Raw genomic sequence first — 227891 nt, 5'->3', positions numbered from 1 at the left:
GCCGCCTCGATGAGAGGTGTATGACCATGCTTATCCTTCGTATTCACGTTCTCAACCATGACACGTCCTCCTTTGCTGTTTTGCGTGAGAGTTGACTTCTCCGTGACAATGACCAGTAGTGTGCGTGTTTCAAGACCGTGATGCGGTTATGCGTGGTGTAGACTTCCCATTCCCCCCTTTCTTGTGAAGATGTTCAAAACCGGGTTACAGAAGCATCAGTATCCATCCGGTGGCGAGAATGTTGACCAGGGCCAGCGGCGTCAGCACCTTCCACCCCAGGTGCATGAGCTGGTCATAGCGAAGCCGCGGCAGGGTCCCCCTCATCCATATGAAGAAGAAGGCGAAGGCGAGTGTCTTCACCGAGAACCAGACGAACGGCGGGAGCACCGGCCCCTGCCATCCCCCCAGGAAAAACGTCGTCGCCAGCCCCCCCAGGACGATGATGTTGATATACTCCCCCACGAAGAAGAGGCCGAAGCGCATCCCCGAGTACTCGGTGTGGAACCCGGCCACCAGCTCCCCCTCCGCTTCGGGGATGTCGAAGGGGATCCGCTTGCATTCCGCCGCGATGCTGATGAGAAAGATCACGAACGCCACGGGCTGATAGACGATGAACCAGATCCCTTCCTGGGCCGCCACGATGTCCGACAGCCGGAGCGACCCCGCCAGCATCACCGTGGGCACCAGCGCCAGCCCCATGGATAGCTCGTAGGAGATGAGCTGGGCCAGCCCCCGGATGGAGCCCAGGAGCGCGTACTTGGAGTTGGACGCCCACCCCCCCAGGGCCACCCCGTACACCGCGATGGACGAAAGCGCCATGAAGAAAAGGAGCCCCACGTTCAGGTCCGCCACCTGGAGCGGAATCTCCCGGCCGAATAGGGTCACCGGCGCCCCGAAAGGAATCACCGCAAAGGTGAGGATGGCGGGGATCGCCGCCATGGCCGGCGCCAGATAGAAGAGCCACTTGTCGGCCCCGGCCGGGCGGAAGTCCTCCTTGGTCAGGAGCTTGATGAGATCCGCCAACGGCTGCAGCAGCCCGAAGGGCCCCACCCGGTTCGGCCCCTTGCGGTCCTGGATCCAGGCCAGCACCTTCCGCTCGGCAAAGACCAGGTACGCCGCCAGCGTCAGCACCACGAAGAAGATCAGGGCGATCTTTGCCAGGTGGATGGCTATGTCGAGGGCGATGGGTGACATTCAGTGCTTTCTTCCTACGAAGCCTCTTTCATGTACGGAAGCTGAAAGTTGCCGGCCACGATGCCTGGCACCGTTATGTCCTCGTCCAGTTCTTCCCAACGCAGTGCATGCCCGTTAAGCCGTAGGGTGACATCCTGGAGCTGTTCGTCGGTGGCCCGCGAAAGGATTTTGAACCGGTCTGCCGGAAAACCAATGATACGTCCATCGGTAAGTTCCAGAAAGACGGTCCGCTTCTCGACCCATACCCGGATTGCGGCAGGTTCAGGCATTTCGATGCTATGGGTTGTGGTATTCATGGTATTTCTCCTTAAGGTAGACTTGGTGCTCAAAAACCAGCCGTTCTATTGCCCGCACAACTAAGGGCGGAACCCCTTTGTTGCGGGCAAGAACGATTGGGTCGAGCCAGAACTTGCATTCCCCTTCGGGCGTTTCAACATGAATGTGCGGTGGCTCGTTCCGTTCGTCGGAATAGAAATGGAAGCGGAAGGAGCCTATTCTCAAAACGGTTGGCATGGTGGTAAATCCTTTTGGACATCAATAAAGCAGCCTGTCCCCTTTTCAGGGTTTGTCCCCTTTTCAGGGTTTTGGACATCAATAAAGCAGCCTGTCCCCTTTTCAGGGTTTGTCCCCTTTTCAGGGTTGTCCCCTTTTCAGGGTTTGTCCCCTTTTCAGGGTTCCCTTTTCAGGGTTGCAGTCTCACTCCTTTCCCTTCCGGATCAAGGCCCCGCAGCACCTCCCACCGTCCCTCGAAGGGCTCGGCTACCGTATCCCCTCCACAGCGCTTAGTGAGTTCCGCTACGATCCGCCATGCTGGCCGGGGTTCACCGCCCGGCGGGGCGCTCCGGTGCACCCGCGGCGGATGGAAGGGGACCGGCTTGTCGGGGGAGGCGTGGTAGCGGGCCGGGAGTCCACGGATGGGGAACCCGGAGGCCATGGCTTTGCGGAAGCGCTGGGCTCGCCCTTCGTTATTGACGTAGGTGCCGTCCGCTTCCACCCAGGCGGCGGTGGGGAGTACGATCCCGGCCTGCCGGACCGTCTCCGTGGGGAGCCAGTCGGCGGCGACGAGAAAGGGGACCCGCGCCGGCAGATCTTCGGGGATGTCGGCCTCTATGGCGATGATCCCTTTGACGCCCCCGGAGGCCACTGCCTCTTCCAAGCTGACGGAGCCGTGCTCCTGCGCCAGGAGTCCCGCCCCGAAGGCGTTGGGACCGGGGAGGAGGCAGGCGATTTTGGCCTCGGCCCGGGCAAGGAGCTCGATGGCGGCGGGGGTGTTGTTCCTGGTGCCGCAGATGACCACGGGGCGCTCGAATATCGCCAGGGGAACCTCTTCCAGAAAGCTGAGCTCGATGGCTTCCATTGAAACGGTCCGGGCCTGGTCCAGGGGGGAATGGTTCCCCACCAGGAAGACCGGAGCGCCATGGCGCCAGGCCTGCCGGACCGCCAGGAGCATCATGGGCCCTTCGGCCCGGAGGTCCGCTTCGAGGATGACCACGCAGTCCGCATTCCGCACATCCGCCATGGAGGCGGCGTTGCTGCCGGAGAGCAGGGAGGCGGCTGCGGAAACCCGCGCCCCCTCCTCCCTGCCGGCAAAGTAGCAGAGGTGCCCCGCGCCGAGTGCTTCGGCCAGCCGCGCCAGGAGAATGTTTCCCTCCAGCGCCAGCCGCGGCGAGCCGACCACTGCCAGGCTTCCGGGGCCGTACGTATCCCCCAGCTCGGTAACCCGCAGCATGAGGGCGTCGAGGGCGGCATCCCACGAAACCTCCTCCCCGTCCACCAGGGGCACGCGGGGGCGGGCCGGGTCGTTCACGGCGGCGTTGCCGAACCTCCCCCGGTCGCAGATGAAGTGGCCGTTCACGGCTGGGTTCTCCCGTGCCATTGTCTTCAGGAGCTCCCGGTAGCGGGCCGCCGGCACGGTGTTGCAGCCAAGGGAGCACCAGGGGCAGACCGAGGGGGCCATTTCGTAGTCCCAGTAGCGGGCCCGGAACCGGGCGGTCTTGTCGGTGAAGACCCCGGTGGGGCAGATGTCCACGAGGTTTCCCGAGAAGGGGGATTCCAGCGTCCCCTCCTGGAACCGGCCGTAGTAGACCCGCCGGGCGCTCCCCATGACCCCGAAGTCGCTGCCGCCGGCGTACTCCTGGTAAAAGCGGACGCAGCGGTAGCACTGGATGCAGCGGTTCATCTCGTGCTGGATGTATGGCCCCAGCTCCTGGTTCACATGGGTCCGCTTCTTCCCCTCGAAGCGGCGGATGCCGTGGCCCCCGGCAACAGTGTAGTCCTGCAGGAGGCATTCGCCCCCCTCGTCGCAGACCGGGCAGTCGTGGGGGTGGTTGGTCATGAGCCACTCGATGACGAGGCTTCGCATCTTCAGGGCATCGGGGTCGGTGGTGGAAACCACCATGCCGTCCTGGGCCGGGAGCATGCACGACATCTGGATCCCCTTCACCGGCCCGTCCAGCAGCTTCACGGCGCAGAGCCGGCATGCCCCCACGCTCCCCAGTGCCGGGTGGTAGCAGAAGTGTGGGATCCAGATCCCCACGGTCTTGGCCGCCTCCAGGACGCTGGTGCCGGCGGGGACTTCAACCGTTATGTGGTCGATAATAAGTTTCGGCATATTGTAAAAACCCGCCCCGGAACATGCGGTTCCGGTGGCAAAAATCAACGCCCAATCGGGCAGCGCCCCAAGACTATATGTTCCCGGACCTCATCCTCGAAGAGGCGCAGAAGCCCTTCCACCGGTCCCATGGCGCCGGGGGCCAGGGGGCAGAAGGCGTAGTTGAGATACTGCACGTGCTCCCGGAGGATGCCGATATGCTCCTCCCGCCCCGCGCCCGCCTCGATTCGGGTCAGGACGTCCCGCACGAAGGGGAGCCCTTCCCGGCAGGGGGTGCACCAGCCGCACGATTCCCGGGCATAGAAGGAGACCAGGTTCAGGGTTGCCGCCACCATGCAGGTGTTCTGGTCGAGGACCACGATGCCGCCGGTGCCGAGCCGCGACCCGGCCTTGGCCACGGTGTCGAAATCCATGGGTACATTCCAGTGGGCCCTGGTGAAGAATGGCGTTGACGCCCCGCCGGGGATGCACGCCTTGAACTCCCGCCCCGGCAGCATGCCGCCGCAGGGGCCGTCGATGATCTCGCCGAGGGTCATCCCCAGGGGGAGCTCGAAGCAGGCAGCGTTTTGCACCGGGCCGCTCACGCAGAAGAGCTTCATCCCCGCGGCCTCGGGAATCCGTGCCAGCCCCTTGAACCAGGCGGCTCCCCCCGTGATGATGGCCGGGATGTTGGCCAGGGTCTCCACGTTGTTCACCACCGTGGGGCGCCCCCATAGCCCCTTCACCGCCGGGAAGGGGGGCTTGGAGCGAGGGTTGGCCCGTTTTCCCTCCAGGGCGTTCATGAGGGCCGTTTCCTCGCCGCAGATGTAGCGCCCGGCGGACTTGTGGACGTCCAGCTCCAGGGAGAAGCCGGAGCCGAGGATGTTATTGCCCAGGAAGCCCGCAGCTTTTGCCTCGGCTATGGCCCGGCGGCAGTTCTCCGCCGCCTCCTCGTAGCCTCGCCGGATGAAGATGAAGGCATGGGCCACGCCGATGGCGTAGGCGGCCAGGGTTATCCCCTCCACCAGCGAGTAGGGGTTCGCCTCCAGGAGAATCCGGTCCTTGTAGGTCCCCGGCTCCATCTCGTCGCAGTTGCAGATGAGATGGCGGGGGCCGGGGATGTCCCTGGGGACGAAGGACCATTTCTTCCCCGTGGGGAACCCGGCGCCGCCCCGCCCCCGCAGGTTCGAGTCGATCACCGCCTGCTGGACGTCATTGGGGGACATGCCGGAGAGGGCCTTCTCCAGGGCCGCGAAGCCACCCTCGGCCCGGTACTCGGCAAAGGTCACGCACCGGCCGGGGCGGTTATGTCGGAATAGGACCTGTTCCATGGGGTTAATCGAGCATCTCCCTCAGCGCCACCGCGTTGTTGTGCTCTTCATCCTTTGCGGCAAATAGAAGCGTCACCGTTCCCTCTGATGCCAGCTTCCGAAGCCCGCCCAGAAGCTCCGCCTTCGCCTCCAATTCCCGCCGGTACCGCTCCCGGAACTCCTCCCACTTTGCCGGGTCGTGGCCGAACCACTTTCTCAGTTCATCGCTCGGGGCGATCTCCTTCAGCCACTCGTCGATGCGGGCCTTCTCCTTCGCAATCCCCCGGGGCCAGAGCCGGTCAACGAGGATGCGCTTCCCGTCCTCGGCCGCCGGTTCGTCATAGACCCGCTTAATCCTGACCATTGCTCATCCCTCCTTGGAAGCAAGCGCCTGCCGCTCCGCCGCCAGGATCTCCGCTGCCCGCTCCGGCGTCACCCGGCCGTGGAGGGTGTCGCCCACCATGAGGGTCGGCGCTTCGCCGCAGTTGCCGAGGCAGCAGCAGGGGAGGAGCGTGAAGAGCCCGTCCGCCGTGGTCCCCCCCGGCTCGATGCCGAAGGCTGTCGCCAGGTGCGCCATGAGGCTCTCCCCACCCATGGCCCAGCAGGAGATGGAGTCGCAGACGTGGATCACCCGCTTCCCCACGGGGCGGCGATAAATCATCTCGTAGAAGGTGGCCAGCTCCTCCACCTGGAGCGGCGTCAGCCCCAGGAGCGCCGCCGCCTCGGCCACCGCCTCGTCGGTGAGCCAGCCGTAGTGGCGCTGCAACTCCTTAATGACGTCCACCGCCGCCTCGCGGTTGGTGACGGCGTGGGCGATGCGGGCCTTCAACTCTGATTTCAGCTTGTCAGGAAGCATAAAAACCTTTTTACCACAGAGACACGGAGACACAGAGAAAACCTTTAAGATTTTAAGGATTTAAGCCAGAAAAAGCTTTTCGATTTTGCAGTTCCCTGTGTCTCCGTGTCTCTGTGGTGGACATAACGATTTTCAACGGTCCAGATCCGCCAGCACGAAGTCGATGGACCCGATGATGGCCAGAAAATCCGCCACGAGCCACCCCCGGCTCATGAGCGGGAGGGCCTGGATATGGGGGAAGCTCGGGGTCTTGATCCGGACCCGGTACGGGACGTTGAGGCCGTCGCTCACCACGAAGTAGCCGTTCTCCCCCTTGGGGGCCTCGATGGCGCTGTAGTTCTCCCCCTTGGGGGGCGCCATCCCCCGCGTGGCGTTGATAAAGTGGTGGATGAGGGATTCGATGTCGTGGAGCGTGTCCCGCTTCTTGGGGAGGACGTAGCGGTAGTCGTCGGTAATCCACCGCCCGGCGGGCATCTCCTTCCAGCACTGCCGGACGATATGGAGCGACTGGCGGATCTCCTCGATCCTCATCCGGTAGCGGGCCCAGCAGTCCCCCCCTTCTTCCGTGGGGATCTCGAAGTGGAAATGCTGGTAGCCGTTGTATGGAATCTTCTTTCGCAGGTCCCAAGCCACGCCGCAGGCCCGCAGGTTGGGGCCGGTGACTCCCCACTCCATGGCCTCGTCTTTCGTGATGGCGCCGACTCCTTTCAGCCGCGCCTTGAAGATGGGGTTTCCCTTCAGGAGGTCCTCGTATTCCTTCAGCCGGCCCGGCATCCAGTCGAGAAACGCCTTCACCGCTCCGTCCCACCCCTCGGGGATGTCTTCGGCCACGCCGCCGATCCGGAACCAGGAGGGGTGCATACGGCCGCCGGTGACCATCTCCACGATGTCGAAGATCTTCTCCCGGTCGGTGAAGGTGTAGAAGACCGGGGTCATGGCCCCCACGTCGGCGGCAAAGGTGCCGAGCCAGACCAGATGGCTGGCGATCCGGAAGAGCTCGGCCAGCATGACCCGGATGGCGATGGCCCGGTCGGGAACGGTGATGCCGCAGAGCCGCTCCACGCTGTTCACGTAGGCCAGGTTGTTCTGGACCCCGGCCAGGTAGTCGATCCGGTCGGTGTAGGGGATGAACTGGTTCCAGTGCTGGCGTTCGCCGATCTTCTCGGCTCCACGGTGGTGGTAGCCGATGTCGGTGTCCATGTCCACGATCTCTTCGCCGTCCAGCTTCAGGATGAAGCGGATGATGCCGTGGGTCCCCGGATGCTGGGGGCCGAGGTTCAGGATCAGGGTCTCTTCATCAATTCTATCGAAGAAATCAGAGGCCGGCAGGGCCTGGTGGCGCCGGGCGTCGTCGGTGGTGTAGGGGGCCATCTCCGTGGCCCGGAACGGGTGCTCCTTCCGCAGGGGATGCCCCTCCCAGTCCGGCGGCATGAGGATGCGGCGCAGGTTCGGGTGGCCGGCGAAGCGGATGCCGTACATGTCGAAGGCTTCCCGCTCGTACCAGTCGGCGGCCGGGAAGACGCCGGTCGCGCTCGGAAGCTCCGGGGCATCTCCTGCCAGTTCCGTCTTGATCCGCAGATGGCCGGGTTGGTCGAAGTTCAGGAGGTGGTAGTTGACGGTGAAGTCCGGGAACCGCTCCCGCTCCCGGCGGCACGATTCGTCCACGCAGGCCACGTCCTCCAGCCGCCGGAAGGGGGCTGAAACACGGGTTTTGAGATGCCGCAGCACCTCGGGCACCAGCTCCGGCGGGCAGCGGTAGGTGAGCATGTCGGTGGCGGCGGGGTCCACCGTCACCCGGTGGTCGAAAACCGTCTCCAGTTCGCCGGTAAGGCCGAAGCCTGGGTAGTCGTGCTTCGGGGCGGGGGGGCGCCACATTTCGTCGGAGCGGGGCATCCGGAAATTCGGGTGCTGCACCGAAGTGCCGCGTATGGTGGCCCCCTCCATGCCGGGACCCCGGGTGTCGCGGGATTTGGTCTCGCCATCCACGAGGACAGGCCTGACCGTTCCCTCGGTCCCGCCGCTCATGTGCAGGACCTTCCGGGCGGGGTGCTCGTCCCGTCTGATCTTCTCCTGCAGGAGCATGAGCCCCTGGAGGAACGCCTCGGGGCGAGGCGGGCAGCCGGGGATGTGGACATCCACCGGGATGATCTGGTTCACCCCCTGGACCACGCTGTAGACGTCGTACATGCCGCCGGAGTTGGCGCAGCTCCCCATGGAGATGACCCACTTGGGTTCGGCCATCTGCTCGTAGAGGCGGAGGATGGAAGGGGCCATCTTCTTGAAGACCGTCCCGGCGATGACCATGAGGTCCGCCTCCCGGGGGGTCCCCCGGAGCACCTCGGCCCCGAAGCGGGAGACGTCGTAGCGGGAGGTGAAGGAGGTCATCATCTCCACGAAGCAGCAGGAGAGCCCAAAGAACATCGGCCAGAGGGAGTTGGCCCGCCCCCAGTTGATGAGGTCGTCCAGGCGGGCCAGTACTATGTTCTGTGAAATTTCAGTCTCTTCCATGGGCCCTCCGTTCACGGGACGGGCCCCAGTCGAGGCCCCCTTTCATCCAGAGCCAGACCAGCCCCAGGAGGAGGATGACGATGAAGAAGGTGATATGGACGAGCCCCGCCAGTCCCAGTTCCCGCCAGGCCGTGGCCCAGGCGAAGATGAAGGCCGCTTCCACGTCGAAGACGATGAAGAAGATGGCGATCAGGTAGAAGGGGACCGGGTAGGCGAGGCGGGCGCTCCCCGTGGGGATGACGCCGGATTCGTAGGGGAGTTCCTTGTTGCGGTTGGTGGCCTTGGAGCCGAGCCACCAGGCGGCAAGAAGAAGTACGGCGATCAGCAAAGTCGCCGCAAGGGTATAGAGCGCCAGGGGAAGGAACTCGGGCGGCAGGCTTGGAAAAAAAGAATGGGTTGTGGCGGCGGCTGGCTGCATTCTACTCTCCTTGACGTCGAGTGAAATGCCGAGCTCATACTTTAGCGCAATCGGGGTTTAAGTCAACGGTGTAATGTTCGGATTGGTTTTTCCCGCCCCTTTTCCCCCTCTCCCTAGCCCTATCCCACAAAGGGGAGAGGGAGTTTAAGGCCCCCCTCCCTTCGATGGGAGGGGCAGGGGGAGGGTGCAAGGGCGCGAAGAAAAGGCGGGAAACCCCCGCCGTTACCGTTTTTGCAGAAATTCAAGCACCTGGGCCGGGTGGGCGTCGGCCTTGGCCACCTTGGCCCAGTGTTTTACCACTGTGCCGTCGGGGCCCACCACCACGGTGGAACGGGTGACCCCCAGGGCGGTCTTGCCGTACAGGAGCTTCTCGCCGAAGGCGCCGTAGGCCTTCATCATGGTCATGTCGGGGTCCGAGAGGAGGGTGAAGGGGATATTCTGGTTCCCGATGAATTTTTCGTGGGCCTTGAGGCTGTCCTTGCTTACGCCAAGGAGGCAAACGCCCAGTTTGTCGAATTCCGGCTTCAGATCACGGAAGCCGGTGGCCTCTTTCGTTCAGCCGGGGGTGCTGTCCTTGGGGTAGAAGTAGATGACGGTGGTCTTGCCCGCATACTCTTTCAGGGAGTGCTTCTTTCCGTCGCTCCCTTCAAGGGTGAAGTCCGGAGCTTTTTTCCCTTCCAGCGACATGGCTGCCTCCTTTTGTTGTGGTCCGGAATAAAGTTTACCCCATTTCAGGGACATGTCATCAGTCCGGTGCCGTTCATGACGGCTGCCACCTCTTCGGCATAGACCATCTCCTCTTCAGTGGGGATGACGTAGACCGCCACGGGTGAGCCGTCTGCGCTGATCCGCTCCTCCCGGTCCACGGAACGGGCCGCCCGGTTCCGCTCCCGGTCGAGCCGGATGCCGAATATCTCCATGCCGGCAAGGGCCTTCTCCCGTACGATCCACTCCCCTTCGCCCGAAGCGGTGCTGAAGACCAGGGCGTCCACCCGGCCGAGGGCCGCTATGTAGCCGCCGATATGCTTTTTGATGCTGTAGGCCTGCATGTCGATGGCCATGAGGCACCGCTCATCCCCATTGATGGCCCGTTCCAGCACTGCCGGCCGTTCCAGCTTCATTCCGGTTATTCCCGTGGCTCCGCTCCGCTGGTTGAGGATCCGTTCCATGTCCCGGGCGGTGAGCTGCTCCTCCTGCATGATGAAGGGGGGAATGCCGGGATCGATGGAGCCGCAGCGGGTTCCCATCATGGTCCCTTCCAGGGGGGTGAGCCCCATGCTCGTGTCGATGGAGCGCCCACCTTCAACGGCGCAGAGTGAAAGGCCGTTGCCGATGTGGATAGTTACCAGGTTACATTGGGCGGGTTTGCGCTCCAAGAGCGCCGCTCCGCGTCGTGCCGCGTAGCAGTGGGAGGCGCCGTGGAAGCCGTAGCGCCTGACGCCGTGCTTCTCGTACCATTCCCAGGGGAGGGGGTAGAGGTAGGCATGGAGCGGCATCGTCTGGTGGAAAGCCGAGTCGAAGACCGCCACGTGGGGGATGTCGGGGAGGACTTCCAGGGCACCCTCGATCCCTGCCAGGTTGGCGGGGATATGGAGCGGCGCCAGCTCTTCGAAGCTCCGCACCGCGCTGATGACTTCTCCGTCGATGGGTATGGAGGCGGAGAACTGCTCGCCTCCATGGGCTACCCGGTGTCCAACGGCGGTGATCTGCTCCACCCGTTGGAGGGGTCCTTCCAGGGGGTGGGTCAGGGCTGAGATGATGAGGGCCACGCCGGCGCCGAAAGTGGGGCAGTCGGATTCAAGATGGTAGGGATCGTGTCCCGGTACTTCCATGGTGATGCACGAGTCGCCCAGTTCGATCCGGTCCACGTCCCCCCGGGCGAGGACGGTTCGCGTTGACCAGTCGAAAAGGCGGAAATAGATGGAATAGCCCCGGCAGTTCAGAATCAGGATACGCATGTGTTTCCCTGTAACATTGGATTATCCCCAGTGGATGCAGGCCACGGGGCAGGCGTCTATGGCCTCCTGGATTTTCTCCTCGGGTGCTCCCGCCGGTTCGTGGACCTCGGCTAGGTTGTCGTCGTCAAAGCGGAACACTTCGGGGACCATTTCTACGCAGAGACCGCAGCTGATGCAGACATCTTTCTCGACATAAACATTGCGGGCCATTGCTCTACCTCCTTGGTACCTTTTGCATTCTCCCTCCGGGAGAAGGGCCGGTCGAAAACTGATGTTTATGGGAGGAATTGTATCACTCCGTACTCTTTGGGGTAACAATATTTTTTTCCGGGACGATCTTCACGAAACTGCTCCGTGCTCCACCCATGATTCTCTCCACGGCGTCGGCTTCTTCCTCCTGGTGGGAGTGGAGAAGCTCCCGATGGTATGCCAGGAGCAGTTCCCCGATGTTTGCCACATCTTCTTCTTCAATGTCCCGGATCTCCACCCCCGCTCCCTTGGCGAGCCGGCGGCGAAGCGATTCCCGGTCGAGCCCCATGGCTTCGTCCCGGTGGCAGTAAACCACGCCGCCGGTCATGCCGGAGCAGATCCAGGGGCCGGGGTCTCCCAGTACCACCACCCGGCCGGCGGTCATGTACTCGAAGGCGAACCCCTTCAGGTTGGCCCGGCAGGCCATGTCTCCCCGGGAGTCGTCCAGGGGTTCCCGGACGCGGGAGCCGAAGACCACGTCGGCACCGGAGAGGCGGATGCAGGCACGGCTGTCGGCATCCCCCTGGATGAGGAAGGTACCCCCCTGGGCGCCGTAGGCGAGTCCCTTGCCCACGGTCCCCCCGACCCGGCGCCCCTCCCGGTTTTCCCCCTTGAGGATGACGATACTGCCGCCGGAGGCGCACTTGCCGACCCCGTCCTGGGCACCCCCTTCCACCCGGATGTCGATCCGGTCGATGGAAAAGGCGGCCAGGCCGTTGCCCGGGATGGCGTCCCGGTGGAACTGGAGAAGGGCATTCTGGCCTGGGCTGAAGCGCCCCTCCGCCACCCCCCGCACATAGGCCCCGGCCAGGTGGGTGCCGATGGCCCGGTCGGAGCTGGTGGCGTTATCGTCGTCGTAGCGGACCCGCTCCTCGCCGGCGGCAAAGGCGTCGGTCACGAGCCCGGAGATGAGCGAGGTGAGGTAGTTGAGGGGCTTGCGGATGATCCGCACCTCGGGCTCAAAGGTGGAGGTTTCGGCACGCTGGGCCGGCCGGACAAGCTCCGTCAGATCGAGGCGGTCGAGCCCCCGGGACTGAATCAGCAGATCGCTCCGCCCCACCAGATCCTGGGTCCGCCGGAAGCCGAGCTTGGCGGTGAGGATCCGGATTTCCCGACTCATTCCCCGGAAGAAGGTGCACATGTAGATGACTCCGTTTTCCAGCACCCGCGGCACGAAGCGTTTCAGCCCCTTCGCTTCCGCCTCCTCCGTGGTCTCGATCTGGGTGGCGATCCCCACGTGGCAGGTACCGAGATGGCAGCCCCGGCAGGCGGTGCAGCCGATGACCACCATGGCCATGGTGCCGAAGCCGACCCGGTTGGCCCCCAGGAGCATGAGCTTCACCACGTCGCGCCCCGTGCGTGCGCCGCCGTCGGCCCAAATTTCCACCTTTTGCCTCATCCCTGCCGCAACGAGCGCTTTGTGGGCCTCGGATACCCCGATCTCCGCAGGCAGCCCCACGAACTTGATGGCGTGCTTGCGGGCCGCGCCGGTGCCGCCGTCGTAGCCGCTGATGGTGATGATGTCGGCCCCCGCCTTGGCGACCCCCAGGGCGATGGTGCCGATCCCGGCCACCGCCGGCACCTTCACCGAGATGCGGGCCTGAGGATTGGCGGTGCGCAGTTCTTCCACGATCTGGGCCAGGTCCTCGATGGAGTAGATGTCGTGGTTGTTGGATGGCGAGATGAGGGAGACCCCCGGCGTCGCGTGGCGGGCCGCCGCGATCTTGGCCGTCACCTTGAAGCCGGGGAGGTGCCCCCCTTCGCCCGGCTTGGCCCCTTGCCCCACCTTGATCTCCAGGAAGTCGGCGGAGTTGAGGAATGCCATGTTCACCCCGAAGCGCCCCGAAGCGATCTGCTGCCCCCGGTTCTTCCGGTACCACCCCAGCATGTCGGCTATCTCGCCCCCCTCGCCGTTCATGCAGACGATGTTGAGGCGCTTGGCCGCCTCGGCGTAAATCCGGAACGGCGTCTCCCCCTGGGAGCCGAAGCTCATGGCCGAGAAGAGGATCGGGAGGCTGTGGTCCCCGATGCCCGTGTCCACTTCGTCCGGGTCCACGGTCAACTCCGGGGTGTAGCGGAGATCGAGCAGGTGCCGGATGGCCAGGGGGGTCTCCGCCTCGTACTGCTGGATGAGGCGGGAGAGGTCGGCATAGGTTTCCTCCATCTTGGCCACGGCCCCAACCATCTTCCAGATTTTCGGATAGAGGCGGAACTGGACCGGCACCGGCTGTTTCTGACGGCTGCGGGCCACGGCGGAGCGGGAGCGGTTCTCGGCCTCCAGCCGCTCCAGGGTGAGCCCCCCCTGTCCCGAGCCGCAGAAGTTGGGGGTCTCGAAGATCCCCGCCAGATGCCCGCAGAGGCCGATGGAGGCGAAGTACTTGCCGTACCCCCCGATCTCGTGGGTTCCCATGGTGGAGATGACCTTCTCCAGCCCCTTGGACAGGACGGAAAAGAGATTCTTCACCCCGGCCGCGTCGCCGGCCCCTTCCCACATGAGGTAGGGGCAGAGGGCGTCTGCCCCCATGCCGAGGGCGAAGATGAGATCGTGGAGACTCCGGAGCGCCCCGGAGCGAACCACCAGGGATGCCCGGCGTCGCAGGCTCTCGCCCGTGGGGTCGGTGGTCTCCTTGAGACCCTTGTGGAGGACCGCCGTCACCAGAAACGGATCGATGAAGCTCTTGCCCGGCGCGAAGCAGTCGCTGTCATCCAGCAGAAGCATTGCCGCGCCGCGGGTTACCGCCTCGGTTGCTTCACGGCTGAGGCGCGCCAGGGCTGCGCCAAGCCCCTCGTCTTTCCCCATGAAACAGGGAATCACCCGGCAGCGCCCCTTCCCCGTGCCGAAGGAGGCAATGAGCCTTTCCAGGGTGACGGTGCCGAACTCCCGGGCCAGGGCCGCGTCATCCGCGCTTGCCCCGGTACGGCGGCCGCCGGTCAGAAGGGGGACCTCAAGGGCCACCCCCGGCCGGGCCGGACCCCGGAACAGGGGGCGGGGTCCCAGGTAGACACGGGTAGAGAAGTGTTCCGCCTCCCGCTCCCGGTCGATGGCCGGGTTGGTCACTACCGCCACCTGCTCCTTGAAATAGTCGGAGAGGTTCTGGCGCTGGTTGGATAGGGAGGCCAGGGGGCCGTCGTAGCCGAGGGACGCGATGGGGTCGGAGCCGCTCTTTGCCATCTCCCGGAGATTGGAGAGGTCGCTGGATTTCCAGGCGAAGGCGGACATTAGGTTGTCCTGGTGGAGCCTGGCGCTGCGTTGCCATCGGGCCTGTAGGGGCAGTTCATGGATTGACACTGCACAACCCGCCGCCATCAGGGCCTTTTCCTGGGCCGGGAGGTTCGTCCGTTTCCGGAAGCTCTGGTAGACCTCCTGCCGCAGGGCCGGATGGTCCATGAGCTCCACCGTGCGCCCCGCCGCGATCCGCACCCCCACCTTCTCGCCGGGGGCCAGGGGTTTCGGGTCGGCCAGGATTTCTTCGTGGGGGACCACCCCCAACTCCGAGGAGGCGAAGATCTCCTTGGTCGTCTCACCCACCCAGAGGGGGCGAAGCCCCATGGCATCCACGCTGAAGATGCAGAGATCCCGGTGCCGGGCGATGATGGCCGCCGGCCCCTGGGCGCTCGCCTTCAGGAAGCGGCGGAACCAGGTGTACATGGAGCGCAACTCCGGCACCATGCCGTCCATGGCGCTGAAAATGGGGGGAAAGACCACCTCCATGGCCTCGAAGATGGTGAGGCCGTAGCGGAACATGAGCCCTTCCAGGGTCCGGTTCAGGTCCTGGGAGTCGGAGCCGTCGGCGAAAAGGGGTATCCCCATCATCCGCGCCTCCTCCCGGAGCCGGGCGATGGTGTTGATCTCCCCGTTGTGCCCCAGGAGCGAGAAGGGCTGGGCCCGGAGCACCGTGGGGAGGGTGTTGGTGGAGTAGCGGCTGTGGCCGATGGTGACCGAGGAGAGGAACTCCCGGCGCTTCAACTCCGGGTAGTAGCGGGAGAGGAGTTCCGGCGCGCCGTGGACCTTCCAGGCCGTGACGTCCGCCGAGAGCGACGCCACGTGTACCGGGAAATCCCGCTCGATGGAAGTCTGGAGCTCAAAGAGAAGGGCCGGTGCGGCCACCTTCTCCGGGCAGAGAAGCGCCACCTGCCAGAAAAGTGGCTCCCCCTCCCGGGCGCGGCTGGAGAGCACCTCGCTCCGGACTATGCCGGGGCGCTCCACCAGGAGCTGCACCCCCGCCGCGGCAAAGCGGGCGAGGATCTTTTCCTGGAGTTGCGGGTCCGCCGCCGTGGCCTCCTTCGGCAGGAGGAGATGCCCCACCGCGAAACCGGGCGCCTCGGCCAGGTTCGGGTCGTGGCCGGCGCCGGCCAGCACCTCCCGCCAGATCATCCGGGGGATGTCGGTCAGCACGCCGCAGCCGTCCCCCTCGCCGTTGATCTCCCCGGCCCGATGCCCCATCTTGATGAGCGCCTCGATGGTCCGCTGGACGTTACCGTGTGTGGGGCGGGCCTCCTTGTTGATGTAGCAGATGATGGCGCAGGCGTCCCGCTCGGGGGGGACGAGGCCGGAAGGGTCGATGTGTTGGTTGGTCATGGGAATCTCCCTGAGGGTGGAAGAGGGTGGAATGGGCATTATAAAGCTCATCCTTTAGTATACAGTGATCTTTGTCTCAGGCAGTGTGTGATTGTTCAACGGCTTGGGCGGTGACCCGCCCGCCCAGTTTCTTCGGGCGGTCGGTGTCCACCGGCCTTGTTGAACATTACGTCGCTGTTCTTATGCTTGACCTAACGCATCAAGGAATTTGATAAATGTCATGGGGTCAAATGACTGTAGAGGTATTTTCCCAACTTTCCCTGAGGCTTTTGCCATAGGAATAGGCTCAATGCATAGAAATTCTAAAGCCTTCGCAACAGCAGATTCCTTCTCTTTTATTGTCCAGACTTCAATGTGTGGGATACGTCCAGGGGATATTCCTATACATGCCGTGGTATACGGGTCATGTGGTTGAATGAAGGAGAGAGTTTTGGCCGCCGCAAGCGCTACTGAAATCCCTGATATTGTTCGACTACCTGCTTTTACAGCATTGTAAACGGCAAGATAATCTTCCATCTGCTTCCGCAGTCCAACTTCAGTGTACGCCTGTAGTATTTCATCATCGGAAAGCATAAGTCCTTTCTTGGAAGACTTGATCTCTTTCTTAACTTCTGCTCCATAAAGATGTGGGATTATTATTTCGAAGTCTTTGTGGCGGTAATATTCTAATTCAACGGCATAAATATCGAAATTGCTGTTGCTGTTCATATAAATAATCAGATCCCGCAGACGATCGTGCAATTTGTCCATAAGCACGACAAACTTGAAATTGCCAGAATTGAGATTTTTCTGAACATTTGTGAGTAGCTGCTCGGTTTGCACTAAATCAATAGTAAAAAATTCCTGAAGTTTCTCTTCAAACGGCATATTAAATGCGCGTTGCGCCTTGGAGTCCAGTATCGAGATGAATTCACTGAAATCTAAACTGTGTCGCCAGAGCGAAGCCCCATAGTCCAGAACTTGTGCAACGACCAAACGTTTATCGTTATTTCGGTAGAGTTTTGTTTCTATGAGGTATATTTGGCCAGATTGGTCGACTCCAAGAGCGTCTATTGGGCCGCTTCCAGTTGGGAATTCACGTGCCAATACGAGCAGCCGAATATCTTCGTTGATTTCATAAAGAGGGATCGTCTCAGGATTGCGGTGGATATACTCTTGAAGATGGTCTTCCAATTGGAAATCAGATGGATCAAGTTTGACCGCATCCTTCCCATTCTTCGAGACGATAATCGCCATTTATTCCTCCACTTTTACTTGTTCAACTTCTTATTGACCGGTTCACGCGCGTACGCGCGTGAACCGGATGATCTACCCAAATGGCTTTTGCTTCACCGTTCTTCCCACAACGTCCGGATCGGCACGGCAAACAGGCGGTCGCCAAAGGATACAGTCATTTCGCCGTCGTACAGCACCACCCCGGCGCAGAAACGCTCTCCAGTTGCGTCCCTCAGTTTTCGCAGCCCGCGAAAATCGGCTGCCGTGACGGTGGCAGCAGCTTTTACCTCTATGCCGGACAGTTGGTGCCCTTCCGTCTCCAACACAATGTCGACCTCGACACCATCCTTGTCGCGGAAATGGTAAAACCTGGTTGGAACCTCGCGCCAACCGGCTTGTCGCCGCAACTCCTGATAGACAAACGTCTCCAGCAGTTGTCCCATGAGTTGGCGGTCGGCCATGAGCGTATCCACGGTCACCCCGAGCAGTGAACAGGCAACACCGCTGTCCCCCAGGTGCAATTTGGGGGTCTTGATCAGGCGGCTCAGGCGGTTTGTGTGCCAGGGGGGAAGTTCATCCACCAGAAATACGTTGCCGAGCAGGGTCAGATAGTCGCGGATGGTCGGACGGCTAACCTGGAACGGCGACGCCAGGTCGCTGATGTTGAGGAGCCGTGCTGTCTGGCTGGCCGCCAGCGTGAGCAGGCGCGGCAATGCGTCCAGCGCACTGATGCGTGCCAAATGGCGCACATCGCGTTGCACAAGGGTCTCAATGTAATCGCGATACCAGGCTGAACGGCGGCGTGGGGTCAAACGCGCCAGGGCCGCCGGATACCCGCCGGCTACAATCCGTTCTGCCAGCTCTATACCTAAGCGTTGATGGGAACCAGGCGTGAAATTTGAGCTGAACAGGTTGTCCAGAAAATAACCCCTGACGCCTGCAAGTTCTGTCTGTGCCAGGGGATGCAGCCGGAGGATTTCCATGCGCCCGGCAAGTGAATCGGCCAGGGTTGGCAGGAGAAGCACATTGGCTGAACCGGTCAGGATAAAGCGCCCGGGTGTGCGATTACGATCAATCGTAACCTTGAGAGAGGTAAACAACTCAGGTACCCGCTGCACCTCATCCAAAATAACCTTGCCACTCAAATCGCCGACAAAGCCCATTGGGTCGGCGCTGGCGGCAGCACGAAGCACGTCGTCATCAAAGGTAAGGTAGGAGTATCCCTCAAGGTCGCCGATTTTGCGTGCAAGCGTACTCTTCCCGCATTGGCGCGGTCCATGTACCAGCACAACCGGCGAGTCGGCCAGCGCTTCGTGCATCCGCTCCTGAATGAAGCGGGGATAAAAGAAGGTCTCATTCATAGGGAAAAGGATAAGGCATTGTTCGGCTGATTGAAAGTAATTCTTTCGTCCAAATGAAAGTTTGGGCTCGTCTGACTGCAAATATCAGCGTGCTAAACCGTCAATATTAATGGGTAGCGCACAGTTTTCAGCCCCTCGTCACCAACGGTGTTCCAGTGGGGACACTGTCCAGTTCCCCCGGATTTGTCACAGAGGTTTTTCCATTACCGTCTTGAACGCCCTCTCAAGGGAAACGATGTGCCCCTGGTCGTTCTTCATCATTGCCTCGAAGAGTTTTCTGTAACTTTCATCCTGGAAGAGAGCCAGTGATGACATGTGGTATGCTGCAAGCTTCTCCTCGATTTTTATGGCAGAGCGGAGCGCATCGGCTATTGCGGGCCTGGTTTGTTTCACCGTTGCATAAATTGATTTGAGTTTGTTCAGTATGGTTTCCGCAGTGAACAAATCAGTGTTGACGGCCTGGACAACCCCCTGCCGGCGAAGGTTGATTGCCAAGGCAAACTGGTTTGCATGATTTTCTTCTTCCCGGGCGGTCTTTTCCCACAATTTCGACATGTCCGGGGTGTCGCTGAAGATTTCCGCGTAATAATGATACAACCCGGCCATGCATTCCTCTATCTCCCGGCATATCTCCAATATTCTCAGGACATCCTCTTTCGTTCCGCAATGCGTTTCAGCCATTAAATTTCTCCTCTTGTACGATATTCAACACATGGGGAATGAAGAGTGAACTCGGTATTCTATTCCTGTCGGTACCGTCACCGCAACCGGTCAAAGAGATATTCGAGCCCGTTTACCTTGATTTCATAGACGGCGCGCAGCATGGTGCCCAGCTTCCCTTCGGGAAAGCCCTGCCCGGCGAACCATACCACATATGGCTCCGGCAGGTCGATGAGGCGGCGCCCCTGATATTTGCCAAAGGGCATCCGCATGGTGGCCAGTTCCAGCAACTGTTCGTGATCGTGGGAAGGATATTGTTCCATTGGTTCCTTTGTGGTGCTCTTGAGTGGGGCCGGCCGGCGGGGGATTGCCGGACATGGCGAGTCAGTTCATCTCCGTAATCGCTTCACGATTCGAAGCTATTACGGCTTCTTGAAGTTTCCGGTGAAGAAAATCACCACCCCGTCAGCTTCTTCCACCCGCTCCCCGCCAGGTCCACCAGGCCGTCGATGGTGCGCTGGTAGAACTTCTTTACCGGCATCCGGTTGAGGAGGATCTGGCCGTCGCTCCGCTCCAGGCTGATCCGGTCGCCGGGGCGGAGTTCGATGAGGCTCTGGTAGTTCTCGCCGGCGATACCGAAGAGGAACCGGTAGCTCTTGCCGCTTGCCGCCCGGCAGGAGACGATGGTGATGATCCCCTCTGGATCGCCGGTCTTGAAGTTGAACCGGGTGGTGGCGGTGACGAAGGTCCCCTCCACGGTGCTGGTTTCGGCCAGGAGGGAGTCCACGGTCACCTCCTTCGGCTTGAGCCTGCCCAGTGAGGGGAGCCCCCACGGTTTGTACGCTTCGTGGGGGCGGCGCTCGTAGTGGCCGCTCCGCTCCAGGAGGATCACGATGTTGTTGTTGATGGGGCCGCCGATGGAGTGGGAGAGGCCCGCCTGGAACCGCCCATCGCAGATCATTTTGTGGTTCTCCACCACCTGGATCATGCCGGTGGCCCCCAGGGGGTGGCCCCGTCCCTTGAGGCCGCCGGTGAGGTTCGTGGGGAACATGCCGTTCTCGCCGGTGCAGGCGTCATCCAGAAGGGCGTCGAGGAGCCGCCCCCGGGGTACGAAGCCGAGATCCACCATGTTGATGGGGCCGAAACCGTTGAAGGGATCGTGCATGTTAACGTGGATCTTTCCGGCGAAGCTCCGGATATCCTTGATGCCGGCCATTCCGTAAGCTTCGGCGGCGGCCGCCACGGTGGCGGGGAAGGAATGGAAGTAGTTACGGTCGGCGATGGTGGGGATGTCGGTGGCGCTCCCCACGCCGGAGACCATCACCTCTTGCGGGTCGGCGGTGAGGATCACGGCGGCCACGCCGTCGGACATGGGGCAGAAGTCATGGTAGCGCAGGGGCCACCAGTAGCGGTAGTTTTTGCCGTTGACGATCTGGCGGTAGTACTCCTCCAGGGGGATTTCCTTGTTCAAATGGGCGTCGGGGTTTCGGGAGGCGTAGCGGTGGGCCCGCTGGGTAAGGAGTGCCGAGAAGGCGGTCCACTCGTCGTTGGAGAGGCCGTACCGCTCCATGAGCGCCCTGGCCACCAGTGCCCCGCAGGCGGGCATGCTGAGGCCGAACTCCGCCTCGTCCTTGTCGATGACTCCGGCCACGATGCGGGTCGCCTCGGCGGTGGGGGCGTCGCTCATCTTCTGGATGCCGATGGCCAATACGTGGTCGCAGCGGCCCGACGCTATCTGCAGGTAGGCGTTTTCGAAGGCCGAGGCTCCGGAGGAGGAGGCGGTGTCGATGAGGACCGACTTGGCCCCCGAGACCCCCACGACCCCGGCGATCTTGGCGGCGGTGTTGTCCACGCCGGAAAAGGCCACGGGGCTCTGGGAGCCCACCACCACGGCCTCGATGTCGCGGAGCTTCACGGGGGAGCCGTCGAAGACCGCTTTGGTCTTTTCGGCCAGGTCCAGGAAGGAGAGCTTCTCCCGGTGCCTGCCGTCATAGCGCCCCACCGGCGCCATGTAGGAGGCGGCGACGTAGACTTTTCTCGGAATGAATTCGCGATGGCTCATGGGGACTCCGTTCGGCGGGGAGATGGTGTCTCAACATGATCAAGTTTAAACGAGGATTTCCGCAGGGCAACCCGCAGCAAAAAGCCCGTACCTTGGGGGCCGGGCTTTTTGCTGCGGGTTGAATGTCTGCCGTTACTTTACAGGTGCCGTGTTGATGGGCACCTCGAGGATTGGCGCCGGCTCCGGCAAAACCACGGTTTCAGGCTGCGCTGCAGTTACCGGCTGTGCCGTGGGTGCCGGTGCCGCCACAGGAGCCGGTGCCGCCTTGGGCGCGGGTTGATAGGCCGGCTGGTACTGGTAGGACAGCGGAGCGGGCTCAGGCTGGGAGCCTCCCTTGTTTTCTTCGCCGAAGAGCTTGATGGGGGGCTTCAGGAGGCCGACCATCTCGTCGAAGAGGTGATAGTAGGGAGCCGTGGCCTTCCGTTCCCGGAAGAGGATGTCGTTTTCCCTTTTCCCCAGATAGCGGGTGAGGCCGGGGATGGTCTTGAATTTCACGTCCACCCGGTCGTCCATGTTGGCGGCCGCCTCGTCGAAATCGGGGAACTGGAGCCTTGCGAGGACCGGAGTAGTGGGGCCACCCGCACGGAAATTGGGGTACTCCCAGAGGGTGGCGCCGTTGGCGTCGAGGACCTGGGCGGACATGGTAAGGATGTTGTAATCGAAATCCAGGTACTTGACGATGTTGCTGGAGAAGATCCGGTCGCGCTTGGTGAGGCCGCTCACCACCACCAGGAGCACTGCGTCGACACTGTTCTGGGTGACCAGAGTTCTGATTTCCTCGGGCTTGTAGAACTGCTTGTTGTAGACGACCCCGGCGTCGTCGCGCCGTTCGGCCCGGTTAATGAGCGTGCGGTAGAGCTCGTCGGAGTCTCCTGCATCCAGGAACCGGACCGAGAAATAGGCCCCGGACTCCTTTAGCATTTCCGCCAGTTCTTTCTCGTTCTTCCGGTTATACTCCCGAACCAGGGTAACAAGAGTATCCTTCTCCGGGTGACGGATGTCGGAATCGGCGTCCATGAAAATGGGAGCGACGCCGAGAACCTTCACCCGCTGCTCATAGTCGGCCCGCGGAATGTTGAAGGGGTCATGGGCGCAGCCGAAAGCCATGAGTGCCATGGCTCCGAGGAGAATCCACTGTATGATCCGTTTCATCGTTTCCTCCTGAATCGATTTTCAGACTGGCTTTGTTTTGAGTTTCAGTCCCTTAAATGCCCCGTTTATACCAGAACGGCGCCTGCTTGACCACCCATTTCGGCGGCGGCCGGTGCCGGCGGTATCCTTCGGGCGCTCTGCCCCGCCCGGTTTTTCGAGCCATCCCTTTCTTTAGCGAAGCGGATGTGCTATGACCGGTATCCATGAAATGGCTGCTTCTCATATCCGTCGGGCTGTATCTTTTCGGTGCTTTCCGCCGCCCCTTTTTCGCGGCGGGGCTCGTGGCCGGAGCGGCCTATCTGGCCGCCAGGGGAATCGAGCTGGGGCGGCTCCCCCTCGTGGGGCCCCACGACACCCTTGCGTTCTTCTCGGTTTCCATCGGGCTCATGGCGCTGCCGTTCCTCTTTTCGCCGGTGTTGCTGAAATCGTCGTCCTTTACCTGGGTGACCGGGTGCACGGCGGCCCTGTTCGGGCTTATGGCATTTCTTTTCCCCGCGTTCGCCATGCCGCTCCCGCCGGTGCTCCGCACCCTCTGGTTCGAGCTTCACGTGGCACTTGCCTTTTTCGCCTACGCCCTCTTCGCCATAGGTGCGGTTCTCGGCGCCCTGTTTCTGGCCGGAGGCGAGCGGCGGCTCCTGGACCTCCAGTATCGGGCGGCCCTGGTGGGGTACACTTTTTTCTCCGGTTCCATGGTGTCGGGAGGGATTTGGGGCTACTTCGCCTGGGGGACCTACTGGCTCTGGACCCCCAAGGAGCTCTGGACCTCCATCCTCTGGGTCTACTACACGTTCTGGCTCCATCTGCGGCTCAAGGGAACAGGGGGTGACAGGGCCCTGGCCTGGGCCGGCATTGCCGGGTTTGCGGTCATGCTCTTCACCTACCTGGGAGTGAGCATACTGATGAAGAGCTCCCACAGTTTCTGATTTCCGCCGGGCAGATGGCCCGGTTTTTGCTTTTAAATTTTCTTTAAGTTGCAGCAGGTTTCTCAATGATAAAGAGAATATACGAATCCCTCGCTTCCCTTTCCCTGGGCCTCTGGCTCATGGGTGGGGTCATGGTTCTCCTGGCGGCGGGCTCTTTCGGGGGCGAGGCTGCGGCCTCCCTGAACGAGATGCCCCTCTTCGCCTGGCTCGGCGCGGCACCGGTTTCGGTTTCCTGGTGGCTCTGGGGCACCCTCGGCCTTTTGGCGCTGCTGGTGGTGAATACGCTTTTCTGCAGCGTGGAGGCGATACGGCTGCGCTACGGCAAGGCGGGGCTCGTGGCGCTCCTGGCTCCCCAGCTCATGCATGCGGGATTTCTCCTGATTGTCCTTGCCCACCTCCTGAGCGCCAAGGGGGGGGCGAAGCAGGCGATGCAGCTCTTCGAGGGGTCTGATCTCAGCTTTCCCGGAGGCGGTTCCGTGGTGGTGGAGGCCATTGAGGTGGAATCGGACCATCGCGGGATGCCGCTGGACTACCGGGCAAGGATGCGGGTTGTGGAGCAGGGGAGATCAACCCCTGTAACGGTGCGCCCCAACGAGCCCCTTTTTCATGGTGGACTCGGCATCTACCTCAAGTATGCGGAACCGGCCCCGGTCCCCGCCGCCTTTGTGGAGATACACCGGGAGCCGGGGGCCGGGTGGGCCCTTGCCGGCGCGCTGCTCTTCACCGTTGGCAACGGCATGCTCCTGGCGGTTCGGCGGGAGCGCCGGCCGGCGTAGCTGACGGTTGCATCGGAAAATTATCGTGTTAAGATAGGCCTTTACGCTGTATTTCAGGATTTGAAGCTTTTTGGAGGGGATGATGGCTCAGGGAATAAAGACGGCAGTGGTTACGGCGGCGGCACTTGCGGCCTGGAGTGCAGGAACCGCGGTATTTGCCGCGGATGTTGCCGATGGCTCGGTTACCGCAGCGAAGATCGCCGACGGCGCTGTCACCTATCGGGCCATTGCTTCCGGCGCCGTTACATACAGCAAGATTTCCTCGGGCGCCATCACCGACGAGAAGCTCGGTTTCGGGGCGGTGACCACGCCGAAGATTGCCGACGGTGCCGTTACCGACGCCAAGATCGCCGGCCCCATCTCGGGCCAGAAGCTTGGCCGCCACGGCCACGACGGCGGCGACATCGTTCAGGGGACCATTGACGCGGCCCGGCTTCCCGTTGGGACCGGCCCCGGCACCGTTGCCGCCGGCGATCATACCCATGAGTTCCTCCCGCACCGGCCGGCCGGCTACATCACCGTGGCAGCCGTCGGCGGCGACTTCACCAATCCCCTCGACGCCCTCGACGCCATTACCGACGCCTCCGCCGAAAAACCCTACCTGGTGAAGATCATGCCCGGCACCTACGACCTGGGGATTGCCACCCTCGTCATGAAACCCTATGTGGACATCGAGGGGTCCGGCGAGCTGACCACCCGCCTGCGGGGAAGTGCCGCCGATTCCGGGGTGGTGGCCGGGGCTTCCCATGCCGAGTTGCGGAACCTCTCCGTTGAGGCCAGCGGCGCCGAAGGAACCATTGTGGGGATCTTCAACGGAAGCTCCGCACCGCGCATCTCCCACGTTACCGTCAGCGCCGAGGGGGGCAAGGGGGCCTACGCCATATACAACCTCATGGCCGGTCCGGTTCTTTCGGATGTCACCATTACGGCGCTGGGAGGGGATACCGCCTTCGGCCTCTTCAATCTCCACTCGTCGCCCGTTGTGAAGAACTCGGCCATTACGGCGGGCAACGGCATCTACAGCTACTATTCCGGCACGGTCACCGTGGAAGGCTCGTCGGTAACGGCCACTCTCACAACCCTTTTCAACGACGCCGGCGCCACGACTAACGTGGTCAACTCGCGCCTCACGGGGGGGCGTCCCGCGTCCAACGGCATCATGAAGTGCGTCGGTGTCTACAACGGGAATTACGAGCCCCTCGACTGCCGCTGATCAATACCGCATCCGCACCCGGTAGGAGAGGGTTGTCTCCCCATCCTTGGGTACCGGCACCTGGAAAACGGCGCTGAAGGCGTCCCCCTTCGTGTGGGGGTGGGATGAGGAGAGCATCTGCCAGTCGCCGGGGACCGGTTCCACCACCTTCACGGTGATATCCTCTTTCTTGTGGTTGCGTAGCTTTATCTCGAATGCCGCCTCATAGGTGTCGCTGGCGATCTTCTTCCACTCGGTCTGTTTCCTCTCGGCCGCCACATCGAAGGCGTCCCCCATCTTTATCCGTACCGTTTCCTTCTCCGGGGTGTGGTCGATGGTGTCCTCACCCACGAACTGGAGGCTTCCTCCGGCATCCCGCTTGTAGACCCGCACGATCCCCTTGGGGAGCGGCATTCCCAGGTTGTGCTCCTTCCGGTTCTCCAGCTCCACGAAGACCCCAACCTTCTGCTTCACAGTGTCGCCGGCCTGGCTGTAGTAGTAGGAGTTCTCCCCCTTCAGGAGGAACTCTTTTTTCACCGGTACCGCATCGGCGGTCACCAGGCTGATCTGCTTGGTCTGGTTCTCCTTGATGGTGGAGGGGCGCTGGAGGGTGTAAAGGTGGTACTCGAAGAAGGATTCCTCCCGAAACTGCGGGGCGGGGGCCGACATGGCCTCGAACCGTGCCGCCTTGGCCATGCGGAGCGGCTGCTCCTGCGCCCGGTTGATATCCCCGGCCACCAGCTTGAGGGCGGCGTTGCGGTAGGTGGTGCCGCTGTGGTTGTCGATGGTGACCCACCCGGCAAGGTTCGCTGTGTCATCCTTCTCGCCCAGGGTCGCCACGTAGTCGGCCCGCCAGGAAATCCCGCCGGTGAGGTAGGAGGCCTCGATGCTCCGCTTGTCAGCCGCTGCGCTCTCCAGGAGCCAGACCAGCGTCGGCCGGGCAATGAGGTCGTCGGGGACACCGGGGAAGATGAGGCGTCCCGGATGACCGAAGGTAATCTCGTTGCCGATCCTGTAGACGGGGCCGTCGTTATTGGAGAGGAGCGTTGCGGTGACCACCTCTTCCCGCTCGGTCTGGGGGTTTTTCTGGTAGAGCTTCACCTCTTTCCCCACGTACTTGTCCATGAGCTTCTGGGGGGAGAGGAGGTCGTACTCGTAGTTCTGCTCCAGAACCCGTAGCTCCCCGCCGGAAAGGGGGGCAATGGCGACGCTTGTCGGGATGATCTGCGCCGCCACGTCCATGAAGCGGAGCTCTCCGCTCCCGGCACCCAGGCGGATATCCCGCCGGTCCTTCACGAGGCCGAGGTTCTGGTTGTAGATGGTGATGGCGATTCCCGTCTGGTCCGCCACGGTTGAAACTGTGGAGGCGGCGCCGGCCGGCAAGGGGAGGGCGAGGGCGAAGAGCGCGAGAAGTGGTAGGAGGCGACGTTTCATGGCATACCTCATGACTTGGTGTGGCGGCGGGGCCGCTTCTCAGGGTATACCACAAAAAAGGGCGCCCGTCAGGACGCCCTTTCCATAATCGGCGGTTTGAACAGCCCCTATTTGACGGCCTTGACCGACTTTATGACCACCGGCGTCGCCGGAATATCGGAGAAGAGCATGTTCAGGCGCTGTTTGGGGGTGGTGACGATCTTGTCCACCACGTCCATTCCGTCGATAACCCTGCCGAAGACGGCGTAGCCGTAGCCGTCGGGGCTTGGGCGGTTGAGGCCGTCGTTGTTCACCACGTTGATGAAGAACTGGGCCGTGGCGCTGTCGGGGCTGGCGGTGCGGGCCATGGCGATGGTGCCGCGATCGTTCTTCAGACCGTTGCCCGCCTCGTTTTTGATGGGAGCCCGGGTCTCCTTCTGCTTCCGGTCGGTGGTAAAGCCGCCCCCCTGGGCCATGAAGCCGGGGATTACCCGATGGAAGATTGTGCCTTCGTAAAAGCCGCTGTTGGCGTATTCGAGGAAATTCTTCACCGAGAGGGGAGCCTTGTCGGCATAGAGCTCTATTTTTACGGTGCCAAGGCTTGTCTCCATGAGCACCACGGGGTTGCCGGACTTGGGGGCCGGCGCGGCGGCATCGGCATTGCCGGCGATGAGGAGCACGCTGAAGAGGCCGCAGAGAATCAGGGCGAGGATGATTCGTTTGAACATGGTGTAACAGTCCTCCGGATAAATTAAAAGACTCGGAATTATAATGAGAAATGGAATTGCTAGTCAATCATTTCGTTGCTTTGCGTGTCAGGGCTTGCGGAGCACGAGGGTGACGTATTCTTCGAGGATTTGCCAGTCGTGCTGGATGCAGCCGAGGTTGCTGAAGCGCCGCTGGATGTCGAACTTGTCCTGGATGGGGATGCCGGAGAGGATGAGCCATCCGCCGGGGCGGACCAGCGCCACCATTTCGTCGGCAAGGGCCAGGTGGATTTCGGCGTAGATGTTGGCCAGCAGCAGGTCGTAGGGCTCCCGCCCCACCGATGCCAGCTCGCCGCAGACGGTGAGGATCCGCCCCTCCATGCCGTTCAGTCGGACGTTGGCGGCACACGATTCGGCCGCCCTGGGGTCGATGTCCACTGCCACCACGCTGGCGGCCCCCAGGCGAATGGCAGCCACGGCCAGGATGCCGGTGCCGCTGCCGAGGTCGAGACAGCGCATGCCGGCGATGCCTGGAATCCGCTCCATCTCCTCCAGGCAGGAGGCGGTGGTTTCGTGCTCTCCGGAGCCGAAGGCACCCTTCTTCCCCATTATGAGGGGAAGCCCGGCTGCCGGGTCCACGGGATGATCCTCCGGAACGATGGTGAACCTTCCGATGGCGAAGGGGGTGAAGATGCGTCCGTACATGGCAAGGGCCTCCCCGAAAGCGTGTTCAAAGCGGAACCATACTCCATTTCGCCGGGGAAAGGAACAAACAAAAGGTTGACTTGGCCGGTGATAGTGCGGAAAATTACGGCGTTTACGTTATGCTTATCCCACGATATGGAAACTCAGGAGGATATACGGTGCAGATAAAGTTCGGAACCGACGGCTGGCGCGGGGTCATTGCCCGGGATTTCACCTTCGACAACCTCTCCCGGGTGGCCCAGGCCACCATGGATTACCTCATCCGCGAAGGGTTGGCGCCCAAGGGGCTCGTAATCGGCTACGACCGCCGCTTCCTCTCCCGGGAGTTCGCCGAGCGGGTGGCGGAGATCGCCGCCGGCAACGGCATCCGGGTCTGGCTCACCGGCGGCTACGCCCCGACTCCGGCGGTCTCCTGGGCGGTTCATGAGCTGGGGGCCGGGGGGGGCGTCATGATTACCGCCAGCCACAACCCCCCCGCCTACAACGGTTTCAAGGTGAAGGAGTCCTTCGGCGGCTCGGCCCGACCATCCACAACTAAGATTCTGGAGGAGATGGTGGCCGCCAACGACGATGCGGGCCGGGAGATAAAGTCCCGTCCCCTGGCCGAAGCGCTGGCCGACGGAAGCGTCACCATCTTCGACCCCAAGGGGGGGTATTTCCGGCAACTCTCCCGCTACGTGGACCTGGAGGCGATCCGCACGGCCAACCTCCCGGTGGTGGTGGATCCCATGTACGGCGCCGGTGCCGGTTTCGTGCCGGAGCTTCTTCCCGGCTTTCATGAAATCCACGGGGATGAGAACCCCTCCTTCGGGGGGCAGCCCCCGGAGCCCACGGAAGAGCACCTGACGGAGCTGGCGGCTCTCGTGGGAAGCGGCCGGTACCGCATCGGGCTTGCCCTGGACGGCGATGCCGACCGGATCGGCGCCGTGGACGAGACCGGCGAGTTCTTCTCTTCCCACCGGATATTTACGGTGATCCTCCGGCACCTGGTGGAGCGCAAGGGGCTCGCCGGGGGGGTGGTAAAAACCGTTTCCACCACCCGCATGGTGGATCTTCTGGCGGAAAAATTCGGGCTTCCCCTCTTCGAGACCCCCATCGGCTTCAAGCACATCTGCGAGCTGATGCTCGACCATGACATCCTCATGGGGGGGGAGGAGTCGGGGGGGCTCGGCGTCAAGGGGCATATCCCCGAGCGGGACGGCATCCTCATGGGGCTGCTGCTCCTGGAGGCCATGGCCATGAGCGGCAAAGGGGTGCGGCAGCTCCTGGACGAGACCATGGACGAGATCGGCCGCTTCTACTACCGCCGCATCGACCTCCCCATTGCCGACGGCCCAAAGGAAGCCCTCATCGCCCGCTTGAAGCAGGGGGGGCTTGCCGCCATCGCCGGGCGGACCGTGGCCCGGGAGAACTTCCGCGACGGCTTCAAGTTCATCTTTGCCGACGGCTCATGGCTCCTGATCCGCCCGTCGGGAACCGAGCCGGTGCTCCGGCTATACAGCGAGGCGGGGGACCCGCAAACGGTGGACGAACTTCTTGCCGCCGCCAGGGAGATTGCCGGTATCTGATGACGATGGGGGAAAATGACTCCTTGACCGTCTCTCCCCTTGCATCTACAATCGCCAGGACGCAATAAGCATGCGATTTTGAACCAGGAAACGTGTCCCATGATCAAGGCATACCTTCGCTCGGAAGATTCATTCAGGCAGATTTCCGTCGAGCCCGACGAACTGGTGGAACTGGATGCAGGCTCCCTCATCTGGCTCGACCTTCTCTCCCCTTCCCCCGACGAGCTGACCACCGTGGAACGGAGCCTCAAGATCGAGCTGCCGACCCGCCAGGAGTCGGAGGAGATCGAGTTCAGCTCCCGGTTCTGGGAAGACGAGACCGGCATCGACATCAACACCTACTTCCTGGTGCGCCAGGAGGAGAAGTTCCACAACGAGACCGTCTCCTTCATCCTCAGGGGGAATTTCGTCGTCACCATCCGTTTCAGCGACCACCGGATTTTTACCGAGTTCTCGCGCAAGCTGCGTCTGAGTCCACGCTCGTTCCGGGATGGGGCCGACATTCTCTCGGGCATTCTCGCCATGCGGGTCGATATGGATGCCGATACCCTGGAGGCCCTCTCCCGGGGGATCGCCAGCCTGGGACGCCGCGATCCCCAGTCCTTCGAGAATCCGACGGAGTATCTCGCGCATATAACCGACTACGAAGACATCAACATCACCATCCGGGAGAACCTGACTGACAAGCACCGGGTTCTGTCTTCGCTGCTGAAGAGCGCCTCCATCTCCGAAAACCTCAAGAAGGAGTTCAGCATGATGATGAAGGACGTGAACTCCCTCGTTATCTCGGCCAACTTCAACTTCGAGCGCCTTGACTACATCCAGAACCTGTTCCTCAACCACTTGAGCGTGGAGCAGAACAAGGTCATCAAGATTTTTACCGTCATGTCGGTGATTTTCCTGCCGCCAACCATGATCGCCAGCATCTACGGCATGAACTACAAGCACATGCCCGAGCTGGAATGGGTCTTCGGCTACCCCTTCGCCCTCACCCTGATTGTCCTCTCGGCGGTGCTTCCGCTTTACATCTTCAAGAAGAAGGGGTGGTTGTAGCATGGCTCGCCGGCAGGTTGCGGGAGGCGCGGGCGCGGATCTGACAGCCCCGGGGCTTTACCTGAACCGGGAGCTCACCTGGCTGGAGTTCAACCGCAGGGTGCTCCACGAAGCCGAGGACGAGCGGACCCCGCTGCTGGAGCGGGTCAAGTTCACCGCCATCGTCAGCAGCAACCTGGACGAGTTCTTCATGAAGCGGATCGGGGGGCTCAAGCAGCAGGTGGGGGCGGGGATCCAGAACCTGACAGTGGACGGCCGCACCCCACGGCAGCAGATCGATGAGTGCTACGTCGTGGTGCGGGAGCTGGGGGAGCGGAAGCGGCAAGTCTTTGGCGAGCTCCTGACGCTGCTCCGCTCGGCCGGCATCCGGATTCTCGGCTACAGCGAGATATCGGCCCGGGAGCGGAAAGAGCTCCGCGACTATTACATCCGCAACATTTTTCCCCTGGTAACACCCCAGTCCATTGATCCTGCCCATCCTTTCCCCTTTATCTCTAACCTCTCCCTTAACCTGCTCGTGACGCTCCGTTATCCCCGGGAGCGGGAGACTTCCCTTGCTCGGGTAAAGGTGCCGGTGGGGACCGGGATACCCCGCTTTCTCAGGGTTGGAGCCAAAGACCGGTTCGTTCCCCTGGAAGAGGTGATGCAGCACAACCTGGATCTCCTATTCCCGGAGATGGAAGTGGCGGCCTGCGAAATTTTCCGGGTTACCCGCAACGCCAACACCGAGCGCAACGAGGAGCAGGCCGACGATCTCCTGTCAATGATCGAGTCGGAGCTCCAGGACCGGCGCTTCGCCCCCATCGTCAGGCTGGAGGTGGCGGTCGGCATGGGGGCGGTCCACCGGGGGATGCTTGCCGCGGAGCTGGAGCTGGACGAGGCGAACGACGTCTTCGAAATGGATGGCATGCTGGCTTTGCGGGACCTGTTCGAGATTGCCGCACTCCCCTATCCCGAGCTGCACGATTCGACCCATCATCCCGCCGAGCATCCGCTGCTCATGACGGACCGCAATATCTTCCATGTGCTTCGCGACGCCGGAGCAATACTCCTGCAGCATCCCTACGATTCTTTCGCCACTTCGGTGGAGCGTTTTCTCTCCGAGGCCAGCGAAGATCCCAAGGTGCGGGCCATAAAGATGACCCTCTACCGGACTGCCCCCGACAGCCGGATAATCGACTGCCTGGTGAATGCCGCCACCAACGGCAAGCAGGTGGCGGTGGCGGTGGAGCTTAAGGCCCGCTTCGACGAGGCGGCTAACATCAGGCTCGCCGAGCGGATGGAGGAGGCGGGGATCCACGTCACCTTCGGGGTGGTGGGGCTCAAGACCCACTGCAAGGTGATTCTCGTGGTGCGCCAGGACTATGACGGCCTCCGGCGGTACGTCCACATCGGTACCGGCAACTACCACCCCGGCACCGCCCGGATCTACGCCGACCTGGGGTTCCTCACCAGCGACGAGGACATGGGCCGGGACGCCACCGAGCTCTTCAACTATCTCACCACCGGTTATACCCCCCGGCGCCTTTACCGGAAACTGCTCCCGGCGCCGAAGCACCTGAAGCGGGCGCTGCTGGCTAAAATCGAACGGGAGGCGGAACTTCATTCGGAGAAAACGCCGGGCCTCATTCAGTTCAAGATGAACGCCCTGGAGGACGCCGACATCGTGGCGGCCCTTTACCGCGCAGCACGGAAAGGGGTGCGGATCGATCTTCTCGTCCGCGACAGCTGCCGGCTGCGCCCCGGCGTTCCTGGGCTATCGGAAACGGTGCGGGTGGTGAGCGTGGTGGGGAGGTTCCTGGAGCATGCCCGGGTCTACTACTTCCGCAATGGCGGGGAGGATGAATACTACCTCGGTTCCGCCGACGCCATGAAGCGGAACCTGGAGTACCGGGTGGAAGTCATCGCGCCGGTGGAGGCGCCGGAGTTGCGGAAAGAGCTCAGAACCATGCTCGACGTGCAGCTCGCCGATCGGCGGAGCGCCTGGGACATGCAGCCCGACGGCAGCTACGTGCAGCGGGCTCCGGGGGAGGGGGACGACCCGCGGGGGAGCCACGAGATCCTTGTGGCCCTGGCTGAAAAGCGCCAGAAGGCCGGCGCGCGCCTCAAAAAGAAAAAGGCCCGGGGAGTCGTCCGGCGTCCTGCCCGGTAGCTCCGAGCCTTCTGCGCTCCCATTTATCTTGCGCCGTGGTTACCCCTCGCCGATTGTCTTCGTAATCCGCTGTCCCTACAGTTTCACCTTGCGCCACACCTCTGTCACGGTGCCGATGATGCGCGTTTCCGGCGCAGGGCTGAACGGTGAGTAGGTGGCGTTGTCCGGGGAGTAGACGATATCGCCGTTTTTGATCCGGTACCGGCGCAGGATCGGCTCCCCCCACCGGTTTGTCACCAGAACTACAGTACCGTTTTCGGGGCTTCCCCCCGGCCTGAAGATGACCATATCGCCGTCCCGTATGGTTGGAGCCATGAAATCGCCATAAGCTACCAGGGCGTACGACCCCTCCGCAATGCCGGGAAGGGCCGCGTGATCACGGATGTCGCCCTCTTCTATGTTGAGGGGGAACCCGCTCCCGATCCTTTCCAGGATTGGAATTCCCCGGCTCCCTGCGATATTGGCCTGCGCGGCGCGATGTTGCGACCGGTACATTTCCCCTTCGCCCGATGCGAGCCAGGAGGGATTTATTTCATAGAGATTGCAAAGGGCGATTAACAGGGTGTCCGACGGGGTTTTCTTTTCCCGCTCGATACCGCTGAGAAATCCCTGGACTATTCCGAGAGAATCGGCAAACTCTTTCTGGGTCAAACCCTTTTTAAGCCGAATTTCCTTGATTCTTCGGCCCATTGTTTGGGGCTGGGTGATGACGGGGAAAGCCATAAAATATCTCCTGAGACAAATAAATATTTCCAAGTAAAAATTTGCATTGACATTTTATTGCAAGGTAATAAAATGAAATTACCAGTAGATAAATATATAACCATTAGTCCCTTGAAGGGGATGTATCGGATGTATTTTATATAAGCCTAGCACGGCTTTATGGGAGTAACAAGGGTAAATTGCTGGGAGATTTTTCTTTGTCGGCCAGTGGCAGTGGGGCAGGCAAAGGCCCGTCGGCGGCGGGCGGGGAGGACAGGATGAACGGGGCTTACGGACAGTTTTACGAAATTTCGCAGCTTCTTGCGGGGGATGCCCGCGGTGGACAGCTTGCCGATGACTTGCTGAATGCATGCTTTGATTATGTGTTGCCCGAGGATGGCGGCGAAGGGAGCATGGCAAGCCTTGCCCATCTCATGGGTGCGCTTGAGCGATTTAATCTCCATATCCAGCGGGAGGGGGAAGGGCCGGCTTCGGGACTCTTCATTGGGACGCCGGAGGAGGTTGCCGCCTGGGCCGAAGACCTCACTTGGCAGATCTGGGAGAATCGGCCGAACTGATCGGCATCACTAAGATGGGCCGTGGGGTACGGCTCCACCGTTCACAATTTGCATGTCATGTTATGGGTCGGCCTAAGGGTCGGCCCTTTTTTTATCCGGTCTGTGCTATAGTATCCCCTGTCCCGGGTTTCCCCGGACGAAATCCCAATATTACCAGGAACCGGAGTCTATGGCACACGACACCATCATCGTCAAAGGCGCCTGCGAACATAACCTGAAATGCATCGACGTGGAGATCCCCCGGGATAAGCTTGTGGTCATCACCGGCATCTCCGGGTCGGGCAAATCCACCCTGGCCTTCGACACCATCTACGCCGAAGGGCAGCGCCGTTATGTGGAGTCCCTCTCCGCCTATGCCCGCCAGTTCCTGGAGCAGATGGAAAAGCCCGATGTGGAGTCCATCGAGGGGCTCTCCCCCGCCATCTCCATCGAGCAGAAGACCACGAGCCGCAATCCCCGCTCAACCGTCGGAACCGTCACCGAGATCTACGACTACCTCCGCCTCCTCTTTGCCCGGGTCGGCCGCCCCTACTGCTATGAATGCGGGAAGGAGATCGCTTCCCAGACGGTCTCCCAGATGGTGGACCAGGTCATGGCCATGCCGGCAGGGACGAAGCTCCAGCTCCTCTCCCCTATGGTCAGGGGACGGAAGGGCGAATACAAAAAAGAGCTGGCCCAGCTCCGCAAGGACGGATTCGTCCGGGTGGTAGTGGACGGGGTGCAGTATGAGCTGGCCGAGGAGATTCCCCTCGACAAGAACAAAAAGCACGACATCGATATCGTGGTGGACCGGCTCATCGTCAAGGAAGGGGTCGAACGGCGTCTGGCCGACTCCCTGGAGACGGCCCTGAACCATGCCGAAGGGGTAGTGAAGGTGCAGGTGGTAAACGGCGACACCATCCTCTTCTCCGAGGCCCTGGCCTGCATCGACTGCGGCATCTCCTACCCGGAAATGACCCCCCGGATGTTCTCCTTCAACAACCCCTACGGCGCCTGCCCCGATTGTACCGGCCTCGGGACGCGGATGTACTTCGACCCGGAGCTCGTGGTGCCGAACCCCGACCTCTCCATCCATGACGGGGCCATCGTGCCGTGGGAGAAGCGGCTTTCGGGCTGGTACCACATGACCCTCGACGCCCTGGCCAAGGCGTTCGACTTCGACATCCGGACCCCCTTCAAGGAACTGTCGCCAGCGGTCCAGGAGGTGATCCTCCGGGGCTCCGGCGGCCGGAAAATCGAGTTCTGGTGGGAGGAGGACGGCGGCCGCCGCCACACCTACACCAAGGAGTTCGAAGGGGTGATTCCGAACCTGGAGCGGCGCTACCGGGAGAGCGACTCGGAGCAGGTCCGCGAGGAGCTGGAGCGGTACATGAACGTGATGCCCTGCCCCACGTGCGAGGGGGCGCGGCTTAAGAAAGAGGCGCTCCACGTGAAGGTGGCGGGGCGCGACATCCGGCAGGTGACCGCCCTTTCCATCAAGGATGCCCTGGAGTTTTTCGCCGGCCTCGCCCTGACGCCGAAGGAGGAGGAAATCGCCCGGCGCATCCTGAAAGAAATCCGGGAGCGGCTCAATTTCCTCGTGAACGTGGGGCTCGATTATCTCTCCCTGGACCGGGCCTCCGGCACCCTCTCCGGCGGCGAGGGGCAGCGGATTCGCCTCGCCACCCAGATCGGCTCCAGCCTCGTGGGGGTCCTCTATATTCTGGACGAGCCATCCATCGGCCTCCACCAGCGGGACAACGGCCGGCTCCTCCAGACCCTCAAGCATATGCGGGACATCGGCAACACGGTGCTCGTGGTGGAGCACGACGAGGAGACGATCCTGGAGGCGGACCACGTCCTCGACATGGGGCCCGGCGCCGGCGAGCACGGCGGACGCGTGGTGGCCCAGGGGACTCCGGCGGAGATCATGGCGAACCCCGATTCCCTCACCGGCCGCTACCTCTCCGGAGAGCTCGCCATCGCCGTGCCGAAGAAGCGGCGAAAACCGAAGCGCTTCATCACCGTGGACGGGGCCACGGAGAACAACCTGAAGGATGTCACCGTCGATATCCCCCTCGGCGTCATGACCTGCGTCACCGGCGTTTCCGGGTCGGGGAAATCGACCCTCGTCATCGACACTCTCCACAAGATCCTGGGCCAGCGCCTCTACAAAAGCCGCGAGAAGGCCGGGGCCGTGCGCGACATCCGGGGGCTGGAGCAGCTCGACAAGGTCATCAACATCGACCAGTCCCCCATCGGCCGCACCCCCCGCTCCAACCCCGCCACCTACACCGGGGTCTTTGCCGACATCCGCGACCTCTTCGCCCAGCTCCCCGAATCCAAGGTGCGCGGCTACAAGCCGGGGCGCTACTCCTTCAACGTCAAGGGGGGGCGGTGCGAGGCATGCTCGGGGGACGGGATCATCAAGATCGAGATGCACTTCCTCCCCGACGTCTATGTCCAGTGCGAGGTCTGCAAGGGGGCCCGCTACAACCGCGAGACCCTGGAGGTGACCTACAAGGGGAAATCCATCGCCCAGGTTCTGGACATGACCGTCTCCGAGGCCCTCCGCTTCCTGGAGAACATCCCGAAAATCAAGACGAAGCTCCAGACCCTGGAAGAGGTGGGGCTCGGCTATATCCGCCTCGGCCAGGCGGCCACGACGCTGTCCGGCGGCGAGGCCCAGCGGGTGAAGCTGGCCAAGGAGTTGGCCCGCCGCGCCACCGGCCGCACCATCTACATCCTCGACGAGCCCACCACCGGCCTCCACTTCCACGACATCGCCAAGCTCCTGGAGGTGCTCAGGAAGCTCGTGGAGGGGGGGAACACCATCGTCGTTATCGAGCACAATCTCGACGTCATCAAGACCGCCGATTACCTCATCGATCTCGGCCCCGAGGGGGGCGACCGTGGTGGCGAGGTTATCGCCATCGGCACGCCGGAGGAGGTGGCGACGGTGACGCGGTCGTACACGGGGCAGTATTTACGCAAAATGTTGTGAGTTACCTTGAAAATCCCGCTTGACGTGCGGGATTTTCAAGGTAGTATGGCGATATGATTTCTCGTTCCGAGACAACCGCCGCCATCAATACCGCCCTTGGCAGGAGCCGGGTTGTGGCGCTCTTGGGGCCCCGTCAGTGCGGCAAGACCACGCTGGCCCGCCAGTTCGTGCCTTCCGATTCCCCCAATTACATCGACCTGGAAGATCCTCTCAGTCTTGCCCGCCTAGACGAGCCGATGACCGCCCTGCGGGATCTGACCGGCCTTGTAGTGATAGACGAGGTTCAGCGGCGGCCTGAGCTTTTCCCGGTCCTTCGGGTCCTGGCCGACCGTGACCCGCTCCCGGCCCGCTTTCTCATCCTTGGCAGTGCTTCGCCGGCGCTGTTGAGGCAGTCGTCGGAATCGCTGGCCGGCAGAGTGGAGACGGTGACCATAGGTGGCCTCGCCCTCCGGGACGTGGGAACCGAAACCATGGACAGCCACTGGCTGCGGGGTGGATTTCCCCTGTCTTTTCTGGCCGGGAGCGATGCCGACAGCTTTGGCTGGCGTAAAAACTTTATTCAGACATTCTTGGAACGCGATCTGCCTCAACTTGGTATTGGAACCCCGGCAGCTACCCTGCTCCGGTTCTGGACAATGCTGGCCCATTATCACGGCCAGGTCTGGAATGCCGCCGAACCGGCCCGCTCCCTCGGCGTGAACGAATCGACCACCCGCCGCTACCTGGACCTCCTGGAGGGGGTATTCATGGTGCGGCAACTCCAGCCCTGGTACGAGAACCTCAAAAAGCGGCAGGTGAAGTCACCAAAGATCTATTTCCGCGACAGCGGGCTCCTGCACCAGCTTCTCGGTATCCGCACGCCGGCGGAATTGCTCACCCATCCCAAGTGCGGGGCCTCGTGGGAGGGGTATGTCATTGAGGAACTGCTTGCCCAGGCCAAACATGATGAAGCCTACTTCTGGGGCACCCACTCCGGAGCGGAGCTGGACCTACTGCTCATAAGCCACGGCAGCCGCATCGGTGTCGAGATCAAAAGGATGGACGCCCCGCGACTCACCCCATCCATGCGGATTGCAATGGAGGACCTCAAGCTCGAACGGTTGACGGTAGTTTATCCGGGGACGAAACGCTATCCTCTGGCGGAGGGAGTGGAAGTGATGCCGTTTAGGGAGATGTGCGCCGGTAGCCATTCAATAGTTTTGGGTGAGTCACGATGAACGATATCCCCCTCGACCAGGCTCGCGCTTCACGGACCTGCCGCTTGAAATGAATTTAATGTGGTAACAATCGGTTAGTTTTTGATGCATTAATACGGTTCATTACCCGATTGATCGGCACACTCATCGCCAATTCAAGTTTCCCCCCATCCATGCCGATAAGAAAAAGAGCTGACTTCCAGTAATCTTGAATAGTTATACTATTTTAATCTTGTCGGGATATCCCTGCATGTTCAACCTCACACGCCACTACTCCATCGCCAGCCTTGTCTGCATCGTAATTGCAGCCGCCGTACTCGGCATGGTCTACCGCCACCTTTCGGTCCAGTCGCTCATGGGGATGGCCGAAGACCGCAACGCCGCACTGACCAACGTGTTCGGCAACGCGTTGTGGCCCCGGTTCACGCCACTGCTGGAAGCGGGCAGCGGCGGGCGCAGCCCCGATCCTTCCGGTCCCGAGGTTGCGGCCCTTCGTCGCGAGGTGGTGGACCTCATGCGTGATTCCGATGTGGCCAAGGTGAAGATCTACACTCTGCAGGGGCTAACCGTCTTTTCCACCGAGGCGAAGCAGATCGGCGAGGACAAGAGCACCAACCCGGGCATTCATGCCGCCGCCAAGGGGCTGCTGGCCAGCGAGCTCACCCACCGCAACCAGTTCAGCGCCTTTGACGGCGTGATTGAGTCCCGGGACGTGCTTTCCAGCTATATCCCCTTTATCCCTCCGGGAAGTACCCGCATCGAGGGGGTTGTGGAGGTCTATTCCGATGTTACCCCGTTCCTTACCCAGGTGAAGCAGACCCAGTGGCGGATTGTCGGAACGGTGGCAGGGGTCCTGACCATACTCTACGGACTGCTCTTCGGCATTGTCCGCCGGGCCGACCTCATCATCAGGGAACAGGGGAAGGAATTGCAGCGCTCCCTCGCCCGCATCGAGGAGGATAACCAGCTCCTGGATCAGCGGGTTGTCGAGAGGACCCGGGCGTTGCAGGAGGAGATTGCCGAGCGGGAACTGGCCGAGGAGAAGCTGCGCCTGTCGGCCGAGGTGTTCGACAATACGGTGGAGGGGATCATAATCACCGATGTCGAAACCAACATTCTCGCAGTCAACCGGGCCTTTACCCAGGTTACCGGCTACCGGGAGGAGGAGATTCTGGGGCTCACCCCCCAGGTGCTCAAGTCGGGCCGGCACGAAGCCGATTTTTACGCCGGGATGTGGAAATCCCTCGAGGAAAGCGGTAAATGGATCGGGGAGATCTGGAACAAGCGCAAGGGGGGCGAGATCTATCCTGAACGGCTCACCATCGGAGTCGTGAGGGGGCAAGCCGGCGAGGTCAGGCATTACGTGGGGGTCTTCAGCGACATCAGCGATATCAAGCGTTCCCAGGAACGGCTCGATTTCCTGGCCCACCATGACCTTCTCACGAATCTTCCCAACCGGCTCCTGTTCAACGACCGCCTGAATCAGGGAATCGCGCGGGCACGTCGCAACGGCCGCCAACTGGCGGTTCTCTTTGTGGACCTGGATCATTTCAAGAACGTGAACGATACCCTGGGTCACGATCTGGGGGACGAATTGCTGAAAAAGGTTGCCGGTTACCTCGGTGACCACGTGCGCAAGTCCGACACCCTGGCCCGGATCGGGGGCGACGAGTTCATCCTCCTTCTGGACGACGTGGAAGTGCCCCGTTATGCAGGGGCCGTGGCGGAGAAAATACTTGCCCTCCTCAGCCGGGCCATAACTGTTTCCGGGTACGAAATTCACGTTTCAGCGAGTATTGGGGTAAGTTTTTTCCCCGGCGACGGCGAGGATGTGACAACCCTGGTGAAGAACGCCGATACGGCCATGTACTATGCCAAGACCCACGGACGAAACGACTATCACTTCTATGCGCCGGAGATGAGCGAGTATGCCCGGGAGCGGGTGCGGCTGGAGGCGCTGCTGCGCCGCTCCATTGACCGGGGTGAGCTGGAGGTGCATTACCAGCCCAAGGTGGACCTGGCAACGGGGGAACTGGCAGGGGTGGAAGCCCTGGCGCGCTGGAACAGCCCGGAGTTGGGGAAGGTGTCGCCGAAGCGGTTCATTCCCATCGCCGAGGATATCGGTTTCATCTCCATCCTGGGCGAATGGGTCCTGCGCACCGTCTGCCGGCAGGTTGTGGAGTGGGACTCCCAGGGGTTCCGCCTGCCGAGCGTGGCGGTGAACCTTTCCGTGAAGCAACTGGAGCGGGGGGATATCGTGGAGGTGGTCTCCCGGGTGCTGGCGGAGACAGGTCTCTCCTCAAGCCGCCTGGAGATGGAAGTGACCGAATCGGCCATCATGAAGAGCGATCGAACCCTGTCGTGCCTCGACGGACTCCGGGCCATGGGGATAGAGTTGTCGGTGGACGATTTCGGCACCGGCTACTCGTCCCTGAGTTACCTGCGCCGTTTGCCGGTACAGAAGATCAAAATCGACCGTTCCTTTATCACGGGCGTTTCCGGCGAGCCGAGCCGGGAGGCCATCGTCCGCGCCGTCATTTCCCTGGCAGGCGCCCTGGGGCTGCGCGCCGTTGCCGAGGGGATCGAAACCGATGCCGAGGCCCGCTTTTTGAGGGAAGAGGGGTGTCATCACGGGCAGGGGCATCTCTTCGGCCGCGCCCTGCCCCCGGATGAACTCCTTGCCTTGTGGAGAGATGGGGGTGCCTCCCCCCCCAAGGGGTAGGGGGGGCAGTGGTCTGTTTATTGTCTTATTCTTCCGGAACCACCACCGGTATTTTCTGCAAACGCTTGAAGTAGAAATTCTGCCCGTAGAGGACCGCGGCGGGGTTGTGGCCCGTGACCCGGTCCTTGCAGACCAGCGTCGTGACCGGTGCTTTCGAGTACTTGGTGAAGAGCATGTCGTGCCCCACGCAGAGGCCGACGATGATGTTCATCTGGGTGCCGCAGCGGTTCAGGATCTCCGCCTGGGCGATGGGGTTGCAGGCCGGCTCGAAGGTGCCGGGGCGGACCTTGTCGCTTTCCTCCAACCCCAGTTCCAGCTTGTCGATGCTCCCCGATTTGCAGCAGACGCTGGCCGCTTCCAGCCCCTGGGCCTCCAGGATGGCGGCGAGTTGTTTCGTTTCCTCCAAGAGGCCGATGCAGGTGGCGATTCCTATCTTTTCCCATCCCATGAGCTTCGCCAGGGCGATGGTGTCCTCAACTCGCGTCCAGCGGGCCACCACGGCGTCGCTGCCGGGCATCTTCTGGTAGCAGAGTCCCTCCACTTTCGCCGCCATGCGGGCAAGGCGGGCATCGTCGCTGTCGCCCCGGTATTGGGCAAAGCTCTCGTCGATGATTTCGGGGGCGGTCTTCGACGGGCAGTTGGCCGGGCGGCCGGGGCGATTTTCGGGGCTGCTCCAGCAGTTGGTGGTGCCGCTCTTCTGCCAAACGGCGCTGCAGGAGGCGCAGGAGGGCGGCTTTGGGGCATCGGCCATGGTCACTGCTCCTTTATGAGAACATAGGGGCTGATGATGAGAGTGGAGAAGCTGGTTCCGGCGTTGGCGTCCCAGGTGGCGACCTGCTCATCGTTTGGCTTGGACAGCTTGCCGGTCTCGATCCAGGCGCCCACGGTTTCGGTATCGTCCCGGGCGATCCGTTCGGCTACCTCGGCAATGTCAATCTCCCGGTCAACGACAATCAATCCGCCCCGCTCAAGGTGTGCCCGCAGCCAGTTCCACTCCGCCACGTCCACCTGAAGCGCCAGTTCTTCCTTCGTAGGTTTCACGTCTTGTCTCCTTTAGCTCTATCGGTTCTAAGCTTCAGATGTTTCTGATGTGTTGTTTTTCTGTGCCGCTTCAACAGGATACCAGTATCGGCCGAAAAATCAAAAAAAGAGAATTGACGTTCATTGCTCGAACTCCGGCAGGTGCCGCCGGTGCTTGAGGGGGAGGTTCTGCCGCTGGAGCTTCGGATTGCGGCGCTCCGCGATGGCGAGGCGGTCGAAGTAGCGTTGCCAGAGTTCCCGGAAGAATTCCTCGCCGGCGGTGCAGGGGAGAGTGGCGGTCAGCTCCAGGGGGGTCGCGGCCCACTTTTGGTGGCGCGGATCGAAGGCGACTGCCTCTCCCCGCCGCCGGTCGTGGATGATCCAGCGCTGGTCGGCGAACCGGGCCGCGAAGTGGGGGGCTATGAGGGGGAGGATGCAGTGATCCGGCTCCATGGCGGCGTACCAGATATCACCCTCCAGGTGCTGGAAGCGGACGAGCCCCTTGTAGCGGTGGGCCTCCCGTCCCACGGCCCGGGCCAGTTTCCAGACGGGAATGACCGCCTCGTGGGCCAGCATGGCGCCAAACTGCGCTCCCGTAGCCAGACCCAGTTGGAGGTAGCGGAAGAGGAGGATTTCCCGGCCGGGCTCGCAGGATTGGAAAGCGTAGCGGAAGGTCTGCATGGCGCCGGGAGTGAGGGTGTGGCGGATGAGCCGGTAGAGCTCGTCGGCCCGGTCGCGGCTGGTTGCCACCGTTTCTACGGTGGCGAAGAGCCCCTGCTGCTCCGGCTCCCGGTCGGCAATCGCTTCGGGTTCCAACCCCCGCTCCCGGGCCAGGGAGACGCTGGTGAGAAAGCCCGCAAAGGTGCCGTCATAACGCAGGATCACAGCTCCCCCGTGATGGTGGATTGGATGTCGATTGCTGCTGCGGCGTCGAAGAGGGATGGCTGGTTCCACCGGGGGCGGGGTGTGGTCCGTTCCGTGAGCCGAGCCCGGAGCCCGGCGGCGTCCGGTGCAAGGTCGGCTGCGAACCGCCCCCTGGCGGTGACGAAATACCTGGCCCGCTTCATGACTACCCCGAGCCGCGCCAGGTCATCCAGGGAGAGATGCCCGCCCCTCCGGGCCCCGGCGATCCGCTGAGCCGACCGGACCCCGATCCCCGGCACCCTCAGGAGGAGTTCCAGGGGGGCCCGGTTCACCTCCAGAGGGAAGATGTGGAGGTTCCGCAGGGCCCATCCAGCCTTGGGGTCGAGGGTAAGGTCCAGGTTGGGGCGCTCCTCGTCCAGGAGTTCTCCGGCGGCGAAGCCGTAGTAGCGCATGAGCCAGTCGGCTTGGTAGAGGCGGTGCTCCCGCACCAGGGGCGGGGTGCCGATGACGGAGGGGAGGCGGGAGTCGATGTTAACCGGGATGAAGGCCGAGTAGTAGACCCGCTTCATGGCGAGGCGCCCGTAGAGTCCGGCGGCAAGCGATACGATTTGCAAATCGCTTTCCCCGCTGGCACCGATGATGAGCTGGGTGCTCTGCCCCGCCGGGGCGAAGGGGGGGATCTTCCGGGAGACCTTCCGCTCTTCCTTTGTTTGAACGATAAGTTCACCTACTCGTTTCATGGGCGCGACGATGGCCTCCCGCGATTTGTCCGGGGCCAGAAGCTTCAGGCTCTCCCGGCTGGGAAGCTCCATGTTGACGCTCACCCGGTCCGCCAGGCGCCCCAGCCGCTCTACCAGCAGGAGATCGGCGCCGGGGACCACTTTCACGTGGATATAGCCGTTGAAGCGGTGCTCTTCCCGCAGGATGCGGGTTGCCTCAATGAGAAGCTCCATGGTGTGGTCCGGGTCCTTCACAACCCCGGTGGAGAGAAAGAGCCCCTCGATGGCGTTGCGGCGGTAGAAGCCGATGGTGAGCTCCGCCACCTCGGCGGGGGTGAGGATCACCCGGCGGGTGTCGTTGGAGCGGCGGTTCACGCAGTAGGCGCAGTCGTAGATGCAGGCGTTGGTCAGGAGGATTTTGAGGAGCGACACGCAGCGGCCGTCGGCGGTCCAGCTATGGCAGATGCCGCACTGGGCGCCGTTGCCGATGCCCCCCTTGTTGCGGCGGGAGCTGCCGCTGGAGGCGCAGGAGACGTCGTACTTGGCTCCGTCGGCGAGTATTTCGAGTTTTTCCGCGAGGGTGAGTTTGGGCATGATTTCCCACGGTACCGATTAGATGTGACAAAATAAGTCGTGCCGCTACACGCCGCGCAACAGCCACCACCAGACCGGCAACGTCAGAAAGGAGAGGGGGATGCCGATCCCCACCATTAGGGCCACCAGGGGCGGGTTGAGGCGGTGGTCCACGGCGATGATCCCGGCGGAGATCATGGGGGCCATGGCCGCTTCGAAGAGGGTCACCTGCATGACCGTGCCGCTTCCCCCCATGACTCCCACAAAGAGGAGGGTGATGAGGGCCGGTCCCAGGGCCAGCTTGTAGAGGAGCCCCAGAGAGAGTGGCTTCAACTCCCCCCGCATGTGGGAGAGCTGCAGTTGGAACCCAACGGAGGCCAGGGCCAGAGGGGTCAGGGTATCGCCTACCTTCTGGAGTACCGTTACAGCAATAGGGTGGAACGGTACCGGTTTCAGGAGGAGGGCCAGTACCAGGGCCTGGAAGGGGGGGAAATAGAGGATCTTTCGGGCGATCTGGCGGCCGGAGACATCCCCGGACGAATAGATTGTGGCGGTCAGGATGCCGAGGGTGGATAGGACCAGGAACGAACCCAGCTGATCGGCGATGAGACCGATGCCCAGGAATTCCTTGCCGTAGTAGGCCTCTATCATGGGAAGCCCCACGAAGGAGGTGTTGCCGAGCCCCCCCACGAGCATGAGCGCCCCCACGGTCTCCCTGGGAAGCGATGCCAGCCGCCCCGCGGTGCGGAAGAAGAGGAACCCCGCGCCGAATAGGAGCCACGCCATGGAGACCGTGTAGAGGAGTGAGAGGTCGAGGCGGAGGTTGTGTATGTGCAGCAGCGCCACAGCTGGAAGCGAAACGTGGATAATGAAGCCGTTAAGGGCCGCAGGGGTATTCTCGGGGAAGCGCCCGGTGCGGCGGAGGACCATACCCGCCAGAAAACAGACCACGAGAAGGGCGATGTTGGCCATGGGTCAGAGTGAGAACTCCCGGCTTTCCCGCTCTACCTTGTCCACCACGCAGTAGATTCCCCCATCCTTCATCCCCGGTTTGAAACAGCCGTTGCAGGAGATGCAGCGAGCCCGGCTTTCATCCCCCTCTTCCCAGCGCCGGGGAAGGTTGGGCTCGCGAATAAGGGGCCGGGAAATTGAGACGAAGTCGGCTTCGTCCCGGCGGATCACCCCTTCCACAAGTTCCAAGGTGCGGAAGCCGCCCACTACCATGACGGGGCAGGTCACAACCTGTTTGATCCGGTAGGCGAGGGGAAGATTGTAGGCCTCCTGCTCCCGGGTCTCTATCCCCTGGCGGACCGGAGTCTGGCCTCCGGAGGCGGGGGTTCCGCCGGAAACCTCGATGGAGTCGATTCCTTCTTCGTCCAGCATCCTGGCAACCAGGACCGCCTCTTCCAGGTCGAGCCCCCCGTGAAGATTGTCGGAGCCGTTCAGCTTCACCATGAGGGGGAAATCCTTGCCTACGGCGGCACGGACGGCCCGGCATATTTCCAGGAGGAAACGGCTCCGGTTTTCCAGGGTCCCGCCGTAGCTGTCATTGCGGCGGTTGGTGAGGGGGGAGAGGAACTGGTTAATTAGGTAGCCGTGGGCGGCGTGGAGCTGGACCGCGTCGAACCCCCACTCCCGGGCGCGGATGGCGCTGGCGGCAAAGGAGGCGACCAGTTCTGCAATTTCAGCTTCAGGGAGTTCCCTGGGGATTTCCGGGTACTGGTCGATTTTTACGGCGGAGGGGGCCACGGGCTGGGAACCGGCCGCCCTGGTGGTGGTCTGGCCGCCGCAGTGGACCAGCTGGAGGCAGATCTTGCCCCCTTCCCTGTGGACCGCTTCGGTCAAAAGCCGCGCTTCGGGGGCAAAGGAGTCCTCGTGGGCCCCCAGCTGGCCCGGCAGCTGCTTCCCGTCGGGGCGGACAAAGGCATAACCGGTTATGATGAGTCCAACGCCTCCCCTTGCCAGGGTGCCGTAGTAGGCCGCCAGCTTCTCCGTGGGGTGCCCGTCTTCCCGGCACATTCCTTCCCAGGTGGCAGAACGGACCAAACGGTTGCGGAGGGGCAGGTGGCTTATTTTCGTTTCGTCGAACACTTTGCGCATGAAACCGGTCCTCCCTTAAAAAATCTCGAAAAACTTCCCGGTCCCCAGCTTGTGGACCTTCATGAGGTTTGTGGAGCCCCTGGCTTCCACCGGTACCCCCATGGTGACGACGATGATATCGCCCTTGCGGTACCCCCCCGAGAGGAGGGTCGACTCCACGGCGGAGATCTGTTCGTCGGTACCGGTCATGGGGCCGATGGCGAAGGGTTTCACCCCCCAGTAGAGGGAGAGGCGCCGCCTGGTCTCCAGGGACTGGGTGAAGGCGATGATGGGAAGCGGCGGCCGGAACTTGGAGATGAGGGCCGCAGTGCTCCCCGACTGGGTCATGACCGCAATAGCCCGTGCGTTCACGGTGACTGCGGCGCGGCAGGCAGCTTCGGCCACCGCTTCGGCAATGGCCGCCCCGTGCCTGCGGAGGCGGGGGGCGTCTTCCATCTGGGCATAGCGTTCCACGTCGAGGGCCACCTTAACCATGGTGCGAACCGCCTCCAGGGGGAACTGCCCCGAGGCGGTTTCACCCGAAAGCATAACCGCATCGGTGCCGTCCAGAATGGCGTTGGCCACGTCGGAGGTCTCGGCCCGGGTGGGGCGGGGGTGGTTGATCATGGATTCCAGCATCTGGGTAGCGGTTATTACCGGTTTGCCTGCTTCGTTGCAGGCGCGGATGATTTTTTTCTGGAAGAGGGGAACCTTCTCGGCGCTGATCTCCACTCCCAGGTCGCCCCTGGCCACCATGACCGCGTCGGCCGCCTTGAGGATGCTCTTGAAATTGCGCAGGGCCTCGGGTTTCTCGATCTTGGCCACCACGGGGATATGAACGCCCCTCTCGAAGAGAATCCGTTTAAGATCCTCCACGTCAGCGGCGGTCCGGACAAAGGATAGGGCGATGTAATCGACTCCTTCTGCCAGGCAGAAATCCAGGTCGCGCAGGTCCTTCTCCGAGAGGGAGGGGGCCGAAACATGGACGCCGGGGAGATTGATCCCTTTCAGGTCCTTGAGAGTCCCCCCCTCAACCACGATGCAGCGGACGCGGTTGCCTTCGATGGACTGGACCCGCAACTCGATGAGACCGTCATCCATGAGAATGCGGGAACCGGGCTTAACGTCCGTCGGGAGTGCCTTGTAGATGGTGGATATGAGGGAGGAGGTTCCTTTTACCTCGTCGGTGGTGATGTCGAGGATGTCACCCTTCTGGAGCGGAATTGACCCATCCTCCATGCGTCCGGTCCTTATTTTGGGCCCCTGGAGGTCGGCCAGGATGCCGATTTCCTTCCCTTTGGCCGCGGAAAGGCGGCGGATGACGGCAATGGTTTCCCGCCGCTGGTCGTTGGTGCCGTGGGAGAAGTTGAGCCGGAAGAGGTCGGCCCCCGCCTCCATCAGTTTCCCCATCATTTCAGGCGATGAACTGACCGGCCCGAGGGTGGCTATTATTTTTGTCTTGCGTGCTGATTTGTCCATGGGGGAGTTTCTTCCAATCAGTGGTGGAATTTGCCTATTCTCCCCTTGTGAGCCGGCGTCGGGGATTTGTGGCATTCGAAACAGGGGAGCTCTTCAACCTTCCGGATATCGAGGGACGATGCCGGCTTGTCGGGCCGGGGCATGGTATACCCCTCGGTCTGGAAGTAGGGACGTTCCCGCTCGTCGGTGAGGATTGGCGCCTTGTAGGCCACCTGCCAGTTGGTGCTTATGGGGACCGAGTGGCACTGGTCGCAGCCGCCCGGCGGCGGAATGCTCTTCCAGGACATGAGCATGGTGCAACCGGTGGTCATGCAGGCGGAAATGGCGACGAGAAGAAGGGGGACTGTGCGCATGGGATCGTTCTCCGTAGCGATTTGATAACCGAAAATAATAGTGACAAGCATAGCACAAAGAGCCGGCAAAACAAATGAGAAGGGAGGCGAGACGGTTCGCGGCGAAGGGGGGAGGGAGGAAGCTTGACCTTTTTTAACCAATACTATAGGCTCGTCCGTAAGTTGTGGGGAGGTAAGGATATTTTGCCTCGCCAGATTCCGTCCATGTCATTACGGATAGGAGGTACTGCCAAACCTATGTGCACCACATGCGGCTGCGAGCCAAAACCCCATGATCACCACCATCACGGTCATCAACATACCCATCAGCATGATCACCACCATGGAGAAGCGAAGGAGGTGCGTAGGATCGCGGTGGAAACCGATATCCTTGGCCGGAACAACCGTTTTGCCGCGGACAACCGGGCGCTGTTCGCCGCCAGGGGGATTTTCGTGCTCAACCTGGTGAGTTCTCCGGGTTCCGGCAAGACCACCACCCTGGAGCGGACTCTGAAGGACCTGGGGGGGCGGTACCGCTGTGCCGTCATCGAGGGGGACCAGCAGACCGACAACGACGCCCGGCGCATTGCCGCCACCGGTGCACCGGTAAAACAGATCAACACCGGCGCCGGCTGCCATCTCGATGCCCACATGGTGGCCCATGCCGTCGAAGAGTTTGACCTGGACAATCTGGACCTTCTCCTGGTGGAGAACGTGGGGAACCTGGTTTGCCCCGCCTCCTTCGACCTGGGGGAGCACCACAAGGTGGTGGTGTTGTCGGTCACCGAGGGGGAGGACAAGCCCCTCAAGTATCCGAACATGTTCCATGCCGCCGACGTGATGCTCCTTAACAAGGTGGATCTCATCCCCTACGTGGACTTCGACGTGGAGAAGTGCAAAGAGATGGCCCGCCGGGTGAGCCCGAACATTACCATCTTCGAGATTTCCAGCCGCACCGGCCAGGGGATGGACGCCTGGTACGCCTGGCTGGCCACGCAAATAGCCGCAGTGAGGGGGTAGCCCCGCCCATCTGTCCATGATCGACGCCAAGCGCATGAGAATAACCATCGAGGGTATTGTCCAGGGGGTCGGGTTTCGTCCCTTCCTCTTCCGCCTTGCGGAGCGCAACGGCATCACCGGATGGGTAAAAAACACCACGGCGGGAGTGGTGGCCGAGGCGGAAGGAGATGCTTCGCTTCTTGCCGCCTTTGTTGCCGCCATCGAGGGGGGGGCGCCCCCCCTGGCGGTCATTGCCTCTCTTGCCACGGAGGATATCCCCCCTGCGGGGGATGCGGCATTCACCATCCTCGGCAGCGAAGGGTCCGCAGGGACGGTGCGGGTAGCACCTGACGGCGATGTTTGCCCCGACTGTCTCCGGGAGCTATTCGACCCAGCTGACCGCCGCTACCGCTACCCCTTCATCACCTGCACCAACTGCGGCCCCCGCTATTCCCTCATCACCGCCGCCCCCTATGACCGTCCCAACACCACCATGGCATCCTTTCCCCTCTGCGATGCCTGCCGGGCCGAGTACGAGGACCCCGGAGACCGCCGCTTTCACGCCCAGCCCGTGGCATGCCCCGACTGCGGCCCCCGGCTGCGGCTTGTGGACTCCGGCGACCGCGAGCTGGCGGGGGATCCGGTGGAAACGGCCGCCGCCCTCCTGGCCCAGGGGAAGATTGTCGCCGTGAAGGGGATTGGCGGCTACCATCTGGCGGTGGACGCCCTGAACGATGCCGCGGTACGGGAGTTGCGCCGCCGAAAATGCCGGGACGAGAAGCCCTTTGCCGTCATTGCCCCCGATCTGGAGGCGGTGCGGAGCTTTGCCATCCCCGATGCCGTGGAGGAGCGGCTCCTGGCAGGCCCAGAGCACCCCATCGTGCTCCTGCGCAAGCGGCCCGGCAACGGCATTTCTCCCCTGGTGGCACCCGCCGGCGGCTACTTCGGGACAATGCTCCCCTATACGCCGCTCCATCATCTGCTGTTGCGGGGGAGGTTCACGGCCCTCGTCATGACGAGCGGCAATCTCTCCGACGAGCCCATCGCCTACCGGGACGCGGAGGCCCGGGAGCGGCTCGCGGCAATAGCCGATTGTTTTCTGGTTCACGACCGGGAGATCCATACCCGTACCGATGATTCGGTCATCCGGGTCTTCCGGGGGAACCCCCTGTTCCTGCGCCGCTCCAGGGGGTACGTGCCGCGGGAGGTGCGCCTTCCCGTGGAGCTTCCGGCCGTCCTCGCCGTGGGGGCGGAACTCAAGGGGACCATCTGCCTCGCCCGTGGCGACCGGGCTGTCATGAGCCAGCACATCGGCGACCTTAAAAATGCCGCTACCCTGGCTTCCCTGGCGGAGACCACGGCACACCTTCAGGGGCTCCTGGAGATAACCCCGGCCATCGTTGCCCACGATCTCCACCCCGACTATCTCTCCACCTCCTTTGCCGAGGGGCTCGGAGGGGGGCTTCGCCGGGTGCCGGTGCAGCACCACCATGCCCATGTGGCCTCCTGCATGGCTGAGAACGGCCTCGACGGCCAGGTGATCGGCGTCATTTTCGACGGCACCGGATACGGGACGGACGGCACCATCTGGGGGGGGGAGTTTCTCGTGGGGGGGTACGGGGGATACCGGCGTGCCGGCCATCTCCGGCAGGTTCCCCTTCCAGGCGGAGACGCGGCGGTCAAGGAACCCTTCCGCATGGCGCTGTCGTACCTTTACGATGCCTTTGGCGCCGGGCTTTTCGATCTCCCCCTCCCATGGCTCGGAGATATCGGTGAGCCGGAGCGCTTGCTGTATCTCCGGATGTTGGAGCGGCGGATCAATTCTCCCCTCACCTCCAGCTGCGGCCGGCTTTTCGACGCCGTGGCCGCCCTCACGGGGGTGCGGGGTAAGGTCAGCTACGAGGGGCAGGCGGCCATGGAGTTGGAGGCCCTGGCAGAGCAGAGCGATACGGCTGCGGTGTATCCCTATATCCTTGTCCGCCGGGACGAAACGGTCGAGATCGATTTCCGGTTGATGATCCGGGCGCTGGCGGAGGATGTGACCGCCGGGCGGCCGAAGGCGGAGATGGCACGTGCCTGCCATTCCACAATTGCCGCGGCGGTGGCGGATGTTTGCAGCCATATCCGCTCCCGTTGCGGACTGAACCGCGTGGTTCTGTCCGGGGGTGTTTTCCAGAACAAGCTCTTGACCGAAGGGGTTTGCCAATCACTGCTGGAGAAGGATTTTCTCGTACATACCCATCGCCTCCTCCCTCCCAATGACGGGGGACTGGCTCTAGGGCAGGCGGTCGTCGCCGGATACGCACCACGAAAAGGAGAGTAGATTCATGTGCCTCGGAGTACCAATGCGGGTTGTTAGCGTCGGTGAAGACGGAGTCGTTGCCGAGATCGACGGCGTAAGGAAAGACGCGAGTCTCATGCTCCTCGACGAGGAGGTGAAGGAGGGGGATTTCATAATCGTTCATGCAGGGTTTGCCATTTCCAAACTCGATGAAGAGGATGCCCGGGAGACGCTGCGGTTGATGCGGGAGGTGTTTCGCCCCGAGGATATGGCATAGAAACGTGGTTATTACGCAATTTCAGGGTTGAGCTTGCGAAAAATCTGCGTTTCTGGAGGAATAAATGAAGTATCAGGACGAATTCCGCGATCGAGACATCGTGCAGGGGCTGGCCTCCCGGATCAGGGAGTTGGTGGCCGGCCGCAGAGAGCCCATGACTTTCATGGAGGTCTGCGGCACCCATACCATGTCGATCTACCAGTATGGGCTTCGCACCCTTCTGCCTCCCCAGGTGCGGCTCATTTCCGGTCCGGGGTGCCCCGTCTGCGTTACCCCCAATGAGTATCTCGACCGGGCCGTAGCCCTCTGCCGGGTCCCCGAAGTTATCGTTGCCACCTTCGGCGACATGGTGCGGGTCCCCGGTTCCACGTCGTCGCTCCTGGAGGAGCGCGCCAAGGGGGCTGATATCCGGATTGTGTACTCGCCCCTGGACGCCGTTGCCCTGGCGGCCGCGAATCCCGGGAAGAGGGTGGTTTTCCTCGGGGTCGGCTTCGAGACTACTGCGCCGGCCATCGGGGGGAGCATTTTGGCGGCTAAGAAACAGAGCCTCGGCAACTACTTCGTGCTGGCGGCCCATAAGACCATGCCCCAGCCCATGCGGGTCCTTTCCGCCGACCCGGAGCTGAAGATCGACGGCTACATCTGCCCTGCCCACGTGAGCGCCATCACCGGCCCGGATGCATACCGCTTCCTTGCCGAGGAATTCCGCATTCCCTGTGTCATCACCGGCTTCGAGCCCGTGGACCTCATGCAGGGGGTCGAGATGCTGGCCCGCCAGGTGGTTGCCGGGGAGAGCCGGGTGGAGACCCAGTACAGCCGCGTGGTGCGCCCCGAGGGGAACCGCAAGGCCCAGGCGGTGATCCGGGAAGTATTCACCCCCTGCGACGCCCCCTGGCGCGGCATCGGCGTCATCCCGGGGAGCGGCCTGCGGATAGTCGATGCCTACGCCGCCTTCGACGCCGGGAAGATCATCCCCGTGGAGGTGGAGGAGACAAAGGAGCACGCCGGCTGCCTTTGCGGCGAGATCCTCAAGGGGAAGGCGGCTCCGGCCGACTGCCCCCTCTTTGCCGGCGCCTGCACCCCTGAGTCCCCGGTTGGCGCCTGTATGGTCTCCTCCGAGGGGACCTGCGCGGCGGCATACAAGTACGGGCAGTGAAAAAATGTCATCGGAGAATTCAGTGAACAGAGACCTCATCCTCCTGGGCCATGGCAGCGGCGGGAAACTCTCCCACCAGCTCTTGGACGACCTCATCATACCGACCCTTTCAGGCATCGCCCTCGCCGGACAGAACGATGCGGCGGTGTTGGAGCATGGCGGCAGGCGGCTCGCCTTCACCACCGACTCCTACGTGGTGGACCCCATCTTTTTCCCCGGCGGCAACATCGGGTGCCTGGCCGTGAACGGCACCGTGAACGACCTTGCCATGATGGGCGCCCGCCCGCTCTTCATGAGCACGGGGCTCATCATCGAGGAGGGGTTCAGCCGGACCGAACTGGCGGAAATTCTCGCCTCCATGAGGAGCGCCGCTGATGCAGCGGGTATCAGCATCGTTACCGGAGACACGAAGGTGGTCCCCCGGGGGAAGGCTGACCGGATATTCATAAACACCTCCGGCATCGGGGCGGTGGAACATGATTTAGCCATTTCCGGCGCCAACGCCCGACCCGGCGATGCGGTCATAATTAATGGGACCATCGGCGACCACGGCATCGCGGTCATGGCTAAACGGGAGGGGCTTGACCTCCAGGCTGACATCTTGAGTGATTGTGCACCCCTGAACGGTCTCGTGGCCGGGATTATTGCCGCTGGCGGAGAGGCGGTGCACGTTCTGCGTGACCCTACCAGGGGGGGCGTTGCGACGACCCTAAAGGAAATCGCCCTTCAGTCCGATAAGACTATAACCCTGCATGAAGCAGCCCTTCCCCTCAACGGGGCGGTCAGGGGGGTCTGCTCGATCCTCGGCCTCGATCCCCTCTACGTGGCCAACGAGGGAAAGCTTCTGGCCGTCGTGGCCCCTGAGGCTGCCGAAGGGGTGCTGGCCCGGATGAAGGATCATCCCCTCGGCAGGGATGCCGCCATCATTGGCCATGTGACCGAAGGGGGAGGCAGGGTGCAAATGGAGACCGCCGTTGGCGGCATGCGGGCGGTGGAGATGCTTGCGGGAGAGCAGTTGCCCCGCATCTGCTAAATCTCCCGGTTGTGTGAAGTCCGCCCCATAAATCTGATTTACAGGAGAGCGCCATGTACGATCATCATACGACACGATCCGTTCCTGACACCGGTTCGGTGAACATCATGTTCATTGGTGGTGGTAGTCGTTATCCTGCCTTCATCGGGGCCCTAAAGGCGGTCGAGGAGTTGCGGATTCCCGTGGGGAGGGTGATCGGAGCCTCCTCGGGCAGCGCCGTTGCCGCACTCTATGCCGCAGGATTCTCTCCCGATGAAATTCATCGTCTCTCCCTTGAAACCGATATCGGTGCCTTCCGGGACTTCTCGGCCCGCGGCGCCATGGCTGGCATGGGGGTCTGCCGGGGGGACGCCCTGGAACAGTGGCTGGACGAGAAGCTGGGCGGAAAGTGCCTTGGCGACGGATTCCGCTTTCCGCTCGGTATAGTTGCCACCGATATCCTCAATCACACCGCCCAGATGCTCAGCGGCGAGAATTATCCCGACCTGAAGGTGTCCGCCGCAGTACGCTTTTCCATGGGGATACCCCTGGTCTTCGCATGGAAAAAATTCTCCCATCGGGGACGGGATCACGTCTTCATCGACGGCGCCCTCATGGCGGGCATCATTGAGAACCAGGTATCCGATACGGGGCGGACCCTGACCATCAAGACATTCGCCAAGCGGAGCATGACGCGCCCTTCCTCGCCGGTCCTGAGCCTTCGGCGGTACGGTTCCGATCTACTGTCCATCTTTTATGGCGCCATGGACCGTGAGTTCCTCAAGGGGGGGAGGTGGAAAGATACCATCACCGTCCACTGCGGTTCGATTTCTCCGCTTACTTTTTCACTCAGCGCGACGGAAAAGGAGTTTCTCTTTGAGCAGGGATATCACCAGGTGGCCAAATATCTCCGCTACAAGGGGGGATTCTGACTGCACAGCAAGTTTTTAGTTAAAGAAAGTGTAATGCCTGTCGATACATAGTAATGTAATGCGGGATTGAACAGGGGAGGATTCAGGTGGAAAAGAGAAAGTTCGAACGGGTTGATCTGCGCACCGAGGCCATTGTCCGCCATCGGGATGTGACTTTCAGGGGGGAGGTGCAGAACCTGAGCCTGAAGGGCCTTTTTGTCAGGACTGACCAGAAAATCCCCCTAAATGAGAAAGTGGACGTGGCGATGCTTTTCCACGGCTCGTCTTCGGAGCTTTCCTTCAATCTTGAGGCAAGCGTGGTTAGGGCCACTGGAGAAGGGATCGGACTCAATTTCCGCAAGATTGACATCGACTCCTTGGTCCGCGCCGAAACGGCTGCAGCTGCCTCAGACCGTCAACAGGTAATCGAAGAATTTTATGGTTTTGTGGAGACAACCGACGCAGGCGAGGAAGAACAACAGAACGTCCCCCCCGCTACGCCGTAGCAGCCCCCGCTTCAGTCCACCGGGTTCCCCCTGGTTGTCACGTCAACGATGGAGATGAGCGAGTCGGGTGTAAAGGGGCATATCCGGCTCGTTGTGGTGCCATCGGACCGCTTCTGGTCCCAGAAAATTACCTCGGCCCCTTCTTTTTCTCCACGGGAAACCCCTTTCGGGTCCATGTTCTTCAGTACTTCCCACATCTGTTCCATGGTCAGGAGCTCGTAACCGGCGTATTCGTCGCTGGTGCCGGCGCTGGCCAGGAACCTGTCAACCAGTTCGTAATCAGCGAAATCGTTTTCCTTCCGGCACCACTTGATGAATGTTTGGTCGCTCTTCCGATTGGTTCCGATCTCTTTTACAATTTCACGTCCTGTCATGTCGCCTCTCCTTTCGCTGCCTGCCGAGGTCGCCACAAACCGCCGGGGAGCAGCGATGGCCCGCTTCGCTTCTCCGTAATGTGCCATCCTTGGCTGGCGGCATTCATATTGTACGATATCAGTATAACACCTTTGCGAGATGTCAGAGGATGCCGGGAACAAAAAGTTGATTCTTGCTGGCGTCCAAATTGCATAGTCAATATGTTTATGTTTTTCCGTTTTTTTTCGTTCATACCCAGGGGGACGTTCAATATACATGAACGATCTGCAACGTGCCTTTGACTTGTTGCGGCTTAAGCCTGACGCGACCACAGCAGAGGTAAAACGGGCGTTCCGCGACCAGGTTTTCACCTGGCATCCCGACCGCTTTGCCGCCGACCCCGCCATGCAGCGGCGGGCTGAGCAGCGGTTGCGCCTTGTCATCGAGGCCCATCGGTCGATTGTGGCGCACCGGGCATCTCAAGCATTGGAAGGCGATTCGGCCAGCTACTTCGTGGCAGGGGACGAGCGCCCTGGTCCGCCAGTGCCAGCGGACACATTCTTCCGTTCCGGCCCGAATCTGGTCTTCAGCTCTGTGGTGCTCGGCACGGCCCTGCTGGCGTTGATCCGGCACGGGATGACGATTCATGCTCTTGCCTTCGGCCTGGAGATAACACTTATTCCTGCCCTTTTCTCCATGGGCCACAATCTGACGGCCCGCAACAGTACGGCGGTGAGGAACCTTTATGTCGCCTGTTCTCTCTGTGCCCTGGCTTTCGTTGTGGCTGCCGGATTTATGATCGGATCGGAGCGGTACGTGCCCACCGCGGAACTGGAGAATGCATTCCTGGACGGATATGATGGTGGAACCGTCGTGGGTGGCCGGCCCCTTTCGCTGGAGAACGATTGGGCCCCTGCTGGCGGATTGCCGCCGGTAGCCCATGAGCCCCATGCTGTGAGGGCGCCAGCGCTCCCCCTGGCGCCTGTCGCCCCGGCGGTTCCCCGGGCTCCTGCAGCCCCAGTGGTGCCGCTGGCTCGTTGATCCGAAGCTTTTTACCAAGAAACGTCCCAGGACGCATACTCATCAGGAGGCAAACTTAATTTATGGCGCTCAGGCTTGGAGAAATGCTGGTGAGGGCTGGCCATATCACGCCGGAACAACTGGATGAGGCCCTCAAGAGCCAGGTCATCTTTGGTGGACGGCTCGGGACCAACCTTATTGAAATGGGATGCATTGAGGAGGAAGAGCTTGCGAAAGTCCTCAGCGAAAAGTTGCGGGTTCCGCGCGTATCCCCGGACGAACTCATGAACATCCCCCCCTCCATCGTGGAAGTAATGCCGCTGGAGTTGGCGAGGCAGTACCAGGCGGTCCCGCTCAGGCGGGAGAACCGGCGGCTGTTCGTAGTCATGGCCGATCCGTCCGATCTCCAGGCAATCGATCAGATTGCCTTCAGCACCGGCCATGTCATAGTGCCGATGGTCTCCCCGGAAATCTGGCTCTTGAAGGCCCTTGAAAAATATTACGGCATCAAAAGAGAGATCAGGTCCTTGCCGGTGTCAAAAGGGATGGGGGGAAGAAAAGTCTGCAATTACCAAGCGCGACCCGCCGATGCCGCTTTCGCGGCGCCGCGGGAAGTGGTTGATTTTTCTACGCTCCCCCAGGAGGAAGAGGACTACTTTCCCTGGGTGGACGGGGGGTATGATAATCCCCGGATTGAGGCCGCCCAGCGCTACACCATCGACACCATGTCCCGCGCGCTGGCCGATGCCCCTGACAGGGATGCGGTTGCGGCGGCTCTGGTGAGTTATATGGGGCAGGAGTTCGATCGGGCGGCACTGCTTCTTGTCACCCGCGATGCCGTTGCGGGATGGATGGCCATGGATGGCGGCAATCCGGTTTCCGGGTTCGATGAGTTGAAGATCGGCCTTGATGAGCCGTCAGTGCTGCTGTCTGTGGTGAATGCCAAGGTTCCATACTGGGGGCCCATCGCCGGCACCCCGGCAAATCTCAGGCTGCTGGCGGCTCTCGGTGGTGGAGAGCCCGAAGGGGTGCTCCTGGTTCCCCTGGTCATGAACAATCGGGTAGTGGCCATGCTCTGCACCCTGGGGGGGCTGGAACTCCTCGGTGCTTTGCGTGAGGGGCTTCAGACCGTTGCCCGCAAGGCGGTCCTTGCCTTCGAGGTTCTGATTCTCAAGAACAAGATATTGATGACTTAACGGGAATGCGCAACTAATGAAGAAGGGGGTTGTCTCTTTTCCCCGAAGCAGGTAGTCTGGAACCCATGGCATCCTTTCCTCCAAGGGATGGAATCGACGAAACATCATGGAAGGAGTTTATTTGATGAACAAAGCACTCAGCCTCTCAGCCCTCGCGCTTGTCCTCTCAATCCCCATCGGAGCCCATGCATTCAGTCACGGAGCACCCATGGGGAGCAGCATGTCCGCCCCTTCTGCCGTGCCACTGGCCGGGAAAGTGGCGGAAACCTTTGCAAGCGGGGGCTACACTTACCTCCTGCTGGAGCAGGATGGCAAGAAGATTTGGGCGGCCATTCCGGAAACCCCTGTTGAGGTGGGGCGGGAGATGTCGCTCAAGCCGGGAATGGAGATGAAAAATTTCACCAGCAAGGCGCTGAAGCGCACCTTTGAAAGTATTTACTTCTCCGAGGGGCCGGCCGTGGCGGTGGAAAGCACCAAGGGGAAAAGTTCGCCGGGAAGCACAGGCAGTGTTGTTACGAAGTCCGAAGATGTGAAAGTGGACAAGGCTGCCGGCGCCAATGCCTACACCATTGCCGAAGTCTACGGGCAAAAGGTAAAACTCAACGGAAAGCCGGTTTCCGTACGGGGCAAGGTCACCAAGGTCGCGGCCGGAATCATGGGGAAAAACTGGATCCATCTACAGGATGGCAGCGGTGATGCCAAGAAGGGGACCCATGATCTGACGGTCACCTCCCAAGACCTGCCGGCCGTGGGGGATGTGGTCACCGCCACCGGCACCCTCCAGAAGGACAAGGACTTCGGCGGCGGCTATCGGTACCAGGTCATAATCGATGAAGGGGCAGTAAAACACTGACGATAACTTTCAGCCAATGACTGCTGTCATAGTTCTTGCCTATCTGCTGACTCTCGGCGCCGGCTTTTTCCTCCGGGCGCTGAATCTACGTCATCTGAAGAAGTACGGCTCCACCGTTCCCCTCGGTTTCGAGGGGGCTGTGGAGCCTGAAGTCCTTCGCAAATCCGTTGCCTATATCTTTGACCAGAGCCGCCTGGGGCTGGCGGAATCCGTTTTCGACGCGGCGCTGCTACTCCTGTTTCTCTTCGGCGGGCTCCTGCCGGCTTACGACCGGTGGATCACGGCTACGGGCGATTCCTTTATCCTGTCCGGGATTCTCTTCTTCCTCGGCCTGACCCTGATCCAGACGTTTCTCGGCATCCCCTTCGGCCTCTATGAGACCTTCCGCCTCGAAGTCCGTTACGGCTTCAACACCACAACCCCGGGCCTCTGGTTCTCGGACCTGGCAAAGTCGGCCCTCATCTCGGTGGTCCTGACGGGGCTTCTGGTGGCCGGCGCTTTTGCCATCGTGCAATGGAGTCCCGGGTTCTGGTGGCTTTGGGTCTGGGGATTCTTCGCCCTGGTCTCCATCTTCCTCATGTACCTCTCCCCCTATGTCATCGAGCCCTTCTTCAACCGGTTCGAGCCGGTCACCGAGGAGGGGCTCGATGAAGAGATACGAGCCCTGGCAGAGCGGGCCGGTCTCAGGGTCAGCCGGGTCATGCAGGTGGACGCCTCCCGGCGCAGCCGCCACTCCAACGCCTACTTCACCGGTATCGGCCGGGTGAAGCGGATTGTCCTCTACGACACCCTCATCCGCCAGATGAGCCATCAGGAAATCCTGGCGGTTCTTGCCCACGAGATCGGACACTGGAAGAAGGGGCATATCCGCCGGCGCCTGATCTGGACGGAAGCAGGCGCCCTGGCCGCCTCGTGGCTCGCCTGGAAGCTCACGGGCTGGGACGGGCTCCCCGGGCTGCTTGGCCTGGAGGGGGCATCTTTCGCGGGCCGCCTCGTCATCCTCGGCTTCCTCGCTTCAATAGTCTCCTTCCCGTTCACCCCCCTCTCCAGCTGGCTTTCCCGCCGCCACGAGCGGGAGGCCGACCGCTTCGCCACCGACATCACCGGCGACGCCGAGGCCTTGGCCTCCGCCCTGGTCAAGCTCTCCTCGGAGAACCTCTCAAACCTCCATCCCCACCCCCTCTACGCGGCCTTCTACTATTCCCATCCTCCCGTGGTGGAACGGGTGGGGTGGCTGAGGGAGCAAAACTCAGGTTTCAAACACTCAAATGTCTAACCAACGGTAATTACTACTGAAGAAGTGGTTTAGCGAGGGTGCCCCGTATCGGCAGCTGGTAGTGCCCCGGCGTGACCATGTATTTGGCGAGAAGGGCGAAGACAAGCTTCTGGCGGTCCATGAACGCTGGCTGGGGCATCAGCTCCAAAGTAAGGTTGAGGGGTGATGCGCCGGTAGGGGTGGCGAGGGGGATGTTTCCCTTGAGGCGGATGTAAATCTCCTTGCCCTGAAGAGTGAAGCTGTCGAGGGCCGCCCGGCCCGAGGCCATGCGGACCATGCCGCGAATGGTGTCGTAGGCGGCGTCGGGCAGGGGGATGCCGCCGATTTTCACGCTGCGCACGTCGGCGTCTTTGACTTCCAGGCGGAGTTCCCCGGAGGTCCGCCGCCCGGCCCCCGCAACGGAGGCGTCAATGGTGAGCAGTCCCTTGACGTCAGCGCCCGTTGCGGTTCTGAAAAAAGGAATATCCTCCAGGCGCACTTCCCGTGCCTCGATGCTCCCCTTAGCGCCGTTGCGGAGCGGGTAGGCGAAGCTGATGCGCCCGGCGCCGATGGCCGCATTGCCGTTCACAACCATCTTACCCGCCAGCAGTGGGAGCAGGGCTGGTCGTGCCGTGATACGGTCCAGCCGCAGCACCGCTCCCCGGCTGGTGCCGATGGTGACCCCGCGGGCCGAAATCCCCAGGGGGAATGCTTTCCCGAATTTTTCAGCGTGGAAGGTGTACCCTTCCCGTGCCAGAAGCCGTTCCACGACTCCTTCGACTTCCCGGGACGGAACCAGAAGAACAGTAAAAGCAAGGGTCAAGAAGATGCCCGCCAAGGTGGCCGCACCCCAGTGGAGGATGCTGCTGCGGGTCATGGGGCCACCGGCGCCTGGCGCAGAAGGGCAACGGTGAGGGTCAGGTCGAGGCGGGCAGGATCGTCGAAGCGGGTCCGTAGGATTGCCTTTTTAATGACAACCGGCCGGGTCCCCTTTTCGAGACGATGGAGAAGGTTTACCGCTTCATTGGCCGTAAGCCCCTCGATTTTCACCTCTGCGGCGTCCTCCATGAAACCGCCACGCTCCTCGCCCTTCAAGGGGGTGATGCGGGTCGATTTACCTTTGATGCCGGTCTCTTCCACGATTTTCGCCGGGGTATCGTCGGGACGCGTGGCCGACAGACGGTTCGTGAGCCGTTGTGATAGGGACCGGGCTTCCTTGATGCGCTGTTTCAGCCCCATCATGTCCACCAGATCGGTCTCGCGCTGCATGCGCTTTTTCTCCAGGAGCGCGATCCGGTCGTGAACTGCTGAGAGCGCCACGGCAAACGCTAGTAGGGCGATGATGACGTATCCCCAGCGGAGCCGGGTCTGGCCGTCCATGGCATTGTAGGCGTCGCGGATACGGTCGAATGCGGTCATTGGGCACCCTCTTTCATGGTCCCCCGGAGGACGAACGTCACGGTGCCGTCAGGCTTGGAGGTAATCTGTCCCAGTTCGATGGGGGCGAGCATGGGGGCCAGGCGGTTTTTGAAGCCGTTCACGGCCTGGGCCGAGCGGGCGTCACCCTTGAGCCTTACCTGGGCACGGTCGATTTCAACTTCATAGAGCCCCTGGATTTCGTCCCCCTTGGCATCGGCAAGCCTGTTCAGGGTCGCCATCACCTGACTCTTTTCGCCTCCCGCGCCGAGCTTGCGGATTTCGGCCCGCAGTTCGGCGGCTTCGTCCACACCTTTCTTCCGTCCAGGGAAAACCTCGCGATAGATGGTGCCGATGGAGGCATCGAGGGAGGTCAGGTCGCGCTTCACGAGGGCGTAGCGAATTCCGGCATCGGCGGAAAGGAGCACGAGGAGGAGTCCCGCAAGGATGATGGGGAGGCGCAGTTGCCGCCGTGCCATTTCCTTTCCCTTTGTCCAGGCCAGGGAGCCTGAACGGAAGTCCACCGCCTCGCCACGGGCCATGGATCGAGCCAATCCCCAGGCCGACCCGTGGAGGCGGGCCGTTGCCCCATCGCCGGCAAAAGCCGCGGCGAGCTCGCCATCGACCGGCAGGGGGGTGCCGTTGCCATCCCCTGATGCGTCGAGGCGGTAAAGCCGCTCCACGGTAATCCCCTTGCTTATTTCAAGCAGTGCCAGGGTTCTGCTGCAATCTTCATCCGTAGTTAATGCCCGGAAGAAGAGGGGCTCGCCATCCCGGAAGAGTGCCAGGGACAAGCCGTCGGTAAGGGCAACGATTCCCTGCATATTCTCCGGCAGGAGTCCGTTCCAGTGGAGGGGGGCCGCCGTTAGGACCTCCGGTTCCACCCCCGCCGCGACTGCGGCTGAGATATGCGCCGCCAGTTCCCGTTCCCTGCCCCAGAGGGCAAGCACTTTCCCATCGGCCAGGGGGAGCCCGGAAAAAGCCAGTTCGTCGGTTTCAAGGGCCGTCTCCCCTTTCAGTTCAAGGGGGAGCACTTCGCGCAGTTTTCGCCGGTCACGGATTGGGAGCTCCATGTCCCGCATAAAGAAGTGGCTAAGGGGGAGGGACAGGGCGATTCTGCAGCCGGTCCCGTCGGCCGGCGCAAGTGCCTTCAGGGCTTCGGCCAATTCCTCCACGCCGGAGGCGGGACGGCTTGCGGACCCCTGGAACAGGAGTTCGCCGCGGCTTTGCAGGAAACGGCCGGCAATAAGCTCTGTGCCGGTCCATTCAAGAATCAGGTAAGTCATCAGTACTCTCTCCAGTACAGGTACTTCGGCTTCATTCCTTCGAGGCTCACCACTGCTTCGATTATGCGCACCGCATCGCCGGCCGTGGCGCGGGAGATGATGCGGTAGGTGGAGCCCTTAACCGCCAGCTGCATGCCGGGCGAGTTGGCTATCCGGTCCATCCCCGGAATTTCGGTGAGCTCCCCGACGCTGGCGAACGGTTTTTTGCGGCGCCGCTCGATGATTGACCGGGCCAGTTCCGCGGTCATGTCGTCGTGGAGCGCCATCAGCACTTCCATGGGGGCTGCGTTTATGTCGATGCCCCAATCGACTCCGTAGACGGTGGCATAGGGGCTCAACTCATGGACGAGGGCCGGTGAGAGCCCCCGCACGAGACCCAGCTCCCCGAGGGTTGCGAAGCGGCCGTCTCGGGGAAGGTAGGGGGCGGAGAGCGCCTGGTAGTATGGTGCTTCGGCACCGTCGGGACGCGGGTCCCGGTCTTCGTCAACCCAGTCGGCAATGGCGTCGCTTATCCCTTCTGGAAGCCCATGGATTCGCAGCAGCCGCCGCCGCATCTGGTCATGGAATTCAGAGACGGCGTTCATGTTGAGCTTGCCGTTCTCTTCTTCTATGGAGACGGAAATTTCCCCTGCGTCATCCGCCATCTCCAGGGGGACTTCCATCATCTGGACCAGGTTCGACTCATTTCCGCTCTGCCGCAGGCTTCCCAGCAGGGAGACCCCTCCCTTTATGCCGCTTTCGGCCAGCAGGCTTGCCTGCTGGAGGTTTACGAAATTGCGCTCCAGGGATGTCTCCACGTAAACTCCGTGGATAAGCTCGGTCGCCACCGCCACCATCAGGGCGGTAACAACCAGCGTCAGGACGAGGGCAAATCCCCGCTCTCCCTTGAGTTTCCTCATCGCATCCTCGGCCGGGCAATAACGGAGATATCGGTGGTTTTCTCCCCGTCCTTGAGGGTTACGGTGATCCTTACGCGCTCGGGCAGCTTTGGTGAAAGTTCCGAGTTCCAGCTCCGCACCCATTTGCCGCTATCGTAGCACTCCACGAGGAACCCCTCGATTTCTTCCATCTGGGGGTAGGGGGTCGGCTTCACGCTCCCGAAAAGGTCTGCTGCCTCACGGGTCAGTGAAAGCCGTCGCTCCTCTTCCTTAACGCCGTATTTCACCAGGAGCAGGTCCGATGCGGGACGGTCATCCGTGGATGGCGGTGACACCGTTACCATTTCCAACGTGGAGGCGGGCTTGCCGAAGAGGTCCCGGTCTTCTGCCACAAACCGCGTTCGCTTGTCGTCGGTGCGGTAGAAGGCCCCGTCGAGTTCACGCCGGATCAGGTCCAGCGTTACCCGCAACTCCCGCCGCTGTTCACCCCCTTCATCCACCCGGTCCCGGGCGCGCAGGACGGTGAAGTAGCTGGCGTAGAGCGCACCGGCTACGATTACGAGCAGCAGTATTGCCACCAGGACTTCGATCAGGGTGAAGCCGTGGTTATTGCGCATGGTGGCAGGCATGTTACGGCGCCAGATACCTGACAAGGGCAACGCTTCGCTTGTTGTCGTCCCAGGTTACGGCGAGCGTTATCCTTTTCAGTTGTGCCAGTTCAGTTTTCGAGGACGTCATTTCCCATGCGTATTCCGGCTGGGCCGGGGCAAAGGTACCCTTCTCCTTTTCCGGGAGGTCCGTTTCATCTTCAAGTTCCGCCAGTTTTTGCCGTGCAAGGAGAATGGCCACTGATTCCTTCCGGTTCCGGTCCACTATGGAGAGGTGGTAGTTCACCGAGCCGATGACGGTGAAAACGACTCCGGCCATAATGGCGAGTGCTATCATAACCTCGAGAAGCGTGAACCCGCGGTCGTTGAGGCATGGCGATGCGGGACTCTGCCTCACAGGGGTTCCTCCTGGTAGCCTTCGGAAACCGTAACCTTGCCGGAGGGGTATGCCATGATGGTCATGGCATCGTCTTCGTCTTCCCCTTTCAGGTGGATCACGGTGAAATCTCCGAGACCGGCCATGTCGAACCGGAGCACCGCTTCGCCGGTCTCTGTCTTGCCTCGGCCCGGGGTAATCACGTCGGTCACGGTGACCCCTTCGGCCAGGAGCGGCCGTTCAAGGAAGCTTTCCCCCGGTTCCCCTTCAGAGCCGTCATCCTGGAGCCGGGTTATCCGGATGATGCCGGTGCCCGGTTCCATCCGCATCCGGTGGGGCGTCTTGCCGGTGATGGCCCGGTCCTGCACATAGCGGATCGCGGCCGCCAACTGCCGGGCTGAACGGTTCAGCTCCATGGAGCTGCTGACGGTGAGCCTTGGAAGAACGATGCCTGCCGCCACCGCAAGGAGAGCGATTACCACCAGCAGTTCCATGAGGGTGAAACCGGCCGGTGAATTCAGTCTGTTACTGGATGTTCCAGCTCTCGATGTCGGCATTCTTCTCTTCGCCCCCCTTCACACCGTCGGCGCCGAGGGAGTACAGGTCATAGTCGCCGTGTTCGCCCGGAGAGAGGTAGGCGAAATCGTTCCCCCAGGGGTCCTTGGGGACCTGCTTGCTTTCCAGGTAACCTTCCGCCTTGTATTTGTTGGGGATCTGCCCAACCGTGGGCTTTTCAATAAGTGCTGCCAGTCCCTGCTCGGTGGAGGGATATATTCCATTGTCAAGCTTGTAGAGCTTGAGGGCCGTCTCCAGATTCTTGATCTGAATTTTTGCGTCGGCGACCTTGGCGTCGTCGGAACGGCCGATAAGCTTCGGAGCCACAAGGGCAGCCAGAAGCGCCAGGATGGCGATGACTACCATGATTTCGATGAGAGTGAAGCCGCGATTGCCGCGAAGTCTGTTGATCATGTCACGTTACCTCCGGAAGGGTGTCAGCGTACAAGCTGGTTCAGTTCGAAAATGGGGAGGAGCACCGCCAGCACCACAAGCCCAACGGCAAGCCCCATGGCAAGGACAAGGAGCGGTTCCAGGAGAGCCATCAGCCCCGAGACTGAGGTGTCGAACTCCCGCTCGAAGGCGGTTCCCGCCTTTTCCAGCATCTCCTCAAGCTCTCCCCCCTTTTCCCCCACCGCCACCAGGTGTACCAGGAGGGGAGGGAAGAGCACGCTTTTGCGGAGAGCCCCCGAGAGGTTCCCCCCTTCGGCCAGTTCAGCCGTGATTGCATAGAGTGCTCCCCGGTATACCCTGTTCACCAGGACCTCGGCGGTTATCTCCAGGGACTTTATGACCGGGACGCCGCTTGCCAGAAGGAGCCCCAGCACCTTGGCGAAACGGGAGAGAATCAGATGGCGTTGGAGCCCTCCCACAACGGGAATCCGCAGGAGCAGCCGGTCGCGCCGCAGCCGGTAGGACTCCTGGGTCATGAGGCGGCGATAGAGAAAGACCGCGCCGGCGGCGAGCCCCAGGAGCAGCCACCAGAACTGGCGCAGGAGGTTGCTCGTCTTGATGAGGGCGATGGTGATGAGGGGGAGGGCTGCCTTGTTGTCCTCGAAGATGGTTACAATCTTGGGTATGACAAAGGTCAGAAGGAAGAGCATGACCCCGCCACCCACGACGACCATCAGGAGCGGATAGGCCAGGGAGGATGTCACCTTGCTCTTGATGGCCCGTTGCTCCTCCAGAAAAAGAGCCAGCTTTTCCAGCACCGTTTCCAGGGATCCGCTTGCCTCGCCGGCCGCCACCATGGCCACGTAGCTTTCGCTGAAAATCTTCGGTTCCAGGGAAAGTGCCCGGGCAAGGCTTGCTCCTTCGGCCAGCCGTTCGCGGATACGGCCAAGGGCCGTTTTCAGCTCACCGGGTTCCTCCTGGTCTCCAAGCGTGGTAACCGCCTCGAAGATCGGCACCTGGGAACCAGCAAGGGTCGCCAGTCGACGCGTCATGAGGGCCAGTTCGGCGAGGCCGGTACGCCGGGCGAAGAGACGTCTCTTGCCAGACTTCCCCCCTTCGTCTGCCGGCGCCAGTTCCCGAGGGAAGAGGCCGTCCCGCTTGAGGCGCTGGCGGGCTTCCTTAATGCTTTCCGCCTCCAGGAAGCCCGTGGTCTCACGGCCTCCGGCAGTGTAGGCGCTATACCGGAAGGTCTGCATACTCCTCCTGGGTCACCCGCAGGACCTCTTCGATGGTGGTGATCCCGGCTGCCGCCTTGGCAAGGCCGTCTTCCCGCAAAGTCCGCATTCCACGGGAAATTGCGTATTCCTTGATGGTGCCGGCCGGCTCGCGCCGGATTATCATGGAGCAGATTTCGCCATCTACGGGAAGAAGCTCGTAGATTCCGACCCGGCCCCAGGTGCCGAGGCCGTAGCATTTCTCGCATCCTCTCCCCCGGTAGAGGGTGGAGGGGAGAGTGATGCCGGCGTACTCACGCTCGGGGGTGTAGGGCTCCCGGCAGTGGGGGCAGATGCGCCGCACGAGGCGCTGGGCCAGCACCGCCGACAGGGATGATGCCACCATGAACGGCTCGATTCCCATGTCCACAAGGCGCGCAATGGCGGTGGCCGAATCGTTGGTGTGCAGGGTGGAGAGGACCAGGTGGCCGGTGAGGGAAGCCTGCATGGCGATTTCCGCCGTCTCGGCGTCACGGATTTCTCCCACCATGACGATGTCCGGGTCCTGCCGCAGGATTGCGCGGAGCCCCTGGGCGAAGGTGAGATCGATCTTGGAGTTTACCTGGATCTGGCCGATTCCCTTTATCTGGTACTCGATGGGGTCCTCGATGGTGATGATGTTTTTCTCGGGGGAATTGAGCCGGTTGAGGGCAGCGTAGAGGGTAGTGGACTTGCCGCTGCCGGTGGGGCCGGTTACGAGTATGATGCCGCTGGTGCGCTCAAGGAGGCGCTCCATGGCGGCAACGCCGTTGTCACTCATGCCGATGGCGGACAGGGAGATGATGCCTTTTTGCTTGTCCAGAAGCCGGAGCACGGTCCGCTCGCCGAAAAAGGTCGGAATGATGGATACCCGGATATCCACGTCGCGTCCCGCCACGATGACCCGTATGCGGCCATCCTGGGGGAGGCGTTTCTCGGCGATGTTGAGGCCGGCCATGATCTTCACGCGGGAAACCAGGGCCTCCTGCACCACCTTGGGGGGAGCCAGCTTCCGGTAGAGGATGCCGTCGATCCGGAACCGCACCTCCAGTTCCCGTTCGTAGGGCTCGATGTGGATGTCGCTGGCCCGCTCCTTTACCGCTTCGGAGAGGATGGAGTTGAGGAGCCGGATGACCGGGGCCTCGTCGGTCAGGTCCAGGAGATCCTTGGGCTCCGAGAGCTCGGTGGCGATGACGGAGAGGTCTTCACCCACCAGTTCTTCCACCACTTCCTGGGCCGTGCTTCCGAGCCGGCCGTAGAGGCGGTTCACCGCCTCGAGAACGGCTTTCTCCGGCGCTGCCACCATTTCCAGCGGCAGGCCGTAGACGCCGCGCACTTCATCGATGGCCGCGAGGTCAGCCGGATTGCCGGCCACCACCAGGAGCTTGCCGTCCCTCTCCCGCAGGGGGAGAACGAGGTGTCCCCGGGCAAAGGCAAGGGGGAGACGGGACAAAAGGGCGACGTCCGCCGCTCCTTCTTCCACCTCTGTTATGAAGGGGATGCCGAGTTTGCCGGCAATCTGTTCCGCGTTGCTGGTGTCGGTCATGGTTGTGTTTTCAACTCTTCCCGTTCGAGGTTGAAGGGGGTTTGCAGCTTGATGGCTTCATCAAACTTTCCCCTCTGCATGTTGGATATCTCGGCCATTTCATCGGCACCCCGGATAATTCGCGGGGTGAGAACTATCATTAGGTTGGTTTTTTCCCGGCGGGTCGACTTCGTTTTAAACAGCCAACCCAGCAGGGGAATGTCGCCGAGGAGCGGAATCTTGTTGACTGTTTCGGTGTCGCGGTCCTGGATTAAGCCGCCGATAACCACTGTTTCCTTGTCTTTTACGACCACTGCGGTCTTTGCTGAGCGCTTGGTGGTAATCAGGTCCTGCGCCTGTCCGATGCTGTCCTTAACGGCTGATATTTCCTGGTATATGTCGAGTTTTACGAATTCCCCCTCGCTGATCTGGGGGGTTATCCGCAGCGTGATACCGGTATCCTTCCGCTCGATGGACTGCTGGGAGAGGCCAGTGGATGTCAGGTTGGTTGACGTGAGGAACGGAACGTTTTCGCCCACGAAGATCTCGGCCTCCTTGTTGTCGGAGGTCATGATGTTGGGGGTGGAGAGGACGTTCACAGCGCCATTGGAAATCAGGGCCTTGAGCGCGCCCCCAAGCTGGAGGTTTGCCCCCGGCGACTGGGCCAGCCCCTGCAGCACTTCGAAAATGAGGCTCTGCTGAGGGTCGCTTCCGCCCACGAAGTTAAAGGGGTCGAACACCCCGGCCGCGGCGGTGTTGCCGGATACCCCGCCGCCGCTTACGGCCAACGAGAGCCCCAATTCCTTTGCCTTATCCAGGGAGACCTCGGCAATGACCGCCTGCACGAAAACCTGACGGCGCCGTTTGTCGAGTTTCTGGATAACCTGGAGAAGGTTCTGGTAATCGGCCGGAGAAGCCATGATCACCAGTGAGTTCGTGGCTTTGTCGGGGGTGACGGATATCTTGCTCCCCTCGAAGGGGGACTGGGACGGGATTGCCGCCGCTGCTCCCGCGGCCGTCGGCTGGGTGGTGGCAGGCACCCCCTTGATGATGCCGTCCAGGACTTTCCCCACCTCGGTGGCATCGGCATTCTCCAGGTAATATACATTGATCTTGCTGCTTGACGTGGGGGGGACCACATCCATCAGGGCGACCAGTTTTTTGATTTCATCCGTGTCCCGTTTGTTTCCGGAGATGACAATGGCGTTGAGCCTGCTGTCGGGAATGACCAGCACGCCGGCCGTGGATGCCCCCTGTTGCTGCCCTGCCTGGCCTGGGACGGCGGAGCGGGATCCTCTGCCGCCGAGCCATTCGCGGATTACCGAGGCTACGCTTTCGGCCGTGGCGTTCTTAAGGAAGATGGTTTCCGCTTCCGAGCGTTTCTGGGCGGAGTCGGCCTGGGCGAGCATGCCGGTCAGCTTTTGGATATTGAGGGCGGAATCCACCACCATGAGCATGTTGTTGGAGCCGAGGGCCGCAATATAGCCATCCTTGGAGACGATTGGCTGGAGAAAAGTAACGGCTTCCTGGGCTGCAATCCGCTCCAGGGGGATGATTCTCGCCACATAGGCATCGCTCACCGGTATCCGGTCCGCTGCTGTCAGGAGCTTCATTCCCGACTGCTTCGCCTGGGCGGTCGGGACGATTTTGTAGACCTTGCCCGCCGGCACGATGGTGAACCCCTTAACTTCCAGAACCGATGTGAAAACGCTGAATGCTTCATCCGTGGAAAGCTTGGAGGGAGAGTAGACGGAAATTTTTCCCTTTACCCGTTCGTCCAGGACGAAGTTTTTGCCGGTCAGGTCGCTGATGAACTTGACCATTGTGGCGATATCCACATCACTGAAGTTGAGGACCACTCCTTTTGCGAGGGCGGGCAGGGGGGTGAGAAGAGAGATGAAAAGTGCCGCCGATGCGAGCCTTGCAGAGATGCTTCTGAACACGAATGCCTCCGGATTGAGCGGGCTGCGGCTTCGGCGCGAACCCGTGATCGTCAGTTAGCGGATGTCGTAGCTGAAGGTTGACGGCTGTCCGTCCCGTACCAGGTCGAGTTTTATCCGGTTCTGCCCCTTGAGGGATGCAAGGGATTGGATTGCCCGTTCCGGCGAGTCTACGGGAAGATCGTTGATTTTATGAAGTACGTCGCCATTTTTAATGCCGATCATGGCAAAGATTCCCGACGGTTTCACCTCTGATACCCGGAAACCTTCGACTTTTCCGTCCTTTACGCTTGGCAGCAGACGAGCGTCGGTCATTACCTGGCTGATATTGTCAAGGGCCGAGTTCAAAAGCCGCTGGTCAATGATAAAGCTCCCCGGCGCGGTCTGAGTTGCTCCGTCTGGGGTTGCTGCCTGCTGGGGCCCCGGCGGCGGCTCGGCCGGCGTTGCCAGTGGTGTCAGCAATTTGATCCGCTTTCCTCCGGAGAGAATTTCGACACTTTCCTTCTGGACGCTTACGAGGGTCCCCCGGTTGAAGACCTGGTCGCCAAGCCTGAAAACTCTTTCCTCTGGTGGCGTGGTGCTGCGGATAAGGGCAAAGGTTTCCCTGAATGAGCCGCGGGCCGTGCCGACGAGAAGAAGATCAGCCGGGGTGGATTCAGGGGCGGCGCCTGAGGCGGTTGGCGCTGCGGCGGCAAGGGGGGTCAGTGCCCCTTGGGTGGCCCGCCCGAAAAGCCCTTTTTCGACAATGGGCGCAAAGACCATCAGCCCTTCGTCGGTGGCAATCCTGGTTGCGGATGGGGGCGTGGCGGCAGTTTTAGGTACGGAGTGGGACAGGCGGTAGCTCAACAGGGCAGCGCCAATCCGTGCTGCGGCCAGGCAGTTCAAGATGAGTAGGATGATGGAAATAGTATAAAGTTTTTTCATGATGCCTACTTAGCGTTGCCTGAAGTGAGTTTTCATACTAATCAAGATGCTTTGCACTGGCAAGAGAAAACAGGAACGCGTGGGAGTAGTGCTTGGTATGCCCAGGTTGACAAACAGCCGACCCATTATTACAGTTATGGGGCTTATTTTAAACTTGGAGGTGCCTATGAAGCTGGTTTCACTGCGGTTTTTACGGGGAATTGCATTAGCCGCCACCCTGGTGGCCCTTCTGGCCGGAGAGTCCGTTGCAACGCTTCCCTCTCCGGATTTTGTGACGCTTGCCGAGAAGCTCAAGCCGACCGTTGTCAACATCAGTACCACAAAAAACAATACTGCACTTCAGCGCCGCCTGCATCGGCAGCCGTCCCCGTCTCTCGATCCGTTTCAGGATTTTTTCGAGCGTTTCTTTGAGGAAGCACCCCGTCGGCCCCAACGCGAGCGGAGCCTTGGTTCAGGTTTCATCATAAGCAGCAAGGGGTTTATTATTACCAACAATCACGTCATTTCCGGGGCAGATGAGATAAAAGTTCGGCTCTCCGATGGCCGCGAATTTACTGCCGAACTAAAAGGTGCCGACGAAAAACTGGACCTTGCTCTTATCAAGATTGATGATAAAGCGGAGTTTCCCGTGGCAGAACTTGGCGACAGTTCCGACATAAAGGTTGGAGAGTGGGTTATGGCCATCGGCAACCCCTTCGGACTTGCGCAAACCGTCACGGCGGGGATCGTCAGTGCAAAGGGGCGCGTAATCGGCAGCGGTCCCTATGATGATTTCATCCAGACCGATGCCTCCATTAACCCCGGCAACTCCGGCGGCCCCCTTTTTAATGCCGAAGGTAAGGTCATCGGCATTAACACCGCCATTGTGGCCGGCGGGCAGGGGATCGGTTTTGCCATACCCGTCAACATGGCCAAAGAAGTTCTTCCCCAACTCGAGGAGAAGGGGAAAGTGACTCGCGGCTGGCTCGGTGTCACGATGCAGCCCATGTCAGCGGAACTGGCCAAATCGTTCGGTCTCGAAGGGGGAAAGGGAGCTCTTATCTCTGATGTGGTCAAAGACGGACCGGCAGCCAGGGCGGGGCTCAAGAGCGGCGACATAATTCTTGAGTTTGGCGGGCAGAAAATATCGGAAATGAATGAATTGCCGCGTCTGGTTGCCGCAACACCTGTCGGGACGACGGTTGCCCTGAAGGCTCTCAGGAATGGACAGATCAGGGAATTCACGGTTTCTGTCGGCAGGCTTGCTGACGGTGGAGACGAGAACAACCAGCAGCCTGTCGACGATGCCTTTGGTCTCATGGTTCGCGAACTGACGAAGGAGCTTGCATCGAGTATGGGGCTGACGGAAAGCCAAGGCGTGGTCGTCACCGGCGTCAAGCGGGGAAGCAGCGCCGAGTTCGGCGGATTTCAGCCCGGCGATATCATTCTTGAGGTGGGAGGAAAGGCTGTGGCCTCTGTTGCGGAGTACCAGAAGGCTGCCAGCATATACAAGAAGGGAGAGACCGTCCGTTTCCTCTTGCGCAGAGGCGAGAGCAAGCACTTTCTTGCTCTTAAGGTAGAATAAACTCACACTCAGCAGCTTTGTTGGGGCGATTAGCCCGGTTACCCTTGCTCTGCCCAAGGAGGAGTTACAATGAACGTCACCGCTGTTGCCCATGATCCCGTGTCCTTCGCATCTCCGCTTCTTGTGCTCGGATGTTGCGAAGGAAAATTTGCTGACGATGCACTTGTGGCGGCCATGAACGTAAAGCTCGAGGGCATACTGGCGTCGCTTTTCGAAAGTGGTGAATTCACGGGGAAGCTCAATAGTACAATGCTCATCCACACTTATGGCCGCCTGGCGGCAGAGCGCCTTCTTCTGGTGGGATTGGGCAAGCGGAACGAGTTGAATCTTGAAAAAGTGCGGCAGGCTGCGGGCTCTGCCGCCAAGGCGGTGTGCTCATCCCGAGTGCCGCGTTTTGCGTCTCTTTTGCACCGGCCGGCTTCTTCCCTCCCCAGGGCAATTGATGCTTCCCTTGAGGGTTATCTTCTGGGGAACTACCGATTTGATGTCTACAAAACCCAAAATATGAATGAACCACTTCTTGAAGAAATGGTTATGCTGGCGCGGGATGAATCCGAACGGGGGGTGATGGAAAAAGCGGTGAGTGATTGCATGACAGTCTGCAATGCAGTTCATTTCGCCAGGGACCTGGTTTCCCAGCCGGGCAACGTGGCAACTCCGGCGTATCTCGCAAATCGAGCCATCGATATGGCGGGACGTTGCGGCATAACTTGCCGCGTGCTTGAGCGTGAAGAAATGGAAAGCCTCTCCATGGAGGGAATACTTTCTGTAGCCAAGGGGTCTCACAATTCACCCCGTTTCATTATCCTCGAATATATGACGGATGTGCCGAAAAAAAGGCCGGTGGTCCTTGTCGGCAAGGGGGTGACTTTCGACTCTGGGGGGATATCGCTGAAACCCCGTGAGGGAATGGAGAGGATGAAGGACGATATGGCGGGAGCCGCTGCTGTTATGGGTGCCATGGCCGCCGCCGCCGGCCTCCGGTTGCCGCTCAACATTGTCGGCCTCATTCCTGTGGTCGAGAATATGCCGGGAGGGGGGGCCTACAAGCCGGGGGATGTGGTTCGTACCATGTCGGGGAAGACCGTTGAAATCGTAAATACTGACGCCGAAGGGAGAATGATCCTGGCTGACTCCCTCCACTATGCCCAGCGCTATCGTCCAGCCGCGCTGGTTGACCTGGCCACGCTCACAGGTGCTTGTCTTGTGGCGCTCGGCACCATCGCTTCCGGGGTGATGGGGAACGATTCTGCGCTTATCCGCACACTAATGTCTGCCGGTGAATCCACCGGTGAAAGGCTTTGGGAGCTTCCCCTTTGGGATGAGTATGGCGAACTGCTGAAGAGCGATATTGCAGATATGAAGAATTCCGGCGGATCCCATGCAGGCACAATCTCCGCCGCATGGTTCCTTCAGCGCCACGTGGGCAAGACAAAATGGGCTCATATTGATATAGCTGGCACTGCCTGGGAGGAGAAGGGGCGCCCATATAATCCCAAGGGAGCTACAGGCGTTGGCGTCAGGCTCCTTGTGGAGTATCTTCAAAAAACTTATTGTCGCTGATATATCTCCATGTTAGACGAAAAAAAGGTGTGCTCCAGGGAGCACACCTTTTTCATACGCAAAAAGTTGCTTTAATTACTTTGCGACGGTTTCAGCAATCTTGATCGCAACCTCTTTGTAGGGGTTGGCGAACAGAATGATGAGGCAAACAACGAGAACGTAGATGGCGAGGGACTCGATCATGGCGAGACCGATCATCATGGTGGTCAGAATCTTGCCGGAAGCGCCCGGGTTGCGAGAAACGCCTTCAACGGCACCCTTAACGGCAAAGCCCTGACCGATACCGGTACCGAATGCACCGATTCCCATGCCCAAACCTGCAGCCAGCATACACATAGTGAAAAATTCCATCTTTTACTACCTCCCTTTTTGTTGTCTCCTAAATAATATAGGAACTGGTTATTAGTGAGCCTCTTCGAGAGAGCCCTGAATATAGATCATGGCGAGAAGCATAAATACGAAAGCCTGGATGAAGGAAACAAGTACACCCATCAGCATCATTGGCAGCGGTACGAGGAACGGTGCCAGGGCGAAGAAGATCATGAGCACGAGCTCGTGACCGTTCATGTTGCCGAAAAGACGCAACGAGAGGGAAAGGGGACGGCTAAGGTGGCCGATAATCTCAATGAAGAACATCAGCGGCGCAAGCCACAGTATTGGCCCCATGAAATGCTTGAGATAATGGAAGCCATGCTTCTTGATACCAACAACATGTGTGGATAAGAATACTATTATCGCGCAAGCTGCCGTAGTGTTCAGGTTGGCGGTCGGAGGGAAAAAGCCCGGAATGAGACCGATCAGGTTCGAAACGAGAACGAAAAGGGCCAGCGTGGCTATCAGGGGGAAATAGGGCTTTCCTTTTTCTCCCATGGTCTCGCCGACCATATTTTCGATGCCGCCGATAACCACTTCCATGAAGTTCTGCATCCCGGTGGGAACAGCTTTGAGAGACTTGGTTGCAAGGATCGAGACAATCAACAACAACGCGATGATAAGCCAGGTGTAGGCGATCGCATCTGCTCCCGCTTCCGTGATGTGAAGCGGTTCAAGGATTTTCCTGAAGAACTGCAGAAACAGCAGAGGGTGGATCATTGGATTACTCTCCTTTACCAAGGAACATATAGAGCGAAAGTCCCATTATGACAATCACCAGAACCGACAGACCTACGATGAGGCCCATAATATCGATTCCGGCGTGGACAATTAGCAGATAAAGAATAAATGCTGCAAATGTGAGCCTGAGCAGATATCGTACTTGAGCGAAACTTCCTGCTTGTCTGGGCTGGAGCTGCAATACCCGCCGCAAAGTGTTCTGCAGCCAGTAAAAGTTGACCAGGGCAAGGACTCCGCCGGCAAATATGCCGGCAGCAAAACGCCCGGAGCCCAAAAGATATCCAGTCAGAGAAAACAAGCAAACAAGGATTGCGCTGATTGCTGTAACGGCGACAAAAAGATTATCCTCGTTTATTCTTGTCCTCCCCATTTTTCCGAATTTCCCTGCCGGCAATGATATATATATTCCTGAAACCGGCTGCGATGCCAATGAATAGGAAAATAAAGAAAAACCACGGATGTGTGCCGAGCCATTCATCAAGCTGTCTTCCGGTGACAACGCCGATGATGATCGCCAATGCCACCGAAATCCCCATGCTGGAGACAAGGCCGAGGCTTTTTATGAGGCTGCGCTTTTCTTCATCCATGGCATAAAGCGGTGTAGATAAATACCGCGCGAAAACTCAAGCTTCTTACCATAAGGGTTGATGCCATGTCAATGATAAATCAGATACTCACTGGAGTTTCTTGAAGCAGGCGTAGGCAGCAGCGACTGTCTTGTCTATATCTGCGCTGGAATGCGCAATCGAGACAAAAGCTGTTTCGAACTGGGACGGAGCCAAGTAAATCCCTTCCGCAAGCATGGCACGGAAGTAAGTTGCAAAGGCCTTGGTGTCGCATTTGGCGGCAGAGTCCCAGTCATGCACTTCACCATCAGTAAAGAATGCGCAGAACATGCTGCCTACGCGAGTTGAGTAGATCGGGTAGCCTGCGCGTCGTGCTGCATCAGCAATTCCTTCGGCAAGCATTCGGCTCTTCTCGTCAATTCTATTATAGAACCCCTCTTCCTGGAGGAGTTTCAGGGTTTCAATGCCGGCAGTCATGGCAAGTGGATTGCCTGAAAGCGTTCCGGCCTGATAGACGCCGCCGGAGGGAGAAAGCTGCGCCATGATATCTCTATTGCCGCCGAAGGCGCCGACCGGGAGACCGCCACCAATGATTTTGCCGAGGGTGGTCATGTCTGGGGTTACCCCATACAGTTCCTGGGCGCCGCCGTATGCGACGCGGAAACCGGTCATGACTTCATCAAAGATGAGGACAATCCCTTCATTGGTGCAAATTTCGCGAAGGCCTTCGAGAAAGCCGGAGCGTGGGGGGACTGTGCCCATATTGCCGGCAATGGGCTCTACAATAATGCAGGCTACGTCTCCGGAATTTGCAGCAACTAGTTTTCTCACCGATTCGAGATCGTTGAAAACCGCTGTGAGGGTGTGTTGAGCGAAATCCTTCGGCACGCCTGGAGAATCGGGAACCCCGAAGGTGGCCGCACCTGAACCTGCCTTGACGAGAAGAGAGTCGGCATGACCATGGTAGCACCCGGAGAACTTAATGATCTTGTCGCGGCCCGTGTAGCCACGAGCCAGTCGGATGGCGCTCATGGTCGCCTCGGTACCCGAACTTACCATTCTGACCATTTCAATGGAGGGCACAGCATCGACTACCATTTCAGCCAGTGTAATCTCGAGTTCGGTTGGTGCCCCGAAACTGCTGCCGCTTTCGAGGGCGTTCCGGACGGAAGCGACAACATTCGGGTGACAGTGTCCGAGAATCATGGGCCCCCATGAACCAACGTAGTCAATATAAGTATTGCCGTCGACATCTGTAATCGTGCTGCCAAAGGCCTCTTTAATGAAAACCGGATCGATTCCTACCGATTTAAATGCACGTACAGGGCTGTTGACTCCTCCCGGGATCACTTTTAAGGCGTTGGCGAAAAGTTCTTGTGAATGACGTGTGTCCAAGTGATGTGGCCCCCTGTCTAATTGGTCAAATTTGTCTGAAAAATCAGAATGTTATTAACATGCGCGCAGCGAATTGTCAAGGAACAAAAGGTGGGGACTGAGCAATGGGGACAATGTGAAATATGGCAGAAATTCAGCGGATTATGGCGCCAGGATTAGAAGTTTTTTTTCTTGACAAAGTTTTTTAAATGACATAAGTTCCCACCAAATTGTATACAGTATACGCGTACGGCAAGAGAGACTTTAGGCGTATATGGGCCGCTGGTGGGCGACCCAATTCAATAATGAAGCAGCTAACACTAACCTGGCCTGGAGGTAAGAAACATGCTCGGCGCCTATCTTCCGATAATAGCACTCGTTGTAGTAGCCGTACTGTTCGGCTGCTGCACGATAACTTTTTCTTCGCTGATTGGGCAGAAGAAGCCTAATAAGATTAAATGCGCTCCTTACGAGTGCGGGATTGAGCCCGTTGGCTCTGCGCGCGAGAGATTCTCCGTCAAGTTTTACATTATTGCCATGCTCTTTATCTTGTTTGATATTGAAGCGGTGTTTCTCTATCCCTGGTCGGTCATATTCAAGCGGCTTGGGATGTTTGGCGTGATGGAAATGGGAGTATTCATCGTTATTCTCTTTGTTGGTTACATCTATGTTTGGAAAAAAGGAGCCTTGGAATGGGAGTAAATCAGCCGTTGGGAGATAGCTTCATTACAGCGTCCTTGGACGGTCTCGTCAACTGGGCGAGGAAGTCCTCCATTTGGCCGATGACCTTCGGTCTGGCTTGTTGTGCCATTGAGATGATGGCAACTGGTGCGTCCCATCATGATTTGGACCGCTTTGGTATTATCTTCCGTGCTTCGCCAAGGCAGTCTGACTGCATAATTATCGCCGGTACGGTAACCAAGAAGATGCTGCCGGTTATTAAAACTGTTTATGAGCAAATGCCTGAGCCGAAATGGGTGGTTGCTTTGGGGGCGTGTGCGTGCTCGGGCGGGATTTTTGATACTTATAGTGTTGTGCAGGGGATTGACGAGGCGCTTCCGGTTGATGTGTATATCCCGGGGTGCCCGCCCCGGCCTGAAGCATTGCTCTATGGGCTTATTAAGCTTCAGGAAAAGATAATGAAGGACAAGAACTCTTTTGGTTCTACAATCGGCTTTGGCGAACGACTTGAGTCGGCGGCGTGACCATACTACTAAGGTAAGGGGAACCAACGATTATGGCAGAAACTAATCGCGCAGTAATAAAGCTCAGAGAAAAGTTTGCCGCTTCCGTTTTGGATGTGAAAGAGTTTCGGGGAGAGGTGACGGTCACCGTTAAGCGTGAGGATATAGTTGCTATATGTGACTACCTCAAGTCGGGGCTTGAGTATAACCTCTGTACCGATGTTACGGCGGTTGACTATTTGGGGAAACAAGAGCCGCGTTTCATGATGGTCTACAACCTCTATTCGATACCAAACAAAGACCGGCTCAGGGTCAAGGCGGGTGTGCCTGAGAATGACTGTACTATAGATACTGTTTCTTGTGTCTGGAACTCTGCCAACTGGCTTGAGCGTGAGGTCTACGATCTCATGGGGGTTCAGTTTAATAATCACCCTGATTTGCGCCGTATCCTGATGACTGACGATTGGGTGGGCCATCCTCTTCGGAAAGATTACCCTGTGCAGGGGCCTGGACGCGAACCTTATAAGGGGCGCTTGTCATAATAATCGGTCTTTGTGACGAAATTAACTTACTTCAAAGAGAACAATACAGAGGCGTGCAATGGCTAGTACTGAGATCATGACAGTCAATATGGGGCCGCAGCATCCGAGTACCCACGGCGTTTTGCGGTTGGTTGTCGAGTTGGATGGCGAGGTGATTCAGAAAATTACACCTCACATAGGTTATCTTCATCGTGGTGTAGAGAAGCTTTCCGAGCATCGGACGTATCACCAGACTATCCCATTGACAGACAGGCTTGACTACTTGTCGCCAATGAATAACAACTTTGGTTATGTTCTGGCTGTGGAAAAGCTCCTTGGCATCGAGGTGCCGGAGCGTGCGCAAACACTCCGTGTAATTCTTTCTGAATTGACCCGTCTCAAGTCACACCTTGTCTGGCTGGCATGCCATGCCCTGGATATCGGTGCTATGACCGTCTTTATTTACGCTTTCCGTGAGCGTGAGATGGTTATGAGCCTTTACGAGAAAATATCCGGTGCTCGTATGACGAGTAGCTACTTCCGTGTAGGTGGCCTTGCAACAGATGTATATGACGGATTCGAAAAAGATGTTCGTGAAATAATTGATACCTTCCCGGGCCATTTTGATACGTATGAGGGGCTGCTTACCAAGAATACTATCTGGCTTAACCGTACGGTTGGGAACGGCGTGATTTCATACGAGGATGCGGTTGATTACGGTATTACTGGACCGGCTTTGCGTGGTTCAGGGGTAGACTGGGACCTCCGCCGTGACAATCCCTATAGTGGTTATGAAAAATACCAGTTCAAGGTGCCGGTTGGTGAAAAGTGTGACACTTTTGACCGTTATAAAGTGCGCCTGGTTGAAATGCGCGAAGCCGTCAAGATTATCCGTCAGGCTCTTGATTCGCTCAAGCCCGGTCCTGTCCTGGCAGATGCACCGCAGGTGACGTACCCTCCTAAAGAGAGTGTCTATAATACCATCGAAGGTTTGATTCACCACTTCAAGATAGCCAGTGAAGGTTTCCCTGTCCCAGAGGGAGAGGTATACCAGTCGGTTGAAGCACCTAAGGGCGAGCTTGGATATTATATCGTCAGTGATGGCGGGACCAAACCGTATCGTATGCGGATAAGACCCCCTTCATTCGTTAACTTGGGAGCCATAGAAAAGATGTCAAAAGGTTCTATGATTGCGGACTTGGTTGCTGTTATCGGTACATTAGACATCGTCCTTGGTGAAATCGACCGGTAATGCCACTGCGATAAAGGAGAGGGAGTATGAGCAACGCTCCGGCCGAAGCTACAAATGCTGGTGCAGCACCCGCTGAAGAAATTGACCTCGAACCAGCGAATCATATTATCGATAAGTATCTGACTCTTCCTGGAAATCTCATGCCTGTACTCCAGGGGATACAGGATGAATATGGGTATGTTCCGAAGCCAACCATCGATTTGGTCGCCGAACGTCTTAATGTTTACCCCAGCCAGATATTTGGTGTTTTAACGTTTTACGCACAATTTCATCTAAAGCCACGCGGACGATTCATCATCAGGGTTTGTGTTGGTACTGCATGTCACGTTCAGGGCGCTCCGCGCATTGTTGAGACATTCTTCGATAAGCTGAAAATTGGGCACGCAGAGACTACTCCAGACCTGCGCTATACCTTTGAGAAGGTTGCATGTCTCGGTGCTTGCGGCATGGCCCCCTTGGCGATGGTCAATGACGACACATTCGGTAAGATGACGGTGCAAAAAGTCGAAGAAATTATTGCCGAATATAACCAGCGGCCGATGAAATAGGACCGATCCAACCAATCACATCAGAGGACAGGCATTATGGGCGAAGCTATAAAGATTCTGATCTGTCAGGGCACCGGAGGAGTATCGGCTGGTGCAAAAAAGGTCGAGGCCGAATTCAATCGGATAATCGCCGAAAAAGGGGTTAATGCTGTTGTAGGTAAACGCTGTGATGTCATTAAGACAGGGTGTCGCGGCCTTTGTGCCAACGACGTTCTTGTTGACATCGTCGATGAAGAATTAGGTCGTGTTACCTATGATTTTGTGCAACCCGAAGAGGTGGCTCAATTAGTAGACGAGCACATAATTAATCGAACTCCCTTGGAGAAACGCAAGGCAAAACCGTACTACAATACCTTCGTAGATGCTCAGATGCGTGTTGTAATGACGGGCTGTGGTCAGATTGACCCTGAAAGCCTGGATGCGTATCTTGCTGAAGAAGGGTTCAAAGCGATTGAAAAGTGCGTTAAGGAAATGACCCCTGCAGCTGTTGTTGACGAGGTCAAGAAGTCGGGGCTTAGAGGCCGGGGGGGCGGTGGTTTCCCTACAGGAATGAAGTGGTCTTTTTGCGCCGCAACTCCTGGAAAGCTTAAATATCTGATATGTAACGCCGATGAGGGGGATCCGGGAGCATTTATGGATCGCTCGATTCTTGAAGGCGACCCTTACTGCATTATTGAAGGTATGATGATTGCGGCATATGCAATCGGATGTACAAAGGGCTATGTGTATGTCCGGGCGGAATACCCACTTGCGATAGAAAGGCTTCAAAAAGCGCTTGATGTTTGCCGTGAGAAGGGTTACCTCGGTCACGATATTCAGGGTTGGGGATTTGATTTTGATCTGATTATCAAAAAGGGTGCAGGTGCTTTTGTCTGCGGCGAAGAAACTGCTCTTATGGCATCAATTGAAGGTGAGCGCGGCATGCCTCGCCCCCGTCCGCCTTTCCCCGCAGTGAAAGGGCTCTGGGCAAAACCTACAAATATCAACAACGTTGAAACTTTTGCGAACGTCCGTCATATCATTAACAAGGGTGCGGATTGGTACGCCTCTCTCGGCACTGATACAACTAAGGGCACTAAGATTTTTGCTGTTACCGGGAAGGTTAAGCACACTGGTCTTGTCGAAGTTCCGGCAGGTATGACAGTCCGCGACGTTATCTACAATGTTTGTGGCGGTATTGCTAACAATAGAAAGTTCAAGGCTGTGCAGGCAGGTGGCCCTTCAGGTGGATGTATTCCTCCCGAAGTACTTGATACACCGGTTGATTACGATTCGCTTATAAAAGCTGGCGCGATGATGGGTTCCGGTGGTCTGGTAGTTATGGATGAAACTACCTGTATGGTTGATGTGGCCCGTTTCTTTCTATCATTCACGAGAATGGAGTCTTGTGGGAAGTGTGTTCCATGCCGAGTTGGCCTCAAAGTAATGCTTGATATTCTGGAAAGAATTACTGAAGGAAGAGGCAAGGACGGTGATATAGAGACACTTCTGGAAATGGGTGCCACAATCAAGAAGGCATCACTATGCGGTCTTGGACAAACGGCTCCAAACCCGATCCTGTCTACAATCAGGTATTTTAGGGAAGAGTACGAGGCGCATATCACTGACAAGCGCTGTCCGTCAAACTGTTGTAAGGAACTTCTTCTTTGGCAAGTAATAGAAGAAAAATGCGTCAAATGTGGCGCATGCTTCAAGGCCTGCCCCTGCGACGCGATTATTTGGGAAAAAGGTGCGGTTGCCTATCTTGATAAAGAAAAGTGTACGAAGTGTAAGTCCTGTTATGACGCCTGCCGATTTATGGCAATTGAGTAGTCGCTCGACGAGCTAACTTCCGAGGTTATACAGAGGTCATGATGGTAAATCTCACGATTGACGGAAAACAGGTAACGGTACCCAAGGACGCTACCATTTACGATGCGGCTAAATCAGCTGGCATCAGGATACCCATTCTCTGTCACGACAAGAAGCTGCATCCTTTCGGCGGCTGCCGCATGTGTCTCGTCGAGGTTGAGCAGATGAAGGGACGTCAGATTCCTGCTTGTACGACACCCGTTACCGAGGGCATGATCGTAAGCACAATGACTCCCGAAATTATCAATGCGCGGAAACTCGTTTTAGAGCTTCTGTTGCTGAAGCATCCAATTGATTGCCCTGTATGTGATGCTGCAGGAGATTGTGATCTTCAGAATCTCACCTATGAATATAAGGTGAATACAAATCGCTTCCAGGATGAGAAGTTCCAGCATAAGATTGATTACGAAAATCCGCTTATCGAAAGAGATATGAACCGTTGTGTTCATTGTGGTAAGTGTGCACGTATATGTGATGAGATAGTGTGCCATGGCGCGTATTCATTTATTAACCGTGGCCTTGAAGCAAAGATTGGCACTGAGTTTGACGGGCCGCTGAATTGTGAATTCTGTGGTTCATGTATTTCAGTTTGTCCTGTTGGTGCACTTATTAGTCGCCCCTTCAAGTTCAAAGCACGCTGGTGGTCTCTCAATAAGGTAAAAACGGTCTGCTCCTATTGTGGTACAGGTTGTCAGCTAACACTTGGTGTCAAAGACGATAAGGTTCTCACTACTGTCTATGATGAGAACCAAGGTTTTCATAATGGTCAACTTTGTACACGTGGCAGGTTTGGATACCAGTTTGTAAATAGCGACAAACGGCTCACTACACCTCTTGTCAAAAAGAACGGTAAATTTGAGGAAGCAACATGGGACGAGGCGCTTGGCCTGGTCAAACAAAAGTTCATAGACGCTAAGAATGCAGGTGGGTCCAGTGTTGCCGGTCTTGTAACTCCACGACTCACAAATGAAGAACTTTATCTCCTTAAAAAACTTTTCAACCAAGGCCTTGGCTCCGATAACCTGGATCATTCCGCTGGCTATGCACATGCTGCCCTGACTGCTGGGGCGGTTGAAAGTGTTGGTTACCCCGCTTCACCCGCCTCAATCTCTGATATACAAGCAACAAATTTGCTTTTAGTTGTTAAGAGTGACGCTTATGAGACCCATCCTGTTCTTGGTTTTGAAATAAACCTGGGTGTCAAGCGTAAGGGTGTCAACCTGCGTATAGTCTCAGATAAGAAAGGCAAGATTTCGCGCCTCCCTAATGCATTGACCTATCTCCATTCGCCGGGGAGCGAAGTTGCACTTTTCAACAGCCTGGCAAAAGTAATCATAGAAGAGGGTTTGCTTGACAGCTCTGCCTCTACATTGCCTGGTTTTGCAGAGCTAAATTCGAAACTAGCTGCATATACCCCGGCTGTTGTTGCTGAGCAATGTGGAATGAAGGCCGAAGAGATCGTTTCTCTAGCGCGCGAATATGCTGCGGCGGAAAAGGCGCTCATTATGCTTCCCATTGGACTTGGTTATCCTGGTCACGGGAAAGCGCTTGCCCAAGCAACCCTGAATCTTGCTTTACTTACGGGCAAGGTTGGCAAAGAAGGTTGTGGCGTCCTAATTATGGGAGAAAAGAACAACAGTCAGGGTGCGGCTGATCTTAAAGTTCATCCAGTCGCTGGCGGGTTGGATGCTGCTGGAATAATTGATGGATGTACATCTGGTGCAATTAAGACACTTTATGTGGTTGGTGAGAACCCTGTAGTTTCGTATCCAAACAGAAAGAAGGTCGAGACAGCGCTTGATGCTGTTGAGTTCCTTGTTGTTCAAGATTTGTTCCTGACAGAAACGGCAAGCAAAGCTGACGTTGTCTTGCCTGCATGTTCGTTCGCGGAAAAAGACGGCACATTTACAAGCGTTGGCAGGGCTGTCCAGAGAATCAATAAAGCTATATCTCCGGTTGGAGTCGCACGTAGCGATTTTGAAATTCTTGGTCTGTTGTATGCCGCAGTTGGAGGTGAGATTCCTCCGGGCATAAGCGAGGCCTTTGAGGAGATTGGAACAGTTGTGCCTTCATACGCAAACATCGATTTCCACCAGTTGGGCGAAGAAGGTACAATTTATCCAGTGAACAACAAGTGCAGATTGATTCCTGTAGATGCTACAGCAGTCAAATCTTCTTCAACTGGCACATATGCACTTGTTACTGGCAATGCACTTAACCATTGTGGAACTTTGTCCCTGTACGGTGAAGGTCCAATGTATGTTTGCGCAGAGGGATATATTGAGTTGAACAATGCTGACGCAAATAAGCTTGGAGTTAAGGATGGTGAATCTCTTACAGTTAAATCTCAATTAGGAGATATTAAACTGAAAGCAAAGATAGGTATGAGACTTCCGTCAGGTGTTGTGTTTGCTCCATATCATTTTTCAGATAAGTCAATTAACAGTATCACTGACGGCGAATCCGTCACATGGGTCAGCTTAAGTAAATAGCAACAGTAGCAAATCACTCACAACACCATCATATCAAGAGGGGAAGAGTGCAAATGGGATACGAAATATTGGGATTGCCGATGGCATATTACATCGCCATGGTGCTCAAGGTACTCGTGGTGTTTGTCTTCGTACTGCTTACAGTGGCATATGCAACTTATGCAGAACGTAAGATCATAGGCCACATGCAGGTGCGCCTGGGGCCTATGCGTACTGGGTGGCACGGTCTCCTGCAGCCTATTGCGGATGGCGTTAAGCTTTTCTTTAAAGAAGAGATTATCCCGACCAATGCTGACAAGTTTGCTTATTTGATAGCTCCACTTGTTGCACTAATACCGGCATTTATAGGCTTTGCTGTCATTCCGTTCGGTGAGACAATCGAAGTTGCCGGGCAGAAAATCCCTTTGCAAATCGCTGCATATTATGACACTGCAACTGGTCAAGTGGTTGATCTTAATGTCGGTGTGCTTTATATCCTGGCGTTAGCTTCTGTGGGTGTATACGGTATTGTTTTGGCAGGTTGGGCATCAAATAGTAAATATTCTCTCCTCGGTGGACTCCGCTCTTCTGCGCAGATGATTTCGTATGAATTGGCAGCTGGTCTGGCCATTGTCTCGGTCTTCATGCTGTCAGAATCACTGTCATTACAGAAAATAGTTGCAGATCAAGCTAATGGTGCTTGGTATGCCTTCAAGCAACCCATTGCGTTCATTCTTTTCTTCATATGCTCGATTGCCGAAATTAACCGGACTCCGTTCGACCTCCCTGAAGCGGAATCTGAGCTTGTATCGGGTTTCTGTACTGAATATTCAAGTATGAAGTATGCGATGTTCTTCATGGCTGAGTATGCGAACATGGTTACAGTATGCGCAGTAACAACAACTCTCTTTCTCGGTGGGTGGCATGGGCCTACCTTCCTTCCAGGATGGATATGGTTTATTGCAAAGGTATATTTCCTGATATTCACTTGCATGTGGATTAGAGCAACCTTTCCCCGTTACCGTTACGACCAGCTTATGCGTCTTGGCTGGAAGGTGTTTCTACCCCTCACACTTCTAAATATTGTTGTTACGGGTATAGTAATCGCACTCTAGTCAACTCCATGACGAGGATATTGAAATGATTGTGCCGCTGCTTAAAGGTCTGAAAATTACGCTTAGTCATCTTTTCAAGAAGACAATAACGCTTCGTTATCCGGATGAAAGGCCAGTTATTGCCTCAAATTTCCGGGGACTGCATGCGCTTAAAGTCTCTCATGATCGCGCCAAGTGTGTTGCATGTTACTTGTGTCCGACAGTATGTCCGGCGAAGTGCATCACTGTTGAGGCTGGCGAAGACCAGAATCATGACAAATATGCAGCGCGGTATGAAATTGAATTACTTCGCTGTATATTCTGCGGTTTTTGCGTTGAAGCCTGCCCTGTTGATGCATTGAAAATGACAGAACAGTTTGAATTGGCGAATTACAATAGAGAAGATTTCCTATTCGTTAAAGAGAGACTTTTAGAAAAGAAATAAAGGAGCAGCAATGGAAACGTTCTTCTTCATGATCGTGGCAGCAGTAGCTGTCCTGGCCAGTATCCTGGTCATTACCTGCAAGAACCCGATCAACAGTGCGCTCTCTCTGATTTTGACTTTCTTCTGCCTGGCAACTCTATACGTGACGCTAGATGCTCCGTTTATGGCTGCTATCCAGGTGTTAGTCTACGCAGGGGCAATCATGGTTTTGATTGTGTTTGTCATCATGCTCCTAAACGTACGTACTGAATCAGGGCGAAGAACTTCACACAGTGTCCTGTTCGGGAGCTTGATAGGTTTGTTCACACTGTTTCAACTGTTCTATTTGTTCAACAGAGGTTCACTGACCGGATCAAAGGGTGTGATTGATTCGGAATTGGTTAACAGGGTTGGTCACACAGAGTTAATAGCGAATGCTTTATACACTGACTTCCTTCTGCCTTTCGAGATAACATCTATACTGCTTCTTGTGGCTATTATTGGTGCAGTAATTTTAACAAAAAAGAAAATCTAACGGACAGGGGTTAAGCTCATGGTACCTTTGCATAGCTATCTGATATTAAGCGCAATACTGTTCTCAATTGGCACAATTGGTGTTCTTATTAGAAGGAATGCAATCGTCATCTTTATGTGTGTTGAGATGATGTTGAATGCTGTAAACTTAACTTTTATTGCTTTGTCGAAGCACCTTGGCAGCATTGATGGACAAGTATTTGTCTTTTTTGTAATGACTGTAGCTGCAGCAGAAGCAGCTGTGGGACTTGCCCTGATGATTGCCTTCTATAAAAATCGTGAGTCAATTGATGTTGAAGACGTCAACCTCATGAAGCTTTAGTAGAGATGCTGCAGCTTACGAAATTCTGAATCACTCGCTATAGAAAAAGGAGTCAGGAATGTTTGAGTACGTATGGCTGATACCACTGTTCCCACTGATCGGCGTCGTCATAAACGGTCTTTTCGGGAAAAAGATCAAGAATGAGACGGTGATCGGCGGAATCGGTGCACTCATGGTGTTCGGCTCGTTCCTCGTGTCATGCGGCATCCTGATGGAGCTCCTTTCAAAACCTGCTGAAGAGCGGTTTTTTGAGAAGGTGCTTTTTACATGGATTAAGTCAGGCAACTTTACGGCCGACATCGGATTCCTGATAGATCCTCTGTCCACGCTTATGATTATGGTTGTGACAGGTGTCGGCTTCTTGATTCATGTATACTCAATAGGTTATATGCATGGCGAAGAGGGATTTTATAGATATTTCACATATCTGAACCTCTTCATGTTCAGCATGCTTCTTCTGGTTCTGGGAAACAACCTGTTGCTCATGTTTGTAGGGTGGGAAGGCGTAGGTTTGTGTTCTTATCTTCTCATCGGATACTATTTCCATAAAAAATCAGCAGGTGATGCCGGCAAAAAAGCGTTCGTCATGAACCGTGTTGGCGACTTCGGTTTCCTTGTTGGTACCTTCACACTCTTTTGGTACTTCGGGCAAAACCATAATGTCTGGACGATAAATTTCAGAGTACTTGGTGACAATGCGCATCTTCTGCCTCTTGGAGGAGTTGTAACTGTAATTACGCTTTGCTTCTTTCTCGGTGCAACAGGTAAGTCCGCACAGTTGCCGCTTTACACATGGCTTCCTGATGCCATGGAAGGTCCGACTCCCGTTTCCGCTCTTATCCATGCTGCAACGATGGTTACTGCTGGCGTTTACATGATTGGCAGGATGAATTTTCTCTTCATCCGGTCCCATGAGACAATGATGGTCATTGCAATAGTCGGTGCTGCAACTGCAATTTTTGCAGCAACAATCGGCACTGCTCAAAATGACATTAAAAGGGTTTTGGCATATTCAACCGTATCTCAGCTTGGGTTCATGTTTTTAGGGATGGGAGTAGGGGCTTTTACTGCCGGTATATTCCATCTTATGACACACGCATTCTTTAAGGCTTGCCTCTTCCTTGGCTCTGGTTCAGTCATTCATGCAATGCACCATGCATTGCATCACATACATTCCCATGATGATGCTCAAGATATGAGAAACATGGGTGGACTGAAGAAGGTCATGCCGATTACTTTCTTGACCTTCCTTGTTTCAACTATTGCAATTGCAGGCATACCTGGTTTTTCGGGCTTCTTCTCCAAGGACGAGATTCTCTGGCAGGCATTTGCCAACCCTCATCATGGTGAATTGAACATGATTCTGTGGGGGATCGGCGCAATTGCCGCTGGTTTCACGGCGTTTTATATGTTCCGCTTAGTTTTCATGACTTTCTTTGGGGAGTGTCGGATTAAAGAAGGAGCAAAGAGTCACCTCCATGAATCTCCTTTTGTCATTACTTTCCCTTTGATGGTGCTTGGTGTCCTTGCGGTTGTTGGTGGTTATGTTGGGATACCGAAACTTATTGGCGATGTGCTGGGCGGAATACCTAATTATCTTGAGCACTATCTTGAGCCAGTATTTAAAAGCTCGAACGAATTCGTTGCTCTCCAAATTCAGCATGGTGGTGCACATCATCATAGTTTGGTGCTTGAGTGGGGACTTATGGGCGGATCTGTTGTTATAGCCCTTATCGGCATCTCAATAGCTTTCGTACTGTATGTAGTATCGCCTTCGATACCCGCTAAATTTACTGCAGCGTTTCCTGCACTACATAGGGCCGTATACAATAAGTGGTACGTTGATGAACTTTATGACTTCTTGTTTGTAAACCCCTGTAAAGCGCTTGGCAATGCACTATGGAAGGGTTTCGATGTTCTTGTGGTTGATGGAATTGTCAACGGTGTTGCTACGGTTGTCAAAGGTTTCGGTAATGCATTGAGAAACATTCAAACCGGTTATGTACATAACTATGCCCTTGGCATGACTTTGGGTACGGTTGTTATCGTGGCATTCTATCTTTTCCGCTAACTCTGAATTACCAATAGGACTAAAGGAGCAGATTCATGAGTCAGTTTCCGTTAATCAGCGTGATGACCTTTCTTCCACTTCTGGGGGTCGTGCTGCTCTTCTTCGTTCCCAAACAGAGCCATTCGGCGCAGCGAGGGCTCGCACTGCTTGTTTCGCTTGCGACGTTTGTAGTGTCACTTCCTTTAGTGACCGGCTTCCAGAGCAATGCCGAATTTCAGTTTATTGAGAAAGTGCCCTGGATCTCTGCAGGACCATTCGAGATGAACTATCACGTGGCCATTGACGGGATCAGCCTCTGGTTGGTTATATTGACAACCTTTATCATGCCGATAGCCATCCTTTCTACTTGGACTGCAGTGGAGAATAAGGTCAAGGAGTATATGATCTGTCTGCTGCTTCTGGAAGTTGGCATGTTGGGTGCGTTTGTTTCCCTGGATCTTTTTCTCTTCTACATCTTCTGGGAAGTGATGCTTATCCCTATGTACTTCATTATCGGTATATGGGGTGGGAAAAATAAGATTTACGCAGCTGTCAAGTTCTTCATTTATACGATGGTTGGTTCGCTGCTGATGCTGGTTGCTCTGATCCTGCTTTATTTCAAGGCTGGAGCTGGCGACTTCACAGTGCTTCGTTTCTATGAACTTTCACTTGATCCTGTAACTCAGACTTGGATGTTCCTTGCATTTGCTCTTGCATTTGCCATTAAGGTTCCGATGTTCCCCTTGCACACCTGGTTGCCGGATGCCCATACAGAAGCTCCGACAGCAGGTTCAGTTATTCTTGCTGCTGTTCTCCTTAAGATGGGTACGTACGGTTTTGTCCGCTTTGCCATACCGCTCTTCCCTGATGCCACAGCGCAATTCACTCCTCTTTTTGCTGTGCTTTCAGTGATAGGAATTATCTATGCGGCTCTCGTTGCCATGGTTCAGGAGGATGTCAAGAAGCTTGTTGCGTACTCATCTGTTGCTCACCTCGGTTATGTTATGTTGGGTGTCTTCGCTCTGAACGTAGAAGGTCTTTCAGGCGGAATGCTCCAAATGCTCAACCATGGTGTATCGACTGGTGCACTGTTCCTTATAGTAGGCTTTATTTATGAGCGCCGGCATACTCGCCTAATAACTGACTTTGGTGGACTTGCCAAGCAAATGCCGGTTTTTGCTACAATATTTATGATCGTAACGCTCTCATCTATAGGGCTTCCCGGTACAAATGGTTTCGTAGGAGAATTCCTTATACTCACAGGTGCATTTGAGAGTGAACTTCGCTGGTTTGCGGTTATTGCTGCAAGTGGGGTTATTCTCTCTGCGGTTTACATGCTCTGGATGTATCAGCGTGTAATGTTTGGTGAACTTACCAATCCTAAGAACCAGACTTTGAGTGACCTCAATGCTCGAGAAATAGCAATAATGCTTCCATTACTTGTGCTTGTCTTTGTAATGGGTGTATATCCGACTCCATTTATCAATAAGATGAACCCTTCTCTTGAGAAGCTGGTTGTACATGTCAAGTCTAAGCAAACTGCTAAGGCTCAGATTCCTCAGATCCCGGCACCGCAGGCTCTTCCTGCAGCCGTGCTGCCTGTCGAGCACAAGTAATCGGTTCAGAAGAAAAGCCACCGGAGGGAACCTAGATGGAAACAATTGTAATCCCAACCATTAATTTTGCGCCAATCATGCCAGAGGTTATACTTTCAATCTTCGGTATGGCGCTGCTCCTCGTAAATGTATTCGTTAAGAGTGAGCACAAAGCCTATTTGGGCTACCTGAGCCTCATAGGGATAGTGATAGCAGGATTCACGCTTATCGGTGGATGGGGAAGCAACCTGATGTCGTTTAACGACTCAGTGGTTATGGATAATTTCTCTATCTTTTTTAAGGGAATTTTCCTGTTAACGGTTGCAATGACCATCCTCATATCCGATCAATATTTTAAGCGTGAGGAGTGCAATTCAGGAGAACTTTATCCACTTCTCCTTTTCGCCACGGTCGGTATGATGCTTATGGCATCTGGGACCGACTTAATGACAATCTTCCTTGGGTTAGAGGTCCTTTCAGTTTCCCTTTACATACTCGCTGGTTTCAATAGAGCGAATATCAAATCTAACGAAGCCGGACTTAAGTATTTCCTTTTAGGAGCATTTTCAACTGGTTTTCTTCTCTACGGAATGGCGTTAACATATGGTGCGACAGGTACAACGCGTGTTGTTAAAATTGCTGAGTATGTAACTCAAAACTCTTCAGTTGCACAAAACCCCCTGTTTATTATTGGTATGTTGTTGATGGCAGTTGGTTTTAGCTTCAAAATAGCAGCAGCTCCTTTCCATATGTGGACTCCTGATGTTTATGAAGGTGCTCCGACACCGATGACTGCTTTCATGTCCGCAGGCCCAAAGGCCGCAGGATTTGCAGCCTTCTTACGAGTTGTCTTAATTGCGTTCCCTGCCCTCAAAGCTGATTGGTCTGACCTTTTGTGGGTATTAGCAGTACTTACCATGACGGTTGGTAACCTTATTGCGCTTAATCAGGACAATATAAAGAGAATGCTGGCTTACTCTTCAATTGCTCATGCTGGTTATGCTCTTGTTGGTTTTGCTTCTGGCAGTGCAGAAGGTACGGCGGGCATTCTGTTCTATATGCTTTCCTATACTTTCATGAACATTGGTGCGTTTGCGATTATCGTTCTTGTTGGCAAGAAGGGTGAAGCCAATACAAATGTTATGGATTATGCAGGATTTGGCACCAAGCACCCAATTCTTGCTTTAGCTATGGCTGTATTCCTCTTTTCATTGGCAGGTATTCCCCCGACTGCTGGATTTATAGGGAAATTCTATCTTTTTGCTGCTGCTGTGAAGTCTGGATATGTTTGGCTGGCCATTATTGGTGTGCTGAACAGCGCAGCATCAGTGTACTATTATCTTCGCGTAATGGTTTATATGTACATGAAGGATCCGGTCGAGGAGTTTGACTGGATGAAGATTACACCTGCAGTCGCCATTTGTATTATCATTGCGGTAATTGGCGTTCTGCTCCCAGGGGTAGTTCCCGCATTCCTGCTTGACCTTGCGCAGCAAGCGGCACTGCTTTAGACGTACATAATAGTTTTTAATACAAAAAAGGCTCCTTCAACGAAGGGGCCTTTTTTGTATTAAAGGGAGCAAAATACCGCAGTTGGCCTGAAAATATGATCGTACCCAAGTAACCCGCTGGGATGTTGGTGGCGTAGAGAGTTGGATTGTATGCTTTAGGTAGTAGCTACGAGAGGTTAGATTGCGGTAGTGTAAAGAGTTTTTCGCTTTTTTGTTTTTGGCAGTGCCTTCGAGAAGTTAGATTGCCTCAGCCTCTTCGAGTTGCTGGTTCATTTCCTGTTCTTCGAGAAGATCGATATTGAGGTTGTGCTTCATACCCAGTTGGTTTATGTGATGCGAAGCAGCAAAGAGGGCCGCGACGATATCGCTACAAGCGTAGATTTCGAATCGAAGTCGCGAAAGTAATATAACTAAGTACCGGCGCAAACCTTTTAAAGTCCATCATTGAGCGGTTGACGTCTTGTCTGAAGACGAAGTGACTGGCTGAATCGAATAACAGCTTAATAGGCTATCGATTTTATGAAATTAAAGTTTAGGAGATTACAGACTTTAAAGCCTGGTCAATTTTTTCTACATCGACTTTTGTGTTGAAGCAGGGGCCGAATGGGCGATCATTGAGAATACCAATGACAGGTAAAGGGTAGCAATCCTTAATGCCCGAGGTAAGGTCCCGTTCGCATGCAACGGCAAGAACGATTTGGGGTCTCTTTTCAATGATAACTTTGCGTGCCAGGGTTCCACCTGTGGCGACAGAGATATTGATATTATACTTTTGAGCCAGGTCAGCAAGCCCCATTATGTCGCATCGACCACATCTGACGCATTTATTTATGTTTCCGGTGACTTTTATTTCGCATTCAAAAAGTTGCAGGCAATGTGGCAGAAGTATCAAAATTCTATCCGGCTTGATGTTGTAGCGCTGGGAAAGAACAAGACTGTTATTCATTGCGATGAATGATTGCCGGATGGTGTCAGTAGGTATGCCGAAGGCACGGCCAATGAGTTCAATGGCGGGAAGAAGAAACTTGATAACAACGCCGCGAAGAATGCGAGTTAAGAAGATATCTTTTCCGAGCGCTGAAGTCAGTACGACAACAAGTGAGCCGAGAAGGGCGACGAGAGAAAGTCCGCCGAACAGGATAGCTGTTATGCGGGGGAGGCTCGGATGTATGTTGGCAAGACCTTTGGTTGGTATCCACCAGAAAAGGAAGATGAAACCAACAATCAAGAGGCACGTGACCCCCATAAGAAATATGAAGAGACGTTTCTGTGGCGGTTTGTTGGACATTAGCAATCCTCGGGAGGATCGCCAAGGCGGCTCCCCTGGTCCAGGCGATAACCAGCGAGGAAGTCTACCGCAGTAAGACGTTTTCTCCCTTCAAGCTGCAGTTCTTCAATCCTAATGCTTCCCGAGCCGCAGGCAACGGTTATTCCGCTCTTCCCGACGGAGATTATCTCGCCTGGTGTGGCGTTTCCATCGGCAACCGAGACTTTGTAGAGTTTCAAGGTTTTTTCGCCGATGGTGGTGTATGCACCGGGCCAAGGAGTAAGGCCTCGTACGAGGTTTTTTATCTGAACAGGGTTCTTGTTCCAGTCAATGAGTCCGTCTTCCTTTTTCAGAATCGGTGCATAGCAGCTGAGGGAGTCGTCCTGCTTTTCGGGGCTAAGCGTGCCGTTGACAAGTCTGTCAAGAGTTTCGTCAATGGTTTCGGCACCTAAAAGCGAAAGGCGGTCATGGAGCGATTGAGCATCTTCGTCGGGTCCGATGGGGATAACTCGTTTAATGAGCATGTCTCCCGTGTCAAGGCCTGCATCCATTTGCATGGTGGTTATGCCGGTTTCGCTTTCTCCATTGACAAGGCACCAGTTGATGGGAGCGGCTCCGCGATAGCGTGGGAGCAGAGATGCATGAATATTTATGCAGCCATGCTTTGGGATGTCGAGAAGGCTCTGGGGGAGTATCTGGCCAAAGGCGACAACAACCATCAGGTCGGGGTTCAATTCCCGGATTTGGGCGATAAATTCGGGGGCTCGTACTTTTGGTGGCTGAAGTACAGGGATGTCATGCTCTTCGGCAAGGACCTTGACCGGTGGGGGAAGGAGCTTCTGTCCGCGTCCCTTGGGACGGTCAGGCTGCGTCACAACCGCCAGTATGTTATCTCCGCGTTCGATAAGTTTTGCAAGTATCGGGCAGGCAAAGTCTGGGGTACCCATGAAGATGATGCGCAGTCCGGACATATGTTATCGTTACCCTTCCTCAAGCATGCGGCGGTATTTTTTCTTGAACATCTCTTTTTTCAGGGGCGAGAGGTGGTCGACGAAGAGTATGCCGTCAAGATGATCGATTTCATGCTGAAAAGCGATGGCAAGAAGCCCCTCGGCGTTATAGGTCACTTCCTCTCCGTTCAGATCCAGGGCTTTTACAACAACTTTGGCGTGGCGATGAATATTGGCAGCATATTTGGGAACGGAGAGGCACCCTTCCTCTTCGTATGACTCGCCTTCGGTGTGGATGAACATCGGGTTGATGCAGACAATCAACTCCGGCCGGTCGTCCTTTTGGGAAACATCAATAACGATTATCCGCTGGCTGACGCCGATCTGCGGCGCCGCAAGGCCGACCCCCTGGGCGTCATACATGGTTTCGGCCATGTCGCGGACCAGTTCGCGGGTTGCGTCATTGATAATCGCAACCGGCAAGGCTTTTTTCTTGAGAACAGGGTCTGGGTAAGCAAGGATTTTTCTAACCATCTTCAGGCACCTTTAAAAATTGTTATTCTCATGAATATAGAGAGATAACGGAAAAAAATCAAACCCTTCCTTATGCCGGCAGTCACATGAGGTCAACTGGGTCCACATCAACCTGGAGCCTGATGCCGGAGGGGGGAGCGTAGCTGCTGCGGAGGGCGGCAAGAAGGCGGTGGAGGGCCGGGCGCTCAGGTGCCTTGAGAAGAGTTTGCCAGCGGAATCGCCCCCGGAGCTTCGTGAGGGGGGCGGGGGACGGGCCGAGAATTTCCACTCGGGAGCTTAGTTCGCGACGCAGGGTGCGAAGATGTCCGGCTAGAACTGCTGATTCCTGCTCAACGGATGGCGCCGCAGTGCCTGTCAGGCAGAGTGCCGCCAGGTGGACAAAGGGCGGGTAGCCGGTCTCCTGCCGGAAGGCAAGTTCCGTGGTGTAGAATTTTTCGAGTAGACCGGTGCCCGCGTGGGTGAGGGCGTAGTGGTCGGGATTGAAGGTCTGAATGATGACCTTTCCCGCGTCGAGGCCCCGTCCCGCTCTTCCCATGAGTTGCGTAATAAGTTGGTAGGTCCGCTCGGCGCTACGGTAGTCGGGGATGTTGAGAGTTGACTCCACCGATACGATTCCAACCAGAGTTATGCCGGGAAAGTCATGCCCTTTGGCAACCATCTGGGTGCCGATGAGGATGTCGGTCTTCCGCTCGGCCACTTTACGCAAAATTCGAGCGTGCCCACCTTTGCCACGGGTGGTGTCGCGGTCCATCCGATCGACCCGTGCCTCGGGAAAACGCTCCCGCACCAGTTCTTCAATCCGCTCGGTGCCGAGGCCGAGATGCGTAACCTGTGTGCTGCCACATTCGGGGCAGACCGAAGGAGCCGGGATGGCGTAATCGCAGTAGTGGCAGACGTGGCGGTTTCTTCGTTGGTGATAGGTTAGGGTGACGGCGCAGTTTGGGCAGCGGAGCACGTGGCCGCACTCCTCGCAGGTGAGCCAGGTGGCGAAGCCCCGGCGGTTCAGGAAGACCAGGGTCTGGCCGCCGCCGGCGAGGTTGGCGTCAATTCCCTCAACCAGGGGGGGGAGTATGGCTTCACCTTTATGCCCCCGCGCATCGATGACCTCGACATGGGGCATCGGCAGGCCGTTCACCCGGTCAGGGAGGGAGAGGAGGGCAAGCTTCCCGGTGGTGGCGGCATGCCAGGTGGTGACCTGGGGGGTGGCGGTGCCGAGCACGACGCAGGCATGCTCCATCTTTCCCCGCACGAGCGCCAGATCCCGGGCGTTGTAGCGGAATCCCTCGGACTGCTTGTAGGATGCCTCGTGCTCCTCGTCCACCACGATCATGCCGATTCGTTCCAGGGGGGCGAAAATGGCCGAGCGGGCGCCGATGACGATGGAAACCTCCCCCCGCCGGATCCTCCGCCACTCGTCGTAGCGCTCACCGTCGGAAAGGCCGCTGTGGAGCACGGCAATGCCGCACCGGAAGCGGCGCCGAAAACGGTTCACGAGCTGGGGGGTCAGGGCGATCTCGGGGACGAGGACCAGCGCAGTACGCTCCTTGTTCAGGAGATGGGCAATGGTCTGCAGGTAGACCTCGGTTTTGCCGCTCCCGGTAACTCCGTGGAGGAGGAAGGGGGCAAAGCGACCAGTGTCGATGGCGTCCACGATCCGGTCCCGCGCCTCGCTCTGGCCAGCGTTGAGGGCAAGGGGGGAGTCGGGGGTGACCGTCTCATCCCGGAAGGGGTCCCGGTAGATCTCCCGCGCCTCCACCTCCACGAGGCCCAGCTCCCGCAGCCGCCGGAGCTGGAGCGAACAGTCGCCGAAAATGCCTCGTAGCTCTGCTGCCGTTGTCTCTTCGGCCTGCCTGAGGTGATCGAGGATGAGAGATGCCTTTCCCCGCGGTGCGTCCACAGCCGGAGGTGCCGCTGCAGGGCCGTAAACTGGCTCAGTCTTCACCTGCTTGCCGCCGGTTAATGCGTCCCCGTCACCGTTGGCATCTGCCCGGCGGCTCTGGACGTTGATGCCGGCGGGTAATGCCGCTTTGATCACCTCTCCCAGGGGATGGAGGTAATAGGAGGAGGCCCAGCGGTAAAGCTCCAGCTCCTTCCGGGTGAAGAGGGGAGTGTCGTCCAGAACGTCGCACACCTCCCGCAGTTCCCGCTCTTCACCCGTGGCGAAACCGAGGACGTAGCCGGTAACCCTGCGCCTCCCGAAGGGGACGAGAACCCGCTTCCCCAATTCGGTGCGGGGCATGAGCTCCACCGGCACCCGGTAGAGGAAGGTGGTGTCCAGGGGGAGCGGGATTGCGACTTCGATGATGTCTGACGGTGAATTTTTCATGGTAACCGATGGCTAAAGACGTTACCGGAATAATAGCAGGACGGACCCGGGGGAACAAGGGAAAGGGAATGGAGCACTGTCTTGACTTGGGTAAGTCCGGTGGGGTACCGTAGATAAATTGTCGAAGGAGAGGGTGCTAGTGGAGTTTGTGGACGAAAAGCGGTATCGGAAGATAAAAAACGGGGTCGGCCGGGCCATCGCCGACTTCAAGCTCATCGAGGAGGGGGACCGTGTCGCCGTGGCGGTCTCGGGGGGGAAGGACTCCTACACCCTCCTCCATGTCCTGGAGGCCCTGCGGCGCCGGGCACCGGTGAAGTACGAGCTGGTGGCGCTCACCATCGATTCGGGCTACCCCGGCTTCCGCAGCGACGTCATCGCGGCCCATCTTCAGGAGCATGGATTCACCCATCACGTGGAGGTCACCACCCACTACGACATCATCAAGGAGAAGCGGCGCCCCGGCTCCTCCTACTGCTCCATCTGTGCCCGGCTGAAGCGCGGCGTTCTCTACACCCTGGCACAGCAGCACGGCTGCAACAAGCTGGCCCTGGGGCACCACCTGGACGACTTCGTGGAGACGCTGCTCCTCAACCAGTTTTTTGTGGGAACCCTCAAGGCCATGGCTCCACGGATGCTGGCCGACAACGGCGAAACCACGGTAATCCGCCCCCTGGTCTATGTGGAGGAGCGGGAGATTATCCCCTTTGCCAGGGAGAACAGTTTTCCCGTGGTTTGCTGCTGCTGTCCGGTCTGCGGCAGGGCCGACATCCAGCGCAAGCGGATGAAGGAGCTTTTGACGGAGCTGGAGCGGGAGAACCCCGCCGTCAAGCGGAGCCTTCTGCGGGCACTGGCCAACGTGCAGCCGCGGCACCTCCTCGACCGGGAGCTGCAGCGGGTCTGCGCCGTCCCCTGACGGGAGCCTTTGCCGGGGCTTTTTCCTTCTTGGCGATGCGGGCCGGCGCCCGATCCCGGACCATGTCCACAATGCAGATATAGGCGCCCCATGCCACTAGGGCGACGCCGAAGACAACGATGGGTTCCATGGTATCCTCCTCTGGTTCGATGATGACAGGATACCGCGGTCATGCGACATAATAAGTCTTAAGGAGTAACGGCGTGAGCAAGCGTTACGTGCAGCCCCTCAGGATTGCCATTCAATGGGGTTTTCTCCTCTTCATGATCTATCTGGGCGTGCGGCTCTTCCTGTTCGTGCGCCACTTCCGAAGTGGCGGGGCTGCCCCATTCGTGCCCCGGGCCGACGGGGTAGAGGGGTTTCTCCCCATCGCCGGGCTCCTGGGAGTGAAGGATTGGCTTGCAAGCGGTACAATCAATGCCGTCCATCCGGCTTCGGTGGTGATTCTCGTGACGGTGGTTGCGGTTTCGCTCCTCCTGAAGCGCTCCTTCTGTTCCTGGATCTGCCCGGTGGGAACCCTGTCGGAACTCCTGTGGAAGAGGGGGTTCGTCCTCTTCAAGCGTAATCTCCGCCCCCCCCGGTGGCTGGACGTGGCGCTGCGGGGGGCCAAGTACCTGCTCCTCATCTTTTTCCTCTACTCCATCTTCTGGTCCATGCCGGCCGGTGCGGTTGCAGGTTTCATCTATTCCGACTACAACAAGGTGGCCGACGTGCGGCTCCTGGACTTCTTCCTCCACCTGTCGGGGATACCCCTCGCGGTGATCGGCGTGCTCCTCGTCCTGTCGCTCCCGGTGCGGAACCCGTTTTGCCGTTACCTCTGCCCCTATGGGGCGCTTCTGGGGCTCGTGTCGATGCTCTCGCCGGTGAAGGTAACCCGGGAAAAGATGACCTGCGTTTCCTGCGGGGTTTGCAGCCAGGTCTGTCCGTCTTATATTCCGGTCATGGCAAAAGAGCGGGTCATGTCTGAGGAATGCATCGGCTGCTGGCGCTGCGTGAGCCACTGCCGGGCCATGGGAGCTTTGGAGATGAAGCTGACGGGGAGGAAGGTGGTGGTGAATGCCATCCTTTTCGCTGTCCTGGTGGTGTTTCTCTTCGTTGGCGGATCGCTCGTGGGGCGCGCCACGGGGAACTGGAAATCGCAGATACCCTATGCCGAGTATGTGCGGCTTTTGGGGCAATAAAACCCATAAAAACCATACGAAAAGCTTTAACCACAGAGGAAACCTTAAAACTTCCAGGGAGTCAATTCCTCTGTGCCTTCTGTAGTGAATTGCTTTTGACCGAAAGGAGTGTTTGCATGTCACTTACAACTGAACTCGTTGACTGGACCCACGAACAGAAATGCCGCAAGGCGGTGGAGTCCCTGGAGAAAAACGGTTTTACCGCCGTCTATTGCGCCACCGGGCAGGAGGCCTTCGACTATATCATTGCCGAAGCGGCTGAGGCCGGGAATGTGGGTTTCGGGGGCTCCATGACCGTGGCGGATCTGCAGGTGATCGAGGGGCTACGGGAAATGGGGAAGGAGCTCCTCATCCACGGCGCGCCGGGGCTCTCCCCGGAGGAGCGGCTGGCCATCATGCGCCGTCAGCTCACCTGCGACCTCTTCCTTGCCGGAACCAACGCCCTTACCCTCTCCGGGTGGCTCGTGAACATCGACGGGGTCGGCAACCGGGCCGCTTCCATGTTTTTCGGTCCCAAGAAGGTGATCGTTGTGGCGGGCCGTAACAAGCTGGTGGACGGCGGTGTTCAGGAGGCCGTCGACCGGATAAAGGGGTGGGCATCTCCCCCCAACGCCCGGCGCCTCAACTACAAAACCCCCTGCGGCACCACAGGGTTCTGTTCCGACTGCAACTCCCCCGACCGCATCTGCCGCGTTACCACCGTCATCGACCGCAAGCCCCGCCTCACCGACCTGCGCGTGCTGGTGGTGAACGAGGACATGGGGCTCTAGATGGAGTTGCTCCGGGCGTTTCTCGACGTCCTTTTCCCGCCTCTCTGTCATTTGTGCAAGGAACCGGTGCCGGAGGCCGGGCCTCTCCATCTTTGCGAGTCATGCCTCGGGGCCATGACCCCCATCGACTCCCCCCTCTGCCCGGTCTGCGGAGTTCCCCACGGAACGGAGGGGGGAATCGATCACCTTTGCGGTTCCTGCCTCTTGGCCCGGCCCCCCTTTGACGGGGCGCGGGGGGCGCTCCTCTACGAAGGCCCCATTCGGGAGCTGATTCACCGCCACAAGTACGGTCGCAAGGTCCACCTGCGCCGCCCCCTGGCACTTCTGGCCATTGGCCAGCTCACCCCCTTTGTCAGTTCCGTTGCTCCAGACGTCATGGTTCCCGTACCCCTTCACCGCTCGCGCCTGCGGGAGCGGGGCTTCAATCAGGCGGTTCTCATGGGCGCTGTCCTGGCTCGGGAATGGCGCCTGCCGCTCTTGCGCGACACCCTGCGCCGCGTCCGCCCCACTGTCGCCCAGGTGACCCTTTCGGCTTCGGAGCGGCACAGCAACGTCCGGGGTGCTTTTGCCGTGGCCAGTCCCGAACGGATTGCCGGGAGGCGCGTACTTCTTCTGGATGACGTTTCCACCACCGGCAGCACTTTGGCTGAGTGCGCCCGGGTCCTGAAGGGGGCCGGTGCCGCCGCGGTATTCGCTGCTACCGTGGCATTGGCCCCGCGGGACCGCTGATTCAAGCCGTCTCCAGGAGGGGCGGCCGGAGTCCGTGGTTCTGGGCATGGAGCCACGCCATCTGCGGAAGCCACTTCCCCCTTGCCGCCAGCTGGTGCCTCTGCTATCTTCACACGATTGGACGACTAATTATTCCGGAGGGCTCCGATGGTTGAAGCAATGAAAAACATAGTGGTTTTTGTGCGCGATTTTGAAGTGGCGAAGCGGTTTTACAAGGAGCAGTTGAAGCTTCCCCTTGCCCAGGAAGGAATGACGATGATGGAGTTCTTTTCGGGCGGGACAACCCTTGGGGTGGCAATGGCCCTTACCGAGGAGGCCACAGCCCTGGCGGGTCGCCATACCGGCATTACCCTGCGGGTGAAGGATATCGAAAATTTTTGCCGGGAACTGACCGATGCCGGGGTGCGGTTCGAGCAGCCCCTGGAGCAGAGCCCCTGGGGGAAGATGGCGGTGGTTGCCGATCCTGACGGAAATCTCTTCGCCCTCGCGGACCGCTAGGGAACCCTGTGAAAATCATCACCCAGGACCTTATGGATCAGGTGACCGGAGAGGCCCGTGACAGTGTCCGCATGCGGAAAAATTACAACCTTCATCCCAATGATGCCTTCTGCTGTCACCGCCTCCTGAATGCCATTGAACCCGGCTCCTTCATTCAGCCCCATCGACACCTGGATCCGAACAAGGATGAGTCGATGGTGATTTTGCGGGGACGGCTGGGTGTTGTGGCCTTCGACGAGGGGGGCGCGGTGACCGGCACCCACCTTCTGCAGGCCGATGATGCCGTTGCCGTCGATATTCCCCATGGCGAGTTCCACACCGTATTGAGTCTGGAGCCCGGCACAGTATTCTTTGAGACCAAGGGGGGCCCCTACCTCCCCCTGACCTCAGAGGAGAAGGCCCCATGGGCTCCCGTCGAGGGGGATGGTAGCGTCAACGCATATCTTGCTTCCCTTGTCGCCCTGTTTCGCTGACCATGATCGTTTTCCGGAAAATCATTCCTCTTTTGCTCTTCATATTATTTGTGCCGGCAGCCGGTGCGGCGCCCCCGCCTCCCCGGCCTGACACCGGCATAGGCGCCCTGCTGGTTCGTGCCGCCCCCGGCGCGACAACCCCGCCGGTGCTTGTTCTCTACAGGGAACCGGGGATAGGCCGTATTGCCGAAAAGAACGTTGCGGCGTGCCCTAATCTGGCGTCTATCCTCAAGACGCCGGCGGATGAATTTCCCCTTGTGGTCACTGCCCTCAAGGATGGGTGGATGAGGGTCATCTATGACGATGCCGGCCGCGCTGCCTGGGTGGAGCCGTTTCGCCGCTGGCCTTACCTCCGATGGGATGAGTTTCTCAAGGGAAAACAGGCATTGCTCCTGAGGGGGCTGAAAAAAAGTCATTACGTCCCACGGAGCGGGCCGGATGAGTCAGCGCCTGAACTGGAGCCCCTCACACCCGAGCGCAGCTTGCGCATCCTCGAAGTGGCGGGGGACCGGATTCGGGTCCTTATCGATCTGACCGTCATCGGATGGTTGCGGTGGAGGGACGAGGATGGCCGCTTCCTCATCACCCTGGAGTGAAAGACAAAAAATTATTGACGTCCGGCAACCGCCTGTGTTATTCGAGTCCCTTATGAAGAAAAACATCGTTTCCATCGCAATTGCAGCACGAGCTATCATCGCCGCGGCGTCCGTCGCCGCATGGTGTCCCGCTGCCGTGTGAGGAATCGTCACACTTCGTGTATCGAAAAGGCCGTGGGCATCCCCCACGGCCTTTAATCATTTCAGGATTCAATAAACCGATAAAAAGAGGGGGAAAACGTGAGAAACGAACTGGTTACGCCCGGCGCGGGCGAATTGACCTACGAGATCCGAAATATCGTTAACGTAGCGGAAAAGCTCCAGAAGCGCGGGGTGAAAATCAACTGGGAGAACATCGGCGACCCGATCGTCAAGGGGGAGGACATTCCCCGCTGGATGAAGGAGATCGTGGCCAATGAGGTGATGGAGAACGATACCTGGGGGTACTGCCACACCCGTGGTGTCCTGGAAACCCGGGAATTCATCTGCGGGCTCACCAACGGCCGGGGCGGTGCCCGGATCACCCCCGACGACATCATCTTCTTCAATGGTCTGGGAGATGCCATCTCCACGGTGTACGGCAACCTGCGCCACGAAAGCCGCATCCTCATGCCTTCCCCCACCTACACCACCCACTCCATCGGCGAGGCGGCCCACGCCCAGGCGTCGCCGGTCTGCTACCGGCTCGACCCGGCCAATAACTGGTTCCCAGATCTGGAGGATATGGAAAATCACGTCCGGTACAACCCGCAGATTTCCGGCATCCTCCTCATCAATCCCGACAATCCCACCGGCATGGTGTTCCCGAAGGAGACCCTGGAAAAGATCGTGGCCATTGCCCGCAGGTACGAGCTCTTCATCATTGCCGACGAGGTCTACAACAACATCACCTACAACGGCCAGACCACCGTTCCCATTTCCGATGTCATCGGCGACGTGCCGGCCATCGCCATGAAGGGAATCTCCAAGGAAATTCCCTGGCCCGGCTCCCGCTGCGGCTGGATCGAGGTTTATAATGGCGGGAAGGATGACCGCTTCAGCAAGTACGTGAACTCCATCCTCTCGGCCAAGATGAACGAGGTCTGCTCCACCACTCTCCCCCAGAAGTGCATTCCGGCCATCATGAAGCACCCGGAGTACCAGACCTACCTCCAGGAGCGGATCAGACGCTACGAGAAGATGAGCAACATCACCTACGACTGCCTCAAGGAGGTGCCGGAACTCATGGTGAACCGGACCAACGGCGCCTTCTACATGTCGGTTGCTTTCCGGGACGGCCTTCTCACCGGCCGCCAGTCCCTCCCCATCGAGAACGCCGAGGTGCGGGAGCTGGTGGAAAAGCTGGTGAATGCTCCCGGGGTCTCTCCCGACAAGCGGTTCGTCTATTACATCCTTGCCAGTACTGGGATCTGCGTTGTGCCGCTGTCATCATTCAATACGCCGCTCCAGGGCTTCCGGGTGACGCTGCTGGAGAAGGACGAGGCCGAGTGCCTGCGAATCTACCGGACCCTGGCCGGGAAGATTGCGGAGTATCTTAAGTCCTGATTGGGGCGCAGTTAGGGCTGGGAACACAGAAAAGGGGGGTGCTGATTTTTCAGCATCCCCCTTCTTTATGGGAGCAGGAAGTGGTGGTGGTCTTTACAGCAGGGCGTTGACTATTTCTTTGCGCAACTCTCCCTGGTCGTTGTCTTTCAGTGTTTGGAGCAACATCTTTTCCAGCCCCTTGGATTCCTTATCGAAGCCCATTCTGGAGAGGGCCGCAATATCGGTGGCCATGGCCTTGATGTCAGGAACGGCGTTAGTGTCGCTGGAGGCCGCGGACGAGAGCGCTGAACCGTACTTTCCGGTTATGGCTGCAGCCTGCTTGATGCGTGCTTCAAGCTGTCTGCCGATTTCCAGTTGAAGGGTCGCCTTCGTCCCCTCAGATTCGGCTTCCAGCAGCAGGTGTTCCGCCCCCTCCGTCAGGGCGGAGCCGATCGGCAGCAGGGGAATTTCCGCCTTGCCGTTCGCATCGAGGGTGTGGGTGGTCTTGGCGGTGCCGGCTGCGATGGTCAGGGTGCCTCCGGCAAGGGGCTTCTTGACGAACTCTTCCTTCTCGTCAAGGAGCTTTTTCTCTTCGCTCAATACCTCTTTTTTGAACCGCGACTCGCTCTCGATGTTCAGGAAAGGGTTCAGGCCGGCAAAGCTCACATCCAGCAACGTATCGGTAAAGCTGTTGGGCAGGAGCCCCAGGAGGAGAAAATCCACCATATTGACCGTTACGGCCACCGGCAGGGTTGCAATCCCCACCGGGATTTCATACAGTTCCCGCAATCCCTGATAGGGCGTGAAAACGTCATAGGCGACCTGGTGCTCGAAACTCTTTACCGTAAAAGTCTTGGCCCCCTGAACTGATACCTGCAGGCGCGGGGAATTGACAACAGAGCTTCCCTCGCTCGTCATGATGTCAAGATTATAGCTCTTGAGCTCCCGCTCCACATTGGTCTCCACGGTCTTCTGGATCGGCAGCGAGTTGGCGCATCCCCCCAGGAACAAGGCCGTGGCCAGCAATACAAGACTACAGTTTTTCACAAGTATCCTCCAAAATAAGTGGTAATTGCCGTCTCGCGGCCAAACAGATCTTTCATGTATGCAAAAATCGTGCAGGATTATGGCCAGGGCCGCTTGTTTACAGTCCGACGGCGGATAATGTCTGCCGGGTTCCTGTTGAGGCCGCGCAATTATACGGCGGACTTCGCCAGTTTGAACTTGCTGACCATTTTCGACAGCTTTGTCACCTGCTGACCCAGCCCCTGGGCCACTTGGGACGACGTGAGGGCGCAGGCGGCGTTCTGTCGTGTCACGTCGTTGATGTGGGTGACGGAACAACTTATCTCTTCGATGGCGCTGGCCTGTTCCTGGCTGCTTTGGGATATTTCATCGGTAAGGGTGCTGATGGTGGATGCCCCGGTCACCGCAGTGGTCAGGTAGCCGTCGATTCTTCGGGAAAGGTCCTCCCCCTTGCGGGCCTGTTCCACTGATGTCCTGATGAGGGTGTCGGTCTGCTTGGCCGCGTCGGTGGAGCGCTTGGCCAGTTCGCGGATCTCTTCGGTCAGGGCCTGGAAGTCATTGCCGGCGCCCTCCACATGGGCTGCCGAGATGGCCGCGTTCACCCCCAGCAGCCCGGAATTTGAGGCGACGCTCTTCAGGTCGTGGATGAGTTCGAGATATTCGCTCACCAGTTCATCGGTGGTGCTGGTGGTGCCGGCGTTGGGGGTGAATGTGACACGGCGCCGGAAATCGTGGAGCAGGGACACCGACTCCTCGCATTTTTTCGAAAGGCTTCTCACCTCGGATGCGACCACGCTGAAGCCGTTGGCCGAGGAGCGGATCAGGGCGGCCTTGTTGGTGGCGTTGGCGGAGAGCTTGTCGGTCTCCTTGGCGATGGAGTCGATCTGCTGGACTATCCCGACGGTGTTGTCGGCGGAGGTGCGTATTTCACCCATGGCATGAAGCATCTGGTCCATGACCGTTTTCGCGGTGCCGATGGACTCTGCGGCCTGCTGGGCCACCTGCCGGGCATCGGCGGTGTTCCGGGCACTCTTCTGGGATGTGTCGGCGATGTGGTTGAGGACGCCGGACGCCTCGGTGAGCTGGGTTTCCTGTTCCCTGGTCCCGTCCGTTACGGTCTGGCTGCTGGCAGCAATCTGGCTGCCGACGGCCGAGACCAAGTCCACCGTCTCTGCCATCTGGGTGACGGCGGAGTGGAGGGACTCCGCCGTGGCGTTCATTGCCTTCTTGATGGTGGCGTGCTCTCCGTGATACCGCCCCCGCATCCTGGCGCTCAGGTCGTATTCTGCCAGGTTCTTCAGGACGCTGCTCGCTTCGTTAACGGGGTCGATTACCGCGTCGAGGGTGCCGTTCACCCCCTTGATGAGGTCCCGCCAGATCCCCTCGAAATCCCAGTCGTTCCCCCGGGTCTGGAGCCGCCCCTCGCCGATGTTGCCGATGAGGTGCCGGGTTTCGCTGTGGAGGCCGTAGAGGGTGGCCAGGAGGGTGTTGAGGTTGCGCTTGAGGTTGTTGTATTCCCCCGAGTAGTCGTCGATGACGAAGGGGGGAATCCGGCCGTGGGCGATCTCGTCGATGGCGCCGGCGGCCAGGCGAAGCGGAGTCACCAGGGTGTCCAGCATCCGGTTCACCGTGAGGATCAGGGCGGCGTCTTCACCGGCGTATCGGGCCGGGTCTCCCCGTTCGTCGAGCCTGCCGTCCACCATGGCTTCGGCAAGCCGCTGAATTTCTTTATGAAGCGTCATGCTGGTCTCTTCTACGTTTTGGGCGGCGACTTTTCTCTTCATGTCAGATTCCTTGTTGGAGAGATTGAAGATGCTCCCGGACGGAGGCAACGGCCGGTTCAATGGCGGCGGCCACCTCAGGCGACATGGCGCTGCGGGTCCGGTTGAAGCAGCAGCCCTCGATTCCCACCAGCGTCACCGTGGACGGGAGCCGTTCCGGGTAGAGAAGCCTCCCGATGTCGATGGTTTCCTTCAGACCGATGAAATGGGCCGATATGGCTCCCGGCCCGAGATCGGGGAGCTCATCCCAGCGGAGCCTGTGGATGGTCCCGGTCGGAGCGCCGAACTGGACTGCATCCACGACGATCATGGCCGAGTCTTCATCGGTCAGGTAGTCCAGGAGGGCGATTCCCCCCACGGCCGCATAGTGGAGGGTCACCCCCGGCGGGAGGGGGGATTCCGTGAGCTTCCGGTAGACTTCGAAACCGACGGCGTCGTCGGCCACCAGGTCGTTCCCCACGCAGACTACTACCACTTTGCCGGGCGTTACTGGGTTTTGAGGTTCAGACGGCACTGGTTTCCGCATGAAACGACCTCCGATTTTACCGGGCGGCAGATTAGCTCGTTCAGAATGCCGTCCAGGTAGGCGTGGAACAGGCGGCAGAGAGCCGCCCCCATGTCGAGCCCCCGCTTGGCGCAGACTTCCCGCATGATGCAGTGGTCGAAGAGGAGGGTGCGCTCCGTCCCTTCTCCCTCCAGCCTGAACTGATACCCCGCTTTCATGCGTCCATTGAGAAGCTCGACCACCTCGTCCAGGGTCGGATTCGTCAGGTGGACCGGGAGCTTGCGCGCCATCTCCCGCCCGGCGATCCTTCCCACCGACGCCGTGGCCCCTCCCATGATGTTGTCAACGGTGGCCGCAAAGATATCCAGGAGGAAGGCGACTTCGGTTGCGGCGCTCACATGGTCCTCAAGGGTGACCTGTCCCGTGGTTGCAGTGCTCATATGAACTTCTCCATCTTGGCGCAGAAGGCCAGGTCGCGATAGAAATTCTTCACGACGTGATAGTCGTCGTGGGTCAGGGCTCCGGAGGGGCAGAGGTAGGCGCAGGAGAGGCAGGCGATGCAGTCCTCCTGGTGCTCCGTCACGCAGAGCCGCTTTTCCTCGTCGAAGGCAAAGACCTTGGTGGGGCAGATGTCAACGCACATGCGGCAGCCGCGGCATGCTTCTTCATGAAGCTTTATCTCGACCATCAGCAGTTCCTCCTGATGACATGGGGCCTGTCGGCACGGTTCACGACGATTTCCAGGGGCATGGCCCCCAGGGCGTGGGTGGCGCAGGAGAGGCAGGGGTCGTAGCAGCGGATGCCGAATTCCACGGCGTTGAGGAGCGCCTGGTCGTCGGGGCGGTTGATGACGTGGGAGGTGGCGGCCTGGGCGATCATAGTGTTGATCAGGGCGTAGTTCTGCTGGGTCGCCACGATGAGGTTCGCCGCCCGGACGATGCCGTTCTCGTCGATCTCGTAGTCGTGGATCAGGGTTCCCCGGGGGGCCTCCACGTGCCCAACCCCTCTTCCGCCGGAGAATTTCACCGGCACCCGGGTCTCGCCGTGGATCTCCGGGGAGGCCATGATTTCCTTCGCCCGCTCGCTGCAGTAGAGAAGTTCGATGAGCCTGGCCCAGGGCTGGAGGGCATTGGCGTGGCAGGGGCGGCCCATGGTCCGGACGAATTCCTCCCGCTCCCGGTCCGCCAGGGGGGTGCCGTACCGGTCGGAGACGTTGAGCCGTGCCAGGGGGCCGACCCGGTAGTCGTGGCGGCTGTCCCCCTCCACAAAGGAGACCTGCTTCATGTAGGAGAACTCCACTGCCGATTCGGACATATGAGAGTCGTAATCCGCCGTGGGGAACTGGGCTTTCAGGGCGCCTCCCCGGTCCACGGCGCGGATCTCGCCGTTCACCAGGGCGATGGTGCCGTCGGCCTTGACTGTCCCGACGCTCCAGGCCGGTGCAACCCATTCCTTGAGCATGGCAGGGTGGGAGTCGAGCATTTTCATGAGGAGCTGCTTCACCACCGGGGCCAGTTCCAGCACAAGCCCATGGACCTCGGTGATCCAGGCGTTCAGCTGGCGCTCCCGGTCGGCGTCCAGCACAAAGGCGATTCCCCCGGCCACCGAGGTGACGGGGTGGGTCCCCCGCCCTCCCACCAGCTCGTTGATTTTCTGGCCGATGGAGCGGCACTGGAGGGCCTTTTTGGCGATGTCGGGGACCGCCTGCACCACCCCCACCACATTGCGGATGGCGGGGTCGGCGTCGAGCCCCAGGACCAGGTCGGGTCCCTGGAGCACGAAGAGCGACAGGCAGTGGGAGTGGATCAGGTGCCCCATGTACATGAGCTCCCGCAGGAGTTTCGCGGCGGTTGGCGGCTCCACGCCTGCGGCGTTGTCCAGGGCGTTGCTGGCGGCCAGGTGGTGGGCCGTGGGGCAGACCCCGCAGATGCGGGCCGTAACCAGCGGCATCCGGTCCGCGTCCATGCCGGTCAGGATCTTCTCGAAACCGCGCAGCTCGTTCACCACGAGCCCCGCGGACTTGAGCCCCCCGGCATCGTCCAGGTCGATGAATACCCGGGCGTGCCCCTCGATGCGGGTTACGGGGTCAATGGTTATGGTCTTGTTCATAGTCGTCTCGTTCCTCGTCGGTCCATTTCCGGATCAGGAAGGTGGGCTTCTCGCCGATCATGGGGGTCGCCATGGTGTAGGAGTAGTGGGTCTTGGCCGTCCGCTCGATCTCCCGGACTATGGCGTCACGGGGGATCTCCGTCAGGCGCGACATCCGCTCGGCGATCTCGGTCCGGATGTCCCGGTTTGGCTCGGTCAGCACCTGCATGGTGGCGCCGGCGCAGCCGCTGCACGGGATGCCGTTCAGGGGGCAGGGGGACATGCAGCGGTCGAGGGTCACGGATCCCATGCAGAGGTATCCCTGGCTCAGGAAGCAGCGGTCCGGGTCGGGAACCCCTTCCGAATTCTTCCGGATTCGGTCCACCTCTGTCTTTTCCATCTTTCTCCGGCAGCGGGCGCAGACCGATTCGCCGGTGGCGGTGCGGGGGGAGCGACCTTCCAGCAGGGCCAGGAGGGCATCGAAGACAAAGGCCGGATGCGGTGCGCAGCCGGGGAGGTAGAGGTCCACGTCGATGACGCTGTCCAGGGGAGAAACGGTCGGCTCCAGGGGCGATACCTCCCTTGTTGGCGGTGTATGGGTGCCGGTTGTCTTGTTGCCGGTGTAGACCGCGTCCATGATCTCTTCGCGGGAGTGGACGTTGCCGGCCCCGGCGATGCCTCCGTACACGGCACAGGAGCCCCAGGCGATGATCAGGTCACAGCTCTTGCGCATCTCGATGGCCGCGTGGCGGTCATGGTCGGTTCTGATGGCGCCGGAGACGAGCCCCACCTTCGCCTTCGGGTAGTCCTTAACGTCGGTCAGGACCGGGCAGCGCTGGATGGTGACGGAGTCCAGGACTGAAAGTATCTTCTCGTGCAGGTCGACGATGGCAATGTGGCAACCGGAGCAGTCGCTCAGCCATTCAAGGTTTATGGGTATGGTGCTCACTGATCTTCCTCCTTCTTCCTGTGGATCACCAGCCGTTTCAGGCAGGCGTTTTCCCCGGCGTGGAGGATCTCCAGGGTGGAATCGACTCCCATGACGTTCAGGAGCGCCCCGGAGAAAAAGCCGAACATCATGGTGCAGAGGGAGCCCTTCTGGTGGTGGCCGAAGCGGAAGAGGGACTGGCGGATCATGCAGTCCCGGAAGACGAGTTGGAGGTCCTCGTCGCCGCTGTCGGTGGGTTGGATGAGGGCCGGCCGGTCGTGAGCCTTGAACGGTTCGAAGTGCCAGAGGCAGTTGTTGTCGAGAAGGACTTTGTGGACCGCCTCCAGGGCCTCCTCCACGTCGTCGGTCTTTCGGATGTCGGCGGAAAGCAGCATGCCGAGCCGTTTGCCGGCCAGATAGGTGATGCTGTTGGCGGATTCGCCGATGGCCTCTTCGATGCCGCTGGCGATGGCGCCGAGAAAGGTCATGGTCTCCTGGAGTGAGGCGCGGGTGGTCATGAGATCGGACATGATTTGGTCCCTTTTACTGGGGGATTGGGTCACCTGCCGGCGGGGAGTTCTTGGGAGGGGTGACACCATTGTCACTCAAGGCAATGCAGGGATTTATCCGCTTGCCGGTTCATTTTCATAATGATTCAGAAATATTCCTCCGGCCGGGAGGATATCGCGCCTTTCAGGTCGCTTATTTCGTCGGAAGTAAACATCTTTTCCAGATCGAGAACGATTACCAGCCGGTCCCTTGCGTTGCCGATTCCCCGGATTGCTTCGGCATCGCATCCTGCCGTGCCTGCCGGAGCCGGCGACAAATCTTCCAGCGGCAATTTCATCACCTGGGTCAGGGCGTCCACTACGAATCCGACCGTTGCATGTTTCGAGGAGGTTACGACTATGACTTTTTCAGCTTCTTCGACGGTGCATTCGCCGGATATGTTGAAGCGTTTGCGGAAATCGATTATGGGGACGACTCTGCCGCGCAGGTTGATGATCCCTTCCACATGTGGGGGAGAAGCGGGGACTGTCGTGATGGGGAGCATTCTGATGATCTCCTGAACCTTCAGAATATCGAAACAATACTCCTCCTTCCCGATCCTGAATCCGACCAGGTGGAGAGGTTTTCCCGCGGTTGATCTATCCCTGTAAAAATTCGGCAATGATGTCACGGGTGTAACCCCCATGTTTCTTCGCTTTAACCGAGGCAAGCCAGAGCTGTTTTGCTTTTTTCAGAACATTGTTTATTGATTATTTGGCGGCCGTTGCTTCGGGCAAGCCGTTGTTGCGCTTTCCTCTATGTTCTAAAAAATGCTCATGTATACAAAAGGCTATCGGCAATGGATTGCTTAACTTTAGATTTTTTTTAAATAAATGCGAGTAACTAAAAAAAAATAGGAATTGTTGGGAAAAACTGCATTTTGTTGTTGGGGTAACGGGGCATCTTAACGATGTGAGGGGAGAAAACCAGGGGGCCGCAAGACGGCCCCCGGTGTTTAGTGCATTGCAGTGCCGGCGTCCACAAATTTCCCGGCGACCCACCCTTCGCTAACCTTCGTGCCTCGTTTCCAGCGGATCTTTGTCCAAGAACCTTCTGTGCCGAGGACTTCCACCTTCTTCCCACCCATGAGCACCGCTATCGGCTTGTTGTTGGTGGAGGGGGCCGGGCGCACGTTCACGTACTTATGCCGTGGATCTATTCTTCCGGGAGCCGGTGCGGTAGGAGGTACTTGCGCTTGTTCGACGCTCGTTGCCTGCGCTCCCGCCGATGTGCCGGGTACAACCGGTGTCGAGGCGGTTGTCGATGCCTGCAACTCACCATCAAAAACGGTTCCCGGCGCCTGGGGACCGGTCTTTTTCCCGACCGGTGCGGTATTGATGCTGGTGCAGGCCGTCGTGAGGGAGAGAATAAGTGCTGCCGTGGCTAAATGCTTTGTTTTCTGCTGATAATTCACCGTTCCATGCCTCCATTGGTATCGATAGCGACGGCAAAGGAGCCGTCGTCCGTAGTGTCAAGTCGTATTGCCTCTGGCGCTTCTCCGGTTCCGAGCAGGGTAAGAAGTTCCCGTGAGAGGAGCGGCATGAGGGTGCTCCTGAGAATGTGGTCGATGGTCCGGGCGCCGCTCTCCACTTCGGTGCAGCGGGCCGCGATCCGTTCCGTTACCGCCGGGCTCCACGTGAGCTCCGACCGGCTGTTCTCCCGGAGCCGCTCCGCCACCCGGCCGAGCTTGAGGGTGACGATCTCCCCCAAGTACTCGGGGGCCAGGGTCAGGTAGGGGACCACCGACATCCGGGCCAGGAGCGCCGGTTTGAAGTGCCGGGAGAGTTGGGGGCGGATGGCTTCTGTCAGTTCCTCGGCGGTGGGCGGTCGATCCCCGGCGCAGAGACCGGTTATGACATCGGACGCCAGATTGCTCGTGAGGAAGATGACCGTGTTGGCGAAGTCGATGACTCGCCCCTCGCCGTCAGCCAGCATCCCCTTGTCGAAGACCTGGTAGAAGAGGTTCATGACGTCGGGGTGAGCCTTCTCCACCTCGTCCAGGAGCACCACAGAATAGGGCTGGCGCCGCACCGCCTCCGTGAGGACCCCCCCCTCGCCGTACCCCACGTATCCCGGAGGCGAGCCGATGAGGCGGCTCGTGGTGTGGCGTTCCTGGAACTCGCTCATGTTGATGACGGTCAGGAACCGCTCCCCCCCGAAGAGGAGATCGGCCACGGCCAGGGCCGTCTCGGTCTTCCCCACCCCCGAGGGCCCCACCAGGAGAAATACCCCCAGGGGCTGGCGGGGGTCCTTGAGCCCCGCAGCAGAAGAGCGGAGCACCTCGGCCACCGTCGAGAGGGCCGGCTCCTGCCCCTTGATGCGGCGGCGGAGATCCTCCTCCAGGGTGAGGACTCCGGCAGCTCGGTCCTTCCGGAGGCTCCCCAGGGGGATGCCGGTCCAGTCGGCCACTACCCGGGCCACCACCTCCGGGTCCACCTCGATCCGGACGAGGGGCGCGTCACCCTGGAATTCCGCCAGCCGGGCCGTGGCCTCTTTCACCCGTCTTTTCAGCTCTTCCCGCGAAACGCCGCTCTCTGCCCCTTCTTCGGGCGGCGTCGCCAGATCCTTTCGCAAGGCCACCACTTCAGCGGCCAGCTCCCGCTCCCGGTGCCAACGCTCCGTGATGGCTGCCAACTCTTCCCGAAGCGCAGCCAGTTCGTCCGTCAGCTCAGTCAGGCGCTCGTCGTCCACGGCCCGACCATGGAGCCGGTCCCGGCAGATGGCCGCTTCCTCCCGTTCCAGGGCCTGGATGCGGCGCTCCTTCTCCTCCACGGCACCGGGCTTCCCCGTGAGCAGCAGCTTAACCCGGGCCGCTGCCGTATCCAGGAGGTCCACCGCCTTGTCCGGGAGCTGGCGCCCCGACAGGTAGCGGGAGGAAAGCCCCGCCGCCGTCCGGATCCCGTCGTCCCGGATGGTGACCCCGTGGGCCGCCTCGTACTTCTCCTTGAGCCCCCGCAGGATGAGGACGGCGGTCTCCACGTCCGGCTCGTCCAGCTTCACCGGCTGGAACCGCCGGGCCAGGGCGGCGTCCTTCTCGAAATATTTCTTGTACTCGCTCCAGGTGGTGGCGGCGATGGTCCGCAGTTCCCCCCGGGCCAGGGCCGGCTTCAGGAGGTTGGCGGCGTCGCCCCCGCCAGCCTGGGCGCCGGCGCCGATGATGGTGTGGGCCTCGTCGATGAAGAGGATGATGGGGCGGGGCGACCCCTTTACCTCCTCGATAACACTTTTGAGCCGGTTCTCGAACTCCCCCTTCACCCCGGCCCCCGCCTGGAGAAGCCCCAGATCGAGCCCCAGGAGCCGCACCTCCCGCAGGGCCTCGGGGACGTCCCCCTCCACGATGCGGAGCGCCAACCCCTCAGCCACGGCGGTCTTCCCGACCCCCGCCTCCCCGACGATGATGGGGTTGTTTTTCCTCCGCCGGGCCAGGATGTCGACCATCTGGCCGATCTCTCGATCACGGCCGAAAACCGGATCAATCTTCCCTTCCGTCGCCTGGCGGGTGAAGTCGGTGCAGAAGCGGTCGAGGGAGGCGCTTCCCCGCTGGGGCTCATCCCCGGCTGTCGGGCGAGCGCCGGCGGGGGCATGTTCCACCGAACCCGCCGTGGCCGTGCCGAAGCGGGCCAGGAGCGTCTCCCGCCCCATGGGGATGAGAAGGTCCACGTAGCGCCCCGCCGTAAGCTGGAGGGGGCGCCCCAGGAGCGCCAGCAGCAGCGCGCCGGAGCGGACCCGCTCCTCCCCCAGATCGAGAGACGCGATGAGCCACCCCGCCTGGAGCCACTCCAGGAGCACCGGCGAGAAGACCGGCTTCCCCGAGTTGCCTGCGGGAAGCTCGTCGAGGACGCGGGTTATCCCCGACTTAACGGTGGCGGCATCCACCTCGAAGGCCCGGAGAATGAGGGGAAGGTCCCCCGCCGGCTCGTCCAGAAGCCGTGCCAGGAGGTGCTCAACGGTCACCTCGTAGTGCCCGCGGGCCATGCAGAGCCCCGCCGCCCCCTCCAGGGCGCCGGAGCAGTGGGGGTTGAGTCGGGAGATGAGGGCTTTCAGGTCAACGGTAAGCATGGTGCGGTATGGTCTCCTTGCGGTTGATTTATACGTCTGGCTCAGCCGATGAGGACGTCCCCGGCCCCGGCCACCACCACTCCGCCGTGGGCGGTCTTGCTCCCGATGATGGCGGCTGGCCTGCCGTTGATGAGAACCATGGGAGCCCCCTGGACGATGGTGTCGGGGCCGCCGGCCTCGCACTGCGCCTTGTCCCCCACGCGGGCGGCGGGTTTCCCCTCGATTAGGACATCCGGTGAGCCTTCGATAATCGGCCCTCCCTTGTGGGGTTTTTTTCCTTCACGGGCGGGGCAGGTGTGCATGTCGCCCAGGCGGGCAGCGGGTTTTGCCATGGGAGTCCTCGGGTTATCGGAGAAGTGTGACCTTGAAGGCCTTGAGCTGGTTGAGCCGGGTTTCGAGATGTTTCTGGGTTTCCGACAGGTCGAGATCCTCGGTCAGCGGAATCCGCTGCGCGAACTGATAGGCCTTGACCCCCGGCGTCCCCTCCTCCATGACGAAACGGTGGAGGTTGTATTCGACGTAGGGAAGGTGGGGCGCGCCTAGGAACATCTCGATGACGATGTCGTTTTTGCGGTCCTCCGGAAAGTAAATCTCCGACCTTGCCACGAAGAGGGGCTTTCTCTCCTCCAGATAGGGGGGGACTATGTCGGAAAGCGACTCCACCGAAGGCCATTGGCGGACACCGATTAGGGTTGTCCAGTTCTCCAGGGTTTCACCTGGCGTGAGATATTCGTTGGTGAGATTTCCTTCTTCGGAAACGTCAGTCCACGCCAAGTGGTATTTCGTTCCTTCAAACGTGAGCGGAAGTGTCGCTGGACCGGCGGCGACGGCTACCTTCGTTAAGAGGAAAACAAGCATGACGGCGGTGAGTGCGATGCGAGTGAATGACGTGTTCATGGGTTGCGGCTCCGATCTGTTATAGCTTACTTGTCTTGGTTTTTCTGATACTCCTCGCGCCGCTTGGCATCTTTCTCAAACATCTCGTCGAGTAACTTTTTGTTTTCTTCCTCTTCCTCGGCTGTAAGAACTTTCGGCCTCAGAGGCCCTGGATCCTTCACGCCTCGGGCAGCAAGGAACTCCTGGCATTTGCGTTGCCATTCGTAGGCTTTAGGGAAGGCCTTGGGGTCGATTTTGTATTGATAGATATGAATCTCGGGGCCGTACCCGGTTCCGTCTTTAATCCGGAAATCAGCCCCTTTTTCCAGCAGATAATATGCATGCTCAAAATCCTTCAGTATCGTCAGATTCATCAACAGTGTCGCTCCACCGGCATCGGTTATGTTGATATCTGCCTTCCGGTCAAGCAGCATCTTCATTCCAATGTAATTAGCTGGATCCGTATAGATCATCCTGATCAAAATCGGCTCACCATCAATGTTTTTTGCATTTGGATCGCCACCATGATCGAGGAGGGTGGCCAAGTATTCGTTGTCGGGTGCTCCGGCAACAAAAGTCACCGCACTTTCCCCTTGGACGCCTGGAGGTGCGTCTGGAGCATCGATACGTTTGTTGGGATCAGCTCCGTTTTTGAGAAGCGTCTGAAGAGCGTCCATCTTCCTGTTTCCCAAGGCGAAGATCAAGGGGGTGATTCCTTGTTTTCCGTAAGCGTTGGGATCAACTCTGGACTTGATGAGCGATTCGATTTTGTCTTCATCGTTGGCAACTATGGCACGACCCAACTCCAGCATCTCCCCATCAAAGTATTTTTCCGGTTGCAGCTTCATCTTTCCTCCCCCCTTGGCATTGCATGCCGCGCAAAACAAAATCGTACAAATTATGCCGAGCTTTATGAGTAGCCTCATTGATCACCCCCCCACCGCGTGTTGCAGAGTTTTCTGGTCCCGCGTCTTGACGGCTTCTATGCCGCTGATGGCTGCATTGATGGAATGTTTCGCTCCAGCCCATCTGGGAACAGTGTTGCCATTGATGTCAAAATTGCCGGGTAACGGAATTTCTTTTCCTACATGGGTTGGTAGCGGATTTGCCAAGATACTGGCGCCAAGAGCTGGGTTCACGCCAAGCAGGGCAGCGCCGATTTTCTTGGAGTTGTCTTGGGCGCCATTGAGTATTTCACCCTGAACGATGTAGTCGAGCACATGTTTGCCGTCGGCTCGGGTTTTGCCATACAGAGCAACGGTTTTTTCATGGACTCCTGCGGGGTTGAAGGTGATGGCGGGCATTCCGGTTACGATGCCAACTGCCTCGGCTTCACCACCTCCCAGGGAGTGGCCAGTCGCTTTCACATTACCGCCGGTGGCGGCATTAACAGTTTCAGCTAGTTTTATGGCACGTTTATAATATTCTGTATTCCATCCCCGCGACTGAGAAACGTCTGCCAGTAAATCCTGATAATTGCCGGGATCGGTCCCCTTGAAAGCAATGACCGGTTTGGCGTTGGGACCCAGGACGTCAGGGTCTGGAAAGTAGACCTCGGCGCGGAATTGCGAATCTTTCGGTGCCACCATGTCAAGGGTAGCGTTGACGGTGGACAGCTGCTTCAGGTTTTCGCTCCCCCGGCCCCACCCGATCGGCGGCCCCTCCATCTTGATGTCCTTGTCGTAGTAGTGATAGGCGTCCCGCGACAGCACGGCCATCTCCGCCCCGTCGATGTTTTGCTCGAAATCGGCCGCAGCTTTGAGAACCTTGTTTTTCTGCGGTCCATTCATGTAGTGGGCCTTGCGGCGGGCATCGGCAATAAGTTTGAACCGCCCCGCGCGCCGCTCCTTCTTCCCCTGCTCGGCGGGAGAGAGTTTCCTCACTGGCCGCGCCGGTTTTGCAGCCAGGGCCTTGGCCCCCGCCGCTTTGGCCGCCGGCGCCGCCTTCATGGCCGGGGCCGTGGCGGTGGCTCCCGCCGTGCCACCCATGTTCATCTTGATCGGCTTGCCGTCCAGGTGCAGGGAGCCGGTGCCGGTGGCGAACACTTCCTTGCCGTGGATGACGATCTTGCCGCTCTTGTCCAGGACGATGCTGGAGGCGCCGCAGATCAGCTTCAGCTGTTCTCCCGCGCTGATGGTGGCGGTCTTCCCGGCGTGGTTCACGATGACATTGCCCACGGTCTTCGTCTCGTTGTTTTTCACCTCGATGGTCAGATCCTTCTGGCCGTGGAGGTAGACCTCCTCGGCGCCCCCGGCGTCCTCGAAGCGCAGTTCGTTGAACCCCTTCCCCTTGTGGCTCTTGGTCCGGAAGCCGCTGCGGGTCTTGTTTTCCTTCGCGTTGTAGATGGGGATGTTCTCGGCGTTGTAGACGCAGCCGACGATGATGGGGCGGTCCAGGTCGCCGTCGATGAAATCCACCAGCACCTCGTCGCCGATGCGGGGGATGAAGAGCGCCCCCCAGCCGCCGCCGGCCCAGCTCTGGGCGACCCGGATGGAGCAGGAGCTGTTGGCGTCCCGCTGCCCTTCCCGATCCCAGTGGAACTGGACTTTCACCCGGCCGAACTCGTCGGTTTCGATCTCTTCCCCCTTGGTGCCGACAACGATGGCGCTTTGGGTGCCGGGGGCCGGCGGCTTGGGGATGCTCTTCGGGCGGATGGCCAGTTTCGCGTCGATGGCGGTGAAGCCGTTCACGTAGACGAAGCCCCCGCCGTCTCCGCCAAACTCTCCGGCGGCCTGGGGCTGGGAGCCCGTGTGCTCGAGGGTGACGATGAGGTACTCCTTGTTGAGGCTCTGCTTGTCGAAGCGGGTCAGGTTAAAGGTGGCCCCGGCCACGAGCCGCGCGCAGCTGCTCATGGCGACGGCCTTGTCGTTTAGGGCGGTAAGCTCTTCGTGGCGGATCTGGGCGAGCCGGGCTCCCCTTTTGTGGTCGTTGTAGGCCCCGGGGTAGGCGTAGACCTGCCGCTTCACCTCCTGCCCCTCTTTTTTAGTTGTCTCCAGGTTCACCGGCGGGTTGGTGTAGTCGAAGTCCGTGTGGGCGACCGAGTCGGTCTGGCTCCGCTGGGAGAAGGTGAGGCTTGTGATCGCTTCTTCTGCGGCGTTGAGGCCGCCGGAGGGGTTGAAGGGGATCTCCCGCTGTCCCTTGAGGTAGAGATAGTTGCCGGGGTCGTTGCCGAAGACCACCACATGCTTCTCCGGGGTGTGCTCGAAGAAGTAGAAGATCCCCTCGCGGGCCAGGAGTCGGGAGATAAAGTGGAGGTCCGTTTCGTTGAACTGGGTGCAGTATTCCAGCTTAACCTCATCTCCCCTGGTGCGGAAGTCGAAGCGGCCGGCATCGATCATGGCTTCCGCGAGGATGGTGGTGACAATCTCCTTCACACTCTTGTTCTGAAAGATGCGGCAGTCCTTTTCGAGGGAGAGAAACCATAGATCGGGGACGAGCCGGATGGTGTACTGGTTGAGATCGTTGCCGATCGTTCCCATGAAGGTGAACCTGCTGATCACGCCATGGAAGTAGCGGTTGGTGTCCACCTGGGCGGGGACGCCGGTCGGTGAATACTCGGCAACCGGCTCGTTGACGATGGTCAGCAGCCCCTCGCGCCCCAGTACCATGTCGCCGGTGACGGTCGTGTCGCAGACCACCGAGAGATTCACCTCGAAGGGGGATGAAATCCCCTCCCTGGCCGAAAAGCTCAGGACCGAAAACGCGTCATTGACGTCAGGCACATCGAAGAAGTACCGGGTGCTTGAACCGTCGGACATGGGAAAAGCCTCCTCACAAAATTGAAATTTAAAGGTGTTGCTCGTGATGAAATAGGTTTACCGGCCGTGCTCGCGCCAGTTTCTCATGTCGATGGGCTCGTCGGGTTTTCTCATGAGTTGGGGGCACTGCTCGGTCAGGATGTTGAGTAATTGAATAAATTGATCGTGGTTCTGACCCTCAACAATATTGCTTCTCAACTCACCGGTCATCCGCTTGTCATTCATCATGTCCTCAAGAAGTGTCTTTCTGGTTTCAAGAAACAGTTTGGCTTGGGGATCATCGCAGCGGAGTTGCTTTTTCTCATGGCGGTTTAAAGCAATAAATAGTGCAGTCATATTGATGGCTTCTGTGTCTCCAAACCATCGGTCTGTTCCATTGTAGAAAAAGTCGAGCCCTTCTGGCTCCTGAACACGGGTGCGTTCCCGGAACTCGATGAGAAGTTGCTGCAGCTCCTCGAGCCTTGCTATTTCGGAATCGCTTCGGATAAACGGATTAAAGTAAAAGCTGTCGCCTGCCGCGCGGGAGTAGATCGCGGGTCTCAGGGTCACATAGGTCCAGATGGTTCCGTAGAAGATATTGAACCGGGCCTTTCTGAAGTAGGAATCGCGAAAGGAATGGCGTGTCATTGCCCGCGCGTGTTCATGGATCTCATCGGTCCAGCGGATCAGTTCCTTGAGGTTCCCGATGGGCTTTCTCGCGTCATCTTCCCTGCGAAAGACCGGCTCCACGAGCTCATGGAATTCCGTGTAGCGTATGAGATACCAGAGCATCTCCCGCTCGGCGTCGTTTTCCGGCAATGCCTTCATGCCGGCGTGATAAAAAGCGTCCCGCACCAGATAAAAGGGTTTGGTCAGGGGATTTCCGTGTCCGAAAGCCTTGGACAGCGGGGAGATGTAAATTTTGTACATCACAACCGCCCCCGACATGCAGAGCTTGGCGACCGGATGGGGGCGGCCGATGGTCTGTTGTGACGCCACAAGGCCGTAGATGATGAGATTGAAGAGGAAAAAGTAGAAGAACAGGACGCGTGCAGGGCGGCGCCATCCTAATCTCCTGATTTCGGAAAGAATGCTCTTGGGCGGTTGTTCCGTCATGTTCACCTTCTCTTTCCATGGTTTCCGCTATTTTTACCGAAAAACTGCCGGGTGAGCGGAGCGGGCAGAGTGTAAGGACTGGTATCCATGGTGAGTATCCAACGGGCAAGCATGTGAAGCTCCATGCTGGGCACCTGGATTTGACCATTTGAGGGTTTGTTGGTGGCGGGAAATTGGGGAAGACCACCGTCCTTCTTTTTCGAAAAGAATGTTCTATCAATCCAACCGTTCACCTCGTTGCCGACCTGATACGCTCCATATGCAACACCACATGCCCCGACAACTATGGCGATTTCGGGGGCCAGCGCGGCGGCGCCGACGGATACCAGCACCCTTTGGGCAAGAAACCTGGTGAGTTGGGCGGTTACAAGCCTTTCCCCCACCTTGCCTGCGGCAATCTGGGCGACAGTCCCCCCGGTATTACTGACAAAGGCTTGAAGAACTCCTTCTCTGTTGACGCCTATGTCGAAACCCATGCCGAAAACCATGTTCGTTCTTGCTCCGAGCCAGAAGATGAGGCGGTCCCCCTTTTTAGGGGCCATTTGCTTCATCATTGTGAGATAGGTGGTAATCGTACCCCCGACCATGTTCTGGACCGACTGGAGCCATTCCGCCTGCTTCTTTGCATTCTCGTATTGTTCATCGTATGCGTGATTCATGGTTGGAAACCTGCTTGATCCGTCGATCCCAGTTCATAAGCCGCCAATATTTCCCTCACACCCCGCCGGGAAAGCTCACCGACACCTTCCCCATATCCTCGCCTGACGTCATCCATACATCCCACCCGAGCCGGATGCCGCTGCCGAGCATGGCCTGCGGGGCCTCGCCGGGGGCTAGGATCAGTTCGATTTCGTAGGCGAGGGGGTCGCTGATGTATAGGTCGACAAGGAGGTCGAGGCGCTTGCGCTCCGGGGTGCCGGGGAGGAGCGCGGCGAAGCGGTCGCGGTCGAGGGGGCCCACCTCGATGCGGAACATGCCGGAGCGGTCCGGGATCTCGGAGCCGAGAAATGTGTCCATGCCGAGGGTGCCCACCGTGCCGAGGCAGGCTTGTTCCTCCGGAGGCAAGGCCATAGTGCGGGAGACGGCGGAAATTACCTCCACCGGGGCGCAGAGCGCATCGGCCAGAAGGGTCCGCAGCCCCAGGGCCGACCGGGGATGCTGGGCGAAGAGCCCCGTGTAGCGCAGCAGCGAGCGGGGTTCGGGTAGTCCCGCCCGGAGCGTCCCGTCGCCGTGTCCACCCAGGGAGTGAAGCCTTTCCTCGACCGCTCCGTTCCGGCGCTCGTCCAGTTGGAAAAAGATGCGGTACTTCCGGGCCGCTTCCGCAAAAAGGGCGTAGAGGTGCCGGTTCACGATGTCGAGAAAATCCCGGCTGGCGCTGCTGTCGGCCGCCTCCTCGTCGAGGAGTTCTTCGGTGTAGAAGGAGGGGAGGGGGGTCGCCTGGCCGTAGAGCCCCAGAAACGTGGCGGTGACCCGGTAGCCGTCGCCGCGCCGCTCTACTTCGGCCACGTCCGAGGCAGGAAAGCCGAAGGATAGCTTGGGGAGCACCTCCACGGGCGTCCGGTTTCCTCCCCGCTCGGCGAGGAGTTCCAGAATCCGCATCACCTGGAGGAAGGAGAACTCGTGCCCCCGGGCGAGGATATCCCGTTCTAGAGGAGTGGCTGGTATCCGGCTCTCGGTGGCCACTGGTACTCCTCTCCCCGCACGGTTTCGCGGATGGTAAGGCGCGTGAAGGTGTTGAGGGTGGCGCTTCCCGCCAGGAACTCGTCCAGGACCGACCCGAAGAGAAAGAGGTCGCCGGGTCCGGCGAAGTGGTCGCCCCGGGCGTCGATCCGGATTTCAAGCCCCCGCATGGGGGCGCCGCGCACGATGCGGTCCGCGGGGCGGGTCGCGACCCGTTCAATCCCCTCGATACGGCGCCGGTTTGCCGCAAGGAGGGTCCGGTCGCCGCCGGGGAAGAGGTAGAGCCCGAGGCATTCCCGCAGGTTGTCGGCGTGGGCCAGAGAGAGGCGGCTCAGGGGGATTGCCGAGAGGAGCCTCCAGAGGAGGTTCGGCCCCAGGGGCGGGGGAACCGACGGGGTGATGGGGGTGATGTTGCGAAACGCGGCAAAGGCGGGCACATCCATGGTGGGGTGGCTGACGTCGCCGACCCGGAGGCTTTCCGGGAGCCTGCCGTTGGTGCAGGTGAGGGCAACAGACAGGGTCGTCCCCAGGGCCGGGACGCTTCCCGGCGGGTAGGCGAGGGAGAGCCGGACGTCGCAGCCGTCCCTGAAGGGGGATGCCGCGATGGTGGTATGGTAGATGGGGCGGTCGGGGGCCGGCGTCCGGAACTGCTCGAAGGGGAAGAGGGGGTACTCCCGGGAGGTGCCGCGGTCGAAGGCGGTGACTCGTTCCACGGAAAAAACCTCGGCGTGTCCCGGCGTTATAGTTGCCGGCCGCAGGAGGTGGTGCTCTTTCCGGTGGTCCAGGAGGATCGGGTCCGCATCGTGGGGAAAGAGGTTGATGGCCGGGGTCGCGAAGAGGGCAAAGCTCTCCCGGTTCACCCTGGGGGGCTGGGCCGGGGCGCTCCGCAACTCGAAGGTGACACTGAAGCGGGTGCCGGCGCCCCGCCCGGTCCACTGCTCCCAGCCGGTCAGATCCAGGAAGAAGAACCGGCGCGGGGCTGCCAGGTATTCTTGAAGAAACCGGTAGCCGGGGAAAGCATGGGACGGATAGGGGATGAGGGGCTCGTCCCCGGCGAATCCCGCCGGTTTGAGGAAGGAGGGAGGCAGGACGGCGCTCTTCCCCCCCTCGGCGGGGGTGATGATGATTCGGGAGAGGAAGCGGGAGAGGAGGAGATGGAGTTCCGCCGCGTCGGACTGTTCGGCGGCCGGGAAGAGGCGGAGGGATTTCGGCTGCCACTGGTCGAGGGTGGTGCCGGCAAGCTCGAACCTTAGGGTAACGGCGGGGGCCTTGCCCGCCGGCTGGCTGAAAGAGGCGTCGGTCAGGGCGAGGGGGTGCATCTCCACGGGGCTTGTGGTCCGGAAGTGGCAGCGGGTTCCCTCCACCGGGACCGAGGCGAGCACCGTCCCGGCCGGGACAATCTGGCTCTGCGCGAGGGAAGGCTTCGGCTCGAAGGCGACGATGGTGGTGGCGGGAATGGGGCGCAGGTAGTGGGGAGCCACCAGCCGGACCATGTCGTGGACCAGCTCGGGGAAGTCGTCATCCAGTTTCTGGCGCAGGAGCGCCGTCTGGAAGGCGACTCCCTCCAGGAGCCGTTCCACGTCCGGGTCGGCCGAGGTGCCCCCCAGCATCGGCGCCAGGGCCGGGTGCTTCCCGGCGAACTCGCTCCCCAGTTCCTTGAGGCGGGCCAGCTCTTCCTGATAATGACGGGTAATCATTGCAAAAGCCTCTATCGTTTCACGGAAATCTTGCCGTCGGTGTCAACGACCGTCTCGAAGCGGACCCTTTCCCCATCCGCTCCGGAGATGTGGGCGGTAATCTGGAAGCGCAGCGCCAGTGCGTCGTCCTCCTGGGGGATGAAGGCGACCCGCACCCCCTGGAGGCGGGGCTCGTAGGTCTGGATGGCGGTGCGGATGCTCCGCTCGATCTCCCGCACCGAGTCGGGGTAGGTCTGGAGGAAGTCGAGAAAATCGGGGACGCCGTAATCGGGGGCGATGGGGGCGCTCCCCTGGCGGGTGTTGAGGATCTGGCGCAGGTGGTTCAGCACCGAATCAACCAGGCGGCCGTAATCGGTCCGGCCGCGTCGCGCCGGGTCCCGCTCGAAGGAGCGAATCCGTTCCAGAAGGCGTTCCTCACGCACAGTCTACCCCTTTGCCACCACCATCAGCTCCACCTCCAGGTCGGCGGGGGCGCTGGTCCAGTAGAGGGCCAGGGTGTGCTCCCGCTCCACCAGGGGCCACTGGTCGCCCGTGGCGTCCAGGGCTAAGTAGTGGGTGTCGGAGCGGCGCGGCAGCTCCTGGGGCGGAATCGGCAGGTGGGCAAGCTCAATGCCGGGAAGGGCACGGGCCGCCAGGACGGGGAGGTGCTCCCGTGCGCTGAGTTTTGCGGCGGTGCCAAGGGACGGGAGGAAGGATGCCGGCTCCTCTTTCGTCCGCAGGGCCAGGTAGTAGCGGTTGCCGCCGTCGAAGACCGTCGGTTTCAGGTCTGCGCTGTAGAAGGTGCCGTCATGGATAAGCCGGATCACGTAGTCGGGGCCGGCGGTGATCTCGTCCAGAAGCTGGGCGATCAGGTCCCGGGCCGCGGCGAAGCACTCTCCCAATGCCCGGTGGTCGTAAGGGGGAAGGAGCCTGATACCGTCTTCCAGTTCCCCAAGGGCGGAGACCCGCTCCGAGAAGGAGGCCAGCTCGCCGATGAGCTGGCGCAGGGCGCCATAGGCGTCCCAGGGGTGGACCCGCCGGGCCTCGGTCAGGTGGAAGAGGAGCGGCACGTGGCGGTTCAGGGAGCGGAGCGCCAGGAGGTAGACCAGATCCCGGGAGCCGAACTCGGCGTTCTGGATACCGCGCTGCTTCTTGTGCTCTTCCAGTTGCCGCCCCCGGGCCGCCACCTGATCCCGGATCTCCCGCACGATGCGGAAGAGGGGCTCGCTGGCTTCCAGGGCGAGGGAGGGAGGGATGAAGCGGCGGGAGAGGCGCACCTCGGCGCCGAAGCGCTCCAGCCGGGCCACGGGAATCAGGTGCCAGTCCCCCAGCTGCTCCCGCTCGCTGTCCCAGAAAATCTTCAGGACGTGGCGCAGTCGTTTCACCTGTCCCGGAGGGCCTCCGGCGTGGAGATCCCTGGCTTCCTCCGGGTCCATGGGGGAGGCGAAGCGGGTTGAGACCGCCGAAAGCCCCTCCAACTGCTCCACCGTGGTGACGTTTTCTCCCGCCTCCTGCCATTTGCGGATACCCACGGAGACCATGAGGGGCTTATCCCCCTCAAGCCATGCTCCGTCGAAGGAGCGGGGCTCGCAGAGGGCGTTTTCGCCCAAAACCGCCCAAGTGCCGTCGGGGAAAAGGAACTCCCCCGAAAGGATGCTGAAGATCCCCGTGCCGAGGGCGCTCTCTTCGATTTCAAGTTCTCCAGCACCCCAGAAATGGGGGTGGAGGTGGTTGAAAAGGGGGGCGAGGCGTCCCTGGATCGACAGGTCCAGGAGTTGAAAGTGCTGGGGCTGGAGAAAGAGTCCCTGGTGCCAGTGAAGGGGTGGATGGGCGGTCATGGCTTTTCGGTCTCCTCGGTCATGTCCTGGATCTCCTGGGGACCCAGGAGGAGTTTCATGTCAAGCCGTCCCGGCTTCACGAGCTTGGTCCGGCGAATGAAGCCCTTTGATTCCTCCACGGCGGGGATGGATATGAGTCGCGCCGAGCGCTCCCTGTCCAGCCGGTAGTAACCGGCCACGAACCCCACATATCGGGCACCCTCGGCCCGGTCCAGGGTCTCGGTCAGCTCCTGTCCCGGCTGGATCACGAGCCGCTTTGCGGTAGCCACCCCAGGGTCGAACCGGCCGCACTCCAGAAGCTTTGCCAGGCCATCGGGTTCCGAGCGGAACTGATTGAAGCCGTTGGGGTCGCGGAGCTGATAGAGGCAGGCGACGAGGGCGTGGGGGGTTTTCTGGAACAGGTTCAGCTGCGGAGCTCCCTTAAGGGTGACGGTGATCGCCTCCTTCTCGTAACCCCACTCCAGCGGAGGTTTCACGTCCGGGGTCGAGGAGCAGGAGCATAGTGATGCAACGGCAGAGATATAGAGCAATAAAGCGGCTGGACGCTTCATCGTGTTCTCCCTTGGATTCTGTGGTCGGCAAAGTAATCGGGCGAGCGGGTGGGTCAAGAAGACGGGATTTTCTTAGACCGGCCAAATATAAAGTAAAACTTATTATCATTTTTTGTGATTGTGTGTCAATCCGGTTGCCGAGGAAATGAGTGTAAGGCTGCTCCGGCAACTTCCTTAAAACAAGCGTTGATGCCAACCGGGCAAGGTAATGGTGTTTGTCGAAAATGCCTATGATGATATATTTCGCTTCATCGACGAGGGGCTCCTGTGGCCGAAGCGCAACGTCAAATTTCACCGCATGATTCTGTTCATCAAGAGGTAACCATGGCGATCATCTCCGCAAGCCGCAGGACTGACATTCCGGCCTTTTTCGCCGACTGGTTCATGAACCGGATCAGAGAGGGATATTTCCATCGCGTGAATCCCTTCAACGCAAAGCAGGTGAAAGCGGTGAGTCTGGCGCCGGACGACGTGGACGCCATCGTGTTCTGGACCAAGAACCCGCAACCGCTTCTGCCCCATCTCGACGAACTCGACAAGCGGGGCTACCGCTACTACTTCCAGTTTACCCTGAACCCCTATGGCGAGATCTTCGAGCCCCATGTGCCGCCGCTGGCCGAGCGTATTGCCGTATTCAGGGAACTGAGCCGGAGAATAGGCCCCCGCAGGGTGATCTGGCGCTACGACCCGATCATCGTGAGCGATGCCACTCCCCTCGAATACCATCGGGAAATGATCGCCGGCACTGCTGCGGCATTGCAGGGGCATGCCACGCGGATGGTCTTCAGCTTCCTTGATTTCTACGGCAAGGTTGCAGGGAGGATAAAGGAGCTGGAAAAGACGAAAGGCATCCGGGTCATCGACATCACCGACGAGAGCCGCCGGGAGGAGATGCTCCGGCTTGCCGCCGGGATAAAGCAGATTGGCGACCATTACGGCCTGGAAGTCCTCTCATGCGCCGAGCAGTTCGACTTGGCCCAACTCGGCATCCAGCACGGCAGCTGCATCGACGGCAGGCTCATCAGCTCTCTTTTCGGCATCCGGAAAGACTTCCCGAAGGACAAGAACCAGCGGGGCGAATGCCTCTGCGTCGAATCCATCGACATGGGGATGTACAACACCTGCTCGTTCCAGTGCACCTACTGCTATGCCAACCTGAGTCCGAAAAACATCGCCGCCAACCTCGCGAAATGCTCAACGGCTTCGCCTTCGATGATTGCCTCACCGTACGGGCCAACTGCCGGGTCGGAGTGCAAGAAATCGAAGCTGGAAGGGTGCCAGCTGGAGTTGACCCTGTAGTTTCTTCGTAAGCAATGATAGCCATTAATGATGGCGCAACTTTGTAAAAACTCAAATGTGTAGATATGTCGGTGGTGTCGCGGGTGCGATTGTCAGCATCTCGAATGACCAATATGGGCGGCAATGGGGAGGGGAGGGAGATGTTGCGGGGCTGATTCTAAACTTTCATTTCGTCCCTTTTGTAGTATTTTAATTCACTTTCATAGGGGTTACACAACCACTTGAAACGGAAACAGGCACTTGCAAGTCTATTGCAAGTGCCTGTTTTTATTGGTGGAGACGAAGGGGATCGAACCCTCGACCTATGCGTTGCGAACGCATCGCTCTCCCAGCTGAGCTACGTCCCCGTTGTTCATTGTGTGGAGTCCGGTTAACCGGACAGCCCAACTTTTATACCGTAAACCGGTTCCCTTGAAAAGAACAAAATTAGGGGGATACCGGTATGGTGACGGTGAATTCGGCACCTCCGGCTTTACGGTTCGTGACTTCAATTTTGCCGCCGTGCGTGGTTATGATTTTATGGGCTATGGAAAGGCCGAGGCCGGTCCCTTTCTCTTTTGTGGTGAAGAACGGGCTGAAGAGGGTGTGAATGTGTTCCTTCAGGATGCCCGCTCCCGTGTCGGCGACCCGGACCGATACGGCCCGGCTGCCGTTGATTTTGGCTGGGCCGGATTCGATTTCAAGCATCCCCCCCAGTTCCATGACGTCATTGGCGTTGCTGAACAGGTTGATGAATACGTGGCGGAGTTGCTGGTAGTCACCCAGCACCGATGGCAGGCGTGCTGCCAGGAGCTTGTTTACTTTAATGCTCTTCTCTTCGAGTGGAATCGTCACAACGGCCAGTGCGTCGTCGATGATCTGGTTAATGCTGCACTTGGCGTAGCATATGGTGGTCTTTTTCGAGAAGTAGAGGATGTCGGTCAGCATCGTTTCCAGGTGATGGACTTCGCGGGTGATGAGATCGGCGTACTGCCATTCCTCCGACTCGGCCGGCAGTTTTTTCTTCAGCCGTCCCGCAAAGCCTCCCACCGAGACAAGAGGATTTTTGAGCTCATGGGCCACCCCAGCCGCCATTTTGCCGATGGCGGCGAGTTTTTCCCCCTGCAGAAGACGGGCTTGTATGTCATGGAGGTTGCGGTTGGTTTCTTCGAGCCGGTTGTAGAGGATGGAGTTTTCAGCGGCCATTCCCGCTTGATTGGTGAATAGCTGGAGCAGGTTCAATTCGCTTGGGGTGAGGGGCCGCCCGCTTACGCTGTGGTCTACTATTATGGCGCCGATAACCTGTTCATGGGCTATGAGGGGGGCGACGGCGAAGGGTGTGCTGCCAAAGCGCCGGTTGAAGGGGCGGTCAATGGGGTGATTCCGCTTGGGGTTGTCCACGTAGACAAGTTCCCTGTCAAGTACCGCCCTGGAGATATGGTTGCGGGAGCTGTCAAGGGGGAGTCTCGTCTCCTTGACAAGTTGGCAAAATTCGGTTTGCTGTAGAGAAGCGATGTCGTCGTCTGCAATGTTCAAGATGTCCGGCGTGGGTGCGGCGGGTGTGCCCGCGTCCGTTTCAGTTGCTCCGGTTCTGGCTGTTCCGGTCATGCCTTGAAGGGTTTGCGTCCGTTCGTTGGCAAGAAAAAGCATTGCCCGGTCGAATAGGGGGGTAGTCCCTGACGTGAGGGCTGAAAGAATCAGATGCACGAGGCGGTTCAGCTTGATGGTGGAGAGCATTGCGTTGCTGATCCGGTAGAGGAACGCATGCTCTTCAAGCTGCTTGTTCATGTCATCGAGGGCGAGCTTGCAGCGAATGACGCCGGAGGCCTCGGTAATAAGAACCTGGAGAAGTTCGCTGTCATCGATGTCGAGGATGGGGGTGTCGCGGAATCCGAGCGACAGGACGCCGAGAAACCGTTCCCCGTCGGTTATGGGGTAGGCATCCACATGGCGTTCACTGCCTGTGTACGACTCGTCGGGATGCAGGGATGCGGCCGTGCGGCGGAGGAGTTTCCCCTTTGCCGCGCATTTTCCCGCGACCCCTTTTCCGAAAGGGATGTTGCAGTCGCTGATCCCGTTGGGGAGAAGCGTCGATATCTTGCGACGGAGTGAGCGCTGTTCTCCGCCGCCGGCAAGGTATATGGTGGCGGATACGCAGTGGAATGCTTCGGCGATGAGGTTCAGGAAGGCTGTCAGGCGTACATGATGTGGCTGTTCGGAGGCGTTGGCTATCCGAATCGCACTGCTCACTATCATGTACTGATTCTGAACAGCCATCCCGGCTCCGGTATGAAGTAAGTGCTACGGGGAGGATTCTATGGAGGAGGTTTACGGGTGTTTTTCTTTCCGTTCCTGTTCCATTTTGCAGTCGATGCAGAGGGTTGTCACCGGACGGGCCTTGAGGCGCGCCTCGCTGATATCTTCTCCGCATACTTCGCAAGTGCCGAAAGTTCCATCGTCTATCCGCTCGATGGCCTCACGGATCTTGTTGATAAGCTTGCGTTCCCTGTCCCGGATGCGGAGCTCGAAGCTTCGGTCCGACTCCTGGGTAGCCCTGTCGGTTGGATCGGGGAAGCTGGTGGAGTCGACGGTCATTTCCGAGACTGTTTTTCCTGCCTCTTCCTGGAGCGAACGAATCTCCTCGTTGAGGATCGATCTGAAATATTCGAGCTTCTCCTTGTCCATGCCACGCGTCTCCCTTGATATACGGTAAATCGTTCAGATAATAAAGGGATTGCATGGTCAAGTAAAGAAAAAAGTAAGCTTGCTCTTATTTGCAATGGCGTCATAGAAGCCGGTCGAGAGCTTCCTCCACCGACTTTACGCCAATCACTTCCATTCCCTTCACCGCCGTTACCTGCTTGAGGCTTCCGGCGGGAATTACGGCCCGTGTGAAGCCGAGCTTTGCGGCTTCGCGCACCCTGGTCTCGGGCTGGGTTATGGCCCTTACTTCGCCGGCCAGTCCCACCTCGCCGATTATGACCGTCTGCGGGTCGATGACCTTGTCCAGGTGGCTGGAGGCGAGGGCCGCAACCATGCCGAGGTCGGCGGCCGGCTCGCTTATCCGGGCGCCGCCGGCGGCGTTCAGGAAGATGTCCTGCCCCGCCATGTGGAGCCCCACTTTCTTGTCCAGGACGGCCACCAGCAAGGCGAGCCGGTTGGCATCCACGCCGAGGGTGGTGCGGCGGGGGACCCCCAGGGAGGAGGGGGTGACGAGGGCCTGTAGCTCCACCAGCAGCGGGCGGCTCCCTTCGATGGTGGTTATGACGGCGGAGCCGGAAACCCCCAGCGGCCGCTCCGCGAGGAAGATTTCAGAGGGGTTGCGGACCTCACAAAGTCCCCCCTCCTTCATCTCGAATACGCCTATCTCGTTGGTGGAGCCGAAGCGGTTCTTGACCGCGCGCAAGATACGGAAGGCGTGTCCCCGGTCCCCTTCGAAATAGAGGACCGTGTCTACCATGTGCTCCAGAACCCTGGGGCCGGCGATGGAGCCGTCCTTGGTTACGTGCCCCACGATGAAGGTGGGGATGGCGCTGCGCTTGGCGGCCACCATGAGACGCCCCGCGCACTCCCGTACCTGGCTCACGCTTCCGGGGGCCGATTCTAGCCCCGGTGCGTACATGGTCTGGATGGAGTCGATGACCACGGCCCTGGGAGCCACGGCGTCGATCTGGGCCATCACTGTTTCGAGAGCTGTCTCGGCAAGGAGGAGAAGCTCCTTTGCCCGGATGCCTAACCGTTCTCCGCGCAGCCTTGTCTGGCGCGCGGACTCTTCGCCGGAGACGTAGAGGACCGGTCCGGCAGAGCGGGCCAAGTGGTCCATCACTTGCAGCAGAAGGGTCGATTTGCCGATGCCCGGATCACCGCCGATGAGGACGACGGAACCGGTTACGAGCCCTCCGCCGAGTACCCGGTCGAATTCGGCAATGCCGCATGAGAGCCGCTCTTCGGCTTCCCCGGCGACGTCGCTGATGGAGACCGGCGCTGCGCCGGCAGGATGAGTCGGGGAGCTCCCTTTCGCCTTGCTCTTCACTTCTTCGACGAGGCTGTTCCATGCGGCACAGTCGGGGCATTTGCCAAGCCACTTGGGTGACTGATATCCACAGTTCTGGCAGACGTACAACGTCATGATTTTCAAGCGGGTCATCCTCCGCAATGCGTTTAAGGGCCGGGGCGTAAGGCTACGTTCTAAACCGATTCGCAGTGTCTGTCAACGGCAGTCGCCGGACAACCGGTGTCAGAAAGTTTCCCTCAAGGCGCTCCGTTTGATATAACTTGATATAAGCGTTTAGTCTTGGAGAGAAGGATAAAAGATGGTCAAGGGCGACGAACAGCGACGCAGGAGTGATGACGGGGGTTCCCGGCGGCGCAATTCTGCCTTGGCCGAGCTCCACAGAGCGCTCAAGGTCATGGGATTTTATCCGGCGGGACATCCGCTACGGGCGGAAAGTCTCCGTTTGGCTTTCGGCGCTCTTCGCGACGCCGTGGGAAGTGATCCTCTTATGCTGTCCATAGGCAAGGGGGGCTTTGCCTCCTCCGATGGCGCCGCGTTTTCGGAGCAGACTCCCATGATGCTGTCCCTTGCCCGGGAGCTTTTCATCCGGCGTGTGCGTCGCCTTGCATTCCTGCCGGGGATTTCCCCGTCGGATATGGAGGCTTTCCTCGCGCTTCTTTCCCTTGACCATCGAAGTATCCCCTCGGCCGGCGGGATGGAGACGCTCATGGCTAAGCGGGGGATTACGACCATCTGGGTTAACGAAATAGATTTGACGGCCATCGACCGCAAGCGGCAGGAGATCGAAGCGTCACTTGCCGCGGCGACGGCGATGCCTGTTGCCGGGGATCAGCCTGAAGACCAATCGCCTCCCTCCTTCGCGGCGGGTATGGACACAGACTCGGAGCTTACTCCGCCACCTCCTGGAGAGAACGGCGCGGAGCAGGTGGTGGCGTCTCTCGAGGAGCTTGTTGCGCTCATGGCGCGGGAACCCGATGATGAACGCTACCGTGAGCTTGCCCGGGACTTCGTGAAGGAGAGTGGCCGTTTGCAGGCTGTTGGCGAATTCGAGCGGTTAATTCCGCCCCTTGAACTTCTTCTGCAGCAAGCCAAGGATGAACGGGTGGGGCTTGCCCGGTGCGGCAGTGCGCTCCTTGCCCTCGATCAGGCCGTGGGTGAGGGGATGGTCGATTTTCTCGTCCGCCGCGTTGAGGCGCAGGGAGCCATGGAGGGGGTTCGACTCCTGCCCCTCTTTGCCGAGTTGGGGTTCCGGACAGCGGCACCCCTCGTAAAGCGCCTCTGTTGCGCCGAAGCGGGCCGTCCCCTTAAAAACCTTGCGGCAGCTCTTGTGGCGGTGGGGGAAGAGGTTGGGCCGCTTGTGGCGCCGCTCCTTGACGATGAACGCGGCCACGTGGTCCAGGCCGCGGCGGAGATCCTTGGCGAGGTCGGTTATGGCGGTTGCGTGGCGCAACTGAGGCGGTGCCTCGGCCATCCCGAGGAGGGGGTGCGCCGGGAGGCCCTCCGGAGCCTCGTCCGGATCAGCGGCCCCGAGTCGGAGGAGGCCGTCATCGACTGTCTTGCCTCTTCCCGCGATCAGATCCTCCGGCGTCTGGCGGCGGTTTCTCTCGGCACGATCAAGGGCGAGCGGGCGGTGGAGGCACTGCTTGCCGTTGCGGCAAAACGGGACAGCTTTCTTCGCACCCTGCCGCTAAAAAGGGATGCTCTTGCGGCTCTCGGCAGGATCGGCGACCGGCGTGCCGTCCCGGTAATTGCGGGATTGCTCGGGAGCCGCCACTGGCTCTCACCCCGACGGGGAGAGGAGTTGCGTTGCCTTGCCGCCGCTGCTCTCGGCCAGATCGGTGATCCATCGGTCATGCCCCTGCTTTCGGAGCTTGCGGCAAAGGGAGGGCGTGTCGGTTTGGCCTGCGTTGCGGCTGCCGGCGCCATAGAGCAGAGGCAGAAGGGAGTATCCCATGGCTGAGTTGTCACTGGAGCAGGCGCAACGGGTAATTCTCCTCCTGGCTGGTACCGTCAAAGGAGTTCTGCTCTATCCCGAGGCCCATCCCGCCATTGCCCAGCCTTTGGGTGAAATCCGCGCCCTTTTGGATGAAGCGCTCAGGGACAGGCAGGAGGTGCGTCTCGGCATTCTCGACGGCGTTCTGTTCCTGGAGCAGCACCTCTTCTTTACCCCAACCGCTTCCGTGGACGAGCTTGCGGGGATTCTCTCGGCGCGTGAAATCCGGTCCGTAATGTTTCAGAAGGGGATCGTTGTCCCGGAACTGCTTGAACTGGTGAACCTGCTCTCCCGGCGAAATATCACGGGGGGAAACCTGGCGGCGGAACTCTCCCGCAGGGGATGCAGCCATGTGGTTGTCGAGCCGCAAGAGTTGCAGCCCGAGGTGTCCGAGGAAGAGTTCGACCCCCTTGCCACCTACCGGCAGGCAATTACCGTAGTAAGCTCCCTTTTCAAGGATGTGGAGAGCGGCCGGATTCCCAGCACCGATGCTCTCGGCGGCGTTGTGGACCGGGTTGCCGAAATTGCCATCCGGGAACCGTCAACGCTTCTGGGGCTCGCCATGATAAAGGACTATGACAATTACACCTTTCATCACAGCGTGAACGTGGGAATCCTCACAATGGCCATCGGGGCCGCCCTTGATCTGGGGAAGGATCAGCTGAGGGAGCTGGGGATGGCCGGGTTTCTCCATGATGTGGGGAAGACGCGGGTGGCGAAGTACATCCTCAATAAGCCGGGGAAGCTTTCTCCCGAGGAATTCGAGCAGATGAAACGGCATTCGGAGGATGGCGCCCGGATAGTGGGCGACATCGAGGGGGTGAGTTCCTATGTGGCCCAGGCTGTGCTGGGACACCATATCGGCTTCTCCCGCAACGGTTATCCCACGTGGGCCCTGGGCCTCCCCTTCGAGAGGGCGTGCGATATCATCTCCGTGGCAGACTGCTACGACGCCATAACTACCCTGCGGGTCTACAAACCTCCCCTGAACCCGCGTGAAGCCGTGAAGATGCTGCGGGAACTTGCCGGAACCCAGCTGGACCCGCAACTGGTGGAAACCTTTGCGGAAATGCTGGGGCGGTATCCTGTGGGAACCCTTGTCAGGCTCGATTCCAGCGAGATCGCGGTGGTGTACAGGCCTGCTGCCAGCGGCGGAGACCGCCCGGCCGTCAAGGTAATAAAGGATGGGGATGGGAGGATGCTGCTGACGCCGGTTATTGTGGATCTGGCACAGGAAGATGACAGGGAGATTGTTGCCGAGGTGGATCCGTATCTGGCTTCCGTCGATGTCTCCCGCTACCTGGAATGATGGCGGGGTGAGGTGCGGAGTGTCAAGGCCCCGGAGGGAGCATCCCCAGAGCCGTGGCCGCTGCCTCTCGCGTTTGTGCATGGGGGGAGTCGAGAAGCTCCAGCAGCTTGGCTTCCAGTTCCGGGCCGCCGATCTTGCCGAGGGCCAGGGCGGCTTCTGCATCGAGGAACCCATCGCCGGCGTCGAGGAAGGGGGATAGCAGTCGGACCGTTTCCGGGGTGCGGTAGTGGGAGAGGGCGGCAATTGACTTGGCCTGGATGGCGGTGTTGATTTCCTGGAGCCCGTGGACAAGAACGGGAAAAGCCTGCGGATGGGCGATGGGGCCGAGAACCTCTATGGCTGCCGACTTTATGTCCTCTTCGGGGCGGTTTGCGCAGTAGATGAGGGGGGGGAGAACCCGTTCGCCGCCGATTTTGCCGAGGGCGTAGATAGCCTTTACCTTTGTCGCCCGGTCTCCCTTTTTAAGAAGTTCGGTTACTTCGGCAAAGCTGCCCGCGCCGTCAAGGCGCTCAAGGGCCGCGGACGCAGCCTTCCGCACCTCCGTGGCCGGGTCCTTGAGGAGCGGAATAAGCCGCTCGCGCCGTTTTCGCGTTGCGTTAGACTCCATAATTGTGGCATTAGTAGCAGAATTCGTTCGGTTCAACAACCCCTATAATCCCCATATTAATATCATTTTTGACCCGTTGGTTCACTTTTTATCCACCCTCCGACGCTACAGTTCGCATAGCTTGAAAGGATCTCAATGAAACTGAATTTGAAAGCAGCCCTCCTCTCCGCTTTTGTACTGCCGGGGCTTGGTCAGGTCGTACGGGGTGAGCAGGTTAAGGGCTTTGTACTAATCGCCTTTGCCAATATCTTTCTCCTGGGAGCGCTTTTCCTGATTCTCAAGGGGATGGGGTCGGTGCTCGTTGAGGCTCAGCTAACGGGTGTCGTTGATGCAAACGCTGTTGCTGCAAAGCTTTCCTCCGTTGCTCCGGCTGCTCGGGCGCTTTTGGCCTGCTTCGCTGCCCTGTGGTGTTACGCTGTAGCCGATGCTCTTGTGGATCGGCGTAAGGGAGAATCATCCGAACAGTAAAATTGCGTTTGACAAAATCGTGTAACCTGTGAGATAAAACAATGAGTTAGCGTATGGCCCCCGAACCCGGGGGCTTACGTGTATCACGGGTAAGAATGGAGCAGCAGCGATGATTCATGCCGAAATCGTGTCAACGGGCGGGTGCGTTCCCGAGCGGGTCGTTCCCAATTCTTTTTTCAGCTACCTGGTGGATGACGCCGACAACTGGATCGAATCCCGCACCGGAATCCGCGAGCGCCGTTTCGTCGCCCCCGAGGTCTCCACGTCGGATCTGGCCACCGCTGCGGCTCTCAGTGCCCTCGCCAATGCCAACATGGAGCCCGGCGAGCTTGACTGCATCATCGTCGGCACTTCCACCCCCGACATGTACCTGCCCGCAACCGCCTGCATGGTCCAGAAGAACATCGGCGCAAAAAACGCCGTTGCCTTCGACATGAACGCCGTTTGCAGCGGTTTCATCTTCGGGGTGGAAACCGCCGACAACTTCATCCGCTCCGGCAAATACCGGCGGGTCATGGTTATCGGGGCCGATACCTATTCTAAGTTCCTGGACTTCCAGGACAAGGGGACCTGTCCCCTGTTCGGCGACGGAGCCGGTGCCGTCATCCTCGGCGCCACCGAGGAGAAGCGGGGGATTCTCCAGAGTGTGATTCATAGTGACGGAAGCGGCTGGGAGCTGATCCAGGTCCCGTCCTCGGGCTCACGCTGCCCCGTTACCGCCGACACCATCGCCAGCCGCGACAATACCTTCAAGATGTCCGGCAAGCAGGTATTCATCTTCGCCACCGATGTGATCCCCCGGATAATCGAGGAGGTTACCGCTAAGGCGGGCGTGAACATCAGCGACATCGACTACATCATCCCCCACCAGGCCAACGTGAGGATTATCGATTTTATTTCCAAAAAAACCGGTCTCGCCAAGGATCGTTTCCTGCTCAACCTGGACCGTTACGGCAATACGGCCGCCGCTTCGGTGGGGCTGGCGCTGGACGAGAATATCCGCAACGGCATCCTCAAGCCGGGGCAGCTGCTTCTCATAATGGGGTTCGGCGGCGGTCTTTCCTGGGGGGGCGCCCTTATTCGCCTCTGATTCCGGCGATCCCCTCTCCGGCTGCAACCACCGACAATCCTTTGCCGGCAAGGATGTCACCCAGCATCGCAGGCGGCGCGACCCGCTTCCACCCGTCGTGGAAGCGGTCGGCCGCCAGGATGATCCCCCCCGCCGCCAGGCGGTCCGCCAATCCCGCCACTACCTGTTCCAGGGTTTGCCGTTCGTGCATGAACGGTCCGCCGAGAATTCCATTGCAGAGGATGACATCGAAGGTTTCGTTGCCGTAGGCTCCGGTCGTAGTGAGGTCCGCGGCGGTGAAGCGGATGCGTTCAAGGGCGCCGGTTGGGCGAAGTTCCTCCCTGAAGCGGCGAAAGGCTTCCTGCCGCTGCGGGTCGTGGGGAAAAAAACCGTGGACGGCCGCGAATATTTCGAGGGGATCCCGGCTGGAGCCGGTAATAAGGAAGCTGTCGGGAGCGAGCCCGGTCTTCAGCAGGAGTCGGGCGAGGCCGTAGGTTCCTTCTCCGGCACCGCACGCGGCGTCGAAGCATCGGAGGACTCCCCCCGGTTTTCTGCCGGTTGTGCCGAGTCGGCGGGCCAAAAAATCTCCTTGGGCAGGATAGCGGTCGGCGCTGGCGCCGTGATGGCGGGGGACGAAGAGGGAGAACAGGAAGCGGAGGCGAAATTCGCTGTCAGCCGCTAGCTTCGCCAGAAGGCGCGCAGGGTCTGCTTCCCTGAAGGGGGGCGCGAGGCGCTCCAGGCAGTCGGACCATGAGGCTGCTCTTTGCAGGGGAGTGCCTTCGAGGGATGCGTCGAAGGTGAGGGAAAGGCGCAGAAGCCGTTGGAAGGCGCGCCTCAGTTCTTCCTGTGGGAGCAGCAGATTTGTGACAGCCCTCATCTCCGCCGTGATGGCGAGCCCCTCGCCCCAGAGGCCGAAGGGGATGGTGCCGGCATAGGCGCGAAATCGTTCCCCGATTCGCGCAATGCGCCGCTGAAGGTCTTTGTCGCCGAGGGCTCCAGGGATGACGAGGCGAAGCAGCTGCCGCCGGGTTTCCCCCGGATCGGTGACGGGCAGGGTGGCCTCGGCAGGCCGCGACGGTGATGACACGTGCTGCGGTTTTTTCATCGGACTTCCAAAGACTTGATTCGGGACTCCATTTTATGCAACGTATTCCCGCTTGTCTACACCATGCATGAGGTAACTACATGGCTTTTTTTGCGGATATGAGGCTTTTTGCCATTGTCGCGGCCAATGCCCTTTTCCCACGTACGCAAACGGGCGGCGCTCCTGGATGGAACGCCGCCCGTCAACATGCTCCCGGCCCTCAGGGATTCTCCCCGGTGGAGCCCGGCGACATCCCCGGCATCCTTGCTGACCCGTCGCGTGCCGTCAATGATGATGGGGTGCTCGCGCTCTTCTTTTCCGGCTGCCCGGCCGCTGCCGCTCCGTTTCTCCTCTTTCGCCTCAAGCGGATGGGGTACTCCAGGTGTTGCGTTCAGGTTGTCCCGGGCGGCCTGACCCTTGCCGCACGCCGTTAGCCGGCGATCTTCGAGATCTCGGGTCCTATCTGGGTCAGGGGAAGAATCGTATCGGCAACCCCTCCTTCAATGCAGGCCCTGGGCATGCCGTAAATGGTGGAGGTTGCTTCGTCCTGGACGATGGTGCCTCCTCCCGCAGCTTTGAGATGTTTCATCCCCTTGAAGCCGTCAGCGCCCATGCCGGTCAGTATGACTCCGAGCAGCGATCCGTTGCAGGCATCGGCAAAGGTGGTCAGCATATGGTCGACCGAGGGGATGTAGATGTACTGGGGGCACTCGGAGGTGGGAATGGTGCGGACGGCTATGGTGCTTCCCTGGCGGACCAGCGCCGTATGTACGCCGCCGGGGGTCACGAGCACTACGCCCGGCTGGACGATATCGCCGGCCTTTGCCTCTTTCACCTGAAGCGAGCACTTGGTGTTGAGCCGTTCGGCGTAGGGACCGGTGAACGCCTTGGGCATGTGGATGGCAACTACGATCCCGTGGGGGAAATTGCCCGGTATCCGGCCGAGAACTTCCTGAATAGCCACCGGGCCGCCGGTGGATGCGCCGATTCCCACGTATTGGTAGTGCTGACCCGTCAGCCGGGGGCGCGCAACGGGGCGTGGCGGCACCACGACCCGCGGCTGCGGGGCGGTTTCCACCAGGGACCTGCCGAGTATCGAGGCTGCGGCTCCCTTTACCTTCCGCAGCAGTTCCTCCTTGAAGGTTTTCTGGGCGTCGATACTGTCGGTGACGTTTTTGGGGATATAGTCGATGGCACCGGCATCAAGGGCGTCGAAAGTGGCTTTTGCCCCCTCGCAGGTGAGAGTGGAAACCATCAGTACCCTTGTCGGAGCCTTGACCATAATCTGTTTCAAGGCTGCAATGCCGTCGAGGCGGGGCATTTCAATATCCATGGTTATCAGGTCGGGTCTGAGGGTCAGGGCCTTTTCCACTCCCTCTACCCCGTCCATGGCTATTCCGACAACCTCGATGGCAGGGTCCTTCTCCAGAACACTCCGTATAACCATCCGCATGAACGATGAGTCGTCAACAACGAGTACGCGCAGCTTTCTAGGTTGATTCAGGGGCATGATGCCGTTACCTGTCCTTGAAAATATTCGTTACCAGCTCGCGGATTTCTTCTACTTCATCATCCAGTTCGTAACAGAACCGTTCCACATCGAAGCCAGCAAGCTTTCCGCCTTTGTCCTGTATCATTTCCCATGCCGGCTCATCGGCTAGGGAAAAACTCGTCCATTCCTTCCCGCCGTAATCCAGGTTGCGTACCGTACAGAATAGGTCTGCAAGATTCACGATGGCGGTGAGCCTAGGTGCATTTTTCGCCTCCTGAGGTGCGTGATGACAGGCTATGATCTCGCAGTAGTCGGGGGGGAAGTGCCACTCGCGCGCGAGACATAGCCCCACTTCGCAGTGGGTGGTGCCGAGAATGCGCTCTTCCGCCTCCACAAGCTGTGCCGGCGTCTCTTTGATGGTGTCCACGATCTTCTGGAATTCGTCTTTCAGGTAATAGCTCAGGAAAACTTCGCCGATGTCGTGGACGAGGCCGCCGATGTAGGCCTTTTCGGTATCGTGGTATCCCACCTTCGCGGCGATCAGGCGCGCCACGATGCCGACGCCGAAGGAGTGCTCCCAGAACGGTTTCACACCGATAACCCCGTCTTTTCCCTCGAAACTCTGGATAAAGGCGCAGGTGAGGATGAATTCCCTGATGTGCCGAAGCCCCAGGTAGACCAGGGCACCTTTGAGGGACGTGATAACGGTGGCCGGCCGGTAGAGCGGAGAGTTGACCATCTTCAGTACTCGCGCAGCCATGACCTGGTCGGTGAGAAGGAGTTCCGCCACCTGGTCTATCTCCACCTCTGGCTGATCCAGGAGCGAAAGAACCTGGGTGGCTACGGCGGGGATTGTGGGGAGATCGGTCATCCCCCGGATCAGAGCGGCAGCTTTTTCCATTTTACTTGATTGTTCCACGCTATCCGTTCCGCCTTTCACTTTTTGTACGCAAATCCGCCGGGGAAATGGACCGTTTTGAACTTGTCGTTTACGCCGTGCAGGGATTCGGACTGCCCCACGAAGAAGTAGCCGTAGGGCTGAAGGTTGTTGTAATAGTGCTGAACCACCTTGGTTTTGGACGCCAGGTCGAAGTAGATGAGGACGTTGGCGCAGAAGATGAAGTCGAAGCTCTTCATGAAGACCATTTTTGCGTCTTCGTAGAGGTTCAGATGGCTGAAGGTTACCAGTTTCTTCACGTCGGGCGAGAGGACAAAACGTCCGCCGGCCTCTTCGCGGAAGTATTTTTTCTTGTAGAAATCCGGGGTGTTGCGTACCGAGTAAGCGGTGTAGACCCCATCCCGCGCCTGGGCCAGGATCGTTTCGCTGATATCGGTTCCCACGATCTCTATGATCCAGTCCTTAAGAATCGAAGTGCGTTTTTCCAGGAGAAGCATGGCCATGGTGTAGGCCTCTTCGCCCGATGACGAGCCGGCGCTCCATATCCTGAGTTTGCGGAAGCCTATTTTCCCCTTGGTCGCCACGACTTCGGGGAGAAAAACATTTTCCAGGGCCTTCAACTGGGGAGGGTTGCGAAAGAAGCAGGTCTCGTTGGTGGTGATTTCATCCAGAAGCTTCAGCATTTCGTCGGATTTGGTCCGGGTATCCTTCAACATTCCCATATACGCAATGAGACTGGGTGCGTTGGTCGCCTCAAGGCGGCGGGAAAGGCGGCTTTCCAGGAAATACTTCTTGCTTGAATGAAAGTACATTCCGCAGTGATTGTAAATGAAGTCCCTGAAGAATTCGAAATCCTTGTCGGAGAGTGTCACGAGTGTTCCTTTATCACGCTGGTTTGTGTCTTTAATGCCGGGTCAGGCCGCCATGCGGCCGCTTCCGCCTCCGTCGCTGTTTTCAAGAAGTCCCGCCGGGTCAATGATGAGCGTTACCCGCCCGTCACCGAGTATGGTGGAGCCGGCAATGCCGGGGAGATTTGCCAGGTACTTGCCGAGGGACTTGATCGCCACCTCCTGCTGTCCCAGAAGCCGCGAAACCACAAGCCCGACGCGCTTTTCCGCCACACCCACCACGACCACGTAGCAGGCGGTCCGGCTTTTCGAACTCGGCGCCACATTGAAAATTTTCTGCAGCCGCATCAGCGGGAGCACCGAATCGCGCAGCTTCAGCACCTCCTGGTCGCCAATGGTGTGAAATTCCCGCTCGTCCACCCGAAGCGTCTCCATTACTGCCGCCAGGGGGAGCGAGTAGGTTTCATCCTCCACCTCCACCAGAAGCGACTGGATGATGGCCAGGGTGAGGGGAAGCTTCAGGATGAACTCCGACCCCTGCCCAAGCTCGCTGCGGATGTCGATGATGCCGTTCAGCTTTTTAATATTGGTCCGGACCACGTCCATGCCGACGCCACGCCCCGAGAGGTCGGTGGCCTTTTCCTTGGTGGAGAAGCCGGGGAGGAAAATCAGATCCATAAGCTCGCGCTGCCCCATGGCGGCAAGCTGCTCGTCGGTCACCAACCCTTTCTCCTTGGCTTTTCTGGCAACGACATCGGTGTTTATTCCCTTGCCGTCATCCTTGATGCTGATGACGATCTGGTTCCCCTCGTGGGCTGCCGAGAGGATAAGGGTCCCCTTGCGGGGCTTGCCTGCTGCAACCCGTTCGTCGGGGGTCTCCAGACCGTGATCCATGGCATTGCGAATCAGGTGTATCAGCGGATCGCCGATTTCGTCCACCACCGACCTGTCCAGTTCCGTCTCCTCGCCAAGGATCACCAGGTCCACATCTTTGCCCAGATCCCTGGCCATGTTGCGTACGATGCGTGGAAACTTCTTGAACACCTTTTCCACCGGGATCATCCGCATCTTGAGAACCTGCATCTGGAGTTCCGAGGTGACGAAGCTGATACGCTTGGAGAGTTTGCTGAACTCTTCGCCGAAGATGGTGTCATCGCCCCCCTGGAAGTCGGTGTTGAGCTGCATCATCCGGTTGCGTTCCAGGACCAGCTCCCCCACCTGGTTCATAAGATCGTCAAGCCGCTTCACATCAACCCGGACCGTGGAGTTGTCGGACAGGTCGTCGCCCTTCTTGTCATCCCTGGGTGCAGGGGGCGGGGCAGTTTTGGCGCGGGGTGGCGCCTCTGGGGCCTTGACCGGTGCCGTGTCAGGGGTTGGGGCGGGCTCTGGCGCGGGTTGAGCAGCCGTTTCCACGCTTTCCTGTGTATGGGTTTCCAGGGGCTCCTGGGGCGCCGGCGGTGTTTCATCCACCACGGGCGGAGTGGTTGCTGCCGCGGGGGGCGATTGCTTCAGTACGGTTGCTTCCTTGGCGTTTTCCGAGAGGAAGGGGAGGAGTTTGCCGATGGTCTCGTCGATCTCTCGCTCGACGATGTCGCCACCCTTGATGTCGCTCACCAGGAGCTTCACCAGGTCAACCGCCTCCAGAATCACATCCATGATTTCAGGCGTCACCTCAAGCTCGCCGCGACGCATGCGGTTCAGGACGTCCTCTGTCTTGTGGGTTACTTTCACGAGGAGCTCAAAGCCCAGGAAGCTCGATGCTCCCTTAACCGTATGAATCGACCGGAAGATGCTGTTCATGAGCTCCGTGTCCGCAGGAGCTTTCTCCAGGGCAACCAGGTCGTCGTCGAGTTTTTCGAGTAACTCAAACGTTTCGGTCAAAAAACCTTCAAGAAGTTCTTGGTCTTCGCACTCTATCGCCATGTGCTGTTCCTCGCGAGCGTAGATGAAATGTGGAGCATTTCAAATTTAATTCTCGGCATTGCCGTACGTGTCACATTATACCGCTGAAAAGCTGCCGCTCTTCACGGGAGACTAGTTTTTCCAGGTTCAGGAAGAAGAGGAGCCGATCGGTCTGGTTGATTACGCCGGCCAGACACTCCTGCTCAATGGCGCTGTTCACCACAGCCGGCGGCGGCTGTATCTCGCTCTCGGATATTCTTATCACCTCGGAGACCGCATCGACCACGAACCCCATCAGCTCGCCTTCCATATCTATAACCATGATCCTGGTCTGGTTGCTGGTTTCCCCCTCCGGGAGATTGAAGCGCTTGCGCATGGAGATGATGGGGATCACCTTGCCCCGCAGGTTGATGACACCCTCAATATAGTGGGGCGTGTTGGGGACGCGGGTGATGCTCGGCATGCGGATAATTTCACGTACCTTGAGTACGTTCACCCCGTATTCCTCCTGCTCCAGCTTGAAACTCACGAGCTGGATCAGTTCGTTCCTCGATTCTTCAACTTTGGTCTGAAGGGCGGTTTCCATAATTTTCTTCCTCCGGATTTATTCCGAATTATCGGGGGGATTTTTTTCCTTGCGGCCAAGTATGCCGTATCTATATGCAAAGAGTGTTCTCTTACTCCGGTTATGGGCCTTTTTTGAGTATCCTAATAAATAGCAAGACTTGCGTATTTATACCTATCGGCTTAAGAGCCGAAAATTTTAGGAATTTTTTTACTGGATTCCCGATGGTTTACAGCTTGCTGAAAAAATTGACACTTGGGGAGGCCGGCGCTGGTGAGGCGCTTGTGCCCTTGGGGGGTGGAAAGAGCCGAAAAGTGAGAGCCGTTTCAAAGGGTTCTGTCGCAAAATATTTTTTTGGCGCTCGTCATTTTGTTGACTTTTGTCAGGATTATGACTAGTGTGGGGCGTCAAGAAAACCAGCTCCCATATACCCATTCCCTTGTCGAGGAACCCATGGATACGCCACGATTGCTCATTGCCGACGACGATAAAAAAACTCGCGATTTTGTTGCGGCTTTCCTTAAGTACAAAGGGTACGAGGTGGTGCAGGCCTGTGATGGTCAGGATGCCCTCGACAAGCTGGAGACCGAGGAGGTTCATCTCGTTATAACAGACTTGATGATGCCTCGGGTGAACGGTCTCGAGTTCGTCAAAAAACTGAAAGCCATGCGACCCGGCACCGTCATCATAGCCTATAGTGCTTTCGGCAACTATGAAATGGCTTCAAATCTCCTGAAAGCGGGAGTGTTCTTCTACCTGGAAAAACCTTTCAATCTGGATGAGCTCGAGACCCATGTGAAGAGGGGGCTTGAGCACCAGTCGCTCCAGAGCCAGACCTACCGGACCAAACCGGCCATCAAAAACCGTGCTCTCATCCCCAATATCATCGGCGAAAGCTCGAAAATGCTTTCTCTTTTTGAGTTGATCGAGAAAGTAGCCGAATCCGATTCCACGGTCCTCATCCAGGGGGAGTCGGGGACGGGGAAAGAGCTGGTGGCCCGTGCGGTTCATGATCTGAGCACCCGTAAAACCCGCAACTTTGTCCCGGTCAACTGTGCCGCCATTCCGGACGAACTTCTCGAAAGCGAGCTGTTCGGCCATGTGAAGGGCTCTTTTACCGGCGCTGTGGCAAATAGGATCGGCCGTTTCGAAATGGCAGACCGCGGCACGCTTTTCCTTGATGAAATCGGCGACATGAAGCTTAACCTCCAGGTAAAGCTCCTCCGCGTGCTTCAGAATCGCGAACTGGAGCCGGTTGGCGCCACCCGTCCCAAGAAGATTGACGTACGGATTATTGCAGCCACCAATCAGAACCTGGAAAAACTCGTTGCCACCAAGCAGTTCCGTGAAGATCTCTATTACCGCCTCTCGGTCATACCCATCTTCATTCCGCCGCTCCGGGAGCGCCGTGAAGATATCCCGCTTCTGGTCAACTCATTCCTGGAGCGCTTCAACCGCAACAAGAAGAGCAAGGTCAAGGGGATTGATTCCGACGCCATGGAACTCCTTGCCCATTACGACTGGCCCGGCAACGTGCGCGAGCTGGAAAACCTGGTGGAGCGTCTTGTTATCCTCAAGGGATTCGGTTCCATCGGCGTCAATGACCTCCCCGAAAAATTTTCCGGCATTACCATAGCCCCCGCAGCGGAAAGTGTTACCCTTCCGGATTCAGGCATTTGTCTCAATACCGTGGTGGAAGAGTTCGAAAACAACCTCATCCTTCAGGCGCTCAAGAAGACCGGCGGCAACAAGAAAGAAGCCGCGCTGCTTCTGAATCTCAAGCGAACCACCCTCATCGAAAAATTAAAAAAGAGGAGACTCGATACAATTGCCACACCTTTTGCATAAGGTGTAGGCATGTTGATCGACACCCTAATCAATCGTCCGGCGGCTCCTGAATCCGCCAACGCCCCGGCTGATCGGAGCTCTTCCCGTGAATCCGGCACCGGCCTCGTTTTTGACGAGCTGCTCGCTGCCGGGGGGGTACAGCCGCAAACCGCGAAGTGGGTGCGTGCTTCCGTTGCCGCCGCAGCGGAATTGATGCGTCTTGACATGATGCGGAGCGCTTTCAGCATCGGCGATGTCGACGGTGTTGACAGCCCGCCGGCAACGGGGCGGGCGGTGGAGCTCATGCTTAAAAGCTTTGCCGAAAATGGCAAGGAACCCGTTCCGATGCAGGCCGAGACGTCCGGTTCGTCAACTCAGGAAATTTCCGACTCATCCTCCGTGCCTAGTGCGGAGTTGAACAGCGATAACTGGCTCGATGACGTAGTCAGCCGCGCATCGCGCCGTTATGGTGTCGAGGTGGGACTCATCAAGGCGGTGATAAAGGCGGAGAGCAATTTCAATCCCAATGCCGTCTCCCCCGTTGGCGCCAGGGGACTCATGCAGCTCATGCCGGCCACTGCCCGTGGCCTTGGGGTTACCGACTCCTTTGACCCCGAGCAGAACGTCATGGCCGGGACCAGGTTTCTCAAGGATCTTCTGCGCCGCTATGACGGAAACATCGACAAGGCCCTTGCCGCTTACAACTGGGGGCCCGGCAATGTCGACAGGAAACCACATCTCCTCCCCCGTGAAACCCGCGAGTATCTCGTCAAGGTAAAGGGTTATTACAATCAGTTTGCCTGACGTGACGCCGGCTTCAATTGGTCAAGGAATAAGAAAAAGCCCTTCCGCTCATTGCGGAAGGGCTTTTCTGTTTGGCGTCCCCTGCCGGATTTGAACCGGCGTCGCCGCCGTGAAAGGGCGGTGTCCTGGGCCGGGCTAGACGAAGGGGACGAGGGGAAAAGAAACCCGGTCAGAAAACTGACCGGGTTTCTTGTTTTTAAATGGTGAGCCGCGTTGGGATCGAACCAACGACCACCTGATTAAAAGTCAGGTGCTCTACCAGCTGAGCTAGCGGCTCGCAAGAGAAAATGATTTTTATCAGACTTGGCTTTATGCGTCAAGATAAAAAACAAAAAAGCTGAACTTTTTTATGCGAACGGGTTTCGGATGGTTATCGTTTCGTCGCGGCCCGGACCGACTGAGACGAGGACGATGGGGCATCCTACCAGCTCTTCAAGCCGTTTCACATACTGCCGCGCTTTCTCCGGCAGATCCTCAAAGCGGCGTGCTCCCCTGATGTCGCTCTTCCATCCGGGAATCTCTTCGTAGACAGGCTGACATTTCTCGAATATCGCAAGGTTGGCCGGCAGATCCTCAAGGGGTTTTCCCTCGTAGGTGTAGCCGGTGCAAACCTTGATGGTGTCGAAGTCGTTCAGCACATCCAGTTTGGTGAGCGCTATGCCGGTAAGGCCGTTTACCTGCACTGCAAACCGGACCACCATGGCGTCGAACCATCCGCAGCGCCGTGGCCGGCCGGTGGTGGCGCCGAATTCGCCGCCGGTCTGGCGAAGCTTTTCGCCGTCGTCGTCGAGGAGTTCGGTGGGGAAGGGGCCGCTGCCTACCCGCGTAACATAGGCCTTGGAGATGCCGATGATCTCGTGGATGTCCCTGGGGCTCACGCCGGAGCCGGTGCAAGAGCCGCCGGAGCAGGTGGAGGACGAAGTGACGAACGGATAGGTCCCGTGATCCACGTCGAGAAGAGTCCCCTGGGCACCTTCAAAAAGGAGCTTTTTCCCGGCCTTGATATCCTTGCTGAGGATTAGCGAGGTGTTGGCGACATATTTGCGCAGGGTTTCCGCGTAGCCGCTGTAGGCGGCATAAATCTCGTCGTAAGACATGGGGGCTTCGCCGAGCATCTTCTCGAGGATGAAATTCTTTTCTTCGAGGTTCTCCCGGAGCTTGCGGGCAAAAACCACGGGATCGAGCAGGTCCATGAGGCGGATGCCTCTCCGGCCGATCTTGTCCTCATAGGTGGGGCCGATGCCGCGGCCGGTGGTGCCGATCTTCTTGTCGCCGCTCTTGGCTTCACGGGCGATGTCGATCATCTTGTGGTACGGCATGATGATGTGAACCGACTCGCTGACCAGCAGGGCGCTGTCGTCCTGGAGGCGTCCCTTTTCCTTTAACCGGTTGATCTCCATGATGAAAACTTCCGGGTCGAGCACCACGCCGTTGCCGATGATGCAGCGCTTTCCCTTGTGGAGAATTCCCGACGGTATGAGGTGGAGTACGGTTTTTTCGCCGTTTACCACGAGGGTGTGGCCGGCATTGTTTCCACCCTGGTAACGAACAACATCATCCGCATGTTCGGTGTAGATATCGACGACCTTGCCTTTTCCTTCATCGCCCCATTGGGCGCCAACTACTACTACGTTTGCCATTGTCTTCTCCTTGTCAGGGAAGGATATTTAGTGAAAAATCGCTTGCGGCAAGGGCGGTTATTTTGACGGCCGTTCCCTTCCTGTCCGCAACCCGTACTATGTAGACTTCATCGGAGGCGCAATAATCGCCGCCGATAACCATCATTCTGCGTATGTTCATCCGCCGCGCGTAGTCCAGTGAATCATCGAAATTTCTGTGGATGATGTCGCGGGCGGTGGAGTAACCCCGTGCCCTGAGATTCTGGGCAATTTCAAGAGCTTCCCGGCGGTCGTCCTTGAGATTGAAGATGAGGATGTCGCGGGTTTTGCTCGCTTCAACGTCCGGGCGTTTCTCAAGGGCGTTCAGGAGAGCGAGGATGTTGAACGCGAAGCCTGTTGCAGGGGCCGGATAGCCATAGCGCCGGGTCAGGTTGTCATACCGGCCGCCGCTGCAGACCGCTTCGCCGATCCCGGTAACAAATCCCTCGAACGTGAGCCCGCTGTGGTAATCGAGCCCGCGAACCTCACCCAGGTCAAGGGTCAGGTGGCCGGAAACGCCGTGAATATCGAGAATGTCCAGTACCTGGGCGATGTTGTCCAGGGCTTTGCGTGAAGAATCGCTGGTAGCGACCTTTTGAGCCTCGGCCAGGATTTCGCGCCCGCCGAACAACCGGGGCAGTGCGGCAAGCTCTTCCTTGACCCGGTCTGCGATGGGCTCGGTTTCGAGAATAGCCTTGACCGCCGAGGAATCCTTCTTGCCGATCGCCTCCTGGAGCCGCCGGTGCGAATCGTCGCCAAGTCCCGCAGCCGCCATGACCCCGCGGATGAAGCCCACATGGCCCAGATCGACCTTGAATTCATCAAAACCGAGGCCCTTGAGGATCTCCACTGCCATTGCCACCATTTCGGCGTCGGCTTCGGGTGAGTCGAGACCGATCAGTTCGACTCCGGCCTGGAACATCTCGCGGCTTCGGCCCGACTGGAGCTCCACGTGGCGAAGCACCCGGCCAAGATAGTAGAGACGGAGGGGGAGGGGGCAGTTCCGCATGCGGGTTGCGACGATACGGGCCACCTGGGGGGTGATGTCCGAAGGGATGGCCAGGAGCTTGCCGGTCTGCCGGTCATCAAAACGGAAGGTCTTTTCCCGGAGGTCCTCGCCGAGGCCGATGGCCATAACGTCCTGGAACTCCAGCAGCGGGGTGATGATGCGCCGGAAGCCCCAGAGCTCGAATACCCCGCGGATCTTACCCTCGATGTAGCCGATCTTGTCGGCCTTCTCGGGGAGAAAGTCGGTTACCCCCTTGGGAAGGGGTGCTTCTATGGAAACGGGATCTGTCAACGGTAATCTCTGTAAGGTGTTGTGGAAGATAGTGAAAAAGCGCGCAAAACGCGAAAAATCCTAACAGTATAGCGGTCCGATGTCAATCAATTATATCCGCAGGGACAGACGAAAAAGGGGGCACGCGAGTACCCCCTTACAATCAGGCAGCGGAAAAAGCCATTTACGCTATTCCAGCCGCTTTACCGTTACGATGCTGGTTCCCTTGTTGAGGAGCCCCTCTTTCTTCACGACTTCGAGGGCCACGATTTCCTTGGCGCCAGGCTCATACACATAGTCGGCGAGGTAGTTCTGGCTTTGCTTGGTGTGCCAGACTTCGTCCAGGGACGAACCGTTCCAGGAAAAGGCGTAGAGGCTGCTCTTCTTGTAGGCGCGGTTGTTGCCGACGACGAACATCCCTTCATTTTTAGGTACGATCAGCTCGCCAGTCGGTGAAACGGTGATCCGTTGCTCCATAAAAATCCAGCGGAACGGATCTCCGGTAACTATGACTTTGGACAGGTCTTCGCGCTTGAAATACGTCTCGGAGCCGCCGAATTTGTCGGCGCTGCGCCACAGTTCCTCGCCGGCCGCGGAATAGATGATGAGATAGCCGTCTTCATTGATGACTGCGGTATAACTGCTGCCCGAAGCGTCGCGGAACCGGTTGAAGTTGTAGAGGTAACCGAATCGTGGGAGCTTGATGGGGTTTTTCAGTTCAAAGCGGTCGCCGTTTCTGACCAGTTCATACACGTCGCCGTAGTAATCGGCATCGGTGCTCATCTGCTGGGCGTAGATCGTGTAGTTGGCGCCTTCCAGGGCGATTCCCCGGAAATAATAGGGGAGCTTGGCCGCAATCCGCTTGAGGGAGTTCTTTTCCGCAACCCACACCTGGGAGGAGAGCGACTCACCATCCATGATGGTAACGTAGGCTTCCGGCGTCCCGTCTCCGTCAAGGTCGGCGGAATCCACCCCGATCACCCGCTCGCGGGGGGAGAAGGAGACTTCTGCCACCAGCTTAAGGGCGTCGCCCTTGCGATAGAGGCGCAGGGCTTGTTCGTCGGCAATGTAGAAATCCCGGGCGCCGTCATCCGCTTTTTTGCCGGCGGCAATGCCGATGAGGGTGCCCGTCAGCCTTTGGCTCATCCAGCCGCCGGAGGCGGTTTGGGTCAGATTCTGCGGTTTCACGATATCGCTTGTGGTGGAGGCCTTGATCACATCGGACGCTGCCTGCGGAGCTGAAGGGCGCACCACATCCGATACAGGAACCGCCACCGGCGCTGCAACCGGCTGCGGTACCATGACCACCCCCGGTTTAATCTTTTCGGCGATCTCTGCCGCCATGGCCTGCCCCAGCTTGCCCGCCGCGGGAATCAACTCATCCTGGCTTTCACCCTGCTGGAACGAGCGGGCGATGACCCGGCCGCTTGCATCCCTGGCCACTGCGTCGAGGCTGAAAATCTTGCCGAAGGCGATGTAGCTTCCCTTAACCAGTACATCGGCTCCCACGGGCGAATCCACGGAAAGCACCGAATCATTGCTCAGGCGCGAGGCGAACAGCGTCTGCAGCGTTGACTTCAATTCATCCTTGTTGGCGGCGCCGGTAATGGCGAATTCCGACACGTAGACCCTGATCTGGGCCGCAAGAAGAGTTGAGGCCGTTGAGAGGGCCACAAGCAGAACTGCGCAGAGAAGGGAAAGTCGTTTCATCGTTGCTCCTAACGGGTGTTTCGTTGAGATTCACATCTGTAAAGTAATGGCCGGGGAGTATGAGGGTACCATGCTCCGGGCTTAACGGATCTCGATGCCGTTTTTGACGATCTCGTCCAACAGCGTCCCGGGACGGACCTTTTTCAACTGGGAGGGCGAGTAGCCCAGAATATCCATGGGGCAGGGGATGTCGCGGGTTGCTCTTCCCAGTACTTTTGCTTTATCCCACAGTCCCATTCGCTCAAAGTATGGCGAAATTACAGCGAGATCAATATCGCTGTCTTCGTCTGCGCGGCCTGATGCCTGCGATCCGAAGATAAATGCCTTCTGAACGGGTACTCCCAGCGCGGCAAGGTTCTGCAGGTAATGCTCTACGATTTCTCTGATATCGATTGCTTGAGCCATTTCAGTAACTTTCTCGTCTCTCGGAGCACTTCCCCGGCTTTTGCCTGGTTGAACTCCCTGGAAAGTGATCTGAGGTCTTCCGGATACCTGGTGACGATGCTTACATTGTCGAGTTGTTCGACAAAATCCATGAATTGCTCAGGCATAACCAGTCCGGCTCTCTTGTACAGGCTGGCAAGGCTATGAATTTTGGGAGGAATGGAATCGGGAAAAGAAGCTGCCAGGACTGCCTTAAACATTTTTTCGAGAGACAGATGGCACATGAATACCACATACAAATACCGTCCCGCCTTAAGCATGGCCTCGGCAGTGCGCAAATCGTAGTTCGATGTGGCTATCCAGTTTTTTACGGTTGGGTCCATGGGCACTTACTTTCCAGCGAGGGATTATTGCAAACCGCCTCTACCATGTCAAAGCTTTAGTCGCCGTCTGAGCGGATGCAACGACGAAACGAAAAGAGGGGAGAGTCGCCTCTCCCCTCGGGGTGTTTCTAGTGCGAAAAGGATTAGTTACCGCCACCCTTGAGGATGGCGTCAAGCAGTTCGTTGGCCTCGTCCAGCTTCTGCTGGAGCTTCTTGATCTCGTCGGCGGAGTAAACCTTCTTACCCTTCTTGATCTCGGCGTTGAGCTTCTTGATCTTCTTCTGGAGAGTATCGACCTCCATGCCGCAGTTCTTGGACGCCAGAAGACACATGTCCTTCTCTTCCTTCGTCATTTCGGCTGCAAGAACCGGCACGGTAGCCGACATCATAAATGCTGCCATCAGCAATACGGCCATCTTTTTCATGGTTTACCTCCGGATGGATAGTTTGAACTTTCTGTTCTCTTAGTTAACCAGACAGTATGGTAAAGTCAAACGGCTAAAATCAAAGCACCGGGAGGAAGCGCTGTTCCTCCCGGTACGGGGCATTACTTAAAATGCATAGTTCAGCATGATACGGGTTTGGTAGGGATCGTCGAGATCGCCTGCCTCATCGAAGTAGTCGCCCAGGAACATGTAGGCGCCCTGTACGCTGGCGGTCATGTTGTCGAAGAGCTTGTAGCCAATTTCGGCGTTCACTTCTGTGCCCAGGTAGTTTTCAGCCTGGTTCGTATTGGCGGCGGCGCCGAAGCCGGCGTTCACGCTGCCGTAGACTTTAGGGGTGAAGTTGGCGTCATAACCGACGAAACCGCCAACGAAGCCTTCGTTTGCCCGCGCACCATTAAGCGATTGAACAATGGACCGATCGGAGTTGGCGTTATACTTGTTGCGGAGCATAATCTGCATTTCAGCTGCATAGAAGTTGCTTTCGCTGGAACCGTTACCGCTGTCTGCGTCGATAATCTGGAAGGCGTTGCTGTCTTCGTTGTCGCCGGTGTTCCGGTCGCCGGAGGTGTAGAGGGCGGCAAACCTGAGGGTGCCGATGCCGAGCTTGCCCTTGGCGGTAACGCCGGCGGCAAAGGCGGAGAGGTCGCTGTTGTCGGAGAACGGAGTTTGGCCGAACTGGTACATACCGAAGGCCCCGAGGGTGACAGGAGCAAGATTGAACTCGCCGTTCAGGCCGACCATATGGGTGTAGGTGTTGTCATCGCCTTTGTAGTCGGTGTTCAGCATATAATAGGAAGCGCCGACCTTTGCATCCTTGGAGAGGGCGTACTTGGAGTCGAGTACGAGGAGATCGCGGGTGGCCTTGCCGGGAAGGGAGTCTCGTTCTTCGTCGAAGCGGAACCAGCCGAGGGAGTTGGTGAACCCGGCGTACTTGGCGGAGACGAGGGCACCGGCCATGTCGGCGTTCACGAAGATCCCGCCGTAGGAATCGGTCCAGGGCTGGATACCGACTTTGGCGTTGATGGCGGTGGAAGGAATGTTGAAATCCAGGTAGACGTTTTTGGTCTCAAGGTTGGTGGTATCAGCGCCGATAGCACCACCCTTGTTGCGACCATCCGTGTAGGAGGCATCACCCCAGCGGGAGTCGATCTCGAAGTGGGTTACCAGCTTGAGGTCGTCGTTGGCCTTGGCGATGTACATGAGGCGGGCACGTTGCTCGACGTAGGAGCGAGTCTTGGAGTCTTCGCTCAGCAGGCCAGCTTTGATAATGGGGCCGCCTTTGCCGTCGCCGAAGTTGTTAACGATGCCGAACACCCGGAACATGCCATGGAACTCGTTTTCCAGCGCCAGAGCCGGAACTGCCGTCGCAGCACTCAGGGCGCAGGCGGCGGTTACTGCCAAAAGCTTCTTTTTCATCAGTTGCCTCCTTCATTGGTGATAAAAACCGCATATGAGAGTGGTGTTGCTTAAAGCCGTAGTTTGATGTGCCGTTTCGTCGATCACCACCTTTCCCGAAAAAAATGTCCAGACGCAACCGGCGGGGTACCCCCTCCATAAACAAAAACCCTTTTCTCCCGTCTAATGAAGGGGGAAAGGGGTTGTTCCGTCACCGCACGGGCAACTCCGGCCAGAGGCCGAAGACCGCGTAAGAGCATGATGAGCTTTGAGAATAGTGTGTAGACATCGGTACCTGTGTGTTCATTTCAGAGGTTAGATTCTACTTATCATTTGGGTGCTGTCAATCCTAAAGTATGTAATTCCGTGTCCCAGCAACAAAAACCACCGATTGATACCAAGCCAACGTCACGATATTGTTACGGACCGGTTCCGAATGGGTGAAATTGCAAAATGCTGTTTTAAAATTTAGGGACAATATAGTTGGTTTAGAAGGAATGTCAAGAAAAAATTCCCGGAAAATCAAGGCCTGAGGAGGTTCTGTGCAGTTAGTGTCCCATTTGGCACAGCTCTGTCAGGACACCGCGGCTCGTTTTGGGGTGGATGAAGGCGATGCGGGCGCCGTGGGCGCCGTTTCTGGGGACGCTGTCGATCATCCTGGCGCCGTCGGCGGTGAGCTTCGCAATGGCGGCTTCGATGTCCTCCACCTCGTAGGCTATGTGGTGGATTCCGGCGCCGTTCTTTTCGATGAATTTAGCTACCGGGCTGTCGTCTGCCGTGGGCTCAAGGAGTTCGATTTTAGATTCGCCGATTTGTAAAAAGGCGACGGTGACCTTCTGCTCCGCCACCTCTTCGGTGCCCATGAAGGCCATGCCGAGATTGTCCCGGTAAAAGGGGACGGCGTCGGCGAGGGATTGGACGGCTATGCCTATGTGGTTGATTTTTGTGAGCATGGAGAAACCTTTCTATTAATAACACGGAGCAACGGAGCACACGGAGAAAACCTAACAGACGATTCGTTTTATGCCATCCCGAAGAACCTTCGTGAAAAAGTTGATCAGTAGTCCGGTTTTAACTCCGGAAAGCTTTAAATAGGTATAAAGCTGGGCATCGTGTACCGGCATGAGCTTTTCGACGCACTTGAGTTCAACAATAACCCTGCCTTCTACCACCACGTCAATTCTCAGGCCGTCCTGTAAACTGAGGTTCTTGTACCTTACCGGCAAAAGTTTTTGCCTTTCAACGGATAGTCCCACTGTTGTCAGTTCATGGACAAGGCAGGTTTCATAAACTGATTCAAGGAGCCCTGGGCCGAGATGATTGTGTACCTCAATGGCTCGCCCGATTATCACGTTGGTGAGGTCAGCGTCAAGAAGGTTTTTCTCCGTTGCTCCGTTGCTCCGTGTTATTGAAGCCATTAAAGCACCACCGTCTCCCGGTGTACGCCGAAGACGTCGCGCAGAACGTTGGCAATCTCGCCCAGGGTAGCGTAGGCCTTGACGGCGTTGAGAATGGGGGGCATGAGGTTGTCGGTCCCTTTTGCGGCGGAGGCGAGGGCGGCAAGGGTTTCCTTGACCTTGGTTTCGTCTCGCGTTGCTTTCATTTCGGCCAGGGATTTCTTCTGGGCGATTTCCACCTCTTCCTTGATCTTGAGGAGCTCGGGGGCCGGTTCGCCGGTGACGGTGAACTTGTTGACGCCGACGATGATCAGGTCGTCGGTTTCGATGGCCCGCTGGTAGGCGTAGGCGGAGTCCTGGATTTCCTTCTGCTGGAATCCCCGGGAAATGGCCTCGACGGCGCCGCCGAGGGAGTCGATTTTGTTGATGTACTCGGTGGCGGCCATTTCGATCTGGTCGGTGAGGGATTCCACGAGGAAGCTGCCGGCCAGGGGGTCGATGGAGTCGGCTACGCCCGATTCGTGGGCGATGACCTGCTGGGTGCGAAGCGCTATGCGGACCGAGTCTTCGGTGGGGAGCGCCAGGGCTTCGTCCCGGGAGTTGGTGTGGAGCGACTGGGTTCCGCCGAGAACGGCGGCCAGGGCCTGGATGGTGACCCGCATGATGTTGTTGTCGGGCTGCTGGGCCGTGAGGGTGCAGCCGGCGGTCTGGGTGTGGAAGCGGAGCATCATGGAGCGGGGGTCTTTGGCGCCGAACCGCTCTTTCATGATGGTGGCCCACATGCGGCGTGCGGCCCGGAACTTGGCCACTTCTTCCAGAAGGTTGTTGTGGGCGTTGAAGAAGAAGGCGAGCCGGGGGGCGAATTCATCGACATTGAGGCCTGCTTTGATGGCGGCTTCCACGTAGGCGATGCCGTCGGCCAGGGTGAACGCCACTTCCTGCACGGCGCTGGAGCCGGCCTCGCGGATGTGATAGCCGGAGATGGAGATGGTGTTCCACTTGGGGACGTTATCCTTGCAGTAGGCGAAGATGTCGGTGATGATCCGCATCGACTCCTGGGGGGGGTAGATGTAGGTGCCCCGGGCCATGTACTCCTTGAGGATGTCGTTCTGGATGGTGCCGGAAATCTTCTCCGGCGATACCCCCTGCTTCTCGGCCACGGCGATGTACATGGCGAGAAGGATGGCGGCGGTGGAGTTGATGGTCATTGAAGTGGAGACTTTGTCCAGGGGGATGCCGTCGAAGAGGATCTCCATGTCGGCCAGGGAGTCGATGGCGACCCCCACTTTGCCCACTTCTCCCTGGGCCATGGCGGCGTCGGAGTCGTACCCCATCTGGGTGGGGAGGTCGAAGGCGACGGAGAGGCCGGTTTGGCCCGCCTGGAGCAGATACTTGTACCGCTCGTTGGACTCCTTGGCGGTGCCGAAGCCGGCGTACTGGCGCATGGTCCAGAAGCGGCCCCGGTACATGGTGGGCTGGACGCCGCGGGTGAAGGGGTACTGGCCCGGGAAGCCCAGCTCTTCCTCGTAGCCCGGATAGTCGTCGAAGCCGGGGGTGAAGCAGCGGTCCATCACGATATTGGAGGTGGTGCGGAATTCGGGCTTCCGCTCCGGGGATTTGGCAATGCTTTTGGCCACGACAGCATCCTGCCATGCCTGTTTCTTGTCGCTGATGCTCATGAAACTCTCCTTACGGTGCTGTGGATGATGCTTTTCTGTCTCAAGGGCGGTTCGGGAGGCGTCCCTGAGGGGGTTAAAGGATGTTTTTTACCAGTTCCCATGCTTCGGCGTTCACCTCATCGGGATGCCGGGAGGCGGAGGCGTCGATTCTCACCCCGCGCCAGCGGGAAATCTCATTGAGATAGAAGTCGCGCATCTTCTGGTAGTATTCGATTCCCCCCTCATGGTGGATCTGCAGGACATCCTCGACCCGTTCGAAGGCCTCTTCCGCCGGCACGTCGAAGAAGATCGTCAGGTCGGGGTATATTTCGTCTTCGAAGAGGGAACCGCGGGATATCTTGTCGATGAGCCGCAGTACGTCGAAATGTTTCGTGTATCCGTTGACCCAGGCGTTGGCCAGGGAGGAGATGCTGGATTGCTTGCAGAGAACGATTTTGTCCTGCTGCAGTGCCGGTTCGACGACGTTTTTGAAGATTTCGGTGCGGACCGCCCCTTCGAAGATGAAGTCAGCCCTGGGATTTTTGCCGAAGGGCCAGTTGAGCATGGTGGACATGCCCAATTCCTTGACCCGCCCCGAGTCCGGGTTGGCGCATTCGATAACGTCGTGTTTCTGCTCGACCAGGGCCTTGTGGAGAGCCACGATTCCCGACTTCACCTGCTGTCCCGAGCCGCTGATTCCTTCAATAACGATGAATTTACCTTTTCTCACGGTAACCTCCTGAGCGTTTGTAAGTAGTTTTGTGCAAGGGCCAATGAACCGGCGCGGATACCGGCGGGCAGCTGCCGGCGCCTTGGGGCCGTATCCCCATAAAAACCGACCCCGCCTTTTCGGGCGGGGTCAGCCGGTACGACGAGGGTTCCCGGTTATTGCGGGGAACCCTTTCGCTAACCATCCGCCCCGCGTTTAGAGAACGGCTTTGAGATAGGCCGAGGTCCGTTCCCGTTTGACCTGTTCCAGCTCTGCCGGGTTTATTTCCACGAACTTTTCGTCCGGGGTGACCTTGAACAGGGGCTGCCCCTTCTGGACTATGCTGCCGTCCGCGCCATCCATGATGATTTTGTCGATGGTGCCCGAGAAGGTGGCCCGTACCGTGTTGAACATCTTCATGACTTCGATGATGTAGAGGGGCTGCCCCTTCTCGAAGTGCATCCCTTCGCTTACGAAAGCGGGCATTCCCGGAGCTTCCTGGCCATAGTACATGCCGCCGCACATGGCGACGATCTCGTCGGCCTTGGTGGCGGGCGGCGGGACCAGCACCTTTTTCAGCCGGTTCTGCAGTTCCGTATCGTTGAGGTAGTCGGGAATGGTGACTTCCAGGTCGTCTTCCACCTTGAAATCCCAGAACTTCACGGTTTCGGCAATGATGAAGAGCATGCCGAGAAGTTCGAGGCCTGCCTCGAACCCCATGTGGGCCGACTGGATCTGGAGCCACTGCTCTTCGGGGAACCCGCCCTGGGGCTTGTCCTTCACGAGGATTGCCGAAAGGGCGTCGAACTCATGGAGCCCCAGCTTGAAGTGATTTGCCAGGGTCGTGTAGAAACGGAGTCCCTTCTGGAGCAGGTCGTTGTCGTGGCTCCAGATGACCTCGGCTGCCGGTGCGGCCGGGTCGTAGGACATGTTGAGATATTCGTAGGTGTCGCCCAGGATCACGAAGGGGTTGTCGTGCCAGACCACCTTGCCGTTTTCCATGGTGAAATTCTTCCGGTTGATGGAGAGCCACCCCGAGAGGAGATGGGGATCGGCCAGGAGCCGGTCCATGGGGCGGGTGACCAGCGTTCCCTTCCGGTCGAGGATGGCAGACATCTCTTTGGCGATCTTGGGGTCATCGGGGAACTGCTCGGCCATCTTCCTGGCATAGGCCTTTTTCATCTGGATGAAGGCGAAGACCGTGTCGATCTTGTTGGCCTCTTCCTTCAGCTGGCCCACCAGGGTCAGGTAGGGGACCACGAAGCGGGTGGTCGGCTTGGCCATGACGTTCTGGCCGATGAACCAGTTGACCAGGCCGTAGTGGAATTGCAGGTTGGTGGCCAGGTCGGTGCCCCGCAGGGTCGTTTTGCCCAGAACCTCGGAGAGCTTCAGGTAGCTGGCGAGGCGGTCATCACCGTTGGTGAGAAGGAGGGCGATGTTGGAGTCGTAGGCCCCGGCAACCTTGTAGCGCATGAACATGCCGGTGTCGGGGTTGGGGAGGCAGATCCCCTGGTCGTCGCGAATCTCGCCCTCGATGGGGGCTGACCAGTACCGAATCATGCCCCCGGCGTGGGGCGAAAGGGAGGCGTCGGTGGCGTTGAGGCGGGCCTCGGCGGCGGCGCCGAAGCGGGCAATCCGCTCCGGCTTCGGGAGCCGCTTCTTGTGGCGAACCAGCAGGGCCATGGCCTCAACCAGGGATTCGACGATGAAGAAGTCGTTCTTGTCTTTGGGGTTGGTGAACTTGAGGGCGTAGCAGAGCTCGGAAACCCGGTGCTCCACCTGGATGCGGGTGTTCACCTCCATGAAGTAGTAGCGGTCGCGGTCCACGATGCACTCGAAGGTGGAGGCGGAGTCGAGCCCCACGGCGGCGCCGAACTTGGCGGCATCCTCTTCCATCCGCTTGAGCACCTTGAGGTCGCTCTCCAGAGCCTTTACCTCGGCCTTGCGTCCGGCGGCCTTCGCCTTCTCGATGGCCAGGGTCAGCCCCTCCTGGGTGACGGAGATTTCCAGGAGTTTCTGCTCGTGCATCTGGAGGGAGCAGTCGCGGCCACCCATGGAGACGCACCAATCGCCGTTGCCCAGGAGCTGGATCTCGTTGTGGCGGGTCTGCTCGATGTTGAGCTCGACGAGGACGTTCTTGTTGTCGCCGACGCCGTTGGCCTTCACCTCGTTGAGGACCTCGCGCACCAGGCCCGGGGCCTCGGCTGCCGCCTCTTTGATCTGGGCCTCGGTCGGCTTCTTGATGCTGAGGAGGGACGCGCCGAGAATCCGCTGCCCCTTGCCGCCGCCGCCGCCGATGGCCTTGAGGCGGATGCGGCTGCCGGGATATTCGCTGAACATGGCCGCCACTTCCACCTGTACCTGGGCGCAGAGCTCCTCGATGGAGTAGAGGTCGATCCCCTTGGCGTAGGAGGCGTAGAGGATGGCATCGGCCAGCTCTTCGAGGGGAAGCTTCGAGTCCTTCAGAACCTTGGCGTCCACGTCGAGGTTTTCGGCCTTGGCCAGGGCCAGCAGCGCTTCCCGTGTCCCGTGTTTCTTGACCAGGGTCCGGGCGGTGACGTTATTGATGCCGGGGGTGACGCTGACGCCCACCTGCAGGGCGGTCCGCTTGGCCTCGTCCTTCTTGCCGGCGTCGGCCTGGGTGCGGGAGTTGGGGCCCATGAAGGTGAGCCCGGCGTTTTCGATGGCGGCGACGAATTCTTCATCCTCGGCCATGAACCCGTAGCCGGCGAAGATTGCGTCATAGTTGTTATCCTTGGCGATCTGGATGATCTGCCCGATCCGCTCGACCCGCTCTTCCTTGCTGGCGCCGGAGTAGTCGGGCACCCGGTGAACGCGGGTGGAATCGGTCAGCTGGCGCAGTTCGGGAGCCAGGGCGTTGGGGTAGACGATGGAGTCCTTCTCGGACAGAAGGATGCCGTAGTGGGTGATCCCCATCTCTTCAAAGACATCCATGGCCTCCTTGCGGATGGGGCCGCGGCAGACGATGAGCGGCTTCAGATCCTCGCAGGAAAAAGAGCGCACCCATTCGGAATCGGACAGGCCCAGGCGGCGGTTCCGGTGAGTCAGCGGATTGTTCATATACAGGTCGGTCATTGGTCTCTATCTCCAATCAATCGAATTATAAAAAATTTTTTAATAACACGGAGCAACGGAGCGCACGGAGAAAATCAAATTCATAAAAACCAAAATTCAAAAAAACAATAAATACTGAAGACTATCTAGTCTAATTTCAAATCTTAGTTGTTTTCTTTGCCGTTCTCCGTTGCTCTGTTGCTCCGTGTTATTGATATTTTTTAGTGGAACTCGCGCTGCGGGCCGCACATGGGCGACGGCTTGTAGTGCCGCATCAGGAAGGCGATGTTTTCGCCCAGCACCTGGCGCAGGTCGGTCGGCATGACGATGGAGGAGATGGAGCCCAGGGCCAGACCTTCCTTCGGGTTCATAAGTTCTCTTTCGTAACGCTGGTTCAGGGCCGCTTCCTCTCCCTTGAGCCAGTCGGCAGCTTCCTGTTCCGCATCCCGCCGCGCGGCGCCCGGCTCCATGCCTGCGGTGACCCGCGCTTCAACACCCTTCTTGATCATTTCAGCGACGGCGCCGCGGATCTTGCGCAGTTCATCCTTGTAGACAAACTCTTTGCCGGCCGGCCCCATGACCGCCAGGCGGGTGGTGGGGAGCGCCAGTACCATGTCGGCGCCGGTGGGGTAGTTGTTGTAGGAGGCGTAGGCTCCGCCGAAGGCGTTGCGCAGAATCAGCAGGATGCGCGGCGTGCGCACGTCGACGATGGCGTCGAGCATGGAGCGGCCCGCCTGGACTATGCCGCGGCTTTCCTGCTCGCGACCCGGCAGGAAGCCGGTGGTGTCTTCCATGAAGATGATGGGTATGTTGTAGATGTTGCAGAAGCGGACGAAACGGGCGATTTTCACCGCCGAGTCGCAGTCGATCTGGCCGGAGGAGACGGCCGAGTTGTTGGCCACGAAGCCCACCACCTGGCCGCCGAGGCGCCCGAAGGCGGTAACGGCTTCCCGTGCCCGCTCCGGTTGCAGCTCGAAGTAGTCGCCATGGTCGCAGATCTGCTGGATGATGATGGAAACGTCGAAGGGGGTGTTGAAGCCCGTCGGCGAGTTGAAGGCCTTTTTGAGGAGCGTGTTGATTTCCCAGGTTTTGCGGTCCAGGGGGTCGCTGGTTGCCTGGAACGGCGCTCCTATGCTGTTGTTGTCCGGAATGTAGGAGAGAAGCCGCGTTGCGGTCCTCAGGGCCGCCACCTCGTCTTCGACGGTAAGGTCGGCAACGCCTGACTTGCCGTGGACCTTGGGGCCGCCAAGCTCGTCCGGCGTGATGTCTTCGCCCAGAACCGATTTGACGACGCCGGGGCCGGTGAGGCCGAAGAAGGTGTCGGCAGGCTGGATGACGAAGCTCCCCTGGCGCGGCAGGTAGGAGCCGCCGCCGGCGTTGAAGCCGAACATGCACATGATGGAGGGGACTACGCCGCTGATCTTGCGCAGTGCCGTGAACGCCTCGGCATAGCCGTCGAGGCCGCCTACCCCCGCGGGGACGAAGGCGCCGGCGGAATCGTTCATGCCGATAAGGGGAATACCCTTCTCTCCGGCCATGTTGAAGAGCCGGGCCAGCTTGCTTCCGTTGGTGGCATCGATGGAGCCGGCGCGAACGGTGAAGTCGTGGCCGTAGACCGCCACGTCACGTCCGTCGATGTTCAGGATGGCGGTAACCAGCGAGGCACCGTCCAGATTCTTTCCCCAGTTCTGGTACAGGACGTTCGGGGCCTGGTCGGAAAGGACCTTGAGGCGCTCCCAGACAGTCATCCGCTTCTTGAAGTGCTGCTTTTCGATCTGGTCGATCTTGACAGACTTTATGGGGCGCTGGATGAGGTCATGCCCCTCTTTCATTGCTTCTTCATAGGGGCCGGTTGCACGGGAGATTTCGCCCGGAATGGTGAATTCTACTTTCTCGGGGGGGTCAAACGGGTTTTTGAGTTGCGGTTTAATTGCATTCTTAGACATCGCGGCCATCCTTCCGGTGAGTAGAGTTATTCAACAGTCGCATTGGGCAAATCCCTTCTGTTGAGTGTATTGCATGCTTATGAACAGTGAATGTGTGTATGTGCTTAGCATAAAAGCAGACTATCTGGGGGGGATGTTTTATCTAGCGGGTAACCACCGCCAGCACTTGGACCTCGGTTCCATCCTTGGACAGGAGGCGGTGCCGGAGGGATGAGTCGAAGTAGACGCAGTCACCCTCGTCCAGGGCGATGCGTTCGTTTTCGAGCAGGAGTTCTGCGGCCCCTTTCATTATAAAGAGGAATTCTTCGCCATCGTGGCTGTAGGTGTTTTCCTCGGCGGCCTTTTCGGTGACCGAGAGGAGGAACGGCTCCATTTTTTTGTTCTGTTTGCGGAAGGAGAGGGATTCGTAGGAGTATCCCTGGCTTGTGCCCGCCCGGGAGATGACGCGGGGAATAATCTTGCGCTCGCCCCGGCGGACCACTTCATAGCGGTATTCCTCTTCTTCCTCGGAGAAGAAAAGGCTGATCTTTACGTCGAAAAATTTTGCGATCTTGGACAAGGTCGCGATGGGAGGAGAGACGTTATTGTTCTCGATCTGGGATATGAGGGCAGGGGAGAAGCCGGTTTCACGGGCAACTGCCTGGAGCGTCAGCTTTTTGGCTAAACGGAGTTTTTTAATCTTGGCTCCGATGTTGTATTCCGTCATCCGCTACCCCGTAGGTGAAAGAAGTAAAACCTGTTTTTATCCAGTGTTTACATACCCTAAAGAGCTTTGTACTGTCAATAAAATAATTTTTATCTTGGCTTAATATCAAGCAGCGTGGGCAGAAGGGATTGTGGTTGGCCGGTCCGGAAATCCATGGGTCCGCATGGTGTAGAACGACTTTTCCAGAAAAGGGGGGCTGGACATTCAGCTCCCCCTCTCATGCTATCCGTCATTTGCGGAGGGCGCGAGCCAGAATTTCCAGGGTGTGCATGACCCGGGTGCGGTTGCCACGCTGCTTGAGCCCGTCGGAGAGCTGCATCATGCAGCCGGGACAGCCGGTTACCACCGCCTCGGCTCCGGTGTTGATGATGGCGGCGCTCTTCATCTGGTTGATGGCCAGGGAGCTTTCGTAGTGGTAGACGTTGAAGGTCCCGCCGAGGCCGCAGCACTTGTCGGCCCCTTCCATCTCTGCCAGTTCGACGCCGGGAGCCCCCCGCAGAAGTTCGCGGGGCTGCCTGGTGATGGCGCGGGTTCTCAGGTGGCACGGGTCGTGGTAGGTGATCCGGATGTCTCCGCCGGCGCCGGTCTCCTCGGGGTTCAGCCCCAGTTTCTGGAGAAGCTGGGATGCGTCCACGGTCTTTTCGGCGATGGCCTTGAGGCGGGCCGCCAACTCCGGATGCCGCTTCCCCACCAGGTTTGGGTAGAACTTGTGGAGCGCCCCGCCGCAGGTGGCGCAGGCGGTCATGACGTAGTCGGCCTCGTATCGCTCCAGTTCGGCCAGGTTCTTTTCCGCCAGGCCGCGCACCGTGTCCAGGTCGCCGCCGGACATCCCCGGCAGGCCGCAGCACTGCTGGTTTTTGGGGATAATCACCGTGCACCCCAGGTGCCGGAACAGGGCCAGGGCCGCCTCTCCCACCTGGGGATAGCAGAAGTTGGTCATGCAGCCGACGAAATAGACGATGCGCGGTTTGCCCGGCTCCCCCTGGATCACTTCGGGGTGGCGGTCCATGAACGGCTTTTTCGCTATGGGAGGGATGTGGCGCTTACCCCCGACAAAGGGAAGGGGAAAGCGGAGTCGCAGCCCCGAGGTCTCCGGCACCTTGCGGAAGAAGAGGGGACCGAGGATGCGGGCCGCCGCGGCGCCGAATTTCATGAGGGACCGGTTCCTGATGACCCGCCCCACCGCCGCGTGGAAGGTGGTGAGACCCCGTTGGCCGGAGAGGGCTTCCCGGGCCGTCATGACGATCTCGTCCGTGGGGACGTCGTTGGGGCACTTCTCCACGCAGCTGCCGCAGAGGAGGCATTTGGACATGGCGGCATAGGTGGCGTCGTCCAGTTCGATATCCCCCTTGAGGAGGTGCTGGGCCAGGGCCACCTTCCCACGGGCCACGGCCGGCTCCTTGCCGAAGGTGGCGAAGGCCGGGCAGTGGGCCCGGCAGGCGCCGCACTTGACGCACTTTTTCAGTTCTTGTTCGACTCGTTTAAGAGGATCCACGGGAAAACCTTTTTGAATAACACGGAGAGACTGAGGGCACGGAGAAAAGCTTGGAAGTTAAAGGAAATCATTTTTACGAAGTCCAGCGGATCATCGAATTACGATGAAATCATTTGTGCAGCCAGCTTCCTGCTAGGGCTGGAACTCCGTGCTCTCCGTCTCTCTGTGTTATTAATGATGATGGTCTTGCAGTTACTTACATCGGGAACATCTTCCCCGGGTTGAGAATGTTGTTGGGGTCCAGGGCCTTCTTGATGGCCTGCATGGCTGCAACCTGGGCCGGTTTCAGCTCCAGGTGGATATAGGGCTGCTTGGCGAGCCCCACGCCATGCTCGCCGGACATGGTGCCGTTGAGGTCCAGGGCCGCCTGGAACACCTCGGCGATGGCCTCGTGGGCTTTCTCCTCCTGCCCTGGGACCGACTTGTCGATCATGACGTTCACGTGGATGTTGCCGTCGCCCGCATGGCCGAAGTTGACGATGGGAATATCGTATTTCTGCTGGATCTTTTCGATGGTCCGAATGACATCCGGCACCTTCGAGCGGGGTACGACGATGTCTTCGTTGAACTTGTCCGGGTTCACGTCCCGAAGCGACGGCGATACCAGCCGCCGCACCTTCCAGAGGGCCTCGGACTCGGCGGCGTCCCTGGCGACCTTGCATTCCACGAGCCCCAGGGGCTTGACCAGTTCCTGGATGCGGGCCGCCTGTTTTTCGATGAGCTCCCGGTCGCCGTCCACCTCGATGATGAGTACGGCCCGGCCGCTGGCCGGAATCCCCAGGTTAAAGCGCTTCTCCACGCACTGGAGCGTGGCGTGGTCCATGAACTCCAGGGTTGTGGGGATGATCTTGTTGCCGATGATGGTGGAGACCGCCTTGGCGGCGCCGTCGATGGAGTCGAAGATGGTCATCATGGTCTTCTTCGCTTCGGGGAGCGGCAGAAGCTTGAAGATGATCTTGGTGATGACCCCGAGGGTCCCTTCGCTGCCGCAGACGAGGCGGGTCAGGTCGTACCCCACCACCCCCTTGTAGGTTTCGCCGCCGGTGCGGATGACCTCGCCGGTGGGGAGCACCACTTCGAGCCCCATGACGAAGTCACGGGTGACGCCGTACTTCACGCAGCGGGGGCCGCCGGCGTTCTCGGCCACGTTTCCCCCCAGGGTGGAGAACTTGAGGGAGGCGGGGTCGGGGGGGTAGAAGAGCCCCAGTTTCTCCACCTCGATCTGGAACTGCTCGGTGACCACGCCGGGCTCCACCTCGGCGATGAGATTCTCGGTGTCGATGCGGAGGATGCGGTTCAGCCGCGTCACCACCAGGACGATGCCCCCCCCCTTGGGGAGTGCCCCGCCGGTGAAGCCGCTGCCGGCCCCCCGGGGATAGACCGGGAACTTTTCGCGGTTGGCCACTTTCAGGACGGCCGAAACCTCTTCGGTGGTGCCGGGATGGACTACGGCGTCGGGGAGAAATTCCATCTGGGTGGCGTCGTAGCCGTAGCAGATCAGGTCCTGGCGATCGGTGGCCACGTTGTCGGCGCCGACGATTTGTTTCAATTCATCAATAATTCGCTTTTCCAACATGAAAACCTCGGTTTGAATAACACGGAGAGGCGGAGAACACGGAGAGAAACTTTTATAATCAGAGTCTTTGAAAAAATGGTTTGCTTGATTTACAGGGCAATTCTGGCGTTTTGCTTTGTTCTCGCTCTTCTCCGTGTGCTCCGTTTCTCCGTGTTATTTATTTGTTTGTTGCAACTGGCAGCACCGTTCCCCCCTCGGGGATGACATAGGCGGTGTAGTCGGCCGGGAGCAGCTCCGTCGCCTGTGCCATGGCCTCGTCAAGGGTCCTGGCGTGGGTCATTCCCATGGTGCGGACTTCCTCCGGGGGGAGGTCCGAAACGAGGATGATACGGAATTTTTGCGCTTTCTGCAGCAGGGAATAGGCGGTCTGCCCGTTAATCTCGTAATGGCTCCGCAGGCGCGCCTCAAAGGGGGCCAGCTCCCTGAACCGGAACCAGTCGAAGAAGGTGGCGTTCCCGTAGCCGTCCCGGCACTGGGCCAGAAGGACCATGACGCCACCCTCTTTGAGGGCCTGGCTGCCGTATTCCATGGCCTTGTGGGACTGGATGACGTTGATGTCTTTTGGAAATCCCCCGCAGGAGACCACGACGAGGTCCGCTTTCTCCTGCAGCGGCCAGGCGAAACGCTCGGCGTAGTACCGGCATCCCTCTTCGTGGGCTTCCCGCCAGTGCCCTGCAAAGGCGGCCATAATCCGCTTGTCGGGGGAGAGGACCGTGTTCAGGATGAAGTCGGGCTCCACCATGGCGCACGCCTCCACCATGGCGCCGTGGACCGGGTTCCCCTCCAGGTTGCCGGTAACGGCCAGGGGGTTCTTGCCGGTTCCCTCGCCGGGGTTCAGGACGGCGAAGTGGCTGGCCATGCAGGTTGCCCTGGCCGCCACGCCGGGGAGGATGCTCTTGCGCCCCCCACCGAAGCCGGCGAAGTAGTGGAAGCCGATGGTGCCGGTGAGGATGACCCGGTCCGCCTCCACCACCCGGCGATTCACCGTTACGTCGATGCCGTTGGCGGTGCGGCCGATGAAGGCCAGTTCCCCCGGATTGTCGCAGTCGTGGTCAATGATCGGGATTCGGCCATGGAGAGGGCCGGCGATCTTTTTGTGCTCGTGCTCCGTCTGCTTCCGGTGAATGCCGAGGGCCACGAGGATTTCCATGTCCCGCTCCCGGATGCCGGCGGCAACGAGGCGTTCCACGAGGAGCGGGAGGTAGATATCGCTCCCGGTGTAGCGGGTGATGTCGGACGTTACGATGACAACCCGCTCCCCGGCCTTGAAGGAACTGATCAGGGCGGCGCAGTGGTCGAGGGCTGCGCCGATGATGGTTTCCGGCTCCTCCGGCGCGGCGGGAGCCGCCGGACGGATCACGCCGAGGAGTCGTTCCGGCGGGAGGTTCAGGGGAAGCAGGATGTCACCGTAGTGCAGGTCCATGAAATGGGTAACCCTTAGAAACCTTTGTGGTATTCGGATACCTGCCGGGCGAAGTTGCGTCCGAACTCGAAGCAGGCCTCTTCGTCGGTCGGTGAGGGGCGATAAGCGATCTGGATTCCCGGTTCAACGGTTTGGAGTCCCATTGATTTAAACACGTCATAGGCTTCCTTCACGGCGCCCCCGCCCCAGCCGAAGCTGCCGAAGGCTCCGATAATCCGGTTTTTGGGGCGCAGCCCCCGGATGTGGGTGAGGAATTCGGCAACGCTCGGGTAGAGTATGTTGTTGAGGGTCGGCGAGCCGATGAGGGTGCCGCGGCATTTCCAGAATTCCTTGATGGCTACGCTGGTGGGGGTGGCCCGCAGCTTGATGACCCGGCAGTCGAGCCCTTCGGCCCTGATCCCCTCTGCAATGGGGACTGCCATCTTCTCGGTGCTCTGCCACATGGTGTCGTAGATGATGGCCACCGACTCCCGTGCCTTGCCGTTTGCCATATCCAGGTACATGTTGAGCACTTTGCCCGGGTCCTTGCGCCAGATGAGGCCGTGGTCCGGGGCAATCATGTCGATCTCCAGTCCCTTCGTCTGGATTTCGGCGATCTTGTTTTTGATCATCTGGCCGAAGGGCATGAGGATGTTGGCGTAGTAGTCAATGACCGAATCTTCGAGTTTAGCAACTGATTCGGAAATTTCGAATTCATCGTCGAAGCGCGCGGCCGAAGCTATGTGCTGCCCGAAGGCGTCCTGGGAGAAGAGGACTTTGTCCTCGCGGGCATAGGTCACCATGGAGTCGGGCCAGTGGAGCATGGGGGTTTCGAGAAATTCCAGGGTCCGCTTGCCGATGGTGATGGTGTCCCCCGTCTTGACGGTCTTCATGTTCCAGCGGGACAGGTCGAAGAAGCGATCGAGGCCTTTCTTCCCTTTTTCCGATATGTAAATGGTGGCGTTGGGGGCCAGGTCCATGATCCGGTCGAGGCTCGTGACATGGTCATTTTCAATGTGGTTTATGATGACGTTCTTGATGCGTGCCGGGTCCACGACGCCGCTGATGTTCTTGATTGTGTATTCGGCGAAGTCGTACTTGACCGTGTCGATGAGGGTGATTTCGTCGTCCATGATCAGGTAGTTATTGTATGTGGTTCCCCGCGGCGTCTCGTAGCCGTGGAAATCGCGCACCGCCCAGTCGACGGCGCCGACCCAGTAAATATCCTTTTTTATTTCTACTGCCTTCACGGGCTCTATCCTCCTGTTAATGGTGTCGGTTGTATCTGCCTGCGGGAAAATCCCCGAAGGCGACGGCATGCCTAAAACGAAAGCGGGAGCGCCGCAGCGCCCCCGCCTTGGGCAAACTGCCGGGGGGTTACATCTCGGTGAGGACCCGCTCGTCGTAAACAGCCTCTATTTTCAGCTTGTGCCCCTTCTCGATGTCTGCGAGTACCAGCAGCATCCGCTTGAACTTGGGGTCGTCGGTAAGCTCGGAGGCTGCCGTATAGAGCTTGTAAGCGTTTTCCTCGGTTTTCATGGCGTAACGGAGAATTTCCGGATAGCTCATGTCCTCCCGGAACGGAAGCTCCGTCATGTATTCGGCGATCTTCATGTCGGGGCGGTCGGCGATCGTGTACTTCTCGGCTCCCCCCATGTCCAGCTTTTCGAAGGCAACCTTGTGGCCGGCCTCTTCCTCGGCCATTTCCTCGAACATCTTGCGGGCAGAGATGCTGGTCGCCTTCTGTGCGGCGGTCTTGTAGAGTTGATAGGCGTTTTCTTCCCGCTGAACGGCAAATTTGATGATATCGTCAAGGGTCTTGAATTCCATCCGGCCTTTCCTCCAGGTCGCTGATTTGATAGCTTAATTAAATGGCCATGTAATGCTGCTATTGAACTTCCTCGAACTGATCACTGCCGACTCCGCAAACGGGGCAGACGTCGGGAGGTTCAGGTCCCTCGTGGATGTAGTCACAGACAACGCATCTCCATCTTTTCATTGTGCCCTCCTTTCGCTGTAAGTGTCATAGGCATGCAATCAGGACAAACTCCGCTGAAGTTTATGGAATAGTCAAGTACGGTAAACCCCGCTTCAGTCTCGGCCGGCATTTGCGAGAGACAGATGGCGGGGTTGTGCACGTCCTGGATCTTCTGGCAATGGATGCAGTGTATGTGGTGGTGGCGCTCCGCATTTGCATCGTAGCGTGCCTTGGACTCGGGGTTGCTGATCTTCAGGACGACGCCGATTCCCACCAGGGTTTCAAGAACCCGGTACACGGTGGTGCGGGATATCCCCCGGAGCCGTCCGCGGACTGCATCGTAAAGCTGGTCGGCTGAAGGGTGGTCCGTGCGCTCGGCCAGGGCGTCGAGAACAACCCGGCGCTGAACGGTCATGGCCAGCCCGTTCCGGCGGCACTGTTCCTCCAGGTCCCGGAGTTTTTGTGCTTTGAAGCTTATAATGGATTTCATGGTAATTGGTACTTTATTGCAAGCCTTTGAGGCAGTCAAGCGGATTCCTGGCAGCTAACGGTTTTCACGCAGCCACTGTGTAAGACAGGTGTCCGGATGAAATTATTTAAAGATTGACAAAACTCCGCATATCCTATAACAATTTTACGTTTTTTGTTTACGGTGAACCGTTTGCTTGATGGGGGTTTTAGGCCTTTCGCAGGCTATTTTTAGAGGAGGTTGGTAAATGGAACAATATGCAGTCTACTTCGCCCTGGCCTGTGCCGTGGCGGCCGTCGCCTACGGTCTCTTTTCGGCCCAGTGGATTCTGGGGCTGCCCCAGGGCAACGATCGGATGCGCCAGATTGCCGCGGCTATCCAGGAGGGTGCCGGCGCCTACATGAAGCGCCAGTACACCATCATTGCCGTCGTCGGGGTGGTCATGTTCATCGCCCTGTTCGCCACGCTGGGGATGAAAACCGCCATTGGCTTCGCCATCGGTGCTCTCTTCTCGGGTCTGACCGGCTTCATCGGCATGTTCGTTTCGGTTCGCGCCAACGTCCGTACCACCGAAGCAGCAAAGTCCGGCATCCACAAGGCACTTAACGTTGCCTTCAAAGGGGGCGCCATCACCGGCATGCTCGTTGTCGGCCTCGGCCTCCTCGGGGTTGCCGGTTACTATGTTGTCCTCCAGCAGCTTATGCCCGGCGCACCGATCAAAGATGTGGTCAGCCAACTGGTTGGTCTTGGCTTCGGCGGTTCGCTCATTTCCATCTTCGCCCGCCTCGGCGGCGGTATCTTCACCAAGGGGGCCGACGTCGGCGCCGACCTGGTCGGCAAGGTTGAGGCCGGGATTCCCGAAGACGACCCCCGCAACCCGGCTGTTATCGCCGATAACGTCGGTGACAACGTTGGTGACTGCGCCGGCATGGCCGCCGACCTGTTCGAGACCTACGCCGTAACCCTCATTGCTGCCATGCTCCTGGGCGCCATCGCCTTCACCGGCAACACCGCTGCCGTCAACTACCCGCTGATTCTGGGCGGCATTTCCATCATCACCTCCATCATCGGCACCTTCTTCGTCAAACTGGGGGGGAGCCAGAAGATTATGCCCGCCCTGTACAAGGGGCTTATCGCTTCAGCGGTTCTGGCCTGCATCGCTTTCTATTTCGTGACGGTCCAGATGTTCCCGCAGGGACTGACTAACGCCTATGGCGAGACGTTTACGGCCGCCAGCATTTTCATCTCCGCCATTGTCGGCCTCGTGGTTACCGGTGCTATCTTCTGGATCACCGAATACTATACCGCAACGGAGTACGGGCCGGTCAGGCACATCGCCCAGGCCTCCACCACCGGCCATGCCACCAACATCATCGCCGGCCTTGGCGTTTCCATGAAGTCCACCGCCATGCCGGTCATCGTCATCGCCGCCGGCATCATCGTTGCCTTCCAGTGCGCCGGGGTGTACGGCATCGCCATTGCCGCCGTTTCCATGCTGTCGCTGACCGGCATCGTAGTTGCTATGGACGCCTATGGCCCCATTACCGACAACGCCGGCGGCATTGCCGAGATGGCGGAACTGGACGATTCGGTCCGCGCCGTTACCGACCCGCTTGATGCCGTCGGCAACACCACCAAGGCGGTAACCAAGGGTTATGCCATCGGCTCCGCCGGCCTCGCCGCAGTCATCCTCTTTACCTCCTACGTGGATGAGTTGAAACTTGTCGGCAAAAACATCGACTTCAACCTGGCCGATCCGTACATTATCGTCGGCCTGTTTCTCGGCGGGATGCTTCCCTATTATTTCGCCGCCCTCTGCATGGAGGCTGTCGGCAAGGCGGGTGGTTCGGTCGTGGAAGAAGTGCGTCGCCAGTTCCGCGAGATCAAGGGGATCATGGAAGGGACCGGGAAGCCCGATTACGCCTCCTGCGTCGATATCGTGACCAAAACGGCCCTCAGGGAGATGGTCATCCCCGGCATCATCCCCATCGCCGCCCCGATCATCATCGGCTTCACCCTCGGCCCGAAGGCCCTCGGCGGCGTCATCGTCGGCACCATCGTAACCGGTATCTTCGTGGCCATTTCCATGACCACCGGCGGCGGTGCGTGGGATAACGCCAAGAAGTACATCGAAGACGGCCACCACGGCGGCAAGGGGGGCGATGCCCACAAGGCCGCCGTCACCGGCGACACCGTCGGCGACCCTTACAAGGATACCGCCGGCCCGGCCGTCAACCCGATGATCAAGATCATCAACATCGTATCGCTCCTCATCGTGCCGCTTCTGGGCAAGCTGGGGTAGGGCGAACTAGCCTTGCTGCAACGCACGAAAGGGCGGCCGGAGATACTCCGGACCGCCCTTTTTCCCATCACCTTGCTTATCTTCTTGTCACATCAGCGCTTCCGCCCACTGATCCCAGAGCACCTCTGGCGGTTATGCCAGGCAGAACTGCGCAACCGATGCACGGGCGAGTCCTCCGCTCATGTCGGGGATGATACTCAGTTCCAGTGTTGTCAATCCAGCTAGGTCGACATCATAGTCTTCTATCTCCAGCGTGTTGTGGGGAGCGCTGAAATTGTACTGCTGGCGTACAATTTCCCGGTAGGATTTGCCGCCGTCCGAGGACCACCGCAGCACGAACTCGTGAGTACGTTCCTTCTCATCTTCCCGAAACACCAGATAAATACGCCGGACCCGCAGGGGCTTGTCAAACAAGAGGCGGACTGCCTGCTGGCCCGATTCCGATGCTCTCCAGCCAGGTCCATCTCCGGGTCTCAACGCCAGTTCAATCGGGTGTGACGGGTCCTCGGACGTGAGTTCCGCCTTGGCCAGGATTTCCAGATCCAGCCAGTCTTCATCGGGGGGTATGATATCCTCGATGTCCTGGCTGATTATACGTTTACGCATGGTATTTCCTCCTTTGGCTCGTAGCAGCGGGTTATTGAGAAAAGATAAGCACACTGTAGGGTCCGATGGAAAGCACGGCATGGAAGGGAAAGCCGTCGCACTCGCCCGGTTCGGCGACGACATCGGTGCTCGGATGGCTGTGGAAGTCATCGTTGTAGCCTTGCCAATCGCTGTTGAACCTTAGTTTCCAGGCCCCCGCGGCCGGGAAGCCGATGACGTAGCCATCCTGGGGTCCGTGGAAAAAGTTGGCGACGACCACGACGTCGTCCTCCGGTCCCCCCTTGTCCCACCGGTGAAAGGCGATGACCTTGCGTTCTTCGTTCAGGTGATAGACCTGGGTGAACTGCCCGCAGAGGCCGCGGGTGAAGCCGTCGCGGTTGAGACGCAGCCGTATGAGGTCGCGGTAGAGCCGAACGATGCCGTGGAATTCGTCCTTTTGGTCCCAGTCGAGGGGGACAGTGTCGCGGAACCATTCGCCTTCGAGAAATTCCTGCCCCTGGAAGAGCATGGGAATGCCGGGAGCCGTAAAGACCATGGCGGCGGCCAGGGTCGAACGTTTCCGCGCGTACCATCCCTTGGGGTCGTTCGGGCTGATCTCCTGGGGCACACGTGCCTTGCCGTTGGCTACCTCGTCGTGGGATTCGCTGTAAATGACCCGGTCGAAGGCGTCATCGTTGTAGCGGTAGCAGATGGCGTAGCGAACGGCGGCGAGCGAGCGCTGCTCGTCCTTGGACGTGGTCACCGCCAGGCGGATGGGGTGGACGAACATGGCGTCCCACTGGGAACCGAACCCGGCCCCACCGGCGCCAACGTCCCTGGTGAGCCAGCTGTTGTGTTGCAGATCCTCGGCGATCGTGATGCGGCCGGGAAACTTCTCCGCCACCTGACTATTTATCCACTGGAGCAGGCTCCACCCCTCGGGCAGTTCCTGCGTGCCGACACCGTTGACGGTACGAATGAATTGGGTGCAGTCGAAGCGGATGCCGTCAACGTGGTATTCCGTGAGCCACATCAAGGCGTTGTCGAGGAGGTACTGGCGGACCTCGCCGCGGCCGTAATCGGGCCGGGTTTCCCCCCACGGGGTGATGGCCCGTTCGTCATTGTAGAAGTAGATCCCGCCGCGATCATTCTCGCACCAGCCGTCGAACTGCCAAAGATCCAGGTCGCTGGGGCCCAGGTGATTGTAAACAACGTCAAGAATCACCCCGATACCCTCCTGGTGGGAGCGCTTTACGAACTGTTTGAACGCCAACGGGCCGCCGTAAGCGATCTCCACCGAAAAGATATGAGCGGGGTTGTAACCCCAGGACCGATCCCCCGCAAATTCGCCCACCGGCATGATCTGGATCGCATTGACGCCGAGCTTTTTCAAATGACTTAGACGCGCCGAAATAGAAGCGAACTCGCCCGGTTTGTTGTCGTCATCCTGGTCGTTGAACGTGCCGACATGCAGTTCGTAGATGACCAGCTCGTTCCACGGCGCGAACTGGAAATCGTCCCCTTGCCAGTCGAAGCCAGGATCGTGAACTATAGCGTTGCCGACCGAACTGGTCACCTCGCGGGCATAGGGGTCGATGCGCTTTAACTCACCCTTCTCGGTGGTGAGCAGGAACTTGTACTCATCGCCCACCTGGGCTTCTGCCACATCGGCGTACCAGTAGCCGTTCTCCCCGGCCTGCAGGGGATGTTTGCCGCCGTCCCATCCGTTGAACGAACCGATGACGGATACCCGCTCTGCATGGGGCGCCCACACGCGGAACGCGACCCCCCCATCGTGGGGAATCGCACCCATTCCCGTGATCTTTTTTTCTTCGCGCATGGATCCACCTCCGCTTCTCACCGCTTCGGTTCAGGCGGTTCATTCAAGGGTGAAATAGAACGTCGCCCCCGCGCCCGGCTCCCCCTCTGGCCAGATTCGCCCGCCGTGGCGCTTGACGATTCTCTCCACCGTGGCCAGGCCTATACCGCTCCCCTCAGCGTCCGTTCCGGGGAGCCGCTGGAAAGGAATGAATAACTTGTCCGCAAGTGCCATGTCGAAACCCGACCCGTTGTCCCGTACATAGAAAGCCGGCTTCCCGGCACTATCCGTCACTCCGAATTCAATGATCGTCTCTTCCCGGTTGCCGGTATGCTTCCAGGCGTTTCCAATGAGGTTGTCCAGGACAACCCGCAACAACCCCGCGTCACCGTTGGCCACGATTCCTTCCTGGATTCTGAGGGAGATCCGACGCTCCGGCGCCGTCAATTTCAGCTCCATGGCAACATTTTTTGCCATAGTGCTGAGGTCAACCTGTTCATGGTGCATCTCGACGTGGGTGATGCGTGAAAAATCGAGCAGGGTGTCAATGAGCCGGTTCATCCGCAGGGTGCCTTCGTACATATCCCGCATGTATCCCTTGCATTGGTCATCGAGTTTGCTGCCGCAGAGTTCCTGAACCACCTGGCAGTAGCTGTTGATAAGTGTCAGCGGTTTGCGCAGGTCGTGGGAGACCGTGTAATTGAATGCCTCCAGTTCGATATTCGCGGCGACTAGTTCGGTGGCGCGGGCGGCCAGGTCGGTGTGCAGAATGTCGAGCCTCTCCTCCAGTTGACGACGCCTGGAAATATCGATGATCGCGGCGCGGCACTCCTTCCCCGATGCCTCGGCTACGGCTTCGATCTGCACAAAGAGCGGGTACGTTTCCCCTTTCAGGAGCGCCACTTCACTGACTTCTTTGGTCCGGCTTTCCAGTACCCTCGTGAGGAACTCGGCAAAGGCGGGACGGGCATCATAGGCGACGAAGTGCCCGAAGCGTCGGCCCAGCAGCCGGGCGCGTTCAATTCCAAGGAGGTTTGCCGTAGTGAGGTTGGCGGCTCGTATAACACCGTCGCGGTCGAGGGTGAAGTAGCCGACCGGGGCGAAATCGTAGAGGTCGGTGTATTTTTCCAGTGCCGTCTCCATCTCTTCCCTGGCCCGTCGGAGCTCTGTATTCTGCATCTCCAGTTCGATCTGGTGGACCTGCAGTTCGTGAAGGAGCCGCTGTGTCTCATCGCCCGTGCTGGTGAGGCCCGCTTCAGGCGTTTTCGGGGTCAGCTGTTCTTCCGCACGGCGGCGCAGTTCGGCGGCTGTTGTTGCCAGGCTCGTTTCCTTTTCTGTTTCCATTGTTGGCCCTTATTGAGGTTGTCAGGCTGTCGGCGGAAGAATCATTCTACATTGCGTCCAGATTTACGCCATGGGGTTGAACCTTCCACTCACTGCTGGCCTGTTCCGACTGAGCGCTGGAGCGTCACCTGGTTCTTATGCTCCTTGGTCTTGAGTGTGAGGTAGTCATCCCTCTCCAAATCGAAAAGTTGTCTCTTGTAGCGGCTCGTAAGATCATACCACTGTCTGATTCTATTGCCGAAACGGCTTTCCTCGGGATAGTGCAAGGTATTCAGAAAGGACTGGATCGCGAAATAGTACCGGACCGCGTTGCGCTCGATGGCGCCCCGGGGCCCGCCGATATCTCTTTCCGCTTTTCGGGTGGCATCGTTATCTTGATAATGGCGTCGATCATTGGCCGTATCCTTCAGGTATTACGCAGTCGATGGCAGGGAACCATCATGTTCTCCGCCCCTGGATGAACCCGACAAGCAGTACAATAATGGCGATGACCAGCAGGACGTGAATAAAAGAACCCAGCGTGTAGCCGCTCACCAGTCCCAAGGCCCAGAGAACGATCAGTATCACAGCTATTGTCCACAACATGAGATCCTCCTTCCTGATTGCTATGATCACTGCCGGCTGGGGTATCGCCCTGCCGGCAGTGATCATTCAGTCTTGTTGATTCATGAACGTAAACTACTCGATGGTCATCCGGTTCTCTACGCTCTTCACGCCGTTAACGTCTTTGGCGAGTTTGGTGGCCAGGTCCTGTTCGGCTGAGTTTTTGGCCTTGCCGGTCAAGGTAACCACACCATTCTTCGTGGTGACCGATATGTTGATGGCGCTGGTCGAGCGGTGGCTGAGCAGCGTCATCTTGACCAAGGCGGTGATGGAAGCGTCATCGATTTTGTCGCCCATCGTCCGCGTCTTTTTCGAGGTGTCCGTCACGGTCATCTCATTGTTTACATCTTTGACCCCTTCGATATCCATGGCGTATTCAGTGGTCAATTCCTTTTGCGCCTGACTGGGGGCATTGCCTCGCAGGGTCACGATGCCGTCTTTGACCTCAACCTCGGTTTTGAAGCCGCTCACGCTGCGATGGTACAGGAGTGTGGATTTGACCTTTGTGGCGAGCCACGCATCTGACATATCAGAGGGGCGCTCCCCTTTCACTTCAAGCCGGTTGTCAACGCTCTTGACGCCGGGCAGACCCACCACGGTTTCCTGGGCCAATGACTTGTGGGATTCCTCCGAGACGGTCCCCGTCAGGGTTACGACACCGTCCCTGGAATCGACCCTGACCTTGTCGTTCTTGAGGTAGGTCTTAAACACATGGGTCTTTTTGGCTGATGATTCGATGCGATCATCCATACTTGACGCGTGCGCAGGAACGCTGGTCGCCAACAGGGCGACGGCAGCTGCCATCAGAAACAGTGAATATAGTCTTTTCATTGGAATGATCTCCTTGTAGTAATCGTCAATGTTTTTTCATCGTCTTTTTTGCCGGTTTTTTCTCACCCGGCTGCATGGACATCATCATCGTCTTCATTTTCTTGAACTGTTCGTCCGTCAATGACCCCCTCACTTCTTTCATGGCCTGCAGCATTTCCAGATGATGGGCTGTTTTTATCCCTTCAGTTTTCTTGACCGCGGCGCTGGCTTTCTCCAGATCAAAATCCTTCACTTCCATGATTTCCATGAGTTCGATCTCTGCAATCTTAAGGTCGGCTTTGAAGCGAGCATGCTTCTTTTGCATTTCCCGATGGATAGGCTTCAATTTCATAACCTGGTCATCGGTAAGCCCAATCTCGTCTGCATGATCGAGGCACATGCCCATCATGTCGCCCATCATGTCCATGGAGCCCATTTCCATCATCGGTCCATATCCTGCCCGCTGCTCCTTCATGGGCATATTCTTCATCTGTGAAAAAGCGGGCGCCGCAAAAGCAACGGTCAACAACAATGCGAGCACTATTCTGTTCATGATGTTCTCCTATTCTCCCGAGGACCTCTCGATGGCTCGTCCGCCACTCTCCATATCCTGACCGACACCATGAACGGTATGGCAGCCGGACAGAGCCCACATGCCCACAAGAAGCGCAGCAGATGTTGCTAGTTTCCGTATCATTTCCCTCTCCTTTGCACGGGAAGTTGGTCTCCTATTTTCCCAGGACTTTCTTGACCTCGCCGATCTTCTCCTGGGCTTTGCCGGCTAATTTTTCGGCTTTGCCTTTGGCTTCCAACTCGGGATTATCGGTGACTTTCCCGGCGACCTCCTTGACTTTGCCCTTCACTTCGTGAAACTTCGCTTCCGCGTTGTCCCTGATGCTCGATTTCATGGTGACCTCCTGTCGTTTGTGCTGATGAATTTCTTGCCAGTCAAGGGGTTGGAATCTGACATTTTCCAACTCGTGGAATTCTCTCTGCCGCTTTTCCAAGGCTTGCCTCCTTTGAAGGTGATATCCTACCGGAACCGATTCAAATCAATTTCCAATGAATCAAGTCGACGGGATATGTCTGCTCTCTCATCTTGAGTCGTGTATCGGCCTCCTTCTGTCATCCGCAGGTAATCAACCCGAATGGAGTCGAGCCTGGCCTGGAATTCTCTCTCCTCGGCAAGAGGCAAGCGCTTACTGATACGCCCATCGTCAATTCTTCTCTGAAGGGAGACAATCCGCTCCCCATTAAGTGGCTCTTCGATTCGTGCAGTTTAAGGTCAACTCTTGCAACAACTCTTTCAAAAAGGCCTGAATCATCTACTGCATGCGACATCTGAATGAAGGTTTACTGCTTATAATTTGCCTAGAAGCAGCAGAATTATAAGAATCGAAACTATCAAGCCAAGCACGCCACTCGGGTAGTAACCCCACTGTTTACTGTGAGGCCATGTGGGCAGTGCACCCAGTAACAACAAAATTAAGATAACGATCAGAATAGTTCCTAACATAACCATTTCCTTTCTCAGTTAAGGTTCCGACTGGTAAATCATTTCACTGTCCTTGTATCTTTGTCCACTTTGAGGCTGTGACTTGAAAAGGCAACGGCGCTTCTCCTTCATAAACACGCGGAACCTCATATTCTGCCATAAAGTTACATCGCAACTAACGTACCAGAGAAGAGCCGCAGATACTGAGAGTGCAAGGGGCTGATTGTGCGGGGTAAAATGGAAAGAGACCGTGCGTGGGTGGGGGTAAGCCGCCAGCGGCATCCGTCATATTTGACATAACTGCAATATATGACGGAATGTGTAGAGGCAACTATTTGTAATTTTGAATGTTTTGCTTTTGTTGACGCTGGTCGCCAACGGCGGTTGTCCGGTAAAGGACTCCCGCCGCCACCGGGATACCCAGCGCGTTATAAAAAAAGGCGAAAAACAGGTTCTGCAGGATATTGCGCACGGTGGCGCGGCTGGGGCAGTTTCACGGCCTTAGCTTCGAGTTGTTCAAGGTTCCGATGGCCCAGATACATAGAACTAGACCGACGGCCAGCACCGTAACGGCGACGCCGTAATTGCCGAAAAGATCCGTCAAGGTGATCTGCCCCACGTTGGTGGGATCGTATAAAATGGGAATCAGCGTCTCGTGCAATTGGGCGAAAAGGGCCGTGCCGGCAAGTCCGCCCAGCAGGGCGAATGCTGCATCGATGCGGCCTTCACCTGCAGCAGCCCAGATGGTGCCGGGGCAGAAGAGTCCCAGCCAAATATTTGTCATTGGATATCCTCCTTTCCAGCGCTCTTCCCGTAGAGCACCCGGGCCGTGAACATGGCCACCGCAAAAATTACGCCACCGAAATAAAGGCCGCTGATGGCCAGTTGCGTTGACCCGGAGATGAAGAGCCCCAGGGTGCAGCCGCCAGCCAGTCGCGATCCGAAAAGGATCAAAAAACCGGCGAAAAAAGTGGCGGCGTACCGTTTTGCCCGGCTCTCGCCGAAGCGCTGCTTCCAGATAGGTGGTATATCGCGCACAGGGATCTCTTTGTTAGTTCGCCCGGCAATAAAGCCGCCGATGGCCATGCCCAGAACAAAGGTGAAGAGCCATGATCCGGGGCCGGGAATGGCCCTGTAGTGGGCCTTGGAGGCTGCGTATTCCGGCGCCATCCAAGCAATAAAGCCATTGAGAGTGCTGACGAATCCGCTGGACGAGGCCGGGGGGCCGTAGGTGGCAAAAATAAAAACAATGATACCCGATAGGGCAAACGCGGCCGGGATCCAGTTCCAATAGGGGATGTTCTGGTTGTTCTTGGATTCCATGGTGTTCATCCTCCGCAGGAGACGTACCCGCTTTTGGAACCGCTGCCGCCTCCGGATGGTGCGCCTGCGCCGCTTTTCGGGGGCGTAGTTCCTTGTCGTTTGAAGGCAGCGGACGGAGAGGCCGTACCCTGCAGGGTATCGCCGCTTACAATGTTTTCCGTGGTTTCAACCGGGTAGTAATAGCGTTTATTGCCCCACTCCATCCACGAGGCCTCATAGAGCATCACGTCCTCGAAGCCCATGAGCCGGAGGATGAAATATCCGAATGATCCGCGGCGCCCCGATTGGCAGTAGGTAATAACGGCCTTGCCGGAGTCGAAGCCACTGTAGAGCTTTTGCAACGTTGCGTAAGGCTTGATCGCTTTGCTGTCGGGGGAGTGCGTATTCCGGTGAAAGCGGCCAGTCGAACTGACGTGATGGCGGCCACCGTTCCGCTGTGAATACGGCCAGCGTTCCGGTGATTCCGGCCAGTGGTGAGAGAGAGTCTCGGGGTGTGGGTTTTTACTCTGTCACAGTTTCTGTTTTCTGGTCAAGCACGGATCGTTTTCGTCTCATGGATTCACCCCTCAGTTCCAGCTTGTAGGCATTGTGCACCAGTCTGTCCAGTATGGCGTCAGCCAGAGTCGGATCCTGCATGGCATCATGCCAGGCCCTCACCGGCAGCTGGCTGGTGATAACGGTTGCCTTGCGGTCATAACGTTCCTCGACGATCTCCAGCAGTTCCCGCTGTTCCTCCCGCGTCAGGGGAGAGATGAGCATGTCGTCCAGAATCAGCACCTCGCATTTGGTTAGCGGCGCAATGATCTTGTTGTAGCGGCCATCGAGCCTGGATACCGCGATCTCCTGAAGCAGCCGCGGCACTCTCTGGTAGAGAACAGAGTGACCGTCCCGGCAGGCTTTCTGTGCCAGCGCACAGGCCAGGTAACTCTTGCCGGCGCCGGTCGGCCCGGTCACCAGGATGTTGTGATGGCTCTTCACCCACTGATTCCCGGCAAGGGACATGACCTGTGAGCGGTCAACACCTCTTCCCTGGCGGAAGTCCAGATCCTCGATCGAGGCAGACAGCCTGAGCTTGGCGTTCTTGAGTCGGTTCTGCATCCGCCGGTTTTCCAGATCGGTCATCTGGTAGTCCACGATCAGGCCGAAGCGCTCTTCAAAGGAGAGCTGTGCCATGTCCGGGCATTGCATCTGGTCCGCAAAGGCCCTAGCCATGGCTGTCAGTTTCATCGAGTTCAGCTTCTCGATGGTCGGTTGTGTCAGCATACAGTTTCCTTTCGTCGTTGTAGTAATCCGTGCCCCTGATGTTCTCGTGGGCAACCGGAAGTAGTTCCATCTGTTTGGGTAGCGCCTTCTGATCCAGGTTGTTCTCTAGGATCGACTTGATGCTTCTGTAGGTGACGCCTTTAATGGTGACTGCCCGTTCACAGGCCGCCTCCAGACGTTCTTTGGTATAGCGCTTCGCAAGCGAGATGATCCCCATGCAGGATCGGAAGCCGTGCTCGGGATATGCCTTGCGTGACAGAATGGTTTCCACCACCTGTGCCGTCGCTGTTCCGGTCTGGGCGGCCCAGGAGATGATCCGCTCCGGTGTCCACTCGGCGAACTCACGGTGGGCTTTGGGCATATGCTCCGGTGTGGTGGTGTGTTTGCCCTGGACAGATGACTTGGGATGGGAGGCAACCCGGTTTCCCTTGTAGAAGCACTCGACGATCGTCTCGGTGTAACGCACATCCACCTGTTCCTTCACCAGGCGATGCGGGACGCTGTAGAAGTGCCCTTCCAGTTCGACATGGTAATCGATGTGCACCCGGGCCTTCTTCCACTGGGCATACTCATAGGGTGTTTCCGGTAAAGGCAGCATGGCCGGAAGGTCAATCTCCTCGAACCGGCTCTGTCGGCATCCGGGCAGCTTCCTGAAGGGGCGGTTGTTCAGAAGGAGAAGGCGTTCACGAATGGCGGCATTGGCTTCGGCCAGGCTGAAGAAGGTCCGGTTGCGCAGGCCTGCCAGGATGAAACGCTGGGCAATCAGCACGCCCCCTTCGACCTTGGCCTTATCCTTGGGATGGCGTACACGGGCAGGAACGATGGCGGTGCCGTAATGATCGGCAAGTGCCGCATAGGTGGGGTTTATATCGGGTTCATAGCGGCAGGTCTTGGTGACGGCGGAGAGCAAGTTGTCGGGAACGATGCAATGCGGGACGGCGTCCATAAAACCGAACGCCCGCACATGGGATCCGGTCCAGTCTGCAAGTGACTGGGTCCAAGTGGCATCGGCATAGGTCTGGTTGCTGCCGCCCATGACACCCACGAACATCTGGGCGTCCCGGACCTCGCCGGTGGTGGCGTCCACAACCGGTACCGTCTGGCCACTGTAGTCGACAAAGAACTTCTCGCCGGCACGGTGCTCCTGGCGCATGGAGCGGTCGAGCTTCTTTCTCCATTGCCGGTACAGTTCGCAGAACTGGCTGTACTGGTAACCGGAGGGTTCGCCCTCCTTGTACTCCTGCCACAACAGCATGAGGGTGAGCTTCTTATGTTTGACAAGTTCATCGTGCAGAGCCCGCCAGTCGGGTTGGGGCAGCTTGCGGGAGGCTGGGTTGACAACGGGGGGATAGAGGCGCAGTTCAAGGGCTTCATCATCGAGATCGGCAGGCAAAGGCCAGGAAAAACCGGCGGCGACTGCCCGGTTGATGGTGTCATCCACGGTGCTCTTGCCGACACCGCAGGTCCTGGATGTATCACGCCGGCTCTGGTTACACGACCAAACAAGGCGGAGTATCTCTCGTATCTTTCGCATGGTAACTCTTTCTCTCGGCATCACGCCCTCCTCGTTATTCAATCAAGGAAGGCAGGATACCTGTTGGAGTTACCCCGCGACTACACTCTCATTTTACACTGGCCGGATTGCTCCGGAATGGTGGCCGCAATCAAATCGGAATGCCGGCCGGTTTCCCGTCGGAACGGTGGCCGCTTTCCCGCCGGAATGGTGGCCGGATTCGTCCGGAATACGCAGGGGAGGTCCAGTTGAGGGTGTAATCGGTATTGTATGCGGTCGGGATATGTCCCAGCCTGAGTGCCGTGCCGTCCAGCGCGGTATTAGGCTTTTCTCCCAGATATTCTGCTCGGGACCTTACATCCAGGATCTGATAATAGGGGTCATCGAGCCGCGGCAGCAGGTAGTCGGCTTTCGCCCATTTACGTAGTTTGATCTCGCCCGCCGGGGCCTGGTAGAGAACCGCCACGGCCTTGCGGGGGGTAGAGATAGTCTTTCCACCGGCAGCGATCCAGCCGTCGATACCGCGCTCCAGCACCTTCATTTTCTTATGCCCCAGCAGGTCGAGAATCCAGAAGAGGTAGGAACTGGTGGCACCCCCGTCGCGTTTCACCGAATCGTAAAGCACTACGGTGTCGTTCCGGGCGATGCCGTGCTCGCCGAGCAGTTGCTGTGCCCGCGCGATCCCCACGAAGACTTCGCCCATGTTGTTGGCGGTATCGTCCTGCTGAAACAGCTCCCATGGCATGCTAATGGCGCCCGGGATCAACTTCCCGGCAACGTCCTTGCCCGCCCGGACGTCGACGATGACAAGCGACGCGTCGCGCTGGTGGGCCTTCAGCCACTCCGCGGTAGCCAGAAAACGAGCGTTGGGATAATCTTTACCGGTTGCTGAAGCCAGCGACCAATAAAGGCTAAGCAGCAAAATCGCAACAATCACCACATAACGAATCACTTCTCCCGTTTTCATCTTTTTCCCCTCCATCTCCTTTAGCGTATCGTCTCCAAAGGTTGCGAGCCGGATCCAAAAGATGCGATTCAATTGTCCTCTCCCGGCCCCCGGTCGAATTCGATGATCCTGGCGAAGCCCCGGTCCGGCCCTTTGCGGACCCGATGATACAGTAGGCTTTCTTTCCCGACCCGTCCTCCCATGTCATAGGTGAAATCGGCGACAGCCAAATGGCGAAGCCAGTATCCGGTCCGCACTGGGCCCGCACCGTTGTAACAGGAGTGAAAATGGACAAAGACATCCTGAGGATCCGGCCGCGTGTTGCGCCAGGATTCGGGCGCTTCCGGGAAAAATACCGGATTGATCCTCTCTTGAGCGGGGATGGTAATATCGGCCTGGGGCAGCGTCGTCCTGACCGCTGTTCCTTCGTACAGTTTGGCACCGTCGGGCATGTCCGAACTGTAGAACCGGTTTTCGTTGAAACAGATGAAGTGCAGCCGGCTCAGATCCTTGGGGTCTTCCGGTCTAAAATAATAGCCCACGAAGGGGCCGAACCCGATCATCCGGCCGACATGTACCTGCTCCAGTCGGTCCATATAGCCACGGGGGACAACAACGTCCCCCGGTGACCCCTCGGTGCTCTGGTCGGGTTGGCAACCGGACATCATTGCCGTAAACGCACAGACTAGGAACAGAGTCATTATTGTCGCCCTATTGATTCCAATCCTCATAAGGACCTTATCCTACGCGGCGTGCCGCGGTCAGGAGCCAATCCACAACGAAGCCTGCCCCGATCCATCATGGACCGTGGCGCGAAACACTTAGCTACCGGCGACTGGCATTTTGGGAGAACAGTAGGGAGTTTTCATTGCTTGCTCCAATCAAACCGCAGCAGCCTCCTTCATGATTTTTACAATCGTGTCCTCCACTTCCTGCGCCACCTCAGCAAGCTGCGGCGCGTTGAACATCGCCAGGAGAGTGGTCGGCTTCAGGGTCGCCAGTATGGTTTTCCCCCCCTCCTCGTAAATGGAGATCCTGCACGGCAGTGCGGTGGAGATGCCAATGTTCTGGTCGAGCACCGTCTTTGCCTGGTGCGGCTGGCACACCTCGATTATCAGGCATTCACGGGCGAGCTCCACCCCCTTCTTCGCCATGGTCTCTTTGAGGTTGTGTACCTGCATGACGCCAAAATTATTGGCCAGAACGGCAGCCTGCAAGGCAGCCGCAGCCTCACTCACGGTTTTCCCGGTAGATAGTTTGATCAGCATGGTTGTCGCCTGCTCTTTCCCGCCGGGATCATCGACCCAGTATGCCCGGCGATTGTAATGTATGTGAAGACTGGTCTCATAATCCCCTGTCAACAGAGTCTCATCCGTGTACTCCGGTGACTGCTTGATGGCCTCGCTGGGTAGATTGACGAAGACTTTCGACTCGATCCAGCTCACGCGTTCGATCCATTTGGGTGAAATCAGTACCTTTTTGCCTGGCCACCAGTTCCGAGTATCGATAACGAGATAACGAATCGCCCAAGTCTCGTCATCGATGATAAAATCATCCACATGGCCAATTCCGCCGTCCGCGGCCTGGATGTGATAGCCTGTCACATCGTGACTGCTGCGCAAAAAGGGATCCCAGGTTTTCTCGCTTCGGACGGCTTCCCTCCATTTTTCAGGATCATACACAATGAAGGGATAAGCACCCCACATGTTTGGGCCGCCCCAATACATCGGCCATCCATAAAACCCGTAGTAGGCATCTTCGAATTGTCGCGAGACCGGCTTGTCACTGTCCAGGGGAGGGCTGTCCTCTATCTGTTTCCTGGTCAGATTGATTTCGATGGTTTGTTTTTCCTCGTTCACGGCGACCATCGCATACGGGGAGATCAATACCTGTCTCTCCTTAAGCCAGTTTCCAGTGTCGGCCACCAGATAGCGAATCGTCCAGTACTGGTCATCGAAGTAAAATTCTTTGACTTTTCCGATTGCCCCGTCGAGGCTGTCCAGGGTGTATCCCTTGAGTGTTTGTGCTCTGCATAGCATGATGGTCTCCTTTGAGAATCGGTAGCGTACTGATGCCGTGCAAGCACGGAACCTGCTCCCTGCCGATACGTTATCATAACTCCTTGGCCACTTGACGGGCAGCGATCACGACCGGGTCCAGGATTTGGTCGCCTACCCCTTGATGAACGCAAGCAGATCCTCGTTGACCTGGTCCTTGAGGGTCGAGCACAGGCCGTGGTGTGCCCCTGGATAGATCTTCAGGGTCGCGCCTTTGATGAGCTTTGCCGATAGCAGCGCCGAGGCGCCGATGGGTACGATCTGGTCGTCGTCGCCGTGAAGGATCAGGGTCGGCACGTCCATTTTCTCGAGATCCTTCGTGAAATCCGTTTCGGAGAAGGCCTTGACACAATCGAAGACCCCTTTGAAGCCGGCCTGCATCCCCTGGAGCCAGAACGAATCCCGCAGGCCCTGGGAGACCTTGGCGTTCGGCCTGTTGGCGCCGTAGAATGGCGTGGTGAGGTCCTTGAAGAACTGCGAGCGATCGGCGAGGACGCCGGCGCGGATCCCGTCGAAGACCTCTATCGGCAGGCCGCCGGGATTGGCGGCCGTCTTCAGCATGAGTGGCGTCACCGAACCGATCAAAACCGCCTTGGCTACGCGTTTCGTGCCGTGGCGGCCGATATAGCGGGCGACTTCGCCGCCCCCCGTGGAGTGGCCCACATGGATCGCGTTCTTCAGGTCCAGCGCTTCGACGAGTGTTGCCAGGTCGTCGGCGTAGGTGTCCATGTCGTTGCCATGCCAGGGCTGGCTCGATCGGCCATGGCCGCGGCGGTCATGGGCAATGCAGCGATAGCCGCGGGCACCCAGAAACAGCATCTGGTCTTCCCAGGCGTCCGCAGAGAGCGGCCAGCCATGGCTGAAGACTACTGGCTGCCCGCTCCCCCAGTCCTTATAGTAGAGCTTGATGCTGGTCGAGTTTTCTTTGCCGACAGCGATGTAATTCATGGTGGAGTCTCCTGTTAGCTCAAAGTTCGCAGAAAACATGTCGTTACTCATGTCCTGCCGAGAAGGTGCATCGCAACTAACGAGCCAGAGGAAGCCTGCGGATACTGCCGGTGCAAGGGTTTGATTGTGCGGAGTAAAATGGAAGAGAAGGGTGTGCGGTGAAGGGAAAACCGTCAGCGGCATCCGTCATATGTAACGTAACTGCCATATATGACGGATTCTGTTGGGGCAACTGCTCGCAATCCTTGCATGTTTTACCGTTAGTGGCGGCGGATGCCGTATTTCCGCATACGGGCACGCAGTGTACTGGGGTTGAGACCAAGGAGAACCGCTGCACCGTTTTTCCCCTCGATGCGCCAGCCGGTTTTCTGGAGCACCTGAAGGATGTGTTCCTGCTCCAGGTCGGCGAGGACTTTGACGTCCTGTTCTGCCGGTTCCCCTGCGTTGCGGAACGTATCGAACCGGTCCAGTACCTGGAGTGTAGCCCCCTGGCTTGTGATGACCGCCCGCTCGGTGACGCTTTCCAGCTCCCGCACGTTGCCGGGCCAGTGGTATTCCTGGAGGGCGTTCATGGTCTCTTTCGAAACGGTCTCTATCTTCTTGCCTATTTTCTTGTTGTATTTAGCGACAAAATACGTGACGAGCAGCAGGATGTCTTCCTTGCGCTGCCGCAGTGGCGGGATCGTGATGGGGAAAACATTGAGCCGGTAGAAGAGGTCTTCCCGGAACCTCCCTGCGCGGATCTCTTCTTCCAGGTTCCGGTTACTGGCTGCGATGATTCGGACATCTACCTTGATGGTGCGGGGGCTGCCCAGTCGCTCAAACTCGCCGTCCTGGATGACCCGCAGCAGCTTGCTCTGCAGCTCCAGCGGCATCTCGCCGATTTCGTCGAGAAATATGGTTCCGCCGTCGGCTAACTCGAAACGCCCCATCTGCCGGGCATCAGCCCCGGTGAATGCACCCTTTTCCCGTCCGAAGAGCTCGCTTTCGATGAGGTTTGCCGGCAGGGCCGTGCAGTTGACCGTTATCATCGGCCGGTCCTTGCGTGAACTCCTGCCGTGGATGGCCCGTGCGATCATTCCTTTGCCGGTGCCGGTCTCGCCAAGGAGGAGAACGGTCGCATCTTGGGGGGCCACCTGCTCGACCCGGAAGAATACATACTCAATGGCATTGCTTTGCCCGATGATCTCACAGAAATCGTACTCCCGGGCAACCTCCTGTCGCAGATAGATATTCTCGGCCCTGAGCCGGTCTTTCAACTGACTGATTTCCGCAAACGCACCCTGAAGAGACTCTTCCGTCTCCTTGTGCTCCTCTATTTCCCGCGAGAGTTGCACATTGGCCCTGGTCAGCTCTCCGGTACGTTCATGTACCGCCAGCTCCAGCTTGTCATGGGCATTTTGCAGCGCCTCTTCCAGTTGCCTGCGGACCGTGCCGTCAACGATGGAGGTGAGGATATATCCGTCCGTGCCTTCGTTTCTGACCGCTACGCTCTGAAGTTGGCCATTGATCACCGTGCTGTCGTTTCTCGTGAAACGGATTTCACATCTCATCATGACCTGCCGCTGCAAAGCCAATGCGAGATGGTTGGAAAAAATCTCCCGGTCGCCTGCATCGGCAATAAAATCGGCAAAGGGTTTGTTGACCAGCAGTCGCCGCTCTATTCCCAGCAGTTGCGCGCCGGCAAGATTTACCTCCCGTATCGCTCCGTTGGCATCAAAGGTGAAATAGCCGACAGGTGCAAAGTCATAGAGTTCGGCATACTTGTTCCGCGATACTTCAAGCTCCTCCCGGGCTCGGCGCAGCTCTTCATTCTGCATTTCCAACTCGATCTGGTTGACTTCAAGCTCATGGACAAGCCTCTTTGTCTCTTCTACGGTCCGGGGCGGGGTGCGCTTCGCCCTGTTCTCACTCAAACGCTCTTCGGCACGGTGGCGCAGGTTGGCGGTATCCGTTGACAATCTCTTGTCGTTGTCGATTCCCATTGCTGCCACCATTTATTCAGGCGAAAGGCGGTTGGAAACAAATCATCTGTTAAGACCCGTTAGGGATCGATCGCCTCTGCCGTTTTGAAAACCCCGTTGAATGTCTGCCAGAATCGAAAAGACCCACCGGAGTGGGTCGTAAATTCACTAGAAGCAATGCAACTATTTTACGACCAGGTCGTTGTTCACCGATACGACACCATTAATGTTGCGGGCAATCTCTCCTGCCTTATTAGCGCTCTGCGATGAATTAACAAAACCGCTTAACTGAACTACCCCTTTGAACGTCTCGACATTGATCTGCAAGGTTTTCAATGTCGGCTCGCTAAAAATTGCGGCTTTTACCTTGGTGGTGATGACGGAGTCATCGATATACTGGCCGGTGCTTTCCTGTTTGTGCGTGGATGCGCACCCGAGGAATGAGGTTATCAGCCCGATGCAGACCAGTACTTTCAAAATGCGGCGCAGTCTTTCCATGATGACCTCCCCTTTCTGTTCCTCGGAAATGTTATCGCCAACGATTTTAACTATATATCACGTCGATGACATGTCAACGTGTGGCGATATATGCGAAAGGCCGCATCATCGGAAGTGGCTTTCTGTTATATTTCCCCCCGAAGACCGCTTCGATGATCGCACCCGCTGCCGTGCTCATTTAATCTTCATGATGGCATCGTGTAAGATAGTTCTAATCCCGCTCCAGGCTTGTTCCGTTCCTTTTTTGAGTTCTTCCCATTCATCATCGCCGGCGGTCGATATCCCTTGAAGCTTTGCCGCGGCCTCATCCCGCTTGAGCTGCAACATTGCAATCGCATTGTGAAATTCAGACTTCACTTCGGGTGTGGCACTTTCTGCCTTGTCCTTGAGCAGGTCAATCTGGTTATCCCATTCAACCATTTGTGCAGAGAGTTTTTCGACATACTCTGTTCGCTTGTCCATGATAGCAACCTCCGTTCTGTATCCACAGCGATAGGCTACGGCATAGTGTGCTTCCTCCGGACTGCTGCAGGCGGCGGTGATCAATTTTAGTCTATAGCCATCAGCCATCAGCTTTCAGCCGTGAAATCTCCTTGCGCAGTTCCGCCTCCAGCGTCTTGGTCACGGTGATGTCCGCAAAGGTGATCACCACTCCGCCGATGATATCCTCCATGGTGCGGTAGGGCATGATGCGCACCGAGAACCAGCGCCCGTCGGTGGCGGCGACCTGCTTCTCCGAAAAGACCAGCGTCCGCAGCACCTCTCGGGCCTCTTCGATCATGCCGGGATAGAGCAGGTCGCTGGAGATGTCGCTGAGAGGCCGCCCCACATCACCCGGGATCAGCTTGAAGAGTTTGTTCGCCCCGGTGGTGAACCGCCGGACATGGAGGTCGTTGTCCAGGAACACGGTAACTATCTCCGTGCTGTTGAGCAGGTTTCGCATGTCGTTGTTCATGCGCGCAAGCTCATCCATCTTGGACTGCTGCTCGGCGTTCACCGTCTGCAGCTCTTCATTCAGGGATTGCATCTCTTCCCGGGAGGTGGTCAGCTCCTCGTTGGTGGACTGCAACTCTTCGTTGGTGGACTGCAGCTCCTCGTTGGTGGATTTGAGCTCCTCCTGGGAGGACTGCATCTCCTCGCGGGTCGTCTGCAGTTCTTCGCGCACCTGCCGGAGTTCCTGCTCCAGTTCGAGCACTCGGGCGCTGCCTGCCGGAGAGTTCCTGGCGCGGCCGGTTGCTTTCTTTTCCGGGGGCGCTGCCACTTCAGTAAAGACGATCATCACCATCCCCCGCAGCGCCTCCGGCTCTTCGATCGCCCGGACCGTTACATCAACGGTCTGCGTGCCGCCGTTCTCCCCGACTTTGAGCCCCTTGAGGGTTATCTCCTCCTTGTGCCGGACCGCCTTCTGGAAGGCGCTTCCCAGATCGAAGCGGAGCCCTTCGCGGGCCATGGCGAAAATATTCCAGTTGGCCTTGCCGGCCGCCGGCTCAAGATATTTGCCCGTCCGCCCGCTGATGTAGAGGATGTCACCCTTGTCATTGACCAGCACGGCGGGCGGGGAAAAGTGCTGCAGGAGCAGCTGGTCCGCCAGCGTCTGGAGGTTGGCCGCAGGTTTCATCATCGTCAACTCCTTGGGAACTCCCGGCAGGGCCGGTACAAACGAAGAGGGAAACGCCAGCGGTTCGGCCGGCAGCACCGATTCGCGGCGCCGGAAGAGTCTCGACTTGGTGTTCAGCGGCGCGAAGAGATTGGTAAAGGTGCTGACGGTCTCGGCGCTCCCCAGAAACAGGATGCCGCCCGGGTTCAGACTGTAGTGGAAGAGCGGCAGGAGCTTTTTCTGCAGTTCCGGCGTCAGATAGATCAGAAGGTTACGGCAGATGAGGATATCCAGTTTGGTAAAGGGGGGGTCCATGATGACGTTCTGGGTGGCGAAGGTCACCATCTCCCGGATCTCCTTGCCGATCCGGTAGCCGGTCCCTTCCTGGATAAAATACCGGCGGAGGCGCTCGGCAGAAACGTCAGCGGCAATGTTGGCCGGATAGACCCCCTGACGGGCCTTGTCGATGGCGTCCCGGTCCAGGTCGGTGGCAAAGATCTGCAACTTGAAACTCTCCGTGGGCTTGAGCTGTTCCAGCACCTCCTTGAAGGCGATGGCCAGCGAATATGCCTCCTCCCCGGTGGAGCAGCCGGCCGACCAGGCCCGCAGCACCCCGCCGGCCGGTCGTTCCGCCAGGAGTGCCGGAATAAACTCTCCCTTCAGCTGTTCCCATGCCGCCGGGTCGCGGAAAAAGCTGGTCACACCGATCAAAAGTTCATTGAAGAGGAGTTCCACCTCCTGGGAATTATCCTGCAAGTAGCGTACGTAGGCGGCGATCCGGTCGATCTGGTGAATCCCCATGCGCCGCTCGATCCGTCGGTACATGGTGGTCTTCTTGTACAGCGAGAAGTCGTGGCCAGTCTTGGCCCGCAACAGGATGAGGACTTTCTCCAGGGCGCTCTGGTCCTTCTCCTCCAGGGGGCGTTCAGCCCTGGTGAGGACGCGGGCGTGCCGGAGATACTCGATGATCTTGGGCGGCAGTTCCTCCGCCGGGGCCACCAGGTCGGCCAGTCCGGCATCGATGGCGCTGCGGGGCATGCTGTCGAACCTTGCCGATGAAGGCTCCTGCACCAGCACCACTCCCGCGTTTTCCTTGATCGCCCGCAGTCCCATGGTGCCGTCTGAGCCCATGCCGGAAAGGATGACGCCGATGCTGCGCTCCTGCTGGTCTTCGGCCAGGGAACGGAGGAAGAAATCGATAGGAAGGCGCAGGCCGCGGGGCGCCGTCGGTTCGAACAGGTGCAGCACCCCGTGGAGAATGGACATGTCCTTGTTGGGGGGGATCACATAGATGCAGTCCGGCTTGACCCGCATCCGGTCCCTGGCCTGAAAGACCGCCATTCCGGTGGTGCGCTGGAGCAGTTCGGGCAGGATCCCCTTGTGGGTCGGGTCCAGGTGCTGGACTATGATAAAGGCCATGCCGCATCCTTGCGGCACGTGCCGCAGGAACTGTTCCAGCGCTTCCAGCCCGCCGGCGGAGGCGCCTATGCCGACAATGGGGAGGGGGGGGGCTTGATCTGACAGCGAGTTTTGTGCTGGAGCCGTGGCGGGTTCTTTCTCAGAGGGCTTTGATGGGGATTGTTTTTTCATGGGACGTAGTATAACAGCAGTTAGTCGGGCCGCCAGCAAATATACGTTGACATGGCGGCAATAACTGCAGCATCCAGTCGACAATGGGGGATAATTGTGCCGAAAGCTGGATGAGGGGGCCGCTCTCCGCGTTCCCCCTCACCCTGTTGGGACGGTTGCGATGTCTTCACGGAAGATGGGTGCTGGCCGGAAAGGTAGAGGTTTCTCCGTTCCCGTGGCATCCCGCCTGCCGTTCAAGGGACTATTCCCGGACATAGATGTCCTGATCCGACTCGTGCACCATGGCCATGACGTGGCGGTACTCTTCCTCGATCATCGCCAGATGCTTCTCGGTCTCTTTGATAACCCCCTGGAAGATGGCTTTGACGAGGGGATCGATGATGTCCTTTGCCATGACCGTGTACTGGTCGATGCAGGCGCTCTCCTCTTTGATGGCCAGTTCGAGGGCGGCCTGCTCCGGAGTATCCTCCCCGACGGCCTTCATGAGGGCCGTGTACGTGGGGTTTTTCGTGTCCGGCGGTTGCGCCATGTATGTAGCCACATCGCCGAATTCTCCTCCCTTGTAATGGTCGAAGAATGCCTTGAGGTGCCCCACCTCTTCATTGGCCAGGAGGTCGAAGACTTTCTGCGCCCGTTCATTCTTGGTCACCGAAGCTGCCTTCCGGTAAAAGTCCATGCTGTCCTTTTCGCCCTTTATTGCAAGCTTCAGGGCCTCTTGAACCGAATACTCTCTACCCATACCGTTACCCCCTTTCATCGTATTCCATGTTGGAGTGTAGACAAAGTATAGCGGTAAATTGCTCCGGTTCAACCAGGCGTTATTTTTAGTCAATCCCCCAGCAGATCGTTTACCACAACCCCCGCCATGGTGAGCCCGAAGATGCTCGGGATGAAGGAGATGCTCCCCAGGATGTTCCGGCGGTGTTCGCAGGAGAAACGCTGCTCCTCCTTGTTGGGGCAGATGCAGTTGGAGCGGCAGCCGGCATCGGCTACCGCCTGCTCCCGGGGCTCCTCGGTGGAGTAGACCACCGTGACTCCGCTCTTGATTCCCTGCCGGCGCAACTGCTTGCGGATCACCCGCGCCAGGCCGCAGACGCTGGTTTTTGAGATGTCGGCCACGCGGATACTGGTCGGGTCCAGCTTGTTGGCGGCCCCCATGCTGGAGATGATCCGCAGTTCCCGTTCACGGCAGCTGCGAATCAGGTGGAGCTTGCTCGTGATATGGTCGATTGCGTCCACCACGTAGTCGTATCCTCCCGAGAGGAGAAATTCGCTGTTTCCCGCTTCATAGAAATCCTTCTGGGGTACGATGTCCGCCTCGGGGTTGATGAGGCGGAGCCGCTCGGCCATGACCTGAACCTTCGCCCTTCCAACGGTGCCGTCCATGGCGTGGAGCTGCCGGTTCACGTTGGTGAGGCAGATATCGTCGAAGTCCACGAGGACGAGCCGGCCTACTCCTGCCCGGCAGAGGGCCTCGGCGGCAAAGCTTCCGACTCCGCCGAGGCCGAATATGGCTACGGTGGACTGCCGGAGCCGGTCGAGCTTCTCCGGGCCGATGAGGATCTCTGTGCGTGAAAAGCGGTGGAGTGGGGACATGGGTATACCTCGGTGAAATTAAATTACAGGCGAAAGAGCCGCGTGGCGTTGGCGCTGGTGATCCGGGCCACCTGCTCCGGAGTCACCCCCTTCAGTTCTGCCAGGCGGAGGGCCGTCAGGGCGAGGAAGGCCGGTTCGTTGGTGGTGCCGCGAAGGGGCTCCGGGGTCATGTCGGGGGCGTCGGTTTCGAGAAGGAGGTGCTCCAGTGGGATTTCCCGGGCGACGGCCACGGGCTTCACGGCGTTAGCGTAGGTGACGGTCCCCGCAACTGAGATGAGGAAGCCGAGCCGGATGCACTCCCGGGCGGTTTCCACGCTCCCGGAAAAGGCATGCATGACCCCGCCGACGCGGGCAACTCCTTCCTCCCGGAGTATCCGAAGCAGGGGCTCGAAGGCTCGGCGGCAATGGATGATGACCGGCACTCCCGCTGCCACCGTGATCCGGAGTTGCTCCCTGAAGGCCATTTCCTGGACGGCGCGGGGAACATGGTGGAGCAGGTGGTCTAGCCCGATTTCGCCAATGGCAACTGCCGTGCGGGCAAGGGTGGCAAGCCGCGCCAGGGTGTCGTCGTTGGCCTGATCTGCCGCTTGGGGGTGGATGCCGAAGGCGGGAAAGACCAAGTCATGTTCCCGTGCCAAGGAGGCGATTCCGTCCCATCCCGACGGGGAGACGCCGGGTACGATGATTCGGCTGACCCCGGCTTGCCGTGCTGCGGCCATAACCTCACTGATGCGCGGGCGAAACGCTGGATCATCCAGGTGGCAGTGGGTGTCGGTCAGCATCGCGATGCTCCGCAATCCGGCGGCGGACAAGATGTGGCGGGGAGTGGCTACGCCTTCCGGGAGAAATGATCCACAAGGGCGTCCGTCATGGCGGCAAGGGTGTATTTCGGTGGTTCCACGTGGACATCAAGTCCCAGTTCCCGGCAGGTTCCGGCGGTGATGGGACCGATGGCGGCGACGGTGACCCCTTCCAGGAGGCGGATGAGGCGGTTTTCGCCCACGATGGCGGCCAGGTTTTCCACGGTGGATGACGAGGTGAAGGTGGCGCAGTCGATGCGCCGCTCTTCCAGGTCCGTGATGACGCCTGAGGGAAGGGCCTCGGGCATCACGTTGCGGTAGGCGACCGGCGCCGTCACCTCGGCCCCCAGTTCCGCGAGCCCCTGGGGGATGACATCCCTGGCCCGGTCACCCTTGGGGAAGAGGATCCGCTTTCCCGTGATAGCCTCCGAACGGAACACCTCCACGACCCCCTCTCCCTTGTAGTCGACCGGGATCAGATCCGGGCGGATGCCGAAGGGGGCAAGGGCCGCAGAGGTCTTAGGCCCCACGGCGCATACCCGGCAGCCACTCAGGGAGCGGGAGTCCCTGCCGGAGGCGGCGAGCCGCTCGAAGAAGAAACGGACCGCGTTGACGGAGGTGAAGACGATCCAGTGGAACCGGTCAAGATGGGCGATTGCCCCGTCGAGATCGTCCCAGGTTTCGGGGTGTACGATGGCGATGGTGGGGCACTCTACGACCCGGGCGCCCAGGGCGCCGAGCATGGCGCCGAACTCACCCGCCTGGTCAGCGGCTCGCGTGACGAGGATGCTTTTGCCGAAGAGGGGACGGTTGTCGAACCAGCGAAGCTTTTCCCGCAGGCGTACCACTTCACCAACTATGGTGATGGCCGGAGCCTTGAAGCCGGTCTGGCAAGCCCGCTCGGCGATGTCGGCCAGGGTTCCGGTGAGGACTTCCTGCTCCGGGCGGGTTCCCCATCGGACCAGGGCTACCGGTGTTTCCGGCGGTCGGCCGTGGGCCATGAGGTTTGCCGTTATCTGCGGCAGATTCTTGATTCCCATGTAGAAGACCACGGTGCCGCTCCCAAGCGACAGCCCTTCCCAGTCGATCTGGGATACTTCCTTGTCATGCCCCTCGTGGCCGGTCACGAAAGCAACGGAGGTGGTGATGCCCCGGTGGGTGAGGGGGATGCCGGCGTAGGCGGTGGCGCCGATGCCGGCCGTGACGCCGGGGACGATCTCGAAGGGGATTGCCGCTGCCACGAGGGCCTCGCACTCTTCGCCCCCCCGGCCGAATACGAAGGGGTCGCCCCCCTTGAGCCGGGCGACAACGTTGCCGGCCAGGGCCTTTTCCACAAGCAACTCGTTGATTTGCCACTGCTCGCGGTTGTGGTGTCCACCGACCTTCCCGGCATAGATGAGCTCGGCTCCTGGACGGGCGAAGCGGAGGAGGTCGTCGTTTGCGAGATAGTCATAGATGACAACGTCGGCGAGTCCCAGGCATTCGCGCCCCCTGACCGTGACGAGGCCCGGGTCGCCGGGGCCGGCGCCGATTAGGTAGACGAGCGGGTTTTTGGGTGATTTTTCGGGCATTGGATTAAAAAACGAAGCTAACCACAGAGGGCACAGAGTGTCACGGAGGAAAAACAAAAAAGCGTGAGCTCATTCATGGTGGGAACAAATGGAAGCTCTGCTGTCGACAGCAATGCAATTTAAGGTGTTTTACCCTCGGTGTGCCACTGTGCCCTCTGTGGTTAAAGCTTTTGATAGTGAGATTCGAACGGCTAAACCGGGATTTCCTTCTCCCGGGAAACTTCCCGCTGGTAGACCTCGGCGAGGATCTCGTGGGCACCGTCGGCCAGAAGCTTTTCCGCCAGGGCGATGCCGAGCTTTTCACAGTCGGCTACCGATCCGGTGATGGAATCCTTGACGGAGCGCGAGCCATCCACCGAGGCGACGAAACCGGTAAGGGTGAGAGTGTCGCCGGCAACCTGGCCGTGGGCGGCGATGGGTACCTGGCAGCCCCCTTCGCAGCGCCACAGGAGCGCCCGCTCGGCCCTGACCGCGTGGGCGGTGTCGGGGTGGTTGAAGAAGGCGATGGTTTCCTTGATCGTTTCGTCGTCCAGGCGGCACTCGATGCCGAGGGCTCCCTGGCCGATGGCCGGAAGCGACAGTTCAACCGGCAGGTACTCGGTAACCTGATCGGCAAAGCCCAGGCGCTTGAGCCCCGCCGCCGCCAGAATCACGGCGTCCAGGTTTTCGTCGGTGAGCTTCCGCATGCGGGTTTCGACGTTGCCCCGGATAATCACCATCTGGAGGTCGGGGCGCACCTTGAGTAGCTGGGCCTGGCGGCGCAGGGCCGAGGTGCCGATCCTGGCCCCCAGGGGAAGGTCGGCGAACTTGACGCCGTTGGAGATGACGGCGTCGCGCGGATCTTCCCGCTCGGTGATGCAGTAAAGGCCGAGCCCTTCGGGGAATTCGGTGGGGACGTCCTTCATGCTGTGGACCGCGATGTCAATTTCGCCCCGCAGCATCGCCTCCTCGATCTCCTTCACGAAGAGCCCTTTCCCGCCAACCTGAGCCAGGGGGACGTCAAGAATCTTGTCCCCGATGGTCTTGATCTTGACGAGTTCCACCATCATGCCCGGATAGCGCTTCTCCAGCTCTCCCTTTACCCAGTTCGCCTGCCAGAGGGCGAGCTGGCTCGCCCGGGTTCCTATTCTGAAATGCTTTGGTGCCATTGCAGTCTCCTTTTGTATTTCTATATCCTGGTCTATTCTTCCAGCTCCCCGAGGTCCTCATCGTCCGCCCCTCCGGTCTGGAGCTCGAAGAGGGTGCGCAGCGCATCCACGTAGAGATCGGTCCTCCCCCCCTGGCCTGCCCGCTTGAGGGTTGCGGTGGGGGGGTGGAGGAGCTTGTTTATGATGGCGGCTGTAAGGGCTTCGAGTCGCTTCGCGCCATCGGGGGGGATGTCTTTCCATGCTGCGAGGGTTTTTTCCAGTTCGGCTTTCCTGGTTTCCTCAAACTTGGAGCGCAGGGCCACGATGGTTGGCGTCACCTCAAGATTCGAAAGCCATTTGTGGAACTGGCCGATCTCCTCGTCGATGATGGCCTCGGCCTTTTTCGCCTCTTCTGCCCGCTGCTGCAGATTGCTGGCGACAACTCCCTGAAGGTCGTCCATGTCGTAGAGATAGACGTTCTCCACGTTGTTCACCTTGGGGTCGATGTCCCGTGGGACGGCGATGTCGATGAAGAACATCGGCTTGAGCTTGCGGCGGCGGATTACTTCCTCCACATCCCTGGGCTTGATGATGAACTGGGTTGCCCCGGTGGAGGAGAGGACGATGTCGGCCTTGTGGAGCTGGTCGAACAGGTCTTCGAACTGAACCGGTTTCCCCTCGAACTCCTCGGCCAGCTTCACGGCGCGCTCGTAGGTGCGGTTGGTGACCATGACCCCGCGTACGCCGTTGTTGATGAAGTGCTTGGCCGCCAGTTCGCACATCTCGCCGGCGCCGATGAGCATGACCGTCTTGTCGGAGAGGTCGCCGAAGATCTTGCGGGCCAGTTCCACGGCGGCGAAGGAGACGGAGACGGCCGATGAGGCGATTTTAGTCTCGGTACGCACCCGCTTGGCCACGGAAAAAGCCTTGTGGAGGAAGCGGTTGAGGATGATGCCGCTCGTCTTGAACTCGGCGGCGTAGCCGTAGGCGGTCTTGATCTGCCCCAGGATCTGGGGCTCTCCCACGACCATGGACTCAAGGCTGGAGGCGACCCGGAAAACGTGGCGGATGGCTGCTTCGCCGTGGTGTGCGTAGAGGTGCGGTTCGAGGGTTTCGGGGGCGATGCCGTGGTAGTCGGCCAGGAAGCGTTTTACCCGCGCCATGCCTCCGGCAATGTCGCGGGTGGAGATGTAAATTTCGACCCTGTTGCAGGTGGATACGATGATCGCTTCGGCAATGTCTTCCAGAGCCAGCAGCGTTCGCAGCGGTTTCTCCATCTGGGTCGGAGCGAAGGCGACTTTTTCCCTTATATCGACGGAGGCGGTCTTGTGCGACAGCCCCACAACCACAATGTTCATGCGAGCCTCTTACGTCTTATTTGTAGCTGTGCAACCCCGGCAGGAACAGGTTCACGCCGAGGAAGGTGAACAGGAGGACAAAGAAGCCGACAATTGCGAGGATTGCGGCTTTCTTGCCCCGCCAGCCGGTGGTGAGCCTGCCGTGGAGAAGTGCCGCGTAGACAAACCAGGTGATGAGCGACCAGGTCTCCTTCGGATCCCAGCTCCAGTAGGTTCCCCATGCCGATTCCGCCCAAATGGCTCCCGAGATGATGGCGAACGTAAGCAGCGGGAACCCGATGGTGAGGCAGCGGTAGTTGATTTCGTCAAGCACGTCCAGGGATGGGAGCTTCTGGTACATGGGGCCCAGCTTCTTGTTCTTCAGGAAATGCTGTTGGATCAGGTACATGATGGCAGCCCCGAAGGCAACGGCAAAGGCGGCGTAGCTCAGGAACGCCATGATCGTATGCAGTGCCAGCCACTTGCTCCTGAGGGCCGGGTTCAGGGGCATGATGGCCGACGGAAAACCGGTTGATACTGCCATTATCAGCAGTGCCAGCGGGGTTACGAAGGAACCGAGGATTAAAATCCGGTACTTGCGCTCGAAAAGTATGTATACGCCCACAATGGCGAGACTGAAGAAGGAGAGGGACTCGTGGAGGTTGGTGATGGGGGTGTGTCCCGCCTCCAGATAGCGGTCAACCGTATAGGCTAAATGGACTGCGAAGCCTGCCGTGAGAATCCAGCGGGAAGCTTTCCCGAGCAGTTCCTGCGGTTTGACGAGATAGGCCAGGTAAGCAACGGTGGCGGCGAAATATACGGCCAGGGTCAGGTTGAAAAGCAGGGTGTTCATGGGAGGTCCTCGGGTCTCGTCTCCAGGTCGGCCAGGGTGAATCCGGGGCCGGCGTGGGTCACGAGGAGTCGGTCGATCGCATCGTACTCCCCCTGCCGGATCAGCTCGGGGAGGTTTGCGTCGGCAAGGGCGCGTAAAATCGACTTATTGTAGGGGGTGTTGCCACGGGCAGTCAACAGCTTTTCACGTACCGCACCGAGTATAGCCAGTGTTTCTGCGTATTCAGGGCCGAATTGCCGCGCCAGGTCGTTGCGGAGCCGCCGGGCCAGGGCCGGACTTTTCCCCCCCGTTGAAACTGCAATGGCGAGGTCGCCCCGGTGCATGACGGCGGGGGTTGTGAAGCTACCCCGTTCCGGGGCATCCACAATGTCCGCAAGTATGTCGAGGTCCGATGCCTCCCCGGCCACCGCCAGATTCACGGCAGGGTCGTCAGTGGCGGCAAAGACCAGGAACGCACCTTCAAGATCCCCCGCGGCATATGGCCTGCGGTGGCAGGTGATTCTCGCATCCGCTGCAAGTTCCTCCAGGCGGGGGGCGATTGACGGTGCAATTACGGTGATCCGTGCTCCTGCATCCAGGAGAAGGAGGCACTTGCGCGTGGCAATGGCACCGCCGCCGATAATTACTGCCGGGCGGTTGCGGATATTCAGGTTGACGGGGAACTGGATCATGGGCCTCGCCTGTCCCGTATAGATGGGAGGTCTTGTCTGTACCAGATTTTAAGCAAATTGCCAAGGGGTCGGAGTTTTGACTTTTCGCCCTTGAAGTTTTGGGGAAGCTCGTCTATATTCTAAAAGTACAATATGTCTGACAAGGAGGCTTTCATGGCCAGTGAAAAAGTGCTGATGTTCAACGATGATAACTTCGACGCCGATGTGCTTAAGGCTTCTGTTCCGGTTCTCGTCGATTTCTGGGCAACATGGTGCGCCCCCTGCAAGGCTATCGCTCCGGTCATTGACGCCATTGCCGAAGAGTACGAAGGCAAGGTGAAAGTGGGCAAGGTGAATGTGGACGACAACCCCGGTACCCCCGGCAAGTATGGCGTGCGCGGAATCCCTACGGTTATCCTCTTCAAGGATGGCAAGGTCGTTGATCAGGTTGTGGGCGCGGTTCCCAAAGCCCAGCTCGAGGCCCTGATCAAAAAGGCTGTCTAAGGCGTAGATAAGGGCCGAGGCATAATTTATGCGAATTGTACGAGCATTGACTGCGTTTGTCGTGGCAGCCGCCCTTACCGTGGCGTTTGCCGCGCCTTCCTTTGCAATTCCCCAGAAGGGGTCGCCCGCTCCGCCTCTTAAGGTTGTGAGCACTTCGGGGCAGCAGATAAGCCTTGCCAACTACAGGGGATATGTTCTCGTCATCGACTTCTTTGCCACATGGTGCCCCCCCTGCCGGGATGCTGTTCCCCACCTGAACGGTTTGAGCCGCAAGTACGGGAAACAGGGGCTCCAGATTCTCGGCCTTTCCCTTGATGATGGCGATGAAGATGTGCTCAAGGATTTCATTGTCAGCAAACGGCTTGTTTATCCGGTGGCCCTGGCCGGCCACGACATTCAGACCGACTATGGTCTCCGCTCGCTGCCGACGGTGTACGTCATCGACAAGAGAGGGAACGTGGCTGACAGGTTTATGGGCGGGTCTGACGCAACGCTCAAAAACATGGAGAATCTCATAAAGAAACTGCTGGCAGAGAAATAGGCCGGTTCGGCAATCAGTTGCCCAAAGGCGGCATCCCGATTCAGGGGGTGCCGCCTTTGTCTTTTTCATGCAGCGCCGTCCAGATGGCTTCCGCCAGGGCCGGTGGTACCGAAGGCATGGCTGCCAGTTCCTCTCGGCTTGCCGCTCTAATCCCGCGCATGCTCCCGAAGTGGCGAAGCAGTTCTCTGCGCCGCTTCGGCCCGATGCCCGGAATTGCGTCAAGGGCCGATTGGATGGTGTCCTTGCCCCGCAGTTTCTTGTGATAGGTGATGGCGAAACGGTGCGCTTCATCGCGGATTTGGGCCAGAAGGAGCAGCGGCGCGCTATTTTGGCGGAGTACCACCGGATTCTTGCGACCCGGAAGAAATACCCGCTCGGCGCTACGGGTCAATTCCTCCGCCGTCATGTCCTGTTCTACGCGGCTTTTTGCCAGGGACGCCGCATCGATCCCCTCAACCTTCAATTCGTTGAGGACCGTGGTCAGGATGTTCAGCTGGCCGGGGCCACCATCCACTATAATCAGGTCGGGATAGGCGTCCTGTGCCGGGCCGTCCCTGAACCTGCGGGAGAGAACCTCCTGCATCATGGCGAAATCGTCGGCGCCGGAGACGGTTTTTATGCGATAGTGGCGATAGCTTTTCTTGTCCGCTTTGCCGTCGAGGAATGAAACCCTGCTCCCCACCGGGTAGCTTCCCTGGATGTTGGATATGTCGTAGCACTCTATGCGCCGGGGGGGCTTCCTCAGATGAAGCCGCTCCATCAGTTCGGCCAGTATCGTCTCCGATCCTTCATCCCGTTGCCGCTTCTCGCGAAGGGCCGTTTCTGCGTTCTTGCCCGCCAGCCTTACCAGGTCCGCTTTTGTCCCTCGCAGGGGGTGCGTAATCGCCAGCCGTTTTCCCCGGCGCTCGGAGAGAAGCTCCTCCAGCGCGGCACCGTCGGCGATGGGGAGCGGCAGGAGCACCTGGTCGGGGATGAAGACTTCCCGGCTGTAGTAATCATTGAGGAAGGACGAAACAGCTTCCTCATCCTCAAGTTCCCATGCAAGTATGTAGCTGCGGCTGCCGACAAGACGTCCCCCCCGGATGAAGAGGAGGGCAAGAGAGATGGTATTTCCTTCCCGGTGCATTCCGAGAACGTCGGCATCTCCTTCCGCAGTCACCATCTTCTGCTTCTCTACCGTTACTTCTATGGCGCGGATGAGATCCCGGAAGCGGGCGGCTTCTTCAAAGCGCTCGTTCCCTGCTGCCTCCGCCATTCGCTGCCGGTAGATTTTCATCAGCGCCCGGTTCCTCCCCTCGAGAAACAGGACCGCTCCCTGAACCAGTTCCTGATATTCTTCGATGGTTATGCGGCCGTGGCAAGGTGCAGAGCATTGCTTCATCTGGAAAAAAAGGCAGGGACGTCTGCGCTTGCGGCAAGTTTCAAGAGGGTAGTGGCGCAGGGGAAAGAGCTTGTAAAGCTGCTGGAGGGCTTCGCGCGCCGAGGAGGCTGATGAATATGGGCCGAAATAGCGGGCGCCGTCCCGGAGCACCTTGCGGATTATGGTGATGCGGGGAAATTCCTCGGCCGTGTCTATCCGGAGCGAGAAATAGGTCTTGTCGTCCCTGAGGTCCAGGTTGTATCGGGGGCGGTATTTTTTGATGAGGGTGTTCTCAAGTATAAGGGCCTCTTTCTCCGTATCGGTAACGATGACTTCCACGTTTGCCACCCTGGCCACCAGGAAGCGGATGTGCCAGCGGGATTCTCCGGCTGCGCTGAAGTAGGAGCGGACCCTTTTTTTGAGGTTTTTGGCCTTTCCCACATACAGGACCGTGTCGTCTGATCCCTTCATGAGGTAGACGCCGGGAGAGTCGGGGAGAGTGTTCAGGCGGGACTTGTCAAACATGCTGCCCAGTATACCCGTTGCCGGCGCCGATGGGAAGAGTGGCGGGGCACACATGTTGCCCGCAAGCAACACTTGTTCCGTAAGGCCATTTTCCGCGTAGTTACAGGGGCTGGCGCAGGTATTCTTCGTTGACAAGATGCGGTTATGGTGCTATGTAACTGAATCTGATTGCTCTAATTTCTTCGCCCTTACGATGGGAAAGGTCAAGCCTGTGGATTTTATGAAATATTTCCGCACTGCCGCTTTCCGGTGCCTGACCGGATGTCTCATAATTTCGTTGCTCCTTTCCTCACCCGTCTATGCCGTTAATTCCGAAGATTCCCAAATCTTTATAGCCGGTTTCAACGCATACCAGAAAAAAGATTACCAGACGGCCATCGAGCAGATGAAGGCGGTACTTGAAAAGTATCCCGATACCCCGCTGCGCGACATGGCCATCTTCTGGCTTGCCCGGGCCAACTTCAAGGCCGGCTTCGACCGGGATGCGGCCCGCTATATGTCCCAGTTCATCAAAGAGTATCCCGACAGTCCCCTCAAGGGAACCGTCGAAGATGAGCTCCTTGATCTTGTGGCTCGTTTCGACAAAGGGGAGCAGGTTCCCGCTGTCGCCAAACGTCCTGCTCCTGCGACAGTGGCCGCCGCGTCGGCGGCGGAGCGGAAAGCACTGGCCGATAAGACGGCGGCCGCGAAACAGGCTGCTGAACAGGCCGCACGAAATGTAACCGAGGCCGAGCGCCGCGCGGCAGAAAAAGCAGCTGCGGAAAAAGTCGCCGCCGAGCGTGCCGCTGCCGAGAAAGCCGCAGCGGAGAGGGCTGCCGCGGAACGCCTGGCAGCCGAGAAGCTTGTGCGGGAGAAAGCTGAAGCCGAGCGTGTCGCCGCCGAAAAGGCGGTTCAGGAGAAGGCGGAAGCTGAGCGTATTGCCGCCCTGAAAGTCGCTGACGAAAAAGCCGCCGCCGAGCGTGTGGCCGCCGAGAAAGCCGCCGCGGAACGGGCTGCCGCCGAACGCCTGGCAGCGGAGAAGCTTGCGCGGGAAAAAGCCGAAGCCGAGCGTCTGGTTGCCGAAAAGGCTGCCCAGGAGAAGGCGGAGGCTGAGCGCATTGCCGCGCTGAAAGCTGCGGACGAAAAAGCAGCCGCCGAGCGTGTTGCCGCCGAGAAAGCCGCTGCGGAACGGGCTGCCGCCGAACGCCTGGCGGCGGAGAAGCTTGCGCTGGAGAAAGCCGAAGCGGAGCGTCTGGTCGCCGAAAAGGCTGCCCAGGAAAAGGCTGAGGCTGAGCGCATTGCCGCCCAGAAAGCCGCTGACGAAAAAGCGGCTGCCGAGCGCGTTGCCGCCGAGAAAGCCGCCGCGGAGCGGGCTGCCGCAGAGCGCCTGGCAGCCGAAAAGCTTGCGCGGGAGAAAGCCGAAACCGAGCGTCTGGTTGCCGAACAGGCGGCAAGGCAGAAGGCCGAAGCCGAGAAACGTGCCGCCGAACTTGTTGCGGCAGAGAAAGTGGCTGCCGAAAAGGCCGAAGCCGAGCGTCTGGCAGCGGAAAAGGCAGCCAGCGACAAGGCAGCATCTGATCGTCTCGCCGCCGAGAAGGCGGAAGAGGGCAAACGTGCGGTTCTCAGGGAAAAGGCCATCGCCGAGTACAAGTCGCTCATCGATCGTTTCCCTGGTACGCGGGCGGCAGCTTCGGCGGCTGGCAAGCTGAAGGACCTCGGCATTGTCTACCCGGTTCCCGGGGCTGCCGTGGTGGCGGTGAAACCGGCGCTTCCCGAAAAGAATGCCCAGGTTCTCTCCCTGGAGGTGGGGCAGTTTGCCGATGCGGACCTGACAATCGTCCCCGTGGGCCAGAGCCTTGAGGTCGGCAAGCGGCACGACATAGCCTTCGAGGTTCTCAACAGGGGTAACGGCTCCGACAGCTTCTATCTCGAATCTGGCTTCCCCGCCGAGTTTGCGGCCCAGTTTGCCGATGCCGCCAGGAAAGAAATGCCCATCAACCTGACGCCGTCCCTCGCTCCCGGCGAGCGGTTCAGCGGCGTGATTTCCATAACCGTGCCGCGAGAATTCATTGACGGCCAGAAGATAATCTATCCCGTTAAAATTGCTTCCAGACTCGACAGTGATGCCACCCAGGCACGGGACATAATGCTTGCCGCCTCGGCTCCGCTCCTCCGCGCTGTGGTCAAGACCGATAAGGGAGAGGTGCTTCCTGGCGAGAAGGTCACCTACAGGGTGGCGCTTCTTAACATCGGTACCGCAACTGCCCAGGGTGTAAGCCTGCGTCTCAACTATCCGCCCCAGTACGAACCGGCCGGTTTTGTGGAAGCCGGCTTCAAACAGGAGATGAAAGCTGCGCTGGTCCTTGACGGCATCCGTCTTGCGTCGGGAGAGAGCAGGGAATTTGAGGTGGCGTTCCAGCTGAAAGAGGAGGCCATAGCCCAGCAGGAACTCTTCCTGCGGGCCGATGTGGTGAACACCGAGCTCGAGACGCGCGACTCGTTCATTTCGGCAGCTTCTTTTGTCAAGCCGGTGAGCGGCGTTGCCGTGAGGACCAACAGCGACAGGCTGGTAGTGATTCCCGGTCAGTCGATATCAGTCCCCCTCATTGTCACCAATACCGGAAACGTGCGGGAGGATTTCCTCATCAAGCCTCAGCTTCCTCCCAACGTTACGTACACATTCTATCAGGATATGAACCGGGACGGCATCCGTCAGGCAAATGAGCCCATTATTAATCACGTCGGACCGCTGGCACCGAAGGAGGAATCCTATGTGATCCTCGACCTCGCAACGCCGGCTTCTGAAGCTGATGGTGCCGGTGCCACAGTTGTCATGGCCTTTGAACCCGAAGGCGACAAGGTCCGGAGCGCTGTCGCCAATCTGCGGCTGCTTTACTCCCGTCCGGTTGTCGAACTTGCCATGACCGGCAAGGGGGGGAGACTCAAGCCGGGAGAGGTATCTTCCTTCGAGCTCAATTTCACCAACCGCGGTTCAAGCATGGCGAAGGCGGTGGAACTCCAGAGCGTTCTGCCGCAAGACCTGGAGCTGGTTGCTTCGGATCCTTCCTTCGGTCGTGCCGGCAATGGCGATTATCTGTGGAAATTTGACGAACTTGGCGCCGGAGAGAAGCGGGTCATCAAGGTGACCTTCCGGGTCAAGGCGGGAACTGCCGTCGGCAGGAGCATCCAGGTGAAAAACGTCCTGAACTATCAGGACCAACTCGGGAACAGGTATTGATATGAACGGCACCCTCAGGCTTGTCGCGTCGTCTCTTGTCCTCTCCCTCGCATCGCTGGCACCGGCCGGCGGTGCCGAGTACCTTCGCTACGCCCCGCAGCCGTCGGACGGCAAGCCCATGTCCGGCCCGGGCGAGGGGGTGCTCGTGAAGCGCATCACCATTGAAAAGGGGGATACCCTTTACTCCCTGTCGCGGCGGTTTAACGGCAAGGGTACCTACTTCTCCCAGATACTCCTCTTCAACGAGATAACGAATCCCAACCTTATCTATGCGGGAAACAGACTCCTGGTTCCCCTCCAGCCCGGTCAGGGAGAGGGCGTGATGACGCCGTCGCGGCGAGTCGGTCCTGCCGCACAGGGAAAAAGTGGTGGTAAACATCCGGCGGTAAGTCCTGCAGTATCCCTGGAGCCCAAAGAGAAAAAGCAGATGGCGAAGGTGCCTTCTGCTTCCGTTGTGCCCGCTCTGCCGTCCAGGGCATCCCAGCCTGTTGCCCCCGGGCCGGTTTCCTCCCCCCCGGCTGTCCGTACCTTCGATGAGAACGAGCAGACCCTGTTCGAGAAGGGAGTGGGCGCATACAAATCGGGCCAGTACCAGCAGTCGCTCGATGCGTTTGACCGGTTCCTGGCCCGTTATCCGGAATCTCCCCTGCTACCCGATGCAACTCTCTATCGGGCCGATGCCCTAATGAAGATGGCCGGCCAATAGAAACTGTTTCCCCCACCAACATGTGATGGGGATTCAGACCCCGCCTCAGCGGTTCGTAATTACCTGTTCCCCCCTGGTTCCCAACGCATCAGATCCGCAAAAACCGGATCGGCTGGCCGTGATGAAAGGATCAGCCGTCCTGTCGAATTGTCCCGACGTGTAATCTTGAATCCTGTGATCGTGATCTTGTACCGCCCATAATCCAGTTCATAACGCCCGAAGGCGTGGGGATAGTTCAGCTCCGTCAACAGGTGCTCTGCCACGGCATTGAAATCGTCATTCCCCTGGGGCTGGATTACGCCATAGCCCTGGACTTTAAGGAGCCTGAAGAGGGTGTAGTTGTAAGGGTCGTTGCCGGTGCAGTCGAGTACAAAACGCTTTCCGTTCGCTTCAAAGTAGCTTTCCACCCTGATGCTGAAGCGGTTGTCCGCATTCTCCCCCATGGTTCCGGAAACGATCTTGTTGCGGTCGAGCTTGATGGAAAGAGCCTCCAGAAGCGACATTGCCATGTCGCAGGGGCTGGAGGGAGGAATAGACCGAAGATCATACCCGGGGTCGGCAATGGCATCATCTGACCGGTTGCTGAGCTGAGCCACTTGGTAGCCCTTCCTTTCAAGGTAGCCGGTGAGAGATGCCGGGAGACAGGGGCCGTTTTCGTCCAGAAAGACGAGGACGGTTTCGGGACCGCCCCGGCCGGATGGCAGCCGCACGATGCGAAAGTCTGCGCGGACGGACAGTAGTGGGTCCGCTCCCAGGCTCACAGTGACGTTTTCTTCTATCCGGGCAAATTCGGCGGCTTTCATGAGCGAGGAGAAGAACAGTCTGAGGCTGTCTTTGCCCCTGGTGACAATGCGGATATCGGGGTATTTCCGGACAATCTGGCTGCGAAGCCCTGCCGGGAGAGAGTTTCTGACATCCACGAGTATCCTGCCTCCGTCGGCGGACAAAAGGAGCGGATAGTCATCGGGGTTGAGAACCTTTCCGTCCACGGTCAGGGGCTCTATCATCTTCTGCCCTGGGACAATCTCCTCCCATAGGCGGATGAGTGACGCGGCGAAAGAATGGGGCGTTTGATCCGGGGCCTGAGGGGCCGGCTCGGGGGCCTTGGCAGGCTCCTGTGGCTGCGGTTGTTGAGGTGCCGGTGCGATTTGCTCCGGCGGCTCGATCCGATGGGGGGGCGGCGGTTCGGGAACAACGGGCGCGGCCGGCTGCGGCGCGACGGCCGAAGAGGACACAGGGGGGATCACGAGGGGTTGGTGTTCCTCTTCTTGCGGCACTGGAGCCGGTTTGTCGGCAATCTCCGCTGTCGGCGTGCGGCGGGTGCGCGGAATGAGGATGGTCTGTCCCACTTCGAGGCGCGTTGCGCTCGGCAGTTTGTTTAGCCGCTGAATCTCCGGGATGAGCGCTTCGGCCTGGGCGTTGCTGAGGCCGAAATTCCGGATTAGTATCTTGAAGAGAAAGTCTCCCGGCTTTACGGTATATCGGGTAAGCCCGGCGGATGGGGCGGTTGCGGCGGATGCGGGGTCGGAATCAATGGCCTTTCGGGGCTGGCGGGTTTGCCGGTGTCGTGGTTTCGGCGAGGGCTTGGTTGTCTCCAGGTCCTTGAGTTCGAGTTCGAAAGAAGACGGGGCCGCTTGGGCAAGTCCTCCCTGCAGCGGGAGGAGGAGGGTGCAAATGGTAATGGCGGCACAGAATTTCGAGTTGTTGCGTGATGTCATGGTAAAGTCCGTATTCTCGTCAGGCGACAATCAGTTGAAATGAACGACGAAGGCTCTTATGGAGCCCTTGGGCACTGTCCGGTAGACGACGAGCCGGGCACCGCCGGATGCCGTTCCCTTTTCGACGCGGAATTTCCCTTGGGTTTCTTTTGCTTCGATGGTGAAGTCCCGCGAGTTGGTCATCTGGTTCAAGGCGCCGCTCAAGAAGGATTCCGGGATTCCAACTCCGCTGCGATCGATGGCCTGCACGGCACGGATGGCGGTGCCGTCGCTGTAGACTTTGAATTCGGTGCGGGCCCCCTTGTAGCGCTCCCATCCAGGGTGGTCTTTTCCGTAATGGCGGTCATGCCCCTCTTTGGGGATGAAGCCGGGTAACCGGTCAAGTCCTCTCTTTGCTTCAGGAGGTGCCTGAACGGGGTTTGAATCCTGAGAAGGCTGCTGTTGTGCCGCGGTGGATGCTGGTGCCGCAACCGGAGCGGGTGATGGGGGAGTGCCGGCATTTTTAATGGATTGCTGAATTGCTTTCGGAGCAGGCGGCTTCGGCGAGGAAGCGGGAGGAGCGCCGCTGCGCGAGAGCAGCATGACTGTAGTTCCGATGGCGACAACTGCGACAGCGGCAAGCCCTATCCAGAGGCGCGGCTTGATGTCTTTTACCGGGGCTTTTCCAGATTGCCGCCGTCTCCCGGCAGGGGCACGCCCGGTTGAGGTTTCCGAAAGTGAAACCGTATCTTCCATTTCCGCCAGCGGGACCGGCTCCGGCGACTGCTGGATGACGGTCTTGAGCTTCTGGTCAAAGGTGGCTTCGGCCTGGGATGGGGCGGAGGACTGCTCCCTGCTGTAGATGTCATTGACGGCATCCGTTGCGGGGATGGGTGGCTCTGTGGTTGCCTGTACAGGCGCTTCTTCTCCGGCTGGCTCCACTGTTTCGTCCGGTTGCATTGCCGGCAGGGGTTCAGAGGCGGCCTGCTGCTGCGACGTTTCGGCGATGATCCCGATAATGTCGGCTGTCAGGTCTTCGTTGGTGCGGGAGATGTCGAGGCAGGCGTCTATGGGGGCCTGGCAAGCGGGAGAACTTCCGGGGTCGCCGAAGAGGACGACTTTAGGTTTAGTCCCTTCCGCCTGTTCGATGAGGTGCCGGGCGATGATTTCTCCGGAGAGCCCCGAAAGGTGGTTCTGGACAAAGAGGATAACCGGCGGCTCTTCCGAGATGTCCTGGATTCCCTGGCGGAGGGAGCGCGAAACCCTGAATCGTATCTGGGGAGAATCCCCTACGAAGTCGAAGAGCTTTTCGAGCCGATCCTGGTCGGCGATGAGAAGGATTGTTACCACAGGTACCCCGTGTGAGCAAAAGTAGTTGTATTCTATGTGAGGGCTTGTTGATAATCAAGGATGAATAGATGCTATATATGCAAAAGGGTTGCCGTTTGGGGGGTCCCTTGAGGGAATATTGCGCTGATCTCCATGTCCATTCCGCTTTTTCCCGGGCCACGAGCCGCGAGTGCAACCTTGCGGGGCTGGCGGGCTGGGCCGGGGTGAAGGGGATCGATGTGGTTGGGACGGGGGATTTTACCCATCCCGGCTGGCTCAGCATCCTCAGGGAGATGCTGGTTGCTGCCGAGCCGGGCTTCTTTCGGCTCCGGGGAGAAACGATACCTTCTCCCCTGCCGGGACATCCCCCGGTTCCGGCATCGGTCCGCTTTGTCCTGTCAACGGAGATAAGCTGCATATACAAGCGTCATGGTGCCGTCCGAAAGGTCCACAACCTCGTCTACGTCCCGGATATGGCGTCGGCGGAGCGCCTAGCCGCCAGGCTTGCGGGAATCGGCAACATCGAGTCGGACGGCCGCCCGATTCTTCGCCTCGACTCCAGGGATCTTCTGGAGATGGTTCTGGAGGAGGCCCCAGGTGGATTCCTCGTCCCGGCCCACATCTGGACCCCATGGTTTTCCCTCTTCGGTTCCCGCTCGGGATTCGATACGGTGGAAGAGTGCTTCGGCGATCTTGCGCCTTACGTTTTCGCCCTGGAGACCGGTCTTTCCTCCGATCCGGCCATGAACAGGATGGTTTCGGCTCTGGACCGGTTCGCGCTCATCTCCAACTCCGACTGCCACTCCCCATCCCGCCTCGGGAGGGAGGCAAACCTCTTCGCCACCGGCTTCGACTTTTTTTCGCTGCGTGATGCCCTGAAGGAAAACCGTTGCGAGACTTTCCGGGGGACCGTTGAGTTTTTCCCAGAAGAGGGGAAGTATCACCTGGATGGCCACCGGGCCTGTTCGGTCCGTCTTGTGCCGGAAGAGACCCGGCGCCTTGGCGGCCGGTGCCCCGGCTGCGGCCGTCCCCTTACCGTCGGGGTCCTTCATCGGGTCCTGGAGCTGGCCGACCGGCATGGCCCGCTGCACGCTCCCGATGCACCCGGTTTTTTCAGCCTCGTGCCGCTGCCGGAGGTGCTGGGGGAGATATTGGGGGCAGGTCCCGGCACAAAGGGGGTTATGGGCCTGTATTCGCGGCTGGTGGCTCTGTTTGGCTCTGAGTTCGGGCTTTTGCTAAGGGCCGCGCCGGAGGATATCCGGGAGATTTCGCCCCTGCTTGCCGAGGCGGTAGCGCGCATCCGTGCAGGAAGAGTTTTCCGGCAGGGGGGGTACGACGGGGAGTACGGGACGGTCCGGGTATTCGGGGAAGGGGAAGTGGCGCGGCTTTCCGGTGCCGGCGATCTGCTCTGCGAGGGGCGAAGCCGCCGGGACCGCAGACGGTGAGAAGCGGCGGTAACTCGCCCGTTACCGCCGCCCGAGCCAGGGATTATTCTCCCATCACCGCTTTCCTGAAAGCTTCGATTCCCATCTGTTCCACGATTCTCCCCAGCCTTTGCTCGCTGCCGCAGCTCTTGTAGTAGTCGACGACGCGCGCGACAATTTCCAGAACCTCATCATCGCCGGGACCGGTGTCGGTCAGGACGTCCCCGATGCGGGGGCGGGCACCGGCGTTGCCTCCCACGTAAACACGCCATCCCTTCGGGGTTCCCGATATCCCGATATCCTTGAGCATTGTCTCGGCGCAATTGATCATGCAACCCGAAACCCCCATCTTCATCTTGTTGGGGAGCTCCATGGCATGGTAAATGGCGTCGATTTTGAGCCCGAGCGCCACGGAATCCTGCACCCCCCGCTTGCACCATGTGGTGCCGGGGCAAATTTTCACGCTCCGGACGCAGAGCCCGATGGCGGCCCCAGGCCGTTCTCCCAGGTCGGCCCAGATGGTGTCCAGGTCTTCTTCTTTCACTCCCATCAGGGCAATGCGCTGGGCCGAAGTTATCTTCAGCTCCTTGATGCCGTAGCGGTCGGCCACGTCGCAGATCTTGCGGAGGGTGGCGGTGTCGGTTATGCCGCCTGGGATATGGGGGGCAATCGCGTAGGTCTCCCGATCCCGCTGGAGAATCGCCCCCTTTTCGAGGATATCTTTTTTCATCACTTCCTCCCGAAATGGATTATGAAGTTTTCTTAGCACAGTTCCCGGTGGAACGGAAGTGGTACGGGACAATCACTGCCCTGCCCGCTCCATGTCTTTTTCGATGGTGCGGCAGCAGAGAATGGCAAAGAGGGCGGCCCCCAGGATTGCGAGCGGTGTTGAGAGGAGGGCGGCGCGCAGTCCCCATAGATCCGAAAGGCGGCCGAGGATGGTGGGAGAGATGGCATCGCCCAGGGCGTGGATGAAGAAGATGTTTACGGCGAAAGCCATGGCGCGGATTGCCGGGGGGGTGACGTTGATGATGACGGTGTTAAGGGGGCCGGTATTGAGGAATAGGAAAAATTCGGCCAGAAACATGGCCCCAACGCAATGGTAAAGGGAGGGGGTCAGGATGGCGTAGGCGGCGGCCGGGGCGCCCAGGAGGAATCCCCATCCGGAGACCAGAAGATATCCCTTCGGCGTGCGGCGCTGGAGCCGGTCGCCGAGCCAGCCGCCGGCAAGGGTGCCGCAGATGCCGGTCACCACTGTGAGGCCGCCGAATAGGGTGTTGCCGGCGGCGACGCCGAGGCCGTGCTCCCGGTACAGGAATGTCGGTATCCACTGGGCGAGGCCACCCAGAGCGAAAGTCATAGCCGCCATGGCCAGGGTGTTGGCAATGAAGGAACGGTTCCTGAGCAGAGAGCGGTAGCTGCCGCGTCCGGTGGCCGCGTTCTGCTCCGGTACGGGGCCCGGATTCCGGAGCGGCTCCCGCATGAGCCAGACCGGCAGAACCAGCAGCAGTCCCGGCAAACCGACGATCAGGAACGCGGCATGCCATCCCCAGTGCTGGCCCACCACTCCTCCCAGCAGATAGCCCAGGGCGCTCCCAACGGGGATTGCCAGGTAAAAGAGGGATAGTATGCGGCCCCGGCGCTCCCGGTCGAAGAAATCGGCCAGGAGGCCGGGGGAAACCGTGCCGAAGCTGGCTTCGCCGATGCCGACCGTGGTGCGGGCGGCAAACAGGAGCCGGTAGGTTGGAGCAAGGCCAGCGGCAGCCGTGGCCACGCTCCAGATGGCAAGCCCCGTTGCGGCAAGTCGAGTTCTGCTCCAGCGGTCGCCGAGCCACCCGAAAAAGGGGGCTGAAACCATGTAGGTTATCATGAACGCACTGCCGAGAAGGCCGAGGGCCGTGTCGGAAAGGGCGAAGTCTTGCTGGATGAGGGGAAAAACCGCGTAGAGGACCTGCCGGTCTATGTAGTTGAGAAGGTTGACTCCCAGGAGCAGTGCCAGAGCATAGCGCGAGTAGGGAGATGTTTTCGGGAGAACCGCCGTAGAGTTTTCTTGCATTTGCCGACCCCTGTTCATTGGTGCGGAGAGGTGGAGGCAATGAAGCGCTTCACCTGGTCGAAGGCGTTGGGGGCAATGCTTAGAAACTCTACTCCGAACCCTTCCGGAAGAACCGGTTTGACCCGCCGGTGCCCCTGGTTGACCCACGCTACCCTGGCGTCGGTCTCGATGAGATCGCTGCCGGGGATGAAGAATCCGAGCCGTATCCGGTCTTCGATCTCAATGTTGCATCGAGATACCACATAGACGCCGCGGAAACTGATGTCTTCGATTGATCCGTGGAAACTCGACCCCCCGGCATTGAACACGGCCAGGGCGGCGCATCTGACCCGCGGATGTCGCCTTTCCACCTGGGGGATGAAGCGGCGGCCCGCTTCGAGAAACTCGCGCCGGTCAACGGGCTTTGTAATTACCCCGTCGCATCCGGCAGCGAGTCCTGGCTTCGGGGCATGTTCCTTGCCCTCCTTGACCATCATTATCACCGGAATGGATCGCAGGTCGCTGTCCCCCTTGATCTGTTCGCAACAGGCCATTCCGTCCATGTCAGGCAACCGGAGATTCATATAAATCAGGTTTGGCTTCTGCTCACGGGCGATTCTCAGTGCTTCTTTGCCGTCCGTTGCGGTGAGGACCGTGACCGGGGAATTTTTGAGGAAATCCTTCAGAAGGGAAAGAAAAAAAGGTTCATTCTCGACAAGCAGTATCACGGGTGTTTTCATGCAGTCTCCGGCATCTCAGGGGTGGAGTTGAAGTTGCCGCTCTTCCAGCGTCTTTATACGGTCGCGGAGCTCCGCCGCCTTTTCGAACTCCAGATTCTTGGCAAAGGCAAGCATCTCTTTGCGCAGTTTTTTGACCATCTTCGGTATTTCATCGGCAGGCATGTACGACTCAGGTGTCTCGGCGGCAATCGGAATCGTGTAGTAGTCCCGCTCCTCTATGGATTCGAGGATGCTGCGGAGCCCCTTCTTCACCGTTTGGGGGATAATCCCATGCTCGGCATTGAAGGCTTCCTGGATCGCCCGGCGCCGGGAAGTCTCGTCAATACAGGCCTGCATTGAGCCTGTTATGGTGTCGGCGTACATGATGACCCGCCCCATTACGTTGCGGGCTGCCCTGCCGCAGGTCTGGATGAGGGAGCGGGCCGAGCGGAGGAACCCCTCCTTGTCGGCGTCGAGGATAGCCACCAGCGAGACTTCGGGGATGTCGAGCCCCTCCCGCAGGAGGTTGATCCCCACCAGTACGTCGAACTCGCCGAGGCGAAGGTCCCGGATGATCTGCATTCTCTGGATGGTGTCGATGTCCGAGTGGAGGTAGCGCACCCGCACCCCCAGGTCCCGGTAGTAGTTGGTCAGTTCCTCGGCCATCCGCTTGGTGAGGGTGGTGACCAGCACCCGCTCGCCCCTGGCCACGGTTTCGCGGACTTCGTGGAGGAGGTCGTCCACCTGTCCTGACGCGGGCCGCACCTCGATGACCGGATCCAGGAGGCCGGTGGGGCGGATCACCTGTTCTACCACCACGCCGCCGGCCTGCTGCAGTTCGTAGTCGGCTGGGGTTGCGGAGACGTAGACCGCCTGGTTGAGGCGCTCGGTAAACTCCCGGAACGTAAGGGGGCGGTTATCCAGGGCCGAAGGGAGCCGGAACCCGTAGTTCACCAGGGTTTCCTTGCGGCTGCGGTCCCCCCGGTACATTCCACCCACCTGGGAAACGGTAATGTGGGATTCGTCGATGAACAGAAGGAAGTCCTTCGGAAAATAGTCGAGAAGGGTGTAGGGGGGCTCTCCGGGCATCCGACCATCGAAGTGGCGGGAGTAGTTCTCGATCCCCTGGCAGAACCCCATCTCCTCCATCATCTCCAGGTCGAACATGGTGCGCTGCTCAATCCGCTGGGCCTCCACGAGCATGTTTTGCTCCCGGAACCACTGGAGCCTCTCCCGCAGGGCGAGCCGGATCTCCTCGATGGCCCGCTCCAGGGTCTCCCGGGTGGCAACGTAGTGGGAGGCGGGGTAGATGGCGCACTTGGCGAGCCGCTGGTGCGCCACGCCTCGCAGGGGATCGATCTCCGTGATGGCATCCACCGTGTCGCCGAAGAACTCGACCCGCAGCGCCTTCTCGTCTTCGTGGGCCGGGAATATCTCCACGATGTCCCCCCTCACCCGGAAAGTCCCCCGGTGGAAGTCCACGTCGTTTCGCTCGTACTGGATATCCACCAGCTTGCGAAGAAGCGTGTCCCGGCCATATTCCTCCCCCTCGTGGAAGAAGATGTGCATTGCCTGATATTCGGCAGGGGAGCCGATGCCGTAGATGCACGATACCGATGCGACGATGATGACGTCGCGGCGCGTCAGGAGGCTGCGGGTGGCGGCATGGCGCAGCTTGTCTATTTCGTCGTTTATGGAGGAGTCCTTCTCGATGAAGGTGTCGGTGGTGGGGATGTACGCCTCCGGCTGGTAGTAGTCGTAGTAGGAGACGAAGTACTCCACGGCGTTGTGGGGGAAAAGCTCCTTGAACTCGCCGTAGAGCTGGGCAGCCAGGGTCTTGTTGGGGGCCAGGACCAGGGCGGGACGGTTGGTGGCGGCGATGACGTTCGCCATGGTGAACGTTTTCCCCGAACCGGTGACGCCGAGAAGAACCTGGTGGGGGTCGCCCCGGAGGATTCCCTCGCACAGTTCTTCGATGGCTCTCGGCTGGTCTCCGCGGGGAGTATGGTCACTTACCAGGGTGTAGCGGTCCATGGAAGGATACTACCACGCCTGGGGAGCGTTTGCATCGGGGAAAAAGGCGTGGCGGCCTTAAGGCCCAGCTGGGGCAAGGGATGGCTGACGCCCCGCTGGAGCTTATTTGGTCGCGTTTGATAGTTTTGGGGTCAGATTCAGGGTGAGCCAGTAGGTGCCGATGACGCGAAGCGTTTCACTCAGTTGATTGAAATCGACCGGTTTGCGGATGTAGCTGTTGGCGCCGAGGGAGTGGCATTCCAGAATATCCTGCTCTTCATTGGATGAGGTGAAAATCACCACGGGTAGAAGTCTTGTCCGCTCGTCGCTTCTGATCCGCCGCAGGACCTCGAGCCCGTCGACTTTCGGGAGTTTCAGGTCAAGCAGCACCAGGCTGGGCATGGTACTCGTATCGCGTTTTTCGTGGGCTCCTGAACCGAAAAGGAAATCAAGGGCTTCGACCCCATCATGGGCCACGCTAATCTCGGAGGCGGTGTTGTGCTTGCGAAGAGCGCGAAGCGTCAAAACCTCGTCGTCGGGATTATCTTCAACAAGGAGAATGTGTCTGTTGGTCATGGGCAGCCCTTGCACATGGGGTTGTTGAGCGTGGCGAGTTTACCATACCAATCGGAGAGAGTGAAGCATATCGCTTTAACTAATAGGTAACCGGCAACTCAAAAAACTTGTATTTGTCATAAACTCGAATGGATTATATCGATAGAAGGATAGAAAATACAGGAAAATTTGTTATGCGCCAAGAGGTTTGACTGGGCGGAGTGCGAGATGCGATGCTTGATTTTTCGACAGTCAGATGAAATACTTGCTGATAGTTATCAGGAAAAGGAGGTACGCCCGGTATGTTTGGATTTGGAATGCCTGAGCTTATAGTCATCCTCGTCATAGTGCTGGTGGTATTCGGCGCAGGCCGGCTGCCCGAGATCGGTGCCGCTCTTGGCAAGAGTATCCGGAATTTTAAGCGTGCATCGGACGAAAAAGAGGAAATTGAGATCAAGCCGGAGAAGAAGAAGGACGAATCTTCCAAGTAGGCAAGCGGATGGTAGATGTATTTAAGGGCCGGCTGATGCCGGCCCTTTTTTATGGTGAGAACAAGGAAGAAGAAAGCCTCGGGTGCTTTTCCGTAGGGCTAATTTTTCTTGGTTTTTTTGGTCGTCTTAGCTTTTTTTGTGGCCTTGCTTTTGGTTGTTGCTTTCTTTTTTGAACTCTTTTTGGACGTTTTCTTGGCAGAACTCTTTTTGGATTTCTTCTTGACCCCTTTGGTCGCTTTTGCTTTCCGGTACTTTTTGCTGAAGCGGGGGGTATCCGGAGAAAGTTCATCCTTGATGTTGCTCAGGAGAACAGCCGTTTCTTCCATGCCGGGGTCGGCTTTCTTGGCTGCTTCCAGAACTTCCTTGGCTTCATTGATCTTGCCGGTCTTAAGGTAGATGCGTCCCAGGGCATTGAGGCTCTTGGCGTGGTCCCCCTTCAGATCGATGGCTTTTTTGTACCGTTCCTCGGCAGCATTGTAATCTTTTTTGAATTCATAGATTAGGCCGAGCTTGTAATGGCTTGCCGGATCGTCGGGAGCGAGTTCCACCCCTTCTTGCAGCAATGAGATAAGGTCGTCATATTTCTTTGTCTTCACGTAAATGGCGGTGAGGACATTGCGGGCTTCCGCGTCGTGCTTGTTGATCCGGAGTATTTCCCGGTACTGTTGTTCCGCCTCGTTGGTCATGTTGCTTTTGCGGTATAGGGCCGCCAGCTCCCGCCGTGCCTCAAGGTTGTCCGGGGCGGTACGGATGGCCTCCTGATAGGAGGTGACGGCTTCCTGCGGATTTTTGGCGCTCAGGTGCGCCCGGGCAAGTTTCAGATGGAGCAGGGGATTGCTGTCCCCCTTCTTGAGAAGTTCCTTGTACTGTTCGATAGCCTGGGGATGGTTGCCCCTGAGCGCGTATATGTCTGCCAGGCGCCTGCGGGCATCGCCGTTGCCGGGAGAATCGTGGATGGCTTGCTTGTACTCGACCACCGCCTCGTCGATGAGGCCCTTGCGCTCATAAACAACGCCGAGGTTGTAGTGGGTATCGCCTCCGCCGATTCTGAGCCGGATGAGTTCCTTGTAGGAGGCAATGGCATCATCGTCAAGGCCGGCTGCTGTCTGGGCGTCGGTGAGCTTTATGAGGGCGGCGGGCCAGTCGGGTTTTTCCCGGAGGGCGGCCTTGAACTCTTCGGCGGCCTTTGCGTATTCCTTGGCCTGCATCAGTTCGTCGCCTCGCCTGAGGCGCTCGTCGGAGAGGACGCCGCGCTGCTTTCCCGCCAGAAGCGATTCATAGTCGGCAGCCTTATGATCCCCTGCTTTCTCATAGGCCTCGGCAAGCAGAAGGTTGATCTCTTTGTTGCCGGGATTGGCGATCTGGGCCTGCTTCAGTTCCGCTATTGCCCGATTGATCTCTCCTCCCGCCATATAGAGTGAGGCAAGGCCCAGGCGGGCGCCTTCGTAGGAGGGGGAGATCCTGAGCGCCTTGCGGTACTGCTTTTCAGCGTCGTCTCCTTTGCCCATATCCTGGTACAGACCGGCAAGTTCCGTGGGGATTTCCGGGTCGGAAGGGAGCCCCTTGGCCGCTTCGGCGTAATGGTAGAGGGCCAGGGAGTATAGCTTGCGCTTGCCGAATATCCCGGCAAGGCCCTGGTGATAGCGGGGGTCCGGGTCCGATGATATGGCCCGGGTCAGTTCCACTACCGCGTCGTCGTAGCTTCCCTTCTCGAGAAGGGCAAGGCCGAGGTTTCCCTGGGCCCGGGGAAAGGCCGGGTCAAGGCGGATGGCTTCGCTGTAATTCCTGATCGCGTCGTCATGCCGTGCTTCCCGCTCGGCCCTTAACCCCTGGACGAAATAACCGGCAGCTCCGTCGGGACAATAGTCGAGGATTTGCTTCTCGGCATCTTTTGACTTTTCGTTATGGGGATTTGTTGCAAAGGTGGCTGCTATGCGTTTTGCATCGTCACAGCGGTTCTCGGCTCCCGCGGTCATGGGGGTTGCGATGGCAAGCTGGAAGAGGAGGGTCGGGATCAAGATCGTTCTGCAATATATCACGCAGTGTCCTCCTGAAATCTAAAGTGAAATGGTGTTGCGATACCTGCCGCTGCGTTTTTTATGGCAGGTTCTGGTTGTGCGGGAAGGTGCTCGGCGGCAGTTTTCCCGCTGTCGGTCCCGAACGTTGCGGCGTTCCGGAGTGGCGGTGGCGCTGATGGACCGGCTGGGCGAAGCAGAGGGCCGTCAATGCGGCGCAGTGCCCGGATGAAGGGAGCGGAATCGATACTGGACAGTGTTAGGCCGGATATGCAATTCGGGGGATTATACACAGTGGGGTGGCAAAATTCAATCGATTAACCTCTTTTGAAGCGCCATGGCAGTAAGGGCGCGGGATTCCCGATGGTTTTCCGGCATGGTGACTACCGCGCCGGATTGCCTTGACTTCGGGCACAAAGATGATTAGATGATTAAACTAAGACTCCAGAGCCGGCCCGGTCCATTCAGGGGGTAGAGGTTCTGGTTAACTGGCCTTTCCGAATCACGGGGGTGCTATGGCCGTAATACCTAAAGAACCGCGCGACTGGCTTTCTCTGCTGCAACGGCAGATGGAAGAGGTCTTTGACTACATTGCCAGTACCGGAGAAGGGGAGCGTTGGAGCGAGTGCGAATATTTCCCCTCCATCGACATTTTCGAGACTCCGGAAGAATTTGCTGTGGAATTCGAGCTTCCCGGCATCGAGCAGGGAGATTTGTCCCTTAAGCTGTGCTGTAACATGTTGATTCTGGAAGGGGTCAAGCATGAAGACACCCATGACGGTGTAAGCTACATCTGTCTGGAGCGCAGGTTCGGGCGTTTCTGCCGAACCGTCGAGATTCCGCCGACGGTGGATCTCAGTGCAGTAAAGGCCACTTTCCGGAGGGGGGTCCTGGTTGTAACTTTCCCCCGGCTCTCGGATCGGGGCAAGATTATCCGCGAGATACCGATAGAACAAGGAGATACGTAACATGGCAGATACTGAAAATACAGAACCACGGCAGGAAAACGAGGAACTGAAAATACCGGATGTCCTGCCGCTGTTGCCGGTGCGGGATGTGGTGGTCTACCCGTATATGATCCTCCCGCTCTTCGTGGGGCGGGAGATTTCCATCAATGCGGTGGACCAGGCCCTTTCCCAGGACCGCCTGATCTTCCTGGCGACACAGAAGGAGATGGGCGACGAAGAGCCCACTCCCGAGGGGATTTACACCGTCGGCACCGTTGCGATGATCATGCGGATGCTGAAGCTGCCCGATGGGCGGGTGAAGGTGCTCGTCCAGGGGCTCGCCAAGGGGCGAATTCTTGAGTACGTTGAGTCGAAACCTGCCTATTCGGTCAGGATCGAGCGGATTGTGGAGCCTCCCGCCCCCGATGAGACACTGGAGACGGAGGCCCTCATGAGGGCCGTCAAGGAGCAGCTGACCCAGATCGTTTCCCTTGGCAAGGCTGTGTCGCCGGAAGTTCTGGTGATCGTGGAGAATATGCAGGAACCGGGAAGCCTGGCAGATCTGATTGCCAGCAACATCGGCCTCAAGGTGGACGATGCCCAGGCGCTTCTGGAGATTATCGACCCCATTCAACGCCTGCAGAAGGTTAACGAGCACCTCAACAAAGAGCACGAACTCCTCGACATGCAGGTGAAAATCCAGTCGGCCGCCAAGGAGGAGATGGGGAAGAGCCAGCGGGAGTACTATCTCCGGGAGCAGCTCCGGGCCATCCAGCAGGAGTTGGGGGAAACCGACCCCCGCACTGAGGAGATCAGCGAGCTCCGCAAGGCAATCGAGCAGGCCAAGATGCCCCCCGCAGTGGAGAAAGAGGCCTTCAAGCAGCTGGGGCGTCTTGAGCAGATGCACCCGGATGCCGCAGAGGCGGGAATGCTCCGCACGTTCCTTGACTGGATGGTGGAACTCCCCTGGGGCAAGGCGACCAAGGACGTTCTCGATATCAAGCGGGCCCACCAGATTCTCGACGAGGATCACTTTTATCTGGAGAAGATCAAGGAGCGGATTCTGGAGTTTCTCGCCGTGCGCAAGCTCCGCAAGAGGATGAAGGGGCCGATCCTCTGCTTCGTGGGACCTCCGGGGGTCGGCAAGACCTCCCTCGGCAAGTCCATTGCCCGGGCCATGGGGCGGAAGTTCGTCCGCATTTCCCTCGGCGGGGTGCGTGACGAGGCGGAAATCCGGGGACACAGGCGCACCTACGTGGGGGCCCTCCCCGGCCGGATTATCCAGGGGCTCAAGCAGGCCGGCTCCAACAACCCCGTCTTCATGCTGGACGAACTGGACAAGCTGGGGGCCGATTTCCGGGGCGATCCCTCCTCGGCTCTGCTGGAGGTGCTGGATCCGGAGCAGAACCACATGTTCTCTGACCACTACATCAACCTTCCCTTCAATCTGTCCAACGTGATGTTCATCGCCACGGCAAACCAGATTGATACGGTACCGGGCCCCCTCCGCGACCGGATGGAGGTGATCCAGCTGTCGGGATACACCGAGGAGGAGAAGCTGGAGATTGCCAAGCGCTACCTGGTTCCCCGGCAGATGAAGGATAACGGCATCTCCGAAAAGGAGATCGTCTTCAGCGACGACGCGTTGCGCGTGATTATCTCCAAATACACCAGGGAAGCGGGGCTGCGGAACCTGGAGCGGGAAATCGGCAGCGTCTGCCGCAAGGTCGCCCGCAAGGTCGCCGAGGGAGAGACCCGGCGTTTCCGGATCACGCCGGCAACGGTGGCAAAATACCTGGGGCCGGCCCGGTTCCTTCGGGAAGTGGAGATGGAGAAGAACGAGGTGGGCACCGTTACCGGCCTTGCGTGGACGCCGGTGGGGGGAGAAGTCCTCTTTGTGGAGGCGACCATCATGAAGGGCAAGGGTGGGCTCACCCTCACCGGATACCTGGGCGACGTCATGAAGGAGTCGGTACAGGCCGCCCTATCCTACATCCGCTCCAAGGCCAAGGAATTCCACCTCGCCGAGGATTTTCTCTCCTCCCTGGACATCCATGTTCACGTGCCGGCAGGCGCCATTCCCAAGGACGGCCCCTCGGCCGGCGTCACCATGACCACGGCCCTTGTTTCGGCCCTGACGCGGGTGCCGGTCCGCAAGGACGTTGCCATGACGGGGGAGATTACCTTGCGGGGGAAAGTCCTCCCCATAGGCGGCCTCAAGGAGAAGATGCTCGCCGCAATCAGGATGGGCATCAAGACCATCGTCATCCCCGAGCAGAACATGAAGGACCTTGAGGAGGTTCCCAAGCACATCCTCAGGAAGGTAACGGTCGTTCCCGCAAAAGTGATAGACGACGTTCTTTCTGTGGCTCTGGAGACCTTTCCGCCCCCCCGCCCCGCAGGCGAGGGGAAAACGGCCGCAACGGCCAAAGCACCCCCCCGGAGGGGCCTGGCCGCCCCCCGAAAAGGAGCTCTTGCCGGGGCTAAGAGTTGAAGCTTCGGGAGATTGGAGAGTTCGGGCTCATCGGGCGGATTTCTTCCCGAGTTGTCGACGGTGCGGGGGTGCGGATCGGGATCGGTGATGATGCCGCCGCTGTGGAACCGACCCCCGGCCGGTGGCTCCTGGTCACCTCCGACATGCTCCTGGAGGGGGTCCACTTCGACCTTGCCTACACCGATCCCTACCGTCTCGGGAGAAAGTCCCTGGCGGTGAACCTCTCCGACGTGGCAGCCATGGGCGGGGAACCTCGCCACTTTCTTCTCTCCCTTGCCGTGCCGCCGGGGATAACGGTTGAGTTCATCGACCGGTTTACCGAGGGGATGCTCTCCCTTGCCGGTGAGCATGGCGTTACCCTTGTCGGCGGCGATACCTGCCGGTCGCGCAGCGGGCTGGTCATTTCCGTCACCCTCCATGGGGAGCAGGAGCCGGAGTTCGTGGTCCGCCGCAGCGGAGCCCGTCCCGGTGACCGCGTCTTCGTCACCGGCACCATTGGCGATTCGGCTCTGGGGCTCGAGTTGCTGCGGCGGGGAGAGCGGCAGGGGTGGGCCGTTGACCGACACCTGGACCCGACTCCCCGGGTCCGTGCCGGCATCCTCCTCGGCCGTGCCGGGGTTCCCTCTGCCATGATCGATGTGAGCGACGGCCTTGCCGCTGATCTGGGGCATATTCTGGAACTCTCCGGAGTCGGCGCACGGCTTGATTCCGGTCTCATTCCACGTTCACCCTGGTTCCGCGAACATGCCCATGATGTTGCTCCGGATCCTGCGTTGCTGGCGCTGACCGGCGGCGAGGATTACGAGTTGCTCTTTACCGTGCCGGCCGGGAGATGCGGGGAGGTTGCCCACATTCTTGCGGGCAGTGGCGTGGCCGCGGTGGAGATCGGGGAAATAACCGCTGGCGATAAACTTGTGGTGGTTGGGGCTGACGGCCAAGAGGCTGTTGTTTCTCAGGGGGGATACAATCATTTTTGCGATGGGCAATAATATTTGCCGGGTATTTTCTGTTGTGGCGGAAACGTTTTTTTGTCTGTAGTGTTTGATATCATGGGTACGACACAAGGCTCACGGCAATGATTTTTCACTCGCAAACCCCGTCCGTTCATGAAGAAACTCCCGTTGACTTCCCGGATGATGCCCTGGGGCAGGTCAGGGAGATTCTCAAAGCCCGCCGGAATTTCGACATCGGGAGTTATAAGGAAAAGTACCTGAAGCGGCGGATCGCCATCCGGGTGCGGGCCACCCATTCAGAAACGGCGGATGTTTATTGCGACCTCCTGGCCCGGAATGAACGGGAACTGGATATTCTTCTGGATGGACTCACCATCAACGTCAGCCAGTTCTTCCGCAATGGCACCACCTTTGAAAAGCTGAGGGGGGATATTCTCCCGGCGCTCTTCGCGAGGCTGCGGCGCGAGGGCCGGAACCGCACCACTTTCTGGAGTGCCGGTTGCGCCGGCGGGGAGGAGCCGTACTCCCTGGCGATTATCCTGAAAGATTCGTTCCCGGAGGAACTGAAAGAATTCAAGATTTCGCTCGTGGCGACCGATATAGATGAGAGGATTCTTGATGCTGCACGAACGGGGATATATGGCCCCGAGCGGCTGGCCGAAGTTGCCGGTGGGGTCAGGGAGCGTTATTTTTCGCCTGCGGGCGACCGGAGCAGGCTTGACCCGGCCGTAAAGGAGATGGTGGAATTCCGCCGCAACGACCTGTTTGATTTCCGCTCTTTCATTGAGAGTGACCTGATTCTGTGCAGAAACGTCCTCATTTACTTTGAGCGGGGAGAGCAGGTGAGGATTCTCCACGAGTTTGCATCTTCTCTGCACACCGGCGGAGTGTTGGTGCTCGGCAAAGCGGAGACCGTCGTCGGGGAAGTCCGGCAACGGTTCACCACCCTTTGTCCCATGGAACGGATTTATCAGAAGAGCCGTTTGACGGCCTATTGATATGGAAACGGCGGCGAATTTTCCGGGAATGACTCTGAAAGCCCGAATATGGAGGATACATGGCTAAAAAAAGAGTGATGATAGTTGACGATGCCCTGTTTATGCGGAACATGCTGAGAAATATCCTTGAGCAAGACGGTTACGAGATTGTGGCCGAGGCGGCTGACGGGGGGGAAGCGGTGCTGACCTACCGTGATGTCCGGCCCGACATTGTGACGCTTGACATCATTATGCCCGTCAAGAACGGTATCGAGGCGCTCCGCGAGATTATGGCCATCGACCCCAATGCCAGGGTTGTCATCTGCAGCGCCGTGGGGCAGGAATCCCTGGTCCAGAAAGCACAGAGTGTAGGTGCCAGGGATTTCATCCTGAAGCCTTTTAATCCCGAGAGGGTGAAGGAAGTCATCGGGCGAGTGAGTGCGGAGTAAGTCTACTGACGGTTCTTCTTTCCGGTAGATGGCCGGCGCCGGGGCTTGTGAAGAAATGGAATAGGGGGAAAAGCTGCATGAGATTCGATGCATTGACAGAGGAGCATCTGGATGCGCTGCGGGAGGTGAGCAATATCGGTGTGGCCCATGCTGCTACCGCTCTTTCGCAACTTATTGGCAGAGGGATATCGCTCACCGTTCCCAAGGTCCTCTTGACCGATATTTCTAAAGTGCCTGAGTTTTTCGGCGGTGCCGAGCAGATAGTCGTCGGAATTTATCTCCAGATGCTTGGTGACGCCCGGGGGAATATTCTGATCGTCCTTCCAAGGGACAGTGCCTTGAAGCTTCTCTCAAAACTATTGCCCCGGGACAAGAGCGAAGGGGCGCTCCTTACCGAGTTGGAGATGTCCGCCCTCAAAGAGGTGGGGAACATTCTCGCTTCCGCATATCTGAACGCCCTGGGCACCCTCATGGGGAAAACGCTGATTCCTTCCGTGCCGGTTCTCTCCTTCGACATGGCCGGCGCGGTCATAGATTATGCTCTCATAGAACTGGGCAAGGTGGGTGACCTGGCCCTCGTGGTTGAAACCGATTTCTTCGGTGAAGAAGAAAAAATCAACGGCCAGTTTTTCCTCCTTCCCGACCCCGAGTCTCTAAAGATAATCCTGAACGCCATCGGGGTTAAGCTTTGAGTCTTATCATAAGCGTCGGCATATCGGAGCATAAGGTCGCGCTTGCTCCCGCCGTTCTTGTGACCTACGGGCTGGGCTCCTGTGTCGGCATTGCCCTCTATGATCCTGATGCGCGTGCCGGCGGGCTAGCCCATACCCTTCTGCCGGCACCCGTGCGCGATGTGAAAGGGACCGAAAAGACGGCTAAGTTCACCTGCTGGGCTGTTGAACTCATGGTTGACGAGCTCGTCAAATGCGGTTGCGCCCCCGGACGACTTGTGGCAAAATTGGCCGGTGGCGCCACAATGTTTGAGCCCAAGTATCGCTCGGCCCATGGCGGCATCGGCGAACGCAATGTAACTACGGCCCGGGCGGCGCTGGAGCGATGCGGCATTCCGCTGGTGGCCGAAGATATTGGAGAGGACTACGGGCGGAGCCTGGAGTTCAATACGGCGACGGGGATAATTATGGTCAGGGCGCTGCAGCAGCCCATCAGGCAGCTTTAGCGCATGTGCGGAGGGGACATGAAGGGGTTCAGGCTCTTTGCGGCATTCATTGCGCTGTTTTCGATGGCTCTTCCCGCCATGGCTGCTCCGGTTGGAAGGGTGAACGTCGGTCTCCAGGATGTGATAGATACGGTGGAGAAGTCGTTCAAGACGGACAGGAATACCGGCCTTCCGCCCCTCTCCACGGTTACCGCCGACTTCTTCCAGCGCTCTACGGTCGCGGGGAAGGAGAAGGAAATGAGGGGCGAAGGCCAGATGTTCCTCAAGGCGGCCACCAGCCGTGAACCGCTCATGTTCCGTTTTGACTACTTCCGACCCTTGAAGCAGGAGATTGTTTCCAACGGCCGGACCCTCTGGACGTACCTCCCCGAGAACCGCCAGGTCATAGTTAGTGATGTGTCGCAGGTCTTCAATCCGTTCACCTTTGATCCCGACCGGGACCGGGCGTCGAATTTTCTCCAGGGTTTGTCGCGGATATCCAAGGATTTTCAGATCATTTTTTCATCCCAGAGGGAGGATGTTGCCGGCAACTATGTGCTGGAACTGAGCCCCCGCAGATCAACCGCCGGCATCTCGAAGCTTTTCATCGTCGTTCATCGTGATGCGGTCATCAACTATGTCCAGAACGGAAGGAACATCGCGAATACCTTTTCCTCAATGGCACAGCAGGAGTGGGCATTCCCCATCCTTTCAACCACCATGATCGACCACCAGGGTAGCACGACCCTCATGGAATTCAGCAACGTGCGGACCAACATCATGTTGAGCGACAGCCTGTTCACCTTTGCCGTTCCGCCGGGAGTGCAGGTGACGAAAC

General features: G+C 58.8%; 216 protein-coding genes, 3 tRNA genes and 1 pseudogene (2 of these 220 running past the window's edge). 69 read left to right on the top strand and 151 right to left on the bottom strand.

What is annotated here, in order from left to right:
• The 20 genes from JZM60_RS05025 to JZM60_RS04930 form a co-directional block, all read right to left on the bottom strand.
• On the bottom strand, positions 1-59 hold the 5' portion of the coding sequence (locus tag JZM60_RS05025; RefSeq protein WP_207164424.1) for an ankyrin repeat domain-containing protein. Its footprint begins 367 nt before the window's first position; only the first 59 of its 426 coding nucleotides appear in the window; its start codon is at positions 57-59; its stop codon lies beyond the left edge, outside the window.
• A 145-nt stretch (positions 60-204) separates the two neighbouring features.
• Entirely contained in the window at positions 205-1194 is a 990-nt protein-coding gene (gene nuoH, locus JZM60_RS05020) for an NADH-quinone oxidoreductase subunit NuoH (protein WP_207164423.1), read from the bottom strand.
• Between the two features lie 14 nt (positions 1195-1208).
• Positions 1209-1490 carry a DUF2442 domain-containing protein gene (locus JZM60_RS05015; protein WP_207164422.1) on the bottom strand — a complete coding sequence of 94 codons (282 nt, stop codon included), beginning with the start codon at positions 1488-1490 and terminating at the stop codon, positions 1209-1211.
• A complete protein-coding gene (locus JZM60_RS05010; RefSeq protein ID WP_207164421.1) occupies positions 1471-1707 on the bottom strand; it encodes a DUF4160 domain-containing protein in 237 nt (78 codons plus the stop codon). Before JZM60_RS05010 ends, JZM60_RS05015 begins: the two co-directional genes overlap by 20 nt.
• A 169-nt stretch (positions 1708-1876) precedes the next feature.
• Entirely contained in the window at positions 1877-3805 is a 1929-nt protein-coding gene (gene nuoG / locus JZM60_RS05005; protein WP_207164420.1) for an NADH-quinone oxidoreductase subunit NuoG, read from the bottom strand.
• A 44-nt stretch (positions 3806-3849) separates the two neighbouring features.
• A complete protein-coding gene (locus JZM60_RS05000; protein WP_207164419.1) occupies positions 3850-5115 on the bottom strand; it encodes a complex I 51 kDa subunit family protein in 1266 nt (421 codons plus the stop codon).
• Positions 5116-5119: 4 nt separating this feature from the next.
• A complete protein-coding gene (locus tag JZM60_RS04995; RefSeq protein ID WP_207164418.1) occupies positions 5120-5458 on the bottom strand; it encodes a DUF488 domain-containing protein in 339 nt (112 codons plus the stop codon).
• A 3-nt stretch (positions 5459-5461) separates the two neighbouring features.
• The gene (gene nuoE / locus JZM60_RS04990; protein ID WP_207164417.1) at positions 5462-5950 is read right to left on the bottom strand and encodes an NADH-quinone oxidoreductase subunit NuoE; all 489 of its coding nucleotides are present in this window, start codon (positions 5948-5950) and stop codon (positions 5462-5464) included.
• Between the two features lie 132 nt (positions 5951-6082).
• Positions 6083-8458: an NADH-quinone oxidoreductase subunit B/C/D gene (locus JZM60_RS04985; protein WP_207164416.1), complete on the bottom strand. Its 2376-nt coding sequence runs from the start codon at positions 8456-8458 to the stop codon at positions 6083-6085.
• Entirely contained in the window at positions 8445-8876 is a 432-nt protein-coding gene (locus JZM60_RS04980) for an NADH-quinone oxidoreductase subunit A (protein WP_207164415.1), read from the bottom strand. Before JZM60_RS04980 ends, JZM60_RS04985 begins: the two co-directional genes overlap by 14 nt.
• Before the next feature lie 222 nt (positions 8877-9098).
• Entirely contained in the window at positions 9099-9563 is a 465-nt protein-coding gene (locus tag JZM60_RS04975) for a peroxiredoxin (protein ID WP_207164414.1), read from the bottom strand.
• 44 nt (positions 9564-9607) lie between these two features.
• Entirely contained in the window at positions 9608-10834 is a 1227-nt protein-coding gene (locus JZM60_RS04970) for an acetate/propionate family kinase (protein WP_207164413.1), read from the bottom strand.
• Positions 10835-10855: 21 nt separating this feature from the next.
• The gene (locus JZM60_RS04965; protein WP_207164412.1) at positions 10856-11044 is read right to left on the bottom strand and encodes a ferredoxin; all 189 of its coding nucleotides are present in this window, start codon (positions 11042-11044) and stop codon (positions 10856-10858) included.
• Positions 11045-11126: 82 nt separating this feature from the next.
• Positions 11127-15662, bottom strand: a complete 4536-nt coding sequence (locus JZM60_RS04960) for a glutamate synthase-related protein (protein ID WP_207164411.1) — start codon at positions 15660-15662, stop codon at positions 11127-11129.
• Between the two features lie 180 nt (positions 15663-15842).
• Positions 15843-16898: a hypothetical protein gene (locus tag JZM60_RS04955; protein WP_207164410.1), complete on the bottom strand. Its 1056-nt coding sequence runs from the start codon at positions 16896-16898 to the stop codon at positions 15843-15845.
• A gap of 92 nt (positions 16899-16990) precedes the next feature.
• Complete coding sequence (locus JZM60_RS04950) at positions 16991-18238, bottom strand: ATP-binding protein (RefSeq protein WP_207164409.1); 1248 nt, start codon at positions 18236-18238, stop codon at positions 16991-16993.
• Between the two features lie 186 nt (positions 18239-18424).
• Positions 18425-18919 carry a ferritin family protein gene (locus JZM60_RS04945; RefSeq protein WP_207164408.1) on the bottom strand — a complete coding sequence of 165 codons (495 nt, stop codon included), beginning with the start codon at positions 18917-18919 and terminating at the stop codon, positions 18425-18427.
• A 77-nt stretch (positions 18920-18996) separates the two neighbouring features.
• Positions 18997-19221: a DUF3820 family protein gene (locus JZM60_RS04940; RefSeq protein ID WP_207164407.1), complete on the bottom strand. Its 225-nt coding sequence runs from the start codon at positions 19219-19221 to the stop codon at positions 18997-18999.
• A gap of 131 nt (positions 19222-19352) precedes the next feature.
• Entirely contained in the window at positions 19353-20960 is a 1608-nt protein-coding gene (locus tag JZM60_RS04935; protein ID WP_207164406.1) for a thiolase family protein, read from the bottom strand.
• Positions 20961-21092: 132 nt separating this feature from the next.
• Complete coding sequence (locus JZM60_RS04930) at positions 21093-22112, bottom strand: hypothetical protein (RefSeq protein ID WP_207164405.1); 1020 nt, start codon at positions 22110-22112, stop codon at positions 21093-21095.
• A gap of 203 nt (positions 22113-22315) precedes the next feature.
• On the opposite strand from JZM60_RS04930, the gene ccsA reads away from it, so the two are divergent.
• From ccsA to JZM60_RS04915, 3 genes are all read left to right on the top strand, one after another.
• Positions 22316-23035, top strand: a complete 720-nt coding sequence (gene ccsA / locus JZM60_RS04925) for a cytochrome c biogenesis protein CcsA (protein ID WP_207164404.1) — start codon at positions 22316-22318, stop codon at positions 23033-23035.
• A 65-nt stretch (positions 23036-23100) separates the two neighbouring features.
• Positions 23101-23811, top strand: a complete 711-nt coding sequence (locus JZM60_RS04920; protein WP_207164403.1) for a cytochrome c biogenesis ResB family protein — start codon at positions 23101-23103, stop codon at positions 23809-23811.
• Positions 23812-23893: 82 nt separating this feature from the next.
• Positions 23894-25024: a right-handed parallel beta-helix repeat-containing protein gene (locus tag JZM60_RS04915; RefSeq protein ID WP_207164402.1), complete on the top strand. Its 1131-nt coding sequence runs from the start codon at positions 23894-23896 to the stop codon at positions 25022-25024.
• On the opposite strand, the gene JZM60_RS04910 is transcribed toward JZM60_RS04915, so the two are convergent.
• The 3 genes from JZM60_RS04910 to JZM60_RS04900 all read right to left on the bottom strand — a co-directional run bounded on the left by JZM60_RS04910 (position 25025) and on the right by JZM60_RS04900 (position 27828).
• A complete protein-coding gene (locus JZM60_RS04910) occupies positions 25025-26437 on the bottom strand; it encodes a DUF4139 domain-containing protein (RefSeq protein WP_207164401.1) in 1413 nt (470 codons plus the stop codon).
• Between the two features lie 107 nt (positions 26438-26544).
• Positions 26545-27144: a peptidylprolyl isomerase gene (locus JZM60_RS04905; protein ID WP_207164400.1), complete on the bottom strand. Its 600-nt coding sequence runs from the start codon at positions 27142-27144 to the stop codon at positions 26545-26547.
• Between the two features lie 87 nt (positions 27145-27231).
• Positions 27232-27828 (bottom strand): 50S ribosomal protein L11 methyltransferase, encoded by a 597-nt coding sequence (locus tag JZM60_RS04900; protein WP_207164399.1) that lies wholly within the window; start codon positions 27826-27828, stop codon positions 27232-27234.
• 158 nt (positions 27829-27986) lie between these two features.
• Between JZM60_RS04900 and JZM60_RS04895 the strand changes: the two genes are divergently transcribed.
• From JZM60_RS04895 to ppk1, 3 genes are all read left to right on the top strand, one after another.
• Complete coding sequence (locus JZM60_RS04895; RefSeq protein ID WP_207164398.1) at positions 27987-29396, top strand: phosphoglucomutase/phosphomannomutase family protein; 1410 nt, start codon at positions 27987-27989, stop codon at positions 29394-29396.
• 99 nt (positions 29397-29495) lie between these two features.
• A complete protein-coding gene (corA, locus tag JZM60_RS04890; RefSeq protein ID WP_207164397.1) occupies positions 29496-30449 on the top strand; it encodes a magnesium/cobalt transporter CorA in 954 nt (317 codons plus the stop codon).
• A gap of 1 nt (position 30450) precedes the next feature.
• A complete protein-coding gene (gene ppk1, locus JZM60_RS04885) occupies positions 30451-32601 on the top strand; it encodes a polyphosphate kinase 1 (protein WP_207164396.1) in 2151 nt (716 codons plus the stop codon).
• 75 nt (positions 32602-32676) lie between these two features.
• Here the strand turns inward: ppk1 and JZM60_RS04880 are convergent, their stop codons facing one another.
• Complete coding sequence (locus JZM60_RS04880; RefSeq protein ID WP_207164395.1) at positions 32677-33324, bottom strand: LexA family protein; 648 nt, start codon at positions 33322-33324, stop codon at positions 32677-32679.
• 257 nt (positions 33325-33581) lie between these two features.
• On the opposite strand from JZM60_RS04880, the gene JZM60_RS04875 reads away from it, so the two are divergent.
• From JZM60_RS04875 to JZM60_RS04860, 4 genes are all read left to right on the top strand, one after another.
• Positions 33582-33881, top strand: a complete 300-nt coding sequence (locus tag JZM60_RS04875) for a hypothetical protein (protein WP_207164394.1) — start codon at positions 33582-33584, stop codon at positions 33879-33881.
• Between the two features lie 169 nt (positions 33882-34050).
• Positions 34051-36864 (top strand): excinuclease ABC subunit UvrA, encoded by a 2814-nt coding sequence (uvrA, locus tag JZM60_RS04870; protein ID WP_207164393.1) that lies wholly within the window; start codon positions 34051-34053, stop codon positions 36862-36864.
• Between the two features lie 53 nt (positions 36865-36917).
• Complete coding sequence (locus JZM60_RS04865; RefSeq protein WP_207164392.1) at positions 36918-38081, top strand: ATP-binding protein; 1164 nt, start codon at positions 36918-36920, stop codon at positions 38079-38081.
• Between the two features lie 229 nt (positions 38082-38310).
• The gene (locus JZM60_RS04860) at positions 38311-40782 is read left to right on the top strand and encodes a putative bifunctional diguanylate cyclase/phosphodiesterase (protein WP_207164391.1); all 2472 of its coding nucleotides are present in this window, start codon (positions 38311-38313) and stop codon (positions 40780-40782) included.
• 25 nt (positions 40783-40807) lie between these two features.
• Here JZM60_RS04860 and JZM60_RS04855 read toward each other — a convergent pair whose 3' ends face one another.
• From JZM60_RS04855 to JZM60_RS04820, 8 genes are all read right to left on the bottom strand, one after another.
• Positions 40808-41533, bottom strand: a complete 726-nt coding sequence (locus JZM60_RS04855) for a DUF1847 domain-containing protein (RefSeq protein WP_207164390.1) — start codon at positions 41531-41533, stop codon at positions 40808-40810.
• A 2-nt stretch (positions 41534-41535) separates the two neighbouring features.
• Positions 41536-41823: a DUF2288 domain-containing protein gene (locus JZM60_RS04850; protein WP_207164389.1), complete on the bottom strand. Its 288-nt coding sequence runs from the start codon at positions 41821-41823 to the stop codon at positions 41536-41538.
• Positions 41824-41943: 120 nt separating this feature from the next.
• Complete coding sequence (locus JZM60_RS04845) at positions 41944-42687, bottom strand: TIGR03915 family putative DNA repair protein (protein WP_207164388.1); 744 nt, start codon at positions 42685-42687, stop codon at positions 41944-41946.
• Complete coding sequence (locus JZM60_RS04840; protein ID WP_207164387.1) at positions 42684-43979, bottom strand: putative DNA modification/repair radical SAM protein; 1296 nt, start codon at positions 43977-43979, stop codon at positions 42684-42686. The genes JZM60_RS04845 and JZM60_RS04840 overlap by 4 nt, the downstream gene beginning before the upstream one ends.
• 45 nt (positions 43980-44024) lie before the next feature.
• Positions 44025-44930: an AEC family transporter gene (locus JZM60_RS04835; RefSeq protein ID WP_207164386.1), complete on the bottom strand. Its 906-nt coding sequence runs from the start codon at positions 44928-44930 to the stop codon at positions 44025-44027.
• A gap of 3 nt (positions 44931-44933) precedes the next feature.
• Positions 44934-46058: an oxidoreductase gene (locus JZM60_RS04830; RefSeq protein ID WP_207164385.1), complete on the bottom strand. Its 1125-nt coding sequence runs from the start codon at positions 46056-46058 to the stop codon at positions 44934-44936.
• Positions 46059-46073: 15 nt separating this feature from the next.
• The gene (gene pyk / locus JZM60_RS04825; RefSeq protein WP_207164384.1) at positions 46074-47516 is read right to left on the bottom strand and encodes a pyruvate kinase; all 1443 of its coding nucleotides are present in this window, start codon (positions 47514-47516) and stop codon (positions 46074-46076) included.
• A 17-nt stretch (positions 47517-47533) separates the two neighbouring features.
• Positions 47534-47869: a cytochrome C gene (locus JZM60_RS04820; protein WP_207164383.1), complete on the bottom strand. Its 336-nt coding sequence runs from the start codon at positions 47867-47869 to the stop codon at positions 47534-47536.
• Between the two features lie 237 nt (positions 47870-48106).
• Between JZM60_RS04820 and hypB the strand changes: the two genes are divergently transcribed.
• The 7 genes from hypB (at position 48107) to JZM60_RS04785 (ending at position 54990) form a co-directional block, all read left to right on the top strand.
• Complete coding sequence (hypB, locus tag JZM60_RS04815) at positions 48107-48868, top strand: hydrogenase nickel incorporation protein HypB (RefSeq protein ID WP_207164382.1); 762 nt, start codon at positions 48107-48109, stop codon at positions 48866-48868.
• 16 nt (positions 48869-48884) lie between these two features.
• Complete coding sequence (gene hypF / locus JZM60_RS04810; protein WP_207164381.1) at positions 48885-51170, top strand: carbamoyltransferase HypF; 2286 nt, start codon at positions 48885-48887, stop codon at positions 51168-51170.
• Positions 51171-51174: 4 nt separating this feature from the next.
• Entirely contained in the window at positions 51175-51405 is a 231-nt protein-coding gene (locus JZM60_RS04805) for a HypC/HybG/HupF family hydrogenase formation chaperone (protein ID WP_207164380.1), read from the top strand.
• A gap of 64 nt (positions 51406-51469) precedes the next feature.
• Positions 51470-52561, top strand: a complete 1092-nt coding sequence (hypD, locus tag JZM60_RS04800) for a hydrogenase formation protein HypD (RefSeq protein ID WP_207164379.1) — start codon at positions 51470-51472, stop codon at positions 52559-52561.
• 22 nt (positions 52562-52583) lie between these two features.
• On the top strand, positions 52584-53594 hold the full coding sequence (gene hypE, locus JZM60_RS04795) for a hydrogenase expression/formation protein HypE (protein ID WP_241426372.1): 1011 nt from the start codon (positions 52584-52586) through the stop codon (positions 53592-53594).
• Positions 53595-53647: 53 nt separating this feature from the next.
• Positions 53648-54505 carry a patatin-like phospholipase family protein gene (locus JZM60_RS04790; protein ID WP_207164377.1) on the top strand — a complete coding sequence of 286 codons (858 nt, stop codon included), beginning with the start codon at positions 53648-53650 and terminating at the stop codon, positions 54503-54505.
• 86 nt (positions 54506-54591) lie between these two features.
• The gene (locus tag JZM60_RS04785) at positions 54592-54990 is read left to right on the top strand and encodes a PilZ domain-containing protein (protein ID WP_207164376.1); all 399 of its coding nucleotides are present in this window, start codon (positions 54592-54594) and stop codon (positions 54988-54990) included.
• An 11-nt stretch (positions 54991-55001) separates the two neighbouring features.
• On the opposite strand, the gene JZM60_RS04780 is transcribed toward JZM60_RS04785, so the two are convergent.
• The gene (locus JZM60_RS04780; RefSeq protein WP_241426371.1) at positions 55002-55451 is read right to left on the bottom strand and encodes a hypothetical protein; all 450 of its coding nucleotides are present in this window, start codon (positions 55449-55451) and stop codon (positions 55002-55004) included.
• Positions 55452-55620: 169 nt separating this feature from the next.
• Between JZM60_RS04780 and JZM60_RS04775 the strand changes: the two genes are divergently transcribed.
• From JZM60_RS04775 to JZM60_RS04760, 4 genes are all read left to right on the top strand, one after another.
• Positions 55621-56385 carry a J domain-containing protein gene (locus JZM60_RS04775; protein ID WP_207164375.1) on the top strand — a complete coding sequence of 255 codons (765 nt, stop codon included), beginning with the start codon at positions 55621-55623 and terminating at the stop codon, positions 56383-56385.
• 62 nt (positions 56386-56447) lie between these two features.
• Positions 56448-57560 carry a cyclic di-GMP-binding domain-containing protein, MshE-related gene (locus tag JZM60_RS04770; RefSeq protein WP_207164374.1) on the top strand — a complete coding sequence of 371 codons (1113 nt, stop codon included), beginning with the start codon at positions 56448-56450 and terminating at the stop codon, positions 57558-57560.
• Between the two features lie 124 nt (positions 57561-57684).
• Positions 57685-58413: an OB-fold nucleic acid binding domain-containing protein gene (locus JZM60_RS04765; protein ID WP_207164373.1), complete on the top strand. Its 729-nt coding sequence runs from the start codon at positions 57685-57687 to the stop codon at positions 58411-58413.
• Positions 58414-58429: 16 nt separating this feature from the next.
• A complete protein-coding gene (locus JZM60_RS04760; RefSeq protein ID WP_207164372.1) occupies positions 58430-59689 on the top strand; it encodes a M48 family metallopeptidase in 1260 nt (419 codons plus the stop codon).
• A 13-nt stretch (positions 59690-59702) separates the two neighbouring features.
• On the opposite strand, the gene gspN is transcribed toward JZM60_RS04760, so the two are convergent.
• From gspN to gspC, 12 genes are read right to left on the bottom strand one after another with little or no spacing between them, the layout of a single operon-like run.
• Positions 59703-60545 carry a type II secretion system protein GspN gene (gene gspN / locus JZM60_RS04755; RefSeq protein WP_207164371.1) on the bottom strand — a complete coding sequence of 281 codons (843 nt, stop codon included), beginning with the start codon at positions 60543-60545 and terminating at the stop codon, positions 59703-59705.
• Positions 60542-61087, bottom strand: a complete 546-nt coding sequence (locus tag JZM60_RS04750) for a general secretion pathway protein GspM (protein ID WP_207164370.1) — start codon at positions 61085-61087, stop codon at positions 60542-60544. The genes gspN and JZM60_RS04750 overlap by 4 nt, the downstream gene beginning before the upstream one ends.
• On the bottom strand, positions 61084-62370 hold the full coding sequence (gene gspL, locus JZM60_RS04745) for a type II secretion system protein GspL (RefSeq protein ID WP_207164369.1): 1287 nt from the start codon (positions 62368-62370) through the stop codon (positions 61084-61086). Before gspL ends, JZM60_RS04750 begins: the two co-directional genes overlap by 4 nt.
• A complete protein-coding gene (gene gspK / locus JZM60_RS04740) occupies positions 62370-63269 on the bottom strand; it encodes a type II secretion system minor pseudopilin GspK (RefSeq protein ID WP_207164368.1) in 900 nt (299 codons plus the stop codon). Before gspK ends, gspL begins: the two co-directional genes overlap by 1 nt.
• A complete protein-coding gene (locus JZM60_RS04735) occupies positions 63266-63877 on the bottom strand; it encodes a type II secretion system protein GspJ (protein WP_207164367.1) in 612 nt (203 codons plus the stop codon). The genes gspK and JZM60_RS04735 overlap by 4 nt, the downstream gene beginning before the upstream one ends.
• Before the next feature lies 1 nt (position 63878).
• Positions 63879-64253 carry a type II secretion system minor pseudopilin GspI gene (gspI, locus tag JZM60_RS04730; RefSeq protein WP_241426370.1) on the bottom strand — a complete coding sequence of 125 codons (375 nt, stop codon included), beginning with the start codon at positions 64251-64253 and terminating at the stop codon, positions 63879-63881.
• A complete protein-coding gene (locus tag JZM60_RS04725) occupies positions 64250-64789 on the bottom strand; it encodes a pilus assembly FimT family protein (protein WP_207164366.1) in 540 nt (179 codons plus the stop codon). Before JZM60_RS04725 ends, gspI begins: the two co-directional genes overlap by 4 nt.
• A complete protein-coding gene (gene gspG, locus JZM60_RS04720) occupies positions 64758-65201 on the bottom strand; it encodes a type II secretion system major pseudopilin GspG (RefSeq protein ID WP_207164365.1) in 444 nt (147 codons plus the stop codon). Before gspG ends, JZM60_RS04725 begins: the two co-directional genes overlap by 32 nt.
• 23 nt (positions 65202-65224) lie before the next feature.
• Entirely contained in the window at positions 65225-66436 is a 1212-nt protein-coding gene (gspF, locus tag JZM60_RS04715; RefSeq protein ID WP_207164364.1) for a type II secretion system inner membrane protein GspF, read from the bottom strand.
• Positions 66417-67979, bottom strand: a complete 1563-nt coding sequence (gspE, locus tag JZM60_RS04710) for a type II secretion system ATPase GspE (RefSeq protein ID WP_207164363.1) — start codon at positions 67977-67979, stop codon at positions 66417-66419. Before gspE ends, gspF begins: the two co-directional genes overlap by 20 nt.
• Entirely contained in the window at positions 67976-69901 is a 1926-nt protein-coding gene (gene gspD, locus JZM60_RS04705) for a type II secretion system secretin GspD (RefSeq protein ID WP_207164362.1), read from the bottom strand. Before gspD ends, gspE begins: the two co-directional genes overlap by 4 nt.
• Positions 69902-69955: 54 nt before the next feature.
• Complete coding sequence (gene gspC, locus JZM60_RS04700) at positions 69956-70822, bottom strand: type II secretion system protein GspC (protein ID WP_207164361.1); 867 nt, start codon at positions 70820-70822, stop codon at positions 69956-69958.
• Between the two features lie 166 nt (positions 70823-70988).
• On the opposite strand from gspC, the gene JZM60_RS04695 reads away from it, so the two are divergent.
• Positions 70989-72386, top strand: a complete 1398-nt coding sequence (locus JZM60_RS04695; protein ID WP_207164360.1) for a DegQ family serine endoprotease — start codon at positions 70989-70991, stop codon at positions 72384-72386.
• Positions 72387-72455: 69 nt separating this feature from the next.
• Positions 72456-73949, top strand: coding sequence for a leucyl aminopeptidase (locus JZM60_RS04690; RefSeq protein ID WP_207164359.1), 1494 nt, complete (start codon positions 72456-72458; stop codon positions 73947-73949).
• Positions 73950-74024: 75 nt separating this feature from the next.
• Here JZM60_RS04690 and atpE read toward each other — a convergent pair whose 3' ends face one another.
• The 5 genes from atpE to hemL form a co-directional block, all read right to left on the bottom strand.
• The gene (gene atpE / locus JZM60_RS04685; protein ID WP_207164358.1) at positions 74025-74300 is read right to left on the bottom strand and encodes an ATP synthase F0 subunit C; all 276 of its coding nucleotides are present in this window, start codon (positions 74298-74300) and stop codon (positions 74025-74027) included.
• Between the two features lie 51 nt (positions 74301-74351).
• Positions 74352-75041: a F0F1 ATP synthase subunit A gene (gene atpB / locus JZM60_RS04680; RefSeq protein ID WP_207164357.1), complete on the bottom strand. Its 690-nt coding sequence runs from the start codon at positions 75039-75041 to the stop codon at positions 74352-74354.
• 4 nt (positions 75042-75045) lie between these two features.
• Positions 75046-75432, bottom strand: coding sequence for an ATP synthase subunit I (locus JZM60_RS04675; RefSeq protein WP_207164356.1), 387 nt, complete (start codon positions 75430-75432; stop codon positions 75046-75048).
• A complete protein-coding gene (locus tag JZM60_RS04670; protein ID WP_207164355.1) occupies positions 75404-75649 on the bottom strand; it encodes an AtpZ/AtpI family protein in 246 nt (81 codons plus the stop codon). The genes JZM60_RS04675 and JZM60_RS04670 overlap by 29 nt, the downstream gene beginning before the upstream one ends.
• A gap of 87 nt (positions 75650-75736) precedes the next feature.
• A complete protein-coding gene (hemL, locus tag JZM60_RS04665) occupies positions 75737-77023 on the bottom strand; it encodes a glutamate-1-semialdehyde 2,1-aminomutase (RefSeq protein WP_207164354.1) in 1287 nt (428 codons plus the stop codon).
• A 324-nt stretch (positions 77024-77347) separates the two neighbouring features.
• On the opposite strand from hemL, the gene JZM60_RS04660 reads away from it, so the two are divergent.
• The 14 genes from JZM60_RS04660 to JZM60_RS04595 are packed head-to-tail and all read left to right on the top strand — an operon-like array spanning position 77348 to position 92359.
• Entirely contained in the window at positions 77348-77704 is a 357-nt protein-coding gene (locus JZM60_RS04660; RefSeq protein WP_207164353.1) for an NADH-quinone oxidoreductase subunit A, read from the top strand.
• A complete protein-coding gene (locus JZM60_RS04655) occupies positions 77695-78207 on the top strand; it encodes an NADH-quinone oxidoreductase subunit B (RefSeq protein ID WP_207164352.1) in 513 nt (170 codons plus the stop codon). The genes JZM60_RS04660 and JZM60_RS04655 overlap by 10 nt, the downstream gene beginning before the upstream one ends.
• A 32-nt stretch (positions 78208-78239) precedes the next feature.
• Positions 78240-78728: an NADH-quinone oxidoreductase subunit C gene (locus tag JZM60_RS04650; protein WP_207164351.1), complete on the top strand. Its 489-nt coding sequence runs from the start codon at positions 78240-78242 to the stop codon at positions 78726-78728.
• Positions 78729-78786: 58 nt separating this feature from the next.
• Complete coding sequence (gene nuoD, locus JZM60_RS04645; RefSeq protein WP_207164350.1) at positions 78787-79959, top strand: NADH dehydrogenase (quinone) subunit D; 1173 nt, start codon at positions 78787-78789, stop codon at positions 79957-79959.
• Positions 79960-79985: 26 nt separating this feature from the next.
• Positions 79986-80507 (top strand): NADH-quinone oxidoreductase subunit NuoE family protein, encoded by a 522-nt coding sequence (locus JZM60_RS04640; protein ID WP_207164349.1) that lies wholly within the window; start codon positions 79986-79988, stop codon positions 80505-80507.
• Between the two features lie 36 nt (positions 80508-80543).
• On the top strand, positions 80544-82319 hold the full coding sequence (nuoF, locus tag JZM60_RS04635) for an NADH-quinone oxidoreductase subunit NuoF (RefSeq protein WP_207164348.1): 1776 nt from the start codon (positions 80544-80546) through the stop codon (positions 82317-82319).
• 41 nt (positions 82320-82360) lie between these two features.
• Complete coding sequence (locus JZM60_RS04630) at positions 82361-84850, top strand: molybdopterin-dependent oxidoreductase (protein ID WP_207165477.1); 2490 nt, start codon at positions 82361-82363, stop codon at positions 84848-84850.
• 53 nt (positions 84851-84903) lie between these two features.
• Positions 84904-85944, top strand: coding sequence for an NADH-quinone oxidoreductase subunit NuoH (nuoH, locus tag JZM60_RS04625; RefSeq protein ID WP_207164347.1), 1041 nt, complete (start codon positions 84904-84906; stop codon positions 85942-85944).
• A 25-nt stretch (positions 85945-85969) separates the two neighbouring features.
• Positions 85970-86368, top strand: coding sequence for an NADH-quinone oxidoreductase subunit NuoI (gene nuoI, locus JZM60_RS04620; protein WP_207164346.1), 399 nt, complete (start codon positions 85970-85972; stop codon positions 86366-86368).
• Positions 86369-86378: 10 nt separating this feature from the next.
• The gene (locus JZM60_RS04615) at positions 86379-86882 is read left to right on the top strand and encodes an NADH-quinone oxidoreductase subunit J (RefSeq protein ID WP_207164345.1); all 504 of its coding nucleotides are present in this window, start codon (positions 86379-86381) and stop codon (positions 86880-86882) included.
• Positions 86883-86900: 18 nt separating this feature from the next.
• Entirely contained in the window at positions 86901-87203 is a 303-nt protein-coding gene (nuoK, locus tag JZM60_RS04610; RefSeq protein ID WP_207164344.1) for an NADH-quinone oxidoreductase subunit NuoK, read from the top strand.
• 58 nt (positions 87204-87261) lie between these two features.
• Positions 87262-89274, top strand: coding sequence for an NADH-quinone oxidoreductase subunit L (gene nuoL, locus JZM60_RS04605; protein WP_207164343.1), 2013 nt, complete (start codon positions 87262-87264; stop codon positions 89272-89274).
• Positions 89275-89309: 35 nt separating this feature from the next.
• Complete coding sequence (locus JZM60_RS04600) at positions 89310-90869, top strand: NADH-quinone oxidoreductase subunit M (protein WP_207164342.1); 1560 nt, start codon at positions 89310-89312, stop codon at positions 90867-90869.
• 35 nt (positions 90870-90904) lie between these two features.
• On the top strand, positions 90905-92359 hold the full coding sequence (locus JZM60_RS04595; RefSeq protein ID WP_207164341.1) for an NADH-quinone oxidoreductase subunit N: 1455 nt from the start codon (positions 90905-90907) through the stop codon (positions 92357-92359).
• A 532-nt stretch (positions 92360-92891) separates the two neighbouring features.
• On the opposite strand, the gene JZM60_RS04590 is transcribed toward JZM60_RS04595, so the two are convergent.
• The 4 genes from JZM60_RS04590 to priA form a co-directional block, all read right to left on the bottom strand.
• On the bottom strand, positions 92892-93647 hold the full coding sequence (locus JZM60_RS04590) for a DUF116 domain-containing protein (RefSeq protein ID WP_207164340.1): 756 nt from the start codon (positions 93645-93647) through the stop codon (positions 92892-92894).
• Positions 93647-94597 carry a methionyl-tRNA formyltransferase gene (gene fmt / locus JZM60_RS04585; RefSeq protein ID WP_207164339.1) on the bottom strand — a complete coding sequence of 317 codons (951 nt, stop codon included), beginning with the start codon at positions 94595-94597 and terminating at the stop codon, positions 93647-93649. Before fmt ends, JZM60_RS04590 begins: the two co-directional genes overlap by 1 nt.
• Before the next feature lie 9 nt (positions 94598-94606).
• A complete protein-coding gene (gene def, locus JZM60_RS04580) occupies positions 94607-95110 on the bottom strand; it encodes a peptide deformylase (protein WP_207164338.1) in 504 nt (167 codons plus the stop codon).
• 82 nt (positions 95111-95192) lie between these two features.
• Entirely contained in the window at positions 95193-97436 is a 2244-nt protein-coding gene (priA, locus tag JZM60_RS04575; protein WP_207164337.1) for a replication restart helicase PriA, read from the bottom strand.
• A gap of 139 nt (positions 97437-97575) precedes the next feature.
• Between priA and ttcA the strand changes: the two genes are divergently transcribed.
• The 8 genes from ttcA to JZM60_RS04535 all read left to right on the top strand — a co-directional run bounded on the left by ttcA (position 97576) and on the right by JZM60_RS04535 (position 104141).
• The gene (gene ttcA / locus JZM60_RS04570; RefSeq protein ID WP_207164336.1) at positions 97576-98349 is read left to right on the top strand and encodes a tRNA 2-thiocytidine(32) synthetase TtcA; all 774 of its coding nucleotides are present in this window, start codon (positions 97576-97578) and stop codon (positions 98347-98349) included.
• A 203-nt stretch (positions 98350-98552) separates the two neighbouring features.
• Positions 98553-99530 carry a 4Fe-4S binding protein gene (locus JZM60_RS04565; protein ID WP_207164335.1) on the top strand — a complete coding sequence of 326 codons (978 nt, stop codon included), beginning with the start codon at positions 98553-98555 and terminating at the stop codon, positions 99528-99530.
• A 116-nt stretch (positions 99531-99646) separates the two neighbouring features.
• The gene (locus tag JZM60_RS04560; RefSeq protein WP_207164334.1) at positions 99647-100300 is read left to right on the top strand and encodes a lactate utilization protein; all 654 of its coding nucleotides are present in this window, start codon (positions 99647-99649) and stop codon (positions 100298-100300) included.
• On the top strand, positions 100301-101029 hold the full coding sequence (locus tag JZM60_RS04555; protein WP_207164333.1) for a ComF family protein: 729 nt from the start codon (positions 100301-100303) through the stop codon (positions 101027-101029). It begins immediately after the preceding gene.
• A gap of 147 nt (positions 101030-101176) precedes the next feature.
• Positions 101177-101527: a VOC family protein gene (locus tag JZM60_RS04550; RefSeq protein ID WP_207164332.1), complete on the top strand. Its 351-nt coding sequence runs from the start codon at positions 101177-101179 to the stop codon at positions 101525-101527.
• A gap of 8 nt (positions 101528-101535) precedes the next feature.
• The gene (locus tag JZM60_RS04545) at positions 101536-102000 is read left to right on the top strand and encodes a WbuC family cupin fold metalloprotein (protein WP_207164331.1); all 465 of its coding nucleotides are present in this window, start codon (positions 101536-101538) and stop codon (positions 101998-102000) included.
• 32 nt (positions 102001-102032) lie between these two features.
• Complete coding sequence (locus tag JZM60_RS04540; RefSeq protein WP_241426369.1) at positions 102033-102596, top strand: hypothetical protein; 564 nt, start codon at positions 102033-102035, stop codon at positions 102594-102596.
• Positions 102597-102836: 240 nt separating this feature from the next.
• Positions 102837-104141 carry a pyridoxal phosphate-dependent aminotransferase gene (locus tag JZM60_RS04535; protein ID WP_207164329.1) on the top strand — a complete coding sequence of 435 codons (1305 nt, stop codon included), beginning with the start codon at positions 102837-102839 and terminating at the stop codon, positions 104139-104141.
• 93 nt (positions 104142-104234) lie between these two features.
• Here the strand turns inward: JZM60_RS04535 and JZM60_RS04530 are convergent, their stop codons facing one another.
• The 22 genes from JZM60_RS04530 to tssJ all read right to left on the bottom strand — a co-directional run bounded on the left by JZM60_RS04530 (position 104235) and on the right by tssJ (position 126530).
• Positions 104235-105167 carry a hypothetical protein gene (locus JZM60_RS04530; protein ID WP_207164328.1) on the bottom strand — a complete coding sequence of 311 codons (933 nt, stop codon included), beginning with the start codon at positions 105165-105167 and terminating at the stop codon, positions 104235-104237.
• A gap of 149 nt (positions 105168-105316) precedes the next feature.
• The gene (locus tag JZM60_RS04525) at positions 105317-106930 is read right to left on the bottom strand and encodes a methyl-accepting chemotaxis protein (protein WP_207164327.1); all 1614 of its coding nucleotides are present in this window, start codon (positions 106928-106930) and stop codon (positions 105317-105319) included.
• A gap of 1 nt (position 106931) precedes the next feature.
• Positions 106932-107453, bottom strand: a complete 522-nt coding sequence (locus JZM60_RS04520; RefSeq protein WP_207164326.1) for a hydrogenase maturation protease — start codon at positions 107451-107453, stop codon at positions 106932-106934.
• The gene (locus JZM60_RS04515) at positions 107414-107872 is read right to left on the bottom strand and encodes a hypothetical protein (protein ID WP_207164325.1); all 459 of its coding nucleotides are present in this window, start codon (positions 107870-107872) and stop codon (positions 107414-107416) included. Before JZM60_RS04515 ends, JZM60_RS04520 begins: the two co-directional genes overlap by 40 nt.
• A complete protein-coding gene (locus tag JZM60_RS04510) occupies positions 107869-108120 on the bottom strand; it encodes a 4Fe-4S dicluster domain-containing protein (RefSeq protein ID WP_207164324.1) in 252 nt (83 codons plus the stop codon). The genes JZM60_RS04515 and JZM60_RS04510 overlap by 4 nt, the downstream gene beginning before the upstream one ends.
• The gene (locus tag JZM60_RS04505; RefSeq protein WP_207164323.1) at positions 108120-109541 is read right to left on the bottom strand and encodes a Ni/Fe hydrogenase subunit alpha; all 1422 of its coding nucleotides are present in this window, start codon (positions 109539-109541) and stop codon (positions 108120-108122) included. The genes JZM60_RS04510 and JZM60_RS04505 overlap by 1 nt, the downstream gene beginning before the upstream one ends.
• Positions 109519-110469, bottom strand: coding sequence for an NADH-quinone oxidoreductase subunit B family protein (locus JZM60_RS04500; RefSeq protein WP_207164322.1), 951 nt, complete (start codon positions 110467-110469; stop codon positions 109519-109521). The genes JZM60_RS04505 and JZM60_RS04500 overlap by 23 nt, the downstream gene beginning before the upstream one ends.
• On the bottom strand, positions 110466-110978 hold the full coding sequence (locus tag JZM60_RS04495) for a hypothetical protein (RefSeq protein ID WP_207164321.1): 513 nt from the start codon (positions 110976-110978) through the stop codon (positions 110466-110468). The genes JZM60_RS04500 and JZM60_RS04495 overlap by 4 nt, the downstream gene beginning before the upstream one ends.
• Positions 110979-111103: 125 nt before the next feature.
• Complete coding sequence (locus tag JZM60_RS04490) at positions 111104-111643, bottom strand: chemotaxis protein CheW (protein WP_241426368.1); 540 nt, start codon at positions 111641-111643, stop codon at positions 111104-111106.
• Positions 111644-111952: 309 nt separating this feature from the next.
• The gene (locus JZM60_RS04485; protein ID WP_207164320.1) at positions 111953-112411 is read right to left on the bottom strand and encodes an SH3 domain-containing protein; all 459 of its coding nucleotides are present in this window, start codon (positions 112409-112411) and stop codon (positions 111953-111955) included.
• Positions 112408-115056, bottom strand: a complete 2649-nt coding sequence (gene tssH / locus JZM60_RS04480; RefSeq protein WP_207164319.1) for a type VI secretion system ATPase TssH — start codon at positions 115054-115056, stop codon at positions 112408-112410. The genes JZM60_RS04485 and tssH overlap by 4 nt, the downstream gene beginning before the upstream one ends.
• 41 nt (positions 115057-115097) lie before the next feature.
• Complete coding sequence (locus tag JZM60_RS04475) at positions 115098-115388, bottom strand: PAAR domain-containing protein (protein WP_207164318.1); 291 nt, start codon at positions 115386-115388, stop codon at positions 115098-115100.
• A gap of 13 nt (positions 115389-115401) precedes the next feature.
• Entirely contained in the window at positions 115402-115953 is a 552-nt protein-coding gene (locus JZM60_RS04470; protein WP_207164317.1) for a hypothetical protein, read from the bottom strand.
• Positions 115954-115979: 26 nt separating this feature from the next.
• Entirely contained in the window at positions 115980-116780 is an 801-nt protein-coding gene (locus JZM60_RS04465) for an ankyrin repeat domain-containing protein (RefSeq protein ID WP_207164316.1), read from the bottom strand.
• 81 nt (positions 116781-116861) lie between these two features.
• Positions 116862-119690 carry a type VI secretion system tip protein TssI/VgrG gene (gene tssI, locus JZM60_RS04460; protein WP_207164315.1) on the bottom strand — a complete coding sequence of 943 codons (2829 nt, stop codon included), beginning with the start codon at positions 119688-119690 and terminating at the stop codon, positions 116862-116864.
• A gap of 57 nt (positions 119691-119747) precedes the next feature.
• On the bottom strand, positions 119748-120785 hold the full coding sequence (locus JZM60_RS04455) for a hypothetical protein (protein WP_207164314.1): 1038 nt from the start codon (positions 120783-120785) through the stop codon (positions 119748-119750).
• A gap of 2 nt (positions 120786-120787) precedes the next feature.
• Positions 120788-121444, bottom strand: coding sequence for a hypothetical protein (locus JZM60_RS04450; RefSeq protein WP_207164313.1), 657 nt, complete (start codon positions 121442-121444; stop codon positions 120788-120790).
• 55 nt (positions 121445-121499) lie between these two features.
• Positions 121500-122468, bottom strand: a complete 969-nt coding sequence (tssG, locus tag JZM60_RS04445; RefSeq protein WP_207164312.1) for a type VI secretion system baseplate subunit TssG — start codon at positions 122466-122468, stop codon at positions 121500-121502.
• Complete coding sequence (tssF, locus tag JZM60_RS04440; protein ID WP_207164311.1) at positions 122432-124162, bottom strand: type VI secretion system baseplate subunit TssF; 1731 nt, start codon at positions 124160-124162, stop codon at positions 122432-122434. Before tssF ends, tssG begins: the two co-directional genes overlap by 37 nt.
• A gap of 11 nt (positions 124163-124173) precedes the next feature.
• Positions 124174-124584: a type VI secretion system baseplate subunit TssE gene (gene tssE / locus JZM60_RS04435; protein WP_207164310.1), complete on the bottom strand. Its 411-nt coding sequence runs from the start codon at positions 124582-124584 to the stop codon at positions 124174-124176.
• 3 nt (positions 124585-124587) lie between these two features.
• Complete coding sequence (gene tssK / locus JZM60_RS04430) at positions 124588-125979, bottom strand: type VI secretion system baseplate subunit TssK (RefSeq protein WP_207164309.1); 1392 nt, start codon at positions 125977-125979, stop codon at positions 124588-124590.
• Positions 125976-126530, bottom strand: coding sequence for a type VI secretion system lipoprotein TssJ (gene tssJ / locus JZM60_RS04425; RefSeq protein ID WP_207164308.1), 555 nt, complete (start codon positions 126528-126530; stop codon positions 125976-125978). The genes tssK and tssJ overlap by 4 nt, the downstream gene beginning before the upstream one ends.
• Positions 126531-126854: 324 nt before the next feature.
• On the opposite strand from tssJ, the gene JZM60_RS04420 reads away from it, so the two are divergent.
• Positions 126855-127829: a DUF1848 domain-containing protein gene (locus tag JZM60_RS04420; RefSeq protein ID WP_207164307.1), complete on the top strand. Its 975-nt coding sequence runs from the start codon at positions 126855-126857 to the stop codon at positions 127827-127829.
• Positions 127830-128100: 271 nt separating this feature from the next.
• Here the strand turns inward: JZM60_RS04420 and JZM60_RS04415 are convergent.
• The 4 genes from JZM60_RS04415 to radA form a co-directional block, all read right to left on the bottom strand.
• Positions 128101-128176, bottom strand: a tRNA-Ala gene (locus JZM60_RS04415).
• A gap of 79 nt (positions 128177-128255) precedes the next feature.
• Positions 128256-130085, bottom strand: coding sequence for a sensor histidine kinase (locus JZM60_RS04410; RefSeq protein WP_207164306.1), 1830 nt, complete (start codon positions 130083-130085; stop codon positions 128256-128258).
• Between the two features lie 51 nt (positions 130086-130136).
• A complete protein-coding gene (gene dksA / locus JZM60_RS04405; RefSeq protein ID WP_207164305.1) occupies positions 130137-130493 on the bottom strand; it encodes an RNA polymerase-binding protein DksA in 357 nt (118 codons plus the stop codon).
• 100 nt (positions 130494-130593) lie between these two features.
• Positions 130594-131946 carry a DNA repair protein RadA gene (gene radA / locus JZM60_RS04400; protein ID WP_277603783.1) on the bottom strand — a complete coding sequence of 451 codons (1353 nt, stop codon included), beginning with the start codon at positions 131944-131946 and terminating at the stop codon, positions 130594-130596.
• A 175-nt stretch (positions 131947-132121) separates the two neighbouring features.
• On the opposite strand from radA, the gene JZM60_RS04395 reads away from it, so the two are divergent.
• Entirely contained in the window at positions 132122-133783 is a 1662-nt protein-coding gene (locus tag JZM60_RS04395) for a HEAT repeat domain-containing protein (protein WP_207164303.1), read from the top strand.
• Entirely contained in the window at positions 133776-135125 is a 1350-nt protein-coding gene (locus JZM60_RS04390; protein WP_207164302.1) for an HD-GYP domain-containing protein, read from the top strand. The genes JZM60_RS04395 and JZM60_RS04390 overlap by 8 nt, the downstream gene beginning before the upstream one ends.
• A 22-nt stretch (positions 135126-135147) precedes the next feature.
• Here the strand turns inward: JZM60_RS04390 and JZM60_RS04385 are convergent, their stop codons facing one another.
• Entirely contained in the window at positions 135148-135732 is a 585-nt protein-coding gene (locus JZM60_RS04385; protein ID WP_207164301.1) for a HEAT repeat domain-containing protein, read from the bottom strand.
• 135 nt (positions 135733-135867) lie between these two features.
• Here JZM60_RS04385 and JZM60_RS04380 point away from each other — a divergent pair, with 135 nt between their 5' ends.
• Both JZM60_RS04380 and JZM60_RS04375 read left to right on the top strand, forming a co-directional pair.
• Complete coding sequence (locus tag JZM60_RS04380) at positions 135868-136200, top strand: hypothetical protein (protein ID WP_207164300.1); 333 nt, start codon at positions 135868-135870, stop codon at positions 136198-136200.
• A gap of 109 nt (positions 136201-136309) precedes the next feature.
• Complete coding sequence (locus tag JZM60_RS04375) at positions 136310-137290, top strand: beta-ketoacyl-ACP synthase III (RefSeq protein ID WP_207164299.1); 981 nt, start codon at positions 136310-136312, stop codon at positions 137288-137290.
• Here the strand turns inward: JZM60_RS04375 and JZM60_RS04370 are convergent.
• Positions 137277-138374, bottom strand: a complete 1098-nt coding sequence (locus JZM60_RS04370; protein ID WP_207164298.1) for a CheR family methyltransferase — start codon at positions 138372-138374, stop codon at positions 137277-137279. The genes JZM60_RS04375 and JZM60_RS04370 overlap by 14 nt on opposite strands.
• Positions 138375-138454: 80 nt before the next feature.
• Here JZM60_RS04370 and JZM60_RS04365 point away from each other — a divergent pair, with 80 nt between their 5' ends.
• On the top strand, positions 138455-138787 hold the full coding sequence (locus JZM60_RS04365; RefSeq protein WP_207164297.1) for a hypothetical protein: 333 nt from the start codon (positions 138455-138457) through the stop codon (positions 138785-138787).
• Here JZM60_RS04365 and JZM60_RS04360 read toward each other — a convergent pair.
• The 5 genes from JZM60_RS04360 to JZM60_RS04340 form a co-directional block, all read right to left on the bottom strand.
• Positions 138784-139863 carry a protein-glutamate methylesterase/protein-glutamine glutaminase gene (locus tag JZM60_RS04360; protein ID WP_207164296.1) on the bottom strand — a complete coding sequence of 360 codons (1080 nt, stop codon included), beginning with the start codon at positions 139861-139863 and terminating at the stop codon, positions 138784-138786. The genes JZM60_RS04365 and JZM60_RS04360 overlap by 4 nt on opposite strands.
• 7 nt (positions 139864-139870) lie before the next feature.
• Positions 139871-140764, bottom strand: coding sequence for an HDOD domain-containing protein (locus tag JZM60_RS04355; protein WP_207164295.1), 894 nt, complete (start codon positions 140762-140764; stop codon positions 139871-139873).
• A gap of 17 nt (positions 140765-140781) precedes the next feature.
• Positions 140782-141615, bottom strand: coding sequence for a CheR family methyltransferase (locus tag JZM60_RS04350; RefSeq protein ID WP_207164294.1), 834 nt, complete (start codon positions 141613-141615; stop codon positions 140782-140784).
• Positions 141616-141657: 42 nt separating this feature from the next.
• Complete coding sequence (locus JZM60_RS04345; protein WP_207164293.1) at positions 141658-143514, bottom strand: chemotaxis protein CheA; 1857 nt, start codon at positions 143512-143514, stop codon at positions 141658-141660.
• A 70-nt stretch (positions 143515-143584) separates the two neighbouring features.
• Positions 143585-144079, bottom strand: coding sequence for a chemotaxis protein CheW (locus JZM60_RS04340; RefSeq protein WP_207164292.1), 495 nt, complete (start codon positions 144077-144079; stop codon positions 143585-143587).
• 74 nt (positions 144080-144153) lie between these two features.
• Between JZM60_RS04340 and JZM60_RS04335 the strand changes: the two genes are divergently transcribed.
• From JZM60_RS04335 to JZM60_RS04325, 3 genes are read left to right on the top strand one after another with little or no spacing between them, the layout of a single operon-like run.
• On the top strand, positions 144154-144456 hold the full coding sequence (locus JZM60_RS04335) for a hypothetical protein (protein ID WP_207164291.1): 303 nt from the start codon (positions 144154-144156) through the stop codon (positions 144454-144456).
• A 55-nt stretch (positions 144457-144511) separates the two neighbouring features.
• Positions 144512-145906, top strand: coding sequence for a sigma-54-dependent transcriptional regulator (locus tag JZM60_RS04330; protein WP_207164290.1), 1395 nt, complete (start codon positions 144512-144514; stop codon positions 145904-145906).
• A 9-nt stretch (positions 145907-145915) separates the two neighbouring features.
• On the top strand, positions 145916-146689 hold the full coding sequence (locus tag JZM60_RS04325; RefSeq protein ID WP_207164289.1) for a lytic transglycosylase domain-containing protein: 774 nt from the start codon (positions 145916-145918) through the stop codon (positions 146687-146689).
• 72 nt (positions 146690-146761) lie between these two features.
• Here the strand turns inward: JZM60_RS04325 and JZM60_RS04320 are convergent.
• The 23 genes from JZM60_RS04320 to JZM60_RS04215 form a co-directional block, all read right to left on the bottom strand.
• Positions 146762-146839 (bottom strand) — tRNA-Glu (locus JZM60_RS04320).
• A gap of 51 nt (positions 146840-146890) precedes the next feature.
• Positions 146891-146966 (bottom strand) — tRNA-Lys (locus JZM60_RS04315).
• Positions 146967-147036: 70 nt separating this feature from the next.
• A complete protein-coding gene (locus JZM60_RS04310; protein ID WP_207164288.1) occupies positions 147037-148329 on the bottom strand; it encodes an adenylosuccinate synthase in 1293 nt (430 codons plus the stop codon).
• A gap of 13 nt (positions 148330-148342) precedes the next feature.
• On the bottom strand, positions 148343-149647 hold the full coding sequence (locus JZM60_RS04305) for an ATP phosphoribosyltransferase regulatory subunit (RefSeq protein WP_207164287.1): 1305 nt from the start codon (positions 149645-149647) through the stop codon (positions 148343-148345).
• 168 nt (positions 149648-149815) lie between these two features.
• Complete coding sequence (locus tag JZM60_RS04300; RefSeq protein WP_207164286.1) at positions 149816-151336, bottom strand: FG-GAP repeat domain-containing protein; 1521 nt, start codon at positions 151334-151336, stop codon at positions 149816-149818.
• 81 nt (positions 151337-151417) lie between these two features.
• Complete coding sequence (locus tag JZM60_RS04295) at positions 151418-151741, bottom strand: nucleotidyltransferase domain-containing protein (RefSeq protein WP_207164285.1); 324 nt, start codon at positions 151739-151741, stop codon at positions 151418-151420.
• Positions 151708-152103: a HEPN domain-containing protein gene (locus JZM60_RS04290; protein ID WP_207164284.1), complete on the bottom strand. Its 396-nt coding sequence runs from the start codon at positions 152101-152103 to the stop codon at positions 151708-151710. The genes JZM60_RS04295 and JZM60_RS04290 overlap by 34 nt, the downstream gene beginning before the upstream one ends.
• A gap of 143 nt (positions 152104-152246) precedes the next feature.
• On the bottom strand, positions 152247-152528 hold the full coding sequence (locus tag JZM60_RS04285) for a hypothetical protein (protein WP_207164283.1): 282 nt from the start codon (positions 152526-152528) through the stop codon (positions 152247-152249).
• A gap of 126 nt (positions 152529-152654) precedes the next feature.
• Positions 152655-153965, bottom strand: coding sequence for a histidine kinase (locus JZM60_RS04280; protein ID WP_207164282.1), 1311 nt, complete (start codon positions 153963-153965; stop codon positions 152655-152657).
• Between the two features lie 527 nt (positions 153966-154492).
• Positions 154493-154897, bottom strand: a complete 405-nt coding sequence (gene mce / locus JZM60_RS04275; protein WP_207164281.1) for a methylmalonyl-CoA epimerase — start codon at positions 154895-154897, stop codon at positions 154493-154495.
• A gap of 51 nt (positions 154898-154948) precedes the next feature.
• Positions 154949-155362 (bottom strand): GxxExxY protein, encoded by a 414-nt coding sequence (locus JZM60_RS04270; RefSeq protein ID WP_207164280.1) that lies wholly within the window; start codon positions 155360-155362, stop codon positions 154949-154951.
• A complete protein-coding gene (locus JZM60_RS04265; RefSeq protein ID WP_207164279.1) occupies positions 155362-157020 on the bottom strand; it encodes an acyl-CoA mutase large subunit family protein in 1659 nt (552 codons plus the stop codon). Before JZM60_RS04265 ends, JZM60_RS04270 begins: the two co-directional genes overlap by 1 nt.
• Before the next feature lie 73 nt (positions 157021-157093).
• Positions 157094-157729 carry a dTMP kinase gene (locus JZM60_RS04260; protein ID WP_207164278.1) on the bottom strand — a complete coding sequence of 212 codons (636 nt, stop codon included), beginning with the start codon at positions 157727-157729 and terminating at the stop codon, positions 157094-157096.
• A gap of 195 nt (positions 157730-157924) precedes the next feature.
• Positions 157925-160804: an ATP-binding protein gene (locus JZM60_RS04255; protein ID WP_207164277.1), complete on the bottom strand. Its 2880-nt coding sequence runs from the start codon at positions 160802-160804 to the stop codon at positions 157925-157927.
• Positions 160805-161004: 200 nt separating this feature from the next.
• Positions 161005-162729, bottom strand: coding sequence for an acyl-CoA carboxylase subunit beta (locus tag JZM60_RS04250; protein ID WP_207164276.1), 1725 nt, complete (start codon positions 162727-162729; stop codon positions 161005-161007).
• A 142-nt stretch (positions 162730-162871) separates the two neighbouring features.
• On the bottom strand, positions 162872-163435 hold the full coding sequence (locus JZM60_RS04245; protein ID WP_207164275.1) for a helix-turn-helix domain-containing protein: 564 nt from the start codon (positions 163433-163435) through the stop codon (positions 162872-162874).
• Between the two features lie 229 nt (positions 163436-163664).
• On the bottom strand, positions 163665-164930 hold the full coding sequence (locus JZM60_RS04240; protein WP_207164274.1) for a (Fe-S)-binding protein: 1266 nt from the start codon (positions 164928-164930) through the stop codon (positions 163665-163667).
• 196 nt (positions 164931-165126) lie between these two features.
• Positions 165127-166506 (bottom strand): FAD-binding oxidoreductase, encoded by a 1380-nt coding sequence (locus JZM60_RS04235; RefSeq protein ID WP_207164273.1) that lies wholly within the window; start codon positions 166504-166506, stop codon positions 165127-165129.
• A 157-nt stretch (positions 166507-166663) separates the two neighbouring features.
• The gene (locus JZM60_RS04230; protein WP_207164272.1) at positions 166664-167929 is read right to left on the bottom strand and encodes a lactate racemase domain-containing protein; all 1266 of its coding nucleotides are present in this window, start codon (positions 167927-167929) and stop codon (positions 166664-166666) included.
• Between the two features lie 14 nt (positions 167930-167943).
• Entirely contained in the window at positions 167944-169158 is a 1215-nt protein-coding gene (locus JZM60_RS04225; protein WP_207164271.1) for an FprA family A-type flavoprotein, read from the bottom strand.
• 127 nt (positions 169159-169285) lie between these two features.
• Positions 169286-169738, bottom strand: coding sequence for a ferritin family protein (locus tag JZM60_RS04220; protein WP_207164270.1), 453 nt, complete (start codon positions 169736-169738; stop codon positions 169286-169288).
• A gap of 58 nt (positions 169739-169796) precedes the next feature.
• Positions 169797-169907: a rubredoxin-like domain-containing protein gene (locus JZM60_RS16890; protein ID WP_338148866.1), complete on the bottom strand. Its 111-nt coding sequence runs from the start codon at positions 169905-169907 to the stop codon at positions 169797-169799.
• Positions 169879-170376, bottom strand: coding sequence for a Fur family transcriptional regulator (locus JZM60_RS04215; RefSeq protein WP_207164269.1), 498 nt, complete (start codon positions 170374-170376; stop codon positions 169879-169881). Before JZM60_RS04215 ends, JZM60_RS16890 begins: the two co-directional genes overlap by 29 nt.
• 226 nt (positions 170377-170602) lie before the next feature.
• On the opposite strand from JZM60_RS04215, the gene JZM60_RS04210 reads away from it, so the two are divergent.
• Positions 170603-172657 carry a sodium-translocating pyrophosphatase gene (locus JZM60_RS04210; protein ID WP_207164268.1) on the top strand — a complete coding sequence of 685 codons (2055 nt, stop codon included), beginning with the start codon at positions 170603-170605 and terminating at the stop codon, positions 172655-172657.
• Positions 172658-172789: 132 nt separating this feature from the next.
• Here the strand turns inward: JZM60_RS04210 and JZM60_RS04205 are convergent, their stop codons facing one another.
• From JZM60_RS04205 to JZM60_RS04050, 32 genes and pseudogenes are all read right to left on the bottom strand, one after another.
• Positions 172790-173263, bottom strand: a complete 474-nt coding sequence (locus JZM60_RS04205; RefSeq protein WP_207164267.1) for a hypothetical protein — start codon at positions 173261-173263, stop codon at positions 172790-172792.
• 31 nt (positions 173264-173294) lie between these two features.
• Entirely contained in the window at positions 173295-175082 is a 1788-nt protein-coding gene (locus JZM60_RS04200) for an alpha-amylase family glycosyl hydrolase (protein WP_207164266.1), read from the bottom strand.
• Positions 175083-175121: 39 nt separating this feature from the next.
• Positions 175122-176405 (bottom strand): sensor histidine kinase, encoded by a 1284-nt coding sequence (locus JZM60_RS16740; RefSeq protein ID WP_241426367.1) that lies wholly within the window; start codon positions 176403-176405, stop codon positions 175122-175124.
• Between the two features lie 89 nt (positions 176406-176494).
• Complete coding sequence (locus JZM60_RS04190) at positions 176495-176671, bottom strand: hypothetical protein (RefSeq protein ID WP_207164265.1); 177 nt, start codon at positions 176669-176671, stop codon at positions 176495-176497.
• A gap of 172 nt (positions 176672-176843) precedes the next feature.
• Entirely contained in the window at positions 176844-176990 is a 147-nt protein-coding gene (locus JZM60_RS04185) for a lmo0937 family membrane protein (protein ID WP_207164264.1), read from the bottom strand.
• 93 nt (positions 176991-177083) lie between these two features.
• Positions 177084-177839, bottom strand: a complete 756-nt coding sequence (locus JZM60_RS04180) for a BON domain-containing protein (protein ID WP_207164263.1) — start codon at positions 177837-177839, stop codon at positions 177084-177086.
• Positions 177840-177864: 25 nt separating this feature from the next.
• On the bottom strand, positions 177865-178371 hold the full coding sequence (locus JZM60_RS04175) for a Spy/CpxP family protein refolding chaperone (RefSeq protein ID WP_207164262.1): 507 nt from the start codon (positions 178369-178371) through the stop codon (positions 177865-177867).
• Positions 178372-178380: 9 nt separating this feature from the next.
• Positions 178381-178515, bottom strand: coding sequence for an entericidin A/B family lipoprotein (locus JZM60_RS04170; protein WP_207164261.1), 135 nt, complete (start codon positions 178513-178515; stop codon positions 178381-178383).
• 31 nt (positions 178516-178546) lie between these two features.
• A complete protein-coding gene (locus JZM60_RS04165; protein WP_207164260.1) occupies positions 178547-178726 on the bottom strand; it encodes a CsbD family protein in 180 nt (59 codons plus the stop codon).
• 452 nt (positions 178727-179178) lie between these two features.
• Positions 179179-179334, bottom strand: a complete 156-nt coding sequence (locus JZM60_RS04160) for a DUF3309 family protein (RefSeq protein ID WP_207164259.1) — start codon at positions 179332-179334, stop codon at positions 179179-179181.
• Between the two features lie 310 nt (positions 179335-179644).
• On the bottom strand, positions 179645-179785 hold the full coding sequence (locus JZM60_RS04155; RefSeq protein ID WP_207164258.1) for a hypothetical protein: 141 nt from the start codon (positions 179783-179785) through the stop codon (positions 179645-179647).
• Positions 179786-179806: 21 nt separating this feature from the next.
• Positions 179807-180097 carry a hypothetical protein gene (locus tag JZM60_RS04150; RefSeq protein ID WP_207164257.1) on the bottom strand — a complete coding sequence of 97 codons (291 nt, stop codon included), beginning with the start codon at positions 180095-180097 and terminating at the stop codon, positions 179807-179809.
• On the bottom strand, positions 180094-180636 hold the full coding sequence (locus tag JZM60_RS04145; RefSeq protein WP_207164256.1) for a YeeE/YedE thiosulfate transporter family protein: 543 nt from the start codon (positions 180634-180636) through the stop codon (positions 180094-180096). The genes JZM60_RS04150 and JZM60_RS04145 overlap by 4 nt, the downstream gene beginning before the upstream one ends.
• Positions 180637-180641: 5 nt before the next feature.
• The gene (locus tag JZM60_RS04140; RefSeq protein WP_241426366.1) at positions 180642-180977 is read right to left on the bottom strand and encodes a rhodanese-like domain-containing protein; all 336 of its coding nucleotides are present in this window, start codon (positions 180975-180977) and stop codon (positions 180642-180644) included.
• Positions 180978-181137: 160 nt separating this feature from the next.
• Entirely contained in the window at positions 181138-181899 is a 762-nt protein-coding gene (istB, locus tag JZM60_RS04135; protein WP_207162069.1) for an IS21-like element helper ATPase IstB, read from the bottom strand.
• 16 nt (positions 181900-181915) lie between these two features.
• A pseudogene (istA, locus tag JZM60_RS04130) lies at positions 181916-183433 on the bottom strand (IS21 family transposase); the annotation flags it as partial.
• A gap of 130 nt (positions 183434-183563) precedes the next feature.
• Positions 183564-184451 (bottom strand): sulfurtransferase, encoded by an 888-nt coding sequence (locus JZM60_RS04125; RefSeq protein WP_207164255.1) that lies wholly within the window; start codon positions 184449-184451, stop codon positions 183564-183566.
• Positions 184448-185059, bottom strand: coding sequence for a hypothetical protein (locus tag JZM60_RS04120; RefSeq protein WP_207164254.1), 612 nt, complete (start codon positions 185057-185059; stop codon positions 184448-184450). Before JZM60_RS04120 ends, JZM60_RS04125 begins: the two co-directional genes overlap by 4 nt.
• Positions 185060-185239: 180 nt before the next feature.
• Positions 185240-186397, bottom strand: a complete 1158-nt coding sequence (locus JZM60_RS04115) for a DUF302 domain-containing protein (RefSeq protein WP_207164253.1) — start codon at positions 186395-186397, stop codon at positions 185240-185242.
• Between the two features lie 132 nt (positions 186398-186529).
• Entirely contained in the window at positions 186530-187363 is an 834-nt protein-coding gene (locus JZM60_RS04110; RefSeq protein WP_207164252.1) for an alpha/beta fold hydrolase, read from the bottom strand.
• 260 nt (positions 187364-187623) lie between these two features.
• Positions 187624-189360, bottom strand: a complete 1737-nt coding sequence (locus tag JZM60_RS04105; RefSeq protein WP_241426365.1) for a sigma-54 interaction domain-containing protein — start codon at positions 189358-189360, stop codon at positions 187624-187626.
• Between the two features lie 150 nt (positions 189361-189510).
• A complete protein-coding gene (locus tag JZM60_RS04100) occupies positions 189511-189825 on the bottom strand; it encodes a BON domain-containing protein (RefSeq protein WP_207164251.1) in 315 nt (104 codons plus the stop codon).
• Positions 189826-189999: 174 nt separating this feature from the next.
• Positions 190000-190287 (bottom strand): sll1863 family stress response protein, encoded by a 288-nt coding sequence (locus JZM60_RS04095; RefSeq protein WP_207164250.1) that lies wholly within the window; start codon positions 190285-190287, stop codon positions 190000-190002.
• Positions 190288-190387: 100 nt separating this feature from the next.
• Positions 190388-193012: a chemotaxis protein CheB gene (locus JZM60_RS04090; RefSeq protein WP_207164249.1), complete on the bottom strand. Its 2625-nt coding sequence runs from the start codon at positions 193010-193012 to the stop codon at positions 190388-190390.
• Between the two features lie 241 nt (positions 193013-193253).
• Positions 193254-193751, bottom strand: coding sequence for a ferritin family protein (locus tag JZM60_RS04085; RefSeq protein ID WP_207164248.1), 498 nt, complete (start codon positions 193749-193751; stop codon positions 193254-193256).
• An 89-nt stretch (positions 193752-193840) separates the two neighbouring features.
• Positions 193841-194608 carry a tRNA threonylcarbamoyladenosine dehydratase gene (locus JZM60_RS04080; RefSeq protein WP_207164247.1) on the bottom strand — a complete coding sequence of 256 codons (768 nt, stop codon included), beginning with the start codon at positions 194606-194608 and terminating at the stop codon, positions 193841-193843.
• Positions 194609-194631: 23 nt separating this feature from the next.
• On the bottom strand, positions 194632-195390 hold the full coding sequence (locus JZM60_RS04075; protein WP_207164246.1) for a TatD family hydrolase: 759 nt from the start codon (positions 195388-195390) through the stop codon (positions 194632-194634).
• Positions 195391-195437: 47 nt separating this feature from the next.
• A complete protein-coding gene (gene cobA, locus JZM60_RS04070; protein ID WP_207164245.1) occupies positions 195438-196979 on the bottom strand; it encodes a uroporphyrinogen-III C-methyltransferase in 1542 nt (513 codons plus the stop codon).
• Between the two features lie 191 nt (positions 196980-197170).
• On the bottom strand, positions 197171-198127 hold the full coding sequence (hemC, locus tag JZM60_RS04065) for a hydroxymethylbilane synthase (RefSeq protein WP_207164244.1): 957 nt from the start codon (positions 198125-198127) through the stop codon (positions 197171-197173).
• 32 nt (positions 198128-198159) lie between these two features.
• Positions 198160-199464, bottom strand: coding sequence for a glutamyl-tRNA reductase (hemA, locus tag JZM60_RS04060; RefSeq protein WP_207164243.1), 1305 nt, complete (start codon positions 199462-199464; stop codon positions 198160-198162).
• 16 nt (positions 199465-199480) lie between these two features.
• On the bottom strand, positions 199481-200296 hold the full coding sequence (gene ccsB, locus JZM60_RS04055) for a c-type cytochrome biogenesis protein CcsB (RefSeq protein ID WP_207164242.1): 816 nt from the start codon (positions 200294-200296) through the stop codon (positions 199481-199483).
• The gene (locus tag JZM60_RS04050) at positions 200293-200967 is read right to left on the bottom strand and encodes a precorrin-2 dehydrogenase/sirohydrochlorin ferrochelatase family protein (protein ID WP_207164241.1); all 675 of its coding nucleotides are present in this window, start codon (positions 200965-200967) and stop codon (positions 200293-200295) included. The genes ccsB and JZM60_RS04050 overlap by 4 nt, the downstream gene beginning before the upstream one ends.
• A 153-nt stretch (positions 200968-201120) precedes the next feature.
• Between JZM60_RS04050 and trxA the strand changes: the two genes are divergently transcribed.
• A complete protein-coding gene (gene trxA / locus JZM60_RS04045; RefSeq protein ID WP_207164240.1) occupies positions 201121-201450 on the top strand; it encodes a thioredoxin TrxA in 330 nt (109 codons plus the stop codon).
• A 28-nt stretch (positions 201451-201478) separates the two neighbouring features.
• Complete coding sequence (locus JZM60_RS04040; RefSeq protein WP_207164239.1) at positions 201479-201991, top strand: TlpA family protein disulfide reductase; 513 nt, start codon at positions 201479-201481, stop codon at positions 201989-201991.
• 40 nt (positions 201992-202031) lie between these two features.
• On the opposite strand, the gene uvrC is transcribed toward JZM60_RS04040, so the two are convergent.
• The gene (gene uvrC, locus JZM60_RS04035) at positions 202032-203876 is read right to left on the bottom strand and encodes an excinuclease ABC subunit UvrC (RefSeq protein ID WP_207164238.1); all 1845 of its coding nucleotides are present in this window, start codon (positions 203874-203876) and stop codon (positions 202032-202034) included.
• 193 nt (positions 203877-204069) lie between these two features.
• On the opposite strand from uvrC, the gene JZM60_RS04030 reads away from it, so the two are divergent.
• Entirely contained in the window at positions 204070-207093 is a 3024-nt protein-coding gene (locus JZM60_RS04030) for a tetratricopeptide repeat protein (RefSeq protein ID WP_241426364.1), read from the top strand.
• Between the two features lies 1 nt (position 207094).
• A complete protein-coding gene (locus JZM60_RS04025) occupies positions 207095-207799 on the top strand; it encodes a LysM peptidoglycan-binding domain-containing protein (protein WP_207164237.1) in 705 nt (234 codons plus the stop codon).
• A gap of 59 nt (positions 207800-207858) precedes the next feature.
• Here the strand turns inward: JZM60_RS04025 and JZM60_RS04020 are convergent, their stop codons facing one another.
• Together JZM60_RS04020 and JZM60_RS04015 are read right to left on the bottom strand one after the other, a co-directional pair.
• On the bottom strand, positions 207859-209517 hold the full coding sequence (locus JZM60_RS04020; protein WP_207164236.1) for a LysM peptidoglycan-binding domain-containing protein: 1659 nt from the start codon (positions 209515-209517) through the stop codon (positions 207859-207861).
• 30 nt (positions 209518-209547) lie between these two features.
• Positions 209548-210846, bottom strand: a complete 1299-nt coding sequence (locus JZM60_RS04015) for a hypothetical protein (protein WP_207164235.1) — start codon at positions 210844-210846, stop codon at positions 209548-209550.
• A 107-nt stretch (positions 210847-210953) separates the two neighbouring features.
• Here JZM60_RS04015 and JZM60_RS04010 point away from each other — a divergent pair, with 107 nt between their 5' ends.
• Entirely contained in the window at positions 210954-212270 is a 1317-nt protein-coding gene (locus JZM60_RS04010) for an endonuclease Q family protein (RefSeq protein WP_241426363.1), read from the top strand.
• A 43-nt stretch (positions 212271-212313) separates the two neighbouring features.
• Here the strand turns inward: JZM60_RS04010 and JZM60_RS04005 are convergent, their stop codons facing one another.
• From JZM60_RS04005 to JZM60_RS03985, 5 genes are all read right to left on the bottom strand, one after another.
• Positions 212314-212979: a nitrite/sulfite reductase domain-containing protein gene (locus JZM60_RS04005; RefSeq protein WP_207164234.1), complete on the bottom strand. Its 666-nt coding sequence runs from the start codon at positions 212977-212979 to the stop codon at positions 212314-212316.
• A 72-nt stretch (positions 212980-213051) separates the two neighbouring features.
• Complete coding sequence (locus tag JZM60_RS04000) at positions 213052-214305, bottom strand: spinster family MFS transporter (RefSeq protein ID WP_207164233.1); 1254 nt, start codon at positions 214303-214305, stop codon at positions 213052-213054.
• A 14-nt stretch (positions 214306-214319) separates the two neighbouring features.
• A complete protein-coding gene (locus tag JZM60_RS03995) occupies positions 214320-215024 on the bottom strand; it encodes a response regulator (protein WP_207164232.1) in 705 nt (234 codons plus the stop codon).
• Between the two features lie 15 nt (positions 215025-215039).
• Positions 215040-217037, bottom strand: coding sequence for an excinuclease ABC subunit UvrB (gene uvrB / locus JZM60_RS03990; RefSeq protein WP_207164231.1), 1998 nt, complete (start codon positions 217035-217037; stop codon positions 215040-215042).
• Between the two features lie 102 nt (positions 217038-217139).
• A complete protein-coding gene (locus JZM60_RS03985) occupies positions 217140-217592 on the bottom strand; it encodes a response regulator (protein ID WP_207164230.1) in 453 nt (150 codons plus the stop codon).
• 281 nt (positions 217593-217873) lie between these two features.
• Between JZM60_RS03985 and JZM60_RS03980 the strand changes: the two genes are divergently transcribed.
• Entirely contained in the window at positions 217874-218062 is a 189-nt protein-coding gene (locus JZM60_RS03980; protein ID WP_207164229.1) for a twin-arginine translocase TatA/TatE family subunit, read from the top strand.
• A 98-nt stretch (positions 218063-218160) separates the two neighbouring features.
• Here the strand turns inward: JZM60_RS03980 and JZM60_RS03975 are convergent, their stop codons facing one another.
• Entirely contained in the window at positions 218161-220080 is a 1920-nt protein-coding gene (locus JZM60_RS03975) for a tetratricopeptide repeat protein (RefSeq protein WP_241426362.1), read from the bottom strand.
• A 512-nt stretch (positions 220081-220592) separates the two neighbouring features.
• On the opposite strand from JZM60_RS03975, the gene JZM60_RS03970 reads away from it, so the two are divergent.
• The 8 genes from JZM60_RS03970 to JZM60_RS03935 all read left to right on the top strand — a co-directional run.
• Positions 220593-221045 (top strand): Hsp20/alpha crystallin family protein, encoded by a 453-nt coding sequence (locus JZM60_RS03970; RefSeq protein WP_207164227.1) that lies wholly within the window; start codon positions 220593-220595, stop codon positions 221043-221045.
• 1 nt (position 221046) lies between these two features.
• Entirely contained in the window at positions 221047-223518 is a 2472-nt protein-coding gene (lon, locus tag JZM60_RS03965) for an endopeptidase La (RefSeq protein ID WP_207164226.1), read from the top strand.
• Positions 223515-224507, top strand: a complete 993-nt coding sequence (gene thiL, locus JZM60_RS03960; protein WP_207164225.1) for a thiamine-phosphate kinase — start codon at positions 223515-223517, stop codon at positions 224505-224507. The genes lon and thiL overlap by 4 nt, the downstream gene beginning before the upstream one ends.
• Before the next feature lie 86 nt (positions 224508-224593).
• Positions 224594-225469, top strand: coding sequence for a CheR family methyltransferase (locus JZM60_RS03955; protein WP_207164224.1), 876 nt, complete (start codon positions 224594-224596; stop codon positions 225467-225469).
• A gap of 59 nt (positions 225470-225528) precedes the next feature.
• Positions 225529-225897: a response regulator gene (locus JZM60_RS03950; protein ID WP_207164223.1), complete on the top strand. Its 369-nt coding sequence runs from the start codon at positions 225529-225531 to the stop codon at positions 225895-225897.
• 77 nt (positions 225898-225974) lie between these two features.
• Positions 225975-226589 carry a chemotaxis protein CheC gene (locus JZM60_RS03945; protein WP_207164222.1) on the top strand — a complete coding sequence of 205 codons (615 nt, stop codon included), beginning with the start codon at positions 225975-225977 and terminating at the stop codon, positions 226587-226589.
• Positions 226586-227074 (top strand): chemotaxis protein CheD, encoded by a 489-nt coding sequence (locus JZM60_RS03940; RefSeq protein WP_207164221.1) that lies wholly within the window; start codon positions 226586-226588, stop codon positions 227072-227074. Before JZM60_RS03945 ends, JZM60_RS03940 begins: the two co-directional genes overlap by 4 nt.
• An 18-nt stretch (positions 227075-227092) precedes the next feature.
• Positions 227093-227891: the 5' portion of a LolA family protein gene (locus JZM60_RS03935; protein ID WP_207164220.1), read on the top strand. It continues 17 nt past the right edge of the window; 799 of the gene's 816 nt are visible here — the first part of the coding sequence; the start codon lies at positions 227093-227095; the stop codon falls past the right edge of the window.

Origin of the sequence: Geobacter benzoatilyticus (assembly GCF_017338855.1) — a bacterium.
GTDB lineage: Bacteria > Desulfobacterota > Desulfuromonadia > Geobacterales > Geobacteraceae > Geobacter > Geobacter benzoatilyticus.
This window is presented reverse-complemented; position numbering and strand designations above follow the sequence as displayed.

Excerpts from the sequence above, each read along its gene's own strand:
- JZM60_RS04210 (WP_207164268.1), top strand. The coding sequence starts at position 170,603 with ATGGAACAATATGCAGTCTACTTCGCCCTGGCCTGTGCCGTGGCGGCC.
- JZM60_RS04340 (WP_207164292.1), bottom strand. The coding sequence starts at position 144,079 with ATGGAAACCGCCCTTCAGACCAAAGTTGAAGAATCGAGGAACGAACTG.
- JZM60_RS04025 (WP_207164237.1), top strand. The coding sequence starts at position 207,095 with ATGAACGGCACCCTCAGGCTTGTCGCGTCGTCTCTTGTCCTCTCCCTC.
- JZM60_RS04520 (WP_207164326.1), bottom strand. The coding sequence starts at position 107,453 with ATGCGGAAACCAGTGCCGTCTGAACCTCAAAACCCAGTAACGCCCGGC.
- JZM60_RS04085 (WP_207164248.1), bottom strand. The coding sequence starts at position 193,751 with ATGGGTAGAGAGTATTCGGTTCAAGAGGCCCTGAAGCTTGCAATAAAG.
- JZM60_RS03995 (WP_207164232.1), bottom strand. The coding sequence starts at position 215,024 with ATGAAAACACCCGTGATACTGCTTGTCGAGAATGAACCTTTTTTTCTT.
- JZM60_RS04765 (WP_207164373.1), top strand. The coding sequence starts at position 57,685 with ATGAACAAAGCACTCAGCCTCTCAGCCCTCGCGCTTGTCCTCTCAATC.
- JZM60_RS04515 (WP_207164325.1), bottom strand. The coding sequence starts at position 107,872 with ATGAGCACTGCAACCACGGGACAGGTCACCCTTGAGGACCATGTGAGC.
- JZM60_RS04555 (WP_207164333.1), top strand. The coding sequence starts at position 100,301 with ATGGAGTTGCTCCGGGCGTTTCTCGACGTCCTTTTCCCGCCTCTCTGT.
- tssK (WP_207164309.1), bottom strand. The coding sequence starts at position 125,979 with ATGACCGCCCATCCACCCCTTCACTGGCACCAGGGACTCTTTCTCCAG.
- JZM60_RS04170 (WP_207164261.1), bottom strand. The coding sequence starts at position 178,515 with ATGATACGGAAACTAGCAACATCTGCTGCGCTTCTTGTGGGCATGTGG.
- JZM60_RS04205 (WP_207164267.1), bottom strand. The coding sequence starts at position 173,263 with ATGCGTAAACGTATAATCAGCCAGGACATCGAGGATATCATACCCCCC.
- uvrC (WP_207164238.1), bottom strand. The coding sequence starts at position 203,876 with ATGTTTGACAAGTCCCGCCTGAACACTCTCCCCGACTCTCCCGGCGTC.
- JZM60_RS04465 (WP_207164316.1), bottom strand. The coding sequence starts at position 116,780 with ATGAAGCTGCAACCGGAAAAATACTTTGATGGGGAGATGCTGGAGTTG.
- JZM60_RS04630 (WP_207165477.1), top strand. The coding sequence starts at position 82,361 with ATGGTAAATCTCACGATTGACGGAAAACAGGTAACGGTACCCAAGGAC.
- JZM60_RS04310 (WP_207164288.1), bottom strand. The coding sequence starts at position 148,329 with ATGGCAAACGTAGTAGTAGTTGGCGCCCAATGGGGCGATGAAGGAAAA.
- JZM60_RS04670 (WP_207164355.1), bottom strand. The coding sequence starts at position 75,649 with ATGGATGAAGAAAAGCGCAGCCTCATAAAAAGCCTCGGCCTTGTCTCC.
- JZM60_RS04145 (WP_207164256.1), bottom strand. The coding sequence starts at position 180,636 with ATGGAATCCAAGAACAACCAGAACATCCCCTATTGGAACTGGATCCCG.
- JZM60_RS04875 (WP_207164394.1), top strand. The coding sequence starts at position 33,582 with ATGAACGGGGCTTACGGACAGTTTTACGAAATTTCGCAGCTTCTTGCG.
- JZM60_RS05015 (WP_207164422.1), bottom strand. The coding sequence starts at position 1,490 with ATGAATACCACAACCCATAGCATCGAAATGCCTGAACCTGCCGCAATC.
- JZM60_RS03985 (WP_207164230.1), bottom strand. The coding sequence starts at position 217,592 with ATGACCAACAGACACATTCTCCTTGTTGAAGATAATCCCGACGACGAG.
- tssJ (WP_207164308.1), bottom strand. The coding sequence starts at position 126,530 with ATGAAGCGTCCAGCCGCTTTATTGCTCTATATCTCTGCCGTTGCATCA.
- JZM60_RS04985 (WP_207164416.1), bottom strand. The coding sequence starts at position 8,458 with ATGGAAGAGACTGAAATTTCACAGAACATAGTACTGGCCCGCCTGGAC.
- trxA (WP_207164240.1), top strand. The coding sequence starts at position 201,121 with ATGGCCAGTGAAAAAGTGCTGATGTTCAACGATGATAACTTCGACGCC.
- JZM60_RS04375 (WP_207164299.1), top strand. The coding sequence starts at position 136,310 with ATGATTCATGCCGAAATCGTGTCAACGGGCGGGTGCGTTCCCGAGCGG.
- JZM60_RS04185 (WP_207164264.1), bottom strand. The coding sequence starts at position 176,990 with ATGTTGTGGACAATAGCTGTGATACTGATCGTTCTCTGGGCCTTGGGA.
- JZM60_RS04910 (WP_207164401.1), bottom strand. The coding sequence starts at position 26,437 with ATGAAACGTCGCCTCCTACCACTTCTCGCGCTCTTCGCCCTCGCCCTC.
- JZM60_RS04235 (WP_207164273.1), bottom strand. The coding sequence starts at position 166,506 with ATGTTGGAAAAGCGAATTATTGATGAATTGAAACAAATCGTCGGCGCC.
- nuoH (WP_207164347.1), top strand. The coding sequence starts at position 84,904 with ATGGGATACGAAATATTGGGATTGCCGATGGCATATTACATCGCCATG.
- istB (WP_207162069.1), bottom strand. The coding sequence starts at position 181,899 with ATGCTGACACAACCGACCATCGAGAAGCTGAACTCGATGAAACTGACA.
- JZM60_RS04835 (WP_207164386.1), bottom strand. The coding sequence starts at position 44,930 with ATGGCCAACATCGCCCTTCTCGTGGTCTGTTTTCTGGCGGGTATGGTC.
- gspF (WP_207164364.1), bottom strand. The coding sequence starts at position 66,436 with ATGCAGACCTTCCGGTATAGCGCCTACACTGCCGGAGGCCGTGAGACC.
- nuoE (WP_207164417.1), bottom strand. The coding sequence starts at position 5,950 with ATGCTTCCTGACAAGCTGAAATCAGAGTTGAAGGCCCGCATCGCCCAC.
- JZM60_RS04770 (WP_207164374.1), top strand. The coding sequence starts at position 56,448 with ATGGCGCTCAGGCTTGGAGAAATGCTGGTGAGGGCTGGCCATATCACG.
- JZM60_RS04080 (WP_207164247.1), bottom strand. The coding sequence starts at position 194,608 with ATGTCCCCACTCCACCGCTTTTCACGCACAGAGATCCTCATCGGCCCG.
- atpB (WP_207164357.1), bottom strand. The coding sequence starts at position 75,041 with ATGATCCACCCTCTGCTGTTTCTGCAGTTCTTCAGGAAAATCCTTGAA.
- JZM60_RS04360 (WP_207164296.1), bottom strand. The coding sequence starts at position 139,863 with ATGCCCCTGAATCAACCTAGAAAGCTGCGCGTACTCGTTGTTGACGAC.
- JZM60_RS04220 (WP_207164270.1), bottom strand. The coding sequence starts at position 169,738 with ATGGAATTCAAGACCCTTGACGATATCATCAAATTTGCCGTTCAGCGG.
- JZM60_RS04600 (WP_207164342.1), top strand. The coding sequence starts at position 89,310 with ATGAGTCAGTTTCCGTTAATCAGCGTGATGACCTTTCTTCCACTTCTG.
- JZM60_RS04335 (WP_207164291.1), top strand. The coding sequence starts at position 144,154 with ATGCAAAGAGTGTTCTCTTACTCCGGTTATGGGCCTTTTTTGAGTATC.
- JZM60_RS04675 (WP_207164356.1), bottom strand. The coding sequence starts at position 75,432 with ATGGGGAGGACAAGAATAAACGAGGATAATCTTTTTGTCGCCGTTACA.
- JZM60_RS04420 (WP_207164307.1), top strand. The coding sequence starts at position 126,855 with ATGGCGATCATCTCCGCAAGCCGCAGGACTGACATTCCGGCCTTTTTC.
- JZM60_RS04525 (WP_207164327.1), bottom strand. The coding sequence starts at position 106,930 with ATGAAGAGAAAAGTCGCCGCCCAAAACGTAGAAGAGACCAGCATGACG.
- JZM60_RS04020 (WP_207164236.1), bottom strand. The coding sequence starts at position 209,517 with ATGACATCACGCAACAACTCGAAATTCTGTGCCGCCATTACCATTTGC.
- JZM60_RS04100 (WP_207164251.1), bottom strand. The coding sequence starts at position 189,825 with ATGGAAAGACTGCGCCGCATTTTGAAAGTACTGGTCTGCATCGGGCTG.
- JZM60_RS04265 (WP_207164279.1), bottom strand. The coding sequence starts at position 157,020 with ATGAGCATCAGCGACAAGAAACAGGCATGGCAGGATGCTGTCGTGGCC.
- JZM60_RS04345 (WP_207164293.1), bottom strand. The coding sequence starts at position 143,514 with ATGGCGATAGAGTGCGAAGACCAAGAACTTCTTGAAGGTTTTTTGACC.
- JZM60_RS04050 (WP_207164241.1), bottom strand. The coding sequence starts at position 200,967 with ATGATCCAGTTCCCCGTCAACCTGAATATCCGCAACCGCCCGGCAGTA.
- JZM60_RS04110 (WP_207164252.1), bottom strand. The coding sequence starts at position 187,363 with ATGAATTACATCGCTGTCGGCAAAGAAAACTCGACCAGCATCAAGCTC.
- JZM60_RS04200 (WP_207164266.1), bottom strand. The coding sequence starts at position 175,082 with ATGCGCGAAGAAAAAAAGATCACGGGAATGGGTGCGATTCCCCACGAT.
- nuoG (WP_207164420.1), bottom strand. The coding sequence starts at position 3,805 with ATGCCGAAACTTATTATCGACCACATAACGGTTGAAGTCCCCGCCGGC.
- nuoF (WP_207164348.1), top strand. The coding sequence starts at position 80,544 with ATGGGCGAAGCTATAAAGATTCTGATCTGTCAGGGCACCGGAGGAGTA.
- JZM60_RS04655 (WP_207164352.1), top strand. The coding sequence starts at position 77,695 with ATGGGAGTAAATCAGCCGTTGGGAGATAGCTTCATTACAGCGTCCTTG.
- ppk1 (WP_207164396.1), top strand. The coding sequence starts at position 30,451 with ATGGCTCGCCGGCAGGTTGCGGGAGGCGCGGGCGCGGATCTGACAGCC.
- JZM60_RS04590 (WP_207164340.1), bottom strand. The coding sequence starts at position 93,647 with ATGTCCAACAAACCGCCACAGAAACGTCTCTTCATATTTCTTATGGGG.
- JZM60_RS04000 (WP_207164233.1), bottom strand. The coding sequence starts at position 214,305 with ATGCAAGAAAACTCTACGGCGGTTCTCCCGAAAACATCTCCCTACTCG.
- uvrA (WP_207164393.1), top strand. The coding sequence starts at position 34,051 with ATGGCACACGACACCATCATCGTCAAAGGCGCCTGCGAACATAACCTG.
- JZM60_RS04230 (WP_207164272.1), bottom strand. The coding sequence starts at position 167,929 with ATGGACCTGCACTACGGTGACATCCTGCTTCCCCTGAACCTCCCGCCG.
- JZM60_RS04905 (WP_207164400.1), bottom strand. The coding sequence starts at position 27,144 with ATGTTCAAACGAATCATCCTCGCCCTGATTCTCTGCGGCCTCTTCAGC.
- JZM60_RS04395 (WP_207164303.1), top strand. The coding sequence starts at position 132,122 with ATGGTCAAGGGCGACGAACAGCGACGCAGGAGTGATGACGGGGGTTCC.
- tssF (WP_207164311.1), bottom strand. The coding sequence starts at position 124,162 with ATGATTACCCGTCATTATCAGGAAGAGCTGGCCCGCCTCAAGGAACTG.
- JZM60_RS04370 (WP_207164298.1), bottom strand. The coding sequence starts at position 138,374 with ATGAAAAAACCGCAGCACGTGTCATCACCGTCGCGGCCTGCCGAGGCC.
- JZM60_RS04105 (WP_241426365.1), bottom strand. The coding sequence starts at position 189,360 with ATGGTGGCAGCAATGGGAATCGACAACGACAAGAGATTGTCAACGGAT.
- hemC (WP_207164244.1), bottom strand. The coding sequence starts at position 198,127 with ATGGCACCAAAGCATTTCAGAATAGGAACCCGGGCGAGCCAGCTCGCC.
- JZM60_RS04390 (WP_207164302.1), top strand. The coding sequence starts at position 133,776 with ATGGCTGAGTTGTCACTGGAGCAGGCGCAACGGGTAATTCTCCTCCTG.
- gspE (WP_207164363.1), bottom strand. The coding sequence starts at position 67,979 with ATGACCGACACCAGCAACGCGGAACAGATTGCCGGCAAACTCGGCATC.
- JZM60_RS04980 (WP_207164415.1), bottom strand. The coding sequence starts at position 8,876 with ATGCAGCCAGCCGCCGCCACAACCCATTCTTTTTTTCCAAGCCTGCCG.
- gspC (WP_207164361.1), bottom strand. The coding sequence starts at position 70,822 with ATGAAAAAACTTTATACTATTTCCATCATCCTACTCATCTTGAACTGC.
- hypD (WP_207164379.1), top strand. The coding sequence starts at position 51,470 with ATGAAGTATCAGGACGAATTCCGCGATCGAGACATCGTGCAGGGGCTG.
- nuoI (WP_207164346.1), top strand. The coding sequence starts at position 85,970 with ATGATTGTGCCGCTGCTTAAAGGTCTGAAAATTACGCTTAGTCATCTT.
- nuoK (WP_207164344.1), top strand. The coding sequence starts at position 86,901 with ATGGTACCTTTGCATAGCTATCTGATATTAAGCGCAATACTGTTCTCA.
- JZM60_RS04005 (WP_207164234.1), bottom strand. The coding sequence starts at position 212,979 with ATGAAAAAAGATATCCTCGAAAAGGGGGCGATTCTCCAGCGGGATCGG.
- JZM60_RS03945 (WP_207164222.1), top strand. The coding sequence starts at position 225,975 with ATGAGATTCGATGCATTGACAGAGGAGCATCTGGATGCGCTGCGGGAG.
- JZM60_RS04735 (WP_207164367.1), bottom strand. The coding sequence starts at position 63,877 with ATGCCTGCCACCATGCGCAATAACCACGGCTTCACCCTGATCGAAGTC.
- JZM60_RS04860 (WP_207164391.1), top strand. The coding sequence starts at position 38,311 with ATGTTCAACCTCACACGCCACTACTCCATCGCCAGCCTTGTCTGCATC.
- gspL (WP_207164369.1), bottom strand. The coding sequence starts at position 62,370 with ATGACTTACCTGATTCTTGAATGGACCGGCACAGAGCTTATTGCCGGC.
- JZM60_RS04920 (WP_207164403.1), top strand. The coding sequence starts at position 23,101 with ATGATAAAGAGAATATACGAATCCCTCGCTTCCCTTTCCCTGGGCCTC.
- gspG (WP_207164365.1), bottom strand. The coding sequence starts at position 65,201 with ATGATCAACAGACTTCGCGGCAATCGCGGCTTCACTCTCATCGAAATC.
- JZM60_RS04295 (WP_207164285.1), bottom strand. The coding sequence starts at position 151,741 with ATGGCTCAAGCAATCGATATCAGAGAAATCGTAGAGCATTACCTGCAG.
- JZM60_RS04325 (WP_207164289.1), top strand. The coding sequence starts at position 145,916 with ATGTTGATCGACACCCTAATCAATCGTCCGGCGGCTCCTGAATCCGCC.
- JZM60_RS04865 (WP_207164392.1), top strand. The coding sequence starts at position 36,918 with ATGATTTCTCGTTCCGAGACAACCGCCGCCATCAATACCGCCCTTGGC.
- JZM60_RS04510 (WP_207164324.1), bottom strand. The coding sequence starts at position 108,120 with ATGGTCGAGATAAAGCTTCATGAAGAAGCATGCCGCGGCTGCCGCATG.
- JZM60_RS04245 (WP_207164275.1), bottom strand. The coding sequence starts at position 163,435 with ATGACGGAATACAACATCGGAGCCAAGATTAAAAAACTCCGTTTAGCC.
- JZM60_RS04595 (WP_207164341.1), top strand. The coding sequence starts at position 90,905 with ATGGAAACAATTGTAATCCCAACCATTAATTTTGCGCCAATCATGCCA.
- JZM60_RS04950 (WP_207164409.1), bottom strand. The coding sequence starts at position 18,238 with ATGAATGAGACCTTCTTTTATCCCCGCTTCATTCAGGAGCGGATGCAC.
- JZM60_RS05010 (WP_207164421.1), bottom strand. The coding sequence starts at position 1,707 with ATGCCAACCGTTTTGAGAATAGGCTCCTTCCGCTTCCATTTCTATTCC.
- hemA (WP_207164243.1), bottom strand. The coding sequence starts at position 199,464 with ATGAACATTGTGGTTGTGGGGCTGTCGCACAAGACCGCCTCCGTCGAT.
- JZM60_RS04160 (WP_207164259.1), bottom strand. The coding sequence starts at position 179,334 with ATGTTAGGAACTATTCTGATCGTTATCTTAATTTTGTTGTTACTGGGT.
- JZM60_RS04095 (WP_207164250.1), bottom strand. The coding sequence starts at position 190,287 with ATGGACAAGCGAACAGAGTATGTCGAAAAACTCTCTGCACAAATGGTT.
- JZM60_RS04030 (WP_241426364.1), top strand. The coding sequence starts at position 204,070 with ATGGGAAAGGTCAAGCCTGTGGATTTTATGAAATATTTCCGCACTGCC.
- JZM60_RS04830 (WP_207164385.1), bottom strand. The coding sequence starts at position 46,058 with ATGCGCAAAGTGTTCGACGAAACGAAAATAAGCCACCTGCCCCTCCGC.
- def (WP_207164338.1), bottom strand. The coding sequence starts at position 95,110 with ATGGTTAGAAAAATCCTTGCTTACCCAGACCCTGTTCTCAAGAAAAAA.
- JZM60_RS04300 (WP_207164286.1), bottom strand. The coding sequence starts at position 151,336 with ATGAAACGACTTTCCCTTCTCTGCGCAGTTCTGCTTGTGGCCCTCTCA.
- JZM60_RS04940 (WP_207164407.1), bottom strand. The coding sequence starts at position 19,221 with ATGGAACAATATCCTTCCCACGATCACGAACAGTTGCTGGAACTGGCC.
- JZM60_RS04935 (WP_207164406.1), bottom strand. The coding sequence starts at position 20,960 with ATGAGCCATCGCGAATTCATTCCGAGAAAAGTCTACGTCGCCGCCTCC.
- JZM60_RS04615 (WP_207164345.1), top strand. The coding sequence starts at position 86,379 with ATGGAAACGTTCTTCTTCATGATCGTGGCAGCAGTAGCTGTCCTGGCC.
- JZM60_RS04660 (WP_207164353.1), top strand. The coding sequence starts at position 77,348 with ATGCTCGGCGCCTATCTTCCGATAATAGCACTCGTTGTAGTAGCCGTA.
- JZM60_RS04450 (WP_207164313.1), bottom strand. The coding sequence starts at position 121,444 with ATGAATCACGCATACGATGAACAATACGAGAATGCAAAGAAGCAGGCG.
- tssH (WP_207164319.1), bottom strand. The coding sequence starts at position 115,056 with ATGCTTACCGTTGACCTGAAAGCCCTCATCTCCCGACTCAACCCCCAC.
- JZM60_RS04805 (WP_207164380.1), top strand. The coding sequence starts at position 51,175 with ATGTGCCTCGGAGTACCAATGCGGGTTGTTAGCGTCGGTGAAGACGGA.
- JZM60_RS03950 (WP_207164223.1), top strand. The coding sequence starts at position 225,529 with ATGGCTAAAAAAAGAGTGATGATAGTTGACGATGCCCTGTTTATGCGG.
- JZM60_RS04495 (WP_207164321.1), bottom strand. The coding sequence starts at position 110,978 with ATGTCCGATCTCATGACCACCCGCGCCTCACTCCAGGAGACCATGACC.
- JZM60_RS04760 (WP_207164372.1), top strand. The coding sequence starts at position 58,430 with ATGACTGCTGTCATAGTTCTTGCCTATCTGCTGACTCTCGGCGCCGGC.
- pyk (WP_207164384.1), bottom strand. The coding sequence starts at position 47,516 with ATGGACAAATCAGCACGCAAGACAAAAATAATAGCCACCCTCGGGCCG.
- JZM60_RS04040 (WP_207164239.1), top strand. The coding sequence starts at position 201,479 with ATGCGAATTGTACGAGCATTGACTGCGTTTGTCGTGGCAGCCGCCCTT.
- JZM60_RS04750 (WP_207164370.1), bottom strand. The coding sequence starts at position 61,087 with ATGACCGCATTCGACCGTATCCGCGACGCCTACAATGCCATGGACGGC.
- JZM60_RS04270 (WP_207164280.1), bottom strand. The coding sequence starts at position 155,362 with ATGGCTTCAATAACACGGAGCAACGGAGCAACGGAGAAAAACCTTCTT.
- JZM60_RS04915 (WP_207164402.1), top strand. The coding sequence starts at position 23,894 with ATGGCTCAGGGAATAAAGACGGCAGTGGTTACGGCGGCGGCACTTGCG.
- JZM60_RS04995 (WP_207164418.1), bottom strand. The coding sequence starts at position 5,458 with ATGGTCAGGATTAAGCGGGTCTATGACGAACCGGCGGCCGAGGACGGG.
- JZM60_RS03980 (WP_207164229.1), top strand. The coding sequence starts at position 217,874 with ATGTTTGGATTTGGAATGCCTGAGCTTATAGTCATCCTCGTCATAGTG.
- dksA (WP_207164305.1), bottom strand. The coding sequence starts at position 130,493 with ATGGACAAGGAGAAGCTCGAATATTTCAGATCGATCCTCAACGAGGAG.
- JZM60_RS04365 (WP_207164297.1), top strand. The coding sequence starts at position 138,455 with ATGGCTTTTTTTGCGGATATGAGGCTTTTTGCCATTGTCGCGGCCAAT.
- JZM60_RS04790 (WP_207164377.1), top strand. The coding sequence starts at position 53,648 with ATGTACGATCATCATACGACACGATCCGTTCCTGACACCGGTTCGGTG.
- gspK (WP_207164368.1), bottom strand. The coding sequence starts at position 63,269 with ATGAGGAAACTCAAGGGAGAGCGGGGATTTGCCCTCGTCCTGACGCTG.
- ccsA (WP_207164404.1), top strand. The coding sequence starts at position 22,316 with ATGAAATGGCTGCTTCTCATATCCGTCGGGCTGTATCTTTTCGGTGCT.
- JZM60_RS04695 (WP_207164360.1), top strand. The coding sequence starts at position 70,989 with ATGAAGCTGGTTTCACTGCGGTTTTTACGGGGAATTGCATTAGCCGCC.
- JZM60_RS04490 (WP_241426368.1), bottom strand. The coding sequence starts at position 111,643 with ATGGGGGTTACACCCGTGACATCATTGCCGAATTTTTACAGGGATAGA.
- JZM60_RS04955 (WP_207164410.1), bottom strand. The coding sequence starts at position 16,898 with ATGGCGATTATCGTCTCGAAGAATGGGAAGGATGCGGTCAAACTTGAT.
- JZM60_RS04900 (WP_207164399.1), bottom strand. The coding sequence starts at position 27,828 with ATGTACGGACGCATCTTCACCCCCTTCGCCATCGGAAGGTTCACCATC.
- nuoL (WP_207164343.1), top strand. The coding sequence starts at position 87,262 with ATGTTTGAGTACGTATGGCTGATACCACTGTTCCCACTGATCGGCGTC.
- corA (WP_207164397.1), top strand. The coding sequence starts at position 29,496 with ATGATCAAGGCATACCTTCGCTCGGAAGATTCATTCAGGCAGATTTCC.
- JZM60_RS04380 (WP_207164300.1), top strand. The coding sequence starts at position 135,868 with ATGAAACTGAATTTGAAAGCAGCCCTCCTCTCCGCTTTTGTACTGCCG.
- JZM60_RS04075 (WP_207164246.1), bottom strand. The coding sequence starts at position 195,390 with ATGCTGACCGACACCCACTGCCACCTGGATGATCCAGCGTTTCGCCCG.
- gspN (WP_207164371.1), bottom strand. The coding sequence starts at position 60,545 with ATGACCCGCAGCAGCATCCTCCACTGGGGTGCGGCCACCTTGGCGGGC.
- JZM60_RS04505 (WP_207164323.1), bottom strand. The coding sequence starts at position 109,541 with ATGAACAAGACCATAACCATTGACCCCGTAACCCGCATCGAGGGGCAC.
- JZM60_RS04965 (WP_207164412.1), bottom strand. The coding sequence starts at position 11,044 with ATGGCCCGCAATGTTTATGTCGAGAAAGATGTCTGCATCAGCTGCGGT.
- JZM60_RS04250 (WP_207164276.1), bottom strand. The coding sequence starts at position 162,729 with ATGTCTAAGAATGCAATTAAACCGCAACTCAAAAACCCGTTTGACCCC.
- JZM60_RS04165 (WP_207164260.1), bottom strand. The coding sequence starts at position 178,726 with ATGAAATCGAGCATCAGGGACAACGCGGAAGCGAAGTTTCACGAAGTG.
- JZM60_RS04650 (WP_207164351.1), top strand. The coding sequence starts at position 78,240 with ATGGCAGAAACTAATCGCGCAGTAATAAAGCTCAGAGAAAAGTTTGCC.
- JZM60_RS04550 (WP_207164332.1), top strand. The coding sequence starts at position 101,177 with ATGGTTGAAGCAATGAAAAACATAGTGGTTTTTGTGCGCGATTTTGAA.
- JZM60_RS04410 (WP_207164306.1), bottom strand. The coding sequence starts at position 130,085 with ATGGCTGTTCAGAATCAGTACATGATAGTGAGCAGTGCGATTCGGATA.
- JZM60_RS04215 (WP_207164269.1), bottom strand. The coding sequence starts at position 170,376 with ATGAAATCCATTATAAGCTTCAAAGCACAAAAACTCCGGGACCTGGAG.
- JZM60_RS04475 (WP_207164318.1), bottom strand. The coding sequence starts at position 115,388 with ATGGCAAAACCCGCTGCCCGCCTGGGCGACATGCACACCTGCCCCGCC.
- atpE (WP_207164358.1), bottom strand. The coding sequence starts at position 74,300 with ATGGAATTTTTCACTATGTGTATGCTGGCTGCAGGTTTGGGCATGGGA.
- JZM60_RS04855 (WP_207164390.1), bottom strand. The coding sequence starts at position 41,533 with ATGGCCGATGCCCCAAAGCCGCCCTCCTGCGCCTCCTGCAGCGCCGTT.
- JZM60_RS04775 (WP_207164375.1), top strand. The coding sequence starts at position 55,621 with ATGAACGATCTGCAACGTGCCTTTGACTTGTTGCGGCTTAAGCCTGAC.
- tssI (WP_207164315.1), bottom strand. The coding sequence starts at position 119,690 with ATGTCCGACGGTTCAAGCACCCGGTACTTCTTCGATGTGCCTGACGTC.
- JZM60_RS04725 (WP_207164366.1), bottom strand. The coding sequence starts at position 64,789 with ATGCCGACATCGAGAGCTGGAACATCCAGTAACAGACTGAATTCACCG.
- JZM60_RS04945 (WP_207164408.1), bottom strand. The coding sequence starts at position 18,919 with ATGGCTGAAACGCATTGCGGAACGAAAGAGGATGTCCTGAGAATATTG.
- JZM60_RS04115 (WP_207164253.1), bottom strand. The coding sequence starts at position 186,397 with ATGCTATGCAGAGCACAAACACTCAAGGGATACACCCTGGACAGCCTC.
- JZM60_RS04780 (WP_241426371.1), bottom strand. The coding sequence starts at position 55,451 with ATGGCACATTACGGAGAAGCGAAGCGGGCCATCGCTGCTCCCCGGCGG.
- JZM60_RS04560 (WP_207164334.1), top strand. The coding sequence starts at position 99,647 with ATGTCACTTACAACTGAACTCGTTGACTGGACCCACGAACAGAAATGC.
- JZM60_RS04285 (WP_207164283.1), bottom strand. The coding sequence starts at position 152,528 with ATGAAAAAGATGGCCGTATTGCTGATGGCAGCATTTATGATGTCGGCT.
- JZM60_RS04840 (WP_207164387.1), bottom strand. The coding sequence starts at position 43,979 with ATGCCCAAACTCACCCTCGCGGAAAAACTCGAAATACTCGCCGACGGA.
- JZM60_RS04960 (WP_207164411.1), bottom strand. The coding sequence starts at position 15,662 with ATGACCAACCAACACATCGACCCTTCCGGCCTCGTCCCCCCCGAGCGG.
- JZM60_RS04640 (WP_207164349.1), top strand. The coding sequence starts at position 79,986 with ATGAGCAACGCTCCGGCCGAAGCTACAAATGCTGGTGCAGCACCCGCT.
- ccsB (WP_207164242.1), bottom strand. The coding sequence starts at position 200,296 with ATGAACACCCTGCTTTTCAACCTGACCCTGGCCGTATATTTCGCCGCC.
- JZM60_RS04820 (WP_207164383.1), bottom strand. The coding sequence starts at position 47,869 with ATGCGCACAGTCCCCCTTCTTCTCGTCGCCATTTCCGCCTGCATGACC.
- mce (WP_207164281.1), bottom strand. The coding sequence starts at position 154,897 with ATGCTCACAAAAATCAACCACATAGGCATAGCCGTCCAATCCCTCGCC.
- JZM60_RS04385 (WP_207164301.1), bottom strand. The coding sequence starts at position 135,732 with ATGGAGTCTAACGCAACGCGAAAACGGCGCGAGCGGCTTATTCCGCTC.
- lon (WP_207164226.1), top strand. The coding sequence starts at position 221,047 with ATGGCAGATACTGAAAATACAGAACCACGGCAGGAAAACGAGGAACTG.
- JZM60_RS04880 (WP_207164395.1), bottom strand. The coding sequence starts at position 33,324 with ATGGCTTTCCCCGTCATCACCCAGCCCCAAACAATGGGCCGAAGAATC.
- fmt (WP_207164339.1), bottom strand. The coding sequence starts at position 94,597 with ATGTCCGGACTGCGCATCATCTTCATGGGTACCCCAGACTTTGCCTGC.
- hypB (WP_207164382.1), top strand. The coding sequence starts at position 48,107 with ATGTGCACCACATGCGGCTGCGAGCCAAAACCCCATGATCACCACCAT.
- JZM60_RS04180 (WP_207164263.1), bottom strand. The coding sequence starts at position 177,839 with ATGAAAAGACTATATTCACTGTTTCTGATGGCAGCTGCCGTCGCCCTG.
- JZM60_RS04255 (WP_207164277.1), bottom strand. The coding sequence starts at position 160,804 with ATGACCGACCTGTATATGAACAATCCGCTGACTCACCGGAACCGCCGC.
- JZM60_RS04330 (WP_207164290.1), top strand. The coding sequence starts at position 144,512 with ATGGATACGCCACGATTGCTCATTGCCGACGACGATAAAAAAACTCGC.
- JZM60_RS04150 (WP_207164257.1), bottom strand. The coding sequence starts at position 180,097 with ATGACAAATATTTGGCTGGGACTCTTCTGCCCCGGCACCATCTGGGCT.
- JZM60_RS04120 (WP_207164254.1), bottom strand. The coding sequence starts at position 185,059 with ATGACTCTGTTCCTAGTCTGTGCGTTTACGGCAATGATGTCCGGTTGC.
- JZM60_RS03970 (WP_207164227.1), top strand. The coding sequence starts at position 220,593 with ATGGCCGTAATACCTAAAGAACCGCGCGACTGGCTTTCTCTGCTGCAA.
- JZM60_RS03955 (WP_207164224.1), top strand. The coding sequence starts at position 224,594 with ATGATTTTTCACTCGCAAACCCCGTCCGTTCATGAAGAAACTCCCGTT.
- hypF (WP_207164381.1), top strand. The coding sequence starts at position 48,885 with ATGATCGACGCCAAGCGCATGAGAATAACCATCGAGGGTATTGTCCAG.
- priA (WP_207164337.1), bottom strand. The coding sequence starts at position 97,436 with ATGAAAAATTCACCGTCAGACATCATCGAAGTCGCAATCCCGCTCCCC.
- nuoD (WP_207164350.1), top strand. The coding sequence starts at position 78,787 with ATGGCTAGTACTGAGATCATGACAGTCAATATGGGGCCGCAGCATCCG.
- JZM60_RS04455 (WP_207164314.1), bottom strand. The coding sequence starts at position 120,785 with ATGACGGAACAACCGCCCAAGAGCATTCTTTCCGAAATCAGGAGATTA.
- cobA (WP_207164245.1), bottom strand. The coding sequence starts at position 196,979 with ATGCCCGAAAAATCACCCAAAAACCCGCTCGTCTACCTAATCGGCGCC.
- JZM60_RS16740 (WP_241426367.1), bottom strand. The coding sequence starts at position 176,405 with ATGGAAACAGAAAAGGAAACGAGCCTGGCAACAACAGCCGCCGAACTG.
- JZM60_RS04470 (WP_207164317.1), bottom strand. The coding sequence starts at position 115,953 with ATGAACACGTCATTCACTCGCATCGCACTCACCGCCGTCATGCTTGTT.
- JZM60_RS05000 (WP_207164419.1), bottom strand. The coding sequence starts at position 5,115 with ATGGAACAGGTCCTATTCCGACATAACCGCCCCGGCCGGTGCGTGACC.
- uvrB (WP_207164231.1), bottom strand. The coding sequence starts at position 217,037 with ATGGACCGCTACACCCTGGTAAGTGACCATACTCCCCGCGGAGACCAG.
- JZM60_RS04970 (WP_207164413.1), bottom strand. The coding sequence starts at position 10,834 with ATGCGTATCCTGATTCTGAACTGCCGGGGCTATTCCATCTATTTCCGC.
- nuoH (WP_207164423.1), bottom strand. The coding sequence starts at position 1,194 with ATGTCACCCATCGCCCTCGACATAGCCATCCACCTGGCAAAGATCGCC.
- JZM60_RS16890 (WP_338148866.1), bottom strand. The coding sequence starts at position 169,907 with ATGAAAAGATGGAGATGCGTTGTCTGTGACTACATCCACGAGGGACCT.
- JZM60_RS04690 (WP_207164359.1), top strand. The coding sequence starts at position 72,456 with ATGAACGTCACCGCTGTTGCCCATGATCCCGTGTCCTTCGCATCTCCG.
- JZM60_RS04175 (WP_207164262.1), bottom strand. The coding sequence starts at position 178,371 with ATGAACAGAATAGTGCTCGCATTGTTGTTGACCGTTGCTTTTGCGGCG.
- JZM60_RS04290 (WP_207164284.1), bottom strand. The coding sequence starts at position 152,103 with ATGGACCCAACCGTAAAAAACTGGATAGCCACATCGAACTACGATTTG.
- JZM60_RS04280 (WP_207164282.1), bottom strand. The coding sequence starts at position 153,965 with ATGAAAAAGAAGCTTTTGGCAGTAACCGCCGCCTGCGCCCTGAGTGCT.
- JZM60_RS04090 (WP_207164249.1), bottom strand. The coding sequence starts at position 193,012 with ATGAAAAAACAATCCCCATCAAAGCCCTCTGAGAAAGAACCCGCCACG.
- JZM60_RS04930 (WP_207164405.1), bottom strand. The coding sequence starts at position 22,112 with ATGAAACGGATCATACAGTGGATTCTCCTCGGAGCCATGGCACTCATG.